The sequence below is a fragment of the Vibrio sp. QJM3NY_35 genome (assembly GCF_057785915.1).
This window is the reverse complement of record NZ_CM173507.1, coordinates 2,073,120-2,303,805: the sequence shown is the minus strand read 5'-3', so window position 1 is coordinate 2,303,805 and position 230,686 is coordinate 2,073,120. Positions and strand designations below refer to the sequence as shown.

189 protein-coding genes, 5 tRNA genes, 1 riboswitch and 1 other annotated feature (2 of these 196 only partly in view) are annotated in these 230,686 nt (G+C 44.2%); of the genes, 112 read left to right on the top strand and 82 right to left on the bottom strand.

From position 1 onward, the window contains the following. On the bottom strand, nt 1–1,519 hold the 5' end (the start) of the coding sequence (gene rne, locus AC3CH3_RS10290; RefSeq protein ID WP_488537098.1) for a ribonuclease E. 1,637 nt of this gene lie to the left of the window's left edge; only the first 1,519 of its 3,156 coding nucleotides appear in the window; its start codon is at nt 1,517–1,519; its stop codon lies off the left edge, out of view. Nucleotides 1,520–2,137: 618 nt separating this feature from the next. Here rne and rluC point away from each other — a divergent pair. Then, on the top strand, nt 2,138–3,082 hold the full coding sequence (gene rluC, locus AC3CH3_RS10285) for a 23S rRNA pseudouridine(955/2504/2580) synthase RluC (RefSeq protein WP_017054981.1): 945 nt from the start codon (nt 2,138–2,140) through the stop codon (nt 3,080–3,082). A 272-nt stretch (nt 3,083–3,354) separates the two neighbouring features. Here the strand turns inward: rluC and AC3CH3_RS10280 are convergent, their stop codons facing one another. Beyond that, complete coding sequence (locus tag AC3CH3_RS10280; protein ID WP_017062154.1) at nt 3,355–3,936, bottom strand: Maf family protein; 582 nt, start codon at nt 3,934–3,936, stop codon at nt 3,355–3,357. A gap of 149 nt (nt 3,937–4,085) precedes the next feature. Here AC3CH3_RS10280 and yceD point away from each other — a divergent pair, with 149 nt between their 5' ends. The 15 genes from yceD (at nt 4,086) to AC3CH3_RS10205 (ending at nt 17,191) form a co-directional block, all read left to right on the top strand. Continuing rightward, nucleotides 4,086–4,613 (top strand): 23S rRNA accumulation protein YceD, encoded by a 528-nt coding sequence (gene yceD / locus AC3CH3_RS10275; protein ID WP_017062153.1) that lies wholly within the window; start codon nt 4,086–4,088, stop codon nt 4,611–4,613. 35 nt (nt 4,614–4,648) lie between these two features. Next, nucleotides 4,649–4,819, top strand: coding sequence for a 50S ribosomal protein L32 (gene rpmF / locus AC3CH3_RS10270; RefSeq protein WP_004737376.1), 171 nt, complete (start codon nt 4,649–4,651; stop codon nt 4,817–4,819). Between the two features lie 9 nt (nt 4,820–4,828). Beyond that, complete coding sequence (plsX, locus tag AC3CH3_RS10265; protein WP_017062152.1) at nt 4,829–5,854, top strand: phosphate acyltransferase PlsX; 1,026 nt, start codon at nt 4,829–4,831, stop codon at nt 5,852–5,854. A 5-nt stretch (nt 5,855–5,859) separates the two neighbouring features. Next, nucleotides 5,860–6,810: a beta-ketoacyl-ACP synthase III gene (locus tag AC3CH3_RS10260; protein ID WP_010437276.1), complete on the top strand. Its 951-nt coding sequence runs from the start codon at nt 5,860–5,862 to the stop codon at nt 6,808–6,810. Between the two features lie 80 nt (nt 6,811–6,890). Then, complete coding sequence (gene fabD, locus AC3CH3_RS10255; RefSeq protein ID WP_488537097.1) at nt 6,891–7,814, top strand: ACP S-malonyltransferase; 924 nt, start codon at nt 6,891–6,893, stop codon at nt 7,812–7,814. Between the two features lie 25 nt (nt 7,815–7,839). After that, the gene (gene fabG, locus AC3CH3_RS10250) at nt 7,840–8,574 is read left to right on the top strand and encodes a 3-oxoacyl-ACP reductase FabG (protein WP_026084209.1); all 735 of its coding nucleotides are present in this window, start codon (nt 7,840–7,842) and stop codon (nt 8,572–8,574) included. A 166-nt stretch (nt 8,575–8,740) separates the two neighbouring features. Continuing rightward, nucleotides 8,741–8,974, top strand: coding sequence for an acyl carrier protein (gene acpP / locus AC3CH3_RS10245; protein ID WP_004737381.1), 234 nt, complete (start codon nt 8,741–8,743; stop codon nt 8,972–8,974). Nucleotides 8,975–9,067: 93 nt separating this feature from the next. Further along, a complete protein-coding gene (gene fabF, locus AC3CH3_RS10240; protein ID WP_010437291.1) occupies nt 9,068–10,312 on the top strand; it encodes a beta-ketoacyl-ACP synthase II in 1,245 nt (414 codons plus the stop codon). 104 nt (nt 10,313–10,416) lie between these two features. Then, the gene (pabC, locus tag AC3CH3_RS10235) at nt 10,417–11,295 is read left to right on the top strand and encodes an aminodeoxychorismate lyase (RefSeq protein ID WP_488537096.1); all 879 of its coding nucleotides are present in this window, start codon (nt 10,417–10,419) and stop codon (nt 11,293–11,295) included. Then, nucleotides 11,292–12,308, top strand: coding sequence for an endolytic transglycosylase MltG (gene mltG, locus AC3CH3_RS10230; RefSeq protein ID WP_488537095.1), 1,017 nt, complete (start codon nt 11,292–11,294; stop codon nt 12,306–12,308). The genes pabC and mltG overlap by 4 nt, the downstream gene beginning before the upstream one ends. Before the next feature lie 10 nt (nt 12,309–12,318). Beyond that, the gene (gene tmk, locus AC3CH3_RS10225) at nt 12,319–12,951 is read left to right on the top strand and encodes a dTMP kinase (protein WP_488537094.1); all 633 of its coding nucleotides are present in this window, start codon (nt 12,319–12,321) and stop codon (nt 12,949–12,951) included. A 6-nt stretch (nt 12,952–12,957) separates the two neighbouring features. Next, entirely contained in the window at nt 12,958–13,923 is a 966-nt protein-coding gene (locus AC3CH3_RS10220; protein ID WP_102530181.1) for a DNA polymerase III subunit delta', read from the top strand. Further along, nucleotides 13,914–14,681: a TatD family hydrolase gene (locus AC3CH3_RS10215; RefSeq protein ID WP_488537093.1), complete on the top strand. Its 768-nt coding sequence runs from the start codon at nt 13,914–13,916 to the stop codon at nt 14,679–14,681. The genes AC3CH3_RS10220 and AC3CH3_RS10215 overlap by 10 nt, the downstream gene beginning before the upstream one ends. A gap of 445 nt (nt 14,682–15,126) precedes the next feature. Then, complete coding sequence (gene ptsG, locus AC3CH3_RS10210; RefSeq protein ID WP_017062145.1) at nt 15,127–16,557, top strand: PTS glucose transporter subunit IIBC; 1,431 nt, start codon at nt 15,127–15,129, stop codon at nt 16,555–16,557. A 229-nt stretch (nt 16,558–16,786) separates the two neighbouring features. Further along, nucleotides 16,787–17,191, top strand: a complete 405-nt coding sequence (locus AC3CH3_RS10205) for a hypothetical protein (RefSeq protein WP_488537092.1) — start codon at nt 16,787–16,789, stop codon at nt 17,189–17,191. A 94-nt stretch (nt 17,192–17,285) separates the two neighbouring features. On the opposite strand, the gene AC3CH3_RS10200 is transcribed toward AC3CH3_RS10205, so the two are convergent. Further along, nucleotides 17,286–17,879 (bottom strand): outer membrane beta-barrel protein, encoded by a 594-nt coding sequence (locus AC3CH3_RS10200; RefSeq protein WP_029405328.1) that lies wholly within the window; start codon nt 17,877–17,879, stop codon nt 17,286–17,288. Nucleotides 17,880–18,024: 145 nt separating this feature from the next. On the opposite strand from AC3CH3_RS10200, the gene cydH reads away from it, so the two are divergent. Then, complete coding sequence (gene cydH, locus AC3CH3_RS10195; protein ID WP_139137170.1) at nt 18,025–18,114, top strand: cytochrome bd-I oxidase subunit CydH; 90 nt, start codon at nt 18,025–18,027, stop codon at nt 18,112–18,114. Between the two features lie 41 nt (nt 18,115–18,155). Continuing rightward, nucleotides 18,156–19,370 carry a patatin-like phospholipase family protein gene (locus tag AC3CH3_RS10190; RefSeq protein WP_488537091.1) on the top strand — a complete coding sequence of 405 codons (1,215 nt, stop codon included), beginning with the start codon at nt 18,156–18,158 and terminating at the stop codon, nt 19,368–19,370. A gap of 159 nt (nt 19,371–19,529) precedes the next feature. On the opposite strand, the gene pyk is transcribed toward AC3CH3_RS10190, so the two are convergent. Further along, entirely contained in the window at nt 19,530–20,978 is a 1,449-nt protein-coding gene (gene pyk, locus AC3CH3_RS10185) for a pyruvate kinase (protein WP_488537090.1), read from the bottom strand. A 319-nt stretch (nt 20,979–21,297) separates the two neighbouring features. Here pyk and mlc point away from each other — a divergent pair, with 319 nt between their 5' ends. Then, nucleotides 21,298–22,515: a sugar metabolism global transcriptional regulator Mlc gene (gene mlc / locus AC3CH3_RS10180; RefSeq protein ID WP_019820875.1), complete on the top strand. Its 1,218-nt coding sequence runs from the start codon at nt 21,298–21,300 to the stop codon at nt 22,513–22,515. A 168-nt stretch (nt 22,516–22,683) separates the two neighbouring features. Further along, the gene (locus AC3CH3_RS10175) at nt 22,684–23,625 is read left to right on the top strand and encodes a chemotaxis protein CheV (protein WP_017062139.1); all 942 of its coding nucleotides are present in this window, start codon (nt 22,684–22,686) and stop codon (nt 23,623–23,625) included. A 333-nt stretch (nt 23,626–23,958) separates the two neighbouring features. Here the strand turns inward: AC3CH3_RS10175 and AC3CH3_RS10170 are convergent, their stop codons facing one another. The 4 genes from AC3CH3_RS10170 to AC3CH3_RS10155 form a co-directional block, all read right to left on the bottom strand. Then, a complete protein-coding gene (locus AC3CH3_RS10170) occupies nt 23,959–27,051 on the bottom strand; it encodes an error-prone DNA polymerase (protein WP_488537089.1) in 3,093 nt (1,030 codons plus the stop codon). 96 nt (nt 27,052–27,147) lie between these two features. After that, a complete protein-coding gene (locus tag AC3CH3_RS10165; RefSeq protein WP_488537088.1) occupies nt 27,148–28,617 on the bottom strand; it encodes a Y-family DNA polymerase in 1,470 nt (489 codons plus the stop codon). A gap of 3 nt (nt 28,618–28,620) precedes the next feature. Continuing rightward, nucleotides 28,621–29,328 (bottom strand): translesion DNA synthesis-associated protein ImuA, encoded by a 708-nt coding sequence (gene imuA / locus AC3CH3_RS10160; protein WP_488537087.1) that lies wholly within the window; start codon nt 29,326–29,328, stop codon nt 28,621–28,623. Between the two features lie 155 nt (nt 29,329–29,483). Next, complete coding sequence (locus tag AC3CH3_RS10155) at nt 29,484–30,224, bottom strand: YciK family oxidoreductase (protein ID WP_050621848.1); 741 nt, start codon at nt 30,222–30,224, stop codon at nt 29,484–29,486. Nucleotides 30,225–30,361: 137 nt separating this feature from the next. On the opposite strand from AC3CH3_RS10155, the gene sohB reads away from it, so the two are divergent. Continuing rightward, nucleotides 30,362–31,429, top strand: coding sequence for a protease SohB (gene sohB / locus AC3CH3_RS10150; protein ID WP_488537086.1), 1,068 nt, complete (start codon nt 30,362–30,364; stop codon nt 31,427–31,429). A 196-nt stretch (nt 31,430–31,625) separates the two neighbouring features. On the opposite strand, the gene AC3CH3_RS10145 is transcribed toward sohB, so the two are convergent. From AC3CH3_RS10145 to AC3CH3_RS10135, 3 genes are all read right to left on the bottom strand, one after another. Beyond that, nucleotides 31,626–33,188 (bottom strand): SpoVR family protein, encoded by a 1,563-nt coding sequence (locus AC3CH3_RS10145; RefSeq protein WP_488537085.1) that lies wholly within the window; start codon nt 33,186–33,188, stop codon nt 31,626–31,628. A gap of 11 nt (nt 33,189–33,199) precedes the next feature. Further along, nucleotides 33,200–34,471, bottom strand: a complete 1,272-nt coding sequence (locus AC3CH3_RS10140; protein WP_017062133.1) for a YeaH/YhbH family protein — start codon at nt 34,469–34,471, stop codon at nt 33,200–33,202. A 127-nt stretch (nt 34,472–34,598) separates the two neighbouring features. Beyond that, the gene (locus tag AC3CH3_RS10135) at nt 34,599–36,533 is read right to left on the bottom strand and encodes a PrkA family serine protein kinase (protein ID WP_488537084.1); all 1,935 of its coding nucleotides are present in this window, start codon (nt 36,531–36,533) and stop codon (nt 34,599–34,601) included. A gap of 354 nt (nt 36,534–36,887) precedes the next feature. Between AC3CH3_RS10135 and AC3CH3_RS10130 the strand changes: the two genes are divergently transcribed. Next, a complete protein-coding gene (locus AC3CH3_RS10130) occupies nt 36,888–37,640 on the top strand; it encodes a MipA/OmpV family protein (RefSeq protein WP_019820890.1) in 753 nt (250 codons plus the stop codon). Between the two features lie 109 nt (nt 37,641–37,749). On the opposite strand, the gene AC3CH3_RS10125 is transcribed toward AC3CH3_RS10130, so the two are convergent. From AC3CH3_RS10125 to AC3CH3_RS10105, 5 genes are all read right to left on the bottom strand, one after another. Further along, entirely contained in the window at nt 37,750–38,250 is a 501-nt protein-coding gene (locus AC3CH3_RS10125) for a YfbU family protein (protein WP_054547269.1), read from the bottom strand. A 238-nt stretch (nt 38,251–38,488) separates the two neighbouring features. After that, nucleotides 38,489–39,229: a pyruvate formate lyase 1-activating protein gene (gene pflA / locus AC3CH3_RS10120; protein WP_171308477.1), complete on the bottom strand. Its 741-nt coding sequence runs from the start codon at nt 39,227–39,229 to the stop codon at nt 38,489–38,491. Nucleotides 39,230–39,394: 165 nt separating this feature from the next. Next, nucleotides 39,395–40,396, bottom strand: coding sequence for a lipid A deacylase LpxR family protein (locus tag AC3CH3_RS10115; RefSeq protein ID WP_488537083.1), 1,002 nt, complete (start codon nt 40,394–40,396; stop codon nt 39,395–39,397). Nucleotides 40,397–40,596: 200 nt separating this feature from the next. Beyond that, a complete protein-coding gene (gene pflB, locus AC3CH3_RS10110) occupies nt 40,597–42,873 on the bottom strand; it encodes a formate C-acetyltransferase (RefSeq protein WP_019820899.1) in 2,277 nt (758 codons plus the stop codon). Nucleotides 42,874–43,180: 307 nt separating this feature from the next. After that, a complete protein-coding gene (locus tag AC3CH3_RS10105) occupies nt 43,181–44,722 on the bottom strand; it encodes a DUF3360 family protein (RefSeq protein ID WP_019820901.1) in 1,542 nt (513 codons plus the stop codon). Nucleotides 44,723–45,513: 791 nt separating this feature from the next. Between AC3CH3_RS10105 and AC3CH3_RS10100 the strand changes: the two genes are divergently transcribed. The 5 genes from AC3CH3_RS10100 (at nt 45,514) to AC3CH3_RS10080 (ending at nt 51,786) form a co-directional block, all read left to right on the top strand. Next, on the top strand, nt 45,514–46,284 hold the full coding sequence (locus AC3CH3_RS10100) for an ABC transporter ATP-binding protein (protein ID WP_004736532.1): 771 nt from the start codon (nt 45,514–45,516) through the stop codon (nt 46,282–46,284). Nucleotides 46,285–46,420: 136 nt separating this feature from the next. Continuing rightward, nucleotides 46,421–47,191, top strand: coding sequence for an ABC transporter substrate-binding protein (locus AC3CH3_RS10095; RefSeq protein WP_019820903.1), 771 nt, complete (start codon nt 46,421–46,423; stop codon nt 47,189–47,191). Nucleotides 47,192–47,269: 78 nt separating this feature from the next. Continuing rightward, on the top strand, nt 47,270–48,010 hold the full coding sequence (locus tag AC3CH3_RS10090) for an ABC transporter permease (RefSeq protein WP_488537082.1): 741 nt from the start codon (nt 47,270–47,272) through the stop codon (nt 48,008–48,010). Between the two features lie 2 nt (nt 48,011–48,012). Then, nucleotides 48,013–48,690 carry an ABC transporter permease gene (locus tag AC3CH3_RS10085; protein ID WP_048607432.1) on the top strand — a complete coding sequence of 226 codons (678 nt, stop codon included), beginning with the start codon at nt 48,013–48,015 and terminating at the stop codon, nt 48,688–48,690. Between the two features lie 231 nt (nt 48,691–48,921). Then, nucleotides 48,922–51,786 (top strand): ImpA family metalloprotease, encoded by a 2,865-nt coding sequence (locus AC3CH3_RS10080; protein ID WP_488537081.1) that lies wholly within the window; start codon nt 48,922–48,924, stop codon nt 51,784–51,786. A gap of 37 nt (nt 51,787–51,823) precedes the next feature. Here AC3CH3_RS10080 and xthA read toward each other — a convergent pair whose 3' ends face one another. The 3 genes from xthA to emrD all read right to left on the bottom strand — a co-directional run bounded on the left by xthA (nt 51,824) and on the right by emrD (nt 56,432). Next, a complete protein-coding gene (gene xthA, locus AC3CH3_RS10075) occupies nt 51,824–52,630 on the bottom strand; it encodes an exodeoxyribonuclease III (protein ID WP_123284414.1) in 807 nt (268 codons plus the stop codon). 170 nt (nt 52,631–52,800) lie between these two features. Continuing rightward, nucleotides 52,801–54,891, bottom strand: a complete 2,091-nt coding sequence (locus AC3CH3_RS10070; protein ID WP_488538174.1) for a S9 family peptidase — start codon at nt 54,889–54,891, stop codon at nt 52,801–52,803. 335 nt (nt 54,892–55,226) lie between these two features. Next, complete coding sequence (gene emrD, locus AC3CH3_RS10065) at nt 55,227–56,432, bottom strand: multidrug efflux MFS transporter EmrD (RefSeq protein ID WP_488537080.1); 1,206 nt, start codon at nt 56,430–56,432, stop codon at nt 55,227–55,229. A 499-nt stretch (nt 56,433–56,931) separates the two neighbouring features. Between emrD and AC3CH3_RS10060 the strand changes: the two genes are divergently transcribed. Then, the gene (locus AC3CH3_RS10060; RefSeq protein WP_488537079.1) at nt 56,932–59,049 is read left to right on the top strand and encodes a methyl-accepting chemotaxis protein; all 2,118 of its coding nucleotides are present in this window, start codon (nt 56,932–56,934) and stop codon (nt 59,047–59,049) included. A 111-nt stretch (nt 59,050–59,160) separates the two neighbouring features. On the opposite strand, the gene AC3CH3_RS10055 is transcribed toward AC3CH3_RS10060, so the two are convergent. The 5 genes from AC3CH3_RS10055 to dinG all read right to left on the bottom strand — a co-directional run bounded on the left by AC3CH3_RS10055 (nt 59,161) and on the right by dinG (nt 64,059). Beyond that, the gene (locus AC3CH3_RS10055) at nt 59,161–60,294 is read right to left on the bottom strand and encodes a ribosomal protein uL16 3-hydroxylase (RefSeq protein WP_372122632.1); all 1,134 of its coding nucleotides are present in this window, start codon (nt 60,292–60,294) and stop codon (nt 59,161–59,163) included. A 50-nt stretch (nt 60,295–60,344) separates the two neighbouring features. Beyond that, a complete protein-coding gene (gene rsmS, locus AC3CH3_RS10050; protein WP_017111064.1) occupies nt 60,345–60,515 on the bottom strand; it encodes a pleiotropic regulatory protein RsmS in 171 nt (56 codons plus the stop codon). Further along, entirely contained in the window at nt 60,505–61,053 is a 549-nt protein-coding gene (locus AC3CH3_RS10045) for a primosomal replication protein (protein ID WP_488537078.1), read from the bottom strand. Before AC3CH3_RS10045 ends, rsmS begins: the two co-directional genes overlap by 11 nt. Nucleotides 61,054–61,075: 22 nt before the next feature. Then, a complete protein-coding gene (locus tag AC3CH3_RS10040; protein WP_017062114.1) occupies nt 61,076–61,855 on the bottom strand; it encodes a sulfite exporter TauE/SafE family protein in 780 nt (259 codons plus the stop codon). Between the two features lie 128 nt (nt 61,856–61,983). After that, a complete protein-coding gene (gene dinG / locus AC3CH3_RS10035) occupies nt 61,984–64,059 on the bottom strand; it encodes an ATP-dependent DNA helicase DinG (protein WP_488537077.1) in 2,076 nt (691 codons plus the stop codon). A gap of 513 nt (nt 64,060–64,572) precedes the next feature. Between dinG and AC3CH3_RS10030 the strand changes: the two genes are divergently transcribed. Both AC3CH3_RS10030 and AC3CH3_RS10025 read left to right on the top strand, forming a co-directional pair. Then, nucleotides 64,573–65,592 (top strand): porin, encoded by a 1,020-nt coding sequence (locus tag AC3CH3_RS10030; protein ID WP_488537076.1) that lies wholly within the window; start codon nt 64,573–64,575, stop codon nt 65,590–65,592. Nucleotides 65,593–65,666: 74 nt separating this feature from the next. Then, the gene (locus AC3CH3_RS10025; protein WP_488537075.1) at nt 65,667–66,314 is read left to right on the top strand and encodes a DUF2057 family protein; all 648 of its coding nucleotides are present in this window, start codon (nt 65,667–65,669) and stop codon (nt 66,312–66,314) included. Nucleotides 66,315–66,387: 73 nt separating this feature from the next. Here the strand turns inward: AC3CH3_RS10025 and AC3CH3_RS10020 are convergent, their stop codons facing one another. After that, entirely contained in the window at nt 66,388–67,116 is a 729-nt protein-coding gene (locus AC3CH3_RS10020) for a pseudouridine synthase (RefSeq protein WP_488537074.1), read from the bottom strand. A gap of 321 nt (nt 67,117–67,437) precedes the next feature. On the opposite strand from AC3CH3_RS10020, the gene AC3CH3_RS10015 reads away from it, so the two are divergent. After that, nucleotides 67,438–69,663 (top strand): NADP-dependent isocitrate dehydrogenase, encoded by a 2,226-nt coding sequence (locus AC3CH3_RS10015; RefSeq protein ID WP_488537073.1) that lies wholly within the window; start codon nt 67,438–67,440, stop codon nt 69,661–69,663. 348 nt (nt 69,664–70,011) lie between these two features. On the opposite strand, the gene cspD is transcribed toward AC3CH3_RS10015, so the two are convergent. Then, the gene (cspD, locus tag AC3CH3_RS10010; RefSeq protein ID WP_004736548.1) at nt 70,012–70,233 is read right to left on the bottom strand and encodes a cold shock domain-containing protein CspD; all 222 of its coding nucleotides are present in this window, start codon (nt 70,231–70,233) and stop codon (nt 70,012–70,014) included. Nucleotides 70,234–70,818: 585 nt separating this feature from the next. On the opposite strand from cspD, the gene clpS reads away from it, so the two are divergent. Next, nucleotides 70,819–71,139: an ATP-dependent Clp protease adapter ClpS gene (clpS, locus tag AC3CH3_RS10005; protein WP_004737430.1), complete on the top strand. Its 321-nt coding sequence runs from the start codon at nt 70,819–70,821 to the stop codon at nt 71,137–71,139. A gap of 39 nt (nt 71,140–71,178) precedes the next feature. Continuing rightward, the gene (gene clpA / locus AC3CH3_RS10000) at nt 71,179–73,452 is read left to right on the top strand and encodes an ATP-dependent Clp protease ATP-binding subunit ClpA (protein ID WP_048607331.1); all 2,274 of its coding nucleotides are present in this window, start codon (nt 71,179–71,181) and stop codon (nt 73,450–73,452) included. Between the two features lie 166 nt (nt 73,453–73,618). Here the strand turns inward: clpA and infA are convergent, their stop codons facing one another. The 3 genes from infA to aat form a co-directional block, all read right to left on the bottom strand. Next, a complete protein-coding gene (infA, locus tag AC3CH3_RS09995; protein WP_001040192.1) occupies nt 73,619–73,837 on the bottom strand; it encodes a translation initiation factor IF-1 in 219 nt (72 codons plus the stop codon). 81 nt (nt 73,838–73,918) lie between these two features. Next, nucleotides 73,919–74,617, bottom strand: coding sequence for an arginyltransferase (locus AC3CH3_RS09990; protein ID WP_102432693.1), 699 nt, complete (start codon nt 74,615–74,617; stop codon nt 73,919–73,921). Beyond that, the gene (gene aat, locus AC3CH3_RS09985; protein WP_048659672.1) at nt 74,617–75,327 is read right to left on the bottom strand and encodes a leucyl/phenylalanyl-tRNA--protein transferase; all 711 of its coding nucleotides are present in this window, start codon (nt 75,325–75,327) and stop codon (nt 74,617–74,619) included. The genes AC3CH3_RS09990 and aat overlap by 1 nt, the downstream gene beginning before the upstream one ends. Before the next feature lie 53 nt (nt 75,328–75,380). On the opposite strand from aat, the gene AC3CH3_RS09980 reads away from it, so the two are divergent. Further along, the gene (locus AC3CH3_RS09980; RefSeq protein ID WP_488537072.1) at nt 75,381–75,836 is read left to right on the top strand and encodes an outer membrane lipoprotein; all 456 of its coding nucleotides are present in this window, start codon (nt 75,381–75,383) and stop codon (nt 75,834–75,836) included. A 162-nt stretch (nt 75,837–75,998) separates the two neighbouring features. Continuing rightward, the gene (gene aroA / locus AC3CH3_RS09975; RefSeq protein WP_048659670.1) at nt 75,999–77,279 is read left to right on the top strand and encodes a 3-phosphoshikimate 1-carboxyvinyltransferase; all 1,281 of its coding nucleotides are present in this window, start codon (nt 75,999–76,001) and stop codon (nt 77,277–77,279) included. A 45-nt stretch (nt 77,280–77,324) separates the two neighbouring features. Here the strand turns inward: aroA and AC3CH3_RS09970 are convergent, their stop codons facing one another. Then, nucleotides 77,325–77,570, bottom strand: coding sequence for a YciN family protein (locus AC3CH3_RS09970; protein WP_017062104.1), 246 nt, complete (start codon nt 77,568–77,570; stop codon nt 77,325–77,327). Nucleotides 77,571–78,009: 439 nt separating this feature from the next. Between AC3CH3_RS09970 and topA the strand changes: the two genes are divergently transcribed. The 4 genes from topA to AC3CH3_RS09950 all read left to right on the top strand — a co-directional run bounded on the left by topA (nt 78,010) and on the right by AC3CH3_RS09950 (nt 84,921). Then, a complete protein-coding gene (topA, locus tag AC3CH3_RS09965; RefSeq protein ID WP_488537071.1) occupies nt 78,010–80,640 on the top strand; it encodes a type I DNA topoisomerase in 2,631 nt (876 codons plus the stop codon). A 536-nt stretch (nt 80,641–81,176) separates the two neighbouring features. Continuing rightward, nucleotides 81,177–82,394, top strand: coding sequence for a glucose-1-phosphate adenylyltransferase (glgC, locus tag AC3CH3_RS09960; protein WP_017062102.1), 1,218 nt, complete (start codon nt 81,177–81,179; stop codon nt 82,392–82,394). Next, a complete protein-coding gene (gene glgA, locus AC3CH3_RS09955; protein ID WP_488537070.1) occupies nt 82,384–83,838 on the top strand; it encodes a glycogen synthase GlgA in 1,455 nt (484 codons plus the stop codon). Before glgC ends, glgA begins: the two co-directional genes overlap by 11 nt. Nucleotides 83,839–84,123: 285 nt before the next feature. Next, nucleotides 84,124–84,921, top strand: a complete 798-nt coding sequence (locus AC3CH3_RS09950) for an alpha/beta fold hydrolase (protein ID WP_017062100.1) — start codon at nt 84,124–84,126, stop codon at nt 84,919–84,921. 130 nt (nt 84,922–85,051) lie between these two features. Here AC3CH3_RS09950 and AC3CH3_RS09945 read toward each other — a convergent pair whose 3' ends face one another. From AC3CH3_RS09945 to torD, 5 genes are all read right to left on the bottom strand, one after another. Next, the gene (locus tag AC3CH3_RS09945; protein ID WP_488537069.1) at nt 85,052–85,369 is read right to left on the bottom strand and encodes a putative signal transducing protein; all 318 of its coding nucleotides are present in this window, start codon (nt 85,367–85,369) and stop codon (nt 85,052–85,054) included. Between the two features lie 47 nt (nt 85,370–85,416). Next, the gene (locus tag AC3CH3_RS09940; protein WP_488537068.1) at nt 85,417–86,097 is read right to left on the bottom strand and encodes a TVP38/TMEM64 family protein; all 681 of its coding nucleotides are present in this window, start codon (nt 86,095–86,097) and stop codon (nt 85,417–85,419) included. 123 nt (nt 86,098–86,220) lie between these two features. Then, on the bottom strand, nt 86,221–86,811 hold the full coding sequence (locus AC3CH3_RS09935; protein WP_019820997.1) for a TfoX/Sxy family DNA transformation protein: 591 nt from the start codon (nt 86,809–86,811) through the stop codon (nt 86,221–86,223). A gap of 127 nt (nt 86,812–86,938) precedes the next feature. Further along, a riboswitch (cyclic di-GMP riboswitch) is annotated at nt 86,939–87,024 on the bottom strand. A gap of 170 nt (nt 87,025–87,194) precedes the next feature. Beyond that, entirely contained in the window at nt 87,195–88,199 is a 1,005-nt protein-coding gene (gene purR / locus AC3CH3_RS09930) for an HTH-type transcriptional repressor PurR (RefSeq protein WP_017062096.1), read from the bottom strand. A 315-nt stretch (nt 88,200–88,514) separates the two neighbouring features. Then, nucleotides 88,515–89,162, bottom strand: coding sequence for a molecular chaperone TorD (gene torD, locus AC3CH3_RS09925; RefSeq protein ID WP_019820999.1), 648 nt, complete (start codon nt 89,160–89,162; stop codon nt 88,515–88,517). 257 nt (nt 89,163–89,419) lie between these two features. On the opposite strand from torD, the gene torR reads away from it, so the two are divergent. Further along, nucleotides 89,420–90,133, top strand: a complete 714-nt coding sequence (gene torR, locus AC3CH3_RS09920) for a two-component system response regulator TorR (protein WP_017067841.1) — start codon at nt 89,420–89,422, stop codon at nt 90,131–90,133. Nucleotides 90,134–90,298: 165 nt separating this feature from the next. Here the strand turns inward: torR and elyC are convergent, their stop codons facing one another. Then, nucleotides 90,299–91,150 (bottom strand): envelope biogenesis factor ElyC, encoded by an 852-nt coding sequence (gene elyC / locus AC3CH3_RS09915; protein ID WP_029405338.1) that lies wholly within the window; start codon nt 91,148–91,150, stop codon nt 90,299–90,301. A gap of 115 nt (nt 91,151–91,265) precedes the next feature. Here elyC and cmoM point away from each other — a divergent pair, with 115 nt between their 5' ends. From cmoM to fdhF, 5 genes are all read left to right on the top strand, one after another. After that, nucleotides 91,266–92,051 carry a tRNA uridine 5-oxyacetic acid(34) methyltransferase CmoM gene (gene cmoM / locus AC3CH3_RS09910; protein WP_019821007.1) on the top strand — a complete coding sequence of 262 codons (786 nt, stop codon included), beginning with the start codon at nt 91,266–91,268 and terminating at the stop codon, nt 92,049–92,051. A 125-nt stretch (nt 92,052–92,176) separates the two neighbouring features. Then, a complete protein-coding gene (gene mukF / locus AC3CH3_RS09905; RefSeq protein WP_488537067.1) occupies nt 92,177–93,514 on the top strand; it encodes a chromosome partition protein MukF in 1,338 nt (445 codons plus the stop codon). After that, entirely contained in the window at nt 93,495–94,301 is an 807-nt protein-coding gene (mukE, locus tag AC3CH3_RS09900) for a chromosome partition protein MukE (RefSeq protein ID WP_488537066.1), read from the top strand. The genes mukF and mukE overlap by 20 nt, the downstream gene beginning before the upstream one ends. Beyond that, the gene (gene mukB, locus AC3CH3_RS09895; RefSeq protein WP_488537065.1) at nt 94,298–98,758 is read left to right on the top strand and encodes a chromosome partition protein MukB; all 4,461 of its coding nucleotides are present in this window, start codon (nt 94,298–94,300) and stop codon (nt 98,756–98,758) included. Before mukE ends, mukB begins: the two co-directional genes overlap by 4 nt. A gap of 318 nt (nt 98,759–99,076) precedes the next feature. Beyond that, nucleotides 99,077–103,306, top strand: a complete 4,230-nt coding sequence (fdhF, locus tag AC3CH3_RS09890) for a formate dehydrogenase subunit alpha (protein ID WP_488537064.1) — start codon at nt 99,077–99,079, stop codon at nt 103,304–103,306. 110 nt (nt 103,307–103,416) lie between these two features. Here fdhF and AC3CH3_RS09885 read toward each other — a convergent pair whose 3' ends face one another. From AC3CH3_RS09885 to AC3CH3_RS09860, 6 genes are all read right to left on the bottom strand, one after another. After that, nucleotides 103,417–104,397: an alpha-L-glutamate ligase-like protein gene (locus AC3CH3_RS09885; protein WP_026084277.1), complete on the bottom strand. Its 981-nt coding sequence runs from the start codon at nt 104,395–104,397 to the stop codon at nt 103,417–103,419. Nucleotides 104,398–104,400: 3 nt separating this feature from the next. After that, nucleotides 104,401–105,906 (bottom strand): inactive transglutaminase family protein, encoded by a 1,506-nt coding sequence (locus tag AC3CH3_RS09880; RefSeq protein ID WP_488537063.1) that lies wholly within the window; start codon nt 105,904–105,906, stop codon nt 104,401–104,403. Nucleotides 105,907–105,923: 17 nt separating this feature from the next. After that, nucleotides 105,924–106,664 carry an ATP-dependent zinc protease family protein gene (locus AC3CH3_RS09875; protein ID WP_029405339.1) on the bottom strand — a complete coding sequence of 247 codons (741 nt, stop codon included), beginning with the start codon at nt 106,662–106,664 and terminating at the stop codon, nt 105,924–105,926. A gap of 314 nt (nt 106,665–106,978) precedes the next feature. Beyond that, nucleotides 106,979–107,950 (bottom strand): tRNA 5-methoxyuridine(34)/uridine 5-oxyacetic acid(34) synthase CmoB, encoded by a 972-nt coding sequence (gene cmoB / locus AC3CH3_RS09870; RefSeq protein ID WP_009846365.1) that lies wholly within the window; start codon nt 107,948–107,950, stop codon nt 106,979–106,981. A 107-nt stretch (nt 107,951–108,057) separates the two neighbouring features. Then, nucleotides 108,058–108,786, bottom strand: coding sequence for a carboxy-S-adenosyl-L-methionine synthase CmoA (gene cmoA, locus AC3CH3_RS09865; protein ID WP_019821021.1), 729 nt, complete (start codon nt 108,784–108,786; stop codon nt 108,058–108,060). 139 nt (nt 108,787–108,925) lie between these two features. Continuing rightward, nucleotides 108,926–109,831 carry a DUF72 domain-containing protein gene (locus AC3CH3_RS09860; protein ID WP_488537062.1) on the bottom strand — a complete coding sequence of 302 codons (906 nt, stop codon included), beginning with the start codon at nt 109,829–109,831 and terminating at the stop codon, nt 108,926–108,928. A 314-nt stretch (nt 109,832–110,145) separates the two neighbouring features. On the opposite strand from AC3CH3_RS09860, the gene aspS reads away from it, so the two are divergent. The 18 genes from aspS (at nt 110,146) to AC3CH3_RS09770 (ending at nt 128,032) form a co-directional block, all read left to right on the top strand. After that, entirely contained in the window at nt 110,146–111,924 is a 1,779-nt protein-coding gene (gene aspS / locus AC3CH3_RS09855; protein WP_017062081.1) for an aspartate--tRNA ligase, read from the top strand. Between the two features lie 170 nt (nt 111,925–112,094). After that, entirely contained in the window at nt 112,095–112,616 is a 522-nt protein-coding gene (ruvC, locus tag AC3CH3_RS09850; protein ID WP_008219936.1) for a crossover junction endodeoxyribonuclease RuvC, read from the top strand. Between the two features lie 215 nt (nt 112,617–112,831). Continuing rightward, nucleotides 112,832–114,292: a methyl-accepting chemotaxis protein gene (locus AC3CH3_RS09845; protein ID WP_019821028.1), complete on the top strand. Its 1,461-nt coding sequence runs from the start codon at nt 112,832–112,834 to the stop codon at nt 114,290–114,292. 92 nt (nt 114,293–114,384) lie between these two features. Then, nucleotides 114,385–114,996 (top strand): Holliday junction branch migration protein RuvA, encoded by a 612-nt coding sequence (gene ruvA, locus AC3CH3_RS09840; protein WP_008219934.1) that lies wholly within the window; start codon nt 114,385–114,387, stop codon nt 114,994–114,996. A 168-nt stretch (nt 114,997–115,164) separates the two neighbouring features. Continuing rightward, a complete protein-coding gene (ruvB, locus tag AC3CH3_RS09835) occupies nt 115,165–116,181 on the top strand; it encodes a Holliday junction branch migration DNA helicase RuvB (protein ID WP_017062078.1) in 1,017 nt (338 codons plus the stop codon). Nucleotides 116,182–116,733: 552 nt separating this feature from the next. Continuing rightward, nucleotides 116,734–118,320 (top strand): cytochrome ubiquinol oxidase subunit I, encoded by a 1,587-nt coding sequence (gene cydA / locus AC3CH3_RS09830; RefSeq protein ID WP_029405340.1) that lies wholly within the window; start codon nt 116,734–116,736, stop codon nt 118,318–118,320. 13 nt (nt 118,321–118,333) lie between these two features. Then, complete coding sequence (cydB, locus tag AC3CH3_RS09825; RefSeq protein WP_019821033.1) at nt 118,334–119,470, top strand: cytochrome d ubiquinol oxidase subunit II; 1,137 nt, start codon at nt 118,334–118,336, stop codon at nt 119,468–119,470. A 31-nt stretch (nt 119,471–119,501) separates the two neighbouring features. Then, nucleotides 119,502–119,609, top strand: a complete 108-nt coding sequence (gene cydX / locus AC3CH3_RS09820; RefSeq protein WP_000270284.1) for a cytochrome bd-I oxidase subunit CydX — start codon at nt 119,502–119,504, stop codon at nt 119,607–119,609. After that, nucleotides 119,602–119,904: a cyd operon protein YbgE gene (ybgE, locus tag AC3CH3_RS09815; RefSeq protein WP_017067532.1), complete on the top strand. Its 303-nt coding sequence runs from the start codon at nt 119,602–119,604 to the stop codon at nt 119,902–119,904. Before cydX ends, ybgE begins: the two co-directional genes overlap by 8 nt. Before the next feature lie 172 nt (nt 119,905–120,076). After that, the gene (gene ybgC / locus AC3CH3_RS09810) at nt 120,077–120,514 is read left to right on the top strand and encodes a tol-pal system-associated acyl-CoA thioesterase (protein ID WP_052879045.1); all 438 of its coding nucleotides are present in this window, start codon (nt 120,077–120,079) and stop codon (nt 120,512–120,514) included. Further along, nucleotides 120,504–121,187 (top strand): protein TolQ, encoded by a 684-nt coding sequence (gene tolQ, locus AC3CH3_RS09805; protein WP_017062073.1) that lies wholly within the window; start codon nt 120,504–120,506, stop codon nt 121,185–121,187. The genes ybgC and tolQ overlap by 11 nt, the downstream gene beginning before the upstream one ends. Nucleotides 121,188–121,190: 3 nt before the next feature. After that, a complete protein-coding gene (tolR, locus tag AC3CH3_RS09800) occupies nt 121,191–121,634 on the top strand; it encodes a protein TolR (protein WP_017062072.1) in 444 nt (147 codons plus the stop codon). 13 nt (nt 121,635–121,647) lie between these two features. Then, nucleotides 121,648–122,715: a cell envelope integrity protein TolA gene (gene tolA, locus AC3CH3_RS09795; protein ID WP_019821043.1), complete on the top strand. Its 1,068-nt coding sequence runs from the start codon at nt 121,648–121,650 to the stop codon at nt 122,713–122,715. Between the two features lie 12 nt (nt 122,716–122,727). Beyond that, nucleotides 122,728–124,080, top strand: coding sequence for a Tol-Pal system beta propeller repeat protein TolB (gene tolB / locus AC3CH3_RS09790; RefSeq protein ID WP_048659648.1), 1,353 nt, complete (start codon nt 122,728–122,730; stop codon nt 124,078–124,080). Nucleotides 124,081–124,191: 111 nt separating this feature from the next. Continuing rightward, nucleotides 124,192–124,734 carry a peptidoglycan-associated lipoprotein Pal gene (gene pal / locus AC3CH3_RS09785; protein ID WP_017062069.1) on the top strand — a complete coding sequence of 181 codons (543 nt, stop codon included), beginning with the start codon at nt 124,192–124,194 and terminating at the stop codon, nt 124,732–124,734. A gap of 33 nt (nt 124,735–124,767) precedes the next feature. Continuing rightward, the gene (gene ybgF, locus AC3CH3_RS09780; RefSeq protein ID WP_488537061.1) at nt 124,768–125,556 is read left to right on the top strand and encodes a tol-pal system protein YbgF; all 789 of its coding nucleotides are present in this window, start codon (nt 124,768–124,770) and stop codon (nt 125,554–125,556) included. A gap of 210 nt (nt 125,557–125,766) precedes the next feature. After that, on the top strand, nt 125,767–126,828 hold the full coding sequence (nadA, locus tag AC3CH3_RS09775; protein WP_107898496.1) for a quinolinate synthase NadA: 1,062 nt from the start codon (nt 125,767–125,769) through the stop codon (nt 126,826–126,828). A gap of 172 nt (nt 126,829–127,000) precedes the next feature. Next, complete coding sequence (locus AC3CH3_RS09770; RefSeq protein WP_019821052.1) at nt 127,001–128,032, top strand: potassium channel family protein; 1,032 nt, start codon at nt 127,001–127,003, stop codon at nt 128,030–128,032. Between the two features lie 76 nt (nt 128,033–128,108). Here the strand turns inward: AC3CH3_RS09770 and AC3CH3_RS09765 are convergent, their stop codons facing one another. Continuing rightward, nucleotides 128,109–128,678, bottom strand: a complete 570-nt coding sequence (locus AC3CH3_RS09765) for a UPF0149 family protein (RefSeq protein WP_017062064.1) — start codon at nt 128,676–128,678, stop codon at nt 128,109–128,111. 138 nt (nt 128,679–128,816) lie between these two features. Here AC3CH3_RS09765 and AC3CH3_RS09760 point away from each other — a divergent pair, with 138 nt between their 5' ends. The 9 genes from AC3CH3_RS09760 to tnpC all read left to right on the top strand — a co-directional run bounded on the left by AC3CH3_RS09760 (nt 128,817) and on the right by tnpC (nt 139,102). After that, nucleotides 128,817–131,303 (top strand): hybrid sensor histidine kinase/response regulator, encoded by a 2,487-nt coding sequence (locus AC3CH3_RS09760; protein WP_488537060.1) that lies wholly within the window; start codon nt 128,817–128,819, stop codon nt 131,301–131,303. A 249-nt stretch (nt 131,304–131,552) separates the two neighbouring features. Next, the gene (locus tag AC3CH3_RS09755; RefSeq protein ID WP_488537059.1) at nt 131,553–131,987 is read left to right on the top strand and encodes an L-alanine exporter AlaE; all 435 of its coding nucleotides are present in this window, start codon (nt 131,553–131,555) and stop codon (nt 131,985–131,987) included. Between the two features lie 195 nt (nt 131,988–132,182). Further along, nucleotides 132,183–132,273: transfer RNA gene (locus AC3CH3_RS09750), tRNA-Ser, on the top strand. A gap of 254 nt (nt 132,274–132,527) precedes the next feature. After that, nucleotides 132,528–133,742, top strand: coding sequence for a sodium/glutamate symporter (gltS, locus tag AC3CH3_RS09745; protein ID WP_488537058.1), 1,215 nt, complete (start codon nt 132,528–132,530; stop codon nt 133,740–133,742). A 251-nt stretch (nt 133,743–133,993) separates the two neighbouring features. Continuing rightward, complete coding sequence (locus tag AC3CH3_RS09740) at nt 133,994–134,920, top strand: LysR family transcriptional regulator (protein WP_019821060.1); 927 nt, start codon at nt 133,994–133,996, stop codon at nt 134,918–134,920. Between the two features lie 225 nt (nt 134,921–135,145). After that, a complete protein-coding gene (locus AC3CH3_RS09735) occupies nt 135,146–136,399 on the top strand; it encodes a D-amino acid dehydrogenase (RefSeq protein ID WP_488537057.1) in 1,254 nt (417 codons plus the stop codon). 434 nt (nt 136,400–136,833) lie between these two features. Continuing rightward, entirely contained in the window at nt 136,834–137,145 is a 312-nt protein-coding gene (tnpA, locus tag AC3CH3_RS09730) for an IS66 family insertion sequence element accessory protein TnpA (RefSeq protein ID WP_488537056.1), read from the top strand. Further along, a complete protein-coding gene (gene tnpB / locus AC3CH3_RS09725) occupies nt 137,142–137,495 on the top strand; it encodes an IS66 family insertion sequence element accessory protein TnpB (RefSeq protein ID WP_261893880.1) in 354 nt (117 codons plus the stop codon). The genes tnpA and tnpB overlap by 4 nt, the downstream gene beginning before the upstream one ends. Before the next feature lie 59 nt (nt 137,496–137,554). After that, the gene (tnpC, locus tag AC3CH3_RS09720) at nt 137,555–139,102 is read left to right on the top strand and encodes an IS66 family transposase (protein ID WP_488537055.1); all 1,548 of its coding nucleotides are present in this window, start codon (nt 137,555–137,557) and stop codon (nt 139,100–139,102) included. A 32-nt stretch (nt 139,103–139,134) separates the two neighbouring features. Here the strand turns inward: tnpC and AC3CH3_RS09715 are convergent, their stop codons facing one another. After that, the gene (locus AC3CH3_RS09715) at nt 139,135–139,686 is read right to left on the bottom strand and encodes an ABC transporter substrate-binding protein (protein WP_488537054.1); all 552 of its coding nucleotides are present in this window, start codon (nt 139,684–139,686) and stop codon (nt 139,135–139,137) included. 501 nt (nt 139,687–140,187) lie between these two features. On the opposite strand from AC3CH3_RS09715, the gene AC3CH3_RS09710 reads away from it, so the two are divergent. The 6 genes from AC3CH3_RS09710 to AC3CH3_RS09685 all read left to right on the top strand — a co-directional run bounded on the left by AC3CH3_RS09710 (nt 140,188) and on the right by AC3CH3_RS09685 (nt 149,320). After that, the gene (locus AC3CH3_RS09710) at nt 140,188–141,822 is read left to right on the top strand and encodes an ABC transporter substrate-binding protein (protein ID WP_488537053.1); all 1,635 of its coding nucleotides are present in this window, start codon (nt 140,188–140,190) and stop codon (nt 141,820–141,822) included. A gap of 55 nt (nt 141,823–141,877) precedes the next feature. Beyond that, nucleotides 141,878–142,852, top strand: a complete 975-nt coding sequence (locus AC3CH3_RS09705; RefSeq protein WP_019821068.1) for an ABC transporter permease — start codon at nt 141,878–141,880, stop codon at nt 142,850–142,852. Nucleotides 142,853–142,872: 20 nt separating this feature from the next. Further along, on the top strand, nt 142,873–143,850 hold the full coding sequence (locus AC3CH3_RS09700) for an ABC transporter permease (protein ID WP_019821070.1): 978 nt from the start codon (nt 142,873–142,875) through the stop codon (nt 143,848–143,850). Further along, a complete protein-coding gene (locus AC3CH3_RS09695) occupies nt 143,850–144,803 on the top strand; it encodes an ABC transporter ATP-binding protein (protein WP_019821072.1) in 954 nt (317 codons plus the stop codon). The genes AC3CH3_RS09700 and AC3CH3_RS09695 overlap by 1 nt, the downstream gene beginning before the upstream one ends. Before the next feature lie 10 nt (nt 144,804–144,813). Then, a complete protein-coding gene (locus tag AC3CH3_RS09690) occupies nt 144,814–145,803 on the top strand; it encodes an ABC transporter ATP-binding protein (RefSeq protein ID WP_017071889.1) in 990 nt (329 codons plus the stop codon). Nucleotides 145,804–145,876: 73 nt separating this feature from the next. Beyond that, nucleotides 145,877–149,320: a hypothetical protein gene (locus AC3CH3_RS09685; protein ID WP_019821075.1), complete on the top strand. Its 3,444-nt coding sequence runs from the start codon at nt 145,877–145,879 to the stop codon at nt 149,318–149,320. Nucleotides 149,321–149,410: 90 nt separating this feature from the next. Here the strand turns inward: AC3CH3_RS09685 and AC3CH3_RS09680 are convergent, their stop codons facing one another. After that, nucleotides 149,411–150,406: a LacI family DNA-binding transcriptional regulator gene (locus tag AC3CH3_RS09680; protein ID WP_019821076.1), complete on the bottom strand. Its 996-nt coding sequence runs from the start codon at nt 150,404–150,406 to the stop codon at nt 149,411–149,413. 547 nt (nt 150,407–150,953) lie between these two features. Between AC3CH3_RS09680 and AC3CH3_RS09675 the strand changes: the two genes are divergently transcribed. Together AC3CH3_RS09675 and AC3CH3_RS09670 are read left to right on the top strand one after the other, a co-directional pair. Beyond that, nucleotides 150,954–152,552, top strand: coding sequence for a family 16 glycosylhydrolase (locus AC3CH3_RS09675; protein ID WP_488537052.1), 1,599 nt, complete (start codon nt 150,954–150,956; stop codon nt 152,550–152,552). Between the two features lie 456 nt (nt 152,553–153,008). Continuing rightward, nucleotides 153,009–154,340 carry a carbohydrate porin gene (locus tag AC3CH3_RS09670; RefSeq protein ID WP_488537051.1) on the top strand — a complete coding sequence of 444 codons (1,332 nt, stop codon included), beginning with the start codon at nt 153,009–153,011 and terminating at the stop codon, nt 154,338–154,340. Nucleotides 154,341–154,598: 258 nt separating this feature from the next. Here the strand turns inward: AC3CH3_RS09670 and AC3CH3_RS09665 are convergent, their stop codons facing one another. After that, entirely contained in the window at nt 154,599–155,492 is an 894-nt protein-coding gene (locus AC3CH3_RS09665) for a helix-turn-helix domain-containing protein (protein ID WP_488537050.1), read from the bottom strand. A 142-nt stretch (nt 155,493–155,634) separates the two neighbouring features. Here AC3CH3_RS09665 and AC3CH3_RS09660 point away from each other — a divergent pair, with 142 nt between their 5' ends. After that, nucleotides 155,635–158,448 (top strand): glycoside hydrolase family 3 protein, encoded by a 2,814-nt coding sequence (locus tag AC3CH3_RS09660; protein WP_488537049.1) that lies wholly within the window; start codon nt 155,635–155,637, stop codon nt 158,446–158,448. A gap of 88 nt (nt 158,449–158,536) precedes the next feature. On the opposite strand, the gene AC3CH3_RS09655 is transcribed toward AC3CH3_RS09660, so the two are convergent. The 5 genes from AC3CH3_RS09655 to AC3CH3_RS09635 all read right to left on the bottom strand — a co-directional run bounded on the left by AC3CH3_RS09655 (nt 158,537) and on the right by AC3CH3_RS09635 (nt 163,615). Next, entirely contained in the window at nt 158,537–159,442 is a 906-nt protein-coding gene (locus AC3CH3_RS09655) for a MalM family protein (RefSeq protein WP_488537048.1), read from the bottom strand. A 176-nt stretch (nt 159,443–159,618) separates the two neighbouring features. Then, complete coding sequence (locus AC3CH3_RS09650) at nt 159,619–160,356, bottom strand: dienelactone hydrolase family protein (protein WP_488537047.1); 738 nt, start codon at nt 160,354–160,356, stop codon at nt 159,619–159,621. 224 nt (nt 160,357–160,580) lie between these two features. Further along, nucleotides 160,581–161,516: a pyridoxal-phosphate dependent enzyme gene (locus AC3CH3_RS09645; protein WP_488537046.1), complete on the bottom strand. Its 936-nt coding sequence runs from the start codon at nt 161,514–161,516 to the stop codon at nt 160,581–160,583. Nucleotides 161,517–161,654: 138 nt separating this feature from the next. After that, entirely contained in the window at nt 161,655–162,941 is a 1,287-nt protein-coding gene (locus tag AC3CH3_RS09640; RefSeq protein ID WP_488537045.1) for a sensor histidine kinase, read from the bottom strand. Further along, nucleotides 162,938–163,615, bottom strand: a complete 678-nt coding sequence (locus tag AC3CH3_RS09635) for a response regulator transcription factor (RefSeq protein WP_029405344.1) — start codon at nt 163,613–163,615, stop codon at nt 162,938–162,940. Before AC3CH3_RS09635 ends, AC3CH3_RS09640 begins: the two co-directional genes overlap by 4 nt. Nucleotides 163,616–163,741: 126 nt before the next feature. Between AC3CH3_RS09635 and AC3CH3_RS09630 the strand changes: the two genes are divergently transcribed. The 3 genes from AC3CH3_RS09630 to AC3CH3_RS09620 are packed head-to-tail and all read left to right on the top strand — an operon-like array spanning nt 163,742 to nt 166,696. Continuing rightward, nucleotides 163,742–164,761 carry a glycosyltransferase family 2 protein gene (locus AC3CH3_RS09630; protein WP_019821096.1) on the top strand — a complete coding sequence of 340 codons (1,020 nt, stop codon included), beginning with the start codon at nt 163,742–163,744 and terminating at the stop codon, nt 164,759–164,761. Next, nucleotides 164,758–166,245, top strand: a complete 1,488-nt coding sequence (locus tag AC3CH3_RS09625; RefSeq protein ID WP_488537044.1) for an ArnT family glycosyltransferase — start codon at nt 164,758–164,760, stop codon at nt 166,243–166,245. Before AC3CH3_RS09630 ends, AC3CH3_RS09625 begins: the two co-directional genes overlap by 4 nt. After that, complete coding sequence (locus AC3CH3_RS09620; protein ID WP_372204227.1) at nt 166,232–166,696, top strand: GtrA family protein; 465 nt, start codon at nt 166,232–166,234, stop codon at nt 166,694–166,696. The genes AC3CH3_RS09625 and AC3CH3_RS09620 overlap by 14 nt, the downstream gene beginning before the upstream one ends. A 125-nt stretch (nt 166,697–166,821) precedes the next feature. Here AC3CH3_RS09620 and AC3CH3_RS09615 read toward each other — a convergent pair whose 3' ends face one another. Then, nucleotides 166,822–169,128 carry a YgiQ family radical SAM protein gene (locus AC3CH3_RS09615; RefSeq protein WP_488537043.1) on the bottom strand — a complete coding sequence of 769 codons (2,307 nt, stop codon included), beginning with the start codon at nt 169,126–169,128 and terminating at the stop codon, nt 166,822–166,824. 330 nt (nt 169,129–169,458) lie between these two features. Between AC3CH3_RS09615 and AC3CH3_RS09610 the strand changes: the two genes are divergently transcribed. After that, on the top strand, nt 169,459–170,139 hold the full coding sequence (locus AC3CH3_RS09610; RefSeq protein ID WP_017069996.1) for a hypothetical protein: 681 nt from the start codon (nt 169,459–169,461) through the stop codon (nt 170,137–170,139). Between the two features lie 132 nt (nt 170,140–170,271). After that, entirely contained in the window at nt 170,272–170,472 is a 201-nt protein-coding gene (locus tag AC3CH3_RS09605) for a DUF4250 domain-containing protein (protein WP_004736508.1), read from the top strand. A gap of 139 nt (nt 170,473–170,611) precedes the next feature. Here the strand turns inward: AC3CH3_RS09605 and AC3CH3_RS09600 are convergent, their stop codons facing one another. Continuing rightward, nucleotides 170,612–171,523 (bottom strand): LysR substrate-binding domain-containing protein, encoded by a 912-nt coding sequence (locus AC3CH3_RS09600; protein WP_019821102.1) that lies wholly within the window; start codon nt 171,521–171,523, stop codon nt 170,612–170,614. 280 nt (nt 171,524–171,803) lie between these two features. Between AC3CH3_RS09600 and metE the strand changes: the two genes are divergently transcribed. Then, entirely contained in the window at nt 171,804–174,167 is a 2,364-nt protein-coding gene (gene metE / locus AC3CH3_RS09595; RefSeq protein WP_488537042.1) for a 5-methyltetrahydropteroyltriglutamate--homocysteine S-methyltransferase, read from the top strand. An 83-nt stretch (nt 174,168–174,250) separates the two neighbouring features. Here metE and AC3CH3_RS09590 read toward each other — a convergent pair whose 3' ends face one another. From AC3CH3_RS09590 to AC3CH3_RS09565, 6 genes are all read right to left on the bottom strand, one after another. Beyond that, a complete protein-coding gene (locus AC3CH3_RS09590; RefSeq protein ID WP_372152801.1) occupies nt 174,251–174,646 on the bottom strand; it encodes a GspS/AspS pilotin family protein in 396 nt (131 codons plus the stop codon). 1 nt (nt 174,647) lies between these two features. Beyond that, nucleotides 174,648–174,944, bottom strand: a complete 297-nt coding sequence (locus AC3CH3_RS09585; protein ID WP_004741234.1) for a YciI family protein — start codon at nt 174,942–174,944, stop codon at nt 174,648–174,650. Nucleotides 174,945–175,139: 195 nt separating this feature from the next. Beyond that, nucleotides 175,140–175,538 (bottom strand): acyl-CoA thioester hydrolase YciA, encoded by a 399-nt coding sequence (gene yciA / locus AC3CH3_RS09580; protein WP_017061510.1) that lies wholly within the window; start codon nt 175,536–175,538, stop codon nt 175,140–175,142. A gap of 188 nt (nt 175,539–175,726) precedes the next feature. Then, on the bottom strand, nt 175,727–176,293 hold the full coding sequence (locus AC3CH3_RS09575; protein ID WP_019821107.1) for a septation protein A: 567 nt from the start codon (nt 176,291–176,293) through the stop codon (nt 175,727–175,729). Between the two features lie 133 nt (nt 176,294–176,426). Beyond that, nucleotides 176,427–176,675 (bottom strand): hypothetical protein, encoded by a 249-nt coding sequence (locus tag AC3CH3_RS09570; RefSeq protein WP_017069991.1) that lies wholly within the window; start codon nt 176,673–176,675, stop codon nt 176,427–176,429. A 286-nt stretch (nt 176,676–176,961) separates the two neighbouring features. After that, complete coding sequence (locus AC3CH3_RS09565) at nt 176,962–177,849, bottom strand: LysR substrate-binding domain-containing protein (protein WP_237290227.1); 888 nt, start codon at nt 177,847–177,849, stop codon at nt 176,962–176,964. 181 nt (nt 177,850–178,030) lie between these two features. Here AC3CH3_RS09565 and hisC point away from each other — a divergent pair, with 181 nt between their 5' ends. Both hisC and AC3CH3_RS09555 read left to right on the top strand, forming a co-directional pair. Next, a complete protein-coding gene (gene hisC / locus AC3CH3_RS09560) occupies nt 178,031–179,173 on the top strand; it encodes a histidinol-phosphate transaminase (protein ID WP_019821112.1) in 1,143 nt (380 codons plus the stop codon). Between the two features lie 10 nt (nt 179,174–179,183). Continuing rightward, nucleotides 179,184–179,957 carry an ABC transporter substrate-binding protein gene (locus tag AC3CH3_RS09555; RefSeq protein WP_019821114.1) on the top strand — a complete coding sequence of 258 codons (774 nt, stop codon included), beginning with the start codon at nt 179,184–179,186 and terminating at the stop codon, nt 179,955–179,957. Between the two features lie 121 nt (nt 179,958–180,078). Here the strand turns inward: AC3CH3_RS09555 and AC3CH3_RS09550 are convergent, their stop codons facing one another. Further along, on the bottom strand, nt 180,079–181,398 hold the full coding sequence (locus AC3CH3_RS09550) for a dicarboxylate/amino acid:cation symporter (protein WP_019821116.1): 1,320 nt from the start codon (nt 181,396–181,398) through the stop codon (nt 180,079–180,081). Nucleotides 181,399–181,808: 410 nt separating this feature from the next. Here AC3CH3_RS09550 and AC3CH3_RS09545 point away from each other — a divergent pair, with 410 nt between their 5' ends. Both AC3CH3_RS09545 and AC3CH3_RS09540 read left to right on the top strand, forming a co-directional pair. Then, nucleotides 181,809–183,215 (top strand): NfeD family protein, encoded by a 1,407-nt coding sequence (locus AC3CH3_RS09545; RefSeq protein ID WP_488537041.1) that lies wholly within the window; start codon nt 181,809–181,811, stop codon nt 183,213–183,215. Nucleotides 183,216–183,297: 82 nt separating this feature from the next. Continuing rightward, nucleotides 183,298–184,095, top strand: coding sequence for a slipin family protein (locus AC3CH3_RS09540; RefSeq protein ID WP_488537040.1), 798 nt, complete (start codon nt 183,298–183,300; stop codon nt 184,093–184,095). A 97-nt stretch (nt 184,096–184,192) separates the two neighbouring features. Here the strand turns inward: AC3CH3_RS09540 and trpA are convergent, their stop codons facing one another. The 7 genes from trpA to trpL2 all read right to left on the bottom strand — a co-directional run bounded on the left by trpA (nt 184,193) and on the right by trpL2 (nt 191,321). Continuing rightward, entirely contained in the window at nt 184,193–184,999 is an 807-nt protein-coding gene (gene trpA / locus AC3CH3_RS09535; RefSeq protein WP_488537039.1) for a tryptophan synthase subunit alpha, read from the bottom strand. Further along, nucleotides 184,999–186,189, bottom strand: a complete 1,191-nt coding sequence (gene trpB / locus AC3CH3_RS09530) for a tryptophan synthase subunit beta (RefSeq protein WP_017067402.1) — start codon at nt 186,187–186,189, stop codon at nt 184,999–185,001. The genes trpA and trpB overlap by 1 nt, the downstream gene beginning before the upstream one ends. A 131-nt stretch (nt 186,190–186,320) precedes the next feature. Continuing rightward, nucleotides 186,321–187,760 carry a bifunctional indole-3-glycerol-phosphate synthase TrpC/phosphoribosylanthranilate isomerase TrpF gene (gene trpCF / locus AC3CH3_RS09525; protein ID WP_488537038.1) on the bottom strand — a complete coding sequence of 480 codons (1,440 nt, stop codon included), beginning with the start codon at nt 187,758–187,760 and terminating at the stop codon, nt 186,321–186,323. A 25-nt stretch (nt 187,761–187,785) separates the two neighbouring features. Then, nucleotides 187,786–188,781 (bottom strand): anthranilate phosphoribosyltransferase, encoded by a 996-nt coding sequence (trpD, locus tag AC3CH3_RS09520; RefSeq protein WP_171351001.1) that lies wholly within the window; start codon nt 188,779–188,781, stop codon nt 187,786–187,788. Between the two features lie 9 nt (nt 188,782–188,790). Next, nucleotides 188,791–189,417, bottom strand: coding sequence for an aminodeoxychorismate/anthranilate synthase component II (locus tag AC3CH3_RS09515; protein ID WP_488537037.1), 627 nt, complete (start codon nt 189,415–189,417; stop codon nt 188,791–188,793). A 2-nt stretch (nt 189,418–189,419) separates the two neighbouring features. Next, nucleotides 189,420–191,009, bottom strand: a complete 1,590-nt coding sequence (locus AC3CH3_RS09510; protein ID WP_488537036.1) for an anthranilate synthase component 1 — start codon at nt 191,007–191,009, stop codon at nt 189,420–189,422. A 125-nt stretch (nt 191,010–191,134) separates the two neighbouring features. Beyond that, nucleotides 191,135–191,249, bottom strand: a sequence feature (Trp leader region). Then, complete coding sequence (gene trpL2, locus AC3CH3_RS09505; RefSeq protein ID WP_009848753.1) at nt 191,196–191,321, bottom strand: tryptophan operon leader peptide; 126 nt, start codon at nt 191,319–191,321, stop codon at nt 191,196–191,198. Its footprint overlaps the feature before it by 54 nt. Nucleotides 191,322–191,441: 120 nt before the next feature. On the opposite strand from trpL2, the gene rnm reads away from it, so the two are divergent. The 3 genes from rnm (at nt 191,442) to rluB (ending at nt 194,173) form a co-directional block, all read left to right on the top strand. Beyond that, complete coding sequence (gene rnm / locus AC3CH3_RS09500) at nt 191,442–192,296, top strand: RNase RNM (RefSeq protein ID WP_048659601.1); 855 nt, start codon at nt 191,442–191,444, stop codon at nt 192,294–192,296. 62 nt (nt 192,297–192,358) lie between these two features. Further along, nucleotides 192,359–192,979 carry an L-threonylcarbamoyladenylate synthase gene (locus AC3CH3_RS09495; protein ID WP_009848751.1) on the top strand — a complete coding sequence of 207 codons (621 nt, stop codon included), beginning with the start codon at nt 192,359–192,361 and terminating at the stop codon, nt 192,977–192,979. Nucleotides 192,980–193,138: 159 nt separating this feature from the next. Further along, nucleotides 193,139–194,173 carry a 23S rRNA pseudouridine(2605) synthase RluB gene (rluB, locus tag AC3CH3_RS09490; RefSeq protein WP_017055112.1) on the top strand — a complete coding sequence of 345 codons (1,035 nt, stop codon included), beginning with the start codon at nt 193,139–193,141 and terminating at the stop codon, nt 194,171–194,173. 210 nt (nt 194,174–194,383) lie between these two features. On the opposite strand, the gene AC3CH3_RS09485 is transcribed toward rluB, so the two are convergent. From AC3CH3_RS09485 to efpL, 3 genes are all read right to left on the bottom strand, one after another. Next, a complete protein-coding gene (locus AC3CH3_RS09485) occupies nt 194,384–194,866 on the bottom strand; it encodes an RNA methyltransferase (protein WP_017629620.1) in 483 nt (160 codons plus the stop codon). Between the two features lie 147 nt (nt 194,867–195,013). Then, nucleotides 195,014–195,343, bottom strand: a complete 330-nt coding sequence (locus tag AC3CH3_RS09480; protein ID WP_004741258.1) for an HI1450 family dsDNA-mimic protein — start codon at nt 195,341–195,343, stop codon at nt 195,014–195,016. A gap of 10 nt (nt 195,344–195,353) precedes the next feature. Further along, on the bottom strand, nt 195,354–195,923 hold the full coding sequence (efpL, locus tag AC3CH3_RS09475; protein WP_017055115.1) for an elongation factor P-like protein EfpL: 570 nt from the start codon (nt 195,921–195,923) through the stop codon (nt 195,354–195,356). Between the two features lie 137 nt (nt 195,924–196,060). Here efpL and AC3CH3_RS09470 point away from each other — a divergent pair, with 137 nt between their 5' ends. Further along, nucleotides 196,061–196,828 (top strand): nucleotidyltransferase domain-containing protein, encoded by a 768-nt coding sequence (locus AC3CH3_RS09470; protein ID WP_488537035.1) that lies wholly within the window; start codon nt 196,061–196,063, stop codon nt 196,826–196,828. Between the two features lie 133 nt (nt 196,829–196,961). Here AC3CH3_RS09470 and AC3CH3_RS09465 read toward each other — a convergent pair whose 3' ends face one another. Further along, nucleotides 196,962–199,325 (bottom strand): DNA polymerase II, encoded by a 2,364-nt coding sequence (locus AC3CH3_RS09465; RefSeq protein WP_488537034.1) that lies wholly within the window; start codon nt 199,323–199,325, stop codon nt 196,962–196,964. Nucleotides 199,326–199,743: 418 nt separating this feature from the next. Here AC3CH3_RS09465 and uvrY point away from each other — a divergent pair, with 418 nt between their 5' ends. From uvrY to nspC, 10 genes are all read left to right on the top strand, one after another. Beyond that, entirely contained in the window at nt 199,744–200,388 is a 645-nt protein-coding gene (gene uvrY / locus AC3CH3_RS09460; protein WP_004729778.1) for a UvrY/SirA/GacA family response regulator transcription factor, read from the top strand. A gap of 15 nt (nt 200,389–200,403) precedes the next feature. Beyond that, on the top strand, nt 200,404–202,236 hold the full coding sequence (gene uvrC, locus AC3CH3_RS09455) for an excinuclease ABC subunit UvrC (protein ID WP_029405348.1): 1,833 nt from the start codon (nt 200,404–200,406) through the stop codon (nt 202,234–202,236). Between the two features lie 46 nt (nt 202,237–202,282). After that, on the top strand, nt 202,283–202,840 hold the full coding sequence (pgsA, locus tag AC3CH3_RS09450; protein WP_019821134.1) for a CDP-diacylglycerol--glycerol-3-phosphate 3-phosphatidyltransferase: 558 nt from the start codon (nt 202,283–202,285) through the stop codon (nt 202,838–202,840). Nucleotides 202,841–203,106: 266 nt separating this feature from the next. Further along, nucleotides 203,107–203,180, top strand: a tRNA-Cys gene (locus AC3CH3_RS09445). Nucleotides 203,181–203,216: 36 nt separating this feature from the next. Continuing rightward, nucleotides 203,217–203,292 (top strand) — tRNA-Gly (locus tag AC3CH3_RS09440). Nucleotides 203,293–203,372: 80 nt separating this feature from the next. Then, nucleotides 203,373–203,459, top strand: a tRNA-Leu gene (locus AC3CH3_RS09435). A 31-nt stretch (nt 203,460–203,490) separates the two neighbouring features. Beyond that, nucleotides 203,491–203,566, top strand: a tRNA-Gly gene (locus AC3CH3_RS09430). An 875-nt stretch (nt 203,567–204,441) separates the two neighbouring features. Beyond that, a complete protein-coding gene (locus AC3CH3_RS09425) occupies nt 204,442–207,381 on the top strand; it encodes a pyridoxal phosphate-dependent class III aminotransferase (protein WP_029405311.1) in 2,940 nt (979 codons plus the stop codon). 8 nt (nt 207,382–207,389) lie between these two features. Beyond that, nucleotides 207,390–208,640: a carboxynorspermidine synthase gene (locus tag AC3CH3_RS09420; RefSeq protein WP_019820628.1), complete on the top strand. Its 1,251-nt coding sequence runs from the start codon at nt 207,390–207,392 to the stop codon at nt 208,638–208,640. Nucleotides 208,641–208,811: 171 nt separating this feature from the next. Continuing rightward, the gene (gene nspC / locus AC3CH3_RS09415) at nt 208,812–209,945 is read left to right on the top strand and encodes a carboxynorspermidine decarboxylase (RefSeq protein WP_019820629.1); all 1,134 of its coding nucleotides are present in this window, start codon (nt 208,812–208,814) and stop codon (nt 209,943–209,945) included. A gap of 74 nt (nt 209,946–210,019) precedes the next feature. Here the strand turns inward: nspC and AC3CH3_RS09410 are convergent, their stop codons facing one another. Both AC3CH3_RS09410 and AC3CH3_RS09405 read right to left on the bottom strand, forming a co-directional pair. Next, nucleotides 210,020–210,532: a glycine cleavage system transcriptional repressor gene (locus AC3CH3_RS09410; protein WP_019820630.1), complete on the bottom strand. Its 513-nt coding sequence runs from the start codon at nt 210,530–210,532 to the stop codon at nt 210,020–210,022. Between the two features lie 253 nt (nt 210,533–210,785). Continuing rightward, entirely contained in the window at nt 210,786–211,694 is a 909-nt protein-coding gene (locus AC3CH3_RS09405) for a DUF3943 domain-containing protein (protein WP_019820632.1), read from the bottom strand. Between the two features lie 210 nt (nt 211,695–211,904). On the opposite strand from AC3CH3_RS09405, the gene AC3CH3_RS09400 reads away from it, so the two are divergent. Further along, nucleotides 211,905–213,143 carry a CinA family nicotinamide mononucleotide deamidase-related protein gene (locus AC3CH3_RS09400; protein WP_488537033.1) on the top strand — a complete coding sequence of 413 codons (1,239 nt, stop codon included), beginning with the start codon at nt 211,905–211,907 and terminating at the stop codon, nt 213,141–213,143. Between the two features lie 182 nt (nt 213,144–213,325). Here the strand turns inward: AC3CH3_RS09400 and AC3CH3_RS09395 are convergent, their stop codons facing one another. From AC3CH3_RS09395 to AC3CH3_RS09385, 3 genes are read right to left on the bottom strand one after another with little or no spacing between them, the layout of a single operon-like run. Continuing rightward, complete coding sequence (locus AC3CH3_RS09395) at nt 213,326–214,171, bottom strand: dimethyl sulfoxide reductase anchor subunit family protein (protein WP_102364263.1); 846 nt, start codon at nt 214,169–214,171, stop codon at nt 213,326–213,328. 1 nt (nt 214,172) lies between these two features. Then, complete coding sequence (locus tag AC3CH3_RS09390) at nt 214,173–214,793, bottom strand: DMSO/selenate family reductase complex B subunit (protein ID WP_004733360.1); 621 nt, start codon at nt 214,791–214,793, stop codon at nt 214,173–214,175. Nucleotides 214,794–214,804: 11 nt separating this feature from the next. Continuing rightward, the gene (locus AC3CH3_RS09385) at nt 214,805–217,243 is read right to left on the bottom strand and encodes a DmsA/YnfE/YnfF family dimethyl sulfoxide reductase (protein WP_016794678.1); all 2,439 of its coding nucleotides are present in this window, start codon (nt 217,241–217,243) and stop codon (nt 214,805–214,807) included. Nucleotides 217,244–217,441: 198 nt separating this feature from the next. Between AC3CH3_RS09385 and AC3CH3_RS09380 the strand changes: the two genes are divergently transcribed. Together AC3CH3_RS09380 and napF are read left to right on the top strand one after the other, a co-directional pair. Next, nucleotides 217,442–218,008, top strand: coding sequence for a molecular chaperone TorD family protein (locus tag AC3CH3_RS09380; protein ID WP_010438111.1), 567 nt, complete (start codon nt 217,442–217,444; stop codon nt 218,006–218,008). Further along, entirely contained in the window at nt 218,008–218,523 is a 516-nt protein-coding gene (gene napF, locus AC3CH3_RS09375) for a ferredoxin-type protein NapF (protein WP_010438113.1), read from the top strand. The genes AC3CH3_RS09380 and napF overlap by 1 nt, the downstream gene beginning before the upstream one ends. A gap of 172 nt (nt 218,524–218,695) precedes the next feature. Here the strand turns inward: napF and yfaE are convergent, their stop codons facing one another. The 4 genes from yfaE to ubiG all read right to left on the bottom strand — a co-directional run bounded on the left by yfaE (nt 218,696) and on the right by ubiG (nt 223,745). Further along, nucleotides 218,696–218,974, bottom strand: a complete 279-nt coding sequence (yfaE, locus tag AC3CH3_RS09370) for a class I ribonucleotide reductase maintenance protein YfaE (protein WP_010438115.1) — start codon at nt 218,972–218,974, stop codon at nt 218,696–218,698. Then, nucleotides 218,974–220,107, bottom strand: a complete 1,134-nt coding sequence (gene nrdB, locus AC3CH3_RS09365; RefSeq protein ID WP_004733365.1) for a class Ia ribonucleoside-diphosphate reductase subunit beta — start codon at nt 220,105–220,107, stop codon at nt 218,974–218,976. Before nrdB ends, yfaE begins: the two co-directional genes overlap by 1 nt. 103 nt (nt 220,108–220,210) lie before the next feature. Further along, nucleotides 220,211–222,493, bottom strand: coding sequence for a class 1a ribonucleoside-diphosphate reductase subunit alpha (gene nrdA / locus AC3CH3_RS09360; RefSeq protein ID WP_488537032.1), 2,283 nt, complete (start codon nt 222,491–222,493; stop codon nt 220,211–220,213). Between the two features lie 508 nt (nt 222,494–223,001). Further along, the gene (ubiG, locus tag AC3CH3_RS09355) at nt 223,002–223,745 is read right to left on the bottom strand and encodes a bifunctional 2-polyprenyl-6-hydroxyphenol methylase/3-demethylubiquinol 3-O-methyltransferase UbiG (RefSeq protein ID WP_016769292.1); all 744 of its coding nucleotides are present in this window, start codon (nt 223,743–223,745) and stop codon (nt 223,002–223,004) included. 258 nt (nt 223,746–224,003) lie between these two features. On the opposite strand from ubiG, the gene gyrA reads away from it, so the two are divergent. Both gyrA and AC3CH3_RS09345 read left to right on the top strand, forming a co-directional pair. Next, nucleotides 224,004–226,691: a DNA gyrase subunit A gene (gene gyrA / locus AC3CH3_RS09350; RefSeq protein WP_010438123.1), complete on the top strand. Its 2,688-nt coding sequence runs from the start codon at nt 224,004–224,006 to the stop codon at nt 226,689–226,691. Nucleotides 226,692–226,928: 237 nt separating this feature from the next. Beyond that, a complete protein-coding gene (locus tag AC3CH3_RS09345) occupies nt 226,929–227,558 on the top strand; it encodes a TPR domain-containing protein (protein ID WP_010438125.1) in 630 nt (209 codons plus the stop codon). A 105-nt stretch (nt 227,559–227,663) separates the two neighbouring features. Here the strand turns inward: AC3CH3_RS09345 and AC3CH3_RS09340 are convergent, their stop codons facing one another. Together AC3CH3_RS09340 and nrfA are read right to left on the bottom strand one after the other, a co-directional pair. After that, nucleotides 227,664–228,008 carry a rhodanese-like domain-containing protein gene (locus AC3CH3_RS09340; protein WP_010438127.1) on the bottom strand — a complete coding sequence of 115 codons (345 nt, stop codon included), beginning with the start codon at nt 228,006–228,008 and terminating at the stop codon, nt 227,664–227,666. A 145-nt stretch (nt 228,009–228,153) separates the two neighbouring features. Further along, nucleotides 228,154–229,584 carry an ammonia-forming nitrite reductase cytochrome c552 subunit gene (gene nrfA, locus AC3CH3_RS09335; protein ID WP_010438130.1) on the bottom strand — a complete coding sequence of 477 codons (1,431 nt, stop codon included), beginning with the start codon at nt 229,582–229,584 and terminating at the stop codon, nt 228,154–228,156. Between the two features lie 481 nt (nt 229,585–230,065). On the opposite strand from nrfA, the gene nrfB reads away from it, so the two are divergent. Next, nucleotides 230,066–230,650, top strand: a complete 585-nt coding sequence (nrfB, locus tag AC3CH3_RS09330) for a cytochrome c nitrite reductase pentaheme subunit (RefSeq protein ID WP_010438133.1) — start codon at nt 230,066–230,068, stop codon at nt 230,648–230,650. 3 nt (nt 230,651–230,653) lie between these two features. Next, nucleotides 230,654–230,686, top strand: the 5' end (the start) of a protein-coding gene (gene nrfC, locus AC3CH3_RS09325; RefSeq protein ID WP_488537031.1) for a cytochrome c nitrite reductase Fe-S protein. The gene runs 654 nt beyond the window's last position; the window shows 33 of its 687 coding nt (coding positions 1–33); its start codon is at nt 230,654–230,656; its stop codon lies off the right edge, out of view.

Here is a 230,686-nt window from a genome sequence, read left to right as displayed (position 1 = left end):
GAGCTTCTAGCTTGTTAGGCAGCAAGTAAGACAGTAGATCGAACTCTTCACCTTCACGAACACGGATAACCTCAAAGTGCGGTGTTTCCATGTCTGAGTTAGGAACAACAGTGATCTTAACTTCTTGGTTTTTCTCGATGTGGTTTACTGAGCGACGTTTTTCGTTCAGAAGGTAAGAAGCGATTGGAACAGGCACAACAGCAAGTACTTGTGCTGTGTTGTCTTTTAGAGCTTCTTCTTCAATCAAACGTAGAACAGAAAGTGCTAGAGATTCGTTATCACGAACAACACCAGTACCTGTACAACGAGGACAAATGTGGTGGCTTGCTTCTGCTAGTGATGGGCTCAAACGTTGACGAGACATCTCTAGAAGGCCAAAGCGAGAAATACGACCAATCTGAACACGTGCGCGATCTAAACGAACGGCATCACGTAGACGGCTTTCTACTTCGCGTTGGTGGCGAACCGGAGTCATATCGATAAAGTCGATTACAACAAGACCACCTAGGTCTCGCAGACGTAATTGACGTGCAATTTCATCGGCAGCTTCTAGGTTAGTGTTAAGTGCTGTTTCTTCAATATCGCCGCCCTTTGTTGCACGAGCCGAGTTGATATCGATAGAAGTCAGTGCTTCTGTTGGGTCGATTACGATAGAACCACCAGATGGAAGACGAACTTCACGTTGGAAAGCAGATTCGATCTGGCTTTCAATCTGGTAATGGCTGAATAGTGGCACTTCACCATCGTATTTCTTAACGCGATTCATGAAATCTGGGCGTATTAATTGAATGTGCGCTTGAGCACGTTCAAAAATAGTATTGCTGTCGATTAGAATCTCGCCAATATCACGACGTAGATAGTCACGAATTGCGCGAACAATAACGTTACTCTCTTGGTGAATTAGGAAAGGAGCTGCATTTGAATCAGAAGCTTGCTTGATAGCGCCCCAATGGTTCAATAGAACATTCAGGTCCCACTCTAGCTCTTCTGCGCTTTTGCCAACACCCGCTGTACGCACGATTAAGCCCATACCTTGAGGAAGCTCAAGAGTGCTTAATGCTGCTTTCAGTTGAGTGCGTTCATCACCTTCGATACGACGAGAAATACCGCCAGCACGAGGGTTATTAGGCATAAGAACTAAGTAACTACCAGCCAAAGAGATGAAAGTTGTCAGTGCAGCACCTTTGCTACCACGTTCTTCTTTCTCTACTTGTACGATTACTTCTTGACCTTCTTTTAGCACTTCTTTAATGCTAGGACGGCCTTGGTATGTATAACCTTCAGGGAAGTATTCGCGGGCAATTTCTTTAAGAGGGAGGAAACCGTGACGTTCTGCGCCGTAATCAACGAATGCCGCTTCTAGGCTTGGTTCAATACGGGTAATACGTCCTTTGTAGATATTCGCTTTCTTTGACTCGTGACCTGGACTTTCGATATCTAGATCGAACAGTCGCTGGCCATCAACCAAAGCGACACGCAACTCTTCTTTTTGAGTTGCGTTAATTAACATTCTTTTCATTTAGAAATTCTCATTGTCTTTTCTTATTTTCATCATTGTTCTTATCGCTTTATTTCGTTTCTCATGGTGCCAGATCCCATGGCTTTATCGGTGCAGCCTCCCGGCTGGAGAGGGATGCTCTGGGGCACGTCAGTCATCATAGGAAGTTAGCCTATGATCCGCGATGTGGCGGTGAATACTCAACATGAGTGTACGTGAGTAGAGCGATAAGGAACTCAGTTGACCGTGTCTTACGCCGATTGCAGCACTGTCTAATCTGAGTTATCTACTCATTTACTTGCTTATGAATGGTTAGCTGTTTAAATAATAGTCAAACCACTGATAGCAGCTGTGAACTATAGCAGCGGTCGTTAAACACAGCAATCTGCTTTGTCGGAATGCTGTAAAAAAAACAGTTTTTGTTTGGGTTTTGATAGCTCTAACTCACTGTCTATAAATAATTTATCAATTGATATTTTAATTTGCAGGAATCTTGGTGCTTTTTTGTTCGAAGAATCAAAGAAATATAGAACTTCAATGACCTTTTAGGGATAGATCGGCAGGGATTATAGATAAATAAGTTCGGAATAGGGCTAAGAAAATCTCAATTATCAAAAGTGACAGTGATACAATAGCGCAATGAGCGAAATTAGAACCCAAGTCCAATTCGTCGACATTGACGAAGATATGGCTGGTCAGCGTATTGATAACTTCTTACGCAACCAATTAAAAAACATCCCGAAAAGCATGATTTACCGAATCGTGCGTAAAGGCGAAGTCCGCGTAAATAAAAAACGCATCAAGGCTGAATACAAACTAAAAGCTGGCGATTTAGTTCGTATCCCTCCGGTTACTATTGAAGAGAAAACAGAAGAGAACGTGCCGAGCACGAAACTCAACAAGGTTTCAGAATTAGAACAGTGCATCATTTATGAAGATGATCACATGCTAATTCTTAACAAACCGTCTGGCACTGCTGTTCATGGTGGTAGCGGATTAAAGTTTGGCGCGATTGAAGCATTACGTGCTCTTCGCCCTGATGCTCGTTTTCTTGAATTAGTGCACCGTATCGATAGAGATACGTCTGGCATTTTGCTTGTTGCTAAGAAGCGCTCGGCGCTAAGACACCTTCAAGCACAGTTCCGTGAAAAAACGGTTCAAAAATACTACTTCGCTTTAGTTATGGGCGAATGGAAGAACAGCTGCAAAGTCGTCAACGCACCTTTGTTAAAAAACGAAGTGAACAGCATTGTTCGAGTTAACCCGAATGGTAAAGCTTCTGAAACCCGTTTTAAGGTTTTAGAAAAATTCCAAGAGGCGACGTTGATTCAAGCTAGCCCAATTACAGGCCGTACACACCAAATTCGTGTGCACGCTCAGTATACTGGTCACCCAATAGCTTGGGATGATCGCTACGGTGATCGTCGTTTTGACGCTTACACGGGCAAGGTTGGTCTTGATCGTCTGTTCCTACATGCCGCAAACATCAAGTTCACACACCCAGGTAGTGAAGAGAAGATGGATATCTCGGCGCCAATGGAAAGAAGGCTAGAGAAAGCCCTAACTGGTTTACGTAAGCTTTAAGAAGATACGAGATACGAGATACGAGATACGATATTTTTCGTGAATTGAGTATCAGACGCATCAAATGGAAAAGGTTGACGAATATCGTCAACCTTTTTTGTTTTTATCTATTGTAGAAGATCCCCAAGTCGCTCAATGGTCGCTCTTGAGGATGACGACTTTTTAAAATCACGCTCTATATCATTAGTTGGTTAGATAAAATTGCGTGTTCCGCCATTCCCTAGACCGACGAAGGAAGGAGTAGGGAATCTCTAACAAAGAGAGCGTATCCGTTATAGTACACCCATTCCTTGCGCTTCTAACATATCGACTAGATCGATTAACGGTAAGCCGATCAAAGTATTTGGGTCTTTCCCTTCCATCTGTTTAAACAACGCGATGCCTAACCCTTCACACATAAAGCTACCTGCGCAGTAATAAGGTTGCTCTTTCTCAACATAACTCATGATCTGTTGCTTAGTTAAATCGCGGAAATGCACTACAAAGGTGTCGAGACGCGTGTCAGCTTCATTGGTTTCGTTGTTCCAAACCGAAAGCCCAGTATAAAAAGTAATGCTCTTGCCGCTTTGACGAGATAGCTGCTCGATCGCTTTTTCTCGAGTGTGAGGCTTACCAATGATCTCTCCATCAATTACGCAAACCTGATCAGAACCAATGACTAAGCTAGGTTGCTCCACAACACAAGACTTAGCTTTGGTCTCAGCAAGGCGCATCACCAACTGTTGTGGTGTCTCTTCTGGAAGCGGCGTTTCATCGCAGTCTGGCTTGGCTGTAATGAAGCTTAACTGTAGTTTTTTGAGGATCTCTTGCCTAAATGGTGATGTAGAGGCTAAAACTAGTTGGTAATTTCTCATTTTAATTTACAATTCAAGGAAGCATTTATCTCAGGATAACGTAACTTGTCCTGCTATTCATAATGCTCTGAATAGGAAAGGCAGGAAAGTACATTTTTTTTGCCATTTCCTTTGACTAAACACGATTTGGAAGATAAGATTCGCGCCCTATGCAAAAGGAAAAAATACCGCGTACAGTTGATCCGGCAAGAACGGCTCAAAAACGACTCGATATGGATGGTATCATTCAGGTCAGTCTTTTGAAGCGTTTAACTGAAGCAACTGAAGGCGTAAAACGTGACGCGCAAGTCTCAATGTCATTTGGGCTTGATGAACAACGATTAGTCGTTATCTCTGGTAAAGCTAACGTCGAAGTCGATTTAGAGTGTCAACGTTGTAATGAGGTTTTCGCACATGAGTGCGATGTCCAATTTACTTATACTCCTGTTTACAGTGAGAAAAGTGAAGAGGAAGCACCGGAAGAGTACGATTTGGTAGATCTGAACGAGTACGGTGAGTTAGACCTGATTCAATTAGTTGAAGACGAGTTCATCCTTGGATTGCCACAAATAGCAATGCACGACGATGCGAAATGTAGCGTTAACTCAAATAACTTGGTGTTTGGTGAACTTCCTGAAGAAATTGAGGAAGACAAAAAGCCGAATCCATTTGATGTTTTAAAAAGCTTAAAGAAGTAATTGCTTCTTTAAGAATTTACATAGGAGTAGGGTCAATGGCCGTACAAAAGAGCAAGAAATCACGTTCAATGCGTGGCATGCGTCGTTCACACGATGCGCTAACTACAGCTGCACTTTCTGTAGACGCAACTTCAGGTGAAACTCACCTACGTCACAACGTGACTGCCGAAGGTTTCTACCGCGGCAAAAAGGTTATCAACAAGTAAGGTTGACCTTTGCAAAATCTAACCGTTGCGCTTGATGCAATGGGCGGGGACTTCGGTCCTCGTGTAACAGTGCCTGCCGCCGTGCAGGCACTGTCGTATTTCCCAGAGCTAAAAGTCATTCTCATAGGTGATCGAAACGCGATCACATCTCAATTATCTTCATTAGGTCGAATGCCTGATTCTCGTTTGAGCATCCAGCATTGTGATCGAGTCATTTCTAATTCTGAAAAACCTTCACTAGCCTTACGTAATAGTCAGGGTAGCTCTATGCGTGCTGCTATCGATCTGGTTGCCGAATCACAGGCTGATGCTTGTGTGAGTGGTGGTAACACTGGCGCATTGATGGCTTTGTCCCGTTTCCGACTTAAACTCCTTCCCGGTATTGATAGGCCTGCATTGGTTTCAGCTTTGCCTACTGCATCCGGAAATCGCACATGGATGCTTGATTTAGGGGCGAACGTTTCTAGTGACGCAGATTCACTCTTTCAGTTTGCTGTCATGGGTAGTGCATTAGCCGAACAGCATTTAGGTCGCGCACCACGTGTCGCTATCTTGAATATCGGCGCAGAAGAAATTAAAGGCAATGACCTTGTAAAACGATGCGCTGAAATGTTGTCTAATACTCAGTCTGTGAACTTCATAGGCTATATTGAAGGTAATCAATTACTTCAAGATGCTGCTGATGTCGTCGTATGTGATGGTTTTGTGGGCAATGTCTGCTTAAAAACGTGCGAAGGTACGGCTCAGCTCTTTATTGATAAGCTAAAAACGCGCATGATGGCTTCAACAATAAAGGGTTGGATCGCCAGAATGTTGTTTTCTGAGCTATTTACTGAATTAAAAACCTTGAACCCCGACCAGTATAACGGCGCAAGTTTGTTAGGATTGCGCGGCATTGTCATTAAAAGTCATGGAAGTGCTGATGTGTCTGCAGTCGTCAACGCGATTGGTGAAGCAGTACACGAGGTCAAACGACAAGTCCCCAGCCGCATTAGCGATCGTTTGGAAGCGGTTTTACTCGAGAGGCATTATTAGTCTTCATGTATAGCAAAATTTTAGGTACTGGCAGCTACTTGCCATCTCAGGTGCGTACTAACGCAGACTTAGAGAAAATGGTAGAGACTAGCGATGAGTGGATCGTTGCTAGAACAGGTATTAAAGAGCGTCGTATTTCAGCGGAAAACGAAACCGTTGCGGATATGGCGTTTTACGCTGCTGAGAATGCCATTGAGATGGCAGGTATCGACAAAGAAGATATTGATTTAATCATCGTTGCGACAACCAGCAGTAGCCATACATTCCCGTCTTCGGCATGTCAGGTACAAGGTAAGCTTGGTATCAAAGGCTGCCCTGCGTTTGATTTAGCTGCGGCGTGTTCTGGCTTTGTCTATGCATTGTCTGTTGCTGATCAACATATCAAGACTGGTATGTGTAAAAACGTTTTGGTAATCGGTGCGGATGCACTGTCAAAAACCTGTGATCCGACTGACCGCTCTACTATCATCTTATTTGGTGATGCTGCAGGCGCGGTGGTTGTAGGCGCAAGCGAAGAGCCAGGTATTTTGTCTACTCACATATACTCTGATGGTAAATATGGTGAGCTTCTAAGCTTAGAAGTACCAGAGCGCGGCGGTGATGCAGACAAATGGCTGCACATGGCGGGCAACGAAGTATTCAAAGTGGCGGTAACTCAGCTTTCTAAGCTAGTTAAAGACACATTAGCTGCGAATAATATGGATAAGTCAGAGCTTGATTGGTTAGTTCCACACCAAGCGAACTACCGTATTATCTCCGCAACGGCTAAAAAGCTGACAATGTCGCTTGACCAAGTTGTGATTACTCTTGATAAGCATGGCAATACGTCGGCAGCTACCGTACCAACGGCCCTTGATGAGGCTGTTCGCGACGGGCGAATTAAACGTGGTCAAACGCTTCTACTTGAAGCATTTGGCGGCGGCTTCACTTGGGGTTCTGCGTTAGTTAAATTCTAACTCCAAGCGATAATCAACAAACAAGGCACATAACTTATGTGCCTTATTCAATTTTTTGCTTTGCTTAAAGGAAAATTACAATGAGCAAATTTGCTATCGTATTCCCAGGCCAAGGCTCTCAAGCTATCGGTATGCTTGCTGACCTAGGCGAACAGTATGATGTTGTTAAAAAGACATTTGCTGAAGCTTCAGAAGCACTTGGTTACGATCTATGGGCATTGGTTCAAGATGGTCCTGTAGAAAATCTAAATGAAACTTTTCGCACTCAACCGGCTCTATTAACAGCGTCTGTTGCAATTTGGCGTGTATGGCAAGAGCTTGGCCTAGAGCAACCTGCAAACTTAGCAGGTCACAGCTTAGGTGAGTACTCTGCACTGGTTTGTGCTGGTGTCATCGACTTTAAAGAAGCGATCAAATTGGTTGAGTTACGTGGTCAGCTGATGCAAGAAGCCGTTCCTGCAGGCGTTGGAGCAATGTACGCAATCATCGGTCTTGACGATGAAGCGATTGCTAAAGCGTGTGAAGAAGCTGCGCAAGACGAAGTTGTGTCTCCAGTTAACTTTAACTCTCCTGGCCAAGTTGTTATCGCAGGTAACAAAGCGGCGGTAGAGCGTGCTGGTGCACTATGTAAAAAAGCCGGCGCAAAGCGTGCGCTTCCTTTGCCTGTTTCTGTGCCATCTCACTGTGCACTGATGAAGCCGGCAGCAGACAAACTAGCGGTTGCTCTAGAAGCGCTAGAGTTCAATACGCCAGCACTGCCTGTTATCAATAACGTTGATGTTATTGCTGAGACAGACCCTGCGAAAATCAAAAATGCACTTGTTCGTCAGCTATACAGCCCAGTTCGTTGGACTGAAGGTGTACAGGCAATGAACGAACAAGGCGTAGAGAAACTACTAGAATTAGGTCCAGGTAAAGTTCTTACTGGCCTAACAAAACGAATCGTAAAAACTATGACAGCTGCTGCAGTTAACGACACTGCATCACTAGAAGCTGCTAAGTAAATAACCACTTAATAGAGAAGTTATGATGAATTTAGAAGGCAAAGTTGCACTAGTTACAGGCGCAAGCCGTGGTATCGGTCGTGCAATCGCTGAACTTTTAGTTGAGCGTGGTGCTAAAGTTATCGGTACAGCTACTTCTGAAGGCGGCGCAGCTGCAATCAGTGAGTATCTGGGTGAGAATGGTAAAGGTCTTGCTCTTAATGTCACTGATGTTGACTCAATTGCTGCTACACTGAAAACCATCAACGATGAATTTGGTGCGATTGACATTCTAGTTAACAACGCTGGTATCACTCGTGATAACCTACTTATGCGTATGAAAGACGATGAGTGGAACGACATCATTGATACTAACCTAACGCCTATTTTCCGCATGTCTAAAGCTGTATTGCGTGGCATGATGAAGAAGCGTCAAGGCCGTATTGTTAACGTTGGTTCTGTAGTTGGTACTATGGGTAACGCTGGTCAAGCTAACTACGCAGCTGCAAAAGCTGGTGTAATTGGCTTTACTAAATCAATGGCTCGTGAAGTTGCGTCTCGTGGCGTTACAGTAAACACTGTAGCGCCTGGTTTTATCGAAACAGACATGACTAAAGCGCTAAATGATGACCAACGTGCAGCAACTTTGGCGAATGTACCAGCAGGTCGACTAGGTGACCCTCGCGAAATCGCTGAAGCTGTGGTATTTTTGGCGTCACCTGCGGCAGCTTATATCACAGGTGAAACACTTCACGTCAATGGCGGTATGTACATGGTGTAAATTATGTGCAACATTTGTGCATGATTTAAGTCAAGATCATACGTAATTTCGGTTAAAATCGTGAAAATTGTGGTTTGACCAGAAAAGTTGACCTTGCAACTTTCAATAGATTGAATAAACTACGGAAAACATCGCATAAAGCGAACTCTGTAAAGGAAAAGAAAAAATGAGCAACCTCGAAGAACGCGTAAAGAAAATCATTGTTGAACAGCTAGGTGTAGACGAAGCTGAAGTTAAAAACGAAGCTTCTTTCGTTGATGACCTAGGTGCAGATTCTCTAGACACAGTTGAGCTAGTAATGGCTCTAGAAGAAGAATTCGACACTGAAATCCCAGATGAAGAAGCTGAGAAAATTACTACTGTTCAAGCAGCTATCGATTACGTAACTAGCGCTCAGTAATAATCTCTCCCAGGCGGTCACCTCGACCGCCTGTGTTTTATCTAACTCATCTATCCTCATCTTAAATCACCTCAATCTCCGGAGTGTAAAATCGTGTCCAAGCGTCGTGTAGTTGTCACTGGCATGGGTATGTTGTCACCGGTAGGCAACACTGTAGAATCTTCTTGGAAAGCCCTGCTAGCTGGTCAAAGTGGTATCGTTAATATCGATCATTTTGATGCAACCAATTTCTCAACTCGTTTTGCAGGTCTAGTAAAAGACTTTAACTGCGAAGAGTATATGACTAAAAAAGATGCTCGTAAGATGGACTTGTTCATCCAGTACGGCGTCGCAGCAGGTATTCAAGCTTTAGATGATTCAGCCCTAACTATTACTGAAGAAAACGCTCCACGTGTGGGTGTTGCTATCGGTTCTGGTATTGGTGGTCTTGGTTTGATCGAAGCCGGTCACCAGGCTCTAACTGAAAAAGGCCCTCGTAAGATTAGCCCGTTCTTCGTACCGTCGACGATCGTGAATATGATTGCTGGTCACATGTCTATCATGCGTGGCCTACGCGGTCCAAACATCGCGATTTCTACTGCATGTACGACTGGCCTACATAACATTGGTCACGCGGCTCGTATGATTGCATACGGCGATGCTGACGCAATGCTAGCGGGTGGTGCTGAAAAAGCATCAACTCCACTAGGTATGGGCGGTTTTGGTGCGGCTAAAGCACTTTCTACTCGTAACGATGAGCCTCAAAAAGCTTCTCGTCCATGGGACAAAGGCCGTGATGGCTTCGTTCTTGGTGACGGTGCAGGCATGATGGTTCTTGAAGAGTACGAACATGCAAAAGCTCGTGGCGCTAAGATTTACTGTGAGCTAGTTGGCTTCGGTATGTCGGGTGACGCTTACCACATGACATCTCCAAGTGAAGATGGCTCAGGTGGCGCACTAGCAATGGAAGCGGCTATGCGTGATGCTGGCATTACTGGTGAACAAATCGGTTATGTAAACGCACACGGTACTTCGACTCCTGCAGGTGACGTAGCGGAAGTTAAGGGCATCAAGCGTGCTCTTGGCGAAGCAGGCAGCAAGCAAGTATTGGTTTCTTCTACGAAATCAATGACAGGCCACCTTCTAGGTGCTGCTGGTTCTGCTGAAGCTATCATCACGGCTATGTCTCTGGTTGACCAAATTGTTCCACCAACAATCAACCTAGATGATCCTGAAGAAGGCTTAGATATTGATTTAGTACCTCACACCGCGCGTGAAGTTAGCAACATGGAATATGCTGCATGTAACTCATTCGGTTTCGGTGGTACAAACGGCTGTTTGATCTTCAAAAAGATTTAATCATCTTATTAAAGACGTAAACACTCGTAGATAGTCACAATTAGACTTGTTTTTAAACGGCTTGATGCTTTAGCATTGAGCCGTTTCTTTTTATGGGGAAAAACATGTTTTGGGTTGACGGAGAAAGCCAGCAAACTGTCGATATCTTGGATCGCTCGTTTCAGTACGGAGACGGCTGTTTTACGACGATGCTCGTGAGTGATGGTGAGATACAACATTTTCACGATCATCAGCACCGTGTCGACGAATGCCTTAAAGCGCTACGCATTTCTGCTCTTGATTGGGATGTTGTTAGTCCTTGGCTCGATACTGCACTTCAACACATCCAACATAGCGCTCTTCATGGCACAAAGAGCCTTGGTGGTTCAAAGAAGCTCCACAATGCAAACAAGCCTCATAATCAAAAAGCAGGGATCAAGCTGCACGTTAGCCGTGGCGCTGGTGGACGTGGCTACAGCACTAAGAATATCGCCAAGCCTACAATCACCATCAGTACCTTTGATTACCCAAGCCATTATTCAGCGTGGCAAGACTCCGGTGTTGAACTCGGTATCTGTCATCAAGCGCTAGGTTTGATTCCGCTACTGGCTGGCCATAAGCACAATAATCGTCTTGAGCAGATTTTGATGAAAGATGAAATGGACCAGGCTAATGAAGTGGATGGTGTGGTTCTTGATATATCGGGCAATGTGATTGAAACCACCATGGCCAACCTGTTTTGGCGTAAAGGTCAGGCGATATACACACCTCAACTCACTCAAAGTGGTGTCGCGGGGGTTATGCGTAAGCAAGTGTTAAACGCGCTGAATCAGGCTGAACTTTCCGTTACAATTAGTGACTACTGCTTATCTCAACTCATGCAAGCTGATGAGGTTTTCATGACCAACTCCATCTTAGGGGTTGCCCCAGTTACCCGTATTAGTGATACCCAATTTAACATTGGAACCGTTACTCGTAGCCTTCAAGGACAACTAAACTCGTGATCAAAAAGTTATTTATTTTTATTATCTTGTGCTTAATCGCAGCCGGTGCTGCTGGTTTTTATGTTTACAACCAAGCGCAAGATAACCTGAAACAAGTTATTCAATTAGAAAAACCACAAGTCGTGACTGTTGCTTCAGGTAGCAGCTTTAACCGCGTTTTAGCCCAGTTGATTAACGAGGGGCTGTTTGAGGCTTCTCCTTACGAGAAATTAATCCGTAAGTTACATCCTGAGCTTGTAGACGTAAAAGCGGGTACTTTCTTGCTTGAACCGGGTTTAACCTTAGAGCAGGCGCTACAGGTGCTTGTCGAAGGGAAAGAACACCAGTTCACCATTACCTTTGTTGAAGGTAGTCGTTTTGATGACTGGCTTGTTCAGCTGAAAGACAACGAATTTATTCAACAAACGTTGGATGGCGTTTCTGAAAAAGAGATCGCTGAAAAGTTGGGTATTGAAAACGAAAAGCTAGAAGGTCTCTTTTTAGCAGAAACGTATCACTACACCTACGGCACCACTGATTTAGATTTACTGAAACGCGCGCATCGAGACCTAATGAGCGTGGTGAATGAAGAGTGGGAAAATCGAGCGGATAAACTTCCTCTTAAATCGCCATACGAAGCGTTAATTCTTGCGTCTATCATTGAGAAAGAGACCGCTGTTGCGTCAGAACGTGAGCGTGTTTCTTCTGTGTTTGTTAACCGTCTGAACAAGCGTATGCGTTTGCAAACTGATCCAACGGTTATCTATGGCATGGGTGACAGCTACGATGGCAACATCCGTAAGAAAGACTTACGCACGCCAACGCCTTACAACACCTATACAATGAGTGGCTTGCCACCGACACCTATCGCTATGGCAGGCAAAGCGTCTATCAACGCGGCGTTGAATCCAGAGAAGAGCAACTACTTGTATTTCGTTGCGAGTGGAACAGGTGGTCACGTATTTTCAAAGAGTTTGACTGAGCATAACCGTGCAGTGCGAGCTTACTTAAAGCAATTAAGAAAAAACAGATAAAGAAATAATTATGAATCAGTCGAAATTTATCGTGGTTGAAGGCCTTGAAGGCGCCGGCAAAAGCACAGCAATCAATGCCATCGTTGAGACATTAAAAGCATCGGGTGTTGAGGATATTGTTAATACTCGCGAGCCGGGTGGTACTGTCTTAGCTGAAAAGATGCGTTCATTGGTTAAAGAAGAGCACGAAGGCGAGAAGCTTCAAGACATGACTGAATTGCTGCTGATGTATGCAGCACGTGTTCAATTAGTCGAGAGCGTCATCAAGCCGGCACTCGACAATGGTCAATGGGTATTGGGTGATCGTCATGATATGTCTTCACAGGCATACCAAGGAGGTGGTCGCCAGATCGCGCGCACGACTATGGAATCACTGAAATCAACCACGCTAGGCGGCTTTAAACCCGATCTAACGCTATATTTGGACCTAGACCCTAGAGTAGGGCTAGAGCGTGCTAGAGGCCGTGGTGAGCTTGATAGAATTGAAAAGATGGACATATCATTTTTCGACCGCACGCGTGAGCGCTATCTAGAAATTGCAGAACAAGATGATTCAGTACTTGTGATTAACGCGCAGCAAGAAATTGAGCAAGTAGCCGCTGATATTAAAGTCGCGCTAACTGCTTGGCTCGATAAACAGTAGGTAGTCATGGCTGAAGTGTATTCTTGGCTCACACCGGTATGGAGTGAGTGGAAAAAAAGTCTCGATGCGGAGCGTTTTCCTAACTCTGTAATTGTTAATGCGCCGGAAGGACTCGGCGTTGATGCGTTGATTAGCCAACTTACCGACGCATTGATGTGTACGAACTATGAAAGCGAGTCGTGCGGGTTTTGCCACAGCTGTGAATTGATGAAGTCGGGCAGTCATCCTGATTTTCATGTGATCTCACCAGAGAAAGAAGGTAAGTCGATCACGGTTGATCAAGTGCGTGCCAGTAACCGTTGGGCTCAAGAGTCTTCTCAGTTAGGTGGTTTGCGCGTTATCTTGCTTAACCCTGCTGAAGCAATGAACGAATCGGCTTCCAACGCACTACTGAAAACTCTGGAAGAGCCATCAAGCAAATGTATCTTCATTCTTTCTACTCGTAACAGTAACCGTTTGATGCCGACTATCATTAGCCGTTGCCAACAATTTAATGTGGTAAGCCCACAGTTGGAGGTGGGGTCTGCTTGGTTAGATGGTGAAGTTGGTAAGGCTGTCCCACAATATATTTTAGCGCTTAATGACAACGCGCCTTTAAAAGCAAAGGCGATGTTTGAGCAGGGTGGGGTAGAGGCTTCGACCAAAGCGCTTGATGGCTTTGTTAATGTCATTAAGGGTACTCAACCTGACATGCTAAAATTCTCGACAGAGCTTAGCAAAGACCCTTTGATTCAACTTGGCTGGCTTTGGCATTTATTGTCAGATGTACAGAAGCTGCATTTTGGTTTGGCGAATCAGGCTATCACTCCGAGCGCGAAAGCACTGGTTGAGGTGATGTCTTATCAAAGTGCTTACGCAGCATCGAATAAACTGCTGATATTGATTGAGCAGTTAAAGCAACACCCTGGGCTCAATACGGAGCTACTCATAATGAATTGGCTGATAGCCACTTGCGAGGAAACATGTTCGTAGATTCCCATTGTCATTTAGACAAACTGGATTATCAAGATTTACACACAAGCGTAGAAGACGTTGTGAACAAAGCGAAGGCAGCAAACGTAGACCAGCTGTTGTCTGTTGGTGTGACACTGGATTCGTTTGAAAATATGCTCGAGATGATCTCGCCCTTTGATAACGTTAAAGCCTCTTGTGGCGTTCACCCTCTCGATGTTGAAAGTGATTTCTGTTTAGAGACAATGCGTGAGTACGCGAGTAACCCTAAAGTGGTGGCGATTGGTGAGACAGGTTTAGATTATCACTATCAACCAGAGACTGCAGAGCTACAACAGCTACGATTTAAGCAGCATGTTGAATTGGCCGTTGAGCTTAATAAACCTTTGATCATCCACACTCGTAACGCACGTGAAGACACATTGGCTATTTTACGTGATGGCGGAGCTGAGATGTGTGGTGGTGTTATTCATTGCTTTACTGAAGATCAAGCGTTCGCTGAAGCGGCAATGGAGTTAGGTTTTTATATCTCAATTTCAGGTATTGTGACCTTCAAACAAGCTACAGAACTCAAAGAAGTTGTTAGGAAGCTTCCTCTCGATAGGCTATTGATCGAGACAGATTCTCCATATTTAGCGCCAATTCCATATCGTGGGAAGCAGAATCAACCTGCATATGTCGTGGAAGTGGCGGCCTATATTGCGCAATTAAAAGGTATGTCGATGAAAGAGGTTGCTGAACAAACGACCAAAAATTACCAGAAACTTTTTTTGCGATAAAAATCTAACTAAACAAATAAAAGGGAGCGAAAGCTCCCTTTTTGTGTTTTTGATCACCAAAAATGCGTTTTTTTTTAATGTTTACGAATTATGTTGAACTTGAGAGCGCTAATTATAACATTTGTAATTTTGTTACTAAAAATAACATTAGCTCCTATTTTATTTACCCAGTAAAATAATAGGGCTCTTGAAAAATATCCATGTATTTCAATTAATTAAATAATTGTAAAGCATTGCATTTCTAGATTTGACATGTGATCCAAGACGTGTTTTGAAACTAAATTTCGTAAGTGACTAGAAAGTTAGTTCCCCATCAATATATATTTAGCGGCAGAAAATATAATGCAATACATGGTTACATTTTCGCAGGGTGCTAACATATAGGCTACGGGGGTGTGCCGTTAGAACCCAATATAATTATTTTATCTTTATCAGGAGCATAAATATGTTTAAGAACCTTTTTGCTAGCCTGCAGAAAGTTGGTAAGTCTCTGATGCTTCCAGTATCAGTTTTACCAGTTGCGGGTATTTTGCTAGGTGTCGGTGCAGCAGATCTTCCTTTCATTCCAGAAATCGTTTCAAACTTAATGGAACAAGCTGGTGGTTCAGTATTTGGTCAAATGGCACTACTGTTCGCAGTAGGTGTTGCACTTGGCTTTACTAACAACGATGGTGTGGCTGGTCTAGCTGCTATCGTTGGTTACGGCATCATGACTGCTACACTTGGCGTAATGGCTGGTGTAATGGGCGTTGATAAAATCGATACTGGTGTACTAGGTGGTATCCTAGTCGGTGGTGTTGCTGCTTGGGCATTCAACCGTTTCTTCCGTATTCAACTACCAGAGTACCTTGGCTTCTTCGCTGGTAAGCGTGCTGTGCCAATCATCACAGGTTTCTCTGCGATTGGTCTAGCAATCCTACTATCTGTAGTATGGCCACCAGTTGGCGGCGCTATCTCTGCGTTCTCTGATTGGGCTGCTCACCAAAACCCACAAGTAGCGTTTGGTATCTACGGTATCGTTGAGCGTTCTCTAATTCCATTTGGTCTTCACCACGTTTGGAACGTACCTTTCTTCTTTGAAGCTGGTACTTGTGTAAACGCTGCTGGCGAAACTCAAAACGGTGTTCTTACTTGTTACCTAGTTGCTGATGACGCATCTCGTGCAGCGGGCAATGGCTTCGGTCAGCTAGCTGGTGGTTACATGTTCAAGATGTTCGGTCTACCTGCTGCTGCAATCGCGATTGCACACTCAGCTAAGCCTGAAAACCGCGCTAAAGTAATGGGCATCATGGCTTCTGCTGCGTTGACTTCATTCCTAACGGGTATCACTGAACCAATCGAATTCTCTTTCCTATTCGTTGCTCCAGTACTGTACGCAATCCACGCTCTACTAGCTGGTTCTGCATACGTTCTTGCGAACACTCTAGGTTTTGTACACGGTACATCTTTCTCACACGGTCTAATCGACTTCCTAGTTCTATCTGGCAACGCGTCTAAGATGGGCCTAATGGTTGTATGTGGTATTGCTTACGCTGCAATTTACTACATCGTATTCCGCACTGTGATTAAAGCTCTAGACCTTAAAACTCCAGGCCGTGAAGACGAGACTGAAGAAGAGTCAGTTGCGACTGGTTCTGAACTTGCTGGTGAGCTAGTTGCTGCATTCGGTGGCAAAGCGAACATCACTGGTCTTGACGCTTGTATTACTCGTCTACGTGTTGCAGTAGCTGATACAGCTCTTGTTGACCAAGACAAACTGAAGAAACTAGGCGCAGCAGGTGTTGTTGTAGTTGCTGGTGGCGTACAAGCTATCTTCGGTACTAAGTCTGACAACCTTAAGACAGACATGGATGAGTGGATCCGTAACAACGGTTAATTCTCTGATTCAATAAATTGAAAGGAGGCCGAAAGGCCTCCTTTTTTGTTTTCTGCTTTATGAAAGACTTTCCTGTCTTTAATCTGTTTTAACTCAGAGAGTTACCGTTCGACTCGATGTGCTGATGTTCGTTCTCAAATTTTTCATATCTTTTATCTTTTACCTAGCGATGACACCTTTCGTTATTATTCCAGTAAACTACCGCTTTTAAACACAGTCTGAGAATATTATGAAACATCGTTACTTGATCGGCCTTATGTGCTACAGCGGAGCCTCGTTTGCTCACGCTTCTGAAGCTCCAGCTTTAGAAGTTGGACTTGCCATTGACCAAGACCTGAGTGTCGTTGTGGAATTTGATCAGAAATACCGTGCTACGATTGGTAATGACGGCGCTGCATTTGATTACATTTTGAAACGTGGTCAGTTCGAAACTGAAGCTCCGTTGAGCTGGTACGTTGGTGCTGGTGCTTGGGCTGAATGGAATGACGACTTTGGCTTACGCTTGCCATTAGGCGTGAAAGTGAATTTCTACGAAGGTTGGAATGCTTACGCTCAAGTTCACCCTGAACTCGATATGTATAAAGGTGTTGAGTTGCAAGTGGGCGGCGCTTTAGGTGTTACCTATAAGTTCTAACCTGAACTAAAACCGCTTTAATAATGAAAAAAACCAGCATTTAGCTGGTTTTTTCATTTGGGCCGATCTTATATTTTTTGCTTCATTGAGCCGCTTAGAAAGTAAAACTCAGTCCGACATTGGCTTGGAATTGGTTCATCCAGTCGGTATCAAAACGAATGATGCACTCTTGGCCGTTACTTGGGATGTTACAAACGCCGGAGGTATCGTTATCGACAACTGTACCCAGCCAACGTACTTGTGTGTTCAACGCTAGTCGGTCACTAAATTTGTACTCTAAGCCGCCAAAGATAGAAGTTGAGAATCCATACTTATCCTTTGCCCAGTCTACATCGACGTAAGAAGCACCAAGACCTAACCCTAGATAACCCGACAACACAGGCGAAGCTGGGTAGTAGATGCTGCTTTGAAGGTGCAGGTATTGGATGGAGGAGCTTAGGTTGAGTGTTTCTAATTCCGAGCTCTGATTGGAATAGAAGAAGCCGATACGTCCTTTTTCAAGTGGCGTTTCAATGGCAAAGGTGTAGTTTTCAGAGCCTTTCATGTCATAGGTTTTACCGTCCTGGTCTTCGACACTGCCACCGCCGGTATAACCTACCATAGGTGTAATGATGATCTCCGGCGAAGCATACGCGCTTGAAACGGAGAGAAGCGTAATCAGTGCCATCATATTTGCTTTGTTATTCATGAGTATATCCTTATCCATACACTTACTAATTGTGATGGTTACATCAATATTGTGCGACTAATTTCGACGATTCTTGAAGATACTTCACACACCTGATAGTACTTAAATAGAGACTCGACAAATTAATAATAAGCCAGAGGTGTCTATGGACCATAATCTGAAAAATGCCCTACAAATTACCGTGTTTATCTACGTGATCATTCTTTCATTTGGCTTTATTGCGATTGGTAGTTAATACCATCTATTGCGAGGCTGAGTTTTGATACTCAGGGAATAATGAATAGTGGGATTATAACCAATATTGATACAGCAATAGACTTGGATTATTACGCTAAGTTTATTGCTGGAAAAACAGCACTGGTCGCTCAAGGTGGCGGACAGAGAAGTATTTTTACTTCTGGAGTGCTGGATGCCTTTCTTCTCTCAAATTTTGACCCCTTCGACGAATTTTTTGGTACCTCAGCAGGTGCTCTCAACTTATGTGCTTATCTGTGCCGTGATAAAGGCCTTGGACGTTCTTTTGTTCTTGACCTCACAACCTCTCCCGAGTTCTTCAATCTCTTTTCCTATATACGATACAGAAAGAACCTAGGATTAGAATGGGCGCTAGAACAAATTATGGCTTACCCATATAAGCTCGATCTGGATTTAGGGCGACAAACGCTAGGCGATCGCCACTTCTATGCAGCTGTAACGGATTCCAAAGACTTACGAGACCACTACTTCCCATTATTGGGCGAAGATTGGTACAAGGTGATGATTGCGACCTGCGCCATTCCTCGTTTGTACAATGATGAAGTCTTTATTGGTGACAGTGCTTATGTGGACGGTGGTGTATCGGCGTGTATCCCGGTTCAGGAAGCGTGGCGAAGACAAGCCCGTTCTATTGTGGTGATTCGTACTGAGCCAGTGGTGGAGGAAGGTAATACCCATTTGGTTGAAGCACCAGTTAAGGGATCTTCAGTCAAAGCGCCTAAACCAATCTCTGCCGAAGAACTGGAGTGGTTCCGCGAATCTTTTGACAGTGTTCAAGGTCATTGGCAACAGAAAGTGGAACAGTGGAAAACCGACTGGACCTCTTTCTTCCAACAACAAATTATGCGCTCAAAAGAGCAGAAGCGTGACCGTGGGCATTTAGACCTGCTGAACGGTGGTCGCTGGCTATTTGGTGCAGATGATATTTATCGCGTAAGTCATTTAATCGGAGATAAGTTTGATTCAGGCTTGGCTGACACGCTAATGGTGCATTATCAGACCTACTCATTGACTCAGGATTTTTTGAATTCGCCACCAGACGACGCGTTTGTGGTTCAGATAGCGCCAAGTCAGCCACTAAAATCGAGTTCATTAATGAGCGACAAAGAAGACCTGTTGCACGATTACGAAATGGGCTTAGAAGCCGGTTACCGATTTGTGGAAACCTATACCTCAACGGAAAACGCTCGCAATTCTCATATGCCACAGTTAGCCACCATTGCTGCTGGCAAGTAATTCTCGAAGTTGATGAGCTAGCATGCTGTGAGCTCGTTATGCTGTTTAAGCAGATTGTAGTGAGTCGTGTTCTGAAATGAAAAAGGGTTATTGAACTTGGTTCGATAACCCTTTTAAGTTTTTGAGATTAGGCGAATCGTTTCGCCTTAAGGTCAAATATTAGGTGACAGGCAAGATTCTCATACAGTTGGTTGACCCTGCTACATCCATAATGTCGCCTTGAGTGACGATCACTAGGTCACCAAACTTAAGGTGTCCTTTTTCTTTCAGGCAAGTGAGTGTAGATAGTGCGATGTCAAAGCTGTCTTCAGCTTCTGTCTCGAAGTAGATAGGTGTCACACCTCGGTATAAGGTACAGCGATTAAGCGTTCCTTCGTTACGAGACAGCGCGTAGATCGGCATGTCGGCACTTAGGCGAGACATCATCAGTGCAGTGCGGCCTGACTCGGTGAGAGTGACAACGCCTTTAATGCCTTCCATATGGTTCGCAGAGTAGATGGTCGCCATCGAAACGGTTTCTTCGGCAGTAACAAAGGTGCGGTCAATACGGTAATTGGATTGGTTATTAATGCCTGCCATTTTTTCCGCACCAATACAGACTTCAGCCATCGATTTTACGGTCTCGACTGGGTAGTCACCAGCTGCAGTTTCACCAGACAGCATCACAGCATCGGTGCCATCGAGTACGGCGTTGGCAACATCCATAACTTCGGCACGGGTTGGCATTGGCGCAGAAATCATTGATTCCATCATCTGAGTTGCGGTGATGACAGTTCGGTTAAGCGCTCTGGCACGGCGTATAAGCTGTTTTTGTACTCCGACTAACTCAGGATCGCCAATTTCCACTCCGAGGTCACCACGAGCCACCATGACCACATCTGAGGCCATTATGATGTCATCCATGTTCTCAACTGTAGCTACTGTCTCTGCTCGCTCCACTTTTGCGACGAGGTGAGCTTCTAAGCCGGCTTCTCGTGCAAGCTGACGAGCATAGTGCATGTCTTCACCATTACGAGGGAAAGACACCGCTAGGTAATCCACTTTGATTTGTGCGGCGGTGACGATGTCGCGCTTGTCTTTTTCTGTTAGCGCTTCTGCGGAAAGGCCACCACCTTTTTTGTTGATGCCTTTGTTATTTGAGAGTGGGCCGCCAATGATGACTTCGGTATGAACGCGACAGCCTTCTACTTTGGTTACTTTGAGTTGAACACGACCATCGTCAAGCAACAGGATATCGCCGGCGGATACGTCGTTAGGCAGTTCTTTGTAATCAAGGCCAACGGCTTCTTGATTGCCTTCACCTAAACCTAGGCTGCTGTCGAGAGTAAATAGGTCACCTACGGCAAGTTGAATTTTGCCATCTTTGAATGTCGACACACGAATCTTGGGACCTTGTAAGTCTCCGAGAATAGCGATTTGAGTGCCGAGCCTTTTTGCTATCGCTCGGACGTTTTCTGCGCGTTGTATATGGTCGTCGCTGGTGCCGTGAGAGAAGTTCATACGAACGATATTGGCACCGGCTTTGATTATCTCTTCAAGCACGTTACCTTTATCAGTAGAAGGGCCAAGCGTTGTGACGATTTTCGTTTTTCTTAATTCGGCTGTCATGAATACTCCTAGAGTGAGGCCAAGTAATCTTTTGAAAGACTGAATTAAGTATATGCATTAATTGATAATTTATTGGGAGCTAGGAGGATATTTCTTGATTTGCCTTTAATTATTGAATTCAGGGCTCAAACGCGATGTTTTATTCTGAAAATTAAGTCGCAAATTATCGATGTGGGTGTTAATTTTCCTCGAACTATTTGACTCGATACACAAAGATTCATGTATATACGTGATACTGGTCACGGCGATATACCAAGTGACTTCACAATTACTTCGCAAAGTAAAAAAATTACCTCGTTGATGATTTCTGGAGCGTAAAATGTACATGGCTCAACCGGGCCATATTGATCATATCAAACAGGTCAATGCTGGTCGTGTATATAAACTAATTGACCTTAAAGGTCCTATTTCTCGTATCGATCTGTCCAAGCAAAGTGAGTTGGCTCCGGCGAGTATTACTAAAATTACCCGTGAACTCATTGAAGCTCACCTTATTCACGAAACGACGGTTCAAGAAGCCACGACTCGTGGGCGTCCTGCTGTCGGTCTGCAAACCAATAACGAAGGTTGGCAGTTTTTGTCGATGCGTCTTGGTCGTGGATACTTGACGATCGCGCTCCATGAATTGGGCGGCGATGTACTTATCGATACCAAGATTGATATCCATGAACGTGATCAAGATGATGTGCTTGCGCGTCTTCTCCATGAAATCGATGAGTTCTTCCAAACCTATGCCGAGCAACTCGACAGGGTGACGAGTATCGCTATCACACTGCCAGGTCTGGTGAATTCAGAGCAAGGTATTGTGTTGCAGATGCCGCACTACAACGTTGAAAACTTAGCGTTGGGGCCGGAGATCTACAAAGAAACCGGTTTGCCAGTTTTTATTGCCAATGATACCCGAGCGTGGGCATTAGCAGAGAAGCTGTTTGGTAACTCACAAGACAACGACAACTCTGTTCTTATCTCGATTCACCACGGTTTAGGTGCCGGGATCATTCTTGATGGTCGCGTTCTGCAAGGACGTCACGGTAACATCGGTGAGTTGGGGCATATCCAGATCGATAAGGAAGGCAAGCTTTGCCACTGTGGAAATCGAGGCTGTTTAGAAACGGTGGCGAGTTCTCAGGCAATCCGTGAGCAAGTCAAAGAGCGACTGGCAAATGGTGAAGAATCAACGCTAACGGTGTTTGAAGATGTCACTATTGAGCAGATCTGTGCTGCGGCTGCTAATGGGGATCCGTTGGCTGTTGAAGTGATTGAACAGTTAGGTCGTTACTTAGGTTCTGCGATTGCGATTGTGATTAACCTATTCAACCCAGAGAAAATCTTGGTGGGTGGTGTTATCAATCAGGCGAAGAGCGTGTTATACCCGGCGATTCAAAAGTGTATCGAAGAGCAGAGTCTATCGGTTTACCATAAAGACTTAGAGCTGGTGGAATCTCGTTTTTATAAGCAGGCAACCATGCCAGGTGCTGCGCTCATCAAGCAGGCCTTATACGATGGCCAACTGTTAATGAAAGTTATTGAAGGTTAACCCCTTTTTCTCGTCTTGTAGCCTTACCCTGAACCTTTCCATGTACTTAAGCTTTGTATAACATCATTTGTTGTACTTAGTTTAAGCATTCTGTGCATTGGCGCTTTGCTTTAACCTATTGAAGTAGGCTATTGTAGCCACAGTTATTATTTGTCACTAAGGTGTTGTATGTCTGGCGTTTTAAATTCGGTTGATCAGAGAACCAAACTGGTCGGTGAAAACCGTCTGGAACTCTTGTTATTCAGCTTAAATAGTCGTCAACTATTTGCGATTAACGTATTTAAAGTGAAAGAAGTCCTCAAAGTGCCAGTACTCACTCGCTTACCGGGCTCTCATCATCATATTACGGGTGTTGCGTCTTTACGTGGTGAATCGGTGCCTGTTATCGATTTACGCAGTGCCATTGGCTTTCCACCATCTCGTGCGGAATCTCAAGAAAGTAACTTGATCATTACGGAATACAACCGAACCGTACAAGGTTTCTTGGTTGGGCAAGTTCGTAATATCGTGAACACGACATGGACAGAAATCCAACCGCCGCCAAAGACAACAGGTCGCGCAAATTACCTAACCGCTATCACGCATATTCAAGAAGAAGAGCAGCACAAGATCGTCGAGATCATCGATGTTGAGAAAGTGCTGGCTGAGATCATTGATTACGATGTCTCGATCTCTGAAGGCGTTTTAGATGAACAATTAGCTCAGGAGATGATAGGACGTAATGTGCTTATCGTTGATGACTCTTCAACAGCGCGTAACCAAATTAAAGGCACCTTGTCGCAGCTTGGTTTGAACATTATTGAGTGTTGTGATGGCTTAGAAGCACTGACCTTACTTAAGGGCTGGTGTGATGAAGGCAAAGACATCAATCAAGAAATATTGTTGATGATCACCGATGCTGAAATGCCTGAAATGGACGGCTACAAGCTGACACACGAAGTACGTACTGACCCTAGAATGCATGACCTGTTTATTACGCTAAACACTTCATTAAGTGGAAGTTTTAATGAAGCTATGGTTGAGAAAGTAGGGTGTAACCGCTTTATTTCTAAGTTCCAGCCAGACCTCTTGGTTGAAGTTACTCAAGAGCGAATGCGTCAGATTTTATAATTAATGCTGCTGTACGGTTTGTTTTGAGTGACCTTATAGAAAACGTTTGCTAACATTCACACAGCATATTTTTCTTAACGAAATATGCTCAACTACTAGCGTAACTTTTCACACACAATCTAAGGTAGTTCCTCTTAATGATATGGTTAACGTCTAAAGTCGTTATGACTTTGAGCTTATTACTGTATAGGGAATTTAAGAAAAGACGTACGGAAGCTGAAGTTGAGTCATAACTCAACAATTGGAATCGAAGGGAAGCGGATGCTTCCCTTTTTCGTTGCTCTTTCTCTCGTTTCTTTAGCCAATGATCGATTGAGAACTATCGGTACTTCGCTAATGAAAATCCCGAGATTTGGTTTTCAAGCCAACAATTTCATCGGTAATATCGATAAGTTTCCCCGCGATAACATGCACGACTTCTCCTTCTTTTTCTAATATCCCTTGTACTTTTAACGCCTTGGCTGTGAGATAAGCTTGCTGTTGAGCGCGCGCGGTTGCTCCCCATACCACGACATTAATATTACCAGTGCTATCTTCTAGCGTGACAAAGGTGACACCTGCCGCGGTTCCGGGAGATTGTTTGCCTGTGACTAATCCGACAACGGTGACCATAGATTTGTGTCTTTGCTGTATTAAATCTTTCATGTGTGTGAATCGACCTAATCGTCCTGCTTCTTCGAGCAAAGTGATGGGGTGCTTGTTCAATGAAATTCCGACACTGGTGAAGTCTTCGAGTAGATCTTGCATCTCATTGGGTTTGTGCAGTGTATGTTCGTCATGTCCTGCCTCAGCATCGTCATAGGCTTGGCTAAACAGAGGTAAATCAGACGCTGAGTCCATGATCGCCCAGCGAGTCTGGAAGCGGTCTCCAGAAACGTTATGTAGCGCATTAGCTGATGCCAGTAGCTCGATGTCTTTCTTATTCATCGATAACTGTTTCACCTGGCTAGGGTGGCGATAACCGGATTGAGGACGATTGGCGAGCACGCTTTGAATCCCATGCTCGCTGAATCCTTTGATTTGTCGCAGTCCTAAGCGAATCGCTAAACCATTCTGATGAGAGACAACCGTGTGGTCGTTTTGAGAAGCGTTCACGCATACCGGAAGTATCACCACATTATGTCGTTGTGCGTCCTGTACTAACTGTGAGGGGCTATAAAACCCCATCGGTTGGCTATTCAACAGAGAAGCATAGAAACATTGAGGGTAATAGCATTTCAACCAAGCGGAGCAATACGCTAACACCGCAAACGAAGCCGAGTGGCTTTCAGGAAAACCGTACTCGCCAAAGCCGCATATCTGTTTAAAGATCTGCTCAGCAAACTCTGTCTCATAGCCGCGCTTTTGCATTCCTTCGATGAGTTTGTTTTTAAACTTAAAGACGTTGCCATTTTTCTTCCAAGCGGCCATGGCGCGTCTGAGTTGATCCGCTTCACCACCAGTAAACCCTGCGGCCACCATCGCGAGTTTGATCACTTGCTCCTGGAATATCGGCACCCCTAAGGTGCGCGACAATACCGATTCCACATCTTTAGATGGATAACTGATTGGCTCAATGCCATCTCGACGCTTGAGAAACGGATGCACCATATCGCCCTGAATAGGACCTGGGCGTACGATAGCGATTTGAATCACTAGGTCGTAATAAGTTCTTGGTTTAAGCCTTGGCAACATACTCATTTGCGCGCGTGACTCAATTTGGAATATCCCTACCGTGTCTGCTCGCTGAATCATGCCGTAAACCTGAGGATCATCCTTAAGGCGAGTGATCTCCGCGATCGTTAACGAGCGGCCATGAATACGCTTGATCAGGTCGAAGCATTTTCTAATCGCAGACAGCATACCAAGTGCAAGTACATCCACTTTAAGTAGCCCCAAGGTTTCAAGGTCATCTTTATCCCATTGAATAATGGTGCGATCGTGCATTGCCGCATTCTCGACAGGAACCAATTCATACAAGGGACCAGAAGAGATCACGAAGCCGCCCACATGCTGAGAAAGATGACGTGGAAAGCCGATGATTTCATTCACTAAGTGGATAAACTGCTGACCTTTTAAGGAGTCCGGTTGCAGCCCCAATTGAGTTAATTGAGCCTGCCAACCTAGGCTTTTGTCTCTGCGGTTGGTGTTCTTGATGAAGTAGTCGAGCTGAGTTTCTTGTAGCCCTAACGCTTTACCAACATCTCTTACCGCACTTTTAAAGCGATAAGAAATGACCGTTGCAGCAAGCGCGGCCCTTTCTCTACCGTATTTTTGGTAGATGTATTGGATGACTTCTTCACGGCGTTCATGTTCAAAATCGACATCAATATCAGGCGGCTCATCGCGCTCTTTACTGATGAAACGTTCAAATAGCACCGAGATTTGCCTTGGGTCGACAGAGGTGATTTCTAAGCAATAACAGACTACGGAATTGGCCGCTGAACCTCGACCTTGGTAAAGAATGCCTTGGCTTTTGGCAAACATCACGATGTCATGAATGGTGAGAAAAAAGAAAGGGTAGTCAAGCTCGCCAATTAACCCCAATTCTTTCTCTATGATCTGTTGGATGTCGTTAGGTACACCTTGTGGGAAGCGAGTCTGTTTTCCTTTTTCGACCAACATGCGCAGATAACTCATGGGTGTTTCACCTTGAGGAATCAGCTCACTGGGATATTCGTAGCGCAAGCTATCTAAATCAAATTCACATAACTCAGCGATACGGTTGCTCTCTTCTAGCCACTCAGTTTTGAATATATGAGAGAGCTTATTGATACTCCGTAAACAGCGCTCGGCATTCGCCAGTAAGTGACTGCCCACTTCGGTAATGGTTTTTTGGTACTTTATCGCAGTGAGTGAGTGCTGTAATGGTAAGCGATTCGCGTTGTGCATCAGCACGCCACCACAAGCTGTAATCGGCAGTTGATGATGTTGTGACAGCTCAACGCAGTAATCTGTGTATTGCTGGTCGGTTTGCTTTAAGTGTCGTTGTAAGCCGATCCACAATCGACCTGAATGATGTTGAGAAAGCCATTGCCCCCAATGCGCGTCTTCATTTTTTTGTTGAGGAAGCCAAAGAATAAAGCAGTGCTTAGCCGACATGATATCCCACTCAGAGAGCTGATAATGTCCCTTACTGCTACGACGTCTCGCGTTGGTAATAATACGGCACAGCTCGGCATAGGCTTGTCTGTTTGGGCATAGCAAAACCACTTGGCACTCGTCATTTAGCCAAAACATGCTCCCGACAATTTGCTTGAGCGACAGTTTATGTTGCTTGATTGCAGAGTGAACCTTGACGATGCCCGCGACCGAGCACTCGTCGGTGACCGCAAGGGCTTTGTAACGTAAGAAGTCGGCCTGTAAAACAAGCTCCTCTGCGTGTGAGGCTCCCTCAAGGAAGGAGTAATTACTTTGACAGAAGAGCTCTGAATATTTCTGAGACATAACGTAATCTCACTTAACCATTGCGAGTGAACATGATTGAAAAGGGACGTTTAAATGGAACAAGTGGTAAGAACGACTTACCAAACAGCCTTACGGCTAGCTAAATAAACCGTGCAAAAACCATTGTTTATCTGGCGTTCTAAATACCCATAATCTGCGGCCGTTTTCACTGTGAGCAATAAAGTAGTCACGAATGACTTTCTCTCCGTCCCACCAGCCAGACACAATGCGCTCAGGGCCTTGAGATAAGGTGACGCTTTCGGTTAAGGCTTCGGGCTCTGGCAGTAAAATACTGGGCCTGAGTCGTTGTTGGTTGATGTTGAAAGCAGTGGCTTGTTGCTCGAACCCTGTGGGCGTTTGTCTCTTTGCCACAGACTTACTTAGTGTGGGGATCGAATACTGATTGGCCTTTTCTGGCCTTGGGTCGTGCTGTATTTTCGGTGTTTGAATGCAGGCTTGCCCAAGCTTTGCTTGCAGTAGTGAGAGCAAATCTAACGCGGCAAGTGTTCCGGTATTACCATCGAAAAGATCATGGTAGTCCATTTGAGGCTCACCATGACGAGTTAACGAGAGAGTGAGCCCTTGAACGGGGGCTGTGATCTTCAGTGACTCTAAGGTGAGATGCGTTAGGTTCGCCCATTTGCTAGCAAGATAATCGCCCTGCGCCGAATAGAAAGAGACAGGGTGATCGTCTTTATCCCTAAGGTGCAGAGTTAGCGTTAACTCAAAAGCTACTCGGTCACGTAGCTTCAAAAAGCATTCCAGTTGGTTCAACAATTTCAGTAGTGGCTTTTCGATAAATAGAATGTTTTCAATATCAAACAGCAGCTCCAAATATTGTTGGAAACTCTCTGGTGGATGATAGAAATCAATAGGGTGCTTGAACTGCCCATTAAGACGACCCACATAGTTCACCAAGTCGATATCAAAGCGGCGCGCGACCTCTTGCAAAGGCAGCTTTAATAGGTCTTCTACGACATTAATACCAACACGATTTAGGCGTTCAACTTGCTTAGTTGGTAGCTCGCTTGAACTCAGCGTCTGCTTACTTATCCAAGCTTTCATCTGCTCAACATTGTTCGTCGCTTGGTTGATGGCTTGCTTGCCCAAAAGGATTGCAGAAAGCGGCGAATAACCTGTGGCAAAGCTGAACTGGATATTGAGCGTTTCTAAGTGGCTTTTGAGCTCATGCCAGTAGTTATCTAGCCCGTCGTAAAGTGACAGCATGTTAGAGGCTTTAATCAGCAAACCATTAGGTGGCAATAACGCCATGTCGGAAGTGATTAGATACGCCCATTGAGCGATCTCTTTGAGCTTACTTTTCTCCAGTTCAATACTGTAAGGGTGGACGTGTAAGTGATGGCAAAGCGCCGCCGCAGACCCTAAGCCCATACCAAGCGAAATTCCCGATTGCAGCGCAGCTGGGTTCGCTTGCAGTACACGGTGATCTTTTTCATCCACGATGATAATAGGTTGCTCGCGTGAGTCTTCGTTCGAACCCAATTCATTAGAGTTAAACAAGGTATCCAACTGCAGAGACGGAAAGTGCAGATAAAGCCACAACATACGCTAGCCTTGCTTCGCAATAGGAAAAGCCAGCACAGTGTTACCGGACAAAGTCCGGTCTAAATTGTCTTCATAAACAACTTTCTCTGTGAGTAATGGCCAGTTGTGTGTCATGTCTAGAATAAAGCTGCCATACGACCAACTGCCTTTTCTTTTTGTTACCTCTATCTTCAACCCTTGGGCGTGATAAGACAGTTTCATGCTTAAGGAAACGGGCAGGGATAGTTGATTATGGTTGGTGGCTTTAAAATGAAATTGCAGGCACTTACCGGTTTCACTGGCTGCTTGTAGGCGCTTTGTTTGGTGTATTTCTAGATCGGCTCCCCATAGCAATACAGAGTGACAAGCGCCGCTTTTGAGGCACTGCTCAGCCGCCCACAACGCATCGAGATCGCGTTGGGGCTGGATAACGAGAATGTTCTCTAATTCAATGGCTTGGCTGTTAAAAAACTCGGCACAGATCTTCCCTGGCGGGTTAATGAATATGGCCAGTTTTTGCGAGTTTTGTTGAGATAAATAGGGCGTAAGTAGGCGAAGCTCGCCGATCCCTTGTTGTGATTCAACCTCAATAACGCCGTGCGTCGGGAAGCCGCCATCAAGCTGTTTATCCAGTTGAGGATAGCCTGTTGAAGTGGTACTTCCTTGCGTTGTTGATTGTAACCCTTTCCAGATTAGCTGGCGGTCTTGTAAGTTTTTTATTAGTTCATGCATAATTAAATACCTGTATATTCATACAGTATATTTAACAATGAAAAAGATGCAAAGCAAAATGATGAAAATTAGGTGAACTAAATATTAGATGGTTGATTTAGATACAAAAAAAGCCGCTATGGAAGCGACTTTTTATTATTGGTTAATGATATCAGTTACTTAGGTTGAGCATCGATACATTGGCCATTAATATCTGTCACGCTTGGGTTCATTAAATGTAGGTACAGTGGGATGATGTCGAGTGGCGTTTTTAGCTTATTCGCATCTTCTCCTGGGTACGCTTTTGCACGCATGCGTGTTTGAGTGCCGCCCGGGTTGATTGCGTTAACACGGATGTTCGTGTCTTCAAGCTCGTCTGCTAGGATTTGCATCATACCTTCGGTAGCAAACTTAGAAATCGCGTAAGTGCCCCAGAATGCACGGCCTGAGTGACCAACCGTTGAAGAGGTAAATACGATGCGACCTGCTTCTGCTTTTTTAAGTGCAGGCAGTAATGCTTGAGTCATCAAGAACTCAGATTTCACATTGATCTGCATAACATCATCAAAGGTTTCTTCATCAATCTGCTCAAATGGACTCAGAGTGCCGAGAACACCAGCATTATGAAGTAGACCGTCTAAACGGCCGAACTGTGATTCAATGGTTTCAGCCATATCAACGTAGTTCTGCTTTGTCGCACCTTTTAAATCCAATGGGATAATCGCAGGTTGTGGGTAACCAGCGCTTTCGATTTCATCGTAAATGAATTCAAGGTTTTTAACATTGCGGCCTAACAGAATGACAGTTGCACCATGTTGAGCGAAGCTTAGTGCTGCTTGGCGACCAATGCCAGCACCGGCACCTGTAACCAAAATTACTTTATCTTTGAGGGCATCTGTAGAGATTGGGTAATCCACTGTGCTTATCCTTCTTTCTTTTATTATGTTCGTCATTCCATTGATGTTTAATCACACAGATAACCGCAGGAATGATGAGAAATTCTTGGTAATCGTGACAAGATGGTTACAATACACTAATTCATACAATAGGGGATATGACATTGGAATTTTTGTTGGACTACGGCTTGTTTTTGGCCAAGATTGCGACCGTTGTAATCGCCATCATCGCAATTTTAGTGATTGCTAAATCTGTGGGTGGGAAATCAAGCGCGATTAAAGGTGAGCTGGAAATCACGAACCTATCTGAACATCATAAACAGACGATTGAACAACTAGAGCACCATCTACATGATGATGCTTTCATCAAAGCCCGTGATAAAGCAGAAAAGAAAGCGGAAAAAGAGAAAGTAAAATCACGCGGTAAAGAAGTGAAGAAAGCAGCGAAAGAGGGTGAGCTTGATAGTAAGCGTGAACCACATCTATTCGTTCTTGATTTTAACGGCAGCATTGATGCGAAAGAAGTGGCTTCATTACGTGAAGAGGTAACGGCGGTTCTGGCTGTGGCTCGTGAAGGTGATGAAGTATTGCTAAAACTTGAGTCTGGCGGTGGCATGGTTCACGGCTATGGTTTGGCGTCTTCTCAACTTGATCGTATCAAAACGGCAGGTTTGCCTCTGACTATCTCGGTAGACAAAGTCGCCGCAAGTGGCGGTTACATGATGGCATGTATCGCAGACAAAATTGTATCTGCACCGTTTGCTATTGTTGGTTCTATTGGTGTTATCGCTCAACTGCCAAACTTCAACAAACTGCTTAAAAAGCATGATATTGAGTTCGAACAGTTAACGGCGGGTGAGTACAAACGCACGCTTACTATGTTTGGTGAGAATAGCGATAAAGCACGCGAGAAGTTTAAAGAAGAGCTAGAAGAGACACATGGCCTGTTCAAAGACTTCATTCGTGACCATCGTCCTGCGTTAGATCTTGAAAAAGTAGCAACGGGTGAGCATTGGTTTGGTACACAAGCACATGAACTTGGGCTGGTGGATGAGATCAGCACTTCTGATGACTTAGTCGTAGCGGCATGTAAGGACAAAACGGTTCTAGCGATTCATTACGTACAGAAGAAAAAGCTTTCAGACAAACTAGCGGGCGTGGCAGGTAAATCTGCAGACAGCGTGCTGATGAAATTGATTGCACGCGGCCAAAAGCCGATTGTTTAAGCTTATTGAGTTCTAGTTCTAGTTCTAGTTCTAGGTTTAGTGCCTTACGTTCATTTGCAGACGTTTGAGCCTTAAAAAGAAAGCGCATAAGTCATCAGACTTATGCGCTTTTTATTGCTCCACTTCCGAGCGGGTGACCACTATGTTGTAGGGGGAGCGGAGTTTTATACCAAACACTGACTTACTGTGATTGATATTAAATCTTGGCTCCATAATCATTACGTTTTGGACAAGTAGTCAAAATCTCTCTATGACCCGTATCTTTGAGCTCTTCCAAAATCACATCAAAGCCCCACAAGCGATAGAGATGCTTCATCACTTCGTCGTAGCCTTTATCAAGCGGGATGCGGTCGTGAGGCACATATTGCAGTGTCATTGAGCGGTCACCACGAATATCGACATTAAACACCTGAATGTTTGGTTCAAGGTTACTTAGGTTGTATTGCGCCGCAAGCTTCTCACGAATCAGGCGATAGCCCGGATCATCATGAATAGCACTCACCTCGATGGTGTTTTTACGGTCGTCGTCGAGTACAGAGAACAGCTTAAAGTCTCGAATGATTTTTGGAGAAAGGTATTGGCTGATGAAACTTTCATCTTTGAAGTTGTGCATCGCAAAGTGCACTGCTTCTAACCAATCACTTCCGGCTAACTCAGGGAACCACTCTCTATCTTCATCGGTTGGCTCTTCACAGATGCGTCGGATGTCTCTAAACATCGCAAAGCCAAGCGCATAAGGGTTTATTCCGCTGAAATAAGGGCTGTTGTAGGCGGGTTGTGCGACGACACTGGTATGGCTGTGTAGGAATTCTAAGATGAACTTATCACTCACCAAGCCTTCGTCGTAAAGGTGGTTAAGAATGGTGTAATGCCAGAAGGTTGCCCAGCCTTCGTTCATCACTTGAGTTTGTTTTTGAGGGTAGAAGTATTGGCTCACTTTGCGAACGATGCGAACACACTCTCGTTGCCAAGGTTCAAGCAGTGGTGCGTTCTTCTCGATAAAGTAGAGAATGTTTTCTTGAGGCTCGCTAGGAAAGCGGATCTTGGTCTCTTCTTCCTTACTTTTATTCTGAGGAACGGTTCGCCATAGCTCATTCACTTGAGATTGCAGATAAGCTTCGCGTTCTTCTTGTCTTGCTGTCTCTTCTGCAATGGAAATCTTCTCAGGGCGTTTGTATCGGTCTACGCCGTAATTCATCAGTGCGTGACAAGAGTCAAGGAGCTGCTCGACTTCAGCAACACCATATTTATCTTCACAACCACTGATGTACTTCTTAGCGAACAACAAGTAATCGATGATGGAACTGGCATCGGTCCATGTTTGGAACAGGTAGTTGCCTTTAAAGAAAGAGTTGTGGCCATAACAAGCGTGAGCCATTACCAGCGCCTGCATCGTGACCGTGTTCTCTTCCATCAGATAAGCGATACAAGGATCGGAGTTGATTACGATTTCGTACGCTAAGCCCATCTGACCATGCTTGTAGTTTTGTTCGGTTTGAATGAATTTCTTACCAAATGACCAGTGGTTGTAATTGATAGGCATACCAATGCTCGAGTAGGCATCCATCATCTGTTCTGAAGTAATCACTTCAATCTGGTTTGGGTAAGTGTCTAAACGGTAATGCTGCGCCACACGCTTAATTTCTACGTGGTATTTCTCCAAGAGGTTGAATGTCCAATCTGGACCATCAGGCAGCATCTTGTCGTTTTTCTTCTTTGCAGCTTTGTCTTTCTCTGCAACGTTTGATTTCGCTGTCATGGCAAACTCCCTTACGCTGTCTCTTTCTGGAACAGTTCTCTAAACACAGGAAAAATATCATCCACCGTTTTAATGTTTTTCATGGCGAAGTTGTCGAAGCTACTCTCGAGTTTTTCGTATTCGTGCCAAAGCGTTTGATGAGAGCGGCGCGTTATTTCGATGTAAGAGTAATATTGGCAAGTTGGCAGAAGCGTATTGACCAGTAACTCTTTACAACGAGGAGAGTCATCAGCCCAGTTATCGCCATCAGAGGCTTGTGCTGCATAGATGTTCCACTCATTCGCAGGGTAGCGGTCTGCGACAATTTCCTTCATCAGTTTCAGTGCACTCGAAACAATGGTGCCACCGGTTTCTTGTGAGTAGAAAAACTCATGTTCATCGACTTCTTTAGCCTGAGTATGGTGACGAATAAACACAACATCGACGTTTTCGTAGGTGCGGTTTAGGAACAGATACAGAAGGACATAAAAGCGCTTCGCAATATCTTTCGTGGCCTGATCCATAGAGCCCGATACATCCATTAGACAGAACATCACGGCTTGGCTAGATGGAATAGGGCGCTTCTCATAGTTTTTAAAACGTAAGTCAAAGGTGTCAATGAACGGCACGCTTTCAATCTTTTTACGTAACTCGGCAATCTCTTCTTTGAGGCGACCTTCTTCAAAAGGTTGCGCCGGCTCCGTCATTTTAACTTGGTCAAGCTGCTCCATCAGTAGGTTAAGCTCGCGCTTTTTACCTGCTGTCATCGCGGTTCTACGAGCCAGAGATTGCTGCAGTGAACGAACGATAGCGATGTTGGATGGAATCCCCGCGCTTTGGTAACCAGAGCGGTGAGTTTTCCATTCGGTGATTTTGTTGACCTGATTTTTCTCTAGATTAGGTAGAGCTAAATCTTCAAAGAGAATATCAAGATACTCATCTTTTGAAATTTGGAAGGTAAATTCATCTTGGCCTTCGCCATCAGGGCTTGCGTCGCCTTGGCCTGAGCCACCACCTTGACCACCACCTTTAGGGCGTTCGATTTTATCGCCAGTGATGAACTGATCATTACCTGGGTGAACGCGCTCTCTAACGCCGCCTTGACCTTGGTGAAAGTTTGGCTCTTTGATGTCTTTATGGGGAATAGTGACGTCTTCACCCGTTTCAGTATTGGTGATTGAGCGTCGGTTGACTGCATCGGCCACAGATTCTTTGATTTGCTCTTTATGGCGTCGTAAGAAACGCTGTCTATTCACAGCACTCTTATTTTTGCCATTGAGCCTCCGATCGATAAATTGTGCCATAAGAACTCCCTCTCAGCTGATGTCGCGATCCTACTTTTTATTCGGGTATAAGAGTTATTGGTTTACTAAGGTATAAAAGTTATTGGTTTTTACGAGCTGCTCAGTTGAGCAGCTCAATACCGTTTAGTTATGAGGATTTACGAACTCTTAAATACCACTCAGATAGCAGTCTCACTTGTTTCTCGGTGTAGCCTTTTTCCATCATACGAGCAACGAAGTTGTCATGTTTTTTCTGATCATCCGTTGAGGTCTTAGCATTGAACGAAATAACAGGAAGTAGCTCTTCTGTGTTAGAGAACATTTTCTTCTCAATCACAGTGCGCAGTTTCTCGTAGCTCGTCCACACTGGGTTTTGACCGTTATTGTTGGCTTTGGCACGAAGCACAAAGTTCACAATCTCATTTCGGAAGTCTTTAGGGTTACTGATACCGGCGGTTTTCTCGATTTTCTCTAGTTCACCATTCAGAGAAGCGCGGTCAAATAGCTGGCCTGTTTCTGGATCGCGGTACTCTTGGTCTTGAATCCAGAAGTCTGCGTAGGTGACATAGCGGTCGAAGATATTCTGACCGTACTCAGAGTAAGACTCTAGGTAAGCGGTTTGAATTTCTTTACCGATGAACTCTACGTAGCGTGGCACTAGGTATCCTTTCAAGAACTCTAGATACTTCTCAGCGGTCTCTTGAGGGAATTGCTCACGTTCGATTTGCTGCTCAATAACGTAGAACAAGTGCACTGGGTTCGCGGCCACTTCGGCTTGGTCGAAGTTAAATACACGAGACAGGATCTTAAAGGCGAAACGCGTTGATAGCCCCGACATGCCTTCGTCAACACCAGCATAATCTCGGTACTCTTGGTAGCTCTTCGCTTTTGGATCGGTGTCTTTTAGAGTCTCACCATCGTAAACACGCATTTTTGAGAACAGAGAAGAGTTTTCAGGTTCTTTCAGTCTCGATAGGATGCTGAATTGCGATAGCAGATCGAGTGTGCTTGGTGAACAAGGGGCTTTCGATAGCTCACTGTGTTCTAGCAGCTTCTGGTAGATCTTAACTTCTTCAGAAACGCGCAGACAGTAAGGGACTTTTACAATGTACACACGGTCGAGGAAGGCTTCATTGTTTTTGTTGTTACGGAAGGTCTGCCACTCAGATTCGTTCGAGTGAGCCAGAATCATACCGTCAAATGGCAGTGCAGAAAGCCCTTCGGTACCGTTGAAGTTACCTTCTTGCGTTGCCGTTAGTAGAGGGTGTAATACTTTGATTGGAGCCTTGAACATCTCCACGAATTCCATCACACCTTGGTTGGCTTTACACAGCGCACCAGAGTAGCTGTAGGCATCAGGATCATCTTGAGAGAAGTGCTCAAGTTTACGAATATCAACTTTACCAACCAGAGACGAGATATCTTGGTTGTTTTCATCACCTGGCTCTGTTTTCGCGATCGCAACTTGATCGAGAATAGAAGGGCGTAGTTTGATGACTTTGAATTTGGAAATATCACCGCCAAAATCGTGCAGACGTTTCGCTGCCCACGGAGACATAATTGAGCGAAGATAGCGTTTCTCAATGCCATATTCGTTCTTCAATAAGTCGCCGTCTTCGTTAACATCGAATAGACAGAATGGGTGATCGTTTACTGGGCTTCGTTCACCGTCAGCAGACAATACATAGATTGGTAGTTTCTGCATCAGGGCTTTGAGTTTTTCTGCGAGAGAAGATTTACCACCGCCCACAGGGCCGAGTAGGTAAAGGATTTGTTTACGTTCTTCTAAACCTTGCGCAGCATGTTTTAAGTAAGAAACAATCTGTTCAATCGCATCTTCCATACCGTAGAAATCTTTAAATTCGCTGTAGCGTGAGATGACACGGTTCGAGAAAATACGACTCAGTTGTGGGTCTTGAGCGGTGTCAATAACCTCCGGTTCACCAATAGCTAGTAATAAGCGCTCGGCAGCATTAGCGTAAGCACTTTTATCGTCTTTACACAGCCCTAAGAACTCTTGCAATGTCAGCTCTTCTTCCTTGGCTGCTTCATAACGTGATTGATAGTGGTCAAAAATACTCATAGTCACATTCCCCTTGTTAACCAGTCAAAACTGACGAGCGATTGAAAAATAGGCTCTCCCTACATTTTAAGGTTAGACCCGCTTCCACAATTTTGCTTAACAATTATGTATTTATTTACAATTTTGCGTGTGAAAAACCTGGCGAGCGCAATAGGCAACTTGAGGCGCGTAGAATCAAATTATTTTACATTCGAGGGGATCTGGCCGTTTGTTTTGAGATTTTAGGTCGCTTAATAATACTCACAATGGATTTATGTGCATTAGATGTATAACTGGGCTCTATTGATTTTTTGGGATGAAGTACCATATAATGCGCGGCGTTATCAAAAATTGCTCAATAAATAGGTAGATGTAGTGAAGAATAATGGGTTAAAAATAGTGGCTATCAGTGCTGCGTTACTGGCTTCAACAACACATGCAAGAATCTCGCAGTGGTCACTGGGTGTTGCCGCCTCTTATTCTCCTGCTGTTTATAAAGATACACCGTCAAACCGTGCCGTAATCCCTATGGTTGGTTATGAAGGCGAGCACTTCTTTATGCGTGGATTCAGCGCTGGTTATCGCTTATTACCAGCAGGCTCACCGCAAAACATCGTATTTCGAGCGGTTTATGATTCAAGAACATTAAAGCCGGGTGATTCCGATAACGTCGATATTAAAAAGTTGGATGAACGTGATGCCTCAATATTGGGCGGTATCAGCTACCAAGTGATCACTCTGGTTGGTATGTTTGAAGCGACTGCGGGTTCGGATTTAGGCTTTAAGCACAACGGTATTTATGCGGAAGCAGCATGGCGCCTACCTATTCGTCGTAATGGCTGGGCGATTACCCCATCTATTGGTTACGCCTACAACAGTGAGCGTTTGAACAATCATTTATATGGTGTGAGTTCAGCTGAAGCGGCAAGAACTAACTTAAATGAATTCGACGCAGACTGGGATGGTCAGTACTTTATTGGTTTAGGTGGCTATCTGCATGTTACGCCAAATGTTCGAGTAACTGGTGGCGTTCGTTATACCAACCTTGAAGGTGATATTGAGAACAGCCCAATACTTGAAAGTGGCATTAACATGGCCGCAAACGTCGGTGTTGCTTACGTCTTCTAGTTGCTTTGGTTTTTCTCTCTAAATGCGGACATTAAAAAGGGTTACTCAAGATGAGTAACCCTTTTTTTGAAACTGTTATAAGCCAACTTAAAACTTATGTCTTAACGTTCTAAGCGCTAAAGATTTGAGATAGCTCTGTCGCACATAGGTGGTACTGACGAGGGCAATTACGCCATGTTGTTAGCATGCGGCGGTATTTCTCTAGCATTGGCATTTGGCTATTGAAGTGGTGATCTGCTTTGTCGAATTGAGGGTAAAGACCTTCAGAATCAACAAGGAAACGCACGTAATGTACGCTCTGAGCTTCAGAAGCGATATCAAAACCTAGGAACTGTAGGCGACGTTGATCAACTTCAGCACGTTCTTGTTCTGCAAGCATTTTGTTCGACTCTTGCATGGCATGGTACATCTCCATGATGTCGATAACTTCGCGACATTCGGCTTCAGTCAAACAGCCAAATTCTTTATTAAGTTCACGCATTTGAAGTTCGTAACCACGCTCTACAATCGTTTGTAGACGTTGGTATTTAGCGGAGTTCTCAGGATCCATTTGAGACATTAGGTAGTATTGATTTGATAGAATTAGACGCTGAGCATTGGTCATTTCCATGGGAGGAGCCTCACTAAAAACTAAATGTTATATTCTTTTGTTGCAGTAAGAGTAACAGCATTCCTACGCGTGGAAACATGATCTCAACACAGATTTAATATGATTTTTTGAATTGATAAACAAAAGTTGTAAAGAAAAGTGAAAGGATAGTTTGAGCCATAAAAGAAAACGCCCCAATTGAAATTGAGGCGTTTGAAACGGGGGTTTAACGTCGTCAGTATTGGTACTTTAGCCAGTACTAGTACTTTACGTTTGAATGGTACTGGTTTAGAACAGCAACAATTTCGTCCATTTTCTCTTTGCTTGGCGGATTTGTACCTTCAAGAGGGTAGTCAAAACCAAGTGCTTCCCACTTATGTGCACCAAGCTTATGGTATGGAAGCAGTTCTACTTTCTCGATGTTATCCATGTCTTTGATGAATTCACCTAGCAGATGAGCATCTTCAGGCGTATCCGTGTAGCCAGGAACTATCACGTAACGAATCCATGTCTTCTTACCGATTTTGTGCAGGTAGCGTGCAAAATCTAAAGTACGTCTGTTTGATACGCCAATGAAATCGTGATGTATCTCATCTCGCATATGTTTAAGATCCAACATCACTAGATCAGAGGCTTCTAGTACTTCATCGACCACTTCAGTGTGCTTACGAATGTAGCCATTAGTATCAAGACAAGTGTGAATGCCTTCAGCTTGCGCCGCTTGGAAGAAGTCACGAACAAACTCAGGTTGTAGCATCGCTTCACCACCAGAACAGGTGATACCACCACCAGAGGCTTTCATGAAATGACGGTATGATTTTGCTTCGTTGATGATCTCTTCGACCGTTACTTCCTTTCCGTCATGAAGATCCCATGTATCGCGGTTATGGCAGTACATACAACGCATTAAGCAGCCTTGAAGAAACACAATGAAGCGGATACCAGGGCCATCGACAGTACCACAAGATTCGAATGAGTGAATGCGACCAGTTGTAGACATGAGCTATTCTCGTAGAGGAATTTATACCGTGTATTTTATTACAAAAACGGTACATAAAATAGGGTCAAATGGTAACGAGGTCTTTAAAAAGAAAGGCGATCACCTGTGAAGGTGATCGCCTTTATTAAACCCGGAAAAATAAAGGACGAAAGCCCTTGCTGATGGCTAGAAGAAAGCAAACATGGTAATGCCACCAGTGGTATAGACAGATTCTTTTGCTTCTTTGTAATCAGGTGTTTTTGCTGTTAGTGCGAAGGATGCACCAACGTATTGGTTATACCAAGCCATACCAAGTACCGCTGTCGCTTGAATGTTCTCTAAAGTAACATCGTAGATAGCCGGATCTTGGTTATTTGTTCTCGCGTATTCATCAACGCCAGAACGGTCGCCTTCGATCGTCAGGTCATTAAATCGGTAACGACCTTCGAGACCTGCGTAAGTAAACCAGCCATTGTTTGATGCGCCAATCATACCCGGTTTGAATGGGTTTTCAGTAGTGATGTTGGCCGCGCCAAAGTTGCCACCTAAATCAGTACCCCAACGGAACATAAAGCCCGTTTGGATATCACTTCTAAAGTTACCCACATTAACTTCTGAGATATTTGATATTTCAAAGTCGGTGTTCGCAATAGATTGATTACGCATTAGGTTGAAATGGCTTAAATAGCCAACGCTACCCGCGTACTCATCATCTATTTGGTATTCCCAACCCATAGGCTCGTCTGATTTAGTGATCGAGTGAACCAGCTTTTGAGCATCTTCGGAAAGTGCGCGCTCACCTGTTGTACCAAACGTGATGTTAAAGCGCTGGGCTTGTTGTGGATTCAAGCTGATGTAGTTGAATTCAGTGTGAAGGTAACCGGCATATGGGCGATCATTGGCTGATGGCGTTTCTAACTCTATGTCAGAAGGGGTATACATTTTGTGGCCAATGGTGATTTCCCATTTGTCTAGAGAGCTTGCGCCCCAGTAGGAAAGACTCAATGGTTTTACCCAATTATATGGCGTAATACTTGATGATGTGTAACCCAGAAATAAGCCGTTGGTATAGTCTTGGTCGACACCAAAAATACCGTCGTTATCTAAAGCAAAAGTGACTGTAGAACGATCAGATGCCAAAGATGAAAAGGAGAGGAGAATTAGGGGTAAACAACGCAGGTATTTCATGGAGCAGTTACTCTTAAATTATGAATCGCGATATTACCGTAATTTGAGTGATTTTGTGGAAAAAAAGTGAATGGTAGGGTGTTTTTTTGCTCAACCTAACATTTCGCGGGATGGGTTAAGCTTGTGCGATTTACAGCAGATATAAAAAAGCCCCGCACATTGGCGAGGCTAATATTATTTACTGTCTATTGAGCGTGAGCTTATAGAGACTCAGTAAATGTACGTGCGATTACGTCAGCTTGTTGCTCTGCAGTTAGAGAGTTAAAGCGAACAGCGTAACCAGATACACGGATTGTTAGCTGAGGGTATTTCTCAGGGTGCTTAACTGCGTCTTCAAGAGTTTCGCGGTTAAGAACGTTAACGTTAAGGTGTTGACCACCTTCAATGCCAGCTTCGTGGTGGAAGTAACCATCCATTAGGCCTGCAAGGTTAGCACGTTGGCTGTCTTGTTCTTTACCTAGTGCGTTTGGCACGATAGAGAACGTGTAAGAGATACCATCTTGTGCGTCAGCAAACGGTAGTTTACCTACAGACGTTAGTGAAGCTACAGCGCCTTTCTCATCACGACCGTGCATTGGGTTTGCACCAGGAGCGAAAGGAGCGCCAGCACGACGACCGTCTGGAGTGTTACCTGTTTTCTTACCGTAAACCACGTTAGACGTGATAGTAAGAACTGACTGTGTAGGGATAGAGTTACGGTAAGTCTTAAGCTTACGGATCTTGTTCATGAACGTAGAAACTAGTTCACAAGCAATATCATCTACACGAGAGTCGTTGTTACCGTATTTAGGGTAATCGCCTTCGATTTCGAAGTCAGTTGCGATGCCATCTTCGTCGCGGATTGGTTTAACAGTCGCGAACTTGATTGCAGATAGTGAGTCAGCAGCAACAGATAGACCAGCGATACCACAAGCCATAGTACGACGAACGTCACGGTCATGAAGAGCCATTAGAGACGCTTCGTAGCTGTACTTGTCGTGCATGTAGTGGATGCTGTTTAGCGCAGTCACGTATTGCTTAGCTAACCAGTCCATGAATGTGTCTAGGCGACCCATTACGTCATCGTAGTTAAGTACTTCGTCAGTGATCTTGTCGCCAACTGGGCCAACTTGCATTTTAAGCTTCTCATCAACGCCGCCGTTGATTGCGTAAAGCATAGTTTTTGCAAGGTTAGCACGAGCGCCGAAGAACTGCATTTGCTTACCAACGATCATAGGAGATACACAACAAGCGATAGCGTAATCATCAGACTCTAGGTCAGGACGCATTAGGTCATCATTTTCGTACTGGATAGAAGAAGTATCGATAGATACCTTCGCACAGAAACGTTTGAAGCCGTCAGGCAGTTGCTCAGACCAAAGAACAGTGATATTTGGCTCTGGAGAAGGACCCATAGTGTATAGAGAGTTTAGGAAACGGAAGTTTGAACGCGTTACTAGCGTACGGCCGTCGATACCCATACCACCCATAGACTCTGTTGCCCAGATTGGGTCGCCAGAGAACAGTTCATCGTACTCAGGAGTACGTAAGAAACGAACCATACGCAGCTTCATTACGAAGTGGTCGATCATTTCTTGTGCTTGGTCTTCTGTGATTTTGCCAGCAGCGATATCACGCTCGATGTAGATGTCTAGGAAAGTCGAAGTACGACCTAGAGACATTGCAGCACCGTTTTGAGATTTAACAGCAGCTAGGTAGCCGAAGTAAGTCCACTGGATAGCTTCTTGAGCAGTTTGAGCTGGCTCAGAGATATCGAAACCGTATTTCTCAGCCATTTGCTTGATTTGACCTAGAGCACGATGTTGCTCAGAGATCTCTTCACGCAATTGCATTGTTGCAGCAAGATCTTCGCCGTTCTCGAAACGCTCTTGTAGAGAAGCGAATTGAGCAGCTTTGTCCTTCATTAGGAAATCAATACCGTAAAGTGCAACACGACGGTAGTCACCAATGATACGACCACGGCCGTAAGCATCAGGAAGACCAGTCAGAACACCAGACTTACGACATTTTAGGATATCAGGAGTGTAGATATCGAAAACGCCAGCGTTGTGTGTTTTGCGGTATTCTGAGTAGATTTTTGAAACCATTGGGTCAAGAGTTTCACCGTATGCTTTACAAGAACCTTCAACCATACGTACACCACCATTAGGGATGATTGCACGTTTTAGTGGCTTCTCAGTTTGTAGACCAACGATAGTCTCAAGATCTTTCTCAATGTAACCTGCATCGTGAGCAGTAATGGTAGAGATAACAGAAGTATCGAAATCTACAGGTGCTTTAGTTGCGTTTTCCTGTTTGATACCTTCCATTACCGAAGACCAAAGCTTGTTAGTTGCTTCAGTACCCTCAGAAACTAGGAAAGACTCGTCGCCTTCATACGGCGTGTAGTTCTTTTGAATGAAATCACGAACGTTTACTTCGCTTTGCCACTCACCTGCAGCAAAATCTTCCCAAGCTTTAGCAAATTGCTCTGCCATGACATACCTACCTTTTTAGTAGAAAAAATACGTACATTAACACTGTTGAGCCAGCGCCCCTCGTAAGGGTAGTACACTCTTATTAATAACAATATATATGAGCATATAAGCGTCATATGGTTATATATATTGTCACTACCTTTTATATGTTGTCTTTACTCTATGTATTCAAGACTACGCTAAAAAATTTCTGCAAACCTTAAACTAAATCAATAAATGCCAAAAAAAGTTGAAAAAAATTGAGTGGCAGGGGTTGCCACCCAAACTTTTTTTTAATCCTAATACTACTTTTGTGTAGTAAGGACCATTATAGCCAAGCTTTTAGGCCATATTGGCTTTCTAGCATACCAACTGCAAGCATTGCTACTAAACAAATAACTAAAACGCCAACTGGGATAACAATCTTATCTACAAATGATAGACGCTTCGCACGTTCTTTATCACCAATTAGACCGTTATTATCTAGAAGCATAGTCAGTGCCCATGCTAATACTGGGTTAACAACCGCTGAACCGAAGATACAGATACCAGCCGCTTGAGAATCTTTTGAATCCTTAACCATTTGCATACCCGCTTCAAGTAGAGGCAGAGATACACCTACAAGTAGCGCAACACGCATCACTGGTGGCCATACTGCTACGTCCATTGGGAAACCAAGAATCGCAACGATGATACATAGCGAACCAAGTAGAATCGCACCGCCTGGAATAGGACGCTTCGCGATTGCAGCTGGGATCATGTAAGTACCCCAAGAAGAAGTGATGTTACCACCACCCACTGCAGTACCCACCATTTGACGTACAGAACACATCGTCATTGTGTCATCAACATCCATCAGAACTTTTTCAGAACGTTTAGGGTAGTTCAGTTCTTGGAAGATACGGTGACCTAGGAAATCTGGTGACCACATTGCTACGGCAAGAATTGCGAATGGTAAAGAAGCGATGAAGTGTTCAACGTTTGGCAAGCCAAGCATCCAACCTTCAGAAGTAGAACCCCACCAGTAAACTGGGTTTAGGTTTGGAATGCCCATTTCAGTTTCGAATACGATGTCGAAGCCAGCACCTAATACTAACGCTATAGCAAGGCCAGTGAATGCACACACTGGAATAGCTAACCAACGCTTGTTCACTTTTGCTAGGAAAGCGTAGATAGCAATAGTAATAGCAAGAACGATTAAACCAACGTAACCCATGCTGCCCGCTTCAACAGTAGAAGATTGAAGACCAACCGCCCATTCTTGAATCGAGTTGATTTGGCTCATGGTACCCGTTAGGCCTAAGAAGATAAGCAAGCCACCCGCGGTACCTTCAGAAGTCAGGTTAACCAGCTTGGAGCCGCCTTTTAGGAAACTTAGGATTAGACCGAAGACACCGATAAGGATTGCCAATGCAAGAGGGTGAGCACCAGCTAGAGCGATGGTACCAATAAGAGGAATCATTGGGCCGTGGTTACCGGCAAGGTTTGCTTTAGGGTTAAAGAAACCAGAAGCAAGGATACAGAACAGCAGTGCAGGGATAAGCATTTCTACACGAGCGACTTCAATCGCAAACTCTTTACCAAGGTTTACGTGATCCCAAGCTTGAGTTAGGCCATCAGCCCAAGACATCATTACTGCAGAGTACATCGCGATGATACCAATGGTACCAGCAAGTGCAGGAACAAGGTCTTCAAGTTCAAAGCGGAAGTCACGACCTGGAAGGTTTAGACCGAAGCGGCGAGGCTTCATGATTTGAAGCTCGTGATCTAGATAATCTGAGCGGCTCTCAAATTCAGAAGCAGGGCGGTGTAGCTCTTTATAGCTTTTCTCTTCTACTTCAGAGTTCGCATTGTTCACAACGTCTGACATAGATTCCTCATATTTTATGTTAGTAATTCTAAAATTGAATTCTATAAGTTCGCGTAATTGCGTTATTTCTTAGTTATAACTCATTAACATTATGTTGCACGCCTTTAATGTGCTTTATGCAGCTAAGTTAAAAGAAATGTTTGGCATTTTTAATGCCTTATTCTTTGCTGAGGAGTCTAACAAGCTTACCCTTTAGGGTGATTGATCTTGATCACTTTATGAGTGTATGTGAAAGAAAGCTACAAAACGCAGCGATTCATTAACTTCCCATTGATGAATCGTGTAATTAGTTTTCACAAACTGTCGTTTTCTTATCTTCTCCGAGCCTTTACCGCTATGGCATTGGCTGAATGCTTTATGTTTACTGAGTTATCTCACTATTACTCGCTTATCCCACGCTCTGAGTAAAATACTTACAATGTAATAACCTTAAAATAATTGTGCCTTATGGTGAGGTTGGTGTGCTGAATGCGTGCGCTATATTTTGTCGAAAGTAATGTTTATAAGTTCACAAAACGTATTTTTCTTGTGAGATATCCAGCTACGAGAATCTCATTTTGATTAACTTTATTTAAACAATGTAAGGGGTGTAATTACAGCTTATTGATAGAACTCATTCATTAAACTGAGGCGAAAACGCTACCTTTTGCATAATAAGTCAGAGTGAATCGCTATTTATTCCAAAATATTAGGTTAATAATTTGTTGCATGTTATTCCGTGTGGTGCTAGTTTGTATCGCATGAAAAGGTCGGAGTACCTTGCATTTTCACAAACTTGGGAGAGAAAGCGCATGAAAGATGTACCGGCGCTGGACATAAAGGATCTACACAAAACGTTTGGTCAAAATGAAGTTTTAAAGGGAATTTCACTTTCTGCGCATAAAGGCGATGTAGTATCGATTATCGGATCTTCAGGGTCGGGTAAGAGTACTTTCCTTAGATGTATCAATCTTTTAGAGACACCTACCGCAGGCGAGATTTGGGTTAATGGCGAATTAATTCAAATGAAAAACAACCGCCAAGGTGTTTCTGTTCCTGCCAATGAAAAACAAGTACAGCGAATCCGTTCTCGTCTGGCGATGGTTTTTCAGGGTTTCAATCTGTGGTCTCACCTGACCGTTCTCGAAAATGTTATCGAAGCGCCTGTTCACGTCTTAGGCGTACCTAAAGCACAAGCGATTGAAAATGCAGAGTTACTACTTAAGAAAGTAGGGCTGTATGAGCGTAAAGATTACTACCCGGGTCATTTGTCTGGCGGCCAACAACAGCGTGCTGCTATTGCGCGAGCGCTAGCGGTTGATCCTGAAGTTATGCTGTTTGATGAACCTACATCGGCATTAGACCCTGAGTTAGTCGGCGAAGTGCTTGGTGTAATGCGCGATCTAGCAGAAGAGGGAAGAACCATGCTTGTGGTAACGCACGAAATGGCTTTTGCTCGTGACGTATCTAACCATGTGATGTTCTTGCATCAAGGTCTAGTGGAAGAACAGGGCGATCCAGCTAAACTGTTTACGGAACCTGAATCTGAGCGTTTACAACAATTTATCTCATCGATTTACTAATCAGAATTGAAATGCCGTTGCCAAGGCAAACAGCGACGGTGTGAACAATAAAACACAACAAGTAAGTTAATAAGCAACAACAAACACAATATTAAAACTAGCAAAACATAAAAACCTAAATCACAGGAGTAGGGATATGAAAAAGTGGTTATTAGTCGCGGCACTTGCTGCAACTGCTGCAACGGGCGTAGCTCAAGCAAAAGAATGGAAAACAGTACGCTTTGGTATTGAAGGTGCTTACCCTCCATTTAGCTGGACAGAAGCTGACGGTTCACTGAAAGGCTTCGATGTCGATATGGCTAACGCGCTTTGTACTGAAATGCAGGTGCAGTGTAAGATCGTTGCACAAGACTGGGATGGTATTATTCCTTCTCTACTTGCTCGTAAATATGATGCGATCATCGCGGCAATGTCTATCACGGAAGAACGTAAGAAAAAAATCGACTTCACTGGTAAATACGCACTTATCCCAAACAATTTCATCGCTAAGAAAGGTGCAGACCTTAACTTTGATGATCTAAGTGGTAAAAAGATCGCCGTTCAACGTGCAACAACGCACGATAAATACCTAACAGACAACTACGGTGACACTGTAGAAATCGTTCGTTACGGTTCATTCGATGAAGCTTACCTTGATCTAGCTAACGGTCGTGTTGCTGCTGTACTGGGCGATGCATCTGCTCTAGAAGAAGGCGTACTAAACAAAGCTGGTGGTGAAGACTACGAGTTTGTTGGCCCATCACTAACAGATCCTAAGTGGTTCGGTGAAGGTTTTGGTATTGCTCTACGTAAGCAAGACAAAGATCTGACTAAGCAATTAGATGCTGCAATCCTTTCACTACGTGAAAAAGGCATCTACCAAGAGATCGCTGCTAAATACTTCAACTACGACGTATACGGCCAGTAATCTTTAGCGTCAATTCTTAAGGGAGAGGTTATCCTCTCCCTGTCTACCAACTTTTTCGCAGTTCTGTTGGAATTCATTATGTTTGATTTACAAGGATATGAAGCTTCGATCCTGAAAGGGGCGGTGCTTACGATCGAAGTTGCCTTGCTGTCGCTAATTTTAGCTATGGTTCTTGGTATGCTAGGTGCCTTAGCTAAACTCGCGCCTTATCGCTGGGCTCGTGCTATTGCAACCCTCTACACAACCGTTATTCGAGGCATTCCTGATCTCGTATTGATGATGTTGATTTTCTTTGGTGGACAAATCCTTTTAAACAACAGTTTGTATTCCATCAATGAGTGGCTCAATGAATGGTTCACGTCGAGTGACCCTAACCATGAGTGGGCCGCTTACTTACCTGATTATATTGATGTCAGCCCATTTGTTGCTGGTGTCTTAACCATAGGCTTTATCTTTGGTGCCTATATGGCAGAAACGTTCCGTGGTGCGATCATGGCTGTCGACAGCGGTGAGATGGAAGCGGCAAAAGCTTATGGTATGAGCCCTGTAAAGGCGTTTCACCGCATACTGTTACCACAGATGATTCGTCACGCCTTACCGGGTTTTGGTAACAACTGGCTGGTACTACTTAAAACCACCGCGCTGGTTTCGATTATTGGCCTAGAAGACATGGTACGTGTTAGCGCACTGGCGGCAGGTTCAACCAAAATGCCATTTACCTTTTACATGACTGTGGCGATTATCTTCTTATTCTTCACCAGTGTTTCAACGGGCTTACTTAAGCTGGTTGAACGTAAATTTAGTATCCACGCGAGGTAGTTATGGACTTTTCATTGATAATTGAAAGCCTGCCTATTTACCTTGGTGGTTTATGGACAACGGCTTGGATGGTTTGTGTCGCTTTGGTAATTGGCTTGTTTGTCGCCATACCATTAGCTATCGCTCGTAACAGCCCCAATATGCTGATTAATGCTCCGGCTTGGTCATTCATCTATTTCTTCCGTGGTACGCCATTACTGGTTCAGTTGTACCTGATTTACTACGGTATGGACCAATTCTTCCCTGTGAAAGACACATTATGGGAAAACGCGTGGTTCTGTGCGTTGGTGGCATTCATTCTTAACACGTCAGCTTATACTGCAGAGATCATTCGTGGTGCGATTAACGGTTTACCGAAAGGTGAAGTGGAAGCAGCAAAAGCATACGGTATGAGTACACCTAAGACTTACCGCCGTATTATTCTGCCAAGTGCATTACGTCGCGCATTACCGGCTTACAGTAATGAAGTTATCTTCATGCTTCACGGTTCAGCAGTTGCGGGTATCGTAACGATTATGGACTTAACAGGTGCCGCGCGTTTGGTTAACTCACGTTACTACGCTCCATTCGAATCTTTCCTAACGGCAGGTCTGTTCTACATGGCGCTAACGTTTATCATCATTGCGATTTTTAAATTCGCAGAGAAGCGTTTCCTTGCTTACCTAAGACCACTAAGCTAATAAGTACACAGTAACAATCTCAGTTAAACAAACGGTGCTTTCATAGCGCCGTTTTTTATATCGTCAAAACTACTGTTCTTTAATTTTTCGGCGGAAAAAAGAGCGTGTTAACTGAGGATTTTTAAAAATAGTTAACTTGCTTCAAATTGCACTCACATATTCATGAGATTAATTGCTTTAGATTTAGCGATAGATAGACTCAGCGAAATTTTGTTGTTGTATGGAATAATGATGAAAAAGAGTAAGTTACTATCCAATTTGGTGCTTTGTGCGATTGCCTTATCACTTTTAGGATGCGGAGGTGGCAGCGGCGGTGAAAGTGCCCAAACTGGTTCTGGTGGTTCTGGTGGTTCTGGTGGTTCTGGTGGTTCTGGTGGTTCTGGTGGTTCTGGTGGTTCTGGTGGGGAAGGTAATGAAGGTGACGGAAATGGTGATCCTGGCATTACTCCAACTCCACAAACCGCGGTACAAAAGGCATTGTCCACAGGTGATGCTTCTCATGTAACGGACTCTCAAGAGTTTATTGATGCTAGCCGAGCATTAGTTGCTCAATACAACTCGAACTTCAATCATATTAAGCAAGCATTATCCCAAAACTCTGAAGGAGAGCCTTTACGCAATCTTCATTGGGATCCAACACATGACTCGGCAATTCTCTTACCTACCTATGGTTTTAACGATGCCATCTTAAAATCCAATAAAGCGATGCAAGATGGGTATTCCGACCAAGAGCTTGTCATTGGTATTGCGGGTTATACGTCAGACGACAGCCGCTATGCAGCATTGGCAAGTAACCCGTTTCGAACTAAGCAGCGCTTCCCTGATTCTGTCAACGAAGAGATGGATACTTGGTTGAATAACTTGGTTAGGTGGACTTCTAGTACTGACTCGCCACAAAATGTTGTGTTGGCTCAGCTTGATCAGTCTCATTACTTTCCTGATGACCAAGCGACACGAAACTGGTTAATCGACAATGTTAATGCTTCTATGGTCCTCAACGCTGACAACGCTTGTGATGGCAGTAAATTAAGTCAATGTCTTGAAGCCAATAACCCTGACTTACTCGTTTTGTCTCAAAAGTTAAATGATGGTGATGATATTGAAGATGTGATTTCAGGGTTACGTTTGGCGTTCAGTAAAAATATTCCGGTGTTATACCTACATCTTGATGGCGGTATGACGGACTTAGGTAACGCGCTATTTTCAGAAATGCACATGACTTACGTTGGTGACAACTATTGGCGTAAGCTAGGTTTATCGAACTGGGATTCTACACAGCTGATTGATCAAATACCGGATAATATTGTCCAGCAACAAGCGCTTTTACAAAGACTAAAAGACGACAGTTTCACAGTTGACTTGAGTACCTGTGATGATAAATCTTGCCCTGATGAATCCAATATGGATGAAGAGTTCTATACTGCAGCAAACAGCATACGTGCACACCTAACGTCGCTAGATAGTAAGAAAGTTGACCTGTTCGCAACAGATGATTATGAATATGAAAAGCTGTTGCTGCTACTTGCTGATCATTATCGTCAAGACGTTCAGTACCCAATGGGTAAGAGCGTGACAGAGAGAATTGATTTTCTTCGCTCCTATTACAGTGATTACGCGGCCTACAACAGTCGCGTGTATAACGCGGCGCAACCAAGCCTAGGCAATTTTAGTACCAAGAGTTTTGAAAACGTACCGCTCGTCACCAAAACAATTGCCTTGGAGTCCAAGAGACACTTTCGATCAGCTGGAGTGTACGCATTGCCAGGTGAGACGATTAAGGTGACTCGCTTAGACAGTAACGAAGTGGCTACGTCTATTGCATTTAATACATTGCGGAGTGGCGCGACACACGAGTTTTCAGGCAATGACGGTTACGCTCGGCCGAAATTTTTAACCTCGGTAACCTATCCAGTGAAACCAGGAGAGACGATTTATCTCACTTCAGCCTATGGTGGAACATTACAGGTTCATTTTGATACCAATGATATCGATGTGGAGTTGCGTTTTGAAAATGTTGCTCAACACCCGGTTTGGCGAAGTGAAGCGGACAACGATAGTTTTGTGGCACAGCTTGAAGAAGGAAAGTTTGACTGGGCAGAACTGGTAACACCTGGATTTGAAGTCCACTCTAAACTAGACAAAATGAATGAGTCTATCAGTGCTGCTGACTGGGCTCAGCCTCATGATATGGCTCTTGCCACAGAGCGTTATGTACATAACTTTCCTCATGCACTTGCAGGCTTTAAAGGGCCGGGTATTGATGAAATTGCTGAAATACACCAATACGGGGAAGACAAGGGCTGGGAAATTGCAACCATTGACATTGTAAAGCATATGAACGCAGACCAAGCTAACTGTGGCTATGGTTGTTCAGGAAACCCGTATGATGCCTATTGGTCGTTTCATCCATTAGGGCATGGTGATCTTCACGAGTTAGGGCATGGTTTAGATCGTGGTCGATTTAGGTTTAGCGGTTGGGATGGGCACTCTACAACGAACTACTATTCGTATTTTAGTAAATCAAAATATTATAACGACACCGGAAAAGTATCGTCTTGCCAAGGCTTAGATTTTAAAGGGCAGTATGAAGTTTTGCAGCAGAGCCGAACTCAACCTGACCCAAATGCTTTTATGGCAGCTCAGAATCAAACTGGTTGGAGTTGGGGGGCACGCATATTCATTCAAATGATGATGTTAGCACAAGATCAAGACGTATTAGATTATGGCTGGCATATGTTAGGGCGATTGCATTTGATAGAGCGCGAGTTCAACCGTTTAAAATCGAGTGATGAGTTGTGGATTACACGTAGGCACACCATTGGCTTTGACAGCTATTCAAGAGACGAAGTAAACCAGATCACGAACGACGATTGGCTGTTGGTTGCGCTGAGTTATGTCAATGAGCGGGATATGCGGAATTATCTAGATATGTGGGGCTTTAGTTTTACGGATAAAGCAAAACAACAAGTAGTGACACTGAATTTGCCACCAATGCCACTAACGTACTTCGCGAGCTCAAACCAAGGTTATTGTGTCGATGAGTTTGCCACAGCACCTATTAGTATCGACGGGACAACCCCTTGGCCAATCAACTAATCTAAAAAGTAAATAGGGAGCATGAGCTCCCTATTTTCTACTTAAACGTCGACCAAATTGGTGCGTGGTCAGATGGCTTTTCAATGCCACGTAGGTCGTAGTCGATGCCTGCTTCAGTACACTTATCAGCAAGTTTCTGAGTTGCTAGGACTACATCAATACGTAGGCCGCGGTTGTCTACGAAACCTTTTGAACGGTAATCAAACCACGAGTATTGATCATTCACTTCAGGGTGCAGTAGACGGAAGCTATCCACAAAACCCCAATCCATTAGAGTTTTTAGCCATTCGCGTTCTTCAGGTTGGAAAGAGCACTTACCGGTTTTCAACCAACGTTTCGCATTAGGTTCACCAATGCCGATGTCTGCGTCGATAGGGCTGATATTAATGTCGCCCATCACGATCACTTGTTCATCTTTGTTGTGGTGATCGTTTAGGTAAGTCATCAAGTCTTTGTAGAACTCGCGCTTGTACGGGTATTTGGTTTCATGCTTGATGTTATCCCCTTGAGGGAAGTAACCATTTAGTACGGTAACCTTTTCACCGTTTTCATCTTCAAACGTCGCCATGATCATACGCTTTTGATGGTCTTCATTGTCGGTTGGAAAACCTTTCTGAACTGAGATTGGCTCTTGCTTACACAGCATAGCCACACCGTAATGCGCTTTTTGGCCGTGAAAGTAAACCTTGTAGCCCATTGCTTCAACATCAGCAATAGGGAAGGCTTCATCGTGTACTTTTATCTCTTGCAGACCAATTACGTCCGGTTGGTGTTTGTCGATAACAGCTTGCAGTTGATGAAGGCGGGCTCTCAGGCCGTTGATGTTGAAGCTAATTACTTTCATTTGTTTTTATACCTCTCGTAAACCTTTGTCACTGCGAGTTTTCAAAGATTTTTTGATTTGGTGGATTTCATGGTTCATCGTATTTAACCATGCTTAATAATTTCTGTCGCCATTTTGTCGAGACTAAATGGCGACGTTAAATTGTGTGAATACCTACAGTTACGCTGAGTCTACTGAGTTTTTAATAAGTCTAAAAAGAAGGCGTATTCAAGAGCATCTTCTTTTAATCGCTTAAATCGACCAGAAGCGCCACCGTGACCGGCTTCCATATCGGTTTTGAACACCAGTACATTGTTGTCTGTTTTCATTTCACGCAGTTTCGCCACCCATTTCATTGGCTCAAAGTACTGTACCTGTGAATCATGTAGGCCTGTTGTCACCAACATGTTTGGGTAGTTTTGTACCTTAATGTTGTCGTACGGTGAGTAACTCAGCATGTAGTCATAGTAGGTTTTATTGTTAGGGTTACCCCATTCGTCGTATTCGTTAGTCGTAAGAGGGATCGACTCATCAAGCATGGTTGTCGCAATGTCTACAAACGGAACATGTGCACCAATACCACGGTACAGTTGTGGTGCTTGATTGATGATTGCACCCATCAATAGACCGCCAGCAGACCCCCCAACGGCGAACACTTTATCCTTAGCGCCATAGCCTTCTTCAACAAGCTCTTTGGTTACATCAATAAAGTCGTTGAACGTGTTTTGTTTGGTCAGTTTTTTTCCATCTTCATACCAAGGGCGACCAAGCATTTCTGAACCGCGGACATGTGCGATGGCATAAACAAAACCTCTATCTAGTAGGCTTAGGCGAGTTGAGCTGAAGGTAGGTTCAATCGTAGAGCCGTAAGACCCATAGCCGTATTGGTAGATTGGGTTAGTGCCGTCTTTCTTGAATAAATCTTTGCGATAAACCAAAGACACAGGAACTTGCTTACCATCGCGAGCCGTAACCATGATTCGCTCTGATTGGTAGTTATCCGCTTCGAAATCACCTAATACGGGTGTTTGCTTTTTGATTTCGGATTCACCTGTACTTAGGTCGAAATCATAATAAGTACCTGGCGTGGTTAAGCTGCTGTAATAGATACGAACTTTTGAGTTATCTAATTCATAGTTACTCGTTAGGTAAGCGGCAAATGCGGTGTCGTTGAATTCAAGTGGGAACTCGTTGCCTGTTGAGAGTTGGCGAACTTTCACTGTCGATAAGCCACCCGCACGTTGCTCGTAAACAAGATGGTCATCAAACAACTCGAAATCAACAAGCTGAGTGTTATCGTCTGCTGCAATGACATCGCCCCATTTTGAGCGGTCATGCATGTCTTCAGCTGTGACTTTCATTAAACGAAAGTTGACCGCTTGGTAGTTGGTATAGATGTAATACCAATCACCCAGTTTAGCGATGCTGTACTCTATACCTGTCTCTTTTGGGTAAAAAGCTTCGGCTTTAGCCTTTGGATCGTTGGCATCTATGACTGAAACACCGCTGGTTTCTGTGCTCGAGTGCCAAATGTAGACTTGTTCACCATCTTTGCTTTTACTCAAAGAGGTGTAGTAAGCGCTATCGGTTTCTTCGTAGATTAACTCATCGTTTGCCTGAGCTGTGCCTAAAGTGTGGCGGTAAACTTGATAACCCAGCAATGTTTGTGGATCTTTTTTGATGTAATAGAAGGCTTGGTTGTCGTTTTGCCACGCGATCGCACTCGAAGCGCCTTCAATTTCATCATTTAGGTATTCACCTGTCGTGAGGTCTTTGATCTTGATGGTATAAATGCGGCGGCTCAGCGTATCTTCGCCATAGGCCAACAAGTTTTCGTCTGGGCTGATTGTTAAGCCGCCAATACTGAAGAATTCATGGCCTTTTGCTAGTTCATTAACGTCTAAGATGACTTGCTTGTCTGTGCCTAAAAAATTTTTTTCACGCAAGTGAACTGGGTATTCGTTGTCACCAGTGACTTTATTTGAGTAGTAGTAACTGCCTTTGCGAACTGGTACCGAATTGTCGTCTTTCGCGATTCGGCCTTTGATCTCTTCAAACAACTGTTTTTGTGACGCTTCTGTATGTTTCAACACTGTATCTGCGTACTGATTCTCTTGTTCAAGATGCTGCAAGATCTCTGGATCTTGGCGTTCATCATCGCGCATCCAGTAGTAATTATCGATTCGGGTATCACCATGAATCGTCATTGTATGAGGGACTTTCTTAGCAACAGGAGCTTGTTTTTGCTGAGCGACGAGCTGCGATGGAGAGTAGTGGTTCATGGTTGTAATTCCTTGATTACTGCATCCGGCTGCAAGCGCGACCGATACGGCTAATGTGGTTAAAGCGATACGCATCTATATATCCTTAGTGTGCACCTTACTCGTTTTAATGCCAGCATCCTTATTAGGTACTTTGGTGTCCGTCCAGTGATTGTTATTTATAATCGGATTCTGGATATGCACTTTCATCGTAAGTGCCTGTTATTGTTTTCAAAAAATCAAAGCAATGTTAAATGAAATTACTGATACGTGAGAGTGGAAGAAATGTACAACAAAAAAGGGACACACTTTTCAGTATGTCCCTTTCCTTTGTTTGGCCGGATTCGAGTTTTACGTTAAATAGCCAATGGCATTTCGTTTGAGTGGTCAGGCTTACGATTAACCCAACGTAAACCCAGCATAGCGATGAATGACATTGCAATCATCAGGCAACCGAGTGGCAGTTGGTCTTGAGCTGGGAAGAACGATGCCAATAGTGTTGCGATGCCAGCACCTAGGTTTTGCATGCCACCTAAGATCGCGCCTCCAGTACCAGCGTGGTATGGGAGTGGCGAAAGTGCCCCTGTTGTTGCTGCTGGGAATAAGATACCAGCGCCCAAGAAGTAAATGGTTGCGCCGCCAATCAAGGTTAATGCTGTTGTTTGACCAAATAAACCCGGTATTAACACCACTGTTGAGCCTACCAAGATAGCAACAAGACCAACATTCAGTGCGCGGCGCTCACTGCGACGTTGTGCGATGTAACTAGATAAGCCAGCACCCACTAAATAACCTGGAATGGGCAAGACAAACAACAAGCTTACTGTCGTTGCAGGTAAGCCAAGTACGCCGCCAAGCAACACACCTGCCGCTGCTTCAAATACGGCTACACCAGCAAAGGTTGCGACCAATACCAATAAGAAACCTTGGAAACGTTTATCAGACAGAACGAACTTGTAGCTGTTGGCAACCGATTCATGCTTGCGTCGTTCTTTCGGCAGTGTTTCCATCATGCTCGTCATCATAGTGATCACAACAGCAATACCAAACAGCGCAAGGAATAAGTAACTAGAACGCCAGCCGAAAACTTCTGTTAGGTAACCACCCAGTACAGGAGCCATCAATGGTGAGAAAATCACACACATGCTAATCAAGCTGTTTGCACGGTGCAGCTCTGCGCCTTCAAAACAGTCGCGAGTCAATGTACGAGACATCGCACCACCACAACCGATGCCCAAACCTTGGATAAAGCTGCCCGCTAAGAACCATTCATATTCGTGAGCGAACAATGCTACCAAAGTACCGATGATGTAGATGATCAAACCAATCACGATGATCGGTTTGCGACCTAGGCGATCAGAAAGTGGGCCGTAGACAAATTGCGACAGACCATAAGGGATCAAGTAACACGCCATCACCGCTTGCAGTGAAGATGCCGAAACTAAGAACTCACCTGCCATATGACCGATAGAAGGCACGTACATCGTTTGAGTCATTTGACCTACGGCAGTCAGAATAGCGATTAAAAAGGTAAGTTTCGCTAATGGAAACGAGGCGGACATTTGCGTATCTCTCCAAAAATTAAGACGTAAAAAGCCTTAGCGCTCCATTAAAGGAGAGCCAAATGAATAAAGTGATCAGGGAATCTAGGCGCGAGATATTAGAGCTTGATTGCGGGCTTAGCAATCAAAAAGTGTGAAGTTGACCAAGATAAAAATCTATAACTTGGATTATAAAAACTAATCCGAAATAGCTACGTTTTAAGGAGGGAGAGGGTGGAATGGGCTTCCTTTAAATATCGATGTTTTGGTTATGTCCAAAGTGCTAAAACCTAAGCAACATAGCCAATGATTATATGAGTACATCATTTGAAATCACAGAAAAAAGGAAGAAAACACGCCCTATTAACATTTGTATAAACTTTCGTTTTATATGTAAGCAATTTGTGCTGTAATTATCCGCTAAGCTATTCGTCTAACTCATTTACATTGTGTACAGCAATTCGTTGTCGATGTGATAGTTATGGTTATGGAAGTCTTTTGGCTTAAATAAGGATATTAAATGCGCTCTCTATCGGTACAGTGGAAAATAACCCTCTTAGCAGGTTGTTGTTTAATCATTACGTCACTGTCTCTTATTGGTTTCTCGATCTACAACGCGACGAGTAATCAACAAGTCATCAAATCTCAAAGTTCAGAATCAGTTATCAATAAAACTCAGCAGTTGCTGGCGTCTGTTTCTCAACTCAATGCTCAAGAAACTCAACGTTATGTAGACGAAGCTATTTACCGCGCAGAGATGCTTGCGGCCAGTGCTCAGTTTCTAAAAAACAATGCAGACGAAAACTTTACGCCAAGTGAAGAGCTTCGTACCGCCTTGGATGAAATGGTTCGTCGCTCGGTTCTAAATTTCGACTCTATTCAAGGTGCGTATCTAGTTTTCAAGCCTGATTTACTTGATAGCGAAGATGCGAATTATGTCGATGCTGATTATGTTGGCTCTAACGAAAAAGGTCGTTTTGCTCCTTATTGGAAGGTAGCGGATAACGGTGAAAATGTTCTAGCGAACGTTCTTTCAGAATCGATCTTGAATGATGGCAGCAATAGCGAACGTTTTTACTGTCCTTTGTCTTCAGGGCAAACATGTATTAGTACGCCGAGAGTCGTGAACAGCGGTGGTGTAGCACTACTTACGTCCTCTATTTCAGTCCCTATTTTGGTTGACGACGTTGCTATTGGTTTTCTTGGTATTGATCTAAGACTCGATGGTTTAACGAGTGTGATTACGCAATCTGATCAGAGCTTGTTTAACGGTGCGGGTAAAGCTTATGCGGTTAGTCTAGATGGGTCAGTTATCGCTTCTGATGATTCAAGTATTGCGGTCGGTTCAACCTTCCAAAGTGACAATACAAACAGTGATTTAATGACCGACTTTATCTTTGGTGGTGAAGTGACAACGCAATGGAGTGAGAACGGTGAGTGGTTACTTGCCTTTGCACCTGTTGTTGCGGCTAATCAAACTTGGGGTGTGTTGTTTGAGATCCCGAGAGAGAGCGTCGTCGCTGATGCCAACAAATTGGACTCCATCATTAGCACTAAGTTAAGCGAAGGCATTAAGACGGAAGTGATTGCCGGTACTGTGTTCATTTTGTTCGGTTTAGCCATCATCGCATTTGCTTCCCTTTCAATTGTGAAGCCTATTCGACAAGTGGTCGAGCGACTTAATGATATTGCTTCTGGTGAAGGGGATTTGACGCAGCGTTTAGAGGTTAAGTCTCAAGACGAAATTGGTCAGCTATCTAAAGGGTTCAACTTATTCTTAGACAAGCTACAACACACGATCAAAGAAGTTATTCACACTACTGAGCAAGTGGCGAGTACGACAAGCCAGGCTAAAGCATCGGCATCAAGCACTCGAGAAAGCAGCGAATCTCAATTTAAAGAAGTCGATCTTGTGGCGACAGCGGCCGAAGAGATGACGCAAACAGCGGGCTTAGTGGTACAAAACGCAGAAGTGGCCGTTGATGCTGCTTGTGAAGCGAATCGTTCTGCTCAACAAGGGCAACAGGTTATCGAGCTTTCAGCCGGTGAAATGAGAAAGCTGGTGGAGCGTATGTCGAGTGCTGTTCCAATTGTTGAAGAGTTGGCCAAAAATAACGGAAACATCACCGAGATCTTAAGTGTGATTGAAGGGATCTCTGAGCAAACTAACTTACTGGCATTGAACGCGGCGATTGAAGCGGCTCGTGCTGGCGAACAAGGTCGAGGTTTTGCTGTTGTTGCGGATGAGGTAAGAAACCTCGCAAGTCGCACCCAGTCATCGGTTGGTGAGATCAGAGCGGTGATCGACAAGGTTCATGCTGGAACTCAAGATGTCGTTGAAGCGATACAAGAAGGCAATATACTTGCAAACGACACAGCACTACACGTTCAGAAAGCAGTTGAAGATTTAGGTTCGATCTTTACTTCTATTGAGGCGATCAGTGATATGAACAATCAGATCGTAAGAGCGGCAGAAGAGCAGCAATCGGTGTCTGGTGAAGTGAATCAAAGCGTGGTTAACATTCGAGACTTGAGTGCGAAGATCTTGGAACAAGCAGCGGCTTCTGAACAAGTGGGCAACGAAATTGATCAGCTGTCTCAGCAGCAACAGAAATTGGTCAATCAGTTCAAGGTATAACCATTAAGACTTAACAAATTCAAAATTGAAAAAGGGACAAATGAGGTTTTCATTTGTCCCTTTTTTATATCTTGCAACCAAAGTTAGTCAACAACGAGTGGTTGATACTGCTTACTCTTCAATGAACCAGTAGCCTTTGTTCACTAATTCCGTCACGACAGTTACGCCCGAAGGAGATAGAGCAGCAGCTGAATTAATCACAGTCTCATCACAAAGTATGTTGAGTAATGAAGAGTCCGCTTCATCAACCTTAACCACTTCGCCATTGATGTAAGCTGTGTTGCTTTCATTTTCGTGGTAAAGCGCTTTTAAGCCAGATACACGGTGGATCTCGCCTTCAGACTCCAAGTGTTGAGCGATCTCTTCTGGAGTCCATAGAGGTTCTGGCGCAACGATATCAAGCTGGTGGCGTGATTGGCTCAGCAAACAACCCATGAAATCACTCACGGTTTCAGGCTGTTCTAATGCCGACTTCAACATATCAGTTAGGTTACTCAAATCTGACGAACGAATCTTGCCGTAGCCATCTTGCGTTTTGAACTCAGGATCATGCAAGTGAACATCACCCATATCATGAGCAAGCACAAAGTCGGCAAAGTTACTGATTAGCTCTTGCTCCTTAGGAGAGCGGTAGCCAATCGAGTAGCTCATTGACGGCTCTAACGTGTTCCCTTCATGCGGGAAACCCGGTGGGATATAAAGGATATCACCTGGCTCTAAGGTTTCATCAATGATTGGCTCAAAGCCTTCTATTTGGCGTAGAGCAGACGCTTGAACGGTCTCTTTGTATTGACCAACATCTTTCGCGCCCACTTTCCATTGACGCTTACCTTGGCCTTGAATGATGAATACATCGTATTGATCAATATGTGGGCCAACACCGCCTTCAGGTGCTGAGTAGCAAATCATGAGATCGTCGAACAACCAGTTTGGCAATTGTTGGAACGCTTCAGTCAGTTGATTTGCACCTTGATGCCAATGGTTGGCTGCTTGAACGATCAATTGCCAATGTGTTTCAGTCAGCTCACCAAACTTCTCTTCAGTGAATGGACCGTGTTCGGCTGTCCATTTGTTGTCGAGGTTAGAAACAAAGCGAGAATCCACTTCTTCTTCCATCGATAAACCAGCAAGTTCTTCCGGCGAAATTGGGTCGACGAAGTTTTGGAAGCCACCTTTTAAGATGGTTGGTTTTTTATGCCAGTAGTTTTCAAGAAACTCGGGCATAGAAAAGCTAAGTTGGTACATGTGAATCCTGTATATTTTTATGCTAGATGCTAGATGCTAGATGCTAGATGCTAGATGCTAGATGCTAGTTTGGCTTGTAAATCTTGCTGGACAATCTTAATTGCTTCTAACGCAACCTTAGGGTCGATCTCGTTGCTTTCGAGTAAGTAGATAAGGTCGACAGCTAACTTAACTTCTTCAGGTGCGTTATCCAGTGGTGATGATGTGTTATCAGTGCTCATTTCGCTTAGGGTTCTCTAAGTTAATCAATCTCTCAATGTTCTTCATTGAGTCCTCACAGCGTTCCAATCGTTCTTTTGCGAGTTGCCAAGCCTCTTCCGCTTTTTTCTTATGGTGACGTGGCGCAGAATCAAACGCTAATTTTCGTGTTTGAACTAAATCGACGAGCCGCTTTTGCCAATCTTGGTGTTGTGCGAGTTCGTTGTATAGGTCGTTAAGGGTTTTCCTTGACTTACTTTTTCGGTCCAAGCGTAAATCGTGGTTGGCTAACTCTCTTTGGATTGCTGCAATCTGATTGGTCAGCTTTTCTGTCAGGTAGCTGGCTCTGGACGCGGTCAGTTGATTTGTGGTTTGTTCACGCACAATGGTGCGGTACGTTGCCTGAGTTTCAAGTGCATAGGGAAGTAAAATAGAGGCGCCACATTTAAATAAGGCTCGGTCAAATAAGGCTTGATGATATGCCCCTCGAGATTTATCAACCTGAGAGCAATGGCTAATTAAGGTATCAATGACACTTTTTAGCTTTGAAAATTGATTCATTTCACTTCCCGTTGGCTACTGCCTATAAGTTCACAAACCAAGCTTCATATGCCAGTTTAATTGCAAGTACGCTTACTACGGTAACAAACACAGGTCGTATAAATGTAGCACCGAAACGAATAGCAGAGTGAGCACCAACAAACGCTCCGGCCATTAAACAAAGACCCATAGTTAAACCTAGAACCCAATCAATATGACCAAGAATCGCGAAGGTCACCAAAGAGGTAAAGTTACTGGTAAAGTTCATGGCTTTGGATAGGCCTGAGGCAAGTAAGATGTTTAAGCGATAAAGCGCCATAGAGCTTACTGTCCAAAACGCGCCAGTTCCTGGGCCTGCAACCCCATCATAAAAACCAAGAATGAATCCTTGGTACTTTTGTTTTCTCTTAAGTACAGGGCAAGGTTTAGGAGACACATTATGGCTCACATCTGGAGTCTTATGAAAAATGGTATAGACCGCAGCGGCAAGAATGACTAACGGCAATACCTTCTCTAACCACTCTGTGCTAATAGCATCAACAGTGAGTGTGCCGATTGTCGCACCGATTAAAGTAGATATGAATGCATTGACCCAACACTCAGGCTTGAACAGCTTTTTACGGTAGTAAGTGAATGCAGCTGTAGATGAAGCAAACGTTGCGGCCAGCTTATTAGTTCCGAGTGCAATGTGTGGCGGTAAACCAAGCGATAGCAAAGCTGGGACGGTTAACATCCCTCCGCCACCTGCGACAGCATCAATAAAGCCTGCTGCAAATGCAACCAGAGCAAGTATGACCAACATGGTTGGCTCAATCATTTCCATAAATAGCTAGTGTTCTCGTTATCGGCTGATAGGGCAGCCACATGAAAAACCGGTGGATTAGTCATGTTGGGTTGTGAATGCAAGGGCCTAGCGATGAAGGCCCATAACTACCTCAAAGGCAGGGTATATTAGTATTTTATTGTTCTTTTAAAAGGCGGTAGTGAATCGAGTAGGGACTTTCCGTATCGCTTCGTTACTATGCGTCTATCAAGGATCGTGACTTTACCAGAATCTCTTTCCTTACGCAGTAGTCTACCCACTGATTGAATAAGCTTTTTACTCGCATCTGGAACAGTAATCTGCATAAAAGGGTTACCACCGCGTGATTCAATATATTCTGAATGTGCTTGCTCTACGGGAGAGGTAGGAACACCAAAAGGAATCTTAGTAATAACGAGGTTTTCAAGAAGCTCACCCGGTAGATCAAGACCCTCAGAAAAGCTTCCAGTTCCAAAAAGAACGCTGGTTTTACCTTGGTCTATTAGCTTTTTATGTTTTTTTAGGATTTCAGTTCGTGAAGTATCGCCTTGAACCTGCAATGCCCACGACTTTTTAACGAAATCTGTTGCTAAAGCCTCTGCAACTTTGTTCATTTGCCAGTAAGAAGAGAATAGAACGAGATTGGCTTTTTTGTCTTCTATTACCTTAGGCAAAATTTCAATAAGATATTCGGTAAACTGAGGTGCTTGTGGTTCGTACTTCATTGCCGGCACGATCAGCTCTGCTTGATTCTGGTAATCAAACGGTGATGCCAAAGCCAAAAATTGTACGCCATCTTCTGCTTTTTGGCTGATACCTGCTTGATGACAGAAAAAGCTGAAAGAGTTGAGCGCCCTCATGGTTGCAGATACTAATACCGCGCCAACACAGCGGCTCCAGATTTGCTGATCCAGTTGCCAACCTACCTCTAATGGCGATACATTCACAACAAAATCGCCTTCGCTTTCTTTATTCAGTTCGAGCCAACGAGCCAAAGGAGCGCCTTTTTCTCTCTTCGGTTCAGCCATTAAGCGCCAAACTTGAGCAAGGTTCTCTGTTCTTTGTATATAGAAGCCAATTTCTGCAAGTGCTGGCTCTGCAAGCTTTGCTGAAAGCTCGCCGTCTTTAACTCGTTCCGCAATCAGGTCTGCAATCTTCGCAACGGCTTGGCTCGCCTTTTGCGTGAGTTGCTTGAGATCTTTAGATTCATTCTCTAGCCACTCAGGTAAGTCGCCATGTTCGAAGCGATACAAGCCGTCTTCAAAGTGGTTAGCGTCAAACTGTTTGCTCATTTGAGTCAGGGTAGGGATCAGCTGTTGCATTGAGTCTTGCAGTTCATTTCTAAATCGGTGGACACGCTTTTCGTCAGCGAGGCCTGAAAGCTTGGTGATTGATTGATTCAAACGCTCCAACCATGATGCCGCGCCTTTTAAGCTCGCAGCCGCAGAAGAGTGATCTCTAGCTACATGCGGTAAATGGTGAGCTTCATCGAATATATAGATGCTGTTTTCTGGTTCAGGCAGTATCACACCACCGCCTAAGTCAGCATCAGCCATCACTAAACTGTGATTGGCGATAATCACGTCTGCTTTATCTAACTCTGAGCGCGCTTTCTGGAAAGGACAGTCTCTATGCGTGGGCATACTGTTGTTACAGCTGTGCTTATCACTGACAATCATCTGCCAAATCATATTGTCGATGGGTTTTGGCCACGAATCACGGTCACCATCCCATTTCCCTTGGGTTAGGCTGCGGTACATGGTTTGAAGTTGGTCGATATCCTTTTTCTTCGGCTTAGATTCGAACATTGCCATTTGTCCGCCATCAACCCCGCAGGCAGCGGCTAGCTTTTCGGAGCAACAATAACGCTGTCTGCCCTTCGCTAATATGAAAGAAAACTCTCGATCAGTCAGTCTTCTATATAGAGGGAGATCTTTATTGACGAGCTGTTCTTGTAGCGCAACCGTCGCCGTCGATATGACTATTTTTCGATTATTGAGCACAGCGACAGGAATAGTAGCCATTAAATAAGCCAGTGATTTCCCGATCCCTGTCCCCGCTTCTGCAACAATCATGCGATTACTTTTGTGGTATTGACCACAAAGTGTCTTCGCTATTTCTGCAACAAGGTAATTTTGAGCACGACGAGGTACAAAGTTGTCCAACTGATCTTGGAGGTTTTGATAACTGGTGCGAATAGATTTTTGAATTTTAGTAGTTAGCATACTGTGACCTACGTAACGGAGCGAGGATAGTAGCACATATCACTAGTCGGTACATTTACGGTGAAATAGCTTGCTTTTGAATCAAAGGTAGATCTTGTTCACAAAAAAAAACTGAACCATCAGGAACTTAACTATTTTATTTATGTTGCGAAATATAAATATTAAAAAAGACTGGCTTATAGGTGTTAAATCCTGAAGTGTAGCGTTGTTGTGAGTTGTTTGTGGTGTTAAATGCTGTTTTGTTCTTTTTTTGGATTATTATATTTCCTGATAAAACTAAGGATAAGTTGCTCGTAAAACAATGAAAAAAAATGTAAGTGGTTGATTTTGATTGTTTTGTGTTTTTTTTAGGTTTGTTTTTAGTTTATTTGACACGCAGGATAATCTTTTGCAATCTAGACCTCGAAATTTAGTGACGGTGATTAACCAACAAAGAGTGGTAATGACCAGTCATAAAAATAAAAGGGAACCGGGCAAGGATCTCCCATTCTTAGAAAAGGCAGTGGATTTATTATGAAAAAGACTCTATTAGCGCTAGCTATCGCAGCTACAGCAACTTCTGTTAACGCAGCAGAAATTTACTCTAACGACGATACTAAAGTTGGCCTAAAAGGTGAGGTAGATATCTACCTAGCACAATCTGAAGTAGACAAAAACCTAACTGAAACAACTAAGAACGAAGCTGACGTTTCTACTTGGGCTAAAATCCAACTAGATGCAGAGCAAAAGCTAAACGACCAGTTTACAGCATTCGCATCTTTTGAAATCGAAACTGACGGCAGCAACGCTAAGTTCGATGACGTTCTAGCTGGTTTTAAAACTGACACTTGGGGTATGGCTTTCGGTGAGACCGGCGACCTAGCAGAATCTGCAGACGCTATCCAGAAAGACGATATCACAAACGAAGGTAACTACATGGGCTCTACTGGTGGTCACCACCGCGAGTCTTCTGGCCACGGTGCTGTATTCAAAGGTCAATTCGTTGAAGGTTTCACAATCGTAGCTGACGTTAACACTGATTCTACTGAAGACGTTGACAACACTTACGGTATCTCTGCAGATTACGCATTCAGCAACTTCTCTATCGGTGCTTCTTACATCACTGGTGACGCTGCTAAAGACGTAGATTACTCTCTTGCTGGTGTTTCTGCTTCTGCTGAGTTTGGTGGCCTATACCTAGCTGTTACGTACGCACAATTTGAAGGCAACCAAGGTTACGGTTACTGGGACCTATCTGACATCGCTGCTGATTCTTACGGCAACGGTGAAACTATGGGTATCGCAGCTGCTTACCAAATCGACGCTGTTCGTCTATACACAACTTACGCTGTAGCAACAACTGACGAAATCTCTACAGCAGCTGGTACTTCTAAGATTTCTGATATCGACTCTACTAACCTAGTTGTTGGTGTTGATTACGCATTCCGTGACAACATCCTATTCCTAGCTGAATACCAAACTGCTGATTTCGAATACGCATCACAAACTCTAGATGCTGACGGCGTTATCGCTGGTGTTTACTACACATTCTAATCTGTAGTTAACTATGCTATACAAAAGCCAGCTATTAGCTGGCTTTTTTACATTTATTGATTAAGGAATCGTACATGAACAAGTGGTATTTGAGTTTTGTTTGTCTATTCTCTGCACCATACGCAACAGCTGCTATTGATTTAGCTTCTGGTATTTCACTAAATACTTTGAACGGTGAGGTCGTCGAAAGTGTGGAAGATGCTGTATTAACCACTGGTGAAAATCAACTCGTTTTAGATTACACAGGGTATTTGAGTGATAAAGGCAAGCGCGAATTTATCAGTACCGTTCCTTACATTATGGTTGTAGATGTTCCTGAAAATGCGGATGTTGATGTTGATCTTGTAAGCAGAAAATACGCAAAGATAGAAAGAAACGTAGACAGAGAGCTTCCTATTTTCAATATCGCTATAAATGGTGATGACGTAAAAGTAGTGCAAGAAGTGTTACCGCCATCTCAAGGCGCACTTCCTTACAGCGATATTCCTCAGCTGGTTAAAGACTACAACCAAGAAAGAGGCTTAGTTTTTGATTCTGGAAAGATTCGTTCACTGAAAGAAGAACTTGCAGCGGTACAAACTGGTGCTGTGGTTGGTGCGACTGTTGCTGCTGATAGCACGGTTCAAGAGTCTGAAAACACGCTTCAACTTAAGCTTTGGTATTCAAGAGCCAGTGAAGAAGAGCGTAAAGCATTTCAAAAATGGTTGATTGACCAAAAATAATACCAAAAGTTTTTAGAGCGAGGTGCCCTTATGTAACAGACATCTCGCTTTTTCATTTCTATCTAGCCTTTTGTTAAATCTCTTTCCACTCACCTGGCTGAAGCTGACCTAGGTTCATGTCGCCCATAGAATAGCGAATAAGGCGTAGAGTAGGGAAGCCGATGTTTGCCGTCATTCGTCTTACCTGACGGTTTCGTCCTTCGATGATCGTAATCGCTAACCAGGTAGTTGGTATCGCAGCTCTGAATCTTACTGGTGGGTTTCTGTCCCATACCTCTGGCTCTGCCATTAACTCCACCTTAGCAGGTAGCGTCATACCATCTTTTAGTTCGACGCCTTTTCTCAATTTATCTAAATCTTCCTCAGAAGGTGCGCCTTCAACCTGCACCCAGTAAGTCTTTGGTGATTTTGAGTTTGGTTGAGTTAGCTTGGCTTGAAAGATACCGTCATTGGTTAAAACCATTAACCCTTCGCTATCACGATCAAGTCGTCCTGCAGCATAAACGTCTTTTACTGGAATAAAGTCGGCGAGCGTCTTTCTACCTTCGCCATCAGTGAACTGACTTAAAGTATCGAATGGTTTGTTGAACAAAATGACTTTGCGATCTTCGAGTGCAATTTTAGATTTTGTGTTCGCAGGTTTCGCTTTATATCTGTGTTTACTTGAGTGCGATTTCTTGTGCGAATTGCCAGTGTTATTCCTATCACTGCTTCGGCTTTGTCTATTACCGCTTTGTTTTAATGTTGCACCAGAACGAGCCGGTTTGTCTGAACGAGATGCGCTGCGTGAGCGAGTAGACATGTTAACTACCTTGCAAAAATGTAAACGAAGTGTGCTGAAAAGTTTTCACTGAAACGGAATTGAGCTATCATTTGCGCGCCTAAAAGACACAAAATAGAACAAGTTGATGGACTCTTAAGCCTGATTTGTTTAATTATACCTTCGTGTTTTATTATAACAACGCACTCACGGATTTGGTTCATGCTGTCATCAAGATTGCATGAAAAATAAGATAGAGTACGACTATCGAGTAAGCAGTTTTCACTCTTTGAGTGGCTTACTGGTCAATTTATAACATGCTCACTATTTTAAATGAGCTTGTAAGAACTATAGGGAAATTTCATGCCTACTGAAAAACCAACGATCATCTATACCATTACAGACGAAGCTCCGGCGCTAGCAACTTACTCTCTGCTGCCAATCATTCAATCTTTTACAGCTTCTTCTGGTATTAACGTTGATACTCGCGACATTTCACTTGCAGGGCGCATTATTGCCAACTTCCCTGACTACTTGAACGAAGAGCAACGTATTGGTGATGCATTAGCAGAACTAGGTGAATTGGCTAAGACACCAGAAGCAAACATTATCAAGCTTCCAAACATCTCTGCATCTGTACCTCAGCTTCAAGCAACGATCAAAGAGCTACAATCAAAAGGTTACGCACTTCCTAATTACCCAGAAGAAGCAAACACTGACGAAGAGAAAGTTGTTAAAGCGACTTACGACAAAATCAAGGGTAGTGCAGTAAACCCTGTATTACGTGAAGGTAACTCGGATCGCCGCGCTCCACTTTCTGTTAAAAACTACGCGAAGAAGAACCCACACTCAATGGGTGCTTGGTCTGCAGATTCTAAGTCGCACGTTTCAAGTATGGACGACAAAGACTTCTTCGGTAGCGAAAAGTCAGTAACCATTGAAGGTGCTACAGAAGTTAGCATTGAATTCGTTGGCAAAGATGGCGCAAAGAAAACACTGAAGCCAGCTTTTGCACTGCAAGATAAAGAGATCATTGATGCGTCAGTGATGAATAAGGCCGCTTTGGTTGCATTCTTCGAAAAAGAAATCGCATCGGCTAAAGAGCAAGGTGTACTGCTTTCTCTTCACATGAAAGCGACGATGATGAAAGTATCTGACCCAGTGATTTTTGGTCACGCGGTTAAGGTTTACTACAAAGACGTATTCGCTAAACATGGTCAACTATTTGAAGAGCTAGGCGTTGATGTAAATAACGGCATCGGTGATGTCTACGCGAAGATTGCAGCGCTTCCTCAAGAGCAGAAAAAAGCAATCGAAGCTGACCTACAAGCGGTATACGAGACTCAACCGCCACTAGCGATGGTTGATTCGGACCGTGGTATTACTAACCTACACGTACCAAGCGATATCATTGTGGATGCATCTATGCCTGCAATGTTGCGTTCTTCTGGTCAAATGTGGGATCCAGAAGGTAAGCAAAAAGATACTAAAGCAATGATCCCAGATCGTAGCTACGCGAGTATTTACCAAGCGGTTATTGATTTCTGTAAAGAGAACGGCGCGTTCGATCCAACAACGATGGGTAGCGTACCAAACGTTGGTTTGATGGCTCAAAAAGCCGAAGAGTACGGTTCTCACGATAAGACTTTCATCCTTGAAGCTGCTGGTCAGGTTCAAGTTGTTGACGCTTCAGGCGCTGTGCTTCTAGAGCAAGAAGTAGAGGAAGGCGATATCTTCCGTATGTGTCAGGTTAAAGATGCACCAATCCAAGACTGGGTTAAGCTTGCGGTAACTCGTGCTCGTGCATCGGGTGTTCCAGCGGTATTTTGGCTAGATGCGTCACGCGCACATGATGCTCAGCTTATTAAGAAAGTTGAAGCGTACCTTCCTGAATACGATACCGATGGTCTTGAAATTAAGATCCTCGCTCCACTTGAAGCGACTCAATACTCACTGGTTCGTATCAAAGAAGGCCTAGATACTATTTCGGTTACAGGTAACGTATTACGTGATTACCTAACAGACTTGTTCCCGATTCTAGAGCTTGGTACATCAGCTAAGATGCTATCGATTGTTCCACTAATGAACGGTGGTGGTCTGTTTGAAACAGGTGCTGGCGGTTCTGCTCCTAAGCACGTTCAACAAGTAGAGAAAGAAAACCATCTGCGTTGGGATTCCCTAGGCGAATTCTTAGCATTAGCTGCATCTCTAGAGCACCTGAGCGTAGTAACAGGTAACGCTAAAGCACAAGTTCTAGCTGATGCGCTTGATAAAGCGACGGGTGAGTTCCTTGATAACAACAAGTCTCCTTCACGTCGAGTAGGTGAGCTTGATAACCGTGGTAGCCACTACTACCTAGCGGCATACTGGGCTAAGGCGCTTGCTGAGCAAACGGCTGACGCTGATCTTGCTGCTGAGTTTGCAGGTGTGGCAAGTCAACTGGCTGAAAGTGAAGAAGCGATTGTTGCAGAACTGAACAACGCTCAAGGTGTGGCTGGCGACTTAGGTGGTTACTACCTACTTGACGATGCATTGGTTTCAACACTAATGCGCCCAAGCTCAACGCTAAACGCGTTTATTGATGCATAGTGATTGGACTCATCGTTAGTCAGTCACGAACGTGATTTGCTAACGAATTGCTTAGTCAGAAAGCTAAGTTATAGATAAAGTCAAAACGAAAGACGCTTTAACGATAACGTTAAAGCGTCTTTTTTTGTTCTTTTATAATACCCCCAAGACCTAGCTTAATAAGAATACATCCGCGAACTAATGGTCTAGTGAGCAACCTTATAGCCCTAAAACGAAAAAATAGCCCCAAAACGAAAAAACCGCTCACGTAATCCTGTGTTACAGGTATTAAATGAGCGGTTTCAATATTCTGTTTACCTGTCAGCCGTTAATGACGACTGATGGAGGTTAACATGAGTTGGCATTCGCTTATTTTGCGGCGCTGCCTTCTACAGGAACAACGGAGCTAGCATGCGAGCCTTTAGGTCCACTTTCTACTTCATAGTCGACCTGCTGACCCGCCTTCAAGGTTCGATAACCTTCCATTTGTATTGTGGAGTAGTGCGCGAAAATATCGCCGTCTTCACCTTCTGGACAAATAAAGCCAAACCCTTTGGCATTGTTAAACCATTTTACTGTACCTGTAGCCATGCTATACATCCCTCATGCATTTTGTTACTAACGTTGTTATATCAATTGTTGTAAGTGCGATTGATATCATTCCTACCAGCTAAAGAATTTCAGCTAATAGCTTGAATCTCGTACATTGCTTACGGAAATTAACGCTACCCTGCGTAACTATTCCTTATTGTTAATTTTTGAAGCGTGTTACTGACCTTAAATCATGTTGCAAAAATGTATTAAAAAACCTTTTAGCTCCAATGTAGCTAATGATTGAGCACAGTCAATAGTAAATTGGTATAAAAGTGATCAATTTTAATAACAAATCACATTCGAGATTAACTGCAAACTATTAACTAAATAGTAACTTAGCAGTGATCTTATCGTTAGTATCAATAGTTATGGCGTCTTTTTAATCAATCACATATGTTAATCCTGTTAATCGAGATCTTTTATTTGCAGCGATGGAAATGGTGGATTAGGCTCAGTATAGAGGAATATTTTTTGGTACTGTTTCTCGGTGCAGTTTCTTAGTACACCGTAAAGCGTGAATGTGGTAAATTTGAGTTAGGTAAACACTCACGACTTCCGAAAAATAACCCTTAGCAAAGCGATATGAGCAGAAACTTTGAATGGGCATCTCCAGGCTCAGATTTACTGGAGAAAGAAGCAACAAAAGTAAAGCCACCGGCGATGTATAACGTTGTGTTAAATAACGATGATTACACGCCCATGGACTTTGTAATCGAGATCCTAGAGCGATTCTTCTCACTAGATATCGAAAAAGCAACGGAAGTGATGCTCAAGGTTCATTATGAAGGTAAAGCTATATGCGGCACATACAGTGCTGAAATAGCGGAAACAAAGGTAGCGCAGGTCACGATGTACTCAAAGGAAAATGAGCATCCGCTACTATGTACAATGGAGCAAGTATAAATTGCTCGAACAACACAGTTGTTCCCTTAGGAGGTACTTATGCTAAATAAAGAATTAGAGACGAGTTTAAATGGCGCATTTGCTCGTGCGCGAGACAAGCGACATGAATTCATGACTGTCGAACACCTCCTACTAGCATTATTAGAAAATGATGCGGCCAAGGAAGCGCTCCAAGCTTGTCAGGCTGATCTCGATGCTCTTCGCAATGAGCTCGATATTTTTATCGATCAAACGACCCCACTTATCCCTGAAAGCGACGAAACTCGCGAAACTCAGCCTACGTTGAGCTTTCAACGAGTACTTCAACGCGCTGTTTTTCATGTTCAATCTTCAGGTCGCAGCGAAGTAACAGGTGCTAATGTACTTGTGGCTATTTTTAGTGAGCAAGAATCTCACGCGGCATATCTTCTTAAGAAAAACGACATTAGTCGCTTAGATATTGTTAACTTCATCTCACACGGTATTACCAAAGCGAGCAACGAAGGCGACAGCCCTTCATCATCTGATTCATTTGGTGGTGCAGAAAATGCTGAAGAAGCTAATTCTGAAGACCGTTTAGAAAATTTCGCGACCAACCTTAACGAAGTAGCGAAGCAAGGTAATATTGACCCATTAATCGGTCGTGACAAAGAGCTAGAGCGTACTATCCAAGTTCTGTGTCGTCGTCGTAAGAACAACCCTCTGTTAGTGGGTGAAGCGGGTGTAGGTAAAACTGCCATCGCGGAAGGTCTTGCATGGCGCATTGTTGAGGGACAAGTGCCTGAAATCATTCAGAGCAGCGTAATTTATTCTCTAGATATCGGTTCACTGTTAGCAGGGACGAAATATCGTGGTGACTTTGAGAAACGTTTTAAAGCGATTCTTAAGCAACTCGAGAAAGAAGAAGACGCGATTCTGTTCATCGATGAGATCCACACCATTATTGGTGCTGGCGCTGCCTCTGGTGGTCAGGTTGATGCGGCAAACTTAATTAAACCGCTACTAAGCAGCGGCAAATTGCGCTGTATCGGTTCAACAACGTACCAAGAGTACAGCAGTATTTTTGAGAAGGAGCGTGCTTTAGCTCGTCGCTTCCAGAAAATCGATATTATTGAACCATCGCTAGATGATACGACTAAGATTCTGATTGGCTTGAAGCCAAAATACGAAGCTCACCACGAAGTGCGCTACACCAATAAAGCGTTGCGTGCCGCTGTGGAACTGTCAGCTAAATACATCAATGAACGTCACCTTCCTGATAAGGCGATTGATGTAATCGATGAAGCGGGCGCTCGCAGTCGTTTGGCACCTGCAAGCCGTCGTAAGAAAACGGTAAGCGTGGCTGATATTGAGTCAATGGTTGCGAAAATGGCGCGAATTCCTGAAAAATCAGTATCATCTTCAGACAAAGATACGCTGCAGAAACTGGATGACCGTATGAAAATGTTGGTGTTCGGACAAGACCCAGCTATCGACGTATTGAGCGAAGCGATCAAGCTGACCCGTGCTGGATTGGGTGCTGACAATAAACCGGTTGGTTCATTCCTATTCGCAGGACCTACTGGTGTAGGTAAAACCGAGGTTACCGTTCAACTGTCTAAACTGATGGGTATTGAGCTTCTGCGCTTTGATATGTCTGAGTACGGTGAGCGTCACTCTGTGAGCCGCTTGATCGGTGCTCCTCCTGGTTATGTTGGTTACGATCAAGGTGGTCTGCTTACTGATGCCGTAATCAAAAACCCGCACTCGGTTGTGTTACTGGATGAAATCGAGAAAGCTCACCCAGATATCTTTAACTTGCTACTACAGGTAATGGATAACGGCACGCTAACTGACAACAATGGTCGCAAAGCGGACTTCCGCAATGTGATTCTAGTGATGACGACCAACGCAGGTGTGGCTGAAACCGAGAAGAAATCGATCGGCCTGATCCAACAAGATCATGCGCCAGATGCGATGGGCGAAATCAAGAAGGTATTTACTCCTGAGTTCCGTAACCGTCTTGATAATATCATTTGGTTCAACAGCCTTGATCCAAGTGTGATTAGCCAAGTAGTCGATAAGTTCATTGTCGAGCTTCAGGTTCAACTGGACGCTCGTGGCGTGTCTTTAGAGGTTTCTGAGGATGCTCGTCACTGGTTAGCTGATAAAGGCTATGACAAGACCATGGGTGCTCGTCCAATGGGGCGTGTGATTCAAGAGAAGCTTAAGAAGCCACTTGCTAACGAGTTACTGTTTGGTAGCTTGGTTGATGGCGGTACTGTTAAAGTATCCCTGAAAAAAGACGAATTGGATTTCATCTATGTTGGTGCTAAAGAAGAGGTTATGCACTAACGAAGTGATTGATAATTCAAGGGCTTAAATTTAAAACGCATGACTTTGGTTGTGCGTTTTTTTATGCTTGCGAGCAGCGAGATTGATGTGCTTGTGCAGTAAAAAGTTCAGGCAATAAAAAACGGAGCCTTAAGCTCCGCTTCTTATTGTATTCGCTAATTAAAAATTAACGAGCACGGAAGACGATGCGGCCTTTAGAAAGGTCGTATGGAGTCATCTCAACAGTTACTTTATCACCAGTAAGAATACGGATGTAGTTCTTACGCATTTTACCAGAGATGTGTGCTGTCACTACGTGACCGTTTTCAAGCTCAACACGGAACATTGTGTTTGGTAGAGTATCAAGGACAGTGCCTTGCATCTCGATTACGTCTTCTTTAGCCATCTAATCCTCTTTCGAAATTTGGCGGTTTTCAACGGCTTGATTGTGCCGTTAAAATCAAAATATGTAAAGTTGTCGCGTATTCTACCCTTGCCACCGCTGATTTACTAGCCTTTGATGACGTTGAAATCGTACTTTATAGTTCATCGCAGGGCATTCATCGATTTGATAACCCAAATATAACCATTGTTTTTGTTCTTTCTGGGCATGTTGGATCTGAAATAGAACGCCAAGTGTTCCCATCGAAATGTCGATATCAGGATCGAAGAAAGTATAAAACGCGCTCGTACAGTGAGACATGATGTCGGTTACGGCGATACCGACCAACTTGTTCTCGTCGTAGATATGCATAAACTTTGTTGTAAGCCACTCATTTTGTGAGAATTGTAGAAATTCTTCTTTCTTAGGTGGGTACATGGTTCCCGAACGGTGACGAGCGGTGATATAGCGGCTGTATAAGTCAAACCAGTTGTCATCCATTTCATCCTTCAGCTCCCAACGCAGTGATTTTCCCTTGTTAAGGATTCGTCGCTGGCTTTTGGAAAGCTTGACCTCTGGGATTGAAAGCCGAATAGCTTGGCATGCTGAGCAATTATCGCAATGTGGCTTATAAATGGTTGCTCCACTGCGGCGAAATCCATTCGCAAGCAGAACTTCATAGTTATCTGAGGTGTGCATGTGTTCGTCAAGCGTAACCGCCACTCTTTCTTCTAGGTGAGGTAAGTAGCTGCAAGCGTGGTTGTCTGTTAATCCAATTCTGATTTGTTGTAAATCTGGATTCATTAAGGCATTTCCTTTAGCCATTGGGTTTGAAAGCATGCATCGTCAACGGAGAACTCTTTGAGCAATTGCAGAGAACCTAGGAATTCATCCCTATCAACCTCGATAGCGCCTAAGGATTCCAAGTGAGGGTTCATGACCTGACAATCAATCAGTTGTCCGCCGAATTGTGTAAAGTGTTCACAAAAATACCACAGCGCAATTTTAGAGGCATTGGTCTTCAGGCTAAACATCGATTCACCGCAAAAGACTTGGCCTCTTTGTAAGCCGTAAAGCCCGCCGATTAGTTTATCGTCTTGCCAAACCTCAACCGAGTGGCAGAAACCTAATGAAGCGAGCTTGCGATAGGCTAACTGCATGTCGCTGTTTAACCAAGTTTCTTCTTCGGGTCTTAGTGAAGAGCAATAACCAATTACTCTGTCCGTCGCTTGGTTGATGCTGACACGATAATTGTGTTTTCTTTGAAACTTTTTAAGACTTTTTGACGGTTCGAATGTCTTAGGATTAAATACCGCTCGCGGTGCAGGGCTCCACCAAAGTATAGGCTCACCTGGGCCATACCATGGAAATATCCCTTGGCTATAAGCGTTTAAAATTCGCATTGGTGATAAATCACCACCGAAGGCGAGCAGACCGTTGGGTTCATCAAGCGCGTCGAAGGGCGAAGGAAACTCTATACTAGTAGTATCAAGTTCGGTTAGGTATATAGTCATAAGTACCGCATTACAGATTAATCACTGACCAAGAGGTCTTTAGGAGTTTTACCATGAAGAAGTTGCTTTGGATTTTACTTGTTTTGCCTATGTTGGCAAATGCAGCTTACAGCAGAAACGAAGCTCGACCAGTAAACGAAGTAGTTTATGGTGAGATCGATACGGTTAGATACATCACTCAACAGGAAATCGTTGAATCGAAAGCGAATGGTTGGGAAACCTTATTAGGTGCGGCGATTGGTGGCTTGATTGGTAATCAGTTTGGCGGCGGCACCGGTAAAGAAGTGGCGACAGCTGTCGGTGCAGTAGCAGGTGCGGGTATTGCTCGTAACCGAGGTAACACACAGTATAAAGTTGAGTACAAACTGGTCGAGTTACTGGTCAAAACCAAAGACGACAAGTTGGTCAACATCATCCAAGATGTCGATAACTCGATGTTGTTCAACCGAGGCGATGATGTACGAATTCTCTATTTTTCAGATGGTGTTCGAGTTGACATCGCGTACTAGTATGTAAATGCAATTGATTGGCTAATTAATCATCGGTTTGAGCGGGATTAGCTCTGGAGTTCGTTGGAAAAGTTCGTTAGTCTGCAAGTACGAAGAATTATTCATCACCCGAAAATAAATACGCGCCAGTGACTTCGGGTGGTACAAGGACTATAAGATTTAATGGAAAGCCTTACGTTACAACCAATTCAAAAAGTGAACGGGGAAGTTAACCTACCTGGTTCAAAAAGTGTTTCCAACCGTGCACTTCTTTTGGCTGCACTTTCTACGGGAACCACTCGCCTAACAAACTTACTAGACAGTGATGATATTCGTCATATGTTGAATGCATTGACGCAGCTAGGTGTTGATTACCAGTTGTCTGCAGACAAAACCGTTTGTGAAGTGACAGGTGTTGGTGGTGCATTCTCAAGTGATAAAGCTCTAGAGCTTTTCTTAGGTAACGCGGGTACGGCGATGCGTCCGCTGGCGGCTGCACTATGTTTAGGTCGCGGTGAATACGTTCTGACTGGTGAGCCGCGCATGAAAGAGCGCCCAATTGGCCACTTAGTAACGGCACTGAGAGAAGCCGGTGCCGACGTTGAATACTTAGAGAACGAAAACTATCCACCATTGAAGATCACAGGTACAGGCCTGAAGAGTGGTACGGTTTCAATCGACGGTTCTATCTCTAGCCAGTTTTTGACTGCATTTTTGATGGCTGCACCTCTGGCGGAAGGCGAAGTGACCATCAAAATTGACGGTGAATTAGTTTCTAAACCTTACATCGATATCACGCTACACATTATGAAACAATTTGGTGTGGACGTGATCAATAATGACTACCAAGAGTTCGTGATTCCGACAGGGCAATCTTACACAGCTCCGGGCGACTTCTTAGTAGAAGGTGATGCATCATCTGCGTCATATTTCCTTGCAGCTGCTGCTATCAAAGGTGGTGAGATTAAGGTCACTGGTATTGGTAAAAACAGTATCCAGGGTGATATCCAATTCGCTGATGCGCTTGAGAAAATGGGTGCGGAAATCGAATGGGGTGACGACTATGTTATTTCTCGTTGTGGCGAGCTGAAAGGCATTGATATGGACTATAACCATATTCCAGATGCTGCGATGACTATTGCGACAACAGCATTGTTTGCGAAAGGCACAACGGCAATCCGTAATGTCTACAACTGGCGTGTGAAAGAGACAGATCGCTTGGCGGCAATGGCAACAGAGCTACGTAAAGTCGGAGCCGAGGTTGAAGAGGGTGAAGATTACATCATTGTTAACCCTGTGGCTGAACTGACTCACGCGGCGATTGATACTTACGATGATCACCGTATGGCTATGTGTTTCTCGCTGGTTGCTTTGAGCGATACGCCTGTGACGATTAATGATCCAGGTTGTACGTCAAAGACATTCCCTGATTACTTCGATAAGTTGAAAATGCTGAGCCAGTAAAGGTTCAGGAACTAAAAAAGCTTGCCTAAATGGCAAGCTTTTTAATTATTGCTGAATTGTAAATTCTTTCGAAAGGTGGTGCGCTAAGTATTTAAACATGTTAAATACCGCGGTTGTATTCTCGGTCGGCATTCCATTGCTATCTAAGAAGTATTCACCTTTGAAGACGAGTACATCGTCTTTTTCTACTACGCTGTTTGCGCGCATGCCTTCAATGTAGTCATCATGTGATTGGATAATTTGGTTTGCGATAAGCAGTAAATCAAATTCTGCTATTACTTTCTTTGTCATGAGTTTATCTCTGATAACTGAATATAACGTTGAGTTTATGGTGTCGAACTAGAAATTCAATGATTTCACAACCGATTAAGAGAGTCTTTTCAAACATCCACAATTTATTTTGTGATTTACGGCAAAAATAATTGAATGGGGCTCGCGTTAGATTCGCGGACAAGCTTAGTATGAGCCCGTTTAGACGTAATGCCTGATGAATAGGCTCTTGCAAGTATTCTTAGTGAGTACTTTATAGCTTCTTTATATTGTGACCCTTTTATCTGTGAGTCGTCGAATTGTCGAGCGATCAGATCCAATTTTGAAAAAAGCGGTTGATCTTCTAGTAATCTCGCACAATAGTAAAAAAAGAAGCAATGAATTTAGAATATCATGCGTAAAAGCCCACAAGCTAAATTGTTGGTGCTGAAGCATCGTGATTAAGGACGTTAGAGTCAATATGGGTAAATCGCTCGTTATAGTGGAGTCGCCAGCCAAGGCTAAAACTATCAATAAATATCTTGGCAAAGACTTTGTCGTAAAGTCGAGTGTAGGTCACGTTCGTGATTTACCAACGGCGGGTCAAAGTACTGGTCAAAAGGCTGCTGCAGTTTCAACCAAGGGTATGAGCCCAGAAGATAAAGCTCGTATCAAAAAAGAAAAAGATCGCAAAGCTCTTATCAAAAAGATGGGTATTAACCCGTATAAAGAGTGGGAAGCGAACTACCAAATTCTACCTGGTAAAGAAAAAGTCGTTGCTGAATTGCAAAAACTTGCTGAGAACGCAGACCATGTTTATCTCGCAACCGATTTGGACCGCGAAGGAGAAGCTATCGCATGGCACCTTCGTGAGATCATCGGCGGCGATGAAACGCGATACAAGCGAGTGGTTTTTAACGAAATCACCAAGAATGCTATTCAACAAGCTTTCGAAACACCAGGCGAGCTAAACATCGATGGCGTAAACGCTCAACAAGCACGACGTTTTATGGACCGTGTTGTTGGCTTTATGGTGTCACCTCTGCTTTGGAAAAAAGTAGCACGAGGCCTATCCGCTGGCCGTGTTCAATCAGTAGCGGTAAAACTACTGGTAGAGCGTGAGCGCGAGATCAACGCCTTTATCCCTGAAGAGTTCTGGGATGTGCATGCTGATACTAAAACAGCAGAGAAAACCGACTTTAGACTGCAAGTAGCGCAGAAAGACGGTGTTGCGTTTAAACCTGAAAATGAAGCGCAAACACAAGCTGCTGTTAGCGTTTTAGAAAAAGCGCAATATGAAGTATGTAAACGTGAAGACCGCCCAACAAAGAGTAAGCCGTCTGCACCTTACATCACGTCGACGCTGCAGCAAGCGGCGAGTACGCGTCTTGGTTATGGCGTAAAGAAAACCATGATGTTGGCTCAACGCCTGTATGAAGCGGGTTACATCACTTATATGCGTACTGACTCAACCAACTTGAGTTCAGAAGCTGTAGAAGCCGCTCGTGAATACATTGGTTCTGAGTACGGCGAGCAATACCTTCCACCTAAAGCACTTGTATACGGCAGCAAAGAGGGCGCTCAAGAGGCCCACGAAGCGATTCGTCCTTCAAGTGTAGATGTTAAGTCGGAAGACCTAAATGGTGTAGACGCAGACGCACACAAGCTTTACTCGCTAATTTGGAATCAATTCGTTGCGTGTCAAATGACACCAGCTCAATACGATTCAACGACAGTAAGCGTTAAAGCAGATGAGTACACGTTGAAAGCGAAAGGTCGTATTCTTAAATTTGATGGTTGGACTCGTGTTCAGCGTCCAATGGGCAAGAACGAAGATACGATCCTTCCAGCAGTACAGATCGGCGATAAGCTTGATCTGATTGCGCTAGACCCTAAACAGCACTTCACTAAGCCACCGGCTCGTTTCACTGAAGCGGCGCTAGTTAAAGAGCTTGAGAAGCGTGGTATTGGTCGTCCTTCAACATACGCATCAATCATCTCAACGATTCAAGATCGCGGTTATGTAAAAGTTGAACAGCGTCGTTTCTATGCTGAGAAGATGGGTGAAATTGTTACTGACCGTCTAGATGGCAGCTTCAATGACCTAATGAACTACGACTTCACTGCTCGTATGGAGCAGAAGTTGGACCAAATCGCAGAAGGCGAAGCTAGCTGGAAAGGCGTGCTAGATAACTTCTTCGAAGACTTTACTGGCGATTTGGAAAAAGCAGACTTAGACGAAGACGCTGGTGGCATGAAGCCAAATCATATCGTGGAAACCGATATTGAGTGTCCGACTTGTAGCCGTAAAATGGGTATTCGTACTGCTTCGACAGGCGTATTCCTTGGTTGTTCTGGCTATGCACTTCCACCAAAAGAGCGTTGTAAGACAACAATTAACCTTGGTGATGAAGAAGGCATTATCAACGTGCTTGAAGAAGATGTTGAAACAGCGGCACTTCGAGCTAAAAAGCGTTGTCCTATTTGTGAAACGGCAATGGATGCTTATCTAATCGATGATAAGCGTAAGATGCACGTATGTGGTAACAACCCGAACTGTGAAGGTTATGTGGTTGAGCACGGCGAATTTAAAGTGAAAGGCTACGATGGTCCACTTGTTGAGTGTGACAAGTGTGGTTCTGACATGGTTCTGAAGAACGGTCGTTTTGGTAAATACATGGACTGTACGAGTGAAGATTGTAAGAACACTCGTAAGATTCTGAAAAATGGCGAAGTTGCGCCACCAAAAGAAGACCCGGTGCATTTCCCTGAACTTCCGTGTGAAAATTCAGACGCGTACTTTGTTCTTCGTGATGGTGCTTCTGGTCTATTTATGGCTGCGAGCAACTTCCCTAAATCACGTGAAACACGTGCACCATTAGTGGAAGAGCTGGTTCGTTTTAAAGACCGTATCTCACCTAAGTTCCAATACCTAGCATCAGCGCCAGTTGCTGACCCTGATGGTAAGCCGACAGTGGTTCGTTTTAGTCGTAAGACCAAAGAAAACTACGTGCGTACTGAAGTAGATGGAAAACCGTCCGGTTGGACTGCGTTGTACATCGACGGTAAGTGGGAAGTTACGGATAAGCGTAAAAAGCCTAAAGAGAAGTAACTGAACGTTATTGATGAAAAAGCAGCCTAATGGCTGCTTTTTTTTGATCTCAATATGACTAAATATGCAACTTGTTGACTTGGTGTTTCGTCTGCGAGAATTTATTAAATTCACATCGTAAAATAAATAATGGCAATTAATTAGATCTTCTTATGCAACTTTAACTAGAATGTAACTTAATTAAAATATTGTAACTCACAGATCAGCGTTTAGTTGTATACCTGATGTGTGTCGGGTGTTAATGTAATGTTTCGTCTGGACGGTGTAATGTGAGCTGCTTTAAGTCTTAGGAAAGCAATCAGCTTACGTACCACAGAATGGCGTATTAAAAATTGAATTCGGCCGAAAAGTCGATAACGTATATAAAACCAAGTGCAAAGAATAGTGCACACATAACAACGTTTGGCTTAGGATATTGTCACTGTATGTGAATGGATATTCGCTAAATACCGAAATAAGTGTTGGTGCTCATCCCCCAGAGGAAGATACCTCTACGAGTACTAACATCGACAAGCTATAGATATATGGAGAATAAAATGGCTGGTGTATTGGGAATGATTCTTGCTGGTGGTGAAGGCTCTCGCTTAAGACCTTTAACTGAATCTCGCAGCAAACCCTCGGTTCCTTTCGGTGGTAGTTACCGCTTAATTGATTTCGCTTTGAACAACTTCGTTAATGCTGATCTAATGAAGATCTATGTATTAACACAATTTAAGTCACAGTCACTGTTCCACCATATGAAAAAAGGCTGGAATATCAGTGGTATAACCGACCGTTTTATCGACCCAATTCCTGCGCAAATGCGTAAAGGAAAGCGTTGGTATGAAGGCACAGCAGATGCTATCTACCAAAACATGGGCTTTATGGAGTTGGAAGAACCTGATCAAGTATGTATTTTTGGTTCAGACCATATCTATAAGATGGACATCAAACAGATGCTTGATTTCCATAAAGAGAAGAAAGCGGCTCTAACAGTATCAGCATTGCGCATGCCGCTTGCTGAAGCATCAGAATTCGGTGTTATTGAGGTTGATGCTGACGGCCGTATGATTGGCTTTGAAGAGAAACCTGCAAATCCGAAGTCGATTCCGGGCGATCCAGAATCAGCGCTTGTTTCAATGGGCAACTACGTGTTCGAAGCGAAAGAGCTTTTTGCTGAACTAACGGAAGATGCTGATAGAGAAGGTTCGACACACGATTTCGGCAAAGACATTATTCCAAACATGTTCCCACGTGGTGATGTGTTTGTTTATGATTTCAGCACCAACCGTATTACTGGTGAGAAAGAAGAAGTTTACTGGCGCGATGTAGGTACGATTGACGCGTACTGGCAAGCGCACATGGACCTTCTTAAGAAAGATGCGCCATTCTCGCTATACAACCGTAAATGGCCTCTACATACTTATTACCCGCCACTACCACCAGCTACGTTTACTGATTCGGCAAATGGTCGAATTCAGATCATTGATAGCCTTGTGTGTAGCGGTAGTTATGTACGTGGTTCGCGTATTGAAAAGAGTGTACTGGGCTTCCGCAGCAATATCGCATCAGCGTGTGATATCAGCGAAAGTATCTTACTCGGTGATGTAAAAGTGGGTGAGGGTTGTATCTTGCGCCGCGTTATCATTGATAAAGACGCAGATATCGCACCGGGTACACAGATTGGTGTAAATCTGACAGAAGACAAAAAGCATTACCACGTATCTGACGATGGTGTCGTAGTGATTTCTAAAGGAGCACGAGTTGGTTACTAAGACTCTCTCGGTACTTTTTGTAGCGTCTGAAGTTGAAGGCTTGATTAAAAGTGGTGGCTTGGCTGATGTAGCCAAGGCACTGCCGAAAGCGTTGCAAACACTCGAACAGGACGTTCGAGTGACTATCCCCGCATATAGAAACATCCCACACATTGATTCAGCAGAAGTTATTTTATCGACTGAACTCGATCATTGGCCTTATACGGCTTATCAAGTTAAAAAACTGAGTGTAGAAGGCGTTCCAGTTTTTGGTATTGAATGTGCTAAGTATTTCGACCGCCCGGAAATGTACGCAGAAAACAATCAAGCTTATGCTGATAACGGAGAGCGCTTCTCGTTCTTTAGTGCAGCCTGTCTTGATATGCTTCCTAAGCTTAGTTTTCAACCGGATATCATTCATGCAAATGACTGGCATACTGGTTTCGTTCCTTTCTTGCTTAAATCGCGTTATCAACAACACGATTTCTTTGAAAATACGCGCAGTGTTATCTCGATTCACAATGCGGTTTTTAAAGGTGTGTTCGCATACGATGAACTGCAATTCTTACCAGAGATGCACAGTTACCATGTACCTGAAGCTTCAGTGAGTGATACTCATGTCACTATGCTAAGAGCCGGCGTGATGTGTGCGGATAAAGTGAACGCAGTAAGTCCTACCTATGCAGAAGAGTTGAAAACGGAATTAGGTAGCCACGGTATGGCTGCAGAATTCCAACACAGATCGGCTGATCTGTTCGGCATTTTGAATGGGTGTGATTACGGGGCTTGGAATCCGGAAACTGATGCTTTCCTACCTCGTAAATACAAAGCGACCAAACACAGCATGGTTCGCGGAAAATCAGCTTGTAAGCAAAAACTGCAACAAGATGTAGGTTTACCCGTTGCCGATTGCGCGGTTTATGGCATGGTTTGTCGCTTGACGAATCAAAAAGGTGTTCATTACTTACTGCCTATCATTGAACAGTTTTTGAAAAATGATCTTCAGATCGTGATTGTCGGTACTGGCGATCCGGTTTTGGCGAGTCAATTGAAAGAGCTATCAGCCCTTCACTCAGATAAGTTCTCGTTCGTGGAAGCGTACAATAATGAACTTGCGCACTTGGTTGAAGCGGGCTCTGATTTCTTCTTAATGCCTTCGGAGTTCGAACCGTGTGGCTTAAACCAAATCTACAGCATGGCTTACGGTACTTTGCCGATTGTTCGTTCTGTGGGAGGTTTAAAAGACAGTGTGAATGATTACGATGAGGATCCTGAAGTCGCGACTGGGTTTGCTTTTGAAGAGCCAACACCGCAAGCGTTATTGGCTGTGTTACATCGTTCATTACTGCTTTACGCACAAAACCCATCTGAAATTAAGCGTGTTCAGCTTTATGCGATGCAGCAAGATTTTAGTTGGGAAGATGCGGCTAAAGAATACCTAGCTATGTACCATTCAGCATTTTAACTTGTTGACTTAGTTTTAAAATTAGCTGGCGAGCGACAACCGCTCGCAATAAATGAAGGCGCTCTAATTGTAGAGTGCCTTTTTGTTTCCTGGTCAGAGCACATCACGTTTACGAAGACAAAGCTTGCAAACTCATTTTAGTCAGGTAGAAAAGGTGAGGTAGGTATTCACATGACTAATGATAGGTTTGACACTATTATCACTTAAAGTTCTTAATAGCGTGATATCCTTAGTCATCGCCTCGTGATGAGGCATAGCTCCATTCCAATAATTAAAGCGATAGGTATGTCTGAGAGTTTACTATTTCATAAAACATTTACTCACCCTACGAGCGATGAGTGGGTTGTATTTGTGCATGGCGCAGGAGGCAGTTCCTCCATCTGGTTCAAGCAGATCAAAGCGTATAAACAGCATTTCAACTTACTTCTCATTGATCTGAGAGGGCACGGTAAATCAGACAATATACTTAAAGGGCTGATTTCGAATCGCTATACGTTTAAATCGGTGACGCTTGATATTCTTAAAGTGTTAGACCATCTTAAGATCCGTTCTGCACATTTCGTCGGCATGTCTTTGGGCACGATTATTGTGCGTAACGTTGCAGAGCTCGCGGCTGGCCGTGTACGTTCAATGGTACTGGGTGGTGCTGTCACTAAGCTAAACACTCGCTCTCAAGTCTTAATCAAGTTGGGTAACCTCAGCAAGCACATCATTCCTTACATGTGGTTATACAGCCTTTTTGCTTATGTTGTGATGCCACAAAAAAGCCAAAAAGAGTCTCGTCATCTTTTTATCCGCGAAGCAAAAAAACTGTGCCAGAAAGAATTTAAACGCTGGTTTATCCTCACGGCTGATGTAAACCCCTTGATGAAATATTTTAAAGATAGAGAGCTACCAATACCGACTCTTTATTTGATGGGTGAACGTGACTACATGTTTATTAAGCCTGTAAAAGAAATGGTTGCAGCGCATGAGTCGAGCGAGCTAGTGGAGATTCCGAATTGTGGGCACGTATGTAACGTGGAAAACCCTGAAGAGTTTAATCAGCGTTCGATTGCGTTTATTCAAAAACAAATTCAGTGATTTTCTAAACGCGAAATCAAAGATGATGATGGAATCGAATTGAAATAAAAACGGGAAGCTAATTTTAGCTTCCCGTTTTTATTTGGAGGAGGTATCGGCCTAATTGTCTTATAAGGTCACTGAAACTCTGCTATTCGGGTGAAGCAGCACCGCACTGCCAACAAGAGCCGAATTGCGCTTCGTTGACTTCATGACACTCACCACAACGCCACTCTTCATAGATGATCGAATCTTGCTGCTTTTGGTAGTCATTGACGAGCATGCGAGCTTCACTGGCCAATTCTGGCTCATATAACCACACGTAAGGGTCAGTTTCTTCCGTAAATGGGATTTCCCCCTTCAATCCGAACAATCCCTCACCACGAACTTCACAGGCAATATTCTCGCTTTCTAATAATCCACAGATGATATGAGCTTCTGTCGGATTCGATGCACTGAAGATTTTCATTGAAATAGAACCTTATTCGGCTATCTGTGTTATTTAGCTATTATAAATTATTCAGCTACGGGCGCTGAGCGAAACTTACCCATCAACCATTTAGCAACTATTGGGAATATCCCCAATAACGCAAATGACAATAGTACTGAAGGGGAGACGATGCCCGAAAGTGAATCAATTTCTGCGAGCTGAGTACCAGCATTCAAGAAAACCGCCGTCCCCGGTAACATCCCGATTTGACTCGTAATGTAGTAACGACTCACTGACATCGGTGTTAGACCCATCAATAGGTTAATAAGGAAAAATGGGAATACAGGGATCAGACGCAGAGAAAATAGGTAAAACGCGCCGTCTTTTTCAACCCCCTTGTTAATTGTCGCCAATTTGTCACCAAACTTGGTTTGAATCCAGTCACGCAATAGGTAACGGCTACTTAAGAAGGCTAAAGTCGCACCGATCGCACTCGCGAAAGATACCAGCAGCAAGCTATTCCAGAAGCCAAATAGAGCAGCTCCAAGCAGGGTAACAACAGCGGCGCCAGGAATTGAGAAAGCAGTGATCATTACATACGCAACAAAATAGATAGCGGCAGCAGCAATAAAGTTGCTGTCAATATAGTCATTTAAAACGGCTTGTTGGGCCTTAGCATTTTCAAGCGTGAGGTATTGACCAAAATTGACGCCTAACAAGACGATGGTTACTACCAATATAATACCCAATATCATTTTCTTACTCATTGATACTTCCTCTAAATTTTCAATGCATATCGATAGTATAGATAGACAGGTAAAGCTTAGATTAACTTTCAGCAGATATAAAAAAAGCCGCAAAAAATGCGGCTTAGTTATGTAGATACAATGTTAATTGACGCGATTGATAAGCTCTTCACGACGCTGCTGCGGTATAACTGACCAATGTGTACCATTGATCGCACCTTCTAGCGCCCAAAGTAGTTCAATACTGACAGAAGACGCATGCGATTCTTTGATGGCGTTAAATGCGTTTACAGAGCCAGATTCATATAAACGTTCTACAGAATCGATCCCTGCCTTTTTCAACATACGCTCGGTAGCGAGTCGAAGATTAGGCAGATCTTTGAGTCGGGTCGGCTTAGCAGAAGACTGCTCAGCTTTTTCTTCTTTAGCAAAACCTAGAGACGTGGTTGCAAGCTGCAAGATTTTCTCTTGGTCTTGCCAGAGGCCTTCAGGTAAAGCGAAATATTTAGTAACGACAGGGAAACCACGTTTTTTGTAGACGTACGGTTGAAACCCTTGTTGTTCGAATTGTTTCGTTGTGCCTTTGTCTGCGCGTATGTGCAACTGGTCATTTACAACCAGAGCAAACATAGTGTCATCAGCAAAAAGACCGAAGCCACCAAACATTGAGCGTGATTTTATTTTTCCTAGGGACTCAAATAACTTCATCGAGTCCTTTAGTATCGGTTTATCCATGTTATTTATCTCGGTGTATTTGAACTACGCCACCAAATAAGCAGGTCCGAGAGATTAGCAAAATGTTGCAATTAAATTGTCAATAAGCCGTAAATTACCAAATTATTAGTAGTTACTGCATTTTGCCATCGGTAACCCCGCTACCATACCAACGAGTGGTTTAGGCCGGAAGCTTTGCGTCTCACTCTTTCGAGTGGTTTGCCCTGTGCGTGACTGATTGAATAGAATAAAGTTTTTGTTGAATGAAGCTCACAGTTGATATTTCAAAATGTGATATTGCTTCAATTAATGATCTTTCTGTTGTGCATCTGGGTTCATTATAGTTGCTGATAAAAAAAGCGCACCTAAAGGTGCGCTTGATGAAATTAAACTCGAATTATCAATTAATTTAACGTTTTAACTGTGCTTCGTTCAACAATTTCAGGGTGCATTTCGAAGACGCGTTTTTCGTGGTCTTTGTCTTTGATGCGCTCTAATAGAATTTCGAATGCATTCTTACCAACACGACGTTTTGGTTGGTGAACGGTCGTTAGCGGCGGAGAGAAGTATTCAGCCAGTTCGATATTGTCGTAACCGATCACTGAGATATCTTCTGGAATGCGAATGCCTTTTTCTTGCAGGCGGCTCATTAAGCCGAGTGCCATTGTGTCGTTAAAGCAGAATACCGCTGTTGGACGATCTTCCATCTCAACGATTTGTTCTGCAGCAAGAACAGCCGTATCACACTCGAAGTTACCTTCGATGATCATATTTTCATCAGCAGAAATCTTTGCTTCATTCAGTGCGCGCTTGTAACCGGCAATACGTTCAACACATGCTGCTTTGTCTAAGTGGCCACTTAAACATGCAATCTTAGAGTGACCGCGTTCAATAAGGTATTTGGTCGCTAGGTAGCCACCTTCTTCAGAGTTATCGATGATCTTATCAGCCTGAGAGCTCTCTGGGCCCCAGTCCATGATAACTTTAGGGATGTCAGCGTGACGGTCTAACATCTCTCTTAGTTCTTCAGTTAGGTCAGAACACATAACTAAGATGCCATCTACACGTTTCTCTGCAAGCATTCGAATATAGTCACGTTGCTTCTCATAGATACCGCCCGTATTACACAGGATCAAAGTGTAACCTTGACGGTAGCAGTAGCTCTCAACACCATCGATAACTTCAGAGAAGAATAGGTTAGTTGATTGAGTCACTAGCATGCCGATGGTGCGTGTTGTATTACACTTCAAACTACGAGCGACAGCACTTGGTGCATAGTTCAGTTCATCTACGGCTTTGTTTACTTTTTCTTGAGTTGCTTCTGCAACAAAGCGAGTTTTGTTGATTACGTGAGAAACGGTTGTTGTTGATACGCCGGCTAAGCGAGCGACATCTTTTATAGTGGCCATGGTTTTATCCTATTAGAAGCTACTTTCCCAAAGTACGGAATAAAGTAGCCGTTAAGCTACCTAACTAAGAGCTTAAATTTGTAGGGCTCTTTGGGTACTAAAGTGCTAAAAAACAAAAAACCGCTATTGAGCGGCTTGTCTTAACACCGAAATGCTCTGAACTTTAATAAGCATAGCATTTCGTGAATGTTTCATATTTTATCGTTTGCGGTCACAATTTTAGACTGACTAGAAATTACTCGCAATAAAATTCACCCAGAAATCCGGGTGAATTGTCACATTCTACTGAATTTATTTACCTAGTCATCCAATAAGCTATTCACCAGCTAAATATTGAGTGTCTAATTGACAGAATGCGAGTAGCAAAGATGAGACGGAGGCGTAGAAACCGAATTCATCAACGTCATGACATTTCACGTTGAACTTTGGTACCCAAGTCAGCAGTTGTTGTTCGATAAACTGCTGTTGAACGGCAAATGAATTCTCTAGCTCTTCTTCAATATCCGTTTCGTTTGAACGAATGATCAAGTTACCAAGGAAATCGAGTTCGATAGCAATGTGGTCTGCTGGCTCTTTTAGATCTTGGTTCACCACTAAATTGTGCTTAGCCATGATCTCTTCCATATCTTTTGCAGGCTTATCATTCAAAAGGCCAGTTTCACCGATATACATAGAAGCGTAAGGAAGAGCACCGTGTTTATCTGTTTTTAAGAAAAGATCGCAAAAGTCTGCAGACAATTCTAGTTGAGCATCTTCACGTGTTTGTAGGCGGTTAAGCGCATCCACTAGCTTATCAATCGCTGGCTTTAGTGTTTCATTTTCGCCTAGACCAGTTAGGAAAGAACGAATTTCAACAGAGTGGTAGTGATCGAGTTCTTCTTGAGTCAGTTCTTTGGCGAACAAGCTTGATAGCCACCAGTATATTTCTGCTCTTTGCTCGTTGAACGCTTTCGTATCTTTCATTTAAATAATCCTAATATCATCTTTCGTCATACTTAGGGTATGAAGGCTAACTAAACAGTGATACTTATCGAACACAAAGTCACTCGTTAGTAGTAATACCTATATTGAATTGCGATGGACGATAAATAGCAAGGTTTAAGATTGTCTTGTATCAAAAAAAATCCATGTTTCTGGCTTTTATCTTCTGTACCACTAGAATTGTTACTAGTTATGAATAGAATAGTCACTGAAACTATTAAATAAGAAAAGTGGTGTAGATGAGCTATCACGTATTAGTCGTAGAAGATGATGTGGTAACCCGCAGTAAACTGGTTGGATACTTCCAGAACGAGGGTTATACAGTGAGCGAAGCAGAAAGCGGCGCTCAAATGAGAAACGTGTTAGAAGAAAACAACGTTGACCTCATTATGCTGGACATCAACTTACCAGGCGAAGATGGATTGATGCTAACTCGCGAATTACGCAGTCAATCAGACATTGGAATTATTTTAGTTACTGGACGCACGGATAGCATCGACAAGATCGTTGGCCTTGAAATGGGCGCTGACGATTACGTTACTAAACCCTTCGAACTTCGCGAGTTATTAGTTCGAGTTAAAAACCTACTTTGGCGTATCTCTGCTGCTCGTAAAACAGCAGCGGGCGCTGTAGAAGAAACATCAGATGAGTCTGTGGTTCGTTTTGGTGAGTGGACATTTGATATCCCTCGTCGTGCGTTAAGCAAAAACGGCGAACCGGTGAAACTGACCAAAGCAGAATACGAACTGCTAGTGGCGTTGTCTTCTTACCCTAACCAAGTATTAAGCCGCGAACGTATTCTGAATATGATCAGTCACCGAGTGGACGCGCCTAATGACCGTACTATCGACGTGCTGATTCGTCGTATGCGTGCAAAAATGGAGTTCGATCCTAAGAACCCACAAATTTTTGTGACGGTTCACGGTGAAGGTTACATGTTCGCTGGTGATTGATTTCCTTCGGGAGTGATTAATTAACAACGACATTTAAACGTAAAAAGCCGAGACATCATTGATGTCTCGGCTTTTTTATTACTCAGCTTTTACTGTTAACGACCAGAGAATCTACAAATACTTGGCGACTCTGTCTGCTCAGATGAGTTTAAAGATTCAATGGGCTTATTGAGGCTGAGCCGCAGAAACGTCACCGTCATCTTCAATTAAGCTGGAAGCTTCTGGAATAACAGGCTCTTCAACAATGTCATTGCTTGTATCTAGCCAATCACGCAGGCTTTGCCAAACCAATCCCATGGTTTCGTGCCAGTAACGCTCAGTCTGCTCAAGGTAAAGAGCTTTTGGCATGTACTTGTTCCAAGGCTCAACAATACCTTCTTGTGCAAGGTAGTTAGTTGGTGCCGGCAGTGGTTTCATTCCAGCAGCATTGAATTCGTTCAGTGCGCGAGTCATATGGCTCGCTGAAGTCACCAACACCATTCTTTTATTCTTAACGAACGCAGCGGCTTGGCGTGCTTCTTCCCAGGTGTCTTTTGCTGTTTCAAGCAGAATGATGTTTGGCTTTGCTACGCCAAGTGCTAATGCAACTTTAGCCATCATTCTTGCGTTACTGACTTCAGTGCCTGCGCCATAGCCAGACAAAATGAGTTTTGCACCAGGATAAAGACGTAGAATACGAATCCCTTCACTTAAACGCATCAGGCCGGTGCGGCTAAGTTCTGATGTCGGTGGAATTTGGTCGTCTACGACGTGACCACTTCCGAGAACCATCACGTAATCGACGGTTTCATCGACAGGTAAAAATGCGGTGTGTTGCCTTTCCATTGGCATTAAAAGTTGACTAGAAACTGGTTGGAAAGCGATTAGGAAAATACCACATAGGGCTGAAAGGGTGATTAGACAACCCGTCTTCCTTTTGGTAGTAAACATCACTAGGGCTAAACCCAGAAAAGCGAGAATTAACATTGCTGGCAGTGGCATCAATAGCGAAGACACTACTTTTTTCAGCTCAAACATATCCGAATAGTCCGAAAAAACATCACTTAGTAGTAAAAAGAGACATCGCCTCTTTATTCCTGAAATTCCTGTGACAGAATAGCAGGCACGATAGGACATAATAACTCAAGTAGCCGTGACTGAAGACCGTAATTTCGACGATATTGCCCACAAATTTGCAAAAAATATTTACGGCTCTGACAAAGGAGAGATCCGTCAGATCATCGTATGGGAAGATTTAGAACAAGCTTTGAGCAAATTTGAGCAATCAGCTTCGCCATTGCATGTGCTTGATGCAGGAGGTGGTCTTGCACAGATGTCGCAGAAAATCGCCGCACTTGGACATAAGGTTTCTCTGTGCGACCTCTCTTCTGAAATGCTTAAGCTTGCAGAAGAAAGTATCAACGAAGCGGGTTTGTTAGAGCAGTATCGATTTATCCATTCTCCGGTACAAAAAGTTGCAGAACATCTCGACGATAAAGTCGATTTTGTGATGTTTCATGCCGTAATGGAATGGCTAGCAAATCCTAAAGAGGCGCTTGATTTATTATTGGGGCAAGTAAACCCCGGTGGCGTTGCCTCGATAATGTTTTACAACCACCACGGATTAGTCCTGAAAAATGTGATTTGTGGCAACATTCCTCATGTATTGAATGGGATGCCACATCGAAAACGGTTTAAGCTGCAACCACAAAAAGGCTTGAAGCCGGAAGAGGTTTATCAATGGATAGAAGACGCTGGTCTAGAAATCTGTGGTAAATCAGGCATTCGTTCCTTCAGTGACTACATAGGTAATATGGAGTACATGGGCGATTACCAATTTGAAGATGTATTGGAACTAGAAAAACAGCTATGTCGCCAAGAGCCATATCTGTCACTAGGCCGTTATATTCACGTTTGGGCTCAAAAACCTGCGCAATAACAGCGCTGAATGTGGTAAAAGAAGCCACAACATGCGCTCTGCAATCGTAAGAAGCCCGCGTCATAAAGAAATAGGCGTCATATCTAATACATTCGATATGACGAAGAACAGTAACAGGAACCACAATGAGTGAAATGACTCAAACTGCCGAAGAGCAGCCAATTGATGAGTTGGTGGGCTGGGTCAAGCAGCATGATTTTTCATTAAACTTGCCACCAGAGCGCTTAGCATTTTTGATTGCTATCGCAGTACTAAGCAATGAAAGGTTCGATGAAGAGTTGGGCGAGGGGGAACTGCACGATGCATTTACCATCGTCACTCGACTGTTTGAAGATACTGGCGAAGCGTCTGCGTTTCGTGCCAACAATGCCATCAACGAGTTAGTTAAACAGAAGTTGATTAGCCGCTTTACCAGCGAAATCACCGATGGTGCGAGTATTTATCGCTTATCACCATTGGCGATTGGTATTTCAGATTATTATTTACGCCACCGTCAGTTCTCTAAGTTGAAACTGTCTATCCAGCTTTCTATGGTTGCGGACGAGATGGCAAAAGCCATTGAAGCTGCACAAAAAGGCGGAACTCCAGGGCATTGGAGAAAGAATGTTTACGGCGTGCTCAAGTATTCTGTTGGTGAAATTTTCGATCAGATTGATCTTAACCAACGTGTTATGGATGAGCAGCAGCAAACCGTTAAACAGCAAATTGCCGACCTTTTAAACAAGGATTGGCGAGAGGCGATTAACAACTGTGAAACCTTGCTTTCAGAAACCTCTTCCACGCTGAAAGAATTGCAAGACACCTTGCAAGCGGCGGGTGATGAACTGCAAACACAGATCCTCGATATTCAAGAAATTGTTTACGGTGATGATGAACTCGAGTTCGTTGGCGAAACCCTATTCGGCTTGCAGATGAAGCTCGACCGAATTACTAGTTGGGGTCAGCAAGCGATCGATTTGTGGATCGGCTACGACCGCCATGTTCACAAGTTTATCCGTACCGCGATTGATATGGATAAAAACCGTGCCTTTAGCCAACGCTTGCGTCAGTCGGTTACCGACTACTTTGATGCGCCTTGGTTATTGACCTACGCCGATGCTGAGAAGCTGACGGATCTTCGTGATGAAGCGCTCGTGCTTCGTGATGACGAAGTGATGGGACAAGCACCAATCGACGTAGAGTACGAAGAATTTGAGCAAGTGAATGACCTGCTTTCAGCTCGAATTGCAGAGATGTTAAAAGCTCACAAACAGCAAGGCGCGCCAATTGATCTTGGCCTTGTGTTACGCGATTACCTCGCTGCACACCCTCGCACACACCATTTTGATTTAGCCAGAATTGTTGTCGACCAAGCCGTACGCTTAGGTTACTCAGAGTCTGACTATCAGGCTATTCAGCCAGATTGGCAGGCAATCAACGATTTCGGTGCAAAGGTACAAGCAAATGTCATTAACAAGTACTGATGATTACATGCCAGAGAAACTGGTAAAAGCGATAGCGAACCCACTGTTCCCTGCGCTAGATAGCATGCTGCGTTCAGGTAAGCATGTTTCAACAGAAGATCTAGATAACCACGCGTTGCTGTCTGATTTCGAAGTGGAACTTCAGCATTTCTATCAACGCTACAATACGGAATTGGTAAAAGCGCCGGAAGGTTTCTTTTACTTGCGTCCGCGTTCTACGTCTCTGATTGGTCGTAGTGTGTTGTCTGAGCTCGACATGTTGGTTGGTAAGGTGTTGTGTTTCTTATACCTAAGCCCAGAACGTCTGGCTCATGAAGGTATCTTCACCAACCAAGAACTGTTTGATGAATTGATGTCGTTAGCGGATGAGAAAAAACTTATGAAGCTAGCAACCAACCGTGCGTCGGGTTCTGATTTAGACAAAGAAAAGCTGTTTGAAAAAGTGCGTACTTCTCTACGTCGCTTACGTCGTATCGGCATGTTGATTGCGATTGGCGAGACGGGCAAGTTCCGTATCAGCGAAGCAGTATTCCGTTTTGGTGCTGACGTACGTGTTGGCGATGATATGAAAGAAGCTCAACTGCGTCTTATCCGTGATGGTGAAGCTGTGGTGCATACTCAAGAGCCTAACCAAGGCAGCTTGTTGAATGAAGAACAAGCGGAAGCCGTATCAGAAGTAGATGCAGGCGTAGACGAAAACGGTCAACAAGACATTTTTAACGATCAAGCTGACTTTGACCTTGAGTCAAACGACGGCGAACCAACAAAAGTAGAAGGTGAAGCATGATTGAAAGAGGTAAGTATCAATCATTAACCATGGTCAACTGGAACGGCTTCTTCGCGCGTACTTTTGATATTGATGGATTGGTTACAACGCTTTCTGGCGGTAACGGTGCAGGTAAGTCGACCACTATGGCGGCATTCATCACAGCGTTGATTCCTGACCAAAGCCTTCTGCATTTCCGTAATACAACGGAAGCGGGTAGCTCACAGTCATCTCGTGACAAAGGTCTATACGGTAAGCTTCAACCTGGCGCATGTTACGCTGCGCTGGATGTGGTGAACTCTCGTAACCAACGCCTACTGTTTGCAGTAAAACTGCAGCAAGTTGCGGGTCGTGACAAGAAAGTAGACATCAAACCGTTCGTAATCCAAGGCCTTCCAAGCCATGTGAAACCAACGGATGTGTTGATTCAGAACGTTTCCGACAGCCATGCTCGCGTATGTCAGTTGAACGACGTAAAAGCCGCGGTAGCACAGTACGAAGGCGCGCACTTCAAAGCCTTCTCTTCGATTGTTGATTACCACTCGCAAATGTTTGAATACGGTGTGGTACCGAAGAAACTGCGTAACAGCAGCGACCGTTCTAAGTTCTACCGTTTGATCGAAGCATCGCTTTACGGCGGTATTTCTAGTGCGATTACGCGTTCTCTGCGTGATTATCTCCTACCGCAAAACGGTGGTGTGAAGAAAGCATTCCAAGACATGGAATCAGCACTACGCGAAAACCGTATGACGTTAGAAGCGATCAAAACGACTCAGTCGGACCGTGACCTGTTCAAACACTTGATCACTGAATCTACGAACTACGTGGCAGCAGATTACATGCGCCATGCCAACGATCGTCGTAACAAGCTTGATCAAACCATGAAGTTTCGTGGTGAACTGTTTGGTTCGCGTGAAACCTTGCATGATCAAAATAACTTGTTGAACCGTGTTCAAGAAGAATTAGAGCTGTTGGTCGATCAAGAGTCGGCACTAGAGCAAGATTATCAAGCGGCTTCGGATCATCTTCAATTGGTTCAAACTGCACTTCGCCAGCAAGAGAAAATTGCTCGTTATAGCGAAGATCTAGAAGAGCTTAATGAGCGTCTAGAAGAGCAGATGATGGTGGTTGAAGAAGCTCAAGAGCGAGTACTTCTTGCTGAAGAGCAGGCAACCATTACTGAAGAAGAAGTGGATAGCCTGAAAACTCAGCTTGCTGATTACCAACAAGCGTTGGATGTTCAGCAGACTCGTGCACTTCAATACCAGCAAGCGGTTCAAGCATTAGAGAAAACTAAGCAGCTGCTTGGTGATGAATCTATCACTGCAGAAAGCGCATCAACCTTGGTTTCAGAGCTAAAAGCACAGGAAGAATCAAGTACTCAAACTCTACTGGCGACGAAACATAAGCTCGACATGTCTTCTGCTGCCTCTGCACAGTTCGACAAAGCGCTGTCTCTTGTTAAGAGCATTGTTGGCGATGTTGAGCGTAAAGATGCGTCTCACAGTGCTAAACAAGCCCTAGAAAAAGGCCGCAATGCCAAACACGTTGTTGAAAATGAACAACAGTGGCGTGCTCAGCACCGCGATATAGCTCGTGATGTAGCACAGCAGCGTCAAGCAAAAGAGCTTGCGATCGAATATCAAAAACAACATAACGTTTCGCTGACTGACGAAGCGGTTTTCGATGAAGAACGCGAACGTCATACCATGCAGATCGAGTCTCTAGAGTACGCTCAAGAAGAACTGCGTGAAGCGAAGAGTGAGCAACGTCGTGTACAACTAAACTACGACCAAGAGATTCAGAAGCTTGAATCAATTGCTCCGGCGTGGATTACAGCTAACGATGCACTTGAAGCGCTAAGAGACCAAACAGAAGCTGAGCTAGAAGACAGCCAAGCAGTGATGACTCAAATGCAGCAAGTGCTTGAAGACGAAAAGTCTCAAGCAGTAGCAAAAGATCAGCTAGCCACTCGCCGCGCTGAACTTGAGCAAGAAATTGAGCGTTTAGCATCTCCAGGTGGTTCAAACGATCCTCGCTTGAAGGGCCTAGCAGATACCCTTGGTGGTGTGCTGCTTTCTGAGATCTACGATGATATCACCATTGGCGATGCACCCTACTTCAGTGCGATGTACGGTCCAGCTCGTCATGCGATTGTGGTCTCTGATTTGGATGGCATTAAAGAGAAACTGGTCGATCTTGATGACTGTCCAGAAGACCTTTATATCCTAGAAGGCGATGTAGATGCGTTTGATGATAGTTCATTCAATGCCGATGAGCTTGAAGGTGCGGTGTGTGTTCAACTGAACGATCGCCAAATGCGTTACTCTCGCTTCCCTGAGATCCCACTGTTTGGCCGTGCGGCTCGTGAACAACGTCTAGAGAAATTGCGCGAAGAGCGTGACGTTGTTGTTGAGAACCACGCGAAAGCAGCGTTTGACTCTCAAAAGCTGAATCGCCTATATCAAGCATTCAACAGCTTTGTTGCGAAGCACCTGCACGTTGCGTTTAACGCAGACCCAGAACAAGCACTTGCTGCGATTCGTGATAAGCGTAATCAAATTGTTCGTTCTCTGGCTGAGCTTAACTCTAAAGAGCAGCAGCAACGCAGTCAGCTTCTACAAAGCAAGCAGGCACTAGGTGCGCTAGATAAATTAGCTCCAATGGTTCGTATTTTAGAAGACGAAACATTGGCTGAGCGCTTAGCTGAATTAGAAGCACAACTAGAGCGTTTAAGTGAAGCTAAGTCTTACTTGAATACGCACGGCAAAGCGCTTACTTCTCTAGAGCAAGTCGTATCTGCACTAGATGCCGACCCAGAGCAGTTCGAAGCCTTGGAAGCCGAATATCGTCAAGCCGATAACGCACTACAAACCCTAAAAGGCAAAGTGTTCGCGCTGTCTGATCTGATTGAGCGTCGTCACTACTTTGCTTACGCGGACTCTGTTGATTTGCTTAACAAGAGCAGTGAACTGAGCGAGCAATTAAAAGCGAAACTGGTTCAAGCTGAACAAGCAAGAACCAAAGGCCGCGATGGTTTGAAGCAAGCTCGCGAACAGATGAACCAATACAACCAAGTATTGGCGGCACTGAAGAGCTCACATCAAGCGAAGCAAGAGACGGTTCAAGAGTTCAAACAAGAGCTACAAGAGTTTGGCGTAAACGCTGACGAAGGCGCTGAAGAGCGTGCTGTACGTCGTCGTGACGAACTTCAAGAACGTCTGCACACATCTCGCAGCCGTAAGAGCGAATACGAGCGTACGATTACGTCAACAGAACTTGAGATGAAAGCCCTAGCTAAGCGTCTTAAGAAAGTTCAGAAAGAGTACACAGAGCTTCGTACCTTCGTTGTTGCAGCAAAAGCAGGTTGGTGTTCAGTACTTCGCTTAGCTCGTGAAAATGATGTTGAACGTCGTCTTCATAAGCGTGAACTGGCTTACCTAACAGCGGGCGAGCTTCGCTCGATGTCGGATAAATCACTGGGTGCGCTACGTCTAGCTGTGGCTGACAATGACGACCTACGTGATTCGCTGCGTCTATCTGAAGACAACGCACATCCAGAGCGTAAGGTTCTGTTCTACATTGCGGTTTACCAACATCTTCGTGAGCGTATTCGCCAAGACATCATTCATACCGATGATCCGGTTGAAGCAATCGAAGAGATGGAAGTTGAGCTAGCTCGACTAACAGAAGAACTGACGCAGCGTGAAAATCGCTTGGCGATCAGCTCTGAGTCGGTAGCAAGCATCATCAAGAAAACGATTCAGCGCGAGCAGAACCGTATTCGAATGCTGAACCAAGGTTTGTCTAACATCTACTTTGGTCAGGTTAAGGGCGTACGTCTGAACGTTAAGATTCGTGAAAGTCACGAGATCTTGCTATCAGGGCTAGCGACTCAGCAAGAGCAGCATAAAGACTTGTTTGAATCAACGCGCTTCACCTTCTCAGAAGCGATGGCGAAATTGTTCCAACGTGTGAACCCACATATCGATATGGGTCAACGTTCTCCGCAAGTTCTGGGTGAAGAGTTGCTGGATTACCGTAACTACTTAGAACTCAGTGTTGAAGTTAACCGTGGTTCAGATGGCTGGCTACAAGCGGAATCAGGAGCACTTTCTACGGGTGAGGCGATCGGTACCGGTCAATCTATCCTACTGATGGTGGTTCAGAGCTGGGAAGAAGAGTCACGTCGACTTCGTAGTAAAGACATCGTTCCATGTCGCTTGTTGTTCCTCGATGAAGCAGCACGTCTGGATGCGAAATCTATCTCTACGTTGTTTGAACTGTGTGACCGTCTAGGTATGCAGCTTCTGATTGCAGCCCCTGAGAACATCAGCCCAGAGAAAGGTACAACCTACAAACTGGTACGTAAGGTCTTCAAAGATCACGAACATGTACACGTTGTTGGTTTGCGAGGTTTTGCTCAAAACAAACCTGCATCTCCAGTGCAAGAGCTTATCGAAGAAACTGAGCAATAAGCTCGATAGCGATTCAACGATACTAATTCATAGCCCCTAATCATTAGGGGCTTTTTAGTACCTAAGTCTAGCGTTCTGCAATTGTTCTAACTCCCTTTGTGCAATCCACTTAATATACTTCGTGTCTAGCCCTCTTTGACTTACTGATAAGACCACTCATACATTAGGGTTAATCTCAATAGAACTTGTTTGAAGTCACACGCATAAAACCACAATTAATGTATGGTAATGATATGACAGTAGTGTCTGCACACTGCTGAACGACTTATTAGTATTTTTGAGCGTGACTATTACGCAAACTGGAAGGTAGGACTCAATATGATTCAAATCGTTATTGATGGGAAATTTCGAATCGTCGAACAAGGACAAACCGTACTTGAAGCGGCAAATACATGTGGTTTAGAGATCCCATCTCTATGTGGTTTGAACAAAACAACTGATAAGATTCCATGCGATTTATGTGTCGTCGAGATTGATGGCGTGGGCATGAAGCGCTCGTGCGAGCTTGAAGTGTCTAATGGGCTGAATATTACCACTCAGTCAAAACAGTTAACGAACCATCGACAAGAAGCGTTGAATCGCATTATGACCGATCACTACGCTGACTGTGAGGCGCCATGCCAAACAGCCTGTCCTGCTGGGGTCGACATCCAATCTTACCTGCACCATATTGCTCAGAATGATCACATCAAAGCGATTGAAGTGATCAAAAAGACATTGCCAATGCCACTTTCAATTGGTCGTGTATGTCCTGCTTCCTGTGAAACCGAATGTCGTCGTAACTTGGTCGATGAATCCATCGCGATTCGCCAACTCAAACGACACGCTGCCGATGCGGATTTAGCGGCTCAAGAGAGCTACATGCCGGCTAAGAAACCGAATAAAGGCAAGAGTATTGCAATTGTCGGTAGTGGCCCTGGTGGCTTAACAGCAGGCTATTACCTATCTAACGAAGGCTATGATGTCAGTGTCTATGAGTCGATGCCGCAAGCGGGTGGTTGGTTGCGTTACGGTATCCCGGAATATCGCTTGCCTAAGTCGATTCTAGATAAAGAAATCGAGTTGATGTGTCGTAACGGGATGTCGGTAGAGTGCGACAAGAAGCTCGGTGTTGATTTTACTTTATCGGATTTAAGCAACGATTTTGATGCGGTTTGTTTAGCCGTTGGTGCATCACAAGCTGTCGAGATGAATTATCCCGGTAGCGAGCTTGGCGGCTGTTATCTAGGCGTCGATTACCTTAAAGATTACGTGACTGATCAGCAGTATGTCACAGGTAAAAAAGTTGCAGTGATCGGTGGTGGTAACACCGCGATTGATTGCGCTCGAACCGCAGTGCGTGATGGTGCGGATACCACGTTGATTTATCGTCGTACTCGAGATGAAATGCCTGCAGAAGATTACGAAATTGAAGAAGCTGAGCATGAGGGTGTGAAGTTCCACTTCTTGACTAACCCGGCCGAAAATATAGCTGATGACAATGGTCATGTATCTGAGATTCGATTAGAACGTATGGCGCTTGGTCCTGCTGACGCTTCTGGTCGTCGTAGCCCTAAACCAACGGGTGAGTTCTTTGTTGAAGCGTTCGATACGGTTATCGCTGCGGTGTCACAAAAGCCCGACCTAAGCTTCATGGATAACGAAGAGATTGATATCCCTCTAACTCGTTGGAATACCGCAGATGCTGATCCGCAAACCATGTATACCGGAACCGGAAATATTTTCAGTATTGGTGATTTCCGACGTGGTCCAGCAACAGCTGTCGAAGCCGTCGGCGATGGACGCATTGCAGCGCAGGCTATCGATCGTTTTTTCCACGGCGACATGGATAACATTCCGGCTAAACCATTTAACTCTAGAAAGCACAAGCAGCTCAAAGGGATCGATCCTGAGCAGTACAAATCTATTCAGCGCATAGCGCGTAAGATCATGCCAGAGCTAACTCCTGAGCAGCGCGAGCAAAGTTTTGAGGAAGTAGAAACAGGCTTTGATAATACCGATGCAATCGCTGAAGCTGCAAGATGTCTAGAGTGTGGCTGCCAAGCCAATACCGATTGCGACCTGCGAGACTACTCGACTGAATACAAGGCAACGCAAACACACCCAGAATACAAAATCGATGTGACTTCGAATGAGAGTTGGCAGGCAATTCGTGTAGAAGAAGCGAAGATCGGTTTAATTAGACAAAAATTCGCGGTTGATGATAGCTCTGAATTCATTATCTTTGATGCCAACCGCTGTATCAGTTGTGGCCAGTGTATCCAAGCCTGTCGAGAACAGAATGTTCATGGCGTTCTAAGCTTCATGAATCAATCGGATGGCAAACCTGCATCAAGACCGGAATGTCGTCCTAACTTTGGCGCAGACAAGACCTTAATGGGCGACTCAAACTGCGTTCAATGCGGATCGTGTATTCAGGCGTGTCCAACTGGTGCAATGGTTGATGCACGTGATAGAAAGCAGGGAGATACAGACGTACTCAAGAAAGTCGATACCATCTGCACCTACTGTGGTGTGGGCTGTAAACTGACCATGCATGTAGACGAAGCGAAGAACAAAATCCGTTATATCGAGGGCGGTGATTCTCCGGTCAACGAGGGCATGCTGTGTGTTAAGGGACGTTTCGGTTTCGACTTCGTCGGCAGTGATGCCCGCCTTACAACGCCGTTAATTCGTAAAGATGGCTGGCTACAACCCGCAAGTTGGGATGAAGCGATTAAATTGATCGCTGATAAATTTACTGCGATTAAACAAGGCTTTGGCAGCAATGCTCTAGCGGGTTTCTCATCGGCTAAAACCACCAACGAAGACAACTATGCTTTCCAAAAATTCATCCGCCGTGAGCTTGGAACCAACAACGTCGACCACTGCGCTCGTCTTTGCCACGCTTCAACCGTAACTGGGCTTGAAGCTTCTCTGGGCAGTGGAGCGATGACCAATGATATTCCGAGTATCAAGCACTCAGATGTGATCTTCATTATTGGATCAGACACCACGTCAGCGCACCCCATTATTGGTTCGCATATCAAGCAAGCGGTGAGACATGGTGGTGCTCGTCTTATTGTCGCCGATCCAAAAAGGATCGATATTGCCGATCATGCTGAACTTTACTTAGCGCATCGACCGGGTACTGACGTAATGTTGATCAACGGTGTGATGCAGCAAATCATCAAGCACGGTTGGTATGATCAAGATTATATCGAAGATCGAGTTGATGGCTTTGATACCTTGTTGCAAGAGGTGATGTCACCGAGCTATTCCTTGGATAAGGTCGAACTGGTTACTGGGGTGAAAGCGGAAGATATCTTCGCGATGGCGCGTTTGATTGGTACTGCAGAACGAACAGCGGTGTATTACTCGATGGGTATTACGCAACACACTACTGGGCATGACAACGTACGTTCAATCGCTAACCTGCAACTCTTGTGTGGCAACATCGGTATTGAAGGTGGTGGTATCAACCCGCTGCGTGGCCAATCGAATGTGCAGGGTGCATGCGATATGGGCGCGTTGCCAAATAATCTTCCCGGTTATCAGAAAGTGTATAACCCAATGGTTCGTCAAAAGTTTGCGATGGAGTGGGGCGTTACTGATCTACCCGCTGAAACGGGGTTAACGCTGACCGAGATTATTGATGGCGCGTGTCATCGAGATGTTCGTGGTCTGTACGTAATGGGCGAGAATCCAGTGCTGAGTGACCCGAACCAAGCGCATGTGATTGAAGGTCTTGAAGCGTTAGATTTCTTAGTAGTTCAAGATATTTTCTTAACCGAAACTGCTCAATATGCCGATGTGGTTCTTCCGTCTTGCTCGTTTGCTGAAAAGTCTGGTCACTTTACCAATACCGAGCGTCGTGTTCAGCGCATTAACCCGGCAGTATTGCCTCCAGGTGAAGCGAAAGAAGATTGGGTGATTATCCAAATGCTAGCCAACGCAATGGGCGGTGGTTGGGACTATAACACCGTTGCCGATGTCACCAATGAGATAGCACGTGTAACACCACAGTATGGTGGTTTACGTTGGGAGAACATTACGGTCAATGGCGTGCAATGGCCGAGTAATAAGAATAACCCTGATGGCACTCGTATCATGCACCAGACCCAATTTACCCGTGGGCGTGGTCAAATGGAGGCGATTCCGTTTAGATACGCTGCTGAACTACCGGATGAAGAGTATCCGTTAGTTCTAACGACAGGGCGTATCTTAGAGCAATTCCATACAGGCACTATGACGCGTAAAACCAAAGGCCTGGATAACTTAGCGGGGCCACGTGCAATGGTCAGTGTTCACGATGCTGAAGCGTTAGGAATCTCGAATGGTCAGATGCTCAAGGTGTCGACACGTCGTGGTGAAATAGAAATCGCGGCGTTTGTGACTAAGCGAATGCAAAAGGGTGTGGTGTTCATTCCATTCCATTTTGTTGAATCGCCGGTTAACCGTTTGACGACCACAGCGACCGATCCACACGCTAAGATCCCTGAGTTTAAGGTGGCGGCGGTGCGGATTGATCCAATTCGAGAGCCTGTAATTGAATCTACAGAGACTTAACCTAATCCGCTAATTTAACCGCAGATACTAAAAAGCCGCGTAACTCTCAGAGTTATGCGGCCTTTTTTATAAGCTCTATTAGGTATCAAGTGACCTAGTCAGCAAATCGCTTAGTTTGGAACAATCTCGTTACCGTGAACACCGAATTGCTTGGCAGCGTATGCAACGCGCTCTGCTGGTTTCGGGTATTCAGCCGGTGTACCAAGGTTCTCAATATGGTGCAATCGAGGCAATAAACCTGCTCCGTTCGCGATTTGGATAGCCAAACCTGGACGTGCGTTAAGCTCAAGTACCATTGGGCCTTCTTCTTGGTCTAGAACCATGTCAGTACCCATGTAACCAAGACCTGTCATTTCCCAAGCGCTTGAAGCTAGTGTTAGCAGTTTTTCCCAGTGTGGTACCTGAAGTAGCGCCAACTCTTTACCCGTATCTGGGTGGTGAGTTACTGGGTGGTCAAATTGAACCGCACGAACGGCTTTACCCGTCGCAATACAAATACCTACACCTACAGCGCCTTGGTGTAAGTTAGCCTTACCGTCGGAAGCCGAAGTAGATAAACGCATCATCGCCATCACAGGGTAGCCCTTGAATACGATGATTCGTACATCTGGCACACCTTCGTAACTGAAGCCATCAAAACACTCATCAAACTTGATGAGGTTTTCAACTACCGCAACATCGTTCTTACCACCAAGTGAGAAAAGACCGGCAAGAGCGTTACTTATGTGACGCTCTACGTCTTCTTCATTGATAGTAGAACCCGATGGCTTAGTGTAAACGCCGTCCTTGTGAGAAGTCACAACAAGGATTCCTTTACCGCCGCTGCCTTGAGCTGGCTTGATTACGAAACCCGGCCACTCTTTTACCATCTTGTGGATTGTTTTTACTTCAGCTTGATGACCAATAACGCCAATCAGTTTTGGCACAGTAGCGCCAGCCTGTTCAGCAATGATTTTAGTCTTAAGCTTGTCATCAACGAGTGGATACTTGGAACGATCATTGTAGCGACCAATATAACTATGGTTACGCTTGTTCATTCCCATTATGCCTTTGTCTTTCAACCTAAACGGTGAAGTAAACTGATCAAACATAACTTAGTCCTCCGCTAGCGGTTTAAAGCGACGAAGCTCGGTTAGACGGTATCCTGTGTAGTTACCTAGTAGCAAGATGGTCGCTAGAATAACAAGTTGTAAACCAATAAAGTTAAACGTTAAGTGCTGAATGAACGGGTTAGTCATGCCTAAGTAAACAAGAATCGCAGTAAATAGAGAACCACCACCTTGCAGCATTACTTCTTTCGCGCCTTCTTCTTCCCATAGGATAGACATACGTTCGATAGTCCAAGATAGGATAATCATTGGGAAGAACGTAATGGATAGACCTTCAGTCAGACCCACTTTAAACGCGACCACAGTGAATACAGAAATAATCATGATTACCGTGATGATTACGGCGGATATCCTGGCGACCAGTAGCAAGTTGAGTTTGGACAAGTAACTTCGAATAATCAGACCCGTACCTACGATAAGTAGGAAGCCGACAATACCCGTTACCAATTGTGTTTGCACAAAGGCTACGGCAATCAGTACTGGCATGAAGGTACCAGATGTTTTCAGACCGATGATGACACGGAGGAACACAACAATCAGAGCACCGATAGGAATCAGCATGATGGTTTTAAACATCGCTTGTTCTTCTAGCGGTAGGCTGTGAATCGATAGGTTCAATAGCTGGTCTGCAGATACCTTACTGTTGGTTGCTTCCGTTGGTGAAACCTCTTGAGCAATCATAGAGAAGTGAACTTTACTGTTCTGACCGCCAACAACATCCAGTAGAGAAACGTTTGATTCGTCCCAGATGAGTAGGTTTGGTTGAACTTGTTGTTCGCTTGATTCAGGAGAGAACAGAATCCACTGGTCGTTATCCCAGATCTGAATCATGTTTTGAATCGACTGACGGCGACGGCCGTCTTCTAGTTCGATAACACCAACGACTTTGTTGTGTATTTTCGCTGCTGAAAGTAGCTTGTGTATCGCTTCCACTTTGGTCATGTTATTCAGAATAAGCGCTGAGTTTTGGCTGTCTGGATCGTTAAGTGTTTTGATGAGCTCACGGGTAAAAGTGAGGTTGTCTGCAGAACGCTTTGTCGCTCTATCAATCAATGCAAAAGAAGCGGCTTCTTCAGGGCCGTCGAAGCTTGGCTGTGCGACTTCGCCTTCTGGCGGTATAGCATCAACTTTTGCTTGGTTGTCGACTAGGAATTGTGTTTTGTAGTAGATAGTTTGAGGGCCATCTGCGTATCGAATAGACCACTCTGCGCGGCGACCTGATTCGGTATTCAAGTAAGAGATACCATAACCTGGCGATGAAGCCGATTCGCCGATAAGTGTGTAGTTAGACTGAGTATGAGGAGCCGCTAAGGAAACTTTTGCTTCTTTGCCTACTGCGTTGAACTCGATGCGAGCTTCAACGTCCCAAACCTGTCTGGTTTCCCCTGGAGTCCAAGGTACACCGTAGGTCGTATGTCTGAACATACTCAGTGTTATACCTGCCACGATAAGCAGGAATATAGAGATATAAAATGGAATTCTTGACGTCATAGCTTACCCTACTATTGTTATTTAACTTCCGTTTGTACGTACTTTTTACTTACATCTACTAGCGCTATGTCTTTGATAAATTCGCGCCCTAGTAGTACAGGGTGACTCATTTGAGAGCGATCCGCCAATGTAAATTGCGCTTTTTCATGGATTTTTCCAACTTTCACCCATAATTCGATCACAGCTCGACGTTCTGCCTGATCATTGGTTGATTGACGGATTTTTACATAACGTACAACAGGCGCTTCAATCCATTTCTGGTCTTCTTCCGCTTGGGCTTTATCGTCTAGGTGGAATTTAACCCAGTTCTTGCCGTTACGTTCGAATTCTTTGATATCGACAGCGTTTAAAGAAGAGGTGGTTGCGCCTGTATCCACTCGTGCATCAAAGCTTTGCTTAATAGAGTCGATAGACACTTTTTCAATGCCGCCAAGGATAGTCGGTTGTGATGTAGGAGCGATAGGGGCCGCTGCAACTGCTACGGGTTCTTCTTCCTCTAGCTGTTCAATAACCTTGTGTTCCATGCTCGTTAGATGGACATCTAATTGGCTAGAAAGGGTAGTAATTTCGTCTTCTAAGCTTTCAATATAATCACTTTGATTGCTTAGTTGCAGTTCAAGATTTTGAACCTTATTTGCGATGTTTGTCTCTGAGCGGGCAATAGCATCGAGAGTTTCTTGGTGGTAGGCGGCACCGTTAGTCAGGGTACAACCAGAGAGCAAACCAACCGCCACAATCGGCGATAATCGCTTAAACATAAAAAAACCTTTGAGAATTAGAGAATAGTTCAGACTATTTAGAAGTTTAGCCCACAAAAAAGGATGCGTGAAGCATCCTATTGTAAGAGTCTGGTCATATTGAATCGCAATGTGAGCGCTACGCCAATTATTGCTATTTGAAATAGCTCACTTATTAAACATAAGTCAATTTTTGTTCAATTTGTGAGCTCAGGAAGAAAAGTTCATCGCGAAATCAACGGTGACTTTTTGACCATGGCAAGCCATTGTTTTGCTGTCTTATATAGGCTTGTGTTTTATTTACTCAATATGCCACTGCTTTGTGGGCAGAGATCCTATGGCTTTGTTGCTACCAAAATCGCACGTCTTGGCGCTGGGTGGCCTTCAACCGTTTTACTTGGATCGTTCGGATCTAGATAATCTGGAAGAGAGTTGTGCGTCATCCATTCTGTGGTGCGTTGTTCACCAATTGTCGTGACATTTTCATCAACGATACGTACGTCTTCAAAGCCAACTTGTTCCAGCCAGCGTTTCAGTGCGCGAGCTGAAGGGAAGAAGTACACGTTTCTCATCTGTGCGTAACGGTCAACAGGGACCAGTACCGCATTTTCATCGCCTTCAATTACTAAGGTTTCAAGAACCAGTTCACCGCCAGACACCAATTGGTCTTTTAGCTGAATCAAGTGGTCAAGTGGCGAACGACGGTGGTAAAGCACACCCATGCTGAATACTGTGTCGTAGGCTTCTAGCTTTGGCAGCTGCTCGATACCTAGAGGTAATAGGTGAGCACGTTGGTCATCGCCCATTAACTTACGAATTGCTTCAAACTGAACCAAGAATAGATGAGAAGGGTCGATACCAACCGTTAAGCGAGCACCTTCACCGAGCATGCGCCACATGTGGTAACCATTACCACAACCTACATCGAGAACCGAACGGTTTTTCAATGGGGAGATATGTGGAAGCACACGATCCCATTTCCAGTCACTACGCCACTCAGTATCGATATGAATATCGTGAACCGTATAAGGGCCTTTTCTCCATGGGTGGAACGTCTTTAATAAGCTTTCTAGCTTTTTAAGCTCACCTGTGTGAAATGGTGTTGAGCTGCCAATCGTCACTGAGTTCTTCAGGTCAACTTGGTCTGGTACACCTTGTGGAATCTTGTTTAGTGCACGTAACCAACGGTCGAAGTCACCGTGCTCTGCATTTTGCCAATCTGTCAGTTGCTGTGGCAGAACATTGAGCCACGGCTGAAGGCGAGTGTCTTGGGCAATAAGTTGATAAAAATTGGCAAAATTAAACATAGTTTTTCACTGAGTTAATAGGGGCAATAAACCCTAAAATAAAAATTAAATTTGTCATTTCCTACAGTGAGGATGACGTTCTAATACGAGCTGACCAGGTTTGTAGGCTACTTAATCGCGAACATTGAACCAAAGTTGAAACATTGGAACCAAACTTCGCTGCTTGAGAAGCCAATCTTATGAAATCGTTCTCTGTGAACAGGGATCGAGTCTGGGCGCATTACGTTTTCAATTGCACTGCGTTTCTGGCTGACTTCTAGTTCGCTGTATCCGTTAGCACGCTTGAAATCGTGGTGCAGATCGATAAGCAGTTCGTTTGAGCTTTCGTCTTCGAATACGTATTTTTCTGACAGGATTAAGATCCCGCCAGGGCGCAGGCCTGCATGAATTTTTTCAAGTAGAGCGTATCGATCGTCTGGCGACAGGAATTGCAGCGTGAAGTTAAGTACCACAACCGAAGCGTCTTTGATCTCCACTTCACGAATGTCGGCTTCAATCACCTCTACTGGTGTGTCACTGCGGTAAGCATTAACGTGCAATTTACAGCGCTCAACCATGGCTTCTGAGTTATCGATAGCGAAAATCGTGCAGCCTTCTTGCTGAATGTGACGACGCATAGAAAGTGTTGCCGCACCAAGCGAGCAGCCAAGGTCGTAAATATTTGAATGTGGCTTTACAAAGCGCTCAGCCAGCATGCCGATTGCAGAGATGATATTGCTATAGCCAGGCACCGAGCGTTGAATCATATCCGGAAATACTTCAGCAACCCTTGCATCAAAGGTGAAGTCTCCAATTTTATCAATAGGAGCGGAAAAGATATTGTCTGTGTTGCTCATGGCATTTTCTCTCGACAGTCAGCGTAATTGGCACAAAATTCATACCAAATAAAAGGGGACGTATTTTACGTAAAAAAAGCGCCACTGTCACGAAAACTGAGATTTAGCTCAAGGTTCGAAGTTGCTGATAGGTGATGGGTTAAAACATCGAGATTTGATTATTGCCTTGCTGAGCCGGAAACTGAGCCAGATCGGGTAATAATAATGATGTACTTTCAGACACTTGCTTTTGTAGTTGTTTATAAATTGCGATTGCAAGTTCGGGTGCGTGATTATTGTCTGGTGTGTGGATCATTAAATAGGGCTGCTTGCCTTCATTAAGCCAGTTTGGGATTTTGGCAAACCAAGGCTTAAAAAACTCAATATTAGGTTCTTGGTCTGGGTGACCAATAAATCGAATCATTGGGTTATTGGCGGTCGCAATGGCATGAACAGGAACACGGGGTTTTTTCTGGTGTGCATCGATCACCGCTTCTGTGGTTGGTGGCGCAGAAAAAACGGGGCGGCTGTCCATAATGATGCGATTGATGCCTTCCTCTACCAGCCATTGATTGAAGCGCTTTTCCGCATCGCCTTTATCAAAGAACCCCAAGTGGCGAACTTCGACGCCAAGCTGCATATCTTTTGGAAACAAGGTGCAAAATTTTTGTAGGGCAGGCAGCATGCTGGGTTCAAAGCTATGCGGTAGCTGAATCGTCCATTGGCCAATACGATCGTGCAGTGGCGACATAGTCATCAAGAACTCTTTGAGCTCTGCTTGGCAGTGTCTCAGTTGCTGCTGGTGGGTGATGAATTTGGGTAATTTGAAGGTGAACCTGAAATCATCGTGACTGGCGGCTTTCCAGTTATGAACGGTAGTCATACTTGGCGTAGCGTAAAAGGTCGTGTTGCCCTCAACGGTATGAAAAACTTGCGTGTACTTTTCTAAGCGTTCAGCAGGCTTTGTTCCTTTTCCGTAGAACTGACTTTGCCACTCAGAATGAGACCACATAGTTAATCCAAGTCTTAAAGGTAAATTTTCTGTTGTTATTACACGATCATCCATCTATTACACCGTTATTTATCACGCCATCAGTCATTACAAAAAATTTTTGGGTTGAAACGAAAATCTACTGTACGAGAGTTTTGCTGATTAAGGTACTTTCGAGATATAATTATCGCAATTTTTTCGGTTTTGATGAATCTTTGCGCACTTGATGGGCTAAAAAGCAGCAAAGCCAGATAAAACACAATAAATTCGAATGTGGAAGGTCGATTTTAAGCGAGTTTCCGCGTATAAATGTTCCTTTGCTCTGTTGTGTGGAATGACCACTGACAGCTTGGAAATTAGTAAATAATTAAGAGATTGGGAAATTCATTATGCGTACCCATTACTGTGGTAACCTGAACAAGTCCCTGGCGGGACAAACTGTAGAATTGTGCGGCTGGGTAAACCGTCGCCGTGATTTAGGCGGTCTTATCTTTATTGATATGCGTGATCGTGAAGGCATCGTTCAGGTTGTTGTCGATCCAGATATGAAAGATATCTTCCCGATCGCTAACCAACTGCGTAATGAATTCTGTATCAAGTTTACTGGTGAAGTACGTGTTCGTCCGGACAGCCAAGTAAATAAAGACATGGCTACTGGTGAAGTAGAACTTTACGCGACGGGTCTAGAGATCATCAACCGTTCAGAAGCACTTCCACTAGACTTCAATCAAACGAACTCTGAAGAGCAGCGTCTTAAGTACCGTTACATCGACCTTCGTCGTCCAGAAATGAGTGACCGTATCAAGCTTCGTGCACGTGCTTCTAGCTTCGTTCGTCGTTTCCTTGATGAGAACCTATTCCTAGACATCGAGACTCCAGTACTAACGAAAGCGACACCAGAAGGTGCTCGTGACTACCTAGTACCAAGCCGTGTTCACAAAGGTAGCTTCTACGCACTTCCTCAATCTCCTCAGCTGTTCAAGCAACTGCTGATGATGTCTGGTTTCGACCGTTACTACCAAATCGTTAAATGTTTCCGTGATGAAGATTTACGTGCTGACCGTCAGCCTGAATTTACTCAAATCGATATCGAAACATCTTTCATGACTTCTCAAGAAGTACGTAACGTGACTGAGAAGCTTGTTCACGATATGTGGAAAGAACTTCTAGATGTTGAACTAGGTCAATTCCCAGTAATGCCTTTCTCTGAAGCGATTCGTCGTTTCGGTTCTGATAAGCCAGATCTACGTAACCCACTAGAGCTAGTTGACGTTGCTGACTTGGTTAAAGACGTTGAGTTCAAAGTATTCTCTGGCCCAGCTAACGACGAAAAAGGTCGCGTAGCGGTTATTCGTGTTCCAGGTGGTGCTAAGCTAACTCGTAAGCAAATCGACGGTTACGCTGAACATGTAAACATCTACGGCGCGAAAGGCCTAGCTTGGATGAAGGTTAACGACCGTGCTGCAGGCATGGAAGGTATTCAATCTCCAGTTGCTAAGTTCCTAAGCGAAGACGTAATTAACGGTATTCTAGATCGCACTCAGGCTGAATCTGGCGATATCATTCTGTTCGGCGCAGACAAAGCGGGCATCGTTGCTGAAGCAATGGGCGCACTTCGTCTTAAACTAGGTACGGATCTAGAGCTAACAGACACATCTGCATGGGCTCCACTGTGGGTTGTTGACTTCCCAATGTTCGAAGAAGACGGCGAAGGTAACCTACACGCAATGCACCACCCATTCACATCACCACTAGGTGTGAACGCGGAAGAGCTTAAAGCGAACCCAGCAGCAGCAAATTCAGATGCATACGACATGGTAATCAACGGTTACGAAGTAGGCGGCGGTTCTGTACGTATTCACAACGCAGAAATGCAAACAGCGGTATTCGGTATCCTAGGTATCGAAGCACAAGAGCAACAAGAGAAGTTCGGCTTCCTACTTGAAGCGCTTAAGTACGGTACGCCACCACACGCTGGTCTAGCATTCGGTCTTGACCGTCTAGCAATGCTGCTTTGTGGTACTGAGAACATCCGTGACGTTATTGCATTCCCGAAAACAACAGCTGCAGCATGTCTACTAACAGACGCGCCAAGCCTAGCGAACCCGGCATCACTGGAAGAGCTAGCAATCGCAGTTAAATTGGCAGAGAAAAAAGAGCAAGCGTAAGCCTGTTATCTTTTCTTGTTGATGAAGAGATCCTAGTTGATAGAGAGCTCTTAATTCATTAGCCAGACCTGTCAGTAATTAGAAAGTGCCCGTTAATTTGACGGGCATTTTTTTTTGCGTTCGATATACTAAGCTCATAAAGCATGTATAAATAATCAGTATTTGAAATTATGTCTATTATCTTAGGGATTGACCCTGGCTCTCGTATTACCGGCTATGGCGTGATTCGTCAAAATGGTCGTCATCTATATTACTTAGGTAGCGGTTGTATTCGCACCTCTGAAAAAGAACTGCCGGGTCGACTTAAACAAATCTACGCCGGTGTGAGCGAAATCATCACTCAGTTCCAACCGGATGTGTTTGCGATAGAGCAGGTCTTCATGGCGAAGAATGCCGATTCGGCACTTAAGCTGGGACAAGCGCGTGGCAGTGCGATAGTGGCTGCGGTAAATGCTGATCTCCCCGTTCATGAATATGCGGCTCGTTTAATCAAGCAAGCGGTGACAGGTAATGGTGGTGCTGATAAGTCGATGGTTCAAAACATGGTGATGAGCATGCTTAAGTTACCTGCCAAACCACAGGCCGATGCTGCTGACGCTCTAGGCGTAGCGATCACTCACGCAAACACTAATAAAACCTTGATAGCACTGGCAGGCAAGGCGACAGGCGCGCGAAAAGGACGCTACCGTTAAGCACCATCCTCTTATCAGTTCTTAACGTATTACTTTCTCCGTTTATTCCATCGATGAGCTTTACGCCTCGTTTGGCTCATATCAAAACAATACGCTGCTAAATCATTGATGAAATGAGATCTTTCGAACAGAACCCAGATAATAACATTGCGTATCATTTAACATGTCATTAACATTGGTCGGAGGTCTTACAAGTTAATCAAGGATGATCACTGATGAACCCAATCAAGTTGTGGCGCGCGCTGTTTCTACCCAAAAGTAATGGATGGAATAGCAACGAAGTCAGACAAGCCGATATCTTATTACTTTTCACTTTTATCGCCTTCTTCGTGGGTGTCTATAGCTTAATCAAGTGGACCAAGCATGAAGAGCAACTGCTGGTGGCCACTTCCGTATTTCTTATCGCCTTTGAATTAGTCTCTGCGCTTTTATTACGCGTTACCCGCAAGCCTAGCTTGGCATTGAACTTTGGCTTTGTCGGCATGGCAGTACACGCGTTGAACATCATCTACCAAAGCGGTGGCGTGGTTGAGTCTACCCAGGCTTATTGGGTGCCGTTGTTAGTGGTTGCTTTTTTCCTGTCAGGAACTCGAATTGTCGCCCTTGTATGGAGTGGGTTAGTGATTGGCGTTTCATTGGTGATGACGTCGGCTCACCTTAACGGATTTGAATTTCCGCAGTTAGTACTTACTCCTGAAGCCGTGGTGGTTGAAACTTGGTCTGGTGTGATCATGCCTTTGGTGGTGATTTGCATCGCTCAAGCGTTTACGGCCAAACAAAAAGAGGTCGCGATTGAGATGGCGGAAGAAGCTATTTTGGAAAGTCAGCAGGTTGCCAACCAAGCGACTCAAAGTGAAGGGCGACTCTCGGTGGTACTCGACCAAGCGAATTCCAACTCTGAAAGCTTACAGGGTGTGTCTGTGCATCTAGACCAACAGTCGCGAGACTTACATTCTCAAGTTGAAGTACTGAACATCAACTGTGAATCCCAAGCGAGTGCGGCAGAACAGATGAGCCAACAATTGCATCAAATGACTCAAGGCATCGAAGAGTCCAACTCGTTTGTCGGTGAACTGAAAGAGCGCAGCGAAGCGGTCGGCGAGAAAGCTCAAAAGAGCTCTGAGTCATTAGAAGCTTCAACCAGTGCAATCACTCAGATCATTCAAAGTAATCAAGAGATCATGAAAGTCGCCGATTTGATTACTTCAGTCGCGGAACAAACCAACTTGTTAGCGTTAAATGCGGCCATAGAAGCGGCTCGCGCAGGAGAACAGGGAAGAGGATTTGCGGTCGTCGCCGACCAAGTGAGAGAGTTATCGGCGAAAAGCAGTCATTCCGCAATAGAAATTCGAACCTTGTTGGACCGCAGTAAAGACGAAGTGGAACATGGCCGAGCGATTATTGAAACCACGGCGAATGAGATGAACGGCATCATCTCGGAGGTGCAAACCATCTCGACTGACGTTAATCAGCTCACCAATATTATGGCGATGCAGATGAATTCTTTGAAAGAGCTCGATCTTGCGAGTTCAGAAGTGGCGCAAAGTGTCGCGGAAACTAAATCTGTCTCAGGCTTAGTGGCCAATTATGGTTCTGAACTCACAGGACATGTTACTTCTGTCAAAGAGCTGGTCGAAAGCTTAAATAACGTGGTTTCACAAGCCAAACAAGCGTAAATAAATCACCCGAATAAACACAAAGAACTGGATAAGCATCCAGTTCTTTTATATTCTGTCCCCCAAATTATATTCCATCAAGAGAGTGAATTGTGATCGGACGTCTACGCGGTACATTAATAGAAAAACAGCCACCAGAGTTATTAATTGAAGTGAGTGGTGTTGGCTATGAAGTTCAAATGCCAATGAGCTGTTTTTATGAATTACCAAACGTTGGCGAAGAGGCAATTATCTACACTCACTTTGTTGTTCGTGAAGATGCACAACTGCTTTACGGCTTTAACACAGTTAAAGAACGTGCGCTTTTCCGTGAAGTCATTAAGGCGAATGGTGTTGGCCCTAAGCTTGGCCTTGGTATCCTTTCTGGTATGACGGCGAGCCAGTTTGTTCAGAGTGTTGAACGTGAAGACATTTCTACGTTAGTGAAATTACCGGGTGTTGGTAAGAAAACGGCTGAGCGTTTGGTTGTTGAAATGAAAGACCGCCTGAAAGGTTGGGGCGCGGGTGACCTGTTTACTCCAGCGACAGATGCAGCTCCGATTGATTCTATGCCAACCGTTCACGACGCGGAAGAAGAAGCGGTAAGTGCACTACTTGCATTAGGCTATAAGCCGACTCAAGCTTCTAAGGTTGTTTCTCAAGTGGCTAAAGAAGGCATGACAAGCGAACAACTGATTCGTGATGCCTTGAAGTCGATGGTTTAATTAAAACCAACACTGAAATCGTGATGTAAGCTCCGTGCTGTATCGCGTTTATCTATAGCGAGTACTACCTCGTTAGAATATGCTTAGTATTCATGTGCTCCAATATTGGTGAGCGACTAAGCAAGAATTAAAGATAACAGAGTTAACACTCTTAAATTGGAACCCTCTATGATTGAAGCTGATCGCCTCATTGCTCCTGATAATCCGGTCTTTAAAGATGAAGATGTTATTGACCGCGCGATACGACCGAAAGCATTAGCCGACTATCAAGGTCAGGATCACGTTCGTGGTCAGATGGAAATTTTCATCAAAGCAGCTCAACTTCGTAATGAGGCGCTCGATCATCTGTTGATATTTGGTCCTCCAGGTTTGGGTAAAACCACGTTGGCGAACATTGTTGCCAATGAGATGGATGTCAACATTCGTACGACTTCAGGCCCTGTTCTAGAAAAAGCAGGCGACCTAGCGGCGTTACTGACCAATCTTGAAGAAAATGATGTCCTGTTCATTGATGAGATTCACCGTTTAAGCCCTGTGGTTGAAGAGGTGTTGTACCCAGCAATGGAAGACTACCAATTAGACATCATGATTGGTGAAGGCCCTGCGGCACGCTCAATCAAGATCGACCTTCCTCCTTTTACCCTGATTGGCGCGACGACTCGTGCTGGGTCTCTGACGTCTCCGCTGCGTGACCGTTTTGGTATTACCCAGCGTCTTGAATACTACAAAGTCGAGGACCTACAAAACATTGTTCAACGCAGTGCCGATTGCTTAGGTTTATCTATGGAGTCTGAAGGGGCGTTGGAAGTTGCGCGTCGTGCTCGTGGTACACCTCGTATTGCTAACCGTTTACTGCGCCGTGTGCGCGACTACGCGGAAGTGAAAGGGGATGGCCATATTTGCCCAGAGGTTGCCGATAAAGCGCTGAACATGTTGGATGTCGATGCTAAAGGTTTCGACTACATGGATAGAAAGCTTCTACTCGCGATTATGGAGAAGTTTGGTGGTGGTCCAGTGGGTATCGACAACATGGCAGCCGCGATTGGTGAAGAAAGAGACACCATTGAAGATGTATTAGAGCCTTACTTGATACAACAAGGTTATCTACAAAGAACGCCAAGAGGTCGAATCGCGACCGACAGAGCGTATTTACACTTTGGAATAGATAAACCCTCCAATCGTTAAATTATTCATTTTTAAAGATCCCAGTTGCATAAGCGCTGGGATTTTTTGCTTTTTACTGAATAACAACTCTTTGAGCGAGTCGATAAAAAGGTCGAAAATGGCGCTTCAAAAATGGAAACTTTGATTTCAGGTTTGATTTAGATAACAGAAAATGAAATAAGTTGTCATATTTTTTGTTAATACTTTATAGGTAGTTGTAATTCGGATGTTGAGGCGGTGATGAGCATTTGTCACAGATATCATGCGCTGTTATTAAGACAAGCATAATTGGTGTGATTTTAATCATAATTGTACAAAAATAACTCTAATTTGCTCGAATAAATTTGATACAAATCAACGCAGGGTTCTCCCATAAACCTTTTGAAACATACTGATTTTACCAGTAATATTAGCGCCAGCTATATTAGCTCATGCTTAACAATAATCTAACTATAACGGTACGTTTTTGCTACAAATTTCAATTTGTAATAACAATTACATAAATTGTTTTAACATGGATTTTTGAGGTGAATAATCACACAAGTGTCATTCAGCCGACACAAAGGAGTTACCATGATTGATGTTGTTGATCTGTCGCGATTGCAGTTTGCATTTACAGCGATGTATCACTTCCTATTTGTTCCACTGACTTTAGGTATGGCATTTCTACTTGCCATTATGGAGTCAGTTTATGTAATGACTGGCAAGCAAATTTACAAGGACATGACCAAGTTCTGGGGTAAATTGTTTGGTATTAACTTTGCTCTTGGTGTAGCGACAGGCTTAACCATGGAGTTCCAGTTTGGTACTAACTGGTCTTACTATTCTCACTATGTTGGCGACATCTTTGGTGCTCCGCTAGCTATCGAAGCGCTTGTTGCATTCTTCCTAGAGTCTACTTTTGTTGGCCTATTCTTCTTCGGTTGGGACAGACTGTCAAAGCGTCAACACTTAGCGGTAACTTGGTTAGTAGCACTTGGCTCTAACTTCTCTGCGCTTTGGATCTTGGTAGCAAACGGCTGGATGCAAAACCCAGTGGGTGCGGAATTTAACTTTGAAACCATGCGTATGGAAATGGTGAGCTTCGCTGAAGTTGTACTAAACCCAGTAGCACAAGTTAAATTCGTACACACAGTAGCGTCTGGTTACACAACGGGTGCAATGTTCATCCTTGGTATCAGCTCATACTACATTCTTAAAGGTCGTGACCTTGCCTTTGCTCGTCGCTCTTTCGCGATTGCAGCATCTTTCGGTATGGCGGCGATCTTGTCAGTAATCGTACTAGGTGATGAATCTGGTTACGAGCTTGGTGAAGTTCAAAAAGTGAAGCTCGCTGCTGTAGAAGCAGAGTGGCACACTGAAGAAGCACCAGCAGCATTTACTGTTTTTGGTATTCCAAACCAAGAGACAATGAATACTGACTACGCAATTAAAATTCCTTACGTAATGGGTATCATCGCAACACGTTCTTTCGATAAAGAAGTAACGGGCCTGCGTGACCTACGTGATGACCACGTTGATCGTATCCGCACGGGTATGTACGCGTACGAATTGCTTGAAAAGCTACGTGCAGGCGACAAATCTGAAGAAAACATGGCTGCTTTCGACGAAGTGAAAGGTGACCTAGGTTACGGTCTACTTCTTAAGCGCTACACAGACGAAGTTGTTGATGCAACAGAAGACCAAATCCAAATGGCTGCGGATGATTCTATCCCAACAGTTTGGCCTCTATTCTGGTCATTCCGTCTGATGGTTGCTTGTGGCTTCATCATGTTGTTCGTATTCGGTGCTGCGTTTGTTCAAACGTGTCGTCAGAAGATCGAACAGAAACCATGGGTACTTAAAGCTGCGCTATTCTCAATCCCACTGCCTTGGATTGCGATTGAAGCAGGTTGGTTCGTTGCTGAGTTTGGTCGTCAACCATGGGCGGTTGGTGAAATCCTACCGGTTAACGTTGCTGCATCTGCACTAACTATCGAACAGCTTTGGACTTCTCTATTCGCTATCCTGGCACTGTACACAGTGTTCTTGATTGCTGAAGTTTACCTAATGCTGAAATTCGCACGTAAAGGTCCAAGTAGCTTGAAGACAGGCCGTTACCACTTCGAACAAAACGATAACTCTGTTGAAGACAAAGTTAGCCGTTCAGTTGAAGTATAAGTGAGGGAATATTATGTTTGATTACGAAAGCTTACGACTTATTTGGTGGGTATTGATCGGTGTTCTACTGGTTGGTTTCGCCGTAACTGATGGCTTTGATATGGGTGTTGCCGCTCTGTCACCTGTTATCGGTAAGAGCGACACTGAACGTCGTATTATGCTAAACACGATTGCCCCTCACTGGGATGGTAACCAAGTTTGGCTTATCACTGCGGGTGGTGCATTGTTTGCTGCATGGCCACTGGTTTACGCGACGTCTTTCTCTGGTTTCTACTTTGCAATGTACGTGACGCTAGCAGCACTTTGGCTACGTCCACTTGCTCTTGACTACCGCTCTAAGATCGAAGATCCAAAATGGCGCAAAACTTGGGACTATGCACTTTGCTTTAGTGGCGCAGTACCACCAATCATTTTCGGTGTGGCATTTGGTAACCTACTACAAGGTGTTCCATTTGAACTGAACGAATTTATGATGTCTAAGTACCATGGTACGTTCTTCGCTCTGCTTAACCCATTTGCATTGCTTTGTGGTGTGTTGGCTCTGATGTTGTTCGTGATGCAAGGTGCAACATGGCTTCAAATGAAGACAACAGAAGAGCTGCACGCTCGTGCTCGTAACGTTGCTCAGATCACTGGCCTAATTGCTATTGCTCTATTCGTTATTGGTGGTTTCTGGGTTCAATCTATCGAAGGCTATGTAATTACGAGCACTATCGATACGTTTGCTGACTCAAACCCATTAAACAAAGAAGTATCACTTCAAGTGGGTGCTTGGATGACAAACTTCGAAACATATCCAGCAATGTGGGCTGCGCCGATCCTTGGTGTAGCGATGCCACTGCTTGCTGTGATTGCATCTCGCTTTGAGCGTGGTGGTTTCGCATTCTTGTTCTCAAGCCTATCGAACGCTGGTGTTATTTTAACGGCTGGTTTTGCAATGTTCCCATTCGTAATGCCATCAAGCCTGAACCCTAACCAAAGCTTGACTATGTGGGATTCAACAGCGAGTGAGCTAACGCTTGGTCTTATGACTGTCGTTGCGGCGGTAATGGTTCCTGTAATTCTTGGCTACACAACTTGGACATACTACAAAATGTTCGGTCGTCTAGATAAGAAACACATCGAAGATAACGACGTTTCAGCTTACTAAGCTAGAAGTTAAATAACTTAGGAGAAATTTTATGTGGTATTTCGCATGGATTTTGGGTGTACTTCTAGCATGTGCATTCGGCATCATCAATGCTCTATGGCTAGAGCATTCAGAAATGATGGACAAAGACAGTGAGTAATCTCGCAGAGCAAATCGCTAAGCTGCATCAACCAATGGATAAGACTCTGCTTAGAGCCTTATCCCTAGTATTGGGTTTCATGCATGTGGGTTTAGTGATGTGGGATCCTGAAGCGTATGCGACAAGCATCGGTGGCTTTAACGCGATCATCGGGCCAATGTTCATTTGGGCAGTATGCTCAAGCATGGTTTACGGTATCGGATTTAAGCCAAGAGCTTGGATGTGGCAGCTACTGTTTAGCCCATATGTTTCACTCACAATTTTGCTCTACCTAACGACGCTGCGCCTTCTATAAAAGGCAAAGGATTTAGGTTCATAACAACGTGAGCCTTTATACTTGTTGGGTTTTTAGCCAAAAAGAGGTCATCTTATACAGATGGCCTTTTTTTTCGTCTCTCAAATCAAAAAATTCACAGCGATATACTATTAATGATAAGGAGTTAGGTTATAGTGAGATCTTTATCGTTTTGGATTGTGGTATCAAATTGCAGGGATTATCTAAGCCATATACGTGGCCAGTGACAGTGTATTACGAAGACACCGATGCGGGTGGCGTTGTATACCATTCAAACTATCTTAAGTTTTTCGAACGCGCTCGAACTGAGATGCTGCGCTCAATTGGCGTTTCTCAGCAAGTATTGTTAGAACAAAACATCGGTTTTGTAGTCCGACATATGGACATTGATTTTATTCAAGGCGCGCGTCTTGATGATTCTTTACAAGTCATTACAAATATTTACGAGTTGAAGCGAGCTACCTTGGTCTTCTGTCAAGAGATCGTAAATCCTGATGGCAAGGCATTGTGTAAAGCAATGGTTAAGGTAGCATGTATCGATAATCAAAAAATGAAACCCAAAGCAATGCCAACATTTATTCTCACGGAGCTAACGAATAGTGACTGCTGAAATCTCAATCTTAGGCCTAATTTTAGAAGCTAGTTTACTAGTTAAGATGGTCATGCTGACTCTTATGGGCATGTCTGTTGTTTCTTGGGCGATGATCATAAAAAGAAGTAAAGTGTTATCTCAAGCTTCTAAACAAACAGAAGTGTTTGAAGACAAATTTTGGTCAGGCGTTGATCTTGCAAAACTGTACCAAGAGAGCAACAAACGCAAAGACGAGCTTTCTGGTACTGAAGAAATTTTCTACGCAGGCTTTACTGAGTTCGCTCGCCTTCGTAAATCGAATGCAACATCACCTGACTTCATTATGGAAGGCACTGGCCGTGCGATGCGCGTTGCCGTTGCTCGTGAAGTTGATGAACTAGAAACTAACTTACCTTTCTTGGCGACTGTTGGCTCTATCAGCCCATACATCGGCCTATTTGGTACGGTTTGGGGCATCATGCACTCATTCATCGCATTAGGTGAAGTGAAGCAAGCGACGCTCGCAATGGTTGCTCCTGGTATTGCAGAAGCACTGATCGCAACAGCAATGGGTCTATTCGCTGCGATTCCAGCGGTAATGGCGTACAACCGCTTCAGCAGCCGAGTAGGCAAGTTAGAGCACAACTACGCGACTTTCTCTGAAGAGTTCCACAGTATTCTTCACCGTCAAGCGATGGCTGGCAGGGAATAATAGATGGCTGGATACCAACCTAAAAAACGAAAAATGACAGCAGAGATTAACGTTGTACCTTACATCGACGTTATGCTTGTTTTGCTGATCATTTTTATGGTGACTTCGCCGTTTGTTACTCAAGGCGTTGACGTTGAACTGCCTCAGGCTTCAACGGCTAAATCGGCACAAGACCTATTGGGTGATGACAACGCAAGTTTCATCATCGTTGAAGTGAACAAAGACGGTGAACTTGGTTTGAGCGTTAATGACGAAGAAGTACAGCGTGGCTTATCTATGGAAGATATTATCGTCCGTGTGAAAGCCGAGTTGTCTCTGAAGCCAAACTCTCCAGTGGCGGTTGGTGGTGATGCCGCAACGCCATACGCTGAAGTGGTTTTATTACTTGATGAATTAAGCCGTGCAGGTGTGCCAAAGGTTGGCCTTTTAACGGATATAAGGGAATAGCTCCGTAGCATTCATGAAAGCGAATAATAAAAAATCCAATAATTTCAGATCACCGCTTCTTATTTCTCTTGGGCTGCACGTCATTTTATTCGTTGCGCTCATTTGGGGAGCGGATTTCACGATGTCAGAGCCAAAACCTACAGGGCAGATGGTTCAAGCAGTGGTGATTGATCCTCAGTTGGTTCGTCAGCAAGCTCAACAGATTCGTCAACAAAGAGAAGCGGCAAGCAAGAAAGAGCAAGAGCGTCTAGACAAACTGAGACGTGAAAGCGAACGACTTGAAAAGAATCGTAAAGCTGAAGAAGAAAATATTCGCAAGCTAAAAGAACAGCAAGCGAAAGAGGCTAAAGCGACTCGTGAAGCTGAAAAGCGCCGAGTTGAGAAAGAGAAACAGCGCAAAGCTGAAGAAGCGCGTTTACAGCAAGAGCAAAAGAAAGCCGCTAAAGCCGAAGCTGACCGCAAGTTGAAAGAAGCGGCGTTAGTGAAAGCCGAGAACGAGCGTAAAGCCAAAGAAGCGGCAATCGCAAAAGCTGAACAAGAACGCGTGGCAAAAGAAAAAGCCGCGAAAGAGGCAGCAGACAAAGCTCGTAAAGAGAAAGAAGCCGCTGAACGCGCTGAAAAGCAACGCATAGCGAAAGAGAAAGAAGCGGCAGCCGCAGCAGAGAAAGCCCGTAAGGCTAAAGAAGCTGCAGCAAAAGCAGAAAAAGAGCGTAAACAACAAGAAGCAGCATTGAACGATATCTTTGCTGGCCTTGAAACGGAAGCGACTCAAAACTCTTCAGCAAGACAGCAATTTATTACTGATGAAGCACAGCGTTACGGCGCTATTTATACCCAACTGATTCAGCAGAACCTGTTGTTAGAAGACAGCTATAGAGGACGCTCATGTCGAGTGAACCTTAAGCTGATTCCAACGGGCTCTAACGCGATATTGGGTAGCTTAAGTATCTTAGATGGCGATAGCCGTTTATGCGCAGCAACCAAGCGTGCTGTGGCACAAGTGCAATCTTACCCGTTGCCGAAAGACCCAGACATTGTGAAATCACTGAAAGACATTAACTTACTTGTATCACCAGAGTAAAAGGACGAACTTGTGTTAAAGAAACTATTACTGAGTTTTGTTTTCTTAATAGCTACAAGCAGCCAGTTTGCACACGCGGCACTGGAGCTGGTTATTACAGACGGTATTAACTCCGCAAGACCTATCGCTATTGTCCCTTTCCGTTGGGAAGGCGCAGAGCCGCTACCACACGATGTATCAGCAGTTATCGCTTCTGACTTACAACGTAGTGGTAAATTCAGCCCAGTTGCGACAAGCAAAATGCCTCAAACGCCTTACAGTGAAACTGAGGTGAACTTTGATGCTTGGACCAACCTAGGTGTTGACTCACTGCTTACAGGTAGCATCACTAAAAATGCTGAAGGGCAATATGTAGTCAACTACCAGTTGATTGACATTGTTCGTGGTCAACTGACCAAAGGACAAAGCCGTGCGTTAAGCGATGAAGGCCAATTAGTACTTTCTAAAGATCACGTTTTGTTCAATAAGAAAGCGACGGTTCCGGGCAAACGCTTGAGAGAGTACGCGCACCGTATTTCTGATTTAGTGTATGAAGAACTGACTGGCGAGAAAGGTGCGTTCTTAACTCGTATCTCTTACGTGGTAGTGAACGACAAAGACAAGTACCCGTACCAACTTCGTGTTGCTGACTACGATGGTTTTAACGAGCGTTTAGTACTTCGTTCTAAGCAGCCTCTCATGTCTCCCGCATGGTCACCAGACGGTAAAAAGCTAGCTTATGTGAGCTTCCAGAATGGTCAAGCTGAAATATTCATCATGAATATTTACACGGGTGAACGTGAGAAAGTGACGTCATACCCTCGTCACAATGGTGCGCCAAGATTCTCGCCAGATGGTAAAACATTGGCATTGGTATTGTCGAAAACGGGCAGCCTTCAGGTGTACACACTTGACCTTGCTAGCCGTAAGCTGACTCAAATTACCCGCGGCCGTTCGAATAATACTGAGCCATTCTGGCACCCAGATGGCAAGTCTCTAATTTTCACATCGGATCGTGGTGGTAAACCACAGATTTATAATGTAAATTTGTCAAATAATTCGACTTCTCGTATTACTTGGCAAGGTAGCCAAAACTTAGGTGGCCAGATCACACCTGATGGACGATTCCTAATCATGGTCAATCGTAGCAACTCAGGTTTTAACTTGGCTAAGCAGGATTTGGAAACAGGTGCGGTTCAGGTACTAACAAAAACATTGTTAGACGAATCTCCAAGTATTGCACCGAATGGAGGTATGGTTATCTATAGCTCTATTTACAACAAGACAAACGTACTATCGATGGTTTCTATCGATGGCCGTTTCAAAGCTAGATTACCGGCAACCAACGGACGTGTAAGAGCGCCTGCATGGTCACCGTTCCTCTAGTTTAAGTAATACATTCTATTAGCTATTGATAGTGTTAACTATTGTGGCGTTTAACTATCTATAGCACTTAGTCGCTGTAGAAACTAAGTTTGATAACGTAAGGAAAAAAAGATGCAACTTAACAAAGTTCTTAAAGGCTTGATGATTGCACTACCAGTGATGGCAGTAACGGCATGTAGCTCAACTGATGAAGCAACATCTGCAACATCTGGTACTGAAAGCAACCAAACAACTTCAGGTTCAGAAGGCAACGTAGACACAACTGTTGTAACGCCAATTGACGCTAACGGTCAACTGTCTGAGCAAGAGCTTAAAGAGCAAGCGCTACGTGAAACTCAAACAATCTACTTCGCATTCGATAACTCTACTATCGCTGGCGATTACGAAGAAATGCTAGCAGCTCACGCAGCTTACCTAGTTAAGAACGTTGACATGAACGTTACTATTGAAGGTCACGCTGATGAGCGCGGTACTCCTGAGTACAACATCGCACTTGGCGAGCGTCGTGCACAAGCTGTAGCGAAATACCTACAAGCTCTAGGTGTTCAAGCAGACCAAATCTCTATCGTAAGCTACGGTGAAGAGAAGCCACTTCTTCTAGGTCAATCTGAAGATGTGTACGCTAAAAACCGTCGCGCAGTACTAGTTTACTAATTTTAGTAGGCTATATAATTGAGGAATTGCCTCATGTTCAGTAACACAAAGCGAGTTATTTTGCTTTCGTTACTGGCAAGTGCAGCGAACACCGCGTTCGCTGCACCAGCTCCAGTATCCGATCTCAATAGCACCGCAACTAATTCATCATCTTCCTCTCGAGCAGCGTCTGCATCTAACGAATCAGATATTGAGCGTTTAGAACGCCTGCTTCAAAATCGCAACCTTGTTCAGCTTCAAATGCAACAGCAAATCGACGACATGGCACTGGAGATCAGTGAACTTCGTGGTGAGCTGGAACGAAATAGCTACGATATGAAGCAAATGCTAGAGCGCCAACGTGAACTGTTCATTGAACTGGACCGTGTGAGAGGTGAGGTGAAAGCAGCAGGCACCGCAACGGTAGCAGTGGCGGCGAGTGAAGGCTCTAAAGACGCTTCTGGTACGTTCAGTACTGATGTGGATGAGCAAACCGCTTATCAAAATGCTGTAGATATGATTCTAAAGCAACGAGACTACACGGGTGCTATCTCAGCATTCCAAAAGTTTCAAAAAGACTTCCCAGATTCTACCTTCACACCTAACTCACATTACTGGTTAGGTCAGCTTTATTTCGCTAAGAAGCAAGATAAAGAAGCCGTGAAGAGCTTTGCCGCTGTTGTGTCGTACAAAGACTCAAACAAGCGAGCAGATGCACTGGTTAAGCTTGGTGACATAGCTGCGCGCAACAACAACGCGACGCAAGCTAAGAAATATTACCAACAAGTCGTGACCGAGTACCCAAATAGTGCTTCGGCAAAAGTGGCGAAAACCCACTTATAAAACAAAATAGGGGTGCTTAGGCGCCTCTTTTTTATACCTGATTACTTCCGTTTAGTGTTTACTTATCTTCTTTGTGATGCCAACACGTCGCCTTGTTTATGCGTTTTAAGCATTAGCTAGCCACTGCTTGCAACCAATCCTTTTTGATCCCAATCGCTGTCCTGTGTAGAATACTCGGATTCTCGGAAGAAGTTGCGTAGAGCAAGAGCAATGAGTCATATACTAGATAAAATCGATACAGTTTACCCGTTTCCGCCGAAGCCAGTTCCATTGAGCGACGCTCAGAAACAGGCCCACATCGCGAACATCAAAAAACTACTTCAGGAAAAAGATGCAGTTCTAATTGCACACTACTATACAGATCCTGAAATTCAGGCTCTGGCTGAAGAAACTGGTGGTTTCGTTGGCGATTCTTTAGAAATGGCTAAGTTCGGTAACCGTCATTCAGCAAGCACTTTGATCATCGCTGGTGTTCGTTTCATGGGTGAGTCTGCGAAGATTCTGACGCCTGAAAAACGCATTCTAATGCCAACACTTGAAGCTGAATGTTCACTTGATCTTGGTTGTCCAGCTGACAAGTTTACAGAATTTTGTGATGCTCACCCTGACCATACCGTGGTTGTATACGCGAACACCTCTGCAGCTGTTAAAGCTCGTGCAGATTGGGTAGTGACGTCGAGCATCGCTTTAGAAATCGTTGAAAGCCTAGACGCTGAAGGCAAACCCATTATTTGGGGCCCTGACCGTCACCTAGGTTCTTACATCGCAAATCAAACTGGCGCTGACATGTTGCTTTGGCAAGGTGAGTGTATCGTTCATGATGAGTTCTCAGCTGATGCTTTGAAGAAAATGAAATCGGTATACCCAGAAGCCGCTATCTTGGTTCACCCAGAATCACCAGCAAGTGTGGTTGAACTGGCTGATGCCGTAGGCTCTACAAGCCAACTGATCAAGAAAGCAAAAGAGCTGCCTCATCCACAGATGATTGTTGCGACAGACAAAGGCATCTTCTTCAAGATGCAACAATTGGTTCCTGAAAAAGAGCTGATTGAGGCGCCGACAGCGGGTGCTGGTGCAACGTGTCGTAGCTGCGCACACTGTCCTTGGATGGCAATGAACGGCCTTGAAGCGATTGAAAACGCGCTTGAGAATGGTGGTAAGCAACACGAAATCTTCGTTTCTGACGAATTACGCGTTAAGTCTCTTATTCCATTGAACCGCATGCTAGATTTTGCAGAGCAGTTAAATGTGCAGGTAAAAGGTAACGCGTAAGCCGCTCTTTTATCTAACCCAAAAAACCAGCCAATCGTGCTGGTTTTTTTGTACCTGCGTATAGGCCGCCAATATCAATCTTGTGGTCATGTATCTTTTTCTGATGATACATCTTGTTGATATCAGGTATTTTTTCTAGCATGTAAGTAAGAGGAAAAGATTAGAGGCTCGAATGATAATCTGGTTACAACTCAAACGCTGGATCAAAGCAAACATCTTTGTTTTGAACGGCAAAAATTTACTGTTCACTTTTCTTGGCTACATCGCTTTATCGTGGTCGATGCTGTATTTGGCGGGTGAAACAGATTTAACCAGTTCGGTTACCGTATTCGCTTACTATTTGGTGGTGACGGCTTCTACAGTTGGTTATGGTGATTTATCCCCAACCACGGTAGCGGGGCAGTGGATCGTTATTCTATTTGTGATTCCAGGCGGGTTGAGCCTTTTCGCCGCGTTACTCGGTAAAGTGGCGACAGAAGGTGTTGAATATTGGCGAGCGGGCTTGCTAGGAAAAAGGAGAGTTAGAGTGGACAACCACATTTTGATGTTGGGGTGGAATGAGCAAAGAACCATTCATCTCATCCGCATGCTACAACACGAAGAAACGGGTAAACGACCAATCGTGTTATGTACGCGCTCAGATATCGAGAACCCGTTACCCGGTGAAATTAACTTCGTCAAAGTAAACAGCTACACCGATGGCAAAGAGATGGAGAAAACGGGCATTGAGTCTGCAAGTTGCATCCTGATTGATAATCCAGAAGACGACATTACGTTATCTGCGGCGCTTTACTGTGCCAACCGAAATCCTAAGGCACACCTTCTTGTTTACTTTAAAGACGAAGCGTTGAGCGATTTGCTACATAAGCATTGCCCTAACTCAGAATGTATTCCAGCTGTGGGTGCTGAGATGCTAGCAAAGGCTGCAGTAGACCCAGGATCAAGTGCGCTTCATCAAGAGTTATTGAGCTCAACAAGAGGCATGACACAGTATTCAACGTACTTCCCTGAAGACGCTGAGCCTGTCACCGTCGCGCCTATTTTCTCTGTGTTTAAAGAGAAGTATCAAGCAACACTGATCGCCATTGATACGGGGAGCGGTATTGAACTCAACCCAGAGTTAGATCAAGTGGTCAGCAGTGGCACTAAGCTGTTCTATATTGCCGACGAGCGAATTGATGACTTCGATTGGAAAGGCTTCTAAAGCGACTATTTTCATCTCGTCTAGAAACTAAAAAAGGCCTCATAATGAGGCCTTTTGGTATGTATAAAGCCAACTTTTATTGAGCTTCAGCCAGCGCAATACCGCGCTGTGTTAGACCGCAAAGCATTACAGGTACAGCGTTAAAGATCTCTTCAAATTGCTCTAGGCCTTCGATGCCTTGCTCTGCAAGCGTAGCAATTGACGTTTCTGGATCGTAAAGCATGCTCAGTGACAGCAGGACACCGCCAACGAGTGCGTTATCTTCGCTCTCTTCAGGCATTAGTGTTTCCCAATCGTCGCGAGCAATCTGCCAGCCTTGAAGCAAGCCTTCACAAAAATCACGAGCGGCAGTGTTCACCACTTCTTCGTCGTCTAATTGACAAGCTTCAGGCCAAACCCAAGTCCCTTCAATCAGTTCTGGGCGGGTTTTATTCCAAAGCTCGATGATAACTTCAATGTAGCTTTCTAGCTGTTCACCATCCGTAAAAGGTGCGACTTCTTCGCCACCCCATAAGAACGGTAGCCACTCATGCGGGGTTAACACATTCGGTGCCGCTGCCATTGCAGTGACAAAGCCCATTGTTTTGTGTTCTGTGATTAGCTTTCCTTCCAACTCTGGAAGCGCAAGAATATCTTGTAAAGTCAAAGTGAGGTACCGTAAAAGGGAACATATTTGCGCTTATAGTACCAATGAACTTGTGCCAATCAAGCTTCAATCTAAAAAGGCTTGATGTCATGGATGATAAACACTAGGTTTAACAGAAAAGAAAACAATAAAAGAATTATGCAGATACGGTCGTCTTTAAAGAAAAAAAGCATGGTAGCGCTCGGATTATACCTTGCGATGTTTATTGCCATTGTCGGTAGTGTGACGTATTACGTCGTAGAATCCCCTGTGCGCGCCAAATTACAACAAAACCTCGACTTGCGTACGCAACTGTTATCCGCATTGATTACAGAGCCACTCAGTAGTTCTCGAGGCTTCGTAGACAGTCTCGTTGGGTTTGCTCAAGCGCATCGTAACGGTGATGATGTTATTCCGCTCTTTAAGTCCATGTTGGCGGCGAGCGACGATACGATTGTCAGTGCCGGTATTTGGCCCGAACCTTATGCGCTTGATTCTAAAAAGCTTCTCAACAGTTACTTTTTTAATAAAGCCGACGATGGAATAATCGACCAGATATATTCTTACAACAACCCCAAAAATGCCCCTTATCAAGAAGAGTATTGGTACACCTCTGTCGTCAACCAAAAACAAGGCACTATCTCTTGGAGTGATGTGTATATCGACCCATACACACACGTTCGAATGATTACGGCGTCTTCCCCTTATTATTACGACGGTACTTTTGCCGGTGTTGCCACGGTGGATCTCTCGCTCGAAGAGCTGCTTGGTTTTATCAAGAACCACGCCGAAGAATACAACCTTGGCATTACGCTCAGAGATAAGCTTAACCAAGAGTTGGTATCGCATAACTTTAATCTCGTTGAAAGCATTTACATCAGTAGCAATCAATTTGGTGATTTTGGCTGGCAAGTGGATGTGGTGAACTCCAAATCACGGGTAGCAGACGAAGTGTTTCGTCAAGTGATGAGTATTGAAGGCGGTATTGTTCCGCTGCTGCTACTTTGTGTCATGGCGGGGTATTACTTATTGAACCGTTATTTGATTAGTCCAATCACAAGGATTGCAGCACAGGTTGATAGCTCGAAAGCGGGCGAAATCATTGATGTGGATTACTCGAGTGATGACGAAATCGGCCATTTGATTAAAACCTTCAACGAAAAGACCATTTATCTCGAAGCGGAAAAGGTTAAAGCTCAGGCATCCACCAATGCAAAAACCGCTTTCCTTGCGACCTTGTCACATGAAATTCGCACTCCGATGAATGGAGTATTGGGTACCGCTCAAATCCTATTAAAAACGCCTCTAAATTCTGAACAAGAGAAGCATCTAAAGAGTTTGTATGAGTCCGGCGATCATATGATGACCCTGCTCAACGAGATCTTAGACTTCTCGAAGATCGAGCAGGGCAGGTTGGATCTTGATGAAACGCGTTTCCCGCTTGATTCGATCATCGGCAGTATTAACAGTGTTTACTACACATTGTCTTCCGAGAAAGGGCTTCAATTCAAAGTGTACTCTGAGGTACCTTCGGGTCGTTGGTACTTCTCAGATAAAGCTCGCCTTCGCCAAATCTTGTTTAATCTATTGAACAACGCGGTGAAGTTCACCTCCAGAGGCTTTGTTGAGGTGTACCTGAAAGAAGTGGTTGAGGGGAGTGACACCTATCTAAGCATTCGAGTTCGTGATACCGGAATTGGTATATCTAAAGAAGCTCAAAAGCGAATTTTTAAACCGTTTGAACAAGCGGAGTCTTCGACTACAAGGCGTTTTGGTGGAACAGGCCTTGGCTTAGCAATAGTGAAGAAAATTGCCCAATTGATGGATGGCAGCATTACCGTCACCAGTGAAGAAGGGATAGGCACGAGCTTTGATGTGCGCTTGAAGATTCAACCATGCCAGCCTGGCGAGATCGAGAGTCTGCCACATAAGAAGTTGGACTACTCAGGCTTAAAAGTACTGATCGTTGAGGATAACCGAACGAATACGGTGATCATAGAAACCTTCATGAGCAGTAAAGGCTTTACTTGTAAGAGCGTCGAAAACGGTGAGCTTGCGATACAAGCCGTGGTTGCTGAGCGCTTTGATTTGGTACTCATGGATAACCATATGCCAGTGATGGACGGCGTTGAATCAACTACAGCGATTCGTGCTTTGATCGGTGAAGTGTCATCAGTATTGGTATTTGGTTGTACGGCTGATGTCTTTAAAGAGACTCGCGAGCGCATGCTGGGGGCGGGTGTGGATTATATTATCGCAAAGCCAATCGATGAGCGTGAGCTAGATGATGCGTTGTTCCGCTATTCAAATAAGCTTTACCAATACCATGAAGTAAAAGAGGATGATCTCGAAAGCCAAGCAGTAAAACAACGTGATTCTAAAAGTAAAAGCGAGTCACTGCCTAAACCTGATCTGCGAAACAAAGATAACACCGAAGAGCTATTAGTGACCTTGTATGTGGCACTAGAAGACAACAACCTAGAACTGATTCAATTTGCGCTAGAGAGCCTACGTGTTCACGTTGAACCAATGAACAATGCTGAACTTACTTATCAAGTTGATAAAGCGTTAGAGCAGGTTTCATTAGGGACTCCACCTACACAAGATGTCATCAATATTATTACTGTAAACCTACCGATGGCTTAAATGTTGTTTAATTACGGTAAGTAAACAACGAGTTGTCTAATGTTTGACCTTGGTTTGGATTTTTGGTTGAAGTGACTGCTTTTTAAGTGGTTTTTGGTTGTTAATTTACAACTTGATTTTTAATTTGGAATGTATGACTACTTATCTTGTGATTTAATAGTGCCATTATCTGGTAGGGTGCGAAAGTGCCTTGTTTATATGTTGCTAAATCACTAAATAGGTAGTGATATATTTTAGGTTTAACGCTCAATGAAGTCTCGTGGTCCATTTTGTATTCGTAACGCAGCGGCGGATACATTTGCTATGGTAGTTTTCTGTTTTATCTCTGGCATGATCGTAGAAGTGTTTATTTCTGGTATGACGTTCGAGCAATCTCTTGCTTCTCGAACGTTATCTATTCCGGTAAACATTGCTATCGCTTGGCCTTATGGCGTTTTTCGTGATTGGTTCTTGCGCAACGGTGCAAAGCTTTCAGAAAGCTCATTGATGAAAAACTTGTCTGATTTGATGGCATACGTGTTATTCCAATCTCCTGTGTATGCCGGGATTTTGTTGGCAGTGGGTGCTTCAGGCGACCAGATCGTGACGGCTGTAACCAGTAATGCCGTGATCTCGTGCGGTATGGGTGTACTTTACGGCTACTTCCTAGATATGTGCCGAAAATGGTTTCGAGTCCCGGGCTAATATCAACAAGCTTAAGAAAAGCAACAAGCGTAAGTGCAGCGAAAGAATGAAATTTGGTTTGTTTTTGATCTAATGAGTTAATTTGTAATCGAACAAACCGAAAAAGGCACTTTTTTTGAGAATGCCCCTTGACCAAAGCAAGCAGAATCAATAAAGTAGCGCCTCGTTGAGTGACATGCTCAACACACAATTTGTGGAAGGATGGCTGAGTGGCTTAAGGCGCTCGCCTGGAAAGCGAGTATACGTTTATAGCGTATCTGGGGTTCAAATCCCCATCCTTCCACCACTATTCAAAACCCTAGCAGAAATGCTGGGGTTTTCTCGTTTTAGAGCTCCTATATTCACGTAATCTGCCTCCTTCCATGACGTCGCCTTTTCAAATCCTTTTTGTGATGGCCTTTGCTCTGTTTATGTTGAAACACATTGATCCAGATTAGCGATTGATATCACCGATAAACGCTTGATTTCTTGGTCTGGATCTACAAGATTAAGAGTAAGCAACATTTTGAATAATCTTAACTCTTAGGAATCTATAGCATCATGACAGAAACCCTCGTTTCTCCAATGCTCTCCTTTACTATTGCGATCTCATTACTGTTTATTGGTAAAGGTTTAATCGAGCGCTCTGAAGTATTAAGGAAGTACTCTTTACCAGAGCCAGTTATTGGTGGTTTTGTTTGTGCCGCTACCGTGGCTGCGCTTTATTATCTGTTTGAAATCCAGATCACTTTTAGCCTAGATGTCAGAGACTTTTTGCTACTTTACTTTTTTGCTGGTATTGGGCTTCAAGCGGATATTAAAACACTGATTAAAGGCGGGCGACCGTTGTTCATTCTATTGTTTCTTGCTGCCGTCTTTATCGTTCTGCAAAACGTGGTAGGGATGGCTGTAGCTTCTGGCTTTGGAATGGATCCTAAAGCGGGTTTGTTATCGGGCTCTGTTAGCTTAATCGGTGGCGTAGGTACAACGTTAGCGTGGGCGCCAATGTTTGTGGAAGAGTTTGGTATCGCTAACGCGCTAGAGCTAGGTGTGGCGTCAAATACGGTTGGTTTAATTGCTGCGTGTGTGATTGGTGGCCCGATTGCCAACTATCTACTCAATAAACACAAAGTGAGCCCTTCTAATGAAGAAGAGGTCACGGTTGGTGCATTCCAAGAAAGTGAAACAAAGACAGAGCTAAGCCACTACGGCGTTCTGTGGGCGTGGTTAATCCTAAACTTAACACTGATGCTGGGTTACAGCTTGAGTGAGGTTATCGACTCAATGGGCCTAAAACTGCCGTTATTCGTTAGCTGTTTGATCGCAGGTATCCTAATCGGAAACGTCGGTCGAGCACTGTTTAAGAAGCGTCGTACACAAGAGAAAATCGCTCAAGGCCGCAAAGGCTTAGCGATGATCTCTGACATCTGCTTAGGCATGTTCTTAACTATGGCATTGATGGGGTTGCGTATCTGGGATCTCGATGGACTGTTTGGCTATATCTCTGTTGTCATGAGTATCCAGATCTTGCTTTCGCTGTTGTTTACTGTGTTTGTCGTTTATTACTTGATGGGAAGAAACTACGACTCTGTGGTGATATGTTCAGGCTTCGGTGGTATCACTCTAGGCTCGACCGCAACAGCAATTGTGAACATGACGGCAGTAACTCATCGCTATGGCGCAAGCCCACAAGCATTCATTGTGGTGCCATTAGTGTGTGGTTTCTTTGTTGATTTGATCAACGCGCTAGTGATCAGTTTCTTTGTTGGTCTGTAGTGAAGTGACCGGTTATTAACTGCTTGAGGTTTACATCGGGATAATGATCACAAAGGCGATGACGAAAGTTGTCGCCTTTGTTTTATCGACAGCAAGCTAAAACACGTATATCAGCCTTTGATGTGATGTTTTGAAGTGACTCGGTGCACAAGTTAGTAAGCACAATTCCGATCTCGATAAATTGGGATACGTGTTCGCAGCAAATTTGTGAGACGCTTGATTAAGTGTCAGTTGAATCACAAGGAAGTTGAATGCACCACTTTAATCTCCGTGCGCTTGAGTATCTGAATGCGTTATCAAAATATGGGTCACTGCGTAAGGCATCTAAGATGATGAATGTTGACCCTGCGGCAATGAGTAGAATGCTGACGCAGCTTGAAGCACAAGCAGAAATGAAGGTGTGGGAACGCAACAATCGTCAATCACTGCTGACTGAGGCGGGCAACGAACTGTTGAATTACTACCGCTCCATTGTTCGCAGTGAAACGGCGGTGCTGGCTCGTCTAACTAAGTTGAAAAACCTAAAGGGCGGTAACGTTAGCATTGCGATTGGGGAAGGGTTTATTACTAACTTGGTCTCTAAACCGATGCAAACCTTCATGGCTCGATACCCTGATATCAATTTATCGATTGAGATAGCTGGTGCTTTAGATGCTGTGAAAATGTTGGAAGATCAACAGATCGATTTCGCGATCACCTATGCATCTGCACCGCACCCTAAACTCCATTCACACGTCGAGCGTAGTCACCCTCTAGAGCTTATTGCGCCAAAAGGGCACGTACTGACGACCCAAGAAGTACCAGTGACACTGCAAGATATTAAAGGTGCTTCTCTTGCCTTGATCGATAACTCGACCGGTATGGGGAGGCTCGTAAAGCAGGCCGAACAAATCTCCCACCTTACCTTGCAGCCAAAGCTTCAAACCAATTCGGTGACCGCACTGACTAACTTTGTTTTAGCTGGATTAGGCGTAACTTTTATGCCTAAGCTCACTGTGATCGATGAGATCAAGTCAGGACAGATTGAAGTGGTTGCGACCGAGTTGGAGATGCTATCGAAGGCGACGGTGAAAGTTCAATCTTTGAAAGGTCGCGCCCTCACGCTACAGGCCGAAACCTTGTTAGATTTCTTACTTGAAAATGCTACTTTCTTGAGTCATGACGCTTACAATATCTAGGCTTAATCGATTTATTTAGCGACGCCTCCCAAGTTCCCAAATACCGCCAATATCACAGTTTCAAACTGCCGAATTAGTTTTTAAGTAGAATTGACATTTTATCAACATCATCTCTATTGTTAAGTCAACACGTGCGGAATAAGTTACAAATCATTAACGAAACGAGTTTTAGACTGACAGCTGTGTTCGGCAGATTTTGGCCTTGTCGGACATTAGGGGAAGAGAATGGAAGTAATTGTGATTGGCAGCGGTGTTATTGGCTTGACCAGTGCTTGGTATCTGGCGAAAGAGGGCCACTCGGTGACGGTTATTGATCGTCAAGATAGTAGTGGCAAGGAAACCAGCTTTGCGAATGCTGGGCAGATTTCTTACGGTTATTCTTCACCATGGGCGGCGCCTGGGATTCCGTTGAAAGCAATGAAATGGCTTACCCAAGAGCACGCTCCCTTAAAGGTGAACCCGTCACTTTCTCCGGAATTAGTGGCTTGGGCGACTAAGATGTTGGCCAACTGTAACGAAGCCAAGTACGCCGTGAATAAGTCACGCATGTTAAGAGTGGCAAACTTCAGTCGAGAGTGTCTCACTCATCTAAGAATCAGTGAAGATTTGGCTTATGAGGGCAGGCAGAAAGGCACCTTGCAAGTATTCCGAAGCGAGAAGCAACTCGATGCGATTCAGCAGGATATGAAGCTATTAACAGAGAGTGGAATCAAACACTCGCTGTTTGATGTTGAGCAGTGTCTGTCAGTGGAGTCGGGTTTAGCGGACGTTAAAGACAAGCTGGTGGGCGGCTTATATTTACCTCATGATGAAACCGGTGATTGTCATCAGTTCTGTTTAGCGCTGACTGAGAAGGCCAAGCAACTTGGTGTTAGGTTCGTGTTTGATACTGAAGTGGTAAGTTTGAATCATCAGAATCAAAACATCGAGAGTATTACAACGTCTCAAGGTGTATTCAAAGCGGACGCTTACGTAGTTGCATCAGGCAGTTATTCTCGAGATCTGTTGAGACAAGTCGACTTATCTATCCCGGTTTATCCAGTCAAAGGTTATTCACTAACACTACCGATCGTGAATGTAGATAAGTCACCAACCTCGACTGTTATGGATGAAACCTACAAGGTCGCGATGACGCGATTTGATGATCGTATTCGCATTGCTGGTACGGCAGAGCTTGCTGGCTTCAATTATCTTATTCCTGAAAAACGTAAAGCCACGATTGATATGGTGATAAAAGATCTTTTCCCACTGGCGGGGGATTTCTCTAAGGCAGAATACTGGACTGGATTAAGGCCAATGACGCCGGATGGTACGCCTATAATCGGCGAGACGCCTATCAAGAATCTATTTACCAATACAGGCCATGGAACTCTAGGTTGGACAATGGCGTGTGGCTCAGGAAAGATCTTGGCAAGCGTGGTCAGTGGCTCAGCTAGTGATATTAAAACTGATGACTTGAGTATCCACCGATATATGTAAAAGCAAGCCGTTAGTTATCTTGCCTATGGCTTGATGATACCGACATTAGGAGCATAAAGCGGATACTCCTAATGTTGTAAATCTAGGTTCATGGTTTTAAGTCTCCTCTATTTATAATCACGAGATGAATTGAGACTTAAATGACCTTAGCTCTGGCGGTAGCTCCTTATTTACGAGGTTAATAGCTTTACGATGTTCTAATCCAATGGATCTCACTACGTCCCCAAAATGTTGGTTAAAAAATAGCTCGAACTGACCAGTGAGTTTGTAGTCTTGCAGTTTGTCATCCAGTAATTGAGCTAGTTGTGTTTTGTCTGGGTGGACATAGAAGACCAGTGGGAGAGGGTAATAAAGGTAAGCGCTCCATAAACCCCGCATTCTAATCGCCTAACACGAATAATAAGATCAAGTCTCCAACCATGAGGAGATTTGAAATGGGAAAACGACACACTAAACAAGAATGGCAAACGCTTATCGAACAATCTGAATCGAGTTCATTGTCAACGATCGCATTCTGTAAGCTCAATGAACTCAATCCCTCAACGTTTTATGCTAAGCGCCAACAACTCAAAAAAGCGGATGTATCTCAAGGCTTTGTCCGAGCAGAGGTCGTCGAAAAGACAACGAAATACCAAGCTCAAATAGCAACCGCTAACATGACCCTTCTCGTCAATGATGTTGAGCTGAGTATTCCTCAAGGCACGCCTGCAACCTACCTAGCAGAGCTCATCGGGGCGCTGTCATGAAACGCATGCTGAGCGCACCAGACATTTATCTGTATCGTGAGAGCGTCGATTTTAGAAAGTCCATCAATGGCCTCGCTGCAATTATCGAAAGTGACACCGATTTACCCTTGGGGAGTGGCGCACTGTTCCTGTTCACCAACAAACAGCGCGACAAAATCAAAGTGTTGTACTGGGATAAAACAGGCTTCGCCCTGTGGTATAAGCGCCTCGAAAAAGCCAAGTACAAGTGGCCATCAAAAGAGAAAAATCAGGTATTTACCTTGACTCAATTTGAGCTTGATAGGCTGCTTTCTGGCTTCACAATTATCGGCCATAAACCTGTCACAATAAACGATTTTACAATGACTTAAACGATAATAAAGCCTTATCCACCAAGCGTTAACGGCACGATTTTAGTATAATCAATGTCATGAAAAAGACACTAAATATCGACCCAGAAAGTCAAGATATTGCCGAGCTACAAGCGATGGTGAAAGCACTGATGCTCTCGAATGAGCAGAAGGAATCACAATGGCAACAAGAGCGTCAATCGCTGCTTGAACAACTCAAGCTTGCCTTCGACCGTCAATTCGCGAAACGCTCGGAGGCGTTAAAGCCTTACGATGAATCTCAAGGAGATCTCTTCAACGAAGTGGAATGTGAAGCCGCTAAGGAAGAAGAGGTTGAGGTCACGACCACGACCACGACCATAACGAAGAAGCGTGGTAAACGTAAACCACTTCCAACGACCTTGCCTCGAGAGGTTATCGAACTCGATTTAGACGACCATGAAAAGCAGTGTTCATGCTGCAATCATAACCTACATAAAATCGGCGAAGACCGCAGTGAGAAATTAGAGTTCACACCAGCAGTGCTTAAAGTGCTGGAATATGTCCGCCCTAAATATGCGTGCCGCGAGTGCGAGAAAACAAAAGACAATAGCCGCATCGTTCAAAAGCCAGCCCCGCAGAGTCTTATCCCTAAGAGCTTCGCGACAGAAAGCTTGCTTGCCAATATCATTCTGGGTAAATACCAATACGCGATGCCACTTTATCGGCAAGAGTCGCTGTTTACCCAGTCGGGTATCGAGCTATCACGCACCACCATGGCAAGGTGGATTATCCAAGTCAGTGAGAAGTTCGAACCTTTATATGAAGCGCTGAAAGACCATCTTCTTCAACAAGTAGTGGTTCAAGCGGATGAAACGCCGCTTAATGTGCTCAAAGAAGAGAAACAGTGTTACATGTGGCTCTACTGCTCGGGCGCCGACTCACCCGAAGCCGCACTACCGAATATGAAAAATATCGCCTTGTACGACTACCAAAACAGTCGCGCGAGGGCGTGTCCCGTGGACTTTTTAGGTGACTACAACGGTTATCTACAAACCGATGGCTACGCGGCTTATGATGGTCTGCATCACGTCACCAATGTAGGGTGCTTAGCGCATGCTCGTCGCAAGTTCATGGATGCGAAGAAGCTTCAAGGGAAAGGTAAATCAGGCAAGGCTGATAAGGCGCTGGCTAAAATCCAAAAACTCTACGGGATAGAATCACGCTTAAAAGGTGCGCCTGCCCAAGAGCGAAAAGCAGAGCGTCAAGCGTATGCCAAACCGATACTGGATGAACTTTACGAATGGATGACGACCCAGAAAGTGATAGGCTCTAGTGCACTAGGTAAAGCGATAAAATATACGCTCGGACAATGGCCAAAGCTCATTCGTTATATCGACGATGGTCACTTATCTATCGATAATAATCGCGCTGAACGCGCAATTAAACCGCTGGTCATTGGCAGAAAAAATTGGTTGTTCTCTGACACACCAAACGGTGCTGGTGCGAGCGCGATGCTTTACAGCATCGTCGAGACCGCGAAAGCCAACGGACTTATCCTCTACGACTATCTGGTCAAGTGCATGAAAGAGTTGGCGAAAGCAGAGCCTGATATCGACGCACTCCTACCTTGGAACTTCAAACATTAGTAATATCGCCCCGTGGGTTCATGGGGCGGATACTAATAAAGCACAATACTTTTTTCTATGACTAACCCATCCAGGGAATAGGTATGTTCTTGGTATATGCTTTTAACTTCATTAGCTCCTAGTGACACATAATCACACTTTTTATCTGAGAGAAGTTTAAGAATCTCTAGTAACGTTCCTTGCTCTAGTACCCGATATCCATTTGCTCTAAACAGCTCAGCATCAGCCCATGTCGCAGGAATTCCAGCGATAAGTGATTTCAGTTTATTGCTGTTGATATTATGGAATGTGGGTTGATCTTGCTCCCTAATTATCAGGATACGGTGTCCTAATAAGCCTTTACAAATTGGAGAGTTGAGTTTGATTGCAGGCTTATCAGCAAATTTACGGTTTCCCGCCACCGTGACGAGTACATCATAATTCTTGCGGAATATATTTCCTTCATCCTCAGCTCTTGGAAAGTCTGTATTATCGCTGTGAACGACAATAGGTTCGTTCGGATCCCAATTCAACAAGCTATGAATTAGCTCCAACTCATAGTGCTGTCTTTTACCTGATTTATTGCCATTCCAAAAGTTAAACATAGTTGTCCTAAAGGGGAACTTACATTTTATGGCTGGTATGCTGACATAGGTTTAGTGATCAAGAAAGCGCTTTCTTTTGTTTTTGAGGGAATCATACATAGATACAGTCTATGTATGTTGAGAATCGCGACGGAAAGGCTATTTTAAAGAAAGCACATAAGTTCATTGATGGGTGAGAGGTTCGACGATTAGGAAAGACGATGGGGGGCACTATTAGTGAGTTTTAACTTATTGTTTTTAAATTATTTTTCGTGTTAGCGAACAATTAATGTGACGAATGGCACTGTTGTGTATTTCTATTCTCAATCTATTCTAAATTTGTGATCTATGGTTCGTTTCACCGAAATGTAAGTTGAAGAATCACTCTATCGGCTTATTATCCATCTAAAGAAAGCGGTTTCTTGATGCGAGTAACCGATAGTGAATCGAAAACCCCCCCCTTTTTTTAAAGTTAAAAGAAAGCGCTTTCTTTCTGGTTATTATCATTAAAAGGACAACGTGATGCACAAAAAGACATTGATTGCTTCGCTCGCCATTGGAGCTTTATTCGGAGCCTCTGTACAAGCAGATGAAGTTAAGCAGGGTGGTACACTAACGGTGCCAATTATCAATACTGGCTTTGTTGAAAACTTTAACCCTTATACAACTAAAGACTTACTGCATGGGGTAATGTTTGAGCCATTGGTCGTATTCAACAACATGACAGGTGATGTTGATTATCGCCTGGCTGAGTCGGTTGAGTATTCAACTGACCTGAAAACATTGACGCTTAAGTTACGAGAGAATTTGAAGTGGTCTGATGGTTCAAAGTTAACAGCAGACGACGTTGTTTTTAGCTTTATGTTGACTAAAGAGGCACCAGCTTTTGACCAGAAAGGTATTTGGTCTTCAGGTAATTTAAAAGAAATCAAATCTATTGACGCGCGAACCGTCGTGTTTGAGCTGACGGAAGCGGATTCTACATTTGCTTGGAACTTAGAGCGTTACCATATTGTACCAAAGCATGTTTGGTCGAAAGTTGAAGAGCTGACAACGTTTACCAACCTTAACCCGGTAGGTAGTGGTCCAATGACGACGGTTAAATACATTAAACCGCAACAGATGGAGCTGTGCCGAAACCCAAATTACTATTTAGAAAATAGACCTTATTTAGATTGCATCAACTTCCGTTCTTACAATGACAACTCTCAGATCCAACCTGCCTTAATCAAAGGTGAGATTGATTGGGGTTCAAATTTTATTGCTGACGTTGAGTCAACATTTGTCGATATGGATAAAGAAAATAACCATTTTTGGTATCCAGCAAATGATGCGATCCACCTTTACGTAAATACCAAAGAAGCGCCATTTGATGACTTAAGAGTACGCCAAGCACTTTCTATGGCACTTGATCGTGAAACCATCGTTGATATTGCTGCCTACGGTTATCCGACCGCAAACTTCAATGTTGGTGGCATCGGTGAGCTATACGAAACGCACATTGATAAAAATGTATCTAAGAAATATGGCTATCTAACTAAGTACGATGTTGAAAGAGCAAACGCTTTACTTGATGAAGCGGGTTTAGTTGACAAAAACGGTGATGGATTCCGCGACAAAGCAAACGGGGAAACGGTTGAGTTTGATATTGAGGTGGTAAACGGTTGGACCGACTGGATCCAAGTGGTTCAGATGGTATCTGAATACTTTGAAGAAGTGGGTGTGAAAGCAAACGTTAAGACCGTGGATTGGGCGGTATATGACAGCAATTTGAAAGAAAGCAAATATACCATGTCAATTAACTGGTCAATGGTAGCGACAAACCCAATCTTGGCGTACCAAGAGTACTTCTCAACGTCTCGAATCGGAAAAACTTGGCATGCTGGTCACGGTGTTAATTCACCAGAAATCGACGCATTGATCGACAGCTTCGGCAAAATTGGTGATGCAGAGCAGCAAGAGAAAGTGTTGAGTGAACTTCAGGAGTTTACCGCTGAAAACCTTCCCTTTATCCCTCTATTTTCTAACCCAACTTGGTTCCAATACAGTACTAAACATATTGTTGGTTGGCCAAGTGAAAAAGACCCATACGTACAGCCAGTATGGTACGACGGTGGTAAGAGAGTAATTATTCTCAACAATCTACACCTTAAGTAAGTTATTTTTGAGAGGGCTACAGCTTAGGTTGTAGCCCCTAGGTTAAAAGATTTTTATGTCGTTTTTAATGCGCCGATTTGGCTTCTATTTTACCGCTTTCTTAATCGCTATATCGTTTAATTTCATGTTGCCTCGCCTAATGCCAGGTGACCCTGTTGATGCTCTTTTCGCTGCAGCTCAAGGTCGAATGGATCCTGCTCAAATGGATGCTGTTCGAGAAATGTACGGTTTTGTTGATGGCAATGTTTTCGAACAGTACTTCGCTTATATGAAAAGCGTATTTACTCTGGATTTGGGGCCATCAGTACTTATGTTTCCTGTAAGTGTCTCAGATGTCCTTGCTATGGCACTGCCGTGGACTATGTTTCTCGCGCTTGGTTCGCTGATTGTCGCTCTCATCATTGGTGTCAGTATTGGTACGTATGCATCGTATCGACGTGAAGGGCTATTTGGACAAATTGTTCCGCCAGTTTTGGCATTTATTAGTAATTTCCCGTACATCGTGACCGCGTTACTGTTGTTCTATTTCTTCGGTTTAAAACTTGAACTATTGCCTTTGGCATACACCTATGACCCATCGTTAGAGCCAGGTTTTACATGGGAGTTTATTTCCAGTGTGGCCAAACACGCTGTGTTGCCTATGGGCTCAATGGTCTTGGTTGGTATCGCAACATGGGTCTTCAATATGCGTAATGCGATGATCAACGTGTTGGGTGAGGATTACGTAACGATGGCAGAGGCCAAAGGCTTGAGTAGTTATCGTGTTATGTATCGCTATGCTGGTCGAAATGCCATCCTTCCTGTTGCGACCGCTATTGCAATGGCAATCGGATTCTCATTCGCAGGTTCAATCATGACCGAAGTGGTTTTTAACTACCAAGGCTTGGGGAACATCCTTCTTAAAGGCATCGTTGCTCGTGATTACCCACTTATCCAAGCCATTCTTCTTATCTTGGTGACAGCGGTACTAACCGCTAACTTTATTGCCGACCTCCTATATGTCTGGCTTGACCCTAGAATCTCGAATTGAGGCGCATGATGGATAATTTAATGGACACTCAAAAAACCGCTAACCAGCCGAATATGCCAGTACGTGAGCCAAAATGGTCGTGGAAAAACGTAAAGAAAACTCTCGGTAAAGCTTACGCATTTTTCTACGGTAACCCCCCGGCCATTATAGGTACTTTTTTACTTACGATTGTCTTAGCCGGGGCGTTATTTGCACCTGTATTATCGACTCATAACCCAGAAAAGCGCGTAGCACGTCCACATGTTGCACCAAGCTCTGAGCATATTATGGGCACGACTCGTAGCGGACGTGATGTATATAGCCAGGTTCTATTTGGAGCAAGAAAGTCGCTTACTGTTGCGATCTCTGCGGGCGTAATAGCCATGACAATAGCAGTGCTAGTTGGGGTTTCATCTGGTTACTTTGGTGGAAAAGTCGATGAACGCTTGAACTTCATTACTAACGTATTTCTTGTGTTTCCACAATTACCCTTGCTGATTGTTCTCGCCGCATTCTTAGGGCAGGTCGGTTCGCTGGTTATTACCGTGTTGTTAGGGATAACCTCCTGGCCTTGGGGGGCTAGGGTGATTCGTGCACAGACCATGGCAATTAGAAGCAAAGAGTTCATCATTTCTGCAGAGGTGATGGGGGAATCAAAAATCCGCATTATTTTAGTCGAGATCTTACCAAACTTAGTTTCGATTGTTTTTGGTGGCTTCCTAGGCACGGTTATCTACGCAATGGGCTCCGAAGCTGGTCTAGGTATTTTAGGTTTAGGTGATGCAACAGAGGTGAGTTGGGGCTCTATGTTGTATTGGGCACAGACCTCTTCATCGTTATATACCGGTGCATGGTGGGAAATGCTGGTGCCTGCACTAGCGTTAGCGATTACTGGTGGTGGACTCGCATTGATTAACATGTCTATTGACCAAGTGAGCAACCCTAAATTACGTACGGGCCCACACATCAAACTGTGGCACAAACTTAAAAAAGAAGCAGATAAACGCCGAGGCCTATAATGAGCAATCTATTAGAAATTAATAACCTGTGTGTTGATTACGTTTCTCCTAATGGCGTAGCAAGAGCCGTTAATGACGTTAGTATTTCCATTGCGCCCGGTGAAACGCTCGGTATTGCCGGTGAATCTGGTTGCGGTAAAAGTACATTGGCTTTTGCTATATCACGCTTACATAAAGCACCAGCGCTTATCTCTGAGGGTGAAATACTCTACAAAGGGCAGGATGTTTTAAAGATGAATAACAAGCAGCTACGTGACTTCCGTTGGAATGACGTTTCTATTGTTTTTCAAAGCGCAATGAATTCACTTAATCCCGTTATTACCATCGGTGAGCAGCTAACGGACGTTATTCTAGCGCACAAAAAAATACCTTATAAACAGGCTCACGATCGTGCGGTCGAGCTGTTAGGAACTGTTGGGATTCATGGCGATAGAATGTCGAGCTTTCCCCATCAACTGAGTGGAGGGATGCGTCAGCGAGTTGTTATTGCGATTGCTTTGGCGCTGGAACCTAAATTGATCATCATGGATGAGCCAACAACGGCACTTGATGTGGTGGTCGAACGTGAAATCTTGAATGAACTGTATGAGCTGAAGAGTAAGTTTGGATTCTCTATTCTGTTTATTAGTCACGACTTAAGCCTAATGGGCGAAATTGCTGATCGAATTGGCGTGATGTATGCGGGTAACCTTATCGAATTAGGTGATGCGAAAACGGTATTTAGTGAACCTAAGCATCCTTATACAAAAGGGCTTATCTCTTCATTTCCGACTATTCATGGGCCAAAAGAACGTCTCTACGGGATCCCTGGGAATCCTGTCAACCTTTTGGATACACCTCAAGGGTGTAACTTCCAAGAGCGATGTGGCGAATGCATCTCAATGTGCATTAAAAGTGAGCCTCGTTTGGGCGCTATTGCGACCGGGCATCACGTATCTTGTCACCTAGTTTGAGCGAAAGATTATGAATACTTTAAAGAACGTTGATAAAAGCGAAGTTATCTTATCAGTTAAGAATTTGGTAAAAGATTTCCCACTTGGCCAGTCAGTCAAAAGCAATATGATGCGAGCCGTAAATGATGTTTCATTTGATCTACGTAAAGGAGAAGCATTAGCGATTGTTGGTGAATCTGGCTCAGGGAAAAGCACAGGAGCTCGAATTCTTACCCGAATTTACGATAAGACGGCTGGAGATATCGAATTCAAAGGTGAGCCTCTGTCTGACTATATTGAAAAATATGGTGAGCTTGAATATGCACGCCAAGTGCAAATGATTTTTCAAGACCCGTTTGGCTCGCTGAATCCTGTACACACGATTTACCACCATATTGCGCGACCTTTACTTATCCATAAACGGGCAGAAAAAGAAGCGATTCCGAACCTTGTTTATGAATTGCTTGAAATGGTTGGGCTAACACCAGTTAAAGAGACCGCAGAGAAGTACCCGCATGAACTAAGTGGTGGACAACGACAGCGTGTCGCAATTGCACGTGCAATTGCTGTTAGCCCGGAAGTTATCCTAGCTGATGAACCTATCTCTATGCTTGATGTGTCTGTGCGATTAGGAATCCTAAACCTAATGGCTGACTTGAAAGATAAGCATGGTATTTCGTTCATGTACATCACTCATGACATTGCGACGGCGCGTTATTTTGCTGAGAAAACGGCGGTGATGTATGTAGGACATATGGTCGAATGGGGCAATAGCGACAACGTCACTCAGAACCCGCAACATCCGTATTCTCAGTTGTTGTTGTCAGCTGTGCCAGAAGTCGGTAAATCGGGCAAGCGTGACATGAACGTGAAAAAAGGCGATATCCCTTCTTGGAAGCCAAGTAGCGTAGGTTGCCCGTTCGCAAGCCGTTGTATGAAAGCTGACAAACTTTGCACGCAATCAATACCAGAACCGACTCAAATTGCAGAAGAGCATTTTGCTCGTTGTCATCATTTGTAAACTTTAAATCCTTTTTGAAACGCAAAAGAAAGCGCTTTCAAAACTTAAGTGTAAGAATTTTTGGAATTTTGATATGAAACAAGACTACAACTTAACACCAGAGGTCGATGGCAAGTTCGTTGATTTAGATGGTGAGCGTTACTACCAAATCTCTAATGTTGACCAAATGACGCCATTCTTTATTAGCGTTGTATCGTCGAGCGATCACTGGTTATTTATTTCATCAACAGGCAGCCTTTCAGCTGGACGCATTCGTCCGGAAAATGCGCTTTTTCCTTACAAGTCTGTTGACCATATTCATGAAAATGCGGAAAACACCGGCTCAAAATCCATCTTCCGTATTGAACATGGCGACAAGGTTGTACTCTGGGAACCGTTTAATACATTCCATGATGGTATTTTTGATGTTGAACGCAATCTTTATAAAAATACGATTGGAGACAAAATCGTATTTGAAGAGATAAACCATACTTTGCAACTACAGTTCCAATACAGCTGGAATACGAGTGAAAAATACGGATTTATTCGTCGTTCAAAACTGACCAATCTAGCGAGCTTCGAGCGTAAAGTCGAAGCACTAGATGGCTTACAAAATATACTTCCTTCAGGTGCTCCGTTATCAGCTCTTCAAACAAGAAGTGCATTAGTTGATGCGTACAAGTGGAATGAACAAGTTGATGGTAGTTCATTGGCTCTGTTCAGCATGTACGCGAAATTGAGTGATAGAGCCGACCCTGCTGAATCTTTGCTAGCGACGACAGTCTTCAGCTTAGAAACGGAAAGCAGCCAAATTTTATTGACGAGTGCTCAAGTTAATGCGTTCAGAAAAGGTCGAGCGGTTAAAAGTGAACCTTTAACGAAAGGGATTAGAGGAAGTTATTTAGTTCATAAGTCTCTGACGCTGCGAGCACATCAAACCAAAGTTTGGTCGATTGTCGCTGATATAGACAAGACTCATTCCGATATCTGTCAGCTTCAATCTGAGCTCTCTGTTCCTGCTAACCTAGCACTAGCTTTAGAAAAGAGCATTGCAGATAATCAAAATGAATTAATCACATTAATGTCTGGTGCGGATGCGTGGCAAATAACAGCCGAAGAAAATACCAGCGTTCACCATTATGCCAATGTGTTGTTCAATAACATGCGTGGTGGCGTGTTTGAAAACGGCTATATGTTAGAAAAGGCTGACGTAGTTAAAACTATGGAAAAGGCCAACTCTCAGGTAGCAGGCCGCCATCAAGACTTTTTTGATCAGTTAGGGGATGTTTTCAGCCATTCCGAATTAGTTTCGCGCGCTAAAGCGACAGGAGATTCTCAATTAGTTCGATTGAGCTACGAGTATCTACCGCTTACTTTTGGACGTCGTCATGGTGACCCTAGTCGCCCTTGGAACCACTATGAGATTAAGCTCAAAGATGAAAATGGCGAACGCTTACTTTCTTATCAAGGCAACTGGCGTGATATTTTCCAAAACTGGGAAGCGATGGCTCTTAGTTATCCAGGGTTCATCAAATCATTCATCTCTAAGTTTGTTAATGCTTCAACGGTAGATGGCTACAATCCGTATCGAATTACTAAAGATGGTGTAGATTGGGAGCTGTTAGAGGCGGATGATCCTTGGAGTAACATTGGTTACTGGGGCGATCATCAAATCATTTATCTATTAAAATTCCTTGAGTTGGCAGACAAATTTGAGCAAAGCGATCTTATCGAATTACTAGAAAGTGACATTTTTAGTTATGCCAACGTGCCTTACGAGCTTTGTGGAGTTCAAGGTCTCTTTGATAACCCTAAAGATACCGTAGAGTTCAACCAAGACTTGCAGGAATTGACAGAGCAACGTGTCAAGAGTTTAGGCAGTGACGGTCGTTTGTTGATGACGGGTGACCAAGAAGTTTATATGGTCAACTTAATGGAGAAGATACTCGTCCCTTTATTGGCGAAATTGAGTAACTTAGTGCTTGATGGTGGTATTTGGCTCAATACGCAACGTCCAGAATGGAATGATGCAAACAACGCTATCGTTGGTAACGGTCTGTCAATGGTAACCTTGTACTACATGCGTCGCTATGTTGCCTTTATGCAGCGCCTGTTAGAGAAGTCACCATCTTCATACAGTATTTCCAAAGAAGTGTTTGAGTGGATGTCTTCTGTTACACAGATCGTTTCAGAGGCAAATACAGAGATTCGTCAAGATACGGTCACTCGTCAAACTCGTAAAGCAATGCTGACTAAGCTGGCTAAATCCGCTGCTAATTATCGTGAGCGCGTGTACCGAGTAAATGGATTCTCAGGGAAAACGAAAGTTGAGAAAGAAGCGATTGTTCAATTGATGGGCGCGAGCTTAAAAGTCCTAGATTCTACGATTGCAAACAACTTGCGTGAAGACGGTTTATACAATGCGTATAACATCTTGAGTTGTTCTGGTGAGAGCTTGATGGTTGAAGAGCTTTACCCGATGCTAGAAGGGCAAGTTGCAGTATTAAGTTCGGGTCTATTATCACCTAAACAAGCGGTTGAGTTGTTGGATAAATTGTTTGCCAGTGACATGTATCGTGCTGATCAAAACAGCTTCATGCTTTACCCTGACCGTGAGCTGGCTTCATTTATGGACAAAAACTGTTTAGACGCTAAAGACATTGATCAGAGCAAGTTGTTAAGCATGATGGTTGTTGCCAAAGATAACCGATTAGTAAACCAAGACAGCAAAGGTTCTTACCACTTCAATTCAAGTTTTGAGAACAAAGGTTTCCTTCAGACTGCGATTGATGAAATTAAAGCCGATTACCCGTCAATTAGTGATGATGAATTTTGTCATGTATCTAGTTTGTATGAGCGTGTATTCAACCATAAAGCCTTTACTGGACGTTCGGGAACCATGTTTGGTTATGAAGGTTTAGGTTGTATCTATTGGCATATGGTTTCTAAGTTGCTGCTAGCTGTGCAAGAAAACTATCAGCATGCTTGGAGTATGGATTCTAATAGCCAGGAAACTCTTAAATTAGCGGATTACTATTACAAAGTGAGAGCTGGTATTGGTTTCAACAAAACGCCGGAAAACTACGGTGCGTTTCCGACGGATCCGTATTCTCATACGCCAAAGCACTCTGGAGCACAGCAGCCAGGGATGACAGGGCAAGTTAAGGAAGAAGTGATTACCCGTTTTGGCGAGCTAGGTCTAGAGGTCGTTGATGGAACAATTGTAATTAACCCTTCACTTCTTAGTCCTAAAGAGTTCTTACAAAAAGCGGCGACTTTTGACTGCCAAAATATTGAAGGACAAATGCAGAGCTTTATTGTTCAGGCTGGGCAACTGGCTTTTACTTACTGTCAGGTACCATTTATTTACCAACTCAATGATGAGCCAACACAGGGTATTGAAGTTCAGTTTAAAGACGGAACAAGTGAGGCATTTGCATCGTTAACGCTAAATCATGAAATGGCTTCACAGCTCTTTTCTCGTAGTGGTCTCATTGAGAAAGTCGTTGTCGTGTTCTCAAAGCACCAGTTACTCTAATTCTAATTTGAAGTGAAATAAAAAGGCTCTAAGTGAATACTTAGAGCCTTTCTTTTAAGTGTAAAAAATAGGGTGTTTGATATACAAAAATCAAAGCTTGGCCACGGACTCTCTTACAATCAATGTCGGGGTTAATTTGTGCTTCAATGGGTAGTCGCGTTTATTAATTAACGATAAAACACCTTTTGCAGCTTCTTCTCCCATTTCATGGACAGGAAAATCGACCGTCGATAAGCGAGGACGAATATGCTGGCTGTGAGTATCGTTATCGAAGCCTACGACCGAAAGGTCTCGCCCAATAATGAGGTTTCTCTCTGCTGCTACGTCATATACAGCAAGCGCTATGTTGTCATTTTGACAGAAAATCGCGGTGATCTCAGGGTCTCGGTCTAACAAGCGTCGCGCAGCTTCATGGTTACCTTGATGATCAAAGCGCCCCTCTACAAACAGCCCTGCGTCGTATTCGATACCGAACTCTAGCAAGGCATTTCGATACCCTTGAAAGCGATCTCTACTATCAACTTTACTCAACTGGCCTGTGATACAAGCGACTTTTTTATGGCCGTTCTCAAGTAAGTGCTTCGTTGCAAGGTAGCCACCAAGCTCATTATCAATGTAAATACAGCGATCAGAAATCTCAGGAATAAAACGGTTGAGAACAATCATTGTTTCACTGTCTTTCGCTATTTTGATCAGTTCGTCATCACTGAGCTTGTCTGAGTGAACAATGAGGCCATCCACAAGTTTAGATTGCAAAAACTGGATAGAATCGAGCTCTTTGGTTCGTGATTCCTGGCCACTTGTAACGATTAAGTGAATATTATTTTGGCGAACGGTATCTTCAGCTGTATGCATTAATGGTCCATAGAAAGGCCCATCAAGCGAACCAACTAGCATGCCAATGCTATTTGAACGACTGGAGGCTAGAGCTTGTGCAAACGCATTAGGCTTGTAGCCCAGTTGCTCAATAGCTTTAAATACTTTTTCGCGATTGGCTTCCTTTACCGTAGGGTGACCATTTAATGCTCGTGAGACGGTTGATTGAGAAACTTGAGCAAGTTCAGATACTTCTTTAATGGTGATCAATGGTAGTGGCCTTATCTCTACAAGGAGTGAACTAAGCTATATTACCTTCGTGATCAATAAGAGCCTAGTAATCCAATGATTAATATTTAAAAACTCTGAACTGCTTAACGCTAAATTTGAAGGTTAAGCATGCAAAGTAAGGTCACGAATATTTCCATATACTCGACTAAATATCAAGCAAGCGCTTTCTTTGTGTTGTGGTGAAAGTTAATCTGTTTTTCTGAACTTCGTTGTAAGCTATAAAAAATAGAAGCCTGAGAACAAAGGGGTTCTAGGGTGTTATGCAGATAATCAGGTCATAAAAGCTCTTGGGAATCTACGCAAATCACAACGAATTTTAGCAAAATGTGAAACTCAACAAGAAAGCGCTTTCCTAAGGTGAGCATTGTCTCTTTTTTGAACTATGCACTTTTATATACTCATTTTGAAACGGTCGTGCATGGCATATTGGGTCCATGCTCGCGGAGTTATTCATTTATCGACTTTCTGTTATGGGCTCCGATATTACGTGTCGCCTGCTTAGAAAGTCGTGATACAAGGAGTTGTAATGCAAGATCTAACCAATCAGGTAAAGATATTAACGTCTTTTATTTCTGCCGCTTTGATGTCTGGCTGCACGGCGATAGAGCTGCCGGTATCTGAAAGTGCTGACTTAGCTCAAACTGAAAAACCGATCGTGCTATCCCATGCTCCAGTTACTTTAAGTCCAGACTGGCAATTGGTGTGGGAAGACCAGTTTAAAGGCGAGCAAATAAATAAACGTAATTGGTCATTAGAAGTGAACTGTTGGGGAGGAGGGAACAATGAACAACAGTGCTACACGGATGATCCTAATAACGCATTTGTTAAAGATGGCTTTTTACACATTGTCGCGCTGAAGCAAAGTCATACTGGGCCTGACAATGCCGAAGGTACGATTGGCGGAGCAACTAAAACACTCCCTTATACTTCTGCGAGACTAAGTACAAAAGACAAGCGTGACACCAAATATGGCCGTTATGAAATCAGAGCAAAGTTACCTGGTGGACAAGGTTCATGGCCCGCAATTTGGATGCTGCCAACCGACAATAAATACGGCACATGGGCAGCTTCTGGCGAAATCGATATTATGGAAGCGGTTAACCTAAACACACTTTCAGATGCGGCGGGAGCGAAAAATGATGATCTAGAGAGCCGAGTCTATGGGACGTTACATTACGGACGAAATTGGCCAGACAATGTTTATAAAGGGCAGGCCGCGATATTGCCAAATGGTGTGAACCCAACTGATGGCTTCCATACATACGCGATTGAGTGGGAAGAAGGTGAAATTCGTTGGTATGTAGACAATATTCATTACGCGACTCAAACTCAAGAGGGCTGGTACAGCCAATATGAAGCGGAAGAAGGGAAACTCATTAATGCGAGTGGAGCAGCTCCGTTTGATGAAAAATTTCATTTGTTATTGAACTTGGCTGTCGGTGGGGCGTGGTCAGCGAACGCAAATGATAAAGGCATCGACGAAGGTTTGTTTCCGAAAACAATGCTAGTTGATTCAGTAAAGGTATACCGTTGTAAGGTTGATCGTTGGAAAGGAAAAGGGTGTGCAAGTCGCTCTGAACATGCAATACAAGTGATAGGGCACGAAGCTCCGGAGATCTTAGCAACCGATGATAGTTATGCTGATGGACCAACGTTGGAGATTTTTACCGAAACTCTTAACGCAAGCTTGGCTTATGCAAGTTATGACCCATTGGATATTGTTGACTATCAAGAAGTGACCGAACCAGATCGTGGAACAGTGCTACAAGTGAATAAGAAAGAAGATTCAGGAAATATCTATTTTCGTTCTCCTGTAACAGATGTGACACATTGGCAAGAAACGGGTGAACTGGTCTTTGATTTGAAAGTTGAGAGTATGGCCGACGGGGTTGAACTATTGGTTAAGATGGACAGTGGCTGGCCGAAAACAAGTGACTATACCGTGCCGCTATCAGCAATGAATGAATGGAAGACGGTACGTATTCCAATCGCTGACATTTTAAAGAGAGACAACCGTTTTGCTGGTGGGAATCAAGCTGATCCAACAATGATCACTAACCTTTTAGTGTTTGAGCCTCAAGGGGAAATGAGTTTTAAACTAGATAATATTCGATTTGAAAAGTAAGCCTGTTAACAAAAGGGCTTGAATAAAAGTCTGAATATAAAGGGAACATACAATGTATGTTCCCTTTTTTATTTCGACGATTATTTGAGGAAGACAACCGACGGTGTATTTCGAAACTGGTTCTGAGTGATTGAACGGAGCAATTCGTCTTTAATATGTAAACAGTGACATTTTACTTGGTTCCATGATTGTTCAAACAAAATACTTAACATCTCTATTTTTGTGACTCACGCATAAGAAAGCGCTTTCTTTGGTGGGGTTGATCACGGTTTATATTCACGAGATCGATTTATACTCTTTCCATACCAACTGAGCGGTTAAAACCAATAAGGTTAAGAGTGCATAGTGAATGTGGGCTTAGATTTGATCTTCTTTAAATCTGTTCGATTGGTTTTTTTAAGAAAAATAAAGAAAGCGCTTTCTTTGTGAAAGTATAATTTGGAACATGGAGTTATTATGAAACTTTCTAAGCTTACCCTTGCTTGTTTAGTCGCTACAGCTGGCTTGTCTACTGCACCTGCTGTACATGCCGAAAAATCGGATGGATTTGAATTTCACGGTTATTTCCGTGCTGGTGTTCTATTCAGTGAAAATGATGATTTTAAACGAGCAAAGTTCCCAGCATCTAAAGAGCGTTTAGGTCGATTGGGTGTTGAGTCGGATAGCCACTTTGAAGTTGCACTGCAGAAAAATTTTGAGAATGACGGTGGTCAGAAAATTCGAATAAAAACACGAGCAGCAGCCAACAATGCGGAATATGCAACCAACCAACTTGGTGCTAATGCCGATGCAACCAACAGCGAAATTGGTATGGCAGAAACTTTTGTCGAGTTTGAAGGTGTATCTGAAACCGGTGTTGTATGGGGTGGTAAGCGCTTTTATGGTAAAGACAATTACATATTTATGACCGACTTTTTCTACACGGATATGTCAGGTACTGGTGTTGGTATTGAAGGTGTTGAGCTAGGTGGTAATAAGTGGGACTTTGCTTATATTGCAAGCGATGACTCTGGCGATACAAGTTTCTGGGGTGACAGCAACAACATCATGCATGCACTTCATGCTGGCGTGAACTTTGGCAGTGTTGAGCTTCACGCTATGGCTAAGTATATGCCAGACAATATGGTCGATTTAGGTTTTGGTAATGGCCCAGAAGCATTCGCTGAGAATGGCTATGAAATGACGGCAATTGTTCACACTGAGTCTGTCTTTGGGTTGTCAGATAAAGGCTTTACAAAATACATCGCGCAGGCTGGTAAAGGCTTAGGTTCGGGTAACCTTTTAGGTGGTACTCTTACGACTTACAACACGTATAAGCCTGGTAGCGACTATCAAAGTTGGTTAACGACAGGCACGGGCTGTGGTACGTCTTGTTTGAAGGCTGTTGATGAAAACGATGTATCACTACGTGCTTTAGCATGGGGTGGGTACTTTTTTGAAAATGGTGTGAATATTTTCCACTCTCTTCAAACCCAGTACAACGATTTTGACAATGGCGACACAGACGGCTGGGTATCAGCAATGGTGCGACCAACGTTCCCAATTTCAGAAAACTTCTTTATCGCTACCGAAGTTGGTTACATGTACAACTACGAAGACCGTAATGGTGAGTCAAAGAATTCTTATGATTACAAACTAACAGTAGCACCGACTCTTGTTGTGCACTCTGGCTTCGGTCCATCTCCAGAAATTCGCTTCATGGCATCTTACCTTGATGGTGAAATGCAAGACGGCACGGGTAAAGAGGGTGACTTTGTTGTAGGTATTCAAGCTGACATGTGGTGGTAGAATTATTTACCTTCGGGTCTTAAGTGATATCGAGCATACCGGGGGAGTGGTATGACGGCCTTGCCTTTAGGGCGGGCAAGGCTCTCGATATCCCTATTTATTGCAATAGTTGAGCTCTTTCCTAGCAGCGTATAGGGGTTCATTTATATTGCTATGAGTCTTCCATATTTGAGTTTCATTTCAAATGTGTTCTTGCCAAAGATACTCATCGACCGCTTCGAAAGAAGCGGTTTTTTTATGTGTGGTATATCTAATCTTTTAAGGCTTAAGGGGGAAAGGGTTATGGGAAGCATGTTGCTTTCTAAATTCGCGAGGGCTGCATCCATTTTGGGTCTTAAAACATTTGGAGAAATAGTTGCTGTCAGAAAAGCCGCAAGACTCAGCAATGTGTTGGATGCTTTTGTTGTCGTTTAATAATAAGGTTGCCGAGTGTCGAATTTGAAGGTCTTTGACGTATTGGTTTGGGGATGTATTTAAAAACTGCCTGAATAACCTTTCTAGTTGCCGCTTGCTGATATACGCCGCTTGCGCAATGGTTTCTGTATCTAATCCTACTTCTTTGTAATGATGGTCAATATGTGCGAGAGCACGGCTCAATGCCAGGGTTGTTTTTGGTAAGCTATGGGTCTGTTCTTGATATCGCCGAGAAAGTTCTATCGCAAGTTGCTGCATTGTGCTCGTCAATATGATTTCAAACCCCTGTTCTGCGTTGTCGTATTCCGATTTGATTTGTTGTAGAAGTCCATTGATTCGTTTCAACTGAGAAAGTGATAACGTAAGCTTTGCTTGATATTCAGATGCTTGTCGAGCAATTGGTTCTACCTTGAAAAGTGCTTGATAACCTGGCATTTGACGCATTGAAGGGACCTCAAAAAAAGGCAATGCCGTATCAAACATCAAGTTTACAATCTTCAGTTTATTTACTTCACAAAATCCATGTTCAATATCCCCATTAATAACAAATACATCTCCTGTACTTAAAGGGTAAGTGTGGCTAGCTACCGTATGCTTCCCACTACCACTCACAACTAAGAAAAGTTCAGAAAAGTCATGGCTATGTACGTCAAAGTCGAAATCGTGATGACCATCGACATAGGCAAATTTTATCTGAGGATATCTCTGATGACTTTGGAGTCTAAACTTGGTTTTCATGTCGCTATTTTACCTATTTCTGTCGCTTATTTGGTAGTTACGCGCCGTAGTTAAGATTACTATTTTTTGAACAAAGACAATATTAACTTTTAGAGCGAGAGGTCAAATTTTTGCTCTAAGTAAAAAAATAGTAGGACTTAAAATGAATACTGTGGAAATTCTCGAAGTACAGAAGCAGCTTGCACCCATAAGTCGACAAGCGGCTACTGAAGGCATTGTGCTACTAAAAAATAGTGATTCAATATTGCCATTGCAGGCTAGTGATACAGTGTCTCTTTTTGGTCGCTGTCAGATTGATACCTACCGAAGTGGCACAGGATCTGGTGGAGCGGTGAATGTCCCTTATTCCGTTAATGCATTACAGGGCTTGTATGAGAATCCAAACATCAATCTTAATCTCAGTTTGGTAGAGGTATACCAACGTTGGGTCAAGGACAACCCTTTCAATGACGGCGGTGGTGGTTGGGCAGCTGAACCTTGGTTTCAAGATGAAATGCCTCTTTCAGCTTCTGTTGTGATGGATGCCGCCGCTAAATCTAACAAGGCCATTATTTTTATCGGTCGAACAGCGGGTGAGGATCAAGATAATGCACAGCAGCAAGGCAGTTACAATTTAACCGCGCTCGAAATGCAAATGTTGGAGAAAGTGACGGAACATTTTGATGATGTCATTGTGATACTGAACGTGACCAACATTATTGATATGTCATGGGGAAGCTCACTCAAAGATGCAAGGTCGATCAAGGCAATTTTGTATAGCTGGGCTGCAGGCATGGAAGGTGGGCATGCACTTGCGGATGTTTTATCAGGTGATGTTAGCCCGAGTGGACGTTTGACCGACACTATTGCGCACTCTTTATCTGATTACCCTTCCAGCGTTAGCTTCGGAAATAAAGAGCGTAATCTGTACCAAGAAGATATTTATGTCGGGTATCGGTATTTTGAAACTTTCAATCCTAAAGCTGTTCAATTTGAGTTTGGTTTTGGGCTGTCCTACACCCGCTTTTCCAATCAATTAAATGCGCTAACGATTCTTGGTTCTGACTCTGAACAAGAGTTGGTATTTGATATTGAAGTTAAAAACATAGGTGAGAAATACAGTGGCAAGGATGTTGTTCAATTATATGTTGAAGCGCCTCAAGGCCAATTGGGGAAGCCATCTAGAGCACTTACAGGGTTTGCAAAAACACCCACATTGGCTCCAAATGAAACAGCACGTGTTAAGGTTTCATTTCTTCTATCTTCGTTAGCGTCATTTGATGATATTGGTAAGACGGGCCACCCTAATAGCTATGTACTTGAAGCAGGGGAATATCAGTTCTATTTGGGAGGCAGCGTTCGACAAGCAAGGCTGGTTGACGAAAGCATAAAAGTTGATGAACTAATAGTTGTTGAGCAACTAACGGAAGCTCTGGCACCCGTCACCGCTTTTAAAAGGCTCGTTCCAAAAGAGATAGGGCAAAATGGGGTTTACAGTTGCGACTATGAATCTGTGCCACTACGAAGCGTCGATTTGAGCGAGCGTATTCTAACTGAACTCCCAACTTCGATTCCTTTTAGTGAAGATAAGGGAATCAAGTTGCTTGATGTGAAACAGGGACAGGCGGATATCGAGGCGTTTGTATCGCAAATGACAGTACAACAGCTGGCGACAATTGTTCGTGGTGAAGGCATGTGCAGCCCCAAGGTAACCCCTGGTACTGCTGCGGCTTTTGGTGGTGTATCACCAAGCTTGTTTGATTTAGGTATCCCTATTGTTGCGGCTGCTGATGGCCCATCGGGTATCCGAATGGATAGTGGACACAAAGCATCACAAGTCCCGATTGGCACGCTATTGGGCTGCACATGGAATACAGAACTGAATGAACAACTGTTTCATTTAGTAGGGAAAGAGATGCAAGCCAATCATATTGATACGTTGCTTGGCCCTGGGATTAACATCCACCGTCACCCTTTGAATGGTCGAAATTTTGAGTATTTCTCAGAAGATCCATTTCTCTCAGGGGTAATAGCTGCATCTCAAACTCTTGGTCTTAGATCTGCAGGCGTGTCCGGCACTATCAAACATTTGGTTGCGAACGACCAAGAAACTGGACGATTTAATGTTGATAGCGTGGTTTCTCAGCGAGCGCTCCGTGAGATTCATCTAAGGCCTTTTGAAATAGCGTTAAAACAAGGAGGAGCCTCGAGTGTTATGACCTCCTACAATCCTATTAATGGTCACTGGGCTGCATCCAATTACGACCTCAATACTACGATTCTTCGTGGGGAGTGGGGTTATAAAGGGATAGTGATGACGGATTGGTGGGCAAAAATGAATGACCCAATCAAAGGTGGTTCTGAAAGTCGAAGTTACACATCCTTTATGCTTCGCTCTCAAAATGATCTGTATATGGTTGTTGAGCATGATGGTGCGGAAAATAACGTGTCGAATGACGATACGTTACAGGCGCTTGAAAACGGAACGTTGAGCTTAGGGGAGTTGCAACGAAGCGCGATGAATATTTGTCGTTTTATTATGGACTCTCCAGCAATGGGCCGCCCATTAGCCGCTTTTGATCCAGTTAAGAGCTTTGAGGCGACTCAAAATATGGACAAACAACAGAGTAAAACTGATGGAGACTTTTGCTCTCTGACGGCAGAGCAACGTGCAATAGTATTACCACTTAATATCAGAGAAAACCGTAGCATTGTTTTGGAAGTTAAACAGGCTGGTGTGTATCGATGTGCAGGTATTGTTAACTACGATAGCGGCACCTTGGCTCAATCTGCGTGTAGTTTGAGTCTCAATAACATGTATGCGATGTCTCTATCAGTGAATGGTACTAATGGCGAGACAGTTTCAGTTGAAGGGCTCTCCGTTAAGCTTGATAAAGGCTTTTATTCTTTGGATATTGAATTCATCAAATTAGGCTTAGAATTGGAGCAATTAGAATTTTCGTTTATGCCTGAATAGGACTGGGGGATAACAGTCGTTTATTTAACTCTCATTGCTCAAAAAAGAGGTAAAGTGAGAGAAAATAAACGACTACTTAGAGGCTGAGTTATTGTGCTTTTTGATATTGCTTCATCGCGTCAACAAAGGAGTTTCGCATCCCTTCGATTCCTAATCGCTCAGATTCTTCAACGTAAGTCAGTGCTGCACTAAAATCTCCAGATGAAACCGAGTTTTCTATAAGAGTTTGATAAACCTCTTTCTTATTCAGTGTGTTTTCCGTTAATAAATCTGATTGGGCTACGGTTGATTCTGGAATAATTTGTTGAACTCGTTTTTGACGGTTTTGTTCTTCAACAACGGTGGTTACCGCTGTGAATTTAAAATCAAAGGAGACTTTCCCGATTGCAGAATGGGGGATGGCGTAATCCGTGTTATGAGCGATGTTTGCCTGAATATCGCCAGAACGTATCGCCATATCACTTGGTTTTTCGACAGGAGTTGTTTCTGCGAGTGCTTCGCTGGTTGTGAATACGACCAAGTAAGCAGGAGTCTCGCCGTTTAAGTAACGTTCTTGCAGTTCTATTTGTGCGCCATATCGAGCACCATCAAGCAGGCTAAGTGGCTGGTACTTAATACTTTCATTGCCAATGACATCTAGCGGCTGATAATTTTTGTCTAAGACCAAAAGTGACGGAACGAATGCTGAATAATTAGCATTTGAAGTCATTGAAAAACGAATAGCATCTAGTGTTGTAGGAAGCTTTAGCCCTCCAGCAAAGGATCGGCCAGATTTGAACTCGATTTTAGGGCTTGCTGTGGTGATCGAAACCGATATTTCTTCTGGGTTTGTAATGCTTTGATATTGAATGTTACTCAGGGTTTCGCAGCAGTTTTCGTTGTTTTGTAGCGACTCTAGCCCCGGAGAAGTTTTGTGATAGCTAACCGGTGACTCTGTCACTGTTGAGCAGGCGCTTAGTGCGAATACCGCTGGTAGTATTGCTAAATATTTCATAATTTACTCACAGTAAAAAAGCATATCTGATTCAGAGTACTTAATTGATAATAGTGACACACTACAAGAAAGCGCTTTCTTTTTGAGTGACGGACAACAAATTTAGAGAAATACTTGCCAATAATTGATACGAATTAGGTAACAGATTGTCGTTGAACTGTTACCTAGATTGAAAGCTAACGAGAAACCGAACTTAATAATTGAGCAAAGCGATCCCAGGATTTTTGGTCAGCTTCTTGTTGATAGTTGTTTGAGCCGAAGACGGTAAAGGCATGCGGCGCACCACTGTAGGTGATCATTTCATGCGGAACTTTGGTTGTTTCAAGCTGAGCGGCGAGGCTGCCAAAGTCTTCCATTGAGATCATGGCGTCAGCTGTGCCATGGAACACGACAACAGGAGCTTTTGTCTCAGAGTAGTCTTGTCCTTTCGGTGTTGATAAACCGCCATGGAAGGTGACATAAGCTTTGGATGGGATACCCGCACGTGCGGCTTCTAAAACGGCTGCGCCACCAAAACAGTAACCCATCATCACGTTATTATCTAAGTTACCACCAAGCCTTTTCGCTTCCATTGCTCCCGCGCTAAGTAGCGCACGCATTTTTTCTCTGTCTTTATACAGCTCGCCGGTGTGTTGCTTTTTATCTTTCACTTCGGTCGGGCGAATGCCTTTACCAAATAGGTCGATGGCGAACACGTTGTAACCTAGCTCGTTGAGCATCTCAGAACGTTTCTTTTCGTAATCGGTTAAGCCATCCCAGTCGTGTATTAGCAGCACCAAAGGCGCTTGGTCACTGGCTTCACTCCAATAACCTTCGTAATCCATCCCATCGACTTGGTAAGTGACGTTTTCTCCTGATATCGCAGAGAAGGGCAGTAAAACTGAAAATAGGCCGAGCGTAGTGAGTGTTCGCATGCGTAATTCCTTTCGATGACAATTGACGTTCCAATCGAAAGTATAGATAACGCGATGATTCTCGCCAGATTTCTGTCTCTAACTTGAAATGTAAGGCAGGGATAACAGGTGGCTATTGCTGACAAACAGCCATCGATAGGGAGCGCGATGGCTGTTCATGATGCGCTGAGAAACTCTCAGTTCGCAGAAACGCGGGGGGTATTAGAGGAGAAAAGAACGGATTACTACCAAGTAGCGTTATCAGCGGTGTGACTACTTCGAAGTTCTGGGTACTTACGTTGATAGCGCGGCAACATCGACTCATTACCTAAGATGCCGCCTTGATGGATATAGATAATGGTTTTGGTTGGGTTGTTATCTTGCCATCGTTCTAAACATTGCCACATCAATGGGTCGTAGAGCAGGTCGAATTCAATATCCGTTTGTTCTTGTAGATCCAACCAGGTTTGATAGTCCTGTTGATACAGCTTACCAAAGTGATGTTTGGTTTCGAGTGGCAGTATTTGTGGATGATCGGATTCGCCAAGCTCATTAAATTGTTGTGTTAGGTAGCTATTACCGCCAACACACGCACAGGTTAACACCGGGATGTTGTGCACTTTTAAATGCTTATGTAGATACAGAGCCGTACTGCCGGTGCCTGCTGGTAGTGCAACCACGAAATCGTGTTTGTTTTTGAAACGCGTCCAGCTGAGTATTTCCATCGCCAGTTGCTTCACGCCGTATTCAGAAAGCTGAGAGCGTCCACCTTCAGGCAATACAATACACTGAGAATCTGGCTGTCTTATTTGCTCAATATACTCCTGTGGATGAAGCTCAGAGCCTGTCTCTTTGACTGAAATTACCTTCGCGCCAAGGTCTACTGCACCACGGTAATTACCTATTGGGCGTTCTAGTAGCCACTGGGGAAGGTGGTCGACGTAGAACTCAAGCGTCCAACCTTTGATCTTTGCCAGTGCCGCGAGTGAGAACAGAGAGTTAGCCTGCGCAGAACCATAGCTGATCAATGTTGTAGTTTCTGGGTGATCGTCTTCCAGCAGCTTCATGAATTTGCGGGCTTTATTGCCGCAAAAGTGGGAGTGCAGCTGATCGTCACGCTTTAAGAAAAAGGTGTGATCGTTAAATTGATGTTGAGTTACAGGGCTATTATTTAGTTTCATCGCACTTAGACAAAATGCTGACTCAAGAGCCAGCATTTATAGTTCAAATAGGATAACGAGTATCTAGTAGCTAGGGACCGCTGTAAACCAACTAAATCAAGTTTTCGTTCGATATTGAGCTTCGAACTATGAACTCATTTACTCTGGGGTGGATGCGGATAGATCGGTTTGAAAGGTGATCTTAGCGGTACATCCACCACAGCTGCGATTGACCAATTCAAAGCCCCATTGGAAGCGTTGACACAAGTCCTCGACAATCAATAAACCTAACCCATGCCCATTTGGATTGTACTGTTCTTGGAGGCCTTCTCCTTGATCTTCAATCACAACACTCTCTTGGGACAGAGTGACCGTTACGGTGCCACTATTGGTCGCTGCAATGGCATTTCTCAACAAGTTTCCGACTAACATATTCATTATCGCGCTGGTGGCTTGAATGGTGGGTTCGGATTGAACATGCATGGAAATTTCGACGTCTTTCTCATCTGCCTGTGCTGAGTTTTTTGAGACGATAGCCTCTAACTCTTGTTGGCTAAACAGTCGCAGTGGCGCATCGTCACTGTTTCTTTCGTAACGCACGAGGCCGAGTAGGGCATCGACCATTTCTGACATCTGGATAATGGCTTCATCAATGCGCTCAACCTGACGAGATTGAAATTCCGTTGTTTCGCTTCTTAATAGCAATTTATTCGCACCACGAGCGACCGTTAGTGGGGTTCTCAACTCATGACTTGAATAACGAGCAAAGGCTTGTTCTCGTTTGAGTAATGAATTAATTTCACGACGATATTGATTTAGCTGATCAGTTAATTGGCGAAACTCAACGGCGGCGTCATCACTTACACCGAACTCTTCACTTAGGTTTAATTTATTTGTCTCAAGTTGCTCTGAAAGTAAGTTGAAAGGTTCTATCAGTCGTTTCGATAATCGATAGAGCAAAGCGCCAAAGCTAAAAATTAAAATGGAAAGTAATGTTAAAACGAATGTTGTTGCGTACACCAATTCGTCATGACTAAACTCGACGCGGTCAACTTCAGATAAAAGGATGATTGGATAGGTTTTCCCTTTGTCAGAATACTCACCGACATACACCATTCGTGAATCAGGCTCTTCTCCGACCTCACCAACAAAGCTCTCTTTACCTTCAATGTATTTCCGGTATTCGATAGGGATGAATGAAGGGTCATTGTATGCCATGGTAAGACCATCGATGCGAATTTTACCACTCTCCCCTGACTGAAATTGCTCGACCGCATAGTTTCGGTCAATCAAGATACGTCTTTCGCCCACCCGGTCTTCTGATAGATAAAGTGCAGACATAAACACTATGTAGGTAAAGACCGAGACAATGATCGCCATTGCCCCAAAGAAAACCGCTAGGCGGCCAGTTAGAGTTTTAGTGCTAGTGAGAACGTTCAAAATCAATTTGAAGACTCCAAACGGAATCCTACTTTAGGGACAGTAATCAACATTTGGGTGTCAAAAGGCTTGTCGAGTTGATTACGCAGCTGATAGATATGGCTACGTAACACATCGTTGTTGGGTTCGTCTTCCTGCCAAAGCTTGTAGGAAATATCTTCACGAGTCACTACTTCAGGTGCTTTTTGGCACAGCATCTCAAGGATGGTGTAAGTGGTTGGGTTAAGTGCGAGCAGTTTGTCTTTACGGTAGGCTTTACGGGTTTTTTGATCAATGGTGAGTTCATCAAACTGAAGCTTAGAAGAAGCCACTTTTCCTCGGTAACGACGAACAAGCGCTTTCATTCGGGCTTCCAAAATATCCAAATCAAAAGGTTTGGTTAGATAGTCATCGGCACCATGCTCAAACCCTTTCAACATGTCATCTCGGCTATCTAACGCGGTAAGCATTAGAATAGGCGTTGCGTTGCCTTGGTCTCGCAGTTTATTACAAACTGTGAGGCCGTCCATTCTTGGCAACATCAGATCCAATATGATGATATCAAATGAGTTTTCCAACGCGAGTTGCAGGCCGAGTTCGCCGTTGTCCGCATAATCGAGTTCCATGCCAATACACTCAAAATAATCAAACAAGACACCTGCGATTTCACGGTTATCTTCGACTAACAGAACTCGTTTCATTTTGATTCTCATACAGAAATAGACGGTAACATTATCCTGAGTGAGCGTGAAAAATATGTCAATAACATAACTTTCACTTATGGGAGGGTAGATTGGATTCAGATTAAAAAAATAGAAGAACGTATTATGTCTGAACTTCATATAAGCCGCCCTAAAGTCTCCACATCGCAGATCAACCCTGCGGTTTCTCTGTCTATCATTGTGCCTTTTTATGATGAACAAGAGGTATTGGAAGAGTTCCACTCTCGCCTTACCAAGGTGCTTGATAGCTTACCCATCAAGAGTGAAATCGTTTATGTCGACGACGGTAGCAAAGACAGCAGCTTGGAGTTGGTGAGCTCATTCACTTCAATCAATAGCTCAATTTCTGTTATCGGTTTAAGCCGTAATTTCGGCAAAGAATCAGCGATGAGCGCAGGCCTTGAGCACTGTCGGGGACAAGCGGTGATTTTGCTAGACGCTGACTTACAAGATCCACCTGAGCTTATCCCGCAAATGATTGCTAAGTGGCGCGAAGGTTATGACGTCGTCAATATGCAGCGTAGCCAGCGCGACGGTGAAACGTGGTTTAAGAAGTTTTCAGCGGCGAGCTTTTATAAAGTCATGAACGTGGCTGCGAAAATCGATGTTCCAGAAAATGTAGGTGATTTCCGATTGTTAAGCCGAGAGGTTGTCGACCATATCAACCAACTGCCTGAACGTAATCGCTACATGAAAGGCATTTTCTCATGGCCGGGTTTCAGACAAGCGACGATCCAATTTAAACGTGATGCTCGCTTCTGTGGCGAGACCAAGTGGAACTACCTCAAGTTAATCGGTTTGGCGATGGATGGCATCACCTCATTCTCTATCCGCCCGCTGCGTATTGCGACGGCCGTTGGTGGTTTAGTCGCGCTTACTGCTTTTGTGTATGGCGTCTTCATCGTGTTTAAAACATTGATGTTTGGTGAGCCGATCACGGGTTACCCATCAATGATGGTCGTTCAACTTGCCCTTGGCGGCATTCAACTTTTGAGTATTGGTTTAATGGGGGAATACATAGGTCGTATTTTCATTGAAACCAAGAACCGTCCTTTGTATTTGATCCAATCCGTGGTTGATACCCCTGCATTAAAAACACACTTTAAATTAGAGGAGTCAGCATGAGCCTGAACCGAACGCACCTATGGTATTTGTTGGCTTTTGCATTGGTTCTAAGGCTTCTATCTCTGGCGACTTATCCGTTAATGGATACTACGGAAGCACGCTACGGTGAAATGGCTCGCTTGATGGTAGAAACCGGCAATTGGTTAACCCCTCAATTTGATTACGGCATCCCTTTTTGGGGTAAACCACCGTTGTTCACATGGATGAGCGCAGCGGGGATTGAGCTGTTTGGTTTGAGTGAGTTTGCTGTGCGTGCGCCACACTGGCTAGCCGGTTTCGCGACGATTCTGTTGGTTGCGTACATGGCCAAGCGTACCGGACAAAGTGCCTTGGTGGCGGCTGTGGTATTGGCGACATGTGGGATTTTCTCTATTGCGGCGGGTGCTGTGATGACCGACATGGCGTTAACGTTAGCGATGACCATTGCCATGTTAGGTTTCTATCTATGTTGGTTAGGAGGAGAGGGTTCGAAGGGAGAAGTTAATGCGAAGACTAATCGATCTTGGGGCTATGTTGGTTTCATTGGTTTAGCACTAGGCTTGCTGGCAAAAGGGCCAGTAGCGATTGTCATCATGGGTATCGCAGTTTTCCCTTGGTTGGTATTACAACACGGCTTCTTTGGTGCTTTCAAAGCGCTTTGGCAACGTTTCCCATTTTTGTCTGGTTTAGGTGTGATGTTAGCGATTGCTCTACCTTGGTACATCATGGCTGAAATGGCAACGCCGGGCTTCATCGACTACTTTATTGTTGGCGAACACTTTAAGCGTTTTGTTGTGAGTGGCTGGGAAGGTGATCTGTACGGTTCTGCTCACGACCAAGCACGAGGTATGATCTGGGTGTTCTGGATTCAAGCCGCTGCGCCGTGGTCGATTGTGTTGCCTATTTTGACTTTTGCTCGTCGTAAGAAAATCGCAGAAGTTAACGCTGAACATAATGGTTTTTTTTCATTCCTTGTGTGTTGGTTGTTCTCTCCTCTAATTCTTTTCACCATGGCGGGTAATATTCTTCCTGCGTATGTGTTGCCGGGTATTCCGGCCCTTGGCTTGTTGGTTGCTATACTCATAATTGAAAAAGATAAGAAGTGGTTTTCGAGTGTGGCTTTGGTGCTACCTGTGCTGTTAATGATTGCGATGGTCTACTTGAATTTAGGTAAAGCGAACGAGAAGAGTGACCGTATTATCTTTGAACAGATCACCGATTCATCGCCAAGTTTTTATGTTGGTAAACGACCGTTCTCTGGGCAGTTTTACAGCCATGGGCAAGCAAAAAAACTGCTTGATATCGAACAACTAGATGGCATCGACAAGTTCTATTTGATTGGTAAAAGATCTGAAGTGGAAACCAAGATTAAAGAGAACGCGTTAACCTGTATTTTAGAGCCGACGGTGAAAATAAAGCGTGCTCTATTCAGTTGTCATAGCCAAAACATTAAACCAAATTTATCGTTGAGTCATATTCAAAGTGGCAGCGATGTTCAGCGTTAACTCGGGGTTACGAATGTTCAACAACAAGCTTCAAACGCACAGTCAGAGGTTACAGTCCCACCACAAGGTGGTTCGATTTGCTGTGGTTGGTGTTGGCGGGTTTGTTGTTGATTGCTTAGTGTTTGCATTGATGCATTACGTTATTGGATTGCCCTTAATGACTGCGAGAATTGTCTCCTTCATTGCAGCCGCAACAACAACGTGGTTTGGTAATCGAGTGCTGACCTTTGAGTTCAAAGGGCAGGGTAGTTGGTCAGAGAAGTTGATTCAGTGGCAAAAGTTCATGTTTTCCGCATCGATATCGGCGATACCTAATTTGCTGTGCTTTAAGCTGATGACTGAATTACTGCCTGCGTTTACTGGGGCAGTGTTTATTGCCATGGCAGTTGGTATCTTGGTAGGCATGGTCACTAACTATCTGTTTAGTCAATATTGGGTCTTTACCCGTTAGAATCCCTTGTAATCACATAACCAAGTGAAACCTTTGGGTAGTTCATTTGTAACAGGTACAAAAAAGCGCAGCTAAATAGCTGCGCTTTGTATTTTTATGATAATCAAGTAAATGAAGTCGCTATATTAACGCTGTGTTGCGCGTTGGCGATTCTTGCCGTTACTTGCGGGTTTACCACCTTGACCATTGCCCGCTTTGCTGCGGTTTGGCTTGCCATTTCCGCCGCCATTGCCTTGCGATTGCTGGCTAGCAGGGGCTTTTTTGATGAAGCCAGTCGCTGGTTTATTTCCATTACCGTTCTGCTTTCCGTTGCCCTGATTGCCGTTGTTTTGGCTACCTGTTGGCTTCTTACCACCCGGTTTAGGCTTATTGCCACCTGGCTTAGAATGGTTACGTGGGCTTTCGCCGCCAAGACCCGGTTGAGCTTTACTGTGCTTAGTTGCGAAACGTTGTGAGCCGTGACGACCAGACTTACGACGCTGTGCCGGTGTCTGAGCTTCAAAATCTTCTTCTGGTACTAAGCAGTTCGCTTTGTCACCAATTAGGTGCTTTTTGCCCATGCTGATTAGTGCTTCACGGATGATTTTCCAGTTTTCAGGATCGTGGTAACGAAGCAGTGCTTTATGCAGACGACGTTGACGATCACCTTTCGGTACAGGAACATCTTCACGCTTCTTATATTTCACGCGTTTCAGAGGGTTGGTCTCTGAGTAGTACATCGACGTTGCGTTACACATTGGTGATGGGTAGAAGTTCTGTACTTGGTCACACTCGTAGTTGTGCTTTTTCAGCCACATTGCAAGGTTAAGCATGTCTTCATCTTCTGTGCCCGGGTGAGCAGAGATGAAGTAAGGAATTAGATACTGTTTCTTACCGGCTTCAGCGCTGTACTTCTCGAACATCTCTTTGAAACGATCGTAAGTGCCCATGCCCGGCTTCATCATCAGGTCCAGTGGGCCTTTTTCAATATGCTCTGGAGCAATCTTCAAGTAACCACCAACGTGGTGAGTCACAAGCTCACGAACGTATTCTGGAGATTCAATCGCTAAGTCGTAACGTACACCAGAAGCGATCATGATCTTCTTAACGCCCGGTACTTTTCTCGCAGAGCGGTACAGGTCAATGGTGTGTTGATGGTCTGTGTTTAGCTTTTCACAGATTTTCGGGAACACACATGATGGACGACGACAGTTAATTTCAGCTTTTGGATCTGAACAACCTAAACGGTACATGTTCGCCGTTGGGCCGCCCAAGTCAGAAATAGTACCTGTGAAGCCTGGTACTTTATCTTTAATGTCTTCGATCTCATCCAAGATAGATTCTTTCGAACGGTTCTGAATGATACGACCTTCATGCTCTGTGATTGAACAGAAAGAACAACCACCAAAACAACCACGCATGATGTTAACCGAGGTTTTGATCATGTCGTATGCTGGGATTTTCGCTTTGCCGTACATCGGGTGCGGAACACGCTTGTAAGCAAGGCCAAACACGTAGTCCATCTCTTCTGTAGTCAATGGAATTGGCGCTTGGTTAACCCAAAGTTCGCGATCGCCGTGACGTTGGATCAGAGCTCGACCTGAGTACGGGTTTGTCTCAAGGTGCAGAATACGGCTAGCGTGAGCGTAAAGAATACGGTCATTGTTTAGCTTTTCGTAACCTGGGATACGAACCGCTGTAGTTTTTGCATCGTGACGAGAAGGACGAATAGTAATAGGTTGCGCTTTTACTTCTTCTTTTTCGTCTTTCTTGGTATCACACTGGGTTTCAACTTCGTACGGGTTCACCGGAACGTACGCTTTGTTCGGCTTTTCGATACGAGAAGAGTCAATGATCTTGAAGCCTTCAGGGGCCGCAGGAAGATTGATAGCAGTACCGCGAATATTGGTCAGCGTAGACATGTCTTCGCCGTCGGCGATGCGGTGTGCCACTTCAACCAGTGCACGCTCAGCGTTACCAAAAAGAAGAATGTCAGCTTTTGCATCAAATAATACAGAGCGACGAACTTTATCTGACCAGTAGTCGTAGTGAGCCACACGACGTAAGCTCGCTTCAATACCACCAAGCACGATTGGCGTGCCTTTGTAAGCTTCACGACAGCGTTGAGAGTAAACCAGAGTTGCACGGTCAGGACGCTTACCACCTTCGTTATTTGGCGTGTAAGCATCATCGTGACGTAATTTGCGATCAGAGGTGTAGCGGTTGATCATGGAGTCCATGTTACCCGCTGTGATGCCGAAGAATAAGTTAGGTTTACCTAGCTTCATGAAGGCATCTTTATTGTCCCACTTTGGTTGAGCAATAATGCCCACGCGGAAACCTTGAGCTTCAAGCAGACGGCCGATGATAGCCATACCAAAGCTCGGGTGATCGACATACGCGTCACCAGTTACAATAATAATGTCACAGCTATCCCATCCAAGAGCATCCATCTCCTTTCTACTGGTAGGCAAAAAGGGTGCAGTTCCGTAGCACTCGGCCCAGTATTTTTTGTGTTCGTGAATAGGAGTGATATCGCTGTACATATTTCAACCTCTGATTTTTGAGGCGGGAATTATAGCGGCATGAGCCTAGACTAGCCAGTAGAACATGCCCCTGTTAGTTCTGGTGTCTTTCGTCTTTTTACGGTAAATGGCGACAAAAGAGCCATACAACAGCATAGTTGAAGCCTTGAATAACGTCGCTAATTTGTGATTTTGATTAGTGTTCGCAGCAGTTTTTGATATTATTCGCGAAAATAAGTCTGAAGAAGTAGATCCACAATGGTCGAAACGTTATTAGTACAATTTGCTCCGATGCTTTTAGGAGCCCAACTGATCTTAACCCTCATCTTGGTGAAAGGGGATATTTGTCCGGGGCAGCGTGGTCGTATCCACAAGATGTTACCTGCGATTGGCGTGCTGTGGCTTGCCGTCGCTTCAGTAAAAATTGAAGCCTTTCTGGTCGTGTTTGCGATCTTTTACTTCTATTCTCAAGTCCAAACCAAGAAGACACGCGATTCTGGCCCTATTTGGGTGATGTACTTAGCTTGTGGTTTGGCATTGTCTTACGTGGCTATTCAAGCGACGGAACAAGCAACTACTGTTGGCATTATCACTACTGTATTGCTAGTGGCACTGTTAGGCTCAGCGTTTGGCCATTTATTGCTGACGATTGCAAGAACACGCTTACAGGCATTTCACCGAGTTCTGCCCGTTGTTGGTGTGCTGACGGGTATGTTAGTGGTTTTGGCGACAGTCGTGAGTGTTTATTCTCTTTCTGAAGCTCAATTAGAGCCTGTGATTTCAACGCTACTGTTCAGCTTTGCTTTGTTAATCTCCGCTATCGTGGTTTGGTGTTGGCATTTATTGTTCGTTAAAACCCCGGAAAAACTGCAACTGACAATTTCGTTACTGATGTTATTGGCGGCAGCTGTGGGTTTAACGCCAGTGTGGGCACTTTAATCGCGCACTTTCATTAATTACGTACGCTCATTAATCACGTATTCTCTTTAAGAAGTGTGATCAGTTTTTTAGCATGGCGTTGGTAAGCGTTCTAAACTTAATTCTAGTCGGTGTGTTCGTAAGGAGTACGAGATGGATTTAAGCAACGTCAAAGGTTTCGATAGCATTATCTTGCTGGGAATCGTGAATGAAAAACTTCGCCTAGAGTGCGATAGCTTTGAAGAGCTGATCAGTATGTATGAAATGGATATAGAAAGTGTCGTGGGTAAGCTGGATATGCTTGGCTATCAATACGACCCATTGACTAACCAGTTTAAGTCTTATCCAAGATAGTCTATTTTCGCGAATTAACAGATATCGAAAATCATCGGTACTGAAACTAAAAAGTCACAGATTATCTGTGACTTTTTTTGTTTCTGGCGTTTGCCTATCCGATTTAATACAGGCTTAAGCTAGTCCAATAATGAACCTCTTAAACGACCTCTATACCATCTAAGTGACTCTTACTCTGCTGTCTTGCTGTGCTAAAGAAAGCCTGTAGGTAACGTTTGTCTTTTTCTGAGTTTCTTACTGCGGCAAACAGTCTTCTTGAAAGCCCTTTACCTAACGGCTTGCTGGCTATCAAACCTTGTCTTGAGAACTCACTGATCGCCCAGTTTGGCAATGCCGCCACACCTAAACCCGCTGATACCATTTGCACCAACATCAAGGTGTTGTCTGCTTGTTTCCATTTCTTTGGTTCCACACCTGCTGGTTGCAAAAAGTGTTTCACGACGTCTAAACGCTGTTTTTGAACTGGATATGAGAGCATGGTGAGATCGCTAAGATCTTGCGGATCAATGCTCGCTTTATCGGCCAAAGGCGAGTTGATCGCGGTGATAAGGCGCATCTCAAAATCGAACAGCGGTTCGTAGTGAACTTCAGAACGAGGCTGTATATCTGAGGTGATCACCAAGTCCAATTCACCAGCCATTAATGCCGGTAGCGGTTCAAAACCAAAACCTGACGAGAAATCTAGGGTCACGCTTGGCCATGCAACTTGATATTCCTTCAAAGCGGGCATTAGCCATTGGAAGCATGAGTGACACTCAATCGCCATGTGCAATCGACCATTCACATCCTCTTTCAGGCTCGCCAACTCATTCTCTGCTTTAGCGATTCTTGGCTGTATCTCATCTGCGAGCTTAAGCAAGATCTCACCCTCAGAGGTGAATTTCACTGGCCTAGTTTTACGCAGGAAAAGCTGACCACCAATACGTGCCTCTAGGTCTTTCAATTGGTGTGAAAGTGCCGACTGAGTCAGGTGAAGAGAGGTTGCAGTCGCTGTCAGTGAGCCGTTGTCTCTTAAGGTAGTCAATGTTCGAAGGTGTTTAAGCTCTATCATGAGTATTCCTCATATTCCCTAAGCCAATTCAATATTTCTTAATAATCACCCTACGGGGTTTTTTATCATTTGTAAACGTCTAGATGTCCAGATGGATTTTTTTTATTCATCTTCGGTCTGTTCAATATGAATATTTGTAATAAACAAGATGAATATTTGGACGTTGTTCATCGTTCAGATTAGGTGGATAGTTTAGCCATCCAGACGCCTTTCTGTAAAAGTAAAAACCATGACAGGCAGTCTGACCGGAAATTAAAATTATCGAATAAGGAACAGACTCATGACGACAACAACGCATATTCTTGGCTACCCACGTATCGGCGAAAAACGCGAACTTAAATTCACACTAGAGAAGTACTGGCGCGGCGAGATTGGTCAATCTGAGCTCAAGCAGCTCGGCAGCGAATTGAGAAATCGTAACTGGAATGTACAAGCCGACGCGAATCTAAGCTTTGCAACTGCGGGTGACTTCGCATGGTACGACCATGTTCTAACAACGACGTTACTTCTAGGCCATGTACCTAAGCGTCACGCTGGTGGATCAGAAGATGAAAAAGCCTTCCCAGATTTAGATACCTTGTTCCGCGTTGGTCGCGGTCAATCTCAAACACAAATACAATCTCAAAGGCAGCCAACTTGTTGTGGCGCTAAGCACGGCTCTGAAAGCGCTAAAGATGGTGCAGCAGCATCAGACATGACCAAGTGGTTCAACACTAACTATCACTACATTGTTCCTGAGTTCAGTAAAGACGACACCTTTGAAGTGAGCTGGCCACAACTGCTTGACGAAGTGAGTGAAGCGATTAAAGCGGGGCATAAAGTGAAGCCAGTTCTTCTCGGCCCGCTGTCTTACTTATATCTCGGCAAAGAAGTGGAAGAGGGCTTTGACCGTTTAACCTTGCTCCCACGTTTGCTTACCGCTTACCAAGCAATTCTGGCAAAACTGGCCAAGTTGGGTGTTGAGTGGGTTCAAATCGATGAACCTATCCTTTCTCTGGAACTTGAAACTAAGTGGGCAGATTCATTCAAATTGGCTTATCAGGTGATTCAAGGTGATGTGAAGCTACTCCTTACCACGTACTTTGATTCTGTGACTGATACGTTAGACAAAATTGTAGAACTGCCCGTCAACGGCTTACACATCGACTTGGCTGCCGCACCGCAGCAACTCGATGAAGTGGTGAATAAGCTACCTGAAGATTGGGTGCTTTCTGCGGGTGCAATCAATGGACGCAATGTTTGGCGAGCCGACTTAGCCGCGCAGCTTGAGTTGCTGCAACCTGTGAAAGACAAGCTAGGCGATAAACTATGGGTCGCAAGTTCATGTTCACTGCTGCATAGCCCGGTTGACCTTGAGTTAGAAGAGACGCTTAGTGAAGAAGTGAAGAGTTGGTTTGCCTTTGCAAAACAGAAAGTGACAGAGGTGAGCTTATTGGGTGCGGCGTTAGACGGCGACCAAAATGCCATTTTAGCGTGTGAGACTTACAGCCAACCGATTGTTGCACGCAAGAGCGCGACTCATGTGAACAAGCCGCAAGTTCAAGCTCGTCTTAGCACGATTACTAAAGCGCTAGCAGAGCGCACTGCTCCATACGCAGAACGTGCCGCGCACCAGTCTGAGGTGTTGGGTTTACCGTTACTGCCAACTACAACCATTGGTTCGTTCCCACAGACAGGCGAGATCCGTGTTCAACGTAGCGCTTACCGCACTGGCAAACTCAGTGAAGCGGAATATAACACTGCATTGAAAGGCCATATTGCGGATGCCGTTAAACGTCAAGAAGCACTGGATTTGGATGTGCTTGTTCATGGCGAAGCTGAACGTAACGACATGGTGGAGTACTTCGCAGAAAACCTAGCAGGCTTTCAAACCACTAAGTTTGGTTGGGTACAAAGCTATGGCTCACGCTGCGTGAAGCCGGCGATTGTGGTCGCGGATATTGAACGAGAAAAACCAATGACGGTGGAATGGTCGACCTATGCCCAATCTCTGACCTCGAAGCAGATGAAAGGGATGCTGACAGGCCCAGTCACTATCTTATGTTGGACATTCCCACGTGAAGACATCTCACGTAAAGAGATCACTAATCAACTGGCGTTTGCTCTGCGAGATGAAGTGTCTGATTTGCAAGACGCGGGCATCAACATTATCCAAATCGATGAACCAGCGATTCGTGAAGGTTTGCCACTGAAAAAGCGCGACCACGCAGAATACCTAGAGTGGGCGGTTGATGCCTTTAAGATCTCAGCGGCGAGTGCGAAACCTGAAACTCAAATCCATACCCATATGTGTTACAGCGAGTTCAACGAGATCATTGATTCAGTAGCCGCGCTAGATGCCGATGTGATTACTATTGAGACTTCTCGCTCGAACATGGAACTGCTGAAAGCATTTGAAGAGTTCAACTACCCGAATGCGATTGGACCTGGTGTTTACGATATTCACTCACCAAACATTCCTTCAGAAGAGTGGATTGTTGATTTACTTAAGAAAGCGGCAGAGAAAATTCCAGCAGAACGTTTGTGGGCAAACCCTGATTGCGGGCTGAAGACGCGTAATTGGGCAGAGACGGAAGCGGCGCTGACTAATTTAGTTTCGGCGACTAAGGCACTGCGTAAAGAGTGGGAATCAACCGAGGCATAATTCAGTCTAGGATTTAGATTGCTTCATAAAACAAAGGCCTCGCAAATGCGAGGCCTTCTGGTTTTATACTTGCTCGGTCGAATCTAGCTGCTGCTCTGACACGTCTCTTTGCTGATCAACTTCTCAACCATCAGTTGTCCGCGAGTGTTGCGAATCTTGATGTTGTAAGCCAAGCCCATATCGAGGTTTGCTCTCACTTCAGAGTTGGTGCAGTAGCTATTCACACTCATGTCTACAACTTGGTTTAAAGGCTTAGCACCTTTTGCATCTTGGTTGTAGATCATCATGATTTCGATAACCGTGTTTTTTGCTAGCACGCGCATGACCGACAGTGGGCCATACTCAATCGGCAGGCCTGCAGATAAAACGCCAGCTCGGTGCTGCGCCATCATCTCTAGCTGTCTTTGTTGGTCTTGCTCACTTGAAGCACAGCCTGCAAGCAGAGCTAAAGCCAGTGAGCCAATAATCCATTTTTTCACGTTAAAATACTTTTTTGAATGGTTTTACAATCACATTTTGGTAAACGCCAGCATCAATGTACGGGTCAGCGTCTGCCCATGCTTGTGCATCTTCCAAAGAGTTAAATTCAGCAATCACAGTTGAACCTGTAAAGCCCGCTTCGCCAGGGTTATCTGAGTCAATAGCTGGCATTGGACCCGCTGTTAACAGTCGGCCTTCATCGTGAAGTGTTTGTAGGCGTTCTAGATGTTGTGGGCGAACACTTAGGCGTTTTTCTAATGAATTTTCGACGTCTTGAGAAAAAATCACGTACCACATATTGAGATATCCTTATTTTACTTCACTAAATTTGGGGCGTTTAAATTCGCTATCTTGCTAATTTACGCGAACTAATTGGTATTGGAAGGGCTAATGATAAGAAATTGTGAATTGGTGCGAGAGAGTTGTATGGTCTTTAGCAATTTCATTTATAAAAACTAAAGACCATCGATGCCACACGCTTAATATATGGTGTTATTTGTTGATTGGGCGAGGCTTCCCACTTTCATCAACCGCAACGTAGTTGAATGTCGCGCCACATACCTTGTAGCGGTCACCAATACCGTGGTCAAGTACAGGCTTAACCCATACTTCTAGGTCGATATTCATCGAGCTGCGACCAATCTTAGTGCAGTCACCATAAACGCACACAACATCACCCACAGAAACCGGCTGTTTGAACTCGATACTCGATACTGAAACCGTGACTATCTTGCCGTTAGAGATCTCTTTTGCCAGTATGCCGCCAGCAAGGTCAAGCTGAGACATTATCCAACCACCGAAAATCTGGCCCGCTGCATTTGTATCAGAAGGCATCGCTAATGTGCGAAGAAGTAAAGAACCAATCGGGTTCAAAGTTGATTGAATAGTCATTGTCGTACTCTTAATGGTATTGATTGTTTTATATAAAAATAGATGTGTTTACGAGACTCGCGGTGGTCGAATTTTTAACGTCTTCACCGAACACAAATAATCAGTGGCCAATGATCGCGAGTATCATTGGCCAATCGCATATTGATAATAATTGTATCAAATAGGGTATGAGGACTCATCCCTAAGGGCTATTTCTCGTCGGTATTATTATCTGTTAACTCTTTTTGCTGGTCTTTTGGTAGATGCTTATAGATGTATACACCCGTAAGTAAAGTGAAGAGCAAGGTAGCGATGAGCAAACCAAACACTTTGAAGTTAACCCAAACATCCAACGGTAGGCTGAAAGCAACGTAAACGTTGAGAACGGCACATAGAGTAAAGAATAGAGTCCATGCCCAGTTGATCTTGCCCCATACTGAATCAGGCAGTGTGATCTCTTTGCCTAACATACCCTTAATCGCTGATTTACCCATGATGTGACTGACCGTCAGACCAATCGCAAACAGTGCGTAAACGATGGTGACTTTCCATTTAATGAAGTTGTCGTCGTGCAAGAAGATGGTCATGCCACCAAATACGGCAACCATTAGAAAGGTGATGACCTGCATTTTTTCGACTTTCTTGTAGATGAAGTACGTCATAATAATTTGAACTGCAGAGGCAACGATCAAAGCACCGGTCGCGGTATAGATGTCGTACATCTTATAAAGCGCAAAGAAAATAATGAGAGGAATGAAATCAAGAATTTGTTTCATGAGACACTGACTATCCAGTTAGTTGAGTTGATGACAGTCTAACGAAAACTGTCTCGATGCTAAATAGCCCGAGACAATTGGGTGCCAATTAATTCAATCTAACCGCTCATCGTGTTTTACGAGTTTTAACAGTTTATCGCATTGACGAGGTTTGGTAGCGAGGTATCAGCTTCTTGATGTCTTCAAGATAACCTTCGCTTTTCAAGCTGTCTAAGGTGTTTTCGAGTTCTTGTTCGCTCATGGCAAAACACGTCGATTTACCGGTCGTTAAGTCGAGATACTCGTGATATTCACGTTCTGTGAAGTGGCCAATTCTGTCCATTAATAATGTTTTAATTCCATGGTGAATCAAGCCGTAATACGTATGTCTTTGTAAGGTCATAGCCTATCCTCCGTGACAAGCTGCAGTGAAACTGTTGCAACCTGCTGTATATTGGTTGGGTTATCTATGACAAAGCAATTCGAATGCCATTTTCTCCAACTGAACAGAATAAATACCCGACTAAATAGAATTGAACTTCTTTTCAAATAGTTAAGACGAAGTACATTCTATTCTCTGACAACCAATACGTAACAGACATAAAATAGTTTCATTTTGAGAACGATGAAATTCTCATTATGACGCTCTACTGCCGTTTATAGTGTGGTTCTATCTACGGTGATGGCCGCTAATCGACAAGCCAATCAACAAGCGTAGATAAAGATGTATTTTGTCGATTCTTAGGCTGCAGCAAGAAGTAACCATTTCCAGAAAAGACACTGCCTTCACTCACTTTCACCAACCTGCCCAAATCGATATCTTGCTTGGCCAGCGTGATGTCGCCTATGGCAATGCCAAATCCTTGAATGGCTGCATTCATCGCTTGATCAAGTGTCGCGAATTGTTGGTTGTTCTTACTTGAAAGGTCGTGGCTTCCTATGTGTTCTAACCATAGTCGCCAATCACTTTGCTCATTGTTGGCGTGTAACCAAGTGTATTGAGCGAGCTTGTGTGGCTTGATGATAGTAGAAGAGCTACTTACAAGATGGCTCTGAGTAATGCTTTGCGCCTGGCAGACCGGAGCCAGCTGTTCGTTGAATAATAACTGGCTCACAATCGATTGTTGGTTTGGCTTCTTACCATAGGTGATTACGGCGTCAAACGGGTCAAAGCTTGGTTCAAAAACGTGCTTGATGGTCGACGTGAGCTCGACATCAATTTCAGGGTAGGCTTGCTGAAAAGACATCAACTTGGGTAGCAGCCAAGAGGTAATACAGCTGGGGGCGTTGAGTTTGATCTTAGAGGGAGAACTTGCGACTTGATTGAGAGCCGATTGCAGTTGATGAATCGTTCCTTGTATAAGAGGAACCAGCTCTTCTCCTTTAGGTGTTAAAGACAATCCTCGAGCATGGCGATAGAAGAGATCACAGCCAAGGCTTTCTTCAAACGACAATATCTGACGACTTACTGCACCTTGCGTAACATTGAGCTCATGTGCCGCTCGCGTAAAGTTGAGATGCCTTGCCGTCGACAAGAACGCGAGCAAGGTTTTAGTTGAAGGAAGTGTGCGATTCATATCTTTACCTATGACTTTTTATCATGGCTATTATGTGATTATTTCGATTCATTTATCAATAGTGTTCTGTTTGAATGTAAATACTTAATCATCATTTGTGATTCAATATGTGTATAAGTCACATTTTTTGAATATGAAGGCAGTGGTGAAGACATTGTGATTTTGTGAAAGGGATAGCTTCTTGACATCTTTTATCGATAGTTTAGTACCTCAGGCTGTAAAAAAATTAATACCTTATCAATCAGCAAGAAGAATTGGCGGTGATGGACGTGTCTGGCTAAACGCCAATGAATTGGAAAGCTCGCTGTTTCAAGGAGAAGTAAGTCACAACCGATACCCAGACTTCTTACCACAAGATATTGCTAAGGCTTACCAAGATTACTGTGGCACTGATGCTGCGACTGTTGCCGTTCGTGGCGCCGATGAAGCGATTGATTTGCTGATCAGAACATTCTGTAAACCGGCAAGCGACAACATACTTATCTGTTCACCCACGTATGCGATGTATGAGTTTTGCGCCGATGCATTGGCGATTAATACCTTGGACTCTCCATTGCAGCAAGATTTCAGCCTGAACGTCGCTGATATCGTGAATAAGGCAGAGCTGGCGAATATCGTGTTTCTTTGCTCACCAAACAACCCAACGGGTAATGTGATTCCTAAATCGGATTTGATTCAGGTACTGGAAGGCACGATTGGAAAATCTCTAGTGGTAGTCGATGAAGCGTATATCGAGTTTGAACCACAAACGTCAGCGGTGAGCCTTATTGAGCGTTATCCGCATTTGGTAGTAATTCGCACCTTGTCTAAGGCGTTTGGACTGGCTGCGGTTCGTTGTGGTTTTATCTTAGCGAGTCAAAATGTGATGCAGTATGTTGCGAAGCTGATTCCACCTTATCCGATGCCGGATTGCTCATCGCAAATCGTGTTAGACGCTTTGTCTGATGAACGAGTCTCAGTGATGCAAGACGCCACACAAAAGCTGGTCGAACTACGTAACTGGTTTGCTTGTGAGTTAACGCAGTTTGATTTCATCGAGTCTGTTTACCCTTCATCGACGAACTTTATTTTGCTGCGTCAAAAACCTGGGCATCAAGTGTTCAGTGTATTGGCGAAGGATGGCATTGTGACAAGGAATCAAAACCACGAACCTGCTTTGCGTAACTGTGTACGAATCAGTATTGGTAGCCAAGAGAGCATGCTAGAAGTGATAACGTCATTTACACGTTACCAAACCGAATTAGAAAAGAATCAACAAAGTAAACAAGTTCAACAATCTCAACATAAAGAAACTCAATCTCAACTCGATAAAAATCATATCTAGGATGGCAATGATGAAAAAGATAATACTAGGACTCGCTTGTGCGGCCGCTTTACTTGGTACAACGGTACAGGCGAAAGAAATCCGTTTGGCGTCAGACTTTACCTATCCGCCATTCAACTACAAAAACAGTGATGGTGTGCCTGTCGGGTTTGACATTGAGATAGCTGATGCCTTGTGTGAGCAAGCCAAACTCGATTGTACTTGGGTTTCACAAAGTTGGGACTCGCTAATTCCAAGTTTGCTGGCAAGAAAGTCAGATGTGATCATGGCTTCAATGCGTATTACCGAAGAGCGTAAGCGCAAGATTTTGTTCACCGATAAGTATTACCAAACACCAGCCGTATTTGTTGCTGCCAAAAGTGCAAAGTTTGATATTGATAAGCAAGGCCTCGATGGTAAAACTATTGGAGTACAGCAAGGAACGATTCACGATCGCTACGTAACAGACAAGTTTGGGGATGTCGCAAATATTAAGCGTTATACCGGCCAAGATGAGGTGTATCTGGATCTGCAAAACGGTCGTCTAGATCTAACCTTCGGCAACTCAGATCAGCTGTCATTGGCTTTCTTAGACAAGAAAGAAGGTGAGGGTTTTGAATTCAAAGGCAAAGCAGTGACCGACAAAGCCTACATTGGCGAAGGCACGGCACTAGCGTTAAGAAAGCAGGATTCAAAACTGGCGAAACAATTCAATGCCGCGATTGAAGAGATCAGAGCGAACGGTACTTACGACAAGATCGCCGCTAAGTACTTCACGTTTGATATCTACGGGGCTGATTTGTAATTCGTCTAACACCTAAAAATTAGAACACCAAAAACAAAAATCCGAGGGCTGTAAGGCTCTCGGATTTTCTAGTTTATGCTGGTGGTGTCAATTCAAGTCACCACCAACTTAGCGCTTAATATTACGCTTGCTGTTTTTGTAGCTCAGCTTCTTTCGCTTCGTCTTCGATTAGAGAATCAACGATGACTGCACATGCTGCATCACCAGTGATGTTCAGAGCAGTACGGATCATGTCGAAGATACGGTCTAGAGCAAACAACAGAGGTAGACCTTCAATAGGTATACCAGCTGCTAGCAGAACCGCAACCACTAGGAAAGAAGGACCTGGAACACCTGCTTGACCAACTGCGCCTAGCGTCGACGTTACGATGATAGCAACGTAAGCACCCATAGACAGGTCGATGTTGAACAGCTGTGCGAAGAAGATAGCAACTAGGCCGTAGTAAATTGCATTACCAGACATGTTGATCGTCGCACCAAGTGGCAGAACGAATGAAGCCGTAGAGTTGCGAACGCCAAGTTCTTTCTCTACCGTTTCCATTGTTACTGGCAGTGTCGCCATTGAAGAGGCTGTTGATAGTGCAACCGCTTGAGGCTTCTTCATTGCCACTAGGAACTTCTTAGCTGAAGTCTTAGTGAAGATCTGAATCATCAGTGGGTAAGCAACAAAACCGAAGATCAGGATCGCAGCGATGTAAACAACGAACAGTTTGAACACAACCATAAGTGCGCCAAAACCGAATGTACCAACTGCTTCTGCCATTAGGCCGAATACGCCAAGTGGTGCAATGATCATAACCTTGTTGATCATCCAAACCATAGCGTCAACAATCGCGTTTACGCCATTGATGATAGGATCACGTTTTTCTTTCGCTTGTTTAGAAATCGCAATACCGAAGAATAAGCAGAAAACGAGAATTTGCAGAATGTTTGCTTCATTCAATGATTGGAAAACGTTGGTAGGGATCATGCCAGTGATGGTTGCCCAGAACGTTGGAAGTTCGCCTTTCGCAGCGTATTCAGAAGAGAACATGCCTTCTACGCCAGAAACATCGATACCACGACCCGGTTCGAATACTTCACCCATTACTAGCGCTAGCGCTACAGCAAGTGCAGACGTTAGTGCAAAGTAACCCAATGTAGTTACGCCGACTTTACCTGCAGATGAACTGTTGCCTAAACCAGCAGCACCTGAAATCAGTGCAACTGCGACTAGAGGGATAACCAACATCTTGATCAAGTTGATGAAGATAGCACCCAGTGGAGCGAACATAGTTGCGCTGTCACCCATCATCGCACCAACTACAGTACCGACGATCATTGCAATAACGACTTGAACGCCGATGTTGCTTAGTAAACTCTTTTCTTTTAACACTTCCATAACCTCTGTGCTACTAAATATAAAAATCCCAGAACTACTCACCAATGTACGATGTACCATTGGATTAATATTTCGCGACGAGTTTTACACGTATCCTTTACATTTATCAATATGAGCAGAGGTGAAAGTCTCTGAAAAACAGGTGGTCTAATGTCATTTGTTGATTTTGCACAACAATGCAATCGTTTGCCTTGGTTTTTTATAGCGATGTTATTTGTTGAATTTATAAAAGCTTTTTCGCTGGAGGTTTTGTGAATGATTTACAATCGTTGGTGTTGAAAACGTCCCATTAACATTTTGATTTCATTTGCGAGTGTTTTTTGAGCGTTTGTGTTGGGGTAAATCCACAGGTACGTGTTGTGTGAAATTTAGCCTGAACTATGCTTAAGGTATCTATTTATTACCAAGATGTTACCTCTGCGCTTTAAATAAAACGTCTATCTAGCATCTCAGTTGTAAGGAGAGGGGCTATGACTTTTATATTAAAGTACTTGTTTGCGTTTCTTCTGTTGCTCAGCTCAGTGTTTGCTCAGGCCGATGATGTCTGGGTGATTGAGGTGAACGGAGGGATAGGTCCGGCGACCAGTGATTACCTCACTAGAGAAATAGAACAAGCTCACGATGAGCAAGCAAAGCTCATTATTTTGAAAATGAACACGCCTGGCGGGTTAGATTCGTCGATGCGTGACATTATTCGATCCATCACCACGTCACCGATTCCAGTAGCTACTTGGGTTGGGCCTGCGGGCTCACGAGCAGCGAGCGCCGGAACCTATATTTTACTTGCTAGCCATATCGCCTCTATGGCGCCCGGAACCAATTTAGGCGCAGCCACGCCAGTGTCTCTTGGCGGTGGCAAAGCGCCGACTAATCCTTTATCGCCTCAAGATGATGCCAATAAAGATGACAACACATCAGTGAGTGAGCAAGACGAAACAAAACAAGAGAACTCAGAACAAGTAAAAGCCACCACTGCGATGGAGAAGAAAGTCATCAATGATGCTGCTGCCTACATTGTTAGCTTGGCCAAATTGCACAACCGTAACGAAGAATGGGCAGAAAAAGCGGTAAGAGAAGCGGCGAGTTTGGACTCAGAGAATGCACTGACACTTAACGTGATCGATTTTTTTGCTAGTGACCTTCAGCAATTGGTTGAACTAAGCAACGGACGCACCATCACCATTAACGGTATCAATCAGGAAGTCCAACTTAGTGATGTGGCTTTTGTCGAGCGTGAACAAGACTGGCGCTTTAGTTTGCTTTCGGTGATTACGAATCCAAATGTCGCTTACATCCTCATGCTCATCGGTATCTATGGTTTGTTGCTGGAGTTTTATAACCCAGGGGTCGGCTTACCGGGTGTATTGGGCGGTATCTGTCTGTTATTGGCGATGTACTCGTTACAAATGCTGCCTGTGAGTTACGCGGGTCTTGCTTTGATCTTGTTGGGTATAGCTTTAATGGTTGCGGAAGCCTTTAGTCCGAGCTTTGGTATTTTCGGTTTGGGTGGCGTTGCTGCATTTACATTGGGCTCAATCATGCTGATGGACACTGAAGTACCGGGTTACCAAATCGCATTGCCGTTAATTATCGGAATCAGTTTGTTCTCTGTAGCGTTTATTGTCATAACCATATCCATGTTAGTTCGAGTGAGAAACAAGCCAGTGACTACGGGGGTGGAAGCGGTTGTCGGCGACACCGGCAAAGTGGTAAGCGGCTTCCCCGGTGTGGGGCGTGTGCTAGTCGAAGGTGAGATCTGGCAAGCCAAATGTGCGAGTGAATTGCAAGCGGGGCAAATTATCAGAGTGACCAAGCTGACGGGGCTATCTTTGGATGTTGAGGCGTTGCCCGATGAGACATCTTCGAAATCTGGTTAGCGCGGACTGTTAGCGTGGAGTGCTAGTACAAACGTTATTGAATTATTAATTGCTTAGCCATCGTTACCATTAGGGGGCGGTTATGTTTATACACACTATAGGTATTGTCATTGTGCTCGTTATCTTGTTGATAGCCAGCATGTTCAGAGTGCTGCGCGAGTACGAGCGTGCAGTAGTGTTCTTCTTAGGGCGCTTTTACGGTGTGAAAGGGCCAGGGTTAATTATCATCATTCCCTTCATTCAACAAATCGTGCGAGTCGACTTGCGAACCATCGTTTTAGATGTACCAACACAAGATTTGATCACCAGAGATAATGTGTCGGTTAAGGTTAACGCTGTGGTCTATTTCCGAGTGCTTGATCCTAAGATGGCAATCAACAACGTGGAGAACTATCTCGAAGCCACTAGCCAACTCTCACAAACCACGTTGCGGTCTGTTCTAGGTCAGCATGAATTGGATGAGCTGTTGTCTGAGCGAGAAGAGCTCAACAGAGATTTACAATCAATTCTTGATCAGCACACCGATAACTGGGGGATTAAGATTGCCAATGTCGAGATTAAGCATGTTGATCTTGATGACAGTATGGTGCGAGCTCTTGCGAAACAAGCAGAGGCAGAGCGTTCTCGCCGAGCTAAGGTGATACACGCGACCGGTGAGCTTGAAGCATCCACCAAGCTGCGGGAAGCCGCAGATGTTCTAAACAAAGCGCCTAACGCCATTCAATTGCGATATATGCAAACGCTAACCGAGGTGGCTAACGAAAGAACCTCCACTATCATTTTCCCAATGCCCATCGATCTAGTGGAGAAGATAACCGATCCGATCAAAGCGACGCTCAATGAGGCAGCAGTTAAGAAAGCGATGAAAGCCGATGAGTGATTGGCTCAAATGAAAAGCAATAAAAAAGGCTCCACAGTTGTGGAGCCTTCTAATATGTGAATCATTGGTTCGAATTAACGACCAATGATTCTAACTGTTACTTCTGCGTTGCCGCTTTCATTGGCGTAACAAACTCAGCAAGAGCTTTAAGCATTGCTTCTGGTTGTTCAACGTTATTTTCAATGATTTTCACAACCGCTGAGCCAGAGATAGCACCAGCAGCGCCAGCTACAATCGCTTCTTTCACTTGTTCAGGAGCAGAGATACCGAAACCAAGTAGTGCTGGTGGCGCATCAAACTTGTTCAAACGATCAAGTAGGGCAGTCACAGGCATGTTTGCCTTGGTTTCTGCACCCGTTACGCCTGAGCGAGAAAGTAGGTATGTGTAACCGCCACCTAGCTCAGAAACTGATTGAAGTGTTTCATCGCTTGCTGTTGGTGGAGCAATAAAGATTGGGTGAACACCAAACTTCTTAGCTGCAGCAACAAACTCACCACTCTCGTTGGTTGGTACATCAGCAATCAATACTGAATCGATGCCTGCTTTTGCGCAGCGTTCGTAAAAATTTTCTATACCACGTGCGTAAACCAAGTTTGCGTACATCAGTAGGCCGATTGGTAGCTCTGGGTATTTAGCGCGAATTTGACCAATAAGATCAAAACACACATCTGGCGTTACTTTAGAATCTAAAGCACGAATGTTTGCGCCTTGGATTGTTGGGCCATCTGCAAGCGGATCTGAGAATGGGATACCAAGCTCAAGTGCATCTGCACCCGCTTCAATCAAAGTTTCCATGATCTTAAGAGACTGTTCAGGGTTAGGATCGCCAACCGTTACGAATGGTACAAATGCGCCCTGATTCTTTTCAGCTAAGCGAGTGAAGAGTGATTGATAGCGATCCATTATAATGCTCCTTTCTCTTTAAGAATGTCGTGTACAGAGAAAATGTCTTTGTCACCACGACCAGATAAGTTAACGACTAATAGCTGTTCTTTCTCTGGGTCGTCATGAGCCATTTTAACAGCATGAGCCAAAGCATGAGATGACTCTAGCGCTGCGATAATACCTTCTTTACGTGCAATCAATTGGAACGCTTCTAGCGCTTCGTCATCGGTCACGTTGTCGTATTCAGCACGGCCAATGGCATTTAGGTGCGCGTGTTGAGGACCAACTGATGGGAAATCTAGACCTGCAGAAACAGAGTAAGACTCTTCTACTTGGCCGTTCTCATCTTGCATCAGTGGTGCTTTCATACCGAAGAAGATACCCGTTTTACCGTGCTTAAGTGGCGCGCCGTGTTGGTCGGTATCAATACCTTTACCAGCAGGCTCTACACCGATTAGGCGTACAGACTCTTCTTCAATGAAATCTGCGAACATACCGATAGCGTTTGAACCACCGCCGACACAAGCGATAACCGCATCAGGAAGGCGACCTTCACGAGCTAGAATTTGGTTCTTAGTTTCTTCACCAATCATGCGTTGGAAATCACGAACAATCGTTGGGAATGGGTGAGGACCTGCTGCAGTACCCAATAGGTAGTGAGCGTCTTCATAAGTTGCAGACCAGTCACGTAGTGCTTCGTTACACGCATCTTTTAGCGTTGAAGAGCCAGAATGAACAGGGATAACCTCTGCGCCCATTAGCTTCATACGGAATACGTTCGGGCTTTGACGTTCAACGTCTTTTGCACCCATGTAAACACGACACTTAAGACCTAATAGAGCACAAGCTAGAGCTGTTGCCACACCGTGTTGGCCTGCGCCAGTTTCAGCGATGATTTCCTGCTTGCCCATACGTTTTGCTAGCAATGCTTGACCAAGTACTTGGTTGGTCTTGTGCGCACCGCCGTGAAGTAGATCTTCACGCTTTAGGTACAGTTTGGTTTTCGTACCTTTTGTCAGGTTGCGTGCGAGCGTTAACGCCGTTGGACGACCAGCGTACTCTTGAAGAAGCGTCATGAATTCGCTGCGGAACTCAGGATCGGCTTGTGCATCGATAAATGCTTGTTCAAGTTGGTCTAGTGCTGGCACTAGGATCTGCGGTACGTATTGACCACCGTATTCACCAAAGTAGGCATCGAGTTTAGCCATTGTGTTATTCCTTCAATTCTACTGATGTGTATTCACACCAAGTCATTTAATCTTGTTTGAGCTTCGCAAAAGGCAAAGCTCACAAATATGTTTTTAGTTTCTGCTTTCTAATTTCTAGCGCCGAGTTTGGACTAGTAATTGCGAATCGCAGCAAAAGCAAGCTGCAGCTTGTCTGCGTCTTTTTTGCCTGGAGCGGATTCAACGCCAGAGTTTAGGTCCAATCCTAAGCAGCCCAGCTTAGCCGCTTGGTTGGCATTTTCTGGGTTTAGGCCACCCGCCAACATGATTGCGCTTTGGTTGTTGATTAGGCTCCAATCGAACACTTGGCCTGTGCCACCTGTTTGAGAACCCACTTTAGTATCTAGCAGGTGACGAGTCACGTTGCTTTCCAGTAATTCTGGTAGCGAGCTCTCAGCATCGGGAGCAACACCATAAGCTTTCCAAATCTCAACGCTTTCAGGCAGTGACTGTTTTAACTCATCGACAAACGCTTGAGATTCATCACCGTGCAGTTGCACCGCAAATAAACCTAGCTCAGAAACCGTTTTCGCAACGTCTGCTACGCTGTGGTTTTGGAACACACCCACGTAGTTCAAAGGTGCGCCACTCATAGTTAAACGAGCCGCTTCGATATCCACATGACGCTTCGATGCTTCAACGAAAATCAGACCACCGAATACCGCACCAGCTTGATACGCTTTCGCTGCATCATCAGAGTGAGTTAAACCACACACCTTGTTTTCGCCCAGCGTTACTTTACGCACCGCAAGCTCAAGGTTCTTCTCTGCCATTAGAGAGCTACCGATTAGGAAGCCATCTGCAAACGTTGAAAGGTCACGTACTTGTTGATGTGTGTAGATGCCAGACTCTGAAATCACGACTGCGTTTGGAGCCAGTTCGCGAATCAATGGTGCCAACTCTTTAGTACGGTTCAAATCAGTCGAAAGGTCACGTAAGTTACGGTTGTTAATACCGATTACTTTCGCGTTTAGAGCGACTGCGCGGTGAAGTTCTTCTTCGTTACTGACTTCGGTTAGTACACCCATGTTGAGCGAGTGAGCAACTTCAGCAAGTGCTTGGTACTCTTCGTCATCTAATACCGATAGCATCAACAAGATAGCATCTGCAGAGTAGTGACGAGCTAAGTAAACTTGGTAGGTATCAACCATGAAGTCTTTACACAGGATAGGCTGCTTAGCAATGCTGCGAACCTTAGGTAAAAACTCAAAGTCACCTTGGAAGTACTTCTCGTCTGTCAGCACAGAAATCGCGTTTGCGTGGTTGTTGTAAACCGACGCAATGTAGTCGAGGTCAAACTCGTCACGGATTAGACCTTTTGACGGAGATGCCTTTTTACATTCAGTGATGAAAACTGTTTGCTCTCCGCTCAGAGCATCATAAAAGCTGCGGTCTGTTGCAGTTAGTGACGCTTTAAACTCATCCAATGGTTGAGTCTGCTTACGTGCATCAACCCATTGGTATTTATCACGAACGATTTTTGCTAATACTTCCGCCATTTCAGCTTCTTTGACTGAAACGTGGGTCGACAGTTTATCGGTAGTCTGTGTCATGTTCTTTGTCTCAATTCGTCGTTCGTTAGGCGTGTGCAGCAAGCTTTTGTACAAGCTCGTAAGCTTTGCCTGAGTTCATTGCGTCAATCGCTTGCTGTGCGTTGGCTTTTAGGTCTTCGTGACCAAACAGACGCATCAGTAGAGCAACGTTGACTGCCACTGCGCCAACTTGAGCATCAGTACCTTTACCGGTCAGGATATCAGTTGTGATGGCTTTGTTCTCTTCTGGCTCGCCGCCCTTAATCGCTTCAAGAGGGTGAGTGTTCAAACCAAAGTCAGCTGGTGTCACTGTGTACTCGTGAATCTCGCCATCTCTAATTTCAGCAACGATAGTCTCGCCGTGAATCGCCACTTCATCTAGGCCGCTACCGTGAACAACAGCAGCACGCTTCATGCCCATTTGCAGCATGGTTTCTGCGATAGGGCGTACTAGTTCTTTGCTGTAAACACCCATTAACTCGATGTTAGGGCGAGCAGGGTTAATCAGTGGACCAAGGATGTTGAAGATCGTGCGCGTTTTCATTGTTTGACGAACAGGCATCGCGTGACGTACACCAACGTGATACTGCGGAGCAAATAGGAATGCTACGCCAAGTTCATCAACAGCCGTACGTGTGTCTTCAGCTGTCATTGCTAGGTTGATACCGAACGAATCCAGTAGGTCAGAAGAGCCTGATTTGCTCGATACACTACGGTTACCGTGCTTTGCGACTTTTAAGCCACACGCTGCTGCAACAAATGCAGAAGTCGTCGAAATATTAATGGTGTTGTGACCGTCGCCACCTGTACCCACGATGTCTGCGAAATCGTAATCAGGGCGCGGGAACGGGTTTGCATTCGCAAGCAGTGCTTTCGCCGCACCAGCGATTTCATCGGGCGTTTCGCCTTTGATTTTTAGTGCAGTCAGCGCAGAAGCCATCAAGATTGGGTCAAGTTCACCCTTGATGATCACATCAAACAATTGTTGGCTTTCTTCTTGAGTAAGAGACTGCTGTTCGTAAAGCTTATTAATCTGTTCCATGATTTCGTCCTATTTTCCTGTCTTCTCAAGGGGAGAGCTTTTCTCTAAATGAATAGGTTTCTCAAGAGCCCATTCGATAGCGTTCGCTAGAAGCGTTGCACCGTAGGTCGTCATAATTGATTCAGGGTGGAATTGGAATCCACAAACCTTGTCTTGTTCTTGAACCACAGACATCACCAGATCATCGACTTCAGCTGTCACCGTTAGGCTATCAGATACATGCGTTGCTACTAAAGAGTGGTAGCGAGCAATAGCCAGTGGAGAAGGTAAGCCTTGGTAAGTCGCATGATTTTGGTGCTCCATCATCGACACCTTACCATGAATGATTTCGCCTGCGCCTGCAACGGTGCCTCCATAAGCTTCAACGATCGCTTGGTGACCTAAGCAGATACCAATCATTGGCACCTTGCCTTTTAGCAGCTGAATTAACTCAGGCATGCAGCCCGCGTCTGCTGGAGCGCCAGGACCTGGTGAAAGTAGAGCAACAGGGTTGTCTAGTTCGTTGATTGCCGCTTCCACTACCTTTGCAGAGATGTTGTTACGGTATATTTTTACGTTGTGACCCAATGAGCGGAATTGGTCTACAAGGTTGTAAGTGAACGAGTCGAAGTTATCGATGAATACAATATCAGCCATGATTACGACTCCTTCTTGTTAGAAATAGTTTTAGTATGTGCAGCTTGAATCGCTGAGATGACCGCCTGCGCTTTGCCGCGAGTTTCATCGGCTTCTGCTTGTGGGTCTGAATCGAATACCACACCTGCGCCAGCTTGCACTTGTGCCACACCATCTTCAACGTAAGCAGAGCGAATTACGATACAAGTATCTAGCGTGCCTTCACCTGTTAGGTAACCGACTGCACCGCCATAGCTACCACGACGCGTTTTTTCTACATCACGAATAAGCTGCATTGCACGGATTTTTGGTGCGCCCGTTAGGGTTCCCATGTTCATACAAGCTTGGTAAGCATGTAGGGCATCTAAGTCTTCACGGAGCTGGCCAACAACACGAGAAACTAAGTGCATCACATGGCTGTAGCGATCAACCTTCAGCAAGTCTGCTACGTGGCGTGTGCCTGCTTCGGCAATACGTGCAACATCGTTACGCGCTAGGTCTACTAGCATCATGTGCTCGGCGTTTTCTTTCTTGTCGGTACGCAGTTCAAGCTCGATACGGCTGTCTAGATCGAAATCGATTTGACCGTCAGGGCGCTTACCGCGACGGCGAGTACCAGCAATTGGGTAAATCTCGATTTGGTTGGTTTCGGTCTCGTACTTAAGCGCACTTTCTGGAGATGCACCGAATAGAGTAAATAGCTCGTCTTGCATGTAGAACATGTAAGGGCTTGGGTTACTTTGTTTGAGTTCTTTATAAGCCGCCAATGGAGCAGGGCAAGGTAGAGTGAAGCGGCGTGAAGGTACGACTTGGAACACATCGCCTTTAACTACGTATTCTTTTAAATCACGAACCGTTTGGCAGAAGTCTTCATCTGAAACGCTTGGTACCGCTTCAACATTGTCTAGCGGCGTTACTTCTGTGATGGCTTTTAGTGACTGACACTGAGTTTGAATATCGGCTAAACGGTCAGTTAATTGCGCTTTGATGCTGTCATCTTGAGCGAACAAGCTCGCATGAAGTAGGCCTTCGTTCTCTTGGTGGTCGAAACGCAATAGTGTTTCCGCAACGTAGAATACAAAGTCAGGACAATTGTTGGCTGCTTCAGCATCACCTAGCGGTTCAAAGTTAGCCACGATGTCGTAAGCGAATAAGCCCGCCATGAATAGCGCGTGTTTGTTATCTGCGTCTTGCTCAAAGCTGTGCTGAACCAAACGCAGTGCATCGAATGAAGAGGCTTCTCTTAAACGTGAGTCTTCGTCTAATTCGTTGCTTGGTTCGACAAAAGTCAGCGTCAAAACGTTATCAGTAAGGTCAGATTTTATTTCTGCTTTCACGTTTTGAGTGAGATTTTTGATAAGCGCTTGACCGTTTTCAGTCAATGCTTGAAAGGTTACTTCATGTCCGCGACATACGATACGAACAGCAGAGTCGATAAGGAGCAGGCTTGTTAGGTTCTGTTTGGATTCAATCTCAGCCGATTCCAACAGCAAACTGTCTGTTTTGTTTTCACACAGAGTATGAAAAACGCTGGTTGGATCTTGCGAGTAAGGAACTGATGAATTGATGACCTCAATGGTTCCCAGCTTTTTGATTTCAATGGCCTTGTTCACAAGACCTCCTTTATGATTCTTTAAATTTCCTGCCGTACATAGTCGCATAAAGATACCTTTCACCCAATCTAGAATATGGTCAATTCGATGATTTGTTAGTCAGTTGAATGTGAGATGTTCGACAAATTAAAAAGCCCGCTATTAAAGCGGGCTTAGTGATAACTTTTTTATAAACAAACTGTTTAACTAGAAGTACACGTTAGCCCACCAAGAACTTGTCCAAGTGCGCCACCAATTAAGCTCTGAACTTGCTTCTACTGAAGAAAGTTCTAAAACTTTATCTTTATGGTTTTGGTTAAATTCTTGTAACATGGTGAACCTATCAAATGTGATACTTCGTATTTGTGTACTAGTTAACTAGTTTTCCGCTTGCGGGTCAAGTGTGTTGACACAAATATAACGATAAAAATTGAAAACAATGAAAAAGAATATATGAGAATTGATCTACATAGTCATACAACAGCCTCAGATGGCCGACTTACTCCACCTGAGCTAATTGACCGAGCGCTTGGCTTTAATATCGAAGCGCTAGCGATTACAGATCATGACACGACTGATGGGCTTGCTGAAGCACGCAGCTATATTGCTGATAACAACCTTCCTATTCAGCTGATCAACGGCATTGAGATTTCGACCGTTTGGCAAAATAAAGATATTCATATTGTTGGGTTAAACGTTGATCCTGAGTCACCAGAACTCAAAGCGCTCATTGAGCAACAGAAGCAACACCGTATTGGACGCGCAGAGATGATTGCTCAACGTCTTGAGAAAGCGACTCGTGAAGGGGTGCTAGAAGAAGTTAAATTGATTGCAGGTGATGCGCCTATTACTCGCGCTCACTTTGCTAAGTGGTTAGTCGACAACGGCTACGCAAAAACCATGCAGCAGGTGTTTAAAAAGTTTCTTACTCGCAATAACCCAGGTTATGTGCCGCCGACGTGGTGCTCAATGAGTGATGCTGTCACGGCCATTCATGCTGCTGGTGGCCAAGCCGTACTCGCTCACCCTGGGCGATATGGCCTTACAGCCAAGTGGGTTAAGCGCTTGCTAGCTGCATTTGTTGAAGCGAAAGGGGATGCGATGGAAGTCGCTCAACCTCAGCAAGCGCAACAAGAAAGACGCACACTCGCGGATTATGCTATACAATACAAACTATTAGCCTCCCAAGGCAGTGATTTCCATTACCCATCTCCGTGGATGGAACTTGGACGTAATCTCTGGCTACCTTCTGGGGTCGAAGAAGTATGGAAAGATTGGGAGTTTCAAACGGTTTCACCATCTGAATAGTCTTTAGGTGAACCAGCTCCTTCTGATGATAGAGTCGAGAGATTCGATAACGAGGATCAACAATGAGCCAGTTTTTTTATGTACACCCAGATAACCCACAAGCACGCTTAATTACTCAAGCGGTTGCGATTATTCGTAATGGCGGCGTAGTGGTTTATCCAACAGATTCCGGTTATGCGCTGGGCTGTCAGCTTGAAAACAAACAAGCACTTGAACGTATCTGTAAAATTCGTCGCATCGATGACAAGCACAACTTCACGTTGTTATGCCGTGATCTTTCTGAATTATCACTGTATGCACGCGTCGATAACGTGGCTTTCCGTCTACTGAAAGCACACACGCCAGGTGCTTACACGTTTATCTTTAAAGCAACCAAAGAAGTACCAAAGCGTTTGATGAACGCCAAGCGTAAAACGATTGGTATTCGTGTCCCAGACAACAAGATTGCACTCGACTTGTTGGAAGCGATGGGCGAACCACTGATGTCGACGTCATTGATTCTTCCGGGTAACGAGACAACTGAGTCGGATCCAGAAGAAATTCGTGACAGCCTAGAGCATGCGGTTGATGTCATTTTGAATGGTGGTTACTTAGGTGAGCAACCGACGACGGTTATTGACTTTAGTGATGATGATGCCGTGGTTCTACGTCGTGGTGCTGGCGATCCTGCGCCGTTTGAATAATCGCTTTACTGATTAACAGTCTGTAACGATACAGCAAACCTGCCAGAGTAAATAACAAGTGCTTTTTGGCAGGTTATTTGCGATAATACGCGACCGCGATTTGGTCGCGAAAAATTCATTCGACGTCTGTGAAGACGACAATTAGGTAGAAAAGAGTAAATGAGCGAAAAATTACAGAAGGTTTTAGCGCGAGCTGGTCACGGTTCTCGTCGTGAACTAGAAGGTTTAATCAAATCTGGTCGTGTAAGTGTTAACGGTCAAGTTGCGAAACTGGGTGAGCGTCTTGAAGACGAGAACTCAGTGATCCGTATCGATGGCCATACTGTTTCAGGCAAGGCTTCTGAAGAAGTGGTTTGTCGTGTACTTGCTTACTACAAACCTGAAGGTGAGCTTTGTACTCGTCACGATCCTGAAGGCCGCCGCACTGTTTTCGATCGTCTACCTAAGATCCGTGGTTCTCGTTGGATTTCAGTTGGTCGTCTTGATGCAAACACATCGGGTCTTTTGCTTTTCACTACTGATGGTGAGCTTGCAAACCGTCTAATGCACCCAAGCCGTCAGGTTGAGCGTGAGTACCTAGTACGTGTATTCGGTGAAGTGACTGAGCAAAAAGTTAAAAACGTTACTCGTGGCGTACAACTAGAAGACGGCATGGCTCGTTTTGAAGATGTGGTTTACGCTGGTGGTGAAGGTATGAACCATACTTTCTACGTAGCGATTAACGAAGGTCGTAACCGTGAGGTTCGTCGTCTTTGGGAATCTCAAGAAACAACAGTAAGCCGCCTGAAACGTGTACGTTACGGTGATATCTACCTTGATAAGAAACTGCCTCGTGGTGGTTGGAAAGAGCTAGATCTTCAAGAAGTTAACTACTTGCGTGAACTTGTTGAGCTTAAGCCAGAGAAAGAGACTTTGTTGGATCTTGATCCTTCAAACACTTCTCGTAAGCGTGAGCGTTCTCGTAGCCAAAAAATTCGTCGTGCTGTTAAGCGTCACGAAGAGCGTGCTAACGCACCAAAAGGCCGCAGTAACCAAACTAAACGCAAGAAGCCTGCAACTCGCGGTACAACAACACCTGATTCAGGTCGTAGCGCTCCAGCTGCAAACAAAGGCAAACCTCAGGCTAACAAAAGTAAGCCTAAACTGAACAACGGTCGTCCGGCTAAACCAGCTAAGCCAAGAACACGTCAGTAATTACGTAAGTTCTTACGCGTAAGCTTCATTAGCTGAAAGCACTGAATACTAAAAAACCTGCTCATTGAGCAGGTTTTTTTACGTCTGAAGCAATAGAAGATGAGGGATGTGAGTAATTGAGTGGCGAAAACATACTGCTATAATCGAAAGTAAGTGTGCTCTCGCATCTCTTATCTCGTTTACGCACATCTACAAATTTTTTCGAATCTTTTACTTATGATTCGAGAAGTTATCGCCTTTCGCCAGTCGGTCGTAAAGCACAACATTCACTGATGCTGCTAGATTCATACAGCCGTTGGTCGGAACGTAAATCGTCTCACGACAGAAGTCTGTGATCTCTTTCTTTAGCGTGCCGTCTTCAGGGCCAAAAATGTAAAACGCGCGTGGTGGGTGCTTGTAATCAGGTAGCGGCTTAGCACCTTCAATCAGATCAACAGCTACAGGTACGCAGCCTACAGGAATAATGTCTTTCAGATCTTCAACACCAATTAGAGGCAACGCTAGGTGCTTCTCTTTGGTGTCGGTATGGAATTTTCGCGCGTGGTCGTAGCGTGTGCCCGTGTAAAACACAGAGTTGGCGCCATAGCAGCCAGCCGCTCGCATTACAGAGCCTACGTTTTCCGGCGTCTTTGGGTTAACTAGGCCAATGCAGGCATAGCCTTTCGATTGTGTGTCCGTTTTTGCTTTGGTCATAATCAGTGAATCTAACGTTGATGATGAAAGTAGGTAGTCATGATGGGAAACAGCGTGATAAAAATAGCCGAGCAATGGGCTCGGCTAACTTTTAACTCGCGTACATGAATACTTGTTTACTCATGCAGATGAGTGTCAATAGCGGTACTAGTCGCGCTTCCACAGCATGTGACAGAACTTATGCTCTGGATCACGGCTGATTAGCATGCGAGCAAATACGTCGTCTAGAACGTCATCAGCTTCATTCACAAGACCAATGCGCACTTCAGCGTAGATCTCTTTGTCGACTTCAAAGCCAACATGTTCAACCCAATCATCGCCAGTTTCAACAAGCTCTGCTGCGCCACGATCTTCAAACTGAGCTGTGAAAAGAATCACGTCTGCAGGTTCTAGGTTGTCAGGTGCCATCTCTAGGAAGATGTCGTATGCAGTGTCAATTGCGTCGTCATAAGACATTAGGTCGTTAGCTTCGGTCATAATAAGTATCTTAGCTTGCGCGGTTCATGTATTTACGTTCAGCAGTGTTTACTACTACTTTGTCGCCAGTCGCGATGTATTCAGGTACTTGAATAGTAAGACCTGTAGAAAGACGAGCAGGCTTAGTACGAGCAGACGCTGATGCACCTTTGATTGAAGGATCAGTCTCTTCGATAACTAGCTCAACAGATGTTGGAAGCTCAAGCGTTGCAGCGTTGCCATCGATAAGAATCGCGTACATGCCTTGAGTTTCTTCGTTGATGAACAGCAGTTCGTCTTCGATTGTTTCACCGTTGAAGATGAATTGTGTGTAATCTTCGTTGTCCATGAAGATGTACTCGTTGCCATCAACGTAAGAGAACATTACTGCACGCTTAGTTACGTCAATAGTTTCAACAATTTCGTCAGCCTTGTGGCGAACTTCAGTTTTAACGCCAGTTGCTACATCGTTACCACGGAAGCGGTAAATCTTTTGGCCGCCACGGCCGCCTGGTGTTGTTACTTCGATATCTTTAACGATCACTGTTTTGCTTTCTACTGTGATAGCAAAACCTTTTTTAATTTCACTTGCTCTAGGCATTTTGTGTTTGTCCTTAGTGGGTCTATCCGCTGATTATATCTCGGAGATGCTATAAATAGGAATAGCTTGAATCATAAAGTCACCTAGGCGATCATAGAGTTACTGTTAAATCATGATTTTATTTACCGAAACGACCTATGCAGCTACCTGTTATTGACCCAACACAGCCTTTTCAACCTGAATTCCAACCTGTGGTTAACGATCTGATTACCTTCTTAAAAGGTGGATTAGGTTCTAATCTACACAGTGTCTATATTTATGGCAGTGTTGCTCGCAAGCAAGCCGTCGTCGGTCGCTCAAATCTTGATGTGGTTGTGGTGACACACCGCCCGTTTCCTGATCAGCGAGCCACGCTGTTGAATACCATTAAATGGCGCTTCCAAAAAAGCTTCCCACAGGTGACTCAAGTGGCGATTAAAACCACCTTGGTGAGCGAGATAGTCGATTTCGACAACATCTTCACCTGGGGCTTTATGCTCAAGCATTTGGCCGTATGTGTGCATGGTGAGGACTTGTCAGATTGCTATGGTGATTTTGAAACGAGTTGGGAAATTGCCAAGCATTGGAATATGGATGCGGAAAACTGGTTAGCGGTGTATCGCAACAAGATTGCCCGAGCTACAACGCCAGAACAACAAGTGGTCGCACAAGTGATCATTGCCAAGAAGCTTCTGCGAGCGAGTTACTCTTTGGTGATGTATCGCGATAAGTATTGGTTCGATGATCCTGTAGAGTGTGGTCAACAGTTCTTGAAGTATCACCCAGATAGAGAAGTCGAAATTCAAAGGTTGGGTATTTTACTGTCAGGTAGACCGATCCCTAAACGTTCGGTGATCGGTATTCTTGATGGCTTTGGTGAGTGGTTAGTTAAGCAATATCAGAAAACCGAGTTTAGAATCGGATAGAGGTCCGTAAGCTATCCATTGATATGAAAAAGCAGAACGAGTTAAGCACTCTTCTGCTTTTTTCGTTTTAATGTCTGGTTTGAGTTTTAATTGATATCTCGAGTCTAATGTCGCCTAGAAAAGAGAATTCAATCTAGAACAGGCCTAGTTGCTGGCCGCTGACTCTTTCAAAATCTAACCCTATAAACGGCAAAATCGCTTCTGCGACCGGTTTAATCTGCTTATCGATGTAATGCTGATAATCAATACCACTCTTTAAATACTCTTTAGGCTCAGGGCCACTGAGAGTAATCAAATATTCAATACGTCCTTTGTTTTGGTATTGAAGAGGGCGCCCTAACTGAGCATTGATTTCATCGGCCATACGAGCTGCGCGAACCTGCGGCGGAATGTTCTTTTGGTATTCATTTAGCTTACGACGCAGACGCTTCTGATAAACCAGTAAATCGTCATGTTTACCCGCTGAAGTCTCATCTACAAACTGTCTGACATAGTCGGTAGGGTCTTGGTCATGAAACACCATCTCATACAGGGTTTGTTGGAACTGTTGTGCCAACGGCGTCCAGTCTGTTCTTGCACTCTCAAGCCCTTTGAAGATGATTTTCTCTTGGTCACCTTGATTGATTAAACCGGCATAGCGCTTCTTCGAGCCAGTTTCTGAACCTCGAATGGTTGGCATAAGAAACTTGCGATAGTGAGTCTCATATTCCAATTCGAGTATAGAGGTTAGGTTGTAGGTTTCTTTTAAGTGATTCGTCCACCAATCGTTGATGTAAGCCACAAGGGTGTGACCAATCTCGTCCGCTTGCTCCTGTTCAAAACTACCATTCAGAGACACGAAGGTTGAATCGGTATCGCCATAGATCACCTGATAGCCTTTGTCTTCGATAAGCACTTTGGTTTGCTTCATGATTTCATGGCCGCGCATGGTAATCGATGAGGCAAGGCGAGTATCAAAGAAGCGACAACCAGATGAACCCAACACACCATAAAACGAGTTCATGATGATCTTAATCGCTTGAGAAAATGCTTTTTCGTTGTTCTTCTTAGCCACATCACGTGCAGCCCATAGGTTTTCGATCATCTCTGGTAGAAAGTGCTTAGAGCGGTGGAATTGACCACCTCTAAAACCCTCGACCGCTTGGTTTTCGTCTGGGCCTAGTTCCAGCTTCAATCCTTCAATCAGCCCCATAGGGTCAATCAGGAACGAACGGATGATTGATGGGTATAGGCTCTTGAAGTCGAGCACCAATACAGAGTCGTACAGGTTGGGAATTGAATCCATCACATAACCACCGGGGCTCGCAATCCAGTTCTCAGGCTCTAAGTTAGGTGCGACATAACCCGCTCTGTGTATCTGTGGTAGGTACAAATTAGTAAAAGCAGCAACAGAACCGCCAACACGATCAAGCTCGACACCAGTCAGTCGCGAACGCTCAATCGCAAAATCGAGTAGGTGGGTATGTTCAAAGATTCGGTTTACCAACACACAGTCTTGAAGGTTGTACTTAGCCAGTGAAGGCTTATCGAACTTAAACATCCGGTTAATCTCATCCATGCGGTCATGAACGTTATGGATGTCTTTACCTTCGCCAAGTAACTCTTGAGATACCGACTCCAGTGACCAAGACCGGAAGTGGTAGGTCGCCGTTTTAAGCATATCGATACCATCCAAGACAACGCGCCCTGGGATAGTGATAAACCCCTGCTGATTCTGTGCAGAGCTACGGAAAAAGCTTGGTTGATTGTCTCTACCGATATTTAGCTTTACTTCGTTCCATTCTGAACGTTTGTGCAGCAGCCTAAAGTCGAAGTCGATAACATTCCAACCAATGATGATGTCAGGGTCAAATTCAGAGAACCACATAATCATGGCTTCAAGAAGAGCTTTTTCGTTGGCAACCCATTGGATGTTGGTGCCGGCTTCTTGAGGGACTCCGACCATGATCACTCGGCTATCCATCGGGCTGTCTAGACCAATCGAATAAAGCACGCCTTTTTCTGAACATTCAATATCAAGCGAGACGACAGATAGATTGGGTAAGTAGTCGCCCGCTCGGCATTTCGCATTTGAGACTCTGCGATGCTGGTTCTTTTGTACCGCGGTACCCGTGAACTCAATACTTCCTTTGATAAAGCGTTCCATCAAGAATCGGTCAGCGAGTCGAATATCGCTTTCAAAGGTTTGGATTTCTTCGTTATGGAAGGCTTGCGCTAAACCAAAGCTACTTCTCGACAGCGAGGTGTAACACGCGGCGAGAGGTGTTTGCTCGAATGTGGCTAGTTCTAGAGGCTTAAATTGGCAATCAATCGACTCTTTGGCTGCGATTGTCTGACATGCTTCTAAATCAGATTGAGCGACAAAAAATACAGGTTTTTCATTTGGAATGGTCAGCAGAGTAGGGCCTTGAGGGGTGCTTAACCACAAGTCGATTTGCGTGCGCCCTGAAAAATCTCTCGCTTGTCTTGTAAGTACAAAGCCTTGCTGAATATCCAATGTAGTAACCTATTGAAATTGGGAATCGAATACTACCACTTAGCGACCCTCAGCGCACAACAGGCAGCAAAAATACTAACTAAATTCTAGTTAACAGAGGCAAATAACGGGACTCTATAAGCAAATAAGTGAAATTGTCGCGAATGGTTATTCAATGGTATTGAAAATATCTTTATCTTGTGTAATTTTATTGGGTGTTGTTTTAACTGGTTGATTTTTAGAAAAAGCTTGTTGTTTTAGTTAGCTTATTTGTTAATAAGTACTTGCTAAAGTTCGTGTTTCAGCACATATTCAACAGAGCTTTTTTTTAGTAATTAAGTTAAGATGTACTCAATGCTGCGATCCACTGTTCAATTGTTTCAAACAGATGAAACGACACAGTGGTTGCAGAGCCAATTAATAGTGTGGAGATACAAGTTTGATAAATGTTTTCCTTGTAGATGATCACGAGCTGGTTCGCACAGGGATACGACGTATTATTGAAGACGTCCGTGGAATGAACGTAGCAGGGGAAGCTGAAAGCGGTGAAGATGCTGCAAAATGGTGTCGTACTAACAATACTGACGTTATTTTGATGGATATGAATATGCCTGGTATTGGTGGCTTAGAGGCAACCAAGAAAATCTTGCGTTTCAACCCTGATGTTAAAATCATCGTTTTAACTGTTCATACGGAAAATCCGTTTCCAACTAAAGTGATGCAAGCTGGAGCTGCTGGTTACCTTACTAAAGGGGCAGGTCCGGATGAAATGGTAAATGCAATTCGAGTGGTTAACAGTGGCCAACGATACATTTCACCAGAAATTGCGCAGCAGATGGCTTTGAGCCAATTCTCTCCTGCGTCTGAAAATCCATTCGCAGACTTATCTGAACGTGAACTTCAAATCATGATGATGATTACCAAAGGTCAGAAAGTGACGGATATTTCAGAACAACTCAATCTAAGTCCTAAAACAGTCAACAGTTACCGCTACCGTTTGTTCAGCAAGCTGGATATCAGTGGCGATGTAGAGCTGACGCATTTAGCGATTAGACATGGAATGTTAGACACTGAGACCCTTTAACACTGAGATCGTATAGTGACCAACTTGTTTGACTCAGTCTCATTCCTCAAGACAGTAACAGAGCAGCCCGGCGTTTATCGAATGTATAACGCCGAGGCTGTCGTTATCTACGTCGGTAAAGCTAAGAACCTCAAAAAACGCCTTTCTAGTTATTTTCGTAAAAAAGTCGACAGTGAAAAAACACGCGCTCTAGTCAGCAATATTGACAAGATCGATGTCACTGTAACTCACACGGAAACCGAAGCTCTTATTCTTGAGCATAACTACATCAAGCAGTACCTACCGAAATACAACGTACTCTTGCGTGATGATAAGTCGTACCCTTATATTTTCATTAGCGGCCACAAGCATCCTCGTTTGTCGATGCACCGCGGCGCTAAAAAGAAAAAGGGTGAATACTTTGGTCCTTATCCTGATTCCGGCGCTGTGCGTGAGACGCTACACCTAATACAAAAAATCTTTCCTGCCCGCCAGTGTGAAGATACGGTTTATGCCAACAGAACACGTCCATGTTTGATGTATCAGATTGGCCGTTGTGCTGCGCCATGTGTCAGCTCGATTATCTCTGACGAAGAGTACAGCGAGCTTATCGACTATGTTCGTCTATTCCTACAAGGGAAAGATAAACTGGTGCTAGAGACGCTCATCGAGAAGATGGATATAGCAAGCCGAGAGCTTCGCTTTGAGCAAGCTGCCGCTTTCCGTGACCAAATCCAAGCGATTCGACGCGTGCAAGAACAACAGTATGTATCTGACGACTCAATGGAAGATATGGACGTGTTGGGCTTTGCTCAAGAGAATGGCGTAGCGTGTATTCATATCTTGATGATTCGCCAAGGCAAGGTTTTAGGCAGTAGAAGCCATTTCCCTAAAATTCCAAACAATACGGTACGCGAAGAGGTCTTTTCGAGCTTTTTAAGCCAATACTATCTAGCGCATAATGAAGCGAGAACCATTCCAACCCGTTTGATTCTGAACGCGGACCTGATGGAAGACGTCACACCAATCCAAGAAGCTTTGTGTGAAGTTGCAGGTCGTAAGATCCATTTCAACACAAACCCTTCTGGTACTCGTGGTCGTTACCTTAAATTGTCGAACACCAATGCGTTAACGGCGATTACGACCAAGATTAATCACAAGATGACCATCAATCAGCGCTTCAAAGAGCTACAAGAAGTGCTGTCGATGGATGCGATTAAGCGCATGGAATGTTTCGATATCAGTCATACCATGGGTGAAAGCACGATTGCGTCTTGTGTGGTGTTCAATCAGGAAGGCCCGGTGAAACCTGAGTACCGTCGTTACAACATCACAGGTATTACCGGTGGTGATGACTACGCTGCGATGGCTCAGGCGCTTGAGAGACGTTACTCGAAGCAACTCGATGTCGACAAGATCCCAGACATCATCTTTATCGATGGTGGTAAAGGTCAGCTAAACCGCGCGCATGAGATCATTTCTCAATATTGGGGTGATTGGCCGTTTAGACCAAGAATGATGGGTATTGCGAAAGGCGTGACTCGTAAACCGGGTTTAGAGACTCTAGTGACTTTAGAAGGGGAAGAGTTCAATTTACCCAGTGATGCTCCAGCACTGCACCTTATCCAACACATCCGTGATGAAAGCCATAATCACGCGATTGCAGGGCATAGGGCGAAACGTGGTAAAACGCGAAGAACCAGTGCTTTGGAAGGAATTGAAGGTGTTGGACCTAAGCGTCGTCAAGCTTTGCTGAAATATATGGGTGGCTTACAAGAACTTAAGCGTGCAACTGTCGAAGAAATAGCCAAAGTGCCGGGCATTAGTCATTCTTTGGCAGAAAACATTTATCAAGCATTGAAACAATAGTAAAAATCCCGCACCATTAAAGCGCAATTAATAAGAGCCCAATAATATGCGTTTGAATATACCTAATATTTTGTCATTACTGAGACTATTTTTGATCCCAGTATTCGTTGTCGTTTTCTATCTACCTTATCAATGGGCTCCTTTTGCTGCTGCGATGGTGTTTTGGGTAGCAGGTTTCACTGATTGGCTAGATGGCATGCTAGCTCGTAAGTTAGGGCAAACGTCTCGCTTCGGTGCCTTTATTGATCCGGTGGCTGACAAAGTGTTGGTTGCTACGGCTCTTATCCTGATTACTGAGCATTACCACTCGATTTGGGTGACTATCCCAGCAGTGACCATGATAGCTCGTGAGATCATCATTTCAGCGCTTCGTGAATGGATGGCTGAAATCGGTAAACGTGCAAGTGTTGCAGTATCTTGGGTCGGTAAGGTTAAAACGGTTTCTCAGATGTTCGCGTTGTGGGTGCTTATTTGGCGTTATGACGATTGGATGGTTTGGGTTGGTTACATCGCGCTCTACGTTGCAACGATTCTAACCTACTGGTCGATGGCGCAATACTTGATGGCTGCCAAAGACGACTTGTTAGACGAAAAACATCATTGATGAAGAAGCGAGCTGAGGCTCGCTTTTTTGATCTTTAACCTAAGGTTAAGTTATCAATAGTGGATATCTAATGTGATATAGATCTCCTTTGAATAACCTGCTCACAGTGTGTTTTGAACATAAAGTCAGCTATTTGGCCTGTTTCGTATGAAATCTATTCAAACGAATTAAAAATACAAAAATAATATTGACTCAATCGTCTGAATCCGTAGAATGCATCCCGTACCCAAGAGGATGGCAATGAGCTATTCGATTGGAGTTACTAAGGCGCCTTGGCAGAGTGGCTATGCAGCGGATTGCAAATCCGTGGACCTCGGTTCGACTCCGGGAGGCGCCTCCATTCTCTCTTTCTTCTAGAAAGAATATGAATGAAAATGCGATACTAGCTCAGTTGGTAGAGCGCAACCTTGCCAAGGTTGAGGTCATCGGTTCGAACCCGATGTATCGCTCCAAATTTTGTAATGTTGATTGGCGTCAGCATTAAGATGGTGTTTTACTTTTCAGTAATCGGCATCGCAATAAAGAATTGCGTGCCCTGGTGGTGGAATTGGTAGACACAAGGGATTTAAAATCCCTCGGCGTTCGCGCTGTGCCGGTTCAAGTCCGGCCCGGGGCACCATCTATTAAAGTCTTTATCTTGTAAAGCAAATGCGATACTAGCTCAGTTGGTAGAGCGCAACCTTGCCAAGGTTGAGGTCATCGGTTCGAACCCGATGTATCGCTCCAAATTAAAAAGCCCGAACAGAAATGTTCGGGCTTTTTGGTTTCGGGCGTTCAGCTTTTTCGTATCTGTACTTTTGTTGTTTGAATCCGCACTCAAAATTCACTTCTATTTTTATTTAAAAATTTCGCAATTAAGTTCGTTTAGAACAGTTAGCTTTTAAAAGCGAGATCCCCTATGAACTCGTTCCTCGTACTAGGGAATGACGGAAAGGTACAATGGCTCAAAGCTTCTATAGCAACGTTTATAACCCCACGTCGTCATCCTCGGGCGCGAGGAACTAGCGAACCGGGGATCTCTTTCTTAAACGATAGTGCTGACGATATTTTCAGCAATTGCTTAGCCACCACTGCTATTTATCAGGCTATTATTAAAAACTATTGATCGTTCATTTCACTTTATGTTACTTTCCTGCGCAATCTCGGAATGAACAATGTTTAAGAAGAGCAACGATTGCTTCTGGGGGATACGCGTAGTGACCATTCTTGCTGATTGGGACATTACGTAGGGTAGGTATTGGCTAGTCCTTTAGCTGATAGACGGGATACTTATGGCGCAGTTCGCCATGTTAATGGGAAACCCAACATTGAACACACTAATTACAACATTGCTAATCAGCTCTGCATTTCCAAAGGGATCAGCTCCTCATAGCTGCCCGATCCTGCAAAAATGTCCAATTCTTCAAAACAGTAGCATTACTGAACCTTGAGCTCACGCTAACAATTTATCGCTGTCTTAAGACGGCTTAATTTCGTATTCGTCATTTGACTTATGCGAGCGTACAGCTATATCTCATTTCTAGACAATACGCGTGCTTCACTATGAACTCTCTCCAAATTTAACGAGAGTTGGTGGGTAATTGCGTCTGATGGAGGTGAGTATGAACACATTCAAGGGGACTTTTATGACTACCGCCTTTGAAGTCGATATCAATACTATCGCAAATTCATTTTCAACTATGGTTCCTATCTTAGAGGGAACGTACGACCTAACACCTGACGCTATTTTGCTAGAGCAAGAACAGCATGAGTCGGATGTTCGTTCTTACCCAAGACGCCTGCCTATTGCTATTAAACGAGCATGTGGCGCTTTAGTTGAAGATACTCGTGGCCAACTGTTTCTCGATTGCTTAGCCGGTGCAGGTACACTTTCTTTGGGTTATAACCACCCTGAGATTAACCAAGCACTTAAAGACCAGCTCGATTCTGGTTTGCCATACCAAACACTTGATATCACGACTCAAGCAAAAGAGACGTTTATCAAGCGAGTTAAAGCTTTTCTCCCTCAAGACTTTTCAAAGAATTCAGTTCTTCAATTCTGTGGCCCATCTGGTGCTGATGCTGTGGAAGCGGCGATCAAGCTAGCTAAGCAAACCACAGGTCGCAACACCATGTTTGCGTTCCGTGGTGCTTACCATGGCATGACTAACGGCACCATGGGTATGATGGGTAACCTAGGTACTAAAGAACGTCGTAGCGGTTTGATGTCTGACGTACATTTCATGCCTTTCCCATACAACCTCCGTTGCCCCTTTGGCATTGGCGGTGAAGCGGGTGCTAACGCAAGCATTCGCTATATCGAACGCATGTTGAACGATGACGAGTCTGGCATCATGAAGCCGGCTGCGATGATCGTTGAGCCTGTGCAAGGAGAGGGCGGTGTGATTCCGGCTCCTGCTTCTTGGTTACAAGGCCTACGTCGTATTTGTGATGAACACGGCATTCTACTGATTTTTGATGAAATCCAGTGTGGTGTCGGCAAAACAGGTCATCGATTCGCGTTTGAAGAGTCAGGCGTTAACCCTGATATCTTATGTTTGTCTAAAGCGATAGGTGGTGGACTGCCAATGTCGCTGCTTGTATTCGATAAGAGCATCGATACTTGGAAAGCGGGTGAGCATACCGGCACTTTCCGCGGTAACCAACTGGCTATGGTGTCTGGTGCGAAAGCGTTAGAAATCATCGAGCGAGACGGTTTGGTTGAGCACGCGAACATTGCAGGCCAATACTTGCGTCATGGGTTGGAGAAGATTCAATCTCGCGTTAACTGTATTGCTGAAGTTCGTGGTAAAGGTCTAATGCTTGGCGCTGAGATCAAGCAACCAAGCGGCGAACTTAACAAATTTGGTGAACCGAAATCAGACGGTGAACTCACCCTAGCGATTCAACGCGCAGCACTAGAGCGTGGTTTGATGGTCGAGAAGGGCGGTCGTGATGGTTCTGTGATTCGCTTCCTACCACCGATGATTATCTCTTTTGAGCAGATTGACTTTGCATTGCGCGTCATGGAAGAAGCGATCATCGCAGCAGGTGGTGGTTTACAAAAAGACCCAGCTTCAAGCGAACAAGCAAACCAAGAATGGAACAAGCATTTCATCCAGACAGGTTTAGGCGGTAGCGACGAATTCGCTAACGTGATGAACCAAACCACTCAAGCGATGAAAGCGGTTTTTGAGCAAGTTGAAACGCCATACTCAGGTCTAGAACCTAAAGTACTAGAGGCCGCTATCAAAGCTGTCGACCTCGATAACAATCAACACGCTTTGGTTGATGTTGTAGATAGCACTGCAGACCTTGTCGCTGCAAACTCCATCTTTGTGCAACACCCAGACTGTATTGCACACCTCCACACTCCTCCTCTTATGGCTTCGGTAGCGGCGGAATCAATCATCGCGGCGTTGAATCAATCAATGGATTCATGGGACCAAGCGTCTGCTGCGACTTATGTTGAGCAGCGAGTGGTTGATTGGATGTGTGACAAGTACCAACTTGGCGACCAAGCGGACGGTGTTTTCACTAGTGGCGGCACGCAAAGTAACCTAATGGGATTATTGCTAGCAAGAGACTGGATTGCTGATAAACACGATGGTCACTCAATCCAAAAGCTGGGTTTACCAGATTACGCGAGCAAGCTTCGTATCTTGTGCTCAAACAAATCTCATTTCACGGTTCAAAAGTCCGCTTCACTACTTGGCTTAGGCGAGAGCGCGGTGTGTTGTGTTGAAACAAACGCTAATGGCACCATCAAACCTGATTTATTAGATGCAGAAGTCAAAGCACTTAAAGCTCAAGGTCTGATTCCTTTTGCCGTAGTTGGTACGGCAGGTACTACTGATCACGGTGCTATCGATGACCTTGATGCGATTGCTGACATCGCAAGCCAGCAAGGTCTTTGGTTTCATGTCGACAGTGCTTACGGTGGCGCGCTTATCTTAAGCAGCCATAAAGCTCGTTTACAAGGCATCGAGAAAGCGGACTCTGTAAGTGTCGATTTCCATAAGCTTTTTTATCAAACAATCAGCTGTGGTGCGGTGTTGTTGAAAGACAAAGCGAACTTTAAGTACCTTCTGCATCACGCAGATTACCTAAACCGCGAACACGATGAGCTGCCGAACTTAGTCGACAAGTCTATCGCGACCACCAAGCGTTTTGATGCATTGAAAGTCTTCATGACTATGCAAAGTGTTGGTCCAAAGCAGTTGGGCGATATGTACGACCATCTTCTTGAGCAAACACTAGAAGTGGCAGACCTGATTCAAAACCAAGCTGACTTAGAGCTACTCGCGGAGCCTTCACTATCAACAGTGCTGTTCCGATCTAAGCCGTCAGCAAACGGCGAGCTAGATTTAGACAAACTTAATCAAACGCTAAGACTGGAAGCGCTGACTCGTGGCGTTGCAGTATTGGGTGAAACGGTCGTGGATGGTAAGAGTGCGCTTAAATTCACTATCTTGAATCCGTGCCTAAAGACATCAGATTTCAAATCTCTAATTAACAAAATTCAAACTCTAGCCACTGAGCTAGCAGAACAACAAGGGTAATTAATACTATGGCTATTCTACAAATTGGTGCAGGCGGCGTTGGTTGGGTTGTTGCACATAAAGCAGCACAAAATAACGAAGTACTGGGTGATATCACAATCGCTTCTCGCACAATCGCGAAGTGTGAAAAAATCATCGAATCGATTAAAGGTAAAAACAACCTTAAAGATTCAACTAAAAAACTAGAAGCTCGCGCAGTAAACGCTGACGATGTTGATGCACTTGTTACTCTGATTAACGAAGTGAAACCAGACCTAGTAATCAACGCTGGTCCTCCTTGGGTAAACATGGCGATCATGGAAGCGTGTTACCAAGCAAAAGTATCTTACCTAGATACATCGGTAGCGGTTGACCTATGTTCTGAAGGCCAACAAGTACCACAAGCTTACGATTGGCAGTGGGGTTACCGTGAGAAGTTTGCTGAAGCAGGCATCACAGGTATTCTTGGTGCGGGTTTCGATCCAGGTGTGGTTTCAGTATTTGCAGCGCACGCGGTTAAGCACTTGTTCGATGAAATCGATACGATCGACGTAATGGACGTAAACGCAGGCGATCATGGTAAGAAGTTTGCGACAAACTTTGACCCAGAAACGAACATGCTTGAGATCCAAGGCGATTCTTTCTACTGGGAAAATGAAGAGTGGAAACAAGTACCTTGCCACTCTCGTATGCTTGAGTTTGATTTCCCTAACTGTGGTTCTCACAAAGTTTACTCAATGGCGCACGATGAAGTTCGTTCAATGAAGGAATTCATCCCAGCTAAGCGTATCGAATTCTGGATGGGCTTTGGTGATGCTTACCTGAACTACTTCAACTGCATGCGTGATATCGGTCTTCTGAGCCCAGATCCGCTAACACTGCACGATGGCACTGTTGTTCAACCTCTACATGTTCTTAAAGCTCTATTGCCAGATCCAACGTCTTTGGCTCCGGGTTACACAGGTTTAACGTGTATCGGTACTTGGGTTCAAGGTAAGAAAGATGGCAAAGAGCGCAGCGTATTCATCTACAATAACGCAGACCACGAAGTGGCTTACGAAGACGTAGAACACCAAGCGATCTCTTACACAACCGGTGTTCCTGCAATTACTGCTGCACTTCAGTTCTTCCGTGGTGAATGGGCTGATAAAGGCGTGTTCAACATGGAACAGCTAAACCCAGACCCGTTCCTAGCAACCATGCCTGAAATCGGTCTAGACTGGCACGTTCAAGAGCTAGAACCTGGGCAAGGTCTACCTCTAATCCATACTTTGAAGTAATTTTGGCTCTTTGCCCTCGTTGCGTTGCCCTAGCGACAAGGTCACAGCTCTGCAAATTCAATTCAAAGTCATATGAATGACGAGAACGTATAACTACAAGCCGATGCTGTTGCGTCGGCTTTGTTCGATTATCATGTGCCTTCGTGAACTCGAGGGCCGCAAGGTATTAACATGCAAAACAACGAACTAAAAACGCCTTATTTCATGATCAACGAAGACAAGTTGATTGCGAATCTAGAGAAAGCGAAGCAGCTGAAAGAGATTTCAGGTGTGAAGCTAGTATTGGCACTGAAGTGTTTCTCTACATGGGGTGTGTTTGACATCATCAAGCCTTACCTCGATGGCACGACAAGCTCTGGCCCGTACGAAGTAAAACTTGGTCATGAAACCTTTGGCGGTGAAACGCACGCTTACAGTGTGGGTTACAGCGAAGATGACGTGAGAGAAGTTGCGGATATTTGCGACAAGATGATCTTCAACTCGCAAAGCCAATTCGAAGCTTACCGTCATATTGTTGAAGGTAAAGCCTCGCTGGGTTTACGTCTAAATCCGGGCGTAAGCTACGCAGGACAAGACTTAGCAAACCCTGCGCGTCAATTCTCGCGTTTGGGCGTACAAGCTGACCATATCAAGCCTGAAATCTTTGATGAGATTAATGGCGTGATGTTCCACATGAACTGTGAGAACAAAGACGTCGATGCCTTTATTGGTTTGCTTGATTCAATCTCAGAACAGTTTGGGGATCACCTAGATAAGTTAGATTGGGTGAGCATGGGCGGCGGCGTGTTCTTCACATGGCCGGGCTACGACATCGAGAAACTTGGTCTTGCGCTAAAAGCCTTCTCTGAAAAACACGGCGTGCAAATGTACCTTGAACCGGGTGAAGCTATCATCACTAAAACGACAGATTTAGTTGTGACAGTGGTTGATATTGTTGAGAACGTGAAGAAAACGGCGATTGTGGATTCAGCTACCGAGGCGCACCGCCTTGACACGCTTATCTACAACGAGCCTGCATCGGTATTGGAAGCGTCTGAAAACGGAAGTCATGACTACGTGATTGGTTCGTGTTCATGTCTGGCGGGCGATCAGTTTTGTGAAACAAGCTTTGACGAGCCGCTGAAAATAGGTCAAAAGCTTCACCTATTGGATAGTGCAGGTTACACCATGGTGAAACTGAACTGGTTCAACGGCCTGAAGATGCCATCAATCTACTGCGAGCGCAGCAATGGCGACGTTCAGAAGCTAAATGAATTCGGCTATGAAGACTTCAAACGTTCATTGTCACAATGGTCAGTTAAGTAACTGAATCATAAGTTCAGAGCAATAAAAAGAGCAGCCGATGAGCTGCTCTTTTTTTGTGCTTCATTGCTATTCATTTAGCTTTCAATCATCACTCGAGTGTCTTCACTGAGTGTTTCGAGTTCATTAACTACATCATCGATTTGAACTTCGATTGGCAGCTTAACCGCTATTTTTGAAGTGAATAGGCTTGAGCTTACACCGCCGCCGCCCGCAATGAAGACTCGGTGGCAGTCCATATCTAGAATGCTGATTCCTTGTCTATCTAATACATGTGTCACTTCATTGACGATACCTGCTCGGTCGTTAGAATCGAGTCTTAGGTGATGGATTGTGTCTTGGACATTATGCGTATGATCTGAATCGACAAACTGTACGATGAGATCTGGATTGGCGCTGAAAGCCTCTTTAACAATCGATTCGTTGATGGCTGGAAGTTGAACCTTGAGTACGCCTGCGACTTGGTCTTCAATAAAGTTCACTTTACTGATGAGCCATTTTCCGTCGTTTTCGTGAGTAACCGCAGCAAGCTGTTTGATTGTTGTTGGTGATGCTTTTCCGATAAAGTTTACGATAAATGTACTGTTCATATCAGCCCCCAAAGTTTCAATGATTTGTTGCGAATTAAATGTTTGATATCACGCGATAAAGTTCTTTAATTTCAGTGTAGAAGGTTACATCGAACAATGTTTGACCTACGTCAATTTTTGAAACTAAGCTGTGATGCAAAAAAAGAGAATGAAGAGTAGGGCACAAAAAAAGCGGCTAGAGAGCCGCTTTTTGGATGAGTTGTCGTTTTTATTGGGAATGCAGTAACTTAAAACTTAGAGACTGAAAGCTGACTTAGAACGTTACTTTAAAGTTCATACCAACAAATTGAGAATCGTATCGTGCACCAGCATCATAGGCGAATCGTGCTGCGTCTTGGTTATCCCACCAAGGGTTAGTATTCAGATTAACTTCTGCGTCACCGCCCCATGCATCACTTACCCAGTAGTGGATGTGACCAACAGGGTTTAGGAAGAATAGAGACACATCACCCATAGTTTGAGATCCCATCACTTCGCCACCTGAAGCAACGATGTCTTGCTCTGCTTCTAGCATCATTTCACCGACAACCGCACCGAAGAAAGGAGTGATAAAGAGATCTTGCCATGAAGGTACTTCAGCAAACGCTTCTACGCCGTATTCCCAGAAGAACGTCGACATAGTCCAAGAGTATAAGAAAGACTCAAACTCATCGTAACCTGCGTGTCGAGCTGCAGTGTAGTAAACACCACCAAAATATGGGTGCATCACGTAGTTTAGGAAGTGTTCGTCACGGTCCCATACTGGGCCATCAGACACGTTATCTTTCCACTTTTTACCTAATGAGCTGATATCACGTTGGTCATCATCCCACTTAGTGATACTTTCAGGTAGGAGAGTCATCAAACCCACCGTCGCGACACTCAGGCCAAGAATGGTGTAGGTTTGACCCATTAGGTAATCCCAATCCTTCTCCTGACTCACCAACAGGTGTTTTGGTTGTTGGATTGAGAAGTCGTACTCATCACTTGATTCGCTCAGTGCGTAATTGGTACTAGGCTTGTAGGTGTACAAGCTATCATTAACACAGTAATCTTGAGCACATTCATCCGAATAAGAAAGGTTGATTGGCTGGTCGAAGTCGTATTGGCTTGCAACCGAGTTAACTGATATTAGCATTGTAAATGCAGCAGTAACCTTTGCTAGTAACGGTGATTTGGCCACAAGGGTCTCCATGAGAAAGTTTGGAATTGATCAGGGTCACAATTATCTATTAAATGCCTGATTTAGGGAACTAATAATTTATAGCTTTTCCTAAGAAAACCTTAGGTTTAACATTATTAATATTAGTGAAAAGGCGAATTGCTCCAAATTCAACCATAGACCAGTTTGTAAATAATGCAGTGTCTTTTTATGACAACAAGGGATAGAAATATGACGAAAATCGCAATGTTAAGTACAGGTGAAGAAGTTCTTCATGGAGACATTGTAGATACAAACGCAGCTTGGATGTCTGGTGAGTTTTATCAGCATGGTTTTGCTCTTGCTAAGCGCTCAACTGTGGGTGATCAAATGAATGCTCTTGTTGAAGAACTGTTGATGCTGAGCTTTAACTATGATGTGGTTATCGTTAATGGTGGTCTAGGGCCAACAACCGATGATATGAGTGCTGCAGCCGCTGCAACGGCTTCTGAGCAGAAACTCGTCATGTTCCCTGAATGGCTTTCTCGTATGGAAGAGATGTTCTCAGGACGCGGTATGCCCATGCCTGACAGCAATCTTAAACAAGCTTTGTTACCTGCGAGTTCAGAGATTGTCGATAACCCTGTGGGTACGGCTTGTGGCTTCAAACTGAAAATCAACGATGCGACTTTCTATTTCACGCCGGGCGTACCGAGTGAGTTCAAACGCATGGTCACGTTTGAGATTCTTCCTGACTTGTCGCGTACCTACCCTCAAGTGGTTGCCTCTGAATGCAGTCGACTGTTTACGTTTGGTTTGTCTGAGTCTGGTATCTCTGATGTTTTGGACCAACTAAAGCTGCCAGAAGGTTATGAGTTGGGTTATCGCTCTTATCTGCCATTCATTGAGGTTAAACTGTTTGGTCCTAAGGCAGACCTAGAAACTCGCGTTAAGCTTCTGCAAATGGTTTACAAGCTGCTAGAGAGTAATGTCGTTAGTGTCGATGAGCCGATGATTGACCATATTGGACACATCATGGCGGAAAAAAAGAAGACGTTATCTGTGTCTGAAGTGTCGACCAAAGGTTCACTGTCAGCGTGGCTGCAGTTGAATGAGCAGATAGAAGATTGCTTCGGACACTCGTGGGTGATGGCTGAGCCAAAAGAGAGCGAGCTTGAAAAAAGCGATCCATTAGCCGCGACCTTTGCTCTGGCTGGCGCAACAAGAGAAAAGTGCGGAACCGAATTGGCTTTGGTGACTGGTAAGCTGGAAGGCAACACATTCAGCGTTGCATTGTCGACTGAAGCAGGCGAGTGGGGTCAGGTACTTGAGTTTTATCGTCAGTACTCGCGTGAAGACCAACGCAACGTGATTAAGACCGTCGCCGCCGATATGCTGAGAAGGCATCTAGACAACAAACCGATGTTTGGTACTTACTCTTCGGTTAAGCGATTGAAAGACATGTTTATTCCAGCGGCTATCATTAAGTAACTATGTAAGCGAAATCGCAAAGTCTGTACTAAAAACGCTAGAAAAACGCTAGAAAAACGCTAGAAAAACGCAATAAAAAGGCCCAACATCTAAATAGGTGTTGGGCCTTTTGTTTATCTAGCCTTCTAGATAACCAAACAAGCAGCGATGTTTACACGTAACTGATGTCTGTAAGAACTCGATTACAAACCGCTTGTCATGTGTAGGCTGTAGAACAAACCACGGCCGATTAACTCAGAAGCTAAGAACAGTACCAATGCTAGGCTTAGGTTTACTGGATTCACTTTTGCTTTGTTCAGCATAGGTAGAATCCAAATCAGTAAGCTTGCCATTAGTAATGCAACTTGAAGAATCACATAGCTGCTTAAACCGTCAACCAACTCAGATGCTTTTGCTGCTGAAGTTTGGATGTCACCGATTAGGTTCAGTTTGCCTACTGTCACAAGTAAGCTTATCGCAACAGTAATTACAGCCAACATTGTGATGTTACGGTCAATCGTAAAGTGGCTGTCGTTTGCGAACACAAGAACGAACTGAGATAGCAGCAAGCCACCCACAACTATGGTCATGATGAAGCTCAGTGGTGTGTAGATGTTGTCCCATGTCGGTACTGTGTTGATCATGTATACGTTGATCATCGCGTACATGAAGATAACACCCAGCACCATAGCGCTAACCATCAGTGCTTTTTGGATAACAAGGCCACCTTTCTTAACCACAGACAGTAGCCACTGTAGGCCGCCTACAGAGAAGAATGCTGCTCCGAAGAACACTTCGTTAGACAACCAAGCTGAGCCTAGTTGGTTAAAAGCATTAAACGCGCGCAGTGGAGAGCCAAGGTGCGTTGTCGAGAACATGAAGCCAAGACCCATTAGTGCCCATAGAATGAACATTGGAACCTTGTAGCTGTTCAGCTTCTCTTCGTCATGACCCAGTACCAGTGCACGTGCACCAATCAGTAAGTAACCACCAACCGCGGTTTGCGCCAGCACCGTAAAGAAAATCAAAGACCACTCATGAAAAATCATCTTAAACCTCCTTCGGGTTTGCTAGGTGACCACTGGTATCGCCAGTAGGCTTCGCGTTTTTGTTCAGCTTAATCACGATGTTTGGCAGTGTTTCGGTTGAAGATGGCAGTGGCGCTACATCTGCACCAGAACCGTACTTCTCGCGAAGTGTATTGATTTCACCAAACTCCAATGCACGAAGTGGGCAAGACTCAACACAGATAGGCTGTTTGCCTTCAGAAACACGTTGGTAGCAACCATCGCATTTGGTCATGTGACCTTTCTTCGCATTGTATTGTGGTGCGCCGTAAGGGCATGCATTACTACAGTGCTGACAACCAATACATACGCTCTCATCAACCACAACCAAACCGTCTTCATCACGTTTGTGCATTGCGCCCGAAGGGCACACTTTCACACACGCAGGGTTAGTACAGTGGTTACAAGCGATAGACAGGTAGTAAGAAAAAACATCTTTCTGAACCCAGGTATCACCATCTTGAGTGAAGCCACCACCTGCGTATTCGTATACGCGGCGGTAGTTCGTTTTGATGTCTAGATCGTTATAATCTTTACAAGCAAGCTGACAGGTTTTACAACCCGTGCATTTACTTGAATCAATGTAAAAGCCGTATTGTTTCATTCCAACCTACCTTATGCTTTCTTTAGCGCTTTGATTTGAACTAGGTTTGTATGCTGAGGGTTACCCTTAGCAAGCGGGCTCGGGCGCTGAGTAGTCAGCACGTTGATAGAGCCTGCATGGTCGATCTTCTGACCATCTGGTGCGTACCATGCACCTTCGCCTAGTGCGACAACTCGAGGAAGAATCCTTGGTGTCACTTTCGCTGGAATATGGACTTCGCCACGGTCGTTGAAAATACTCACCATGTCGCCGCTTTCAATACCACGCTCTTTCGCATCGATTGGGTTGATCCACAACTCTTGAGGTGCCGCCGCTTTGATCTCTGCAACGTTGCCGTAAGTTGAGTGAGTACGAGCCTTGTAGTGGAAACCGGTTAGCTGAAGTGGGTACTTCTCTGCTAATGGATCGTTATGGCCTTCAAAAGAATCCGCGTAAATCGGAAGTGGATGAATCACTTCGTCTTCTTTCAGCTTCCAAGTTTTCGCGATATCAGCCAGTTGCTCTGAGTAGATCTCGATCTTGCCACTTGGTGTAGTCAGCGGGTTCGCTTCAGGGTCTTTACGGAAATCTTCGTAAGCGATGTAGTGGTGGTCGTAGCTACGCTTGTAGATACCCAGCTCTTTCATCTCTTCGAAGGTTGGCAGTGTTGGATCGTTCTTACGAGTTTCTGCGTAAAGGTGCTCAATCCATTGCTCTTGAGTACGGCCTTCTGTGAACTCTTTTTCTACGCCCATACGTTTAGCAAGTTGCGTACACATCTCGTAGATAGATTTTGCTTCGAACTGAGGCTCAATCGCTTTCTGTGCGTAGATGAAGTAAGGCATGTTCGATGCTTTACCATCCATACACCAGTCGTCTTGCTCTGATGTCGTTAAGTCAGGCAGGATGATGTCGGCGTATTTCGCAGAAGAAGTCATATGGTTATCAACCACAACGATCATTTCACAAGCACTTTCATCTTGAAGAATCGCGTGTGTCTTGTTGATGTCTGAGTGTTGGTTGATGATGCAGTTACCTGCGTAGTTCCAGATCATCTTGATTGGGTTCTTAAGGCGCTCAGCACCGCGAACACCATCAGTGATGTCTGTCATCTCGTGGTGACGGTGAATTGCGTCAGTCCACATGAACATTGAAATTGACGTTTCAACTGGGTTTGGCACAGTAGGGAAGCGAACAAACGGAATGTTGATGTCACTTTCACGAGCGCCTGTTGAACCGCCTGATACACCCACAGAACCGGTGAGTAACGATAGCATCGCGATTGCACGACAAGCTAGTTCACCGTTCGCAGTACGTTGCAGGCCCCAACCTTGGTGGATGGCACATGGTTTCGCTGTGCCCATTTCACGGCCTAGTTTAACGATAGTATCAACCGGAATGCCTGTGATTTTAGAAGCCCACTCTGGTGTCTTCTCTACGCCATCTTCACCTAAACCTAGGATGTAAGATTTGTAGTCGCTATTTTTAGGCGCCGATGCAGGCAGAGTTTTCTCGTCGTAACCGACACAGTATTTGTCTAGGAACGGTTGATCGACAAGGTCTTCAGTGATCATTACGTGTGCAAGACCCGCTACCAATGCAGCATCTGTAGAAGGACGAATTGGGATCCATTGATCTTCACGGCCACCGGCAGTATCGGTGTAGCGAGGGTCGATGATAATCGTTCTTGCGTTCGATTTGTTTTTGCTTTCTACATAGTGGTGGATCAGACCGCCGCCAGACATGCGAGTCTCAGCAGGATTGTTACCAAATTGGATGTTAAGCTTAGTGTTCTCTAAGTCAGAGAAAGAGTTGTTGTTTGCCCAACCACCGTAGGTGTAGCTCAAGCCTTTCGCGATTTGCGCTGTTGAGTAGTCACCGTAATGGTTTAGGTAACCACCACTTAGGTTCATTAGACGCGCAATCAGCGTTTGTGCTGGTGGCCAAGACTTAGTTACCGTACCACCAAGCGTACCTGTGCCGTAGTTTAGGTAGATAGTGTCGTTACCGTAATCTTTGATAAGGCGTTGCATAGTGCCAGCGACTTCATCAAAAGCCTCTTCCCAGCTAATACGCTTAAACTTACCTTCACCACGTTTACCCACACGTTTCATTGGGTATTTCAGGCGATCTGGGTTGTAAACACGGCGGCGCATAGAGCGACCACGTAGACATGCACGCACTTGGTGATGACCGTATTCGTCAGTACCCGTGTTATCTGTTTCTACGTATTTGATTTCACCGTTTTGTACATGCATACGTAGTGGACAGCGAGAGCCGCAGTTTACTGTACATGCACTCCATACGATTTTCTCATCCACATTCTCAGCAACCGCAGCCGCTACTGGTTTGGATTTGAAAGGTAAAGCGATACCGCCCGCAAGTGCGGCTGCACTACCTACTGCAGAAGAAGCTTTCATGAAGCCTCTCCGAGTAAGATTCATTACCCCAGATTCTTTCTTATTCGTCATTCTAAGATGCCTTTTGCTATTGATGGCTAGTACTTTATAGGTAGTTTGTTCTTTATTTTTTTATTTTGGATTGTTGATTGATTGGCATCAAATAAGAGCGAAATTTAAATCTTATGAATCGAATGTATAAAATAGATCAAAGAATTAAATCGTCTTATTTATATAATTATCTTTAAACCTATAACGGTATAAATAATAATGATTATCGATACGCATAAATTATTGGGTTCGCTATTTTATCAAGCGACAAGTAAAGAACAGTTGGTCACCATTGTTGAAGCTTTGGTTGAGAGCGAAGTGCTCTCTGAAGAATGCTTGCAGGCATTGAGAAGTGAAGATGAAGATGCGCTCGCAGCAGAGTTCAGCCGCTTGTTCGAAGGTGTGGGAGACATGCCAGCTCCGCCTTGGGGGTCTGTGTACCTAGATAAAGACCGTGTGGTGTTTGGTGCATCGACTGTGGAATATCGACAGTTTCTAGAATTAAACCAAATTGAATTGGATACAGGTTTAAGAGAGCCAGAAGATCAATTTGGTTTAATGTTATTCGCTCATGCGTATTTGTTAGAAAATAATAATATCAATTCAGCTCGTGAATTGCTTGAGTGTCACTTATTACCTTGGTCTTCTACTTATTTAGATAAATTAAATACAGCATCAGATTTATCATTTTATAAGAAGCTATCAAGTGATGTAATAAATTGGCTTAATCAATTAACATCTGAATATAATTTAAACGTTGCCACTAAAAAGTTATATATCGACTAATGTCTGAGCAAATAAATTCGAATAGGCGTGGTTTCTTAACTCGACTCTCTAAGCCAGTTAAAGCTGCTGCAAGTTATGAAGAGAAATCACAGCGCTTACATGCTAGACCACCTAGGGCTGTCGATGAGGTGCTGTTTGAGCGTCTTTGCGACAGTTGTGGACTGTGTGAGCAAGCGTGTCCTAATAGCGTGATTGAGACGCTAGAGGGTAGTGCGCTGTTGAATTTGGATTACAACAGTTGTTCTATGTGTAACAAATGCACTGAAGTGTGCCTAACTGGCGCACTTCATCCAACGGTCACGCCTTATATCGACCTCAAGCCGAGCTTTGCTGATAGCTGCAATAATTACATGCAAATGGACTGTTCAGCATGCCAAACTGCGTGTTCAGCAGGTGTGATACACATTGAAGTAGGAGAGTTGCCTACAGTGGACAAAGATAAGTGTAACGGCTGTGGAGAGTGCCGAAGCGCTTGTTATATTGGCTCTGTGACTCTTAACCTGACTCAGCAATAAACGTTTGGTTTTGTATGACACAAGCGAACAGGAAGATTTTGGTTGAGTGATAAACGAGTTGTTTCAGATACCTAAAGACATAAACAGAAAAGGGTCCGCACTCCTAAAGGAAGCGGACCCTTTTTAATTCTTATTGACGATATTCGAACAAAGCGACCTAAAGCCAGTTGGCTTATGCGCGTTTTTGCTTGTTTCTGTGAATAACGTTACTCAGCGATAGCTCAGTCTTTGCTTTACAGATACAAGGTAATATTTCATTACCTTGCGTGTAAGCCATAGCAAAACCAACGTACTCGACTTCCCCAGAATCCAACGTGCAACGACAAGCGCCACAATGCCCATCTCGGCAGTTGTATTCTGGCTCTAACCCAGCTTGTTCCATTGTTTCCAATAGAGTGTTTGAAGGGTTAGATTCAATCGAAGTCAGCTTGTTGATTTTGATTGTTGGCATTACAGCTCGAATCCTTCAAAGTCGTCAGCTTTTACTTCGTTGTCGATCTGACCAACTAGGTAAGAACTGATTTCAGCTTCTTGTGGAGCAACTTGTACGTTATCTGAAGATAACCATGCGTTGATCCATGGGATTGGGTTCGACGTTGCTTCTGGGTAAGCAGTACCTAAACCAACCGCTTGCATACGGATGTTAGTGATGTACTCAACGTATTGGCAAAGAATGTCTTTGTTCAGACCAATCATAGAGCCATCTTTGAATAGGTATTCTGCCCACTCTTTTTCTTGCTCTGCTGCTTCTTTGAATAGGTCGAAACACTCTTGCTTACACTCTTCAGCGATTTGCATGAATTCGAAGTCATCTTGGCCATTACGCAGTAAGTTAATCATGTGCTGTGTACCAGTAAGGTGAAGAGCTTCATCACGAGCGATTAGCTTGATGATCTTCGCGTTACCTTCCATTAGCTCACGTTCAGCGAATGCGAATGAACATGCAAAACTCACGTAGAAACGAATCGCTTCTAGTGCGTTTACAGACATTAGACATACGTAAAGCTTCTTCTTCAGGTCGTGAAGTGAAATCTTAACGTCTTCGCCGTTAATGTTGTGGTTGCCTTCGCCGTAGCGGTGGTAGTCAGCCGTCAGCTTGATTAAATCATCGTAGTAAAACGCGATGTCTTTCGCACGCTTCAGGATCTCTTCGTTTTCAACGATGTCGTCGAATACTACACCTGGATCATTGACGATGTTACGGATGATATGTGTGTAAGAACGAGAGTGAATCGTTTCAGAGAAAGACCAAGTCTCAATCCAAGTTTCAACTTCTGGTAGAGATACCAGTGGAAGTAGGGCAACGTTAGGGCTGCGGCCTTGGATAGAATCTAGAAGCGTTTGGTACTTCAAGTTAGAGATGAAAATGTGCTTTTCATGCTCAGGAAGCTTGTTGTAGTCGATACGGTCGCTAGATACGTCTACTTCTTCTGGACGCCAGAAGAAAGAAAGCTGCTTCTCGATCAACTTTTCGAAGATTTCGAATTTTTGTTGGTCGTAACGTGCAACGTTTACCGACTGACCCAAGAACATTGGTTCTTTTAGTTGGTCATTTTTTTGCTGAGAAAAAGTACTGTAAGCCATAAATGCCTCAAATCCTTTAAAGACCCGTAATAAAACGGGCCCTGTTAATGCTTTAAACCCAGAGAAGATAACTCTTCTCTGGGGTCTTAATGTTTATTGCGGTTTAGATCTTACAACCGCCGCCTTCACAATCTTCTTCCGGCACTTGAACTGCATCGCCTTGGTCGTCTTTAGCACCATCACGAGTGTTATGGTAGTAAAGCGTCTTAACACCGTACTTGTACGCTGTAAGTAGGTCTTGAAGCAGCTTCTTCATTGGTACTTTACCGCTGTCGTAAACACTTGGATCATAGTTAGTGTTTGCAGAGATAGCTTGGTCAACGAATTTTTGCATGATACCCACTAGGTGCAGGTAACCATCGTTCGAACCAATGTTCCAAAGTAGCTCGTAGTTCTCTTTAAGATTTAAGAAGTCAGGAACCACTTGCTTAAGGATGCCGTCTTTCGATGCTTTCACTGATACGTAACCACGTGGTGGCTCGATACCGTTAGTTGCGTTCGAGATTTGAGACGAAGTCTCAGAAGGCATAAGCGCTGTTAGCGTAGAGTTACGCAGACCGTGCTCCATGATCTCTTCACGTAGAGAATCCCAATCGTAGTGCAGTGGCTCTTCACATACTAAGTCGATATCTTTCTTGTAAGTATCGATTGGCAGTAGGCCTTTCGCGTAGTTGGTCTCGTGGAAAGATGGGCAACGGCCTTGTTCTTTCGCCAGTTCAACAGACGCTTTTAACAAGTGGTATTGAATTGCTTCAAAAGTACGGTGAGTCAGACTGTTTGCGCTGCCATCAGAGTACTTCACGCCGTTTTTCGCTAGGTAGTATGCGTAGTTGATGACACCCACACCTAGAGTACGACGGTTCATTGTCGACTTGCGTGCTGCTGGAAGTGGGTAGTCTTGGTAATCAAGCAATGCATCAAGTGCACGAACAACCAGTTCAGAAAGCTCAGCAAGGTCGTCTAGCTCGTTGATTGCGCCTAGGTTAAACGCTGAAAGCGTACATAGTGCAATTTCACCTTCGTCATCTTCTACGTTAGAAAGTGGCTTAGTTGGTAGCGCGATTTCTAGACATAGGTTCGACTGACGAACAGGAGCCACTTCAGAATCAAACGGGCTGTGTGTATTACAGTGGTCAACGTTCTGAATGTAGATACGACCAGTAGAAGCTCGCTCTTGCATTAGCAGAGAGAACAGCTCAACGGCTTTAACCGTTTCACGCTTCACTGAAGGATCGTTTTCGTACTTAACATATAGTTCTTCAAAACGGTCTTGGTTTTCGAAGAACGCATCGTAAAGGCCAGGTACGTCAGAAGGTGAGAACAGGCTGATGTTGCCACCTTGAACAAGACGAGAGTACATGAGTTTGTTCAGCTGTACGCCGTAGTCCATGTGACGAACACGGTTCTCTTCAACGCCGCGGTTGTTTTTCAGTACTAATAGAGACTGAACTTCACCATGCCATAGTGGGTAGAATACCGTTGCCGCACCGCCACGAACACCACCTTGTGAACAACATTTTACTGCTGTTTGGAAGTATTTGTAGAAAGGGATACAGCCAGTGTGGAACGCTTCACCATTACGGATTTCAGAACCCAGCGCACGGATACGACCTGCGTTGATACCAATACCAGCACGTTGAGATACGTAACGAACAATTGAGCTTGCTGTTGCGTTGATTGAATCAAGGCTGTCACCACATTCGATCAGTACACAAGAGCTGAATTGACGAGTAGGCGTACGTACACCAGACATGATCGGTGTAGGTAGAGAAATCTTAAACGTAGACGATGCGTCGTAAAAACGTTTGATGTAGTCAAGACGAGTCGATTTAGGGTATTTAGCGAATAGACACGCAGCCACTAGGATGTAAAGAAACTGAGCACTCTCGTAGATTTCTTTTGTTACACGGTTTTGCACGAAGTATTTACCTTCAAGCTGCTTAACTGCCGCGTAAGAGAAGTCTAAGTCACGCTTATGGTCGATGTACTGGTCTAGCTCTTCAAACTCAGCTTTCGTGTAATCTTGCATTAGGTGGCTGTCATATTTACCCATATCGACCAGTTTTGAAACGTGGTCATAAAGCGCAGGTGGCTCGTATTCGCCATACGCTTTTTTACGTAGGTGGAATACTGACAGACGTGCTGCTAGATATTGGTAATCAGGAGTCTCTTCAGAGATTAAATCCGCTGCTGACTTGATGATAGTTTCATGAATGTCAGTCGTGGTGATGCCGTCGTAAAACTGAATGTGAGCTTTCAATTCTACTTGTGATACAGAAACATTGTGCAAGCCTTCAGCTGCCCATGTGATCACGCGGTGGATCTTCTCTAGATCGATGGTTTCTTTGCGCCCGTTACGCTTGGTAACAGTAAGTTGTTGGTTCATTCTGCTTAATTTCCCTAACAAAACTGAACAAGGCCGTGTTTTTGTGTATTTCTGTGTAATTTTTGTAAATTACGTGTCGGCTTTGTGATCTTGGTCTACCCATATATTGTAGTTCAAACACAACATATAGGGGTCATTTGTTTGTTGGGTTACAAGATAGTGCTACAACCGAACTTTTTCAAGGTAAAGAAATTGGGTTGCTTGTGGATAAGTGGTGGATTGAAAAAAAACTGTAAGTGACCACTAACTGATGAAGATAGATGAGACTTGATTGTATAAAAGTCGACTTTTAATGATGCTTTATTTTTGCACGCCTATAAAAAAAAATCCCTTGATCTTTGAGCAAAATGGGCGATGGATTTTAGGCGATTAAATTTAAATCTAGGTGGCCAAAATGGAAGCTAGCGCACGAAATTTAGACTGAAAAAAGTCGCAAACTTATGTTAATTGCAACCTTTTTCATTAGTCTTTTTTAGAAAAAATTTTACGGTAGGATAGCTGATATTTTTTAAGCGAAATTTTGCGTATGCACGATGTAATTGACTTCAACACTGCGACCTAATCGGTAAGTGTCTGTCAGTGGATTATAGTGCAGCCCAGTGATGCCGAGTTCTTGTAGAGATGTATTATCAATCATCTTGATAAGTTCAGCTGGGCGAATGAACTTGTCATGCTCGTGAGTGCCTTCAGGAACTATCTTTAGTAGCTTCTCTGCACCAACAATCGCAAACAAGTAAGATTTAAAATTGCGGTTCAACGTAGAGAAGAAAACGTGGCCATCCGGTTTGACCAATTTTGAACATGCGGTGATCACTGATTGTGGATCAGGCACGTGCTCTAGCATTTCCATGCAAGTGACCACGTCGTAAGTTTGTGGATTCTCTTCTGCGTGGTCTTCAATGGTACTTTGGATGTAATCGAGCTTGGTGCCAGTTTCTAGTGCGTGCAAGCGTGCCACTTCAAGTGGTTCTTTGCCCATGTCTAGCCCTGTCACTACAGCACCTTCGATTGCCATACTTTCCGCTAAAATGCCACCACCGCAACCAACATCGAGCACTTTCTTACCAAACAAACCTTCAGTTTTTTCTAGCACGTAGTTTAGGCGTAGTGGGTTGATTTGATGTAGAGGCTTAAATTCGCCTTCTAGATCCCACCAGCGTGACGCCATGTCTTCAAATTTCTTGATTTCTGCTGGGTCTACATTCTGTGATTTAGTCATAATCGGCATTTCCAAGTTAAATACGGCATCCATGAAATTGCAGGCATTATAACTTGCCTTTTCGCCTTGACCAGAAGATCTACAATTTTGCGAACTTATTGGGTGTAAAGTGACCATGTTTCAGCGAGATATGATGCGGAGGTGCAATTTCTCATCAATTGATTGGCTACAAGGGTCACAAGATGGTAAAAGGAGAGGGAAAGTGATGCCTCCGTAGGTAAATTTGTGTTATATTTTTCGGTCTTATACGTATTCAAAAATACGATCTGACTATAGAGGGAAAATGGCTCTATGAGCGATCTAGCGAAAGAGATCACGCCCGTAAATATTGAAGATGAGCTTAGAGGTTCATACCTAGACTACGCGATGTCCGTCATCGTTGGTCGTGCCCTTCCAGATGTGCGTGATGGCCTAAAACCTGTACACCGACGCGTTTTGTTCGCGATGAATGTACTGGGTAATGATTGGAACAAACCATATAAAAAGTCTGCTCGTGTAGTAGGTGATGTAATCGGTAAATACCACCCGCATGGTGATAGTGCGGTATACGATACTATTGTTCGTATGGCTCAACCGTTCTCACTGCGTTACATGCTAGTTGATGGCCAAGGTAACTTTGGTTCTATCGATGGCGACTCCGCGGCTGCAATGCGTTATACCGAAGTTCGTATGGCGAAAATTGCTCACGAGCTCCTGGCTGACCTTGATAAGGAAACTGTGGACTACGTACCGAACTACGATGGTACAGAACAAATTCCAGCAGTACTTCCTACAAAAATTCCTAACCTATTGGTAAACGGTGCTTCTGGTATCGCAGTAGGTATGGCTACCAACATCCCACCACATAACCTTGGTGAAGTTGTTGATGGCTGTTTAGCATTTATCAATAATGAAGATATTACTATTGATGAGCTAATGGACTATATCCCTGGTCCTGACTTCCCGACAGCAGCACTTATCAGTGGTCGTAAAGGCATCGTAGATGCTTATAAAACTGGCCGCGGTAAAGTTTACATGCGTTCAAAAGCGAATATTGAAGTAGAGAAAAATGGTAAAGAAACCATTATCGTTACTGAGATTCCTTACCAAGTAAACAAAGCTCGCCTGATCGAGAAGATTGCTGAACTGGTTAAAGATAAGAAAGTTGAAGGCATCAGTGCTCTACGTGACGAATCTGATAAAGATGGTATGCGTATTGTTATTGAATGTAAGCGTGACGCTGTCGGTGAAGTTGTATTGAACAACCTTTACTCACAAACTCAACTGCAAACAACTTTCGGTATCAACATGGTTGCGCTGAACAATGGTCAACCACAGTTGTTCAACATCAAAGACATGCTTAAGTGCTTCGTAGACCACCGTCGCGAAGTTGTGACTCGTCGTACTATCTTTGAACTGAAGAAAGCGCGCGACCGTGCACACATCCTTGAAGCATTGTCTCTAGCACTTGCTAACATTGACGAAATCATCGAGCTTATCCGTAACGCTCCAACGCCTGCTGAAGCAAAAGCTGGTTTAGTAGCTCGCGGTTGGGAACTTGGTAACGTTGCAGCAATGCTTGAACGTGCAGGTACTGATGCGGCTCGTCCTGATTGGTTGGAAGACCAATACGGCATCCGCGATGGCCAATACTTCCTAACGGAAACACAAGCACAAGCTATTCTAGAGCTTCGTCTTCATCGCTTAACTGGCCTTGAACATGAGAAGATTCTAGACGAGTACAAAGCGCTTCTAGAAGAAATCGCTGAGCTAATGCACATTCTTGCAAGCACTGAGCGTTTGATGGAAGTTATCCGTGAAGAACTTGAAGCGGTACGTGAAATCTATGGCGACGCTCGTCGTACAGAAATCACAGCAGCGGTTCATGACATCGACATGGAAGAGCTGATTGCTCAAGAAGACGTTGTAGTAACGCTTTCTAACGCAGGTTATGTTAAGTACCAAATTCTAAGCGACTACGAAGCTCAGCGTCGTGGTGGTAAAGGTAAGAGTGCAACTAAGATGAAAGATGAGGATTACATTGAGCGTCTGCTTGTTGCTAATACTCACGATAACATCTTATGTTTCTCTACTCGTGGTAAGACGTACCGCCTGAAAGTTTACCAACTGCCTCAAGCAAGCCGCACCGCTCGTGGTAAGCCTATCGTTAACATTCTTCCTCTAGAAGAAGGTGAGCGTATTACGGCTATCCTGCCTGTCTCTGAGTTCTCTAACGAGAAATTCATCTTCATGGCAACAGGCGACGGTACAGTTAAGAAGACATCACTGGATCAATTCGCAAACGTACGTGCTAACGGCCTAATCGCAGTTAACCTACGTGACGATGATTCACTGATTGGCGTTGATATTACTGATGGTAATAGCGACATCATGCTGTTCTCTAAATCGGGCAAAGTTGTTCGCTTTAACGAGGACAAAGTACGTCCAATGGGTCGTACTGCATCTGGTGTTCGTGGTATGAAGCTTCCAGAAGACGATCAAGTGGTTTCACTGATTGTTCCTTCAAATGAAGGCGATATCCTAACTGTGACTCAAAACGGTTACGGTAAGCGTACTGAGTTGGCTGAATACCCAACGAAAGGCCGTGCAACGCAAGGTGTAGTATCTATCAAAGTCTCTGATCGTAATGGCCCAGTAGTTGGTGCTGTTCAGGTTGAAGAAGGCGATGAAATGATGATGATCACCGACGCAGGTACACTAGTACGTACTCGCGTGGCGGAAGTCAGCCAAGTTGGTCGTAACACTCAAGGTGTAACACTGATCCGTACTGCTGAAGATGAGAATGTTGTAGGTCTACAACGTATCGACGAAGTAGAAGAAGCTGAGATTGTTGAAGGCGAAGAAACTGAAGAAGCAAATGCTGACGCAGTAAACGCAGAAACAGTTAATGCAGAAGGAAAGGTCGTTTCTGAATCAAATGAAGAGCAAGCATCCGATGCTTCTGACTCTGAGAGTGATAGCGAGCAAGATACTGAGTAATCTCGATTACACTAAGTAATTAAGAGTACCAATGAAAAAACCGAGCCTAAGTGCTCGGTTTTTTATTACCTGTCATTTCATTTTTCTTATCAGTTCGTTTAGGTCTTAGAGCAGACCTTAACCTGTCGCTTTTATGCAAAAGTTTGAGCACTAAATCTCGAACGCTAAACTTTGATCAATAACGAGGCAGAACGAAAGCGATAGAGTAGGAGATAAAGCTAAATAAAAGGATGTGGAATGGATATCTGGTTGTTGGTTGCTTTACTATTAATGAGTCTGTTTTTTATCGCGTTTGTTATTGCCGCGAGCAAAAATGGCCGTCATTTAAAAGGCAATGCGATGATTTCGCTTATCGCTGTGGTTTTGAGTGTGCTTGTCTGGTTTCAGCTTAAACAAGAGTTACCTCAATTTCCTTTAGATGATAGCGATAGCTACACGGCAACAGATTTCCAAGATGAGCTTCAGCAGAGCCTTGAGCAAGACCCAAATCAATCCGATTTGTGGTTTAAGCTTGGTGGTGTGTACATGCAAAAAGGGGAGTTTGATGCGGCATTCACTTGCTACGATTATGCGATTCGATTAGATCCTCAAGCACCTTCTGGTATTTATGCTGCTAAAGCTACTGCACTTTATTACCTTAGCTCCCAGGCGATGAGTGATGAGGTCAAGAGGCTATTAAATCAGTCGATGCAGCTTGATCCAAACGATCGTACCGCCTTAATGTTGATTGCGACCGATCACTTCATTAGTATGCGCTATCGACAAGCGATCGATGCGTGGACTCAAATCCTCGATTCCAATCAAAAGGGCATTGATCGTGTTTCGATTATTCATTCGATCAACCAAGCCAAAGAGATGATCCGCTAGGCTTGGTCAATAAGCTTGTTGTTCCTGAATAAATTTTGAAACTATTTACCTTTGAAGTAATTCGACTCTAAAGTGATTAATTTCTAAAATCATTATTTTCCGTATCTATTGGCTTTCGATCATTTCAGTTAAACCACCTGCGTTATGGATTTGAGTAAATCCTTGATCACGCAAGAACTGATACGCTTGCCCTGAGCGATTACCACTGCGGCAATACAAAACGATCGGTTGGTCTTTCTCAATATTAGCAAAGTGAGTCGCTACTTCTGAAAGAGGGTAGTTGATGGCGTTGTCTAGATGCCCTTGTTCGAACTCTGCAGGTGTTCTTACATCAATGACTAATGCACCTTTCTCTATCAACTCCCACCCTGTCTCTGCGCGCTCTGATGCGTTAACGCCTGAACTGAGTAGTGTAATGCATAATGCTAAAAGCGAAAATAAGGTCTTCATTTTTGACTCCTTGAATTAGCAAACGGTCATTGGAAAGTACGTATTGATTTGAATGCTTCAAACCCAACACTGAATATTTAAAACAAAAAACCAGCCACACAACAATAGTGTGACTGGTTTTTACCTAACGGTCTATTTGAAGAAACTAGTATTCGTAGTTGGCTTCACGCTTTTCAGCTTGCTCTTCCCATTTAGGAACAACCGTGTCTAAGAAGTGCTGTTTCTCTGCGTTCATCTTATCCATGTCCATTCCAAGCGCTTTTTGAGCCGCTTCTTTGGTCGAGATATCTGGAATTTCGATTGGATCGGTGATGCCTTTCTTCGCCAGTAGACGAACAATTTTAGTTCGAGCATCCGCTGCGCGATCAACGGCAGTACCTAGTACTTCTAGAGCGATTTCAGGTGCGTGCATATGAATACCGTGAGACGCAATAGCGTAGTCCCAACGCCATTGAGCGTGACGGATATCCAGTAGGATAGGCTCCATCTCTTGCTCTGTCGCACCGGCTTCCCATGCCGCACCTGCTTCAAAGTGAGCGGCTACGATTTGCTTCTCAGCAGTCAGCTTCATGTTCAGAACTTGTGCTTTACGGCTTGAAACGATGTTACGCATGGTTTCTTTCGATTGAGTGTGACAGTTTGCACACGTATCTTCGAAGCGGTCGAATGGGTTACCCACTTTATGGTCGGTATAAACAGTGCCATCTTCTTTGGTCACTTTCGGCATATGACAGTCTGCACAGACGACTTTATTTTTGCCGTGGATACCTTCACGCCATGTTTCGAAACCAGGGTGCTGTGCTTTCAACATGGGTGCTTTCGATACTTTATGAGTCCAATCTTTAAAGTTGATCGCATCATAGTAACGTTCCATATCGCCGACGGTTGTACCTTGGTCCCAAGGGAATTTCACGCCTTTGGTTGGCCCGGTGAAGTAGTATTCCACATGACATTGGGCACAAACTGAAGCTTGTTGGTCTAAACGGCTTTGCTCATCAAACTTTTTACCAATTGCTTCAAATGCACGTTCAACATAAGGACGAGTGACCTTCAGTGCTGGCTCACCATTTTTGAAGCCTTCGCTTTGGGTATCGTGACAGTCTGAACATCCAATAGGGTTAATGATCTCGTTACCAAGACGCGCCCATTTACCCTCGAAGTAACCATCTTCGCCACGCTCTTCGATAACACGCGCTACATCTGGGCTCTTACAGCTCCAACACGCCATTGGCATAGGGCCAGAATTTTCGTCCGTCGGTCCGCCAGTACGAAGTGTTTGTCGTACATCGTCAATCGCATAAAAGTGACCACGAGCCTTGTTGTAATCTTTTGCAAAGCCGTAGCCAGCCCACATGATAACCATGTTCGGATCTTCTTTTAGTGCGTCTTCAATGGTTTCGCTTTCTGACGTCTGTCTCCATGAATGATATTGATCTGGGTGATTTTGCTCGAACTGATCGTTACGAGGATCGCCAATTTCTTTTTGTTCAGGCGCAGCAAAACTGGTCGCGCTTGCTAGTGATGCGCTAACCATTAATAGTGCTGTGACCGAATTACGTATCCAATGCTTTTTCACAGTGATATCTCCAATATACTGATTTTTATACCAAGCGTTGTGAGTTTGCTATTCAAATTAAGAACTGGAGAATTCCTGTTTATATTAATTCATAACTGAACACATTTTGTTACGTGTTGGATATAGATTGTCTCAGATCAATTTATGACAGTGACCTTAATCACGCTGAAGTTTATATAACCCTAAAGTGGTATTTAAAGTTAGATTGATTAGAATTTAACTGAGAATTATTATCATATATAACAAACAATTACCTAAATTGACCATGATGTAAATAGGGTGATTGCGTTCACAAATTAACCTGTCGAAATTTCATGTTACCCAATTAGAGGTATATTCTAACAATAGAAAGCGTTGTGGCTTATCCAAAATAAGAATTGATATCATTTAAGCGGTAATAATATCGTTTAAGGGTACTTTTGTTTAACCGGAATATTATTTAGTTGAGAGTTAAATAATGCCGGTATAAGGAAAGGATAAAATGGGCAATATTAAATTGGCCATAGTCATAATGCTTAAATCCCTTCTAGCATTCTGCCTCTATGGTTATTCCATTCATGCTGTTGCTGAGCCTGCTGTTACGCCAGTAGGAGAATCAACAAGACATGAAGTCGAATTAATCCGCGACAAAGACTACAAGTGTGTTCAATGCCATAAAGATTCAAAAGAAACGGTATTGGGTTCACATGGTGAAAGTGCACACGCTTTGCTTGGCCGCGAAGTAAATTGTACCGACTGTCATAGTTCTATTAGCCCCGATCATCGTGAAGGTGCACCTAAAGTGGTGAAGTATCGTGAGGCTCAATCACAACCTGGAACCGAGAAGGTTTTCTTAGACCCTAAATTAATCCTAGATGCCAATAGCCAATGTATCGATTGTCACCAACCTGATGATCTCCGCGAAGCGAGTTGGACTCACGATGTTCACGCGCAAAACTTAACGTGTTCAAACTGCCATGATGTTCATGCGACTGAAGCAAAGGTGTTGGGCTTAGATAAGAAGCAAACCATCAAGCTGTGTGTGGATTGCCATTCAGACTTCAACCAGAAGAAAGAAGAGGAGTAATCTATGAGTTGCTCAAGAAGAAACTTTTTAGCAGGC

Bases quoted from the DNA above. Each gene is read 5' to 3' on its own strand.
- yceD (WP_017062153.1), top strand. From the start codon at position 4,086: ATGCAAAAGGAAAAAATACCGCGTACAGTTGATCCGGCAAGAACGGCT.
- AC3CH3_RS09690 (WP_017071889.1), top strand. From the start codon at position 144,814: ATGAATACTTTAAAGAACGTTGATAAAAGCGAAGTTATCTTATCAGTT.
- AC3CH3_RS09700 (WP_019821070.1), top strand. From the start codon at position 142,873: ATGGACACTCAAAAAACCGCTAACCAGCCGAATATGCCAGTACGTGAG.
- AC3CH3_RS09495 (WP_009848751.1), top strand. From the start codon at position 192,359: ATGAGCCAGTTTTTTTATGTACACCCAGATAACCCACAAGCACGCTTA.
- AC3CH3_RS10115 (WP_488537083.1), bottom strand. From the start codon at position 40,396: ATGAAATACCTGCGTTGTTTACCCCTAATTCTCCTCTCCTTTTCATCT.
- AC3CH3_RS09710 (WP_488537053.1), top strand. From the start codon at position 140,188: ATGCACAAAAAGACATTGATTGCTTCGCTCGCCATTGGAGCTTTATTC.
- AC3CH3_RS09610 (WP_017069996.1), top strand. From the start codon at position 169,459: ATGGTCGAAACGTTATTAGTACAATTTGCTCCGATGCTTTTAGGAGCC.
- AC3CH3_RS10215 (WP_488537093.1), top strand. From the start codon at position 13,914: ATGTTCGTAGATTCCCATTGTCATTTAGACAAACTGGATTATCAAGAT.
- AC3CH3_RS09655 (WP_488537048.1), bottom strand. From the start codon at position 159,442: ATGAAATATTTAGCAATACTACCAGCGGTATTCGCACTAAGCGCCTGC.
- AC3CH3_RS10140 (WP_017062133.1), bottom strand. From the start codon at position 34,471: ATGGCACAATTTATCGATCGGAGGCTCAATGGCAAAAATAAGAGTGCT.
- AC3CH3_RS09665 (WP_488537050.1), bottom strand. From the start codon at position 155,492: ATGAAAACCAAGTTTAGACTCCAAAGTCATCAGAGATATCCTCAGATA.
- AC3CH3_RS09875 (WP_029405339.1), bottom strand. From the start codon at position 106,664: ATGTTTAAGCGATTATCGCCGATTGTGGCGGTTGGTTTGCTCTCTGGT.
- tnpA (WP_488537056.1), top strand. From the start codon at position 136,834: ATGGGAAAACGACACACTAAACAAGAATGGCAAACGCTTATCGAACAA.
- clpA (WP_048607331.1), top strand. From the start codon at position 71,179: ATGCTAAATAAAGAATTAGAGACGAGTTTAAATGGCGCATTTGCTCGT.
- AC3CH3_RS09945 (WP_488537069.1), bottom strand. From the start codon at position 85,369: ATGAAAATCTTCAGTGCATCGAATCCGACAGAAGCTCATATCATCTGT.
- AC3CH3_RS10145 (WP_488537085.1), bottom strand. From the start codon at position 33,188: ATGACAGCGAAATCAAACGTTGCAGAGAAAGACAAAGCTGCAAAGAAG.
- AC3CH3_RS10030 (WP_488537076.1), top strand. From the start codon at position 64,573: ATGAAAAAGACTCTATTAGCGCTAGCTATCGCAGCTACAGCAACTTCT.
- AC3CH3_RS10170 (WP_488537089.1), bottom strand. From the start codon at position 27,051: ATGTCTCAGAAATATTCAGAGCTCTTCTGTCAAAGTAATTACTCCTTC.
- AC3CH3_RS09940 (WP_488537068.1), bottom strand. From the start codon at position 86,097: ATGAGTAAGAAAATGATATTGGGTATTATATTGGTAGTAACCATCGTC.
- AC3CH3_RS09755 (WP_488537059.1), top strand. From the start codon at position 131,553: ATGAAGTCTCGTGGTCCATTTTGTATTCGTAACGCAGCGGCGGATACA.
- trpA (WP_488537039.1), bottom strand. From the start codon at position 184,999: ATGGATCGCTATCAATCACTCTTCACTCGCTTAGCTGAAAAGAATCAG.
- AC3CH3_RS10135 (WP_488537084.1), bottom strand. From the start codon at position 36,533: ATGAGTATTTTTGACCACTATCAATCACGTTATGAAGCAGCCAAGGAA.
- fabG (WP_026084209.1), top strand. From the start codon at position 7,840: ATGAATTTAGAAGGCAAAGTTGCACTAGTTACAGGCGCAAGCCGTGGT.
- AC3CH3_RS10070 (WP_488538174.1), bottom strand. From the start codon at position 54,891: ATGAACCACTACTCTCCATCGCAGCTCGTCGCTCAGCAAAAACAAGCT.
- cydH (WP_139137170.1), top strand. From the start codon at position 18,025: ATGGACCATAATCTGAAAAATGCCCTACAAATTACCGTGTTTATCTAC.
- AC3CH3_RS09660 (WP_488537049.1), top strand. From the start codon at position 155,635: ATGAATACTGTGGAAATTCTCGAAGTACAGAAGCAGCTTGCACCCATA.
- aroA (WP_048659670.1), top strand. From the start codon at position 75,999: ATGGAAAGCCTTACGTTACAACCAATTCAAAAAGTGAACGGGGAAGTT.
- efpL (WP_017055115.1), bottom strand. From the start codon at position 195,923: ATGCCTAGAGCAAGTGAAATTAAAAAAGGTTTTGCTATCACAGTAGAA.
- gyrA (WP_010438123.1), top strand. From the start codon at position 224,004: ATGAGCGATCTAGCGAAAGAGATCACGCCCGTAAATATTGAAGATGAG.
- tnpB (WP_261893880.1), top strand. From the start codon at position 137,142: ATGAAACGCATGCTGAGCGCACCAGACATTTATCTGTATCGTGAGAGC.
- AC3CH3_RS09570 (WP_017069991.1), bottom strand. From the start codon at position 176,675: ATGACCTTACAAAGACATACGTATTACGGCTTGATTCACCATGGAATT.
- AC3CH3_RS10025 (WP_488537075.1), top strand. From the start codon at position 65,667: ATGAACAAGTGGTATTTGAGTTTTGTTTGTCTATTCTCTGCACCATAC.
- gltS (WP_488537058.1), top strand. From the start codon at position 132,528: ATGACAGAAACCCTCGTTTCTCCAATGCTCTCCTTTACTATTGCGATC.
- clpS (WP_004737430.1), top strand. From the start codon at position 70,819: ATGAGCAGAAACTTTGAATGGGCATCTCCAGGCTCAGATTTACTGGAG.
- ruvC (WP_008219936.1), top strand. From the start codon at position 112,095: ATGTCTATTATCTTAGGGATTGACCCTGGCTCTCGTATTACCGGCTAT.
- topA (WP_488537071.1), top strand. From the start codon at position 78,010: ATGGGTAAATCGCTCGTTATAGTGGAGTCGCCAGCCAAGGCTAAAACT.
- mlc (WP_019820875.1), top strand. From the start codon at position 21,298: ATGTACATGGCTCAACCGGGCCATATTGATCATATCAAACAGGTCAAT.
- AC3CH3_RS10220 (WP_102530181.1), top strand. From the start codon at position 12,958: ATGGCTGAAGTGTATTCTTGGCTCACACCGGTATGGAGTGAGTGGAAA.
- AC3CH3_RS10175 (WP_017062139.1), top strand. From the start codon at position 22,684: ATGTCTGGCGTTTTAAATTCGGTTGATCAGAGAACCAAACTGGTCGGT.
- ptsG (WP_017062145.1), top strand. From the start codon at position 15,127: ATGTTTAAGAACCTTTTTGCTAGCCTGCAGAAAGTTGGTAAGTCTCTG.
- AC3CH3_RS10190 (WP_488537091.1), top strand. From the start codon at position 18,156: ATGAATAGTGGGATTATAACCAATATTGATACAGCAATAGACTTGGAT.
- yciA (WP_017061510.1), bottom strand. From the start codon at position 175,538: ATGACTATTCAATCAACTTTGAACCCGATTGGTTCTTTACTTCTTCGC.
- imuA (WP_488537087.1), bottom strand. From the start codon at position 29,328: ATGCATGAACTAATAAAAAACTTACAAGACCGCCAGCTAATCTGGAAA.
- AC3CH3_RS09545 (WP_488537041.1), top strand. From the start codon at position 181,809: ATGACTTTTATATTAAAGTACTTGTTTGCGTTTCTTCTGTTGCTCAGC.
- AC3CH3_RS09860 (WP_488537062.1), bottom strand. From the start codon at position 109,831: ATGGATGATCGTGTAATAACAACAGAAAATTTACCTTTAAGACTTGGA.
- AC3CH3_RS10125 (WP_054547269.1), bottom strand. From the start codon at position 38,250: ATGGAAATGACCAATGCTCAGCGTCTAATTCTATCAAATCAATACTAC.
- AC3CH3_RS09970 (WP_017062104.1), bottom strand. From the start codon at position 77,570: ATGACAAAGAAAGTAATAGCAGAATTTGATTTACTGCTTATCGCAAAC.
- AC3CH3_RS09420 (WP_019820628.1), top strand. From the start codon at position 207,390: ATGGCTATTCTACAAATTGGTGCAGGCGGCGTTGGTTGGGTTGTTGCA.
- glgC (WP_017062102.1), top strand. From the start codon at position 81,177: ATGGCTGGTGTATTGGGAATGATTCTTGCTGGTGGTGAAGGCTCTCGC.
- nrdB (WP_004733365.1), bottom strand. From the start codon at position 220,107: ATGGCTTACAGTACTTTTTCTCAGCAAAAAAATGACCAACTAAAAGAA.
- AC3CH3_RS09625 (WP_488537044.1), top strand. From the start codon at position 164,758: ATGAGCCTGAACCGAACGCACCTATGGTATTTGTTGGCTTTTGCATTG.
- AC3CH3_RS10020 (WP_488537074.1), bottom strand. From the start codon at position 67,116: ATGTCTACTCGCTCACGCAGCGCATCTCGTTCAGACAAACCGGCTCGT.
- AC3CH3_RS09685 (WP_019821075.1), top strand. From the start codon at position 145,877: ATGAAACAAGACTACAACTTAACACCAGAGGTCGATGGCAAGTTCGTT.
- AC3CH3_RS10045 (WP_488537078.1), bottom strand. From the start codon at position 61,053: ATGAATCAATTTTCAAAGCTAAAAAGTGTCATTGATACCTTAATTAGC.
- AC3CH3_RS09880 (WP_488537063.1), bottom strand. From the start codon at position 105,906: ATGACGTCAAGAATTCCATTTTATATCTCTATATTCCTGCTTATCGTG.
- torD (WP_019820999.1), bottom strand. From the start codon at position 89,162: ATGAAAGATACGAAAGCGTTCAACGAGCAAAGAGCAGAAATATACTGG.
- sohB (WP_488537086.1), top strand. From the start codon at position 30,362: ATGACATTGGAATTTTTGTTGGACTACGGCTTGTTTTTGGCCAAGATT.
- AC3CH3_RS10015 (WP_488537073.1), top strand. From the start codon at position 67,438: ATGCCTACTGAAAAACCAACGATCATCTATACCATTACAGACGAAGCT.
- tolA (WP_019821043.1), top strand. From the start codon at position 121,648: ATGAAAGCGAATAATAAAAAATCCAATAATTTCAGATCACCGCTTCTT.
- infA (WP_001040192.1), bottom strand. From the start codon at position 73,837: ATGGCTAAAGAAGACGTAATCGAGATGCAAGGCACTGTCCTTGATACT.
- AC3CH3_RS10080 (WP_488537081.1), top strand. From the start codon at position 48,922: ATGAAAAAGAGTAAGTTACTATCCAATTTGGTGCTTTGTGCGATTGCC.
- AC3CH3_RS10085 (WP_048607432.1), top strand. From the start codon at position 48,013: ATGGACTTTTCATTGATAATTGAAAGCCTGCCTATTTACCTTGGTGGT.
- AC3CH3_RS09400 (WP_488537033.1), top strand. From the start codon at position 211,905: ATGACGAAAATCGCAATGTTAAGTACAGGTGAAGAAGTTCTTCATGGA.
- AC3CH3_RS09605 (WP_004736508.1), top strand. From the start codon at position 170,272: ATGGATTTAAGCAACGTCAAAGGTTTCGATAGCATTATCTTGCTGGGA.
- mukB (WP_488537065.1), top strand. From the start codon at position 94,298: ATGATTGAAAGAGGTAAGTATCAATCATTAACCATGGTCAACTGGAAC.
- rpmF (WP_004737376.1), top strand. From the start codon at position 4,649: ATGGCCGTACAAAAGAGCAAGAAATCACGTTCAATGCGTGGCATGCGT.
- AC3CH3_RS09990 (WP_102432693.1), bottom strand. From the start codon at position 74,617: ATGAATCCAGATTTACAACAAATCAGAATTGGATTAACAGACAACCAC.
- AC3CH3_RS09615 (WP_488537043.1), bottom strand. From the start codon at position 169,128: ATGGATGCTCTTGGATGGGATAGCTGTGACATTATTATTGTAACTGGT.
- AC3CH3_RS09645 (WP_488537046.1), bottom strand. From the start codon at position 161,516: ATGAAACTAAATAATAGCCCTGTAACTCAACATCAATTTAACGATCAC.
- AC3CH3_RS09600 (WP_019821102.1), bottom strand. From the start codon at position 171,523: ATGATAGAGCTTAAACACCTTCGAACATTGACTACCTTAAGAGACAAC.
- AC3CH3_RS10095 (WP_019820903.1), top strand. From the start codon at position 46,421: ATGAAAAAGTGGTTATTAGTCGCGGCACTTGCTGCAACTGCTGCAACG.
- cmoB (WP_009846365.1), bottom strand. From the start codon at position 107,950: ATGTTTAATTTTGCCAATTTTTATCAACTTATTGCCCAAGACACTCGC.
- elyC (WP_029405338.1), bottom strand. From the start codon at position 91,150: ATGTTTGAGCTGAAAAAAGTAGTGTCTTCGCTATTGATGCCACTGCCA.
- AC3CH3_RS09585 (WP_004741234.1), bottom strand. From the start codon at position 174,944: ATGTGGTACGTGATTTTTTCTCAAGACGTCGAAAATTCATTAGAAAAA.
- trpB (WP_017067402.1), bottom strand. From the start codon at position 186,189: ATGGCTAAACTCGATGCCTACTTTGGTGAATACGGTGGTCAATACGTA.
- AC3CH3_RS09885 (WP_026084277.1), bottom strand. From the start codon at position 104,397: ATGTTTGATCAGTTTACTTCACCGTTTAGGTTGAAAGACAAAGGCATA.
- ruvB (WP_017062078.1), top strand. From the start codon at position 115,165: ATGATTGAAGCTGATCGCCTCATTGCTCCTGATAATCCGGTCTTTAAA.
- pyk (WP_488537090.1), bottom strand. From the start codon at position 20,978: ATGACAGCCGAATTAAGAAAAACGAAAATCGTCACAACGCTTGGCCCT.
- trpL2 (WP_009848753.1), bottom strand. From the start codon at position 191,321: ATGTTACAAGAATTTAACCAAAACCATAAAGATAAAGTTTTAGAACTT.
- nspC (WP_019820629.1), top strand. From the start codon at position 208,812: ATGCAAAACAACGAACTAAAAACGCCTTATTTCATGATCAACGAAGAC.
- AC3CH3_RS09760 (WP_488537060.1), top strand. From the start codon at position 128,817: ATGCAGATACGGTCGTCTTTAAAGAAAAAAAGCATGGTAGCGCTCGGA.
- pflA (WP_171308477.1), bottom strand. From the start codon at position 39,229: ATGTCTACAACTGGTCGCATTCACTCATTCGAATCTTGTGGTACTGTC.
- AC3CH3_RS09345 (WP_010438125.1), top strand. From the start codon at position 226,929: ATGGATATCTGGTTGTTGGTTGCTTTACTATTAATGAGTCTGTTTTTT.
- AC3CH3_RS09550 (WP_019821116.1), bottom strand. From the start codon at position 181,398: ATGGTACATCGTACATTGGTGAGTAGTTCTGGGATTTTTATATTTAGT.
- AC3CH3_RS09735 (WP_488537057.1), top strand. From the start codon at position 135,146: ATGGAAGTAATTGTGATTGGCAGCGGTGTTATTGGCTTGACCAGTGCT.
- yfaE (WP_010438115.1), bottom strand. From the start codon at position 218,974: ATGCCAACAATCAAAATCAACAAGCTGACTTCGATTGAATCTAACCCT.
- AC3CH3_RS10200 (WP_029405328.1), bottom strand. From the start codon at position 17,879: ATGAATAACAAAGCAAATATGATGGCACTGATTACGCTTCTCTCCGTT.
- napF (WP_010438113.1), top strand. From the start codon at position 218,008: ATGTCTGAGCAAATAAATTCGAATAGGCGTGGTTTCTTAACTCGACTC.
- aspS (WP_017062081.1), top strand. From the start codon at position 110,146: ATGCGTACCCATTACTGTGGTAACCTGAACAAGTCCCTGGCGGGACAA.
- torR (WP_017067841.1), top strand. From the start codon at position 89,420: ATGAGCTATCACGTATTAGTCGTAGAAGATGATGTGGTAACCCGCAGT.
- AC3CH3_RS09650 (WP_488537047.1), bottom strand. From the start codon at position 160,356: ATGCGAACACTCACTACGCTCGGCCTATTTTCAGTTTTACTGCCCTTC.
- AC3CH3_RS10100 (WP_004736532.1), top strand. From the start codon at position 45,514: ATGAAAGATGTACCGGCGCTGGACATAAAGGATCTACACAAAACGTTT.
- mukF (WP_488537067.1), top strand. From the start codon at position 92,177: ATGAGTGAAATGACTCAAACTGCCGAAGAGCAGCCAATTGATGAGTTG.
- AC3CH3_RS09380 (WP_010438111.1), top strand. From the start codon at position 217,442: ATGATTATCGATACGCATAAATTATTGGGTTCGCTATTTTATCAAGCG.
- AC3CH3_RS09575 (WP_019821107.1), bottom strand. From the start codon at position 176,293: ATGAAACAAATTCTTGATTTCATTCCTCTCATTATTTTCTTTGCGCTT.
- AC3CH3_RS09485 (WP_017629620.1), bottom strand. From the start codon at position 194,866: ATGACCAAAGCAAAAACGGACACACAATCGAAAGGCTATGCCTGCATT.
- AC3CH3_RS09390 (WP_004733360.1), bottom strand. From the start codon at position 214,793: ATGAAACAATACGGCTTTTACATTGATTCAAGTAAATGCACGGGTTGT.
- rnm (WP_048659601.1), top strand. From the start codon at position 191,442: ATGAGAATTGATCTACATAGTCATACAACAGCCTCAGATGGCCGACTT.
- tolR (WP_017062072.1), top strand. From the start codon at position 121,191: ATGGCTGGATACCAACCTAAAAAACGAAAAATGACAGCAGAGATTAAC.
- AC3CH3_RS10105 (WP_019820901.1), bottom strand. From the start codon at position 44,722: ATGTCAGACGTTGTGAACAATGCGAACTCTGAAGTAGAAGAGAAAAGC.
- xthA (WP_123284414.1), bottom strand. From the start codon at position 52,630: ATGAAAGTAATTAGCTTCAACATCAACGGCCTGAGAGCCCGCCTTCAT.
- rluB (WP_017055112.1), top strand. From the start codon at position 193,139: ATGAGCGAAAAATTACAGAAGGTTTTAGCGCGAGCTGGTCACGGTTCT.
- AC3CH3_RS09395 (WP_102364263.1), bottom strand. From the start codon at position 214,171: ATGATTTTTCATGAGTGGTCTTTGATTTTCTTTACGGTGCTGGCGCAA.
- AC3CH3_RS09630 (WP_019821096.1), top strand. From the start codon at position 163,742: ATGTCTGAACTTCATATAAGCCGCCCTAAAGTCTCCACATCGCAGATC.
- cmoA (WP_019821021.1), bottom strand. From the start codon at position 108,786: ATGAGCAACACAGACAATATCTTTTCCGCTCCTATTGATAAAATTGGA.
- fdhF (WP_488537064.1), top strand. From the start codon at position 99,077: ATGATTCAAATCGTTATTGATGGGAAATTTCGAATCGTCGAACAAGGA.
- rluC (WP_017054981.1), top strand. From the start codon at position 2,138: ATGAGCGAAATTAGAACCCAAGTCCAATTCGTCGACATTGACGAAGAT.
- AC3CH3_RS09480 (WP_004741258.1), bottom strand. From the start codon at position 195,343: ATGACCGAAGCTAACGACCTAATGTCTTATGACGACGCAATTGACACT.
- AC3CH3_RS09470 (WP_488537035.1), top strand. From the start codon at position 196,061: ATGCAGCTACCTGTTATTGACCCAACACAGCCTTTTCAACCTGAATTC.
- AC3CH3_RS10060 (WP_488537079.1), top strand. From the start codon at position 56,932: ATGCGCTCTCTATCGGTACAGTGGAAAATAACCCTCTTAGCAGGTTGT.
- acpP (WP_004737381.1), top strand. From the start codon at position 8,741: ATGAGCAACCTCGAAGAACGCGTAAAGAAAATCATTGTTGAACAGCTA.
- AC3CH3_RS09670 (WP_488537051.1), top strand. From the start codon at position 153,009: ATGAAACTTTCTAAGCTTACCCTTGCTTGTTTAGTCGCTACAGCTGGC.
- pabC (WP_488537096.1), top strand. From the start codon at position 10,417: ATGTTTTGGGTTGACGGAGAAAGCCAGCAAACTGTCGATATCTTGGAT.
- nrfB (WP_010438133.1), top strand. From the start codon at position 230,066: ATGGGCAATATTAAATTGGCCATAGTCATAATGCTTAAATCCCTTCTA.
- AC3CH3_RS09980 (WP_488537072.1), top strand. From the start codon at position 75,381: ATGAAGAAGTTGCTTTGGATTTTACTTGTTTTGCCTATGTTGGCAAAT.
- fabD (WP_488537097.1), top strand. From the start codon at position 6,891: ATGAGCAAATTTGCTATCGTATTCCCAGGCCAAGGCTCTCAAGCTATC.
- AC3CH3_RS09705 (WP_019821068.1), top strand. From the start codon at position 141,878: ATGTCGTTTTTAATGCGCCGATTTGGCTTCTATTTTACCGCTTTCTTA.
- AC3CH3_RS09715 (WP_488537054.1), bottom strand. From the start codon at position 139,686: ATGTTTAACTTTTGGAATGGCAATAAATCAGGTAAAAGACAGCACTAT.
- tnpC (WP_488537055.1), top strand. From the start codon at position 137,555: ATGAAAAAGACACTAAATATCGACCCAGAAAGTCAAGATATTGCCGAG.
- cydA (WP_029405340.1), top strand. From the start codon at position 116,734: ATGATTGATGTTGTTGATCTGTCGCGATTGCAGTTTGCATTTACAGCG.
- aat (WP_048659672.1), bottom strand. From the start codon at position 75,327: ATGACTATATACCTAACCGAACTTGATACTACTAGTATAGAGTTTCCT.
- nadA (WP_107898496.1), top strand. From the start codon at position 125,767: ATGAGTCATATACTAGATAAAATCGATACAGTTTACCCGTTTCCGCCG.
- dinG (WP_488537077.1), bottom strand. From the start codon at position 64,059: ATGCTAACTACTAAAATTCAAAAATCTATTCGCACCAGTTATCAAAAC.
- mukE (WP_488537066.1), top strand. From the start codon at position 93,495: ATGTCATTAACAAGTACTGATGATTACATGCCAGAGAAACTGGTAAAA.
- AC3CH3_RS09950 (WP_017062100.1), top strand. From the start codon at position 84,124: ATGTCTGAGAGTTTACTATTTCATAAAACATTTACTCACCCTACGAGC.
- pflB (WP_019820899.1), bottom strand. From the start codon at position 42,873: ATGGCAGAGCAATTTGCTAAAGCTTGGGAAGATTTTGCTGCAGGTGAG.
- trpCF (WP_488537038.1), bottom strand. From the start codon at position 187,760: ATGACACAGACTACCGATAAACTGTCGACCCACGTTTCAGTCAAAGAA.
- AC3CH3_RS09555 (WP_019821114.1), top strand. From the start codon at position 179,184: ATGAAAAAGATAATACTAGGACTCGCTTGTGCGGCCGCTTTACTTGGT.
- emrD (WP_488537080.1), bottom strand. From the start codon at position 56,432: ATGTCCGCCTCGTTTCCATTAGCGAAACTTACCTTTTTAATCGCTATT.
- tmk (WP_488537094.1), top strand. From the start codon at position 12,319: ATGAATCAGTCGAAATTTATCGTGGTTGAAGGCCTTGAAGGCGCCGGC.
- AC3CH3_RS09540 (WP_488537040.1), top strand. From the start codon at position 183,298: ATGTTTATACACACTATAGGTATTGTCATTGTGCTCGTTATCTTGTTG.
- pal (WP_017062069.1), top strand. From the start codon at position 124,192: ATGCAACTTAACAAAGTTCTTAAAGGCTTGATGATTGCACTACCAGTG.
- AC3CH3_RS10055 (WP_372122632.1), bottom strand. From the start codon at position 60,294: ATGTACCAACTTAGCTTTTCTATGCCCGAGTTTCTTGAAAACTACTGG.
- AC3CH3_RS09935 (WP_019820997.1), bottom strand. From the start codon at position 86,811: ATGGATAAACCGATACTAAAGGACTCGATGAAGTTATTTGAGTCCCTA.
- purR (WP_017062096.1), bottom strand. From the start codon at position 88,199: ATGGCCACTATAAAAGATGTCGCTCGCTTAGCCGGCGTATCAACAACA.
- cydX (WP_000270284.1), top strand. From the start codon at position 119,502: ATGTGGTATTTCGCATGGATTTTGGGTGTACTTCTAGCATGTGCATTC.
- metE (WP_488537042.1), top strand. From the start codon at position 171,804: ATGACGACAACAACGCATATTCTTGGCTACCCACGTATCGGCGAAAAA.
- AC3CH3_RS09425 (WP_029405311.1), top strand. From the start codon at position 204,442: ATGAACACATTCAAGGGGACTTTTATGACTACCGCCTTTGAAGTCGAT.
- ubiG (WP_016769292.1), bottom strand. From the start codon at position 223,745: ATGGATGCCGTATTTAACTTGGAAATGCCGATTATGACTAAATCACAG.
- AC3CH3_RS10090 (WP_488537082.1), top strand. From the start codon at position 47,270: ATGTTTGATTTACAAGGATATGAAGCTTCGATCCTGAAAGGGGCGGTG.
- AC3CH3_RS09340 (WP_010438127.1), bottom strand. From the start codon at position 228,008: ATGAAGACCTTATTTTCGCTTTTAGCATTATGCATTACACTACTCAGT.
- AC3CH3_RS10260 (WP_010437276.1), top strand. From the start codon at position 5,860: ATGTATAGCAAAATTTTAGGTACTGGCAGCTACTTGCCATCTCAGGTG.
- AC3CH3_RS09740 (WP_019821060.1), top strand. From the start codon at position 133,994: ATGCACCACTTTAATCTCCGTGCGCTTGAGTATCTGAATGCGTTATCA.
- AC3CH3_RS09385 (WP_016794678.1), bottom strand. From the start codon at position 217,243: ATGACGAATAAGAAAGAATCTGGGGTAATGAATCTTACTCGGAGAGGC.
- AC3CH3_RS09410 (WP_019820630.1), bottom strand. From the start codon at position 210,532: ATGAACAGTACATTTATCGTAAACTTTATCGGAAAAGCATCACCAACA.
- rsmS (WP_017111064.1), bottom strand. From the start codon at position 60,515: ATGAGCACTGATAACACATCATCACCACTGGATAACGCACCTGAAGAA.
- AC3CH3_RS09845 (WP_019821028.1), top strand. From the start codon at position 112,832: ATGAACCCAATCAAGTTGTGGCGCGCGCTGTTTCTACCCAAAAGTAAT.
- pgsA (WP_019821134.1), top strand. From the start codon at position 202,283: ATGCGTTTGAATATACCTAATATTTTGTCATTACTGAGACTATTTTTG.
- AC3CH3_RS09515 (WP_488537037.1), bottom strand. From the start codon at position 189,417: ATGGCTGATATTGTATTCATCGATAACTTCGACTCGTTCACTTACAAC.
- nrdA (WP_488537032.1), bottom strand. From the start codon at position 222,493: ATGAACCAACAACTTACTGTTACCAAGCGTAACGGGCGCAAAGAAACC.
- cspD (WP_004736548.1), bottom strand. From the start codon at position 70,233: ATGGCTACAGGTACAGTAAAATGGTTTAACAATGCCAAAGGGTTTGGC.
- AC3CH3_RS10040 (WP_017062114.1), bottom strand. From the start codon at position 61,855: ATGGAAATGATTGAGCCAACCATGTTGGTCATACTTGCTCTGGTTGCA.
- cydB (WP_019821033.1), top strand. From the start codon at position 118,334: ATGTTTGATTACGAAAGCTTACGACTTATTTGGTGGGTATTGATCGGT.
- ybgF (WP_488537061.1), top strand. From the start codon at position 124,768: ATGTTCAGTAACACAAAGCGAGTTATTTTGCTTTCGTTACTGGCAAGT.
- AC3CH3_RS10205 (WP_488537092.1), top strand. From the start codon at position 16,787: ATGAAACATCGTTACTTGATCGGCCTTATGTGCTACAGCGGAGCCTCG.
- AC3CH3_RS09565 (WP_237290227.1), bottom strand. From the start codon at position 177,849: ATGAATCGCACACTTCCTTCAACTAAAACCTTGCTCGCGTTCTTGTCG.
- trpD (WP_171351001.1), bottom strand. From the start codon at position 188,781: ATGGAACAGATTAATAAGCTTTACGAACAGCAGTCTCTTACTCAAGAA.
- AC3CH3_RS09620 (WP_372204227.1), top strand. From the start codon at position 166,232: ATGTTCAGCGTTAACTCGGGGTTACGAATGTTCAACAACAAGCTTCAA.
- AC3CH3_RS10280 (WP_017062154.1), bottom strand. From the start codon at position 3,936: ATGAGAAATTACCAACTAGTTTTAGCCTCTACATCACCATTTAGGCAA.
- AC3CH3_RS09695 (WP_019821072.1), top strand. From the start codon at position 143,850: ATGAGCAATCTATTAGAAATTAATAACCTGTGTGTTGATTACGTTTCT.
- AC3CH3_RS09635 (WP_029405344.1), bottom strand. From the start codon at position 163,615: ATGAAACGAGTTCTGTTAGTCGAAGATAACCGTGAAATCGCAGGTGTC.
- AC3CH3_RS09770 (WP_019821052.1), top strand. From the start codon at position 127,001: ATGATAATCTGGTTACAACTCAAACGCTGGATCAAAGCAAACATCTTT.
- AC3CH3_RS09675 (WP_488537052.1), top strand. From the start codon at position 150,954: ATGCAAGATCTAACCAATCAGGTAAAGATATTAACGTCTTTTATTTCT.
- AC3CH3_RS10165 (WP_488537088.1), bottom strand. From the start codon at position 28,617: ATGTTGTGGCTTTATCTGCACTTTCCGTCTCTGCAGTTGGATACCTTG.